General features: G+C 41.5%; 207 protein-coding genes, 7 tRNA genes and 1 riboswitch. Of the genes, 116 read left to right on the top strand and 98 right to left on the bottom strand.

The genetic code is table 11. From position 1 onward, the window contains the following. On the bottom strand, nt 1–212 hold a 212-nt coding region (locus E0H94_RS09525; RefSeq protein ID WP_131326205.1), incomplete at its 3' end, for an NAD(P)/FAD-dependent oxidoreductase. Between the two features lie 188 nt (nt 213–400). Between E0H94_RS09525 and E0H94_RS09520 the strand changes: the two genes are divergently transcribed. From E0H94_RS09520 to E0H94_RS09500, 5 genes are all read left to right on the top strand, one after another. Further along, nucleotides 401–1,012 carry a DUF1285 domain-containing protein gene (locus tag E0H94_RS09520; RefSeq protein WP_131326203.1) on the top strand — a complete coding sequence of 204 codons (612 nt, stop codon included), beginning with the start codon at nt 401–403 and terminating at the stop codon, nt 1,010–1,012. A gap of 46 nt (nt 1,013–1,058) precedes the next feature. Next, a complete protein-coding gene (gene murI, locus E0H94_RS09515; protein WP_131326201.1) occupies nt 1,059–1,934 on the top strand; it encodes a glutamate racemase in 876 nt (291 codons plus the stop codon). 109 nt (nt 1,935–2,043) lie between these two features. Next, the gene (locus tag E0H94_RS09510; protein WP_131326199.1) at nt 2,044–3,057 is read left to right on the top strand and encodes a DUF4062 domain-containing protein; all 1,014 of its coding nucleotides are present in this window, start codon (nt 2,044–2,046) and stop codon (nt 3,055–3,057) included. An 81-nt stretch (nt 3,058–3,138) separates the two neighbouring features. Further along, on the top strand, nt 3,139–4,152 hold the full coding sequence (gene hemH, locus E0H94_RS09505) for a ferrochelatase (RefSeq protein ID WP_131326197.1): 1,014 nt from the start codon (nt 3,139–3,141) through the stop codon (nt 4,150–4,152). A gap of 15 nt (nt 4,153–4,167) precedes the next feature. Next, nucleotides 4,168–4,812 carry an MBL fold metallo-hydrolase gene (locus E0H94_RS09500; RefSeq protein WP_131326218.1) on the top strand — a complete coding sequence of 215 codons (645 nt, stop codon included), beginning with the start codon at nt 4,168–4,170 and terminating at the stop codon, nt 4,810–4,812. On the opposite strand, the gene E0H94_RS09495 is transcribed toward E0H94_RS09500, so the two are convergent. Beyond that, complete coding sequence (locus tag E0H94_RS09495; RefSeq protein WP_131326195.1) at nt 4,809–5,000, bottom strand: DNA gyrase inhibitor YacG; 192 nt, start codon at nt 4,998–5,000, stop codon at nt 4,809–4,811. The two genes, E0H94_RS09500 and E0H94_RS09495, sit on opposite strands and share 4 nt — an antisense overlap. Before the next feature lie 83 nt (nt 5,001–5,083). Here E0H94_RS09495 and E0H94_RS09490 point away from each other — a divergent pair, with 83 nt between their 5' ends. The 3 genes from E0H94_RS09490 (at nt 5,084) to E0H94_RS09480 (ending at nt 7,416) form a co-directional block, all read left to right on the top strand. After that, nucleotides 5,084–5,752 carry an SAM-dependent methyltransferase gene (locus E0H94_RS09490; protein WP_171462063.1) on the top strand — a complete coding sequence of 223 codons (669 nt, stop codon included), beginning with the start codon at nt 5,084–5,086 and terminating at the stop codon, nt 5,750–5,752. 3 nt (nt 5,753–5,755) lie between these two features. Beyond that, nucleotides 5,756–6,943, top strand: coding sequence for a TIGR03862 family flavoprotein (locus tag E0H94_RS09485; RefSeq protein ID WP_131326192.1), 1,188 nt, complete (start codon nt 5,756–5,758; stop codon nt 6,941–6,943). 65 nt (nt 6,944–7,008) lie between these two features. Beyond that, nucleotides 7,009–7,416, top strand: a complete 408-nt coding sequence (locus E0H94_RS09480; protein ID WP_131326191.1) for a GFA family protein — start codon at nt 7,009–7,011, stop codon at nt 7,414–7,416. A 92-nt stretch (nt 7,417–7,508) separates the two neighbouring features. On the opposite strand, the gene E0H94_RS09475 is transcribed toward E0H94_RS09480, so the two are convergent. Both E0H94_RS09475 and E0H94_RS09470 read right to left on the bottom strand, forming a co-directional pair. Next, nucleotides 7,509–8,060, bottom strand: coding sequence for a hypothetical protein (locus E0H94_RS09475; RefSeq protein ID WP_131326189.1), 552 nt, complete (start codon nt 8,058–8,060; stop codon nt 7,509–7,511). A 21-nt stretch (nt 8,061–8,081) separates the two neighbouring features. After that, the gene (locus E0H94_RS09470; RefSeq protein WP_131326187.1) at nt 8,082–8,858 is read right to left on the bottom strand and encodes a class I SAM-dependent methyltransferase; all 777 of its coding nucleotides are present in this window, start codon (nt 8,856–8,858) and stop codon (nt 8,082–8,084) included. Nucleotides 8,859–9,135: 277 nt separating this feature from the next. Here E0H94_RS09470 and E0H94_RS09465 point away from each other — a divergent pair, with 277 nt between their 5' ends. From E0H94_RS09465 to E0H94_RS09455, 3 genes are all read left to right on the top strand, one after another. Continuing rightward, the gene (locus E0H94_RS09465) at nt 9,136–10,425 is read left to right on the top strand and encodes a hypothetical protein (RefSeq protein WP_131326185.1); all 1,290 of its coding nucleotides are present in this window, start codon (nt 9,136–9,138) and stop codon (nt 10,423–10,425) included. Nucleotides 10,426–10,542: 117 nt separating this feature from the next. Further along, nucleotides 10,543–10,740, top strand: coding sequence for a hypothetical protein (locus E0H94_RS09460; RefSeq protein ID WP_131326184.1), 198 nt, complete (start codon nt 10,543–10,545; stop codon nt 10,738–10,740). A 98-nt stretch (nt 10,741–10,838) separates the two neighbouring features. Then, the gene (locus tag E0H94_RS09455) at nt 10,839–11,792 is read left to right on the top strand and encodes a 2-hydroxyacid dehydrogenase (protein ID WP_131326182.1); all 954 of its coding nucleotides are present in this window, start codon (nt 10,839–10,841) and stop codon (nt 11,790–11,792) included. Between the two features lie 62 nt (nt 11,793–11,854). Here the strand turns inward: E0H94_RS09455 and E0H94_RS09450 are convergent, their stop codons facing one another. The 3 genes from E0H94_RS09450 to E0H94_RS09440 form a co-directional block, all read right to left on the bottom strand. Then, nucleotides 11,855–12,283, bottom strand: coding sequence for a hypothetical protein (locus E0H94_RS09450; protein ID WP_131326180.1), 429 nt, complete (start codon nt 12,281–12,283; stop codon nt 11,855–11,857). A 188-nt stretch (nt 12,284–12,471) separates the two neighbouring features. Next, nucleotides 12,472–13,080 carry a hypothetical protein gene (locus E0H94_RS09445; protein ID WP_131326178.1) on the bottom strand — a complete coding sequence of 203 codons (609 nt, stop codon included), beginning with the start codon at nt 13,078–13,080 and terminating at the stop codon, nt 12,472–12,474. A 309-nt stretch (nt 13,081–13,389) separates the two neighbouring features. Then, a complete protein-coding gene (locus E0H94_RS09440; RefSeq protein WP_131326176.1) occupies nt 13,390–13,779 on the bottom strand; it encodes a hypothetical protein in 390 nt (129 codons plus the stop codon). A 114-nt stretch (nt 13,780–13,893) separates the two neighbouring features. Between E0H94_RS09440 and E0H94_RS09435 the strand changes: the two genes are divergently transcribed. Then, the gene (locus E0H94_RS09435) at nt 13,894–14,829 is read left to right on the top strand and encodes a hypothetical protein (protein WP_131326175.1); all 936 of its coding nucleotides are present in this window, start codon (nt 13,894–13,896) and stop codon (nt 14,827–14,829) included. A gap of 46 nt (nt 14,830–14,875) precedes the next feature. Here E0H94_RS09435 and glyS read toward each other — a convergent pair whose 3' ends face one another. Both glyS and glyQ read right to left on the bottom strand, forming a co-directional pair. Then, nucleotides 14,876–16,945, bottom strand: coding sequence for a glycine--tRNA ligase subunit beta (glyS, locus tag E0H94_RS09430; protein ID WP_131326173.1), 2,070 nt, complete (start codon nt 16,943–16,945; stop codon nt 14,876–14,878). Next, nucleotides 16,945–17,934 carry a glycine--tRNA ligase subunit alpha gene (gene glyQ, locus E0H94_RS09425; RefSeq protein WP_131326171.1) on the bottom strand — a complete coding sequence of 330 codons (990 nt, stop codon included), beginning with the start codon at nt 17,932–17,934 and terminating at the stop codon, nt 16,945–16,947. Before glyQ ends, glyS begins: the two co-directional genes overlap by 1 nt. Nucleotides 17,935–18,197: 263 nt before the next feature. Here glyQ and E0H94_RS09420 point away from each other — a divergent pair, with 263 nt between their 5' ends. Next, nucleotides 18,198–18,608, top strand: coding sequence for a lysozyme inhibitor LprI family protein (locus E0H94_RS09420; RefSeq protein ID WP_131326169.1), 411 nt, complete (start codon nt 18,198–18,200; stop codon nt 18,606–18,608). Nucleotides 18,609–18,721: 113 nt separating this feature from the next. Then, nucleotides 18,722–19,831 carry an HPP family protein gene (locus E0H94_RS09415; protein ID WP_131326168.1) on the top strand — a complete coding sequence of 370 codons (1,110 nt, stop codon included), beginning with the start codon at nt 18,722–18,724 and terminating at the stop codon, nt 19,829–19,831. A gap of 86 nt (nt 19,832–19,917) precedes the next feature. Here the strand turns inward: E0H94_RS09415 and E0H94_RS09410 are convergent, their stop codons facing one another. Then, nucleotides 19,918–20,184 carry a PspC domain-containing protein gene (locus E0H94_RS09410; protein ID WP_131326166.1) on the bottom strand — a complete coding sequence of 89 codons (267 nt, stop codon included), beginning with the start codon at nt 20,182–20,184 and terminating at the stop codon, nt 19,918–19,920. A gap of 292 nt (nt 20,185–20,476) precedes the next feature. On the opposite strand from E0H94_RS09410, the gene E0H94_RS09405 reads away from it, so the two are divergent. After that, entirely contained in the window at nt 20,477–21,130 is a 654-nt protein-coding gene (locus E0H94_RS09405) for a hypothetical protein (RefSeq protein WP_131326165.1), read from the top strand. Between the two features lie 99 nt (nt 21,131–21,229). Here the strand turns inward: E0H94_RS09405 and E0H94_RS09400 are convergent. The 5 genes from E0H94_RS09400 to E0H94_RS09380 all read right to left on the bottom strand — a co-directional run bounded on the left by E0H94_RS09400 (nt 21,230) and on the right by E0H94_RS09380 (nt 27,013). Beyond that, nucleotides 21,230–21,305, bottom strand: a tRNA-Lys gene (locus E0H94_RS09400). A 48-nt stretch (nt 21,306–21,353) separates the two neighbouring features. Continuing rightward, a tRNA-Lys gene (locus tag E0H94_RS09395) sits at nt 21,354–21,429 on the bottom strand. Nucleotides 21,430–21,447: 18 nt separating this feature from the next. Beyond that, nucleotides 21,448–21,523: transfer RNA gene (locus E0H94_RS09390), tRNA-Lys, on the bottom strand. Between the two features lie 133 nt (nt 21,524–21,656). Then, nucleotides 21,657–23,498: a long-chain-acyl-CoA synthetase gene (locus E0H94_RS09385; RefSeq protein ID WP_131326163.1), complete on the bottom strand. Its 1,842-nt coding sequence runs from the start codon at nt 23,496–23,498 to the stop codon at nt 21,657–21,659. A 188-nt stretch (nt 23,499–23,686) separates the two neighbouring features. Beyond that, entirely contained in the window at nt 23,687–27,013 is a 3,327-nt protein-coding gene (locus tag E0H94_RS09380; RefSeq protein WP_131326162.1) for an Rne/Rng family ribonuclease, read from the bottom strand. Nucleotides 27,014–27,768: 755 nt separating this feature from the next. Between E0H94_RS09380 and E0H94_RS09370 the strand changes: the two genes are divergently transcribed. The 7 genes from E0H94_RS09370 to dmpG all read left to right on the top strand — a co-directional run bounded on the left by E0H94_RS09370 (nt 27,769) and on the right by dmpG (nt 34,420). Beyond that, nucleotides 27,769–28,707, top strand: a complete 939-nt coding sequence (locus E0H94_RS09370) for an RluA family pseudouridine synthase (RefSeq protein WP_016168327.1) — start codon at nt 27,769–27,771, stop codon at nt 28,705–28,707. A 295-nt stretch (nt 28,708–29,002) separates the two neighbouring features. Continuing rightward, a complete protein-coding gene (locus E0H94_RS09365; RefSeq protein WP_131326160.1) occupies nt 29,003–29,671 on the top strand; it encodes an HAD-IA family hydrolase in 669 nt (222 codons plus the stop codon). 74 nt (nt 29,672–29,745) lie between these two features. Next, entirely contained in the window at nt 29,746–30,435 is a 690-nt protein-coding gene (locus E0H94_RS09360; protein ID WP_131326158.1) for a helix-turn-helix transcriptional regulator, read from the top strand. Between the two features lie 72 nt (nt 30,436–30,507). Next, entirely contained in the window at nt 30,508–31,113 is a 606-nt protein-coding gene (locus E0H94_RS09355) for a glutathione S-transferase family protein (protein WP_131326156.1), read from the top strand. Between the two features lie 557 nt (nt 31,114–31,670). Then, nucleotides 31,671–32,468, top strand: a complete 798-nt coding sequence (locus E0H94_RS09350) for a 2-keto-4-pentenoate hydratase (RefSeq protein WP_131326154.1) — start codon at nt 31,671–31,673, stop codon at nt 32,466–32,468. Nucleotides 32,469–32,493: 25 nt separating this feature from the next. After that, on the top strand, nt 32,494–33,390 hold the full coding sequence (locus E0H94_RS09345; RefSeq protein ID WP_131326152.1) for an acetaldehyde dehydrogenase (acetylating): 897 nt from the start codon (nt 32,494–32,496) through the stop codon (nt 33,388–33,390). 10 nt (nt 33,391–33,400) lie between these two features. Beyond that, nucleotides 33,401–34,420: a 4-hydroxy-2-oxovalerate aldolase gene (gene dmpG / locus E0H94_RS09340; protein WP_131326150.1), complete on the top strand. Its 1,020-nt coding sequence runs from the start codon at nt 33,401–33,403 to the stop codon at nt 34,418–34,420. Nucleotides 34,421–34,501: 81 nt separating this feature from the next. On the opposite strand, the gene E0H94_RS18480 is transcribed toward dmpG, so the two are convergent. Next, on the bottom strand, nt 34,502–34,678 hold the full coding sequence (locus E0H94_RS18480) for a hypothetical protein (protein WP_165495600.1): 177 nt from the start codon (nt 34,676–34,678) through the stop codon (nt 34,502–34,504). A 558-nt stretch (nt 34,679–35,236) separates the two neighbouring features. Between E0H94_RS18480 and E0H94_RS09335 the strand changes: the two genes are divergently transcribed. Both E0H94_RS09335 and E0H94_RS09330 read left to right on the top strand, forming a co-directional pair. Beyond that, nucleotides 35,237–36,475: an OprD family outer membrane porin gene (locus E0H94_RS09335; RefSeq protein ID WP_131326148.1), complete on the top strand. Its 1,239-nt coding sequence runs from the start codon at nt 35,237–35,239 to the stop codon at nt 36,473–36,475. Nucleotides 36,476–36,755: 280 nt separating this feature from the next. Next, the gene (locus E0H94_RS09330; protein ID WP_131326147.1) at nt 36,756–37,616 is read left to right on the top strand and encodes an alpha/beta fold hydrolase; all 861 of its coding nucleotides are present in this window, start codon (nt 36,756–36,758) and stop codon (nt 37,614–37,616) included. A 73-nt stretch (nt 37,617–37,689) separates the two neighbouring features. On the opposite strand, the gene E0H94_RS09325 is transcribed toward E0H94_RS09330, so the two are convergent. After that, on the bottom strand, nt 37,690–38,367 hold the full coding sequence (locus E0H94_RS09325) for a DUF1345 domain-containing protein (RefSeq protein WP_131326146.1): 678 nt from the start codon (nt 38,365–38,367) through the stop codon (nt 37,690–37,692). A 305-nt stretch (nt 38,368–38,672) separates the two neighbouring features. After that, on the bottom strand, nt 38,673–39,572 hold the full coding sequence (hcaR, locus tag E0H94_RS09320) for a DNA-binding transcriptional regulator HcaR (protein ID WP_131326145.1): 900 nt from the start codon (nt 39,570–39,572) through the stop codon (nt 38,673–38,675). 279 nt (nt 39,573–39,851) lie between these two features. On the opposite strand from hcaR, the gene hcaE reads away from it, so the two are divergent. The 7 genes from hcaE to E0H94_RS09285 all read left to right on the top strand — a co-directional run bounded on the left by hcaE (nt 39,852) and on the right by E0H94_RS09285 (nt 46,769). After that, a complete protein-coding gene (gene hcaE, locus E0H94_RS09315; RefSeq protein WP_131326144.1) occupies nt 39,852–41,219 on the top strand; it encodes a 3-phenylpropionate/cinnamic acid dioxygenase subunit alpha in 1,368 nt (455 codons plus the stop codon). After that, nucleotides 41,216–41,734 carry a 3-phenylpropionate/cinnamic acid dioxygenase subunit beta gene (gene hcaF / locus E0H94_RS09310; protein WP_044740119.1) on the top strand — a complete coding sequence of 173 codons (519 nt, stop codon included), beginning with the start codon at nt 41,216–41,218 and terminating at the stop codon, nt 41,732–41,734. Before hcaE ends, hcaF begins: the two co-directional genes overlap by 4 nt. Beyond that, nucleotides 41,734–42,060 carry a 3-phenylpropionate/cinnamic acid dioxygenase ferredoxin subunit gene (gene hcaC / locus E0H94_RS09305; protein ID WP_131326143.1) on the top strand — a complete coding sequence of 109 codons (327 nt, stop codon included), beginning with the start codon at nt 41,734–41,736 and terminating at the stop codon, nt 42,058–42,060. Before hcaF ends, hcaC begins: the two co-directional genes overlap by 1 nt. Nucleotides 42,061–42,062: 2 nt before the next feature. Next, on the top strand, nt 42,063–42,878 hold the full coding sequence (hcaB, locus tag E0H94_RS09300) for a 3-phenylpropionate-dihydrodiol/cinnamic acid-dihydrodiol dehydrogenase (RefSeq protein WP_131326142.1): 816 nt from the start codon (nt 42,063–42,065) through the stop codon (nt 42,876–42,878). A gap of 406 nt (nt 42,879–43,284) precedes the next feature. Continuing rightward, complete coding sequence (locus E0H94_RS09295; protein WP_131326141.1) at nt 43,285–44,250, top strand: 3-carboxyethylcatechol 2,3-dioxygenase; 966 nt, start codon at nt 43,285–43,287, stop codon at nt 44,248–44,250. Nucleotides 44,251–44,255: 5 nt separating this feature from the next. Further along, nucleotides 44,256–45,482 (top strand): 3-phenylpropionate/cinnamic acid dioxygenase ferredoxin--NAD(+) reductase subunit, encoded by a 1,227-nt coding sequence (gene hcaD / locus E0H94_RS09290; protein ID WP_131326140.1) that lies wholly within the window; start codon nt 44,256–44,258, stop codon nt 45,480–45,482. Between the two features lie 237 nt (nt 45,483–45,719). Then, entirely contained in the window at nt 45,720–46,769 is a 1,050-nt protein-coding gene (locus E0H94_RS09285; RefSeq protein ID WP_131326139.1) for an MBL fold metallo-hydrolase, read from the top strand. A 22-nt stretch (nt 46,770–46,791) separates the two neighbouring features. Here the strand turns inward: E0H94_RS09285 and E0H94_RS09280 are convergent, their stop codons facing one another. Together E0H94_RS09280 and E0H94_RS09275 are read right to left on the bottom strand one after the other, a co-directional pair. Then, the gene (locus E0H94_RS09280; protein ID WP_227548571.1) at nt 46,792–47,193 is read right to left on the bottom strand and encodes a DoxX-like family protein; all 402 of its coding nucleotides are present in this window, start codon (nt 47,191–47,193) and stop codon (nt 46,792–46,794) included. After that, on the bottom strand, nt 47,171–47,626 hold the full coding sequence (locus E0H94_RS09275; RefSeq protein ID WP_131326138.1) for a thiol-disulfide oxidoreductase DCC family protein: 456 nt from the start codon (nt 47,624–47,626) through the stop codon (nt 47,171–47,173). The genes E0H94_RS09280 and E0H94_RS09275 overlap by 23 nt, the downstream gene beginning before the upstream one ends. Before the next feature lie 313 nt (nt 47,627–47,939). Here E0H94_RS09275 and katG point away from each other — a divergent pair, with 313 nt between their 5' ends. Continuing rightward, nucleotides 47,940–50,129: a catalase/peroxidase HPI gene (katG, locus tag E0H94_RS09270; RefSeq protein ID WP_131326137.1), complete on the top strand. Its 2,190-nt coding sequence runs from the start codon at nt 47,940–47,942 to the stop codon at nt 50,127–50,129. A 401-nt stretch (nt 50,130–50,530) separates the two neighbouring features. On the opposite strand, the gene E0H94_RS09265 is transcribed toward katG, so the two are convergent. Beyond that, nucleotides 50,531–50,797, bottom strand: a complete 267-nt coding sequence (locus E0H94_RS09265; RefSeq protein ID WP_131326136.1) for a hypothetical protein — start codon at nt 50,795–50,797, stop codon at nt 50,531–50,533. A 459-nt stretch (nt 50,798–51,256) separates the two neighbouring features. Here E0H94_RS09265 and E0H94_RS09260 point away from each other — a divergent pair, with 459 nt between their 5' ends. After that, on the top strand, nt 51,257–51,571 hold the full coding sequence (locus E0H94_RS09260) for a hypothetical protein (protein WP_131326135.1): 315 nt from the start codon (nt 51,257–51,259) through the stop codon (nt 51,569–51,571). Nucleotides 51,572–51,701: 130 nt separating this feature from the next. Here the strand turns inward: E0H94_RS09260 and E0H94_RS09255 are convergent, their stop codons facing one another. Further along, a complete protein-coding gene (locus tag E0H94_RS09255; RefSeq protein ID WP_131326134.1) occupies nt 51,702–52,322 on the bottom strand; it encodes a TetR/AcrR family transcriptional regulator in 621 nt (206 codons plus the stop codon). A gap of 82 nt (nt 52,323–52,404) precedes the next feature. Between E0H94_RS09255 and E0H94_RS09250 the strand changes: the two genes are divergently transcribed. Then, nucleotides 52,405–54,054, top strand: a complete 1,650-nt coding sequence (locus E0H94_RS09250) for an acyl-CoA dehydrogenase family protein (RefSeq protein WP_131326214.1) — start codon at nt 52,405–52,407, stop codon at nt 54,052–54,054. A 327-nt stretch (nt 54,055–54,381) separates the two neighbouring features. On the opposite strand, the gene E0H94_RS09245 is transcribed toward E0H94_RS09250, so the two are convergent. Together E0H94_RS09245 and E0H94_RS09240 are read right to left on the bottom strand one after the other, a co-directional pair. Next, the gene (locus E0H94_RS09245) at nt 54,382–55,377 is read right to left on the bottom strand and encodes an MDR family NADP-dependent oxidoreductase (protein WP_131326133.1); all 996 of its coding nucleotides are present in this window, start codon (nt 55,375–55,377) and stop codon (nt 54,382–54,384) included. A 361-nt stretch (nt 55,378–55,738) separates the two neighbouring features. Continuing rightward, entirely contained in the window at nt 55,739–56,179 is a 441-nt protein-coding gene (locus E0H94_RS09240; RefSeq protein ID WP_131326132.1) for a MarR family winged helix-turn-helix transcriptional regulator, read from the bottom strand. Between the two features lie 249 nt (nt 56,180–56,428). Here E0H94_RS09240 and E0H94_RS09235 point away from each other — a divergent pair, with 249 nt between their 5' ends. Then, nucleotides 56,429–56,617: a hypothetical protein gene (locus tag E0H94_RS09235; protein WP_131326131.1), complete on the top strand. Its 189-nt coding sequence runs from the start codon at nt 56,429–56,431 to the stop codon at nt 56,615–56,617. 8 nt (nt 56,618–56,625) lie between these two features. Here E0H94_RS09235 and ptsP read toward each other — a convergent pair whose 3' ends face one another. Both ptsP and E0H94_RS09225 read right to left on the bottom strand, forming a co-directional pair. Further along, complete coding sequence (gene ptsP, locus E0H94_RS09230; RefSeq protein ID WP_131326130.1) at nt 56,626–58,923, bottom strand: phosphoenolpyruvate--protein phosphotransferase; 2,298 nt, start codon at nt 58,921–58,923, stop codon at nt 56,626–56,628. Between the two features lie 70 nt (nt 58,924–58,993). Continuing rightward, nucleotides 58,994–59,488: an RNA pyrophosphohydrolase gene (locus E0H94_RS09225; protein WP_131326129.1), complete on the bottom strand. Its 495-nt coding sequence runs from the start codon at nt 59,486–59,488 to the stop codon at nt 58,994–58,996. 182 nt (nt 59,489–59,670) lie between these two features. Here E0H94_RS09225 and E0H94_RS09220 point away from each other — a divergent pair, with 182 nt between their 5' ends. From E0H94_RS09220 to E0H94_RS09210, 3 genes are all read left to right on the top strand, one after another. Continuing rightward, nucleotides 59,671–60,324 carry an HAD family hydrolase gene (locus tag E0H94_RS09220; RefSeq protein WP_131326128.1) on the top strand — a complete coding sequence of 218 codons (654 nt, stop codon included), beginning with the start codon at nt 59,671–59,673 and terminating at the stop codon, nt 60,322–60,324. Nucleotides 60,325–60,474: 150 nt separating this feature from the next. Further along, nucleotides 60,475–60,723 (top strand): DUF2789 family protein, encoded by a 249-nt coding sequence (locus E0H94_RS09215; RefSeq protein ID WP_131326127.1) that lies wholly within the window; start codon nt 60,475–60,477, stop codon nt 60,721–60,723. Nucleotides 60,724–60,793: 70 nt separating this feature from the next. Further along, the gene (locus tag E0H94_RS09210; RefSeq protein ID WP_131326126.1) at nt 60,794–61,300 is read left to right on the top strand and encodes a DUF2628 domain-containing protein; all 507 of its coding nucleotides are present in this window, start codon (nt 60,794–60,796) and stop codon (nt 61,298–61,300) included. A gap of 56 nt (nt 61,301–61,356) precedes the next feature. Here the strand turns inward: E0H94_RS09210 and E0H94_RS09205 are convergent, their stop codons facing one another. Continuing rightward, nucleotides 61,357–62,214, bottom strand: coding sequence for a LysR family transcriptional regulator (locus E0H94_RS09205; RefSeq protein WP_131326125.1), 858 nt, complete (start codon nt 62,212–62,214; stop codon nt 61,357–61,359). 122 nt (nt 62,215–62,336) lie between these two features. Beyond that, nucleotides 62,337–62,579 carry a DUF2061 domain-containing protein gene (locus E0H94_RS09200; RefSeq protein WP_131326124.1) on the bottom strand — a complete coding sequence of 81 codons (243 nt, stop codon included), beginning with the start codon at nt 62,577–62,579 and terminating at the stop codon, nt 62,337–62,339. 227 nt (nt 62,580–62,806) lie between these two features. On the opposite strand from E0H94_RS09200, the gene leuC reads away from it, so the two are divergent. The 5 genes from leuC to E0H94_RS09175 all read left to right on the top strand — a co-directional run bounded on the left by leuC (nt 62,807) and on the right by E0H94_RS09175 (nt 67,373). Continuing rightward, nucleotides 62,807–64,225: a 3-isopropylmalate dehydratase large subunit gene (gene leuC, locus E0H94_RS09195; RefSeq protein ID WP_131326123.1), complete on the top strand. Its 1,419-nt coding sequence runs from the start codon at nt 62,807–62,809 to the stop codon at nt 64,223–64,225. Between the two features lie 21 nt (nt 64,226–64,246). After that, nucleotides 64,247–64,897, top strand: a complete 651-nt coding sequence (gene leuD / locus E0H94_RS09190) for a 3-isopropylmalate dehydratase small subunit (protein WP_131326122.1) — start codon at nt 64,247–64,249, stop codon at nt 64,895–64,897. Between the two features lie 100 nt (nt 64,898–64,997). Beyond that, the gene (locus tag E0H94_RS09185) at nt 64,998–65,561 is read left to right on the top strand and encodes a hypothetical protein (protein WP_131326121.1); all 564 of its coding nucleotides are present in this window, start codon (nt 64,998–65,000) and stop codon (nt 65,559–65,561) included. 42 nt (nt 65,562–65,603) lie between these two features. Further along, a complete protein-coding gene (gene leuB / locus E0H94_RS09180) occupies nt 65,604–66,683 on the top strand; it encodes a 3-isopropylmalate dehydrogenase (protein WP_131264004.1) in 1,080 nt (359 codons plus the stop codon). A gap of 318 nt (nt 66,684–67,001) precedes the next feature. Further along, nucleotides 67,002–67,373: a lysozyme inhibitor LprI family protein gene (locus E0H94_RS09175; protein WP_131326120.1), complete on the top strand. Its 372-nt coding sequence runs from the start codon at nt 67,002–67,004 to the stop codon at nt 67,371–67,373. 64 nt (nt 67,374–67,437) lie between these two features. Here E0H94_RS09175 and infA read toward each other — a convergent pair whose 3' ends face one another. Next, complete coding sequence (gene infA, locus E0H94_RS09170; protein WP_001284370.1) at nt 67,438–67,659, bottom strand: translation initiation factor IF-1; 222 nt, start codon at nt 67,657–67,659, stop codon at nt 67,438–67,440. 229 nt (nt 67,660–67,888) lie between these two features. Between infA and E0H94_RS09165 the strand changes: the two genes are divergently transcribed. Continuing rightward, on the top strand, nt 67,889–68,896 hold the full coding sequence (locus tag E0H94_RS09165; RefSeq protein WP_131326119.1) for an AraC family transcriptional regulator: 1,008 nt from the start codon (nt 67,889–67,891) through the stop codon (nt 68,894–68,896). 52 nt (nt 68,897–68,948) lie between these two features. Here the strand turns inward: E0H94_RS09165 and truA are convergent, their stop codons facing one another. The 5 genes from truA to asd all read right to left on the bottom strand — a co-directional run bounded on the left by truA (nt 68,949) and on the right by asd (nt 74,884). Beyond that, nucleotides 68,949–69,746 (bottom strand): tRNA pseudouridine(38-40) synthase TruA, encoded by a 798-nt coding sequence (gene truA, locus E0H94_RS09160; RefSeq protein ID WP_131326118.1) that lies wholly within the window; start codon nt 69,744–69,746, stop codon nt 68,949–68,951. 18 nt (nt 69,747–69,764) lie between these two features. After that, the gene (locus E0H94_RS09155) at nt 69,765–70,736 is read right to left on the bottom strand and encodes an asparaginase domain-containing protein (protein ID WP_131326212.1); all 972 of its coding nucleotides are present in this window, start codon (nt 70,734–70,736) and stop codon (nt 69,765–69,767) included. Nucleotides 70,737–70,782: 46 nt separating this feature from the next. Continuing rightward, nucleotides 70,783–72,102 carry a hypothetical protein gene (locus E0H94_RS09150; RefSeq protein WP_131326117.1) on the bottom strand — a complete coding sequence of 440 codons (1,320 nt, stop codon included), beginning with the start codon at nt 72,100–72,102 and terminating at the stop codon, nt 70,783–70,785. 67 nt (nt 72,103–72,169) lie between these two features. Then, entirely contained in the window at nt 72,170–73,624 is a 1,455-nt protein-coding gene (locus tag E0H94_RS09145) for a hypothetical protein (protein WP_131326116.1), read from the bottom strand. Between the two features lie 141 nt (nt 73,625–73,765). Next, a complete protein-coding gene (gene asd, locus E0H94_RS09140) occupies nt 73,766–74,884 on the bottom strand; it encodes an aspartate-semialdehyde dehydrogenase (RefSeq protein WP_131326115.1) in 1,119 nt (372 codons plus the stop codon). 190 nt (nt 74,885–75,074) lie between these two features. Between asd and E0H94_RS09135 the strand changes: the two genes are divergently transcribed. Continuing rightward, entirely contained in the window at nt 75,075–76,196 is a 1,122-nt protein-coding gene (locus E0H94_RS09135) for an endonuclease/exonuclease/phosphatase family protein (protein WP_131326114.1), read from the top strand. A gap of 295 nt (nt 76,197–76,491) precedes the next feature. Here E0H94_RS09135 and E0H94_RS09130 read toward each other — a convergent pair whose 3' ends face one another. The 3 genes from E0H94_RS09130 to E0H94_RS09120 all read right to left on the bottom strand — a co-directional run bounded on the left by E0H94_RS09130 (nt 76,492) and on the right by E0H94_RS09120 (nt 79,389). Then, on the bottom strand, nt 76,492–77,598 hold the full coding sequence (locus tag E0H94_RS09130; protein ID WP_131326113.1) for a glycosyltransferase family 4 protein: 1,107 nt from the start codon (nt 77,596–77,598) through the stop codon (nt 76,492–76,494). Nucleotides 77,599–77,690: 92 nt separating this feature from the next. Further along, the gene (gene lpxL, locus E0H94_RS09125; protein WP_131326112.1) at nt 77,691–78,626 is read right to left on the bottom strand and encodes an LpxL/LpxP family Kdo(2)-lipid IV(A) lauroyl/palmitoleoyl acyltransferase; all 936 of its coding nucleotides are present in this window, start codon (nt 78,624–78,626) and stop codon (nt 77,691–77,693) included. A gap of 130 nt (nt 78,627–78,756) precedes the next feature. Beyond that, entirely contained in the window at nt 78,757–79,389 is a 633-nt protein-coding gene (locus E0H94_RS09120; RefSeq protein WP_131326111.1) for a LysE family translocator, read from the bottom strand. Between the two features lie 353 nt (nt 79,390–79,742). Here E0H94_RS09120 and E0H94_RS09115 point away from each other — a divergent pair, with 353 nt between their 5' ends. After that, a complete protein-coding gene (locus E0H94_RS09115) occupies nt 79,743–80,714 on the top strand; it encodes an acyltransferase family protein (protein ID WP_131326110.1) in 972 nt (323 codons plus the stop codon). Between the two features lie 104 nt (nt 80,715–80,818). Here E0H94_RS09115 and E0H94_RS09110 read toward each other — a convergent pair whose 3' ends face one another. Then, the gene (locus E0H94_RS09110) at nt 80,819–82,729 is read right to left on the bottom strand and encodes an ATP-binding cassette domain-containing protein (protein WP_131326109.1); all 1,911 of its coding nucleotides are present in this window, start codon (nt 82,727–82,729) and stop codon (nt 80,819–80,821) included. Between the two features lie 33 nt (nt 82,730–82,762). Here E0H94_RS09110 and E0H94_RS09105 point away from each other — a divergent pair, with 33 nt between their 5' ends. The 13 genes from E0H94_RS09105 (at nt 82,763) to E0H94_RS09045 (ending at nt 95,064) form a co-directional block, all read left to right on the top strand. Next, nucleotides 82,763–83,008 carry a SlyX family protein gene (locus E0H94_RS09105; RefSeq protein ID WP_131326108.1) on the top strand — a complete coding sequence of 82 codons (246 nt, stop codon included), beginning with the start codon at nt 82,763–82,765 and terminating at the stop codon, nt 83,006–83,008. Between the two features lie 134 nt (nt 83,009–83,142). Next, entirely contained in the window at nt 83,143–84,135 is a 993-nt protein-coding gene (locus tag E0H94_RS09100) for a hypothetical protein (RefSeq protein WP_131326107.1), read from the top strand. Nucleotides 84,136–84,205: 70 nt separating this feature from the next. Beyond that, entirely contained in the window at nt 84,206–84,655 is a 450-nt protein-coding gene (locus E0H94_RS09095) for an ammonium transporter (RefSeq protein ID WP_131326106.1), read from the top strand. A 36-nt stretch (nt 84,656–84,691) separates the two neighbouring features. After that, nucleotides 84,692–87,337 carry a type I DNA topoisomerase gene (topA, locus tag E0H94_RS09090; protein WP_131326105.1) on the top strand — a complete coding sequence of 882 codons (2,646 nt, stop codon included), beginning with the start codon at nt 84,692–84,694 and terminating at the stop codon, nt 87,335–87,337. 92 nt (nt 87,338–87,429) lie between these two features. Next, on the top strand, nt 87,430–88,233 hold the full coding sequence (locus E0H94_RS09085; RefSeq protein WP_131326104.1) for an NYN domain-containing protein: 804 nt from the start codon (nt 87,430–87,432) through the stop codon (nt 88,231–88,233). Nucleotides 88,234–88,238: 5 nt separating this feature from the next. Further along, the gene (locus tag E0H94_RS09080; RefSeq protein WP_131326103.1) at nt 88,239–88,997 is read left to right on the top strand and encodes a hypothetical protein; all 759 of its coding nucleotides are present in this window, start codon (nt 88,239–88,241) and stop codon (nt 88,995–88,997) included. A 134-nt stretch (nt 88,998–89,131) separates the two neighbouring features. Further along, on the top strand, nt 89,132–89,704 hold the full coding sequence (locus E0H94_RS09075; RefSeq protein WP_131326102.1) for an HdeD family acid-resistance protein: 573 nt from the start codon (nt 89,132–89,134) through the stop codon (nt 89,702–89,704). A gap of 93 nt (nt 89,705–89,797) precedes the next feature. After that, nucleotides 89,798–90,940: a glycerate kinase gene (locus E0H94_RS09070; RefSeq protein WP_131326101.1), complete on the top strand. Its 1,143-nt coding sequence runs from the start codon at nt 89,798–89,800 to the stop codon at nt 90,938–90,940. A 404-nt stretch (nt 90,941–91,344) separates the two neighbouring features. Further along, entirely contained in the window at nt 91,345–93,333 is a 1,989-nt protein-coding gene (locus tag E0H94_RS09065) for an ATP-dependent helicase (protein ID WP_131326100.1), read from the top strand. A 98-nt stretch (nt 93,334–93,431) separates the two neighbouring features. Continuing rightward, nucleotides 93,432–93,692: an RNA recognition motif domain-containing protein gene (locus E0H94_RS09060; protein WP_131326099.1), complete on the top strand. Its 261-nt coding sequence runs from the start codon at nt 93,432–93,434 to the stop codon at nt 93,690–93,692. Nucleotides 93,693–93,734: 42 nt separating this feature from the next. Then, nucleotides 93,735–94,097: an ASCH domain-containing protein gene (locus E0H94_RS09055; protein WP_131326098.1), complete on the top strand. Its 363-nt coding sequence runs from the start codon at nt 93,735–93,737 to the stop codon at nt 94,095–94,097. 75 nt (nt 94,098–94,172) lie between these two features. Next, the gene (locus tag E0H94_RS09050) at nt 94,173–94,676 is read left to right on the top strand and encodes a DUF6586 family protein (protein ID WP_131326097.1); all 504 of its coding nucleotides are present in this window, start codon (nt 94,173–94,175) and stop codon (nt 94,674–94,676) included. A 109-nt stretch (nt 94,677–94,785) separates the two neighbouring features. Next, entirely contained in the window at nt 94,786–95,064 is a 279-nt protein-coding gene (locus tag E0H94_RS09045; protein ID WP_116758647.1) for a hypothetical protein, read from the top strand. Nucleotides 95,065–95,128: 64 nt separating this feature from the next. Here the strand turns inward: E0H94_RS09045 and E0H94_RS09040 are convergent, their stop codons facing one another. The 4 genes from E0H94_RS09040 to E0H94_RS09025 all read right to left on the bottom strand — a co-directional run bounded on the left by E0H94_RS09040 (nt 95,129) and on the right by E0H94_RS09025 (nt 99,006). Continuing rightward, nucleotides 95,129–96,847, bottom strand: coding sequence for a cation:proton antiporter (locus E0H94_RS09040; RefSeq protein WP_131326096.1), 1,719 nt, complete (start codon nt 96,845–96,847; stop codon nt 95,129–95,131). Between the two features lie 144 nt (nt 96,848–96,991). Next, nucleotides 96,992–97,147, bottom strand: coding sequence for a 50S ribosomal protein L33 (gene rpmG, locus E0H94_RS09035; RefSeq protein WP_003654787.1), 156 nt, complete (start codon nt 97,145–97,147; stop codon nt 96,992–96,994). Between the two features lie 12 nt (nt 97,148–97,159). Continuing rightward, entirely contained in the window at nt 97,160–97,396 is a 237-nt protein-coding gene (rpmB, locus tag E0H94_RS09030; RefSeq protein WP_000048256.1) for a 50S ribosomal protein L28, read from the bottom strand. Nucleotides 97,397–97,557: 161 nt separating this feature from the next. Continuing rightward, nucleotides 97,558–99,006, bottom strand: coding sequence for a coniferyl aldehyde dehydrogenase (locus E0H94_RS09025; RefSeq protein ID WP_131326095.1), 1,449 nt, complete (start codon nt 99,004–99,006; stop codon nt 97,558–97,560). Nucleotides 99,007–99,121: 115 nt separating this feature from the next. Between E0H94_RS09025 and E0H94_RS09020 the strand changes: the two genes are divergently transcribed. The 5 genes from E0H94_RS09020 (at nt 99,122) to E0H94_RS09000 (ending at nt 102,804) form a co-directional block, all read left to right on the top strand. Further along, on the top strand, nt 99,122–99,814 hold the full coding sequence (locus E0H94_RS09020) for a TetR/AcrR family transcriptional regulator (protein ID WP_131326094.1): 693 nt from the start codon (nt 99,122–99,124) through the stop codon (nt 99,812–99,814). A gap of 81 nt (nt 99,815–99,895) precedes the next feature. Further along, nucleotides 99,896–100,762 carry a formyltetrahydrofolate deformylase gene (gene purU / locus E0H94_RS09015; protein ID WP_026440903.1) on the top strand — a complete coding sequence of 289 codons (867 nt, stop codon included), beginning with the start codon at nt 99,896–99,898 and terminating at the stop codon, nt 100,760–100,762. A gap of 215 nt (nt 100,763–100,977) precedes the next feature. Continuing rightward, nucleotides 100,978–101,757 (top strand): energy transducer TonB, encoded by a 780-nt coding sequence (locus E0H94_RS09010; protein WP_131326093.1) that lies wholly within the window; start codon nt 100,978–100,980, stop codon nt 101,755–101,757. Between the two features lie 19 nt (nt 101,758–101,776). Next, complete coding sequence (locus E0H94_RS09005) at nt 101,777–102,400, top strand: MotA/TolQ/ExbB proton channel family protein (protein ID WP_131326092.1); 624 nt, start codon at nt 101,777–101,779, stop codon at nt 102,398–102,400. Then, a complete protein-coding gene (locus tag E0H94_RS09000; RefSeq protein WP_131263975.1) occupies nt 102,400–102,804 on the top strand; it encodes an ExbD/TolR family protein in 405 nt (134 codons plus the stop codon). The genes E0H94_RS09005 and E0H94_RS09000 overlap by 1 nt, the downstream gene beginning before the upstream one ends. A gap of 52 nt (nt 102,805–102,856) precedes the next feature. On the opposite strand, the gene msrA is transcribed toward E0H94_RS09000, so the two are convergent. The 5 genes from msrA to thyA all read right to left on the bottom strand — a co-directional run bounded on the left by msrA (nt 102,857) and on the right by thyA (nt 106,548). Further along, nucleotides 102,857–103,381, bottom strand: a complete 525-nt coding sequence (gene msrA / locus E0H94_RS08995; protein WP_131326091.1) for a peptide-methionine (S)-S-oxide reductase MsrA — start codon at nt 103,379–103,381, stop codon at nt 102,857–102,859. A 116-nt stretch (nt 103,382–103,497) separates the two neighbouring features. Then, on the bottom strand, nt 103,498–103,953 hold the full coding sequence (locus tag E0H94_RS08990; protein WP_131326090.1) for an META domain-containing protein: 456 nt from the start codon (nt 103,951–103,953) through the stop codon (nt 103,498–103,500). Nucleotides 103,954–104,063: 110 nt separating this feature from the next. Next, nucleotides 104,064–105,101: a DUF4105 domain-containing protein gene (locus E0H94_RS08985; protein ID WP_131326089.1), complete on the bottom strand. Its 1,038-nt coding sequence runs from the start codon at nt 105,099–105,101 to the stop codon at nt 104,064–104,066. Nucleotides 105,102–105,124: 23 nt separating this feature from the next. Next, nucleotides 105,125–105,637: a dihydrofolate reductase gene (locus tag E0H94_RS08980; protein ID WP_131326088.1), complete on the bottom strand. Its 513-nt coding sequence runs from the start codon at nt 105,635–105,637 to the stop codon at nt 105,125–105,127. Between the two features lie 68 nt (nt 105,638–105,705). Then, entirely contained in the window at nt 105,706–106,548 is an 843-nt protein-coding gene (gene thyA / locus E0H94_RS08975) for a thymidylate synthase (protein ID WP_131326087.1), read from the bottom strand. 341 nt (nt 106,549–106,889) lie between these two features. Here thyA and E0H94_RS08970 point away from each other — a divergent pair, with 341 nt between their 5' ends. Beyond that, a complete protein-coding gene (locus tag E0H94_RS08970; RefSeq protein WP_131326086.1) occupies nt 106,890–107,399 on the top strand; it encodes a CHAP domain-containing protein in 510 nt (169 codons plus the stop codon). 97 nt (nt 107,400–107,496) lie between these two features. Here E0H94_RS08970 and E0H94_RS08965 read toward each other — a convergent pair whose 3' ends face one another. From E0H94_RS08965 to lgt, 3 genes are all read right to left on the bottom strand, one after another. Continuing rightward, complete coding sequence (locus E0H94_RS08965) at nt 107,497–107,868, bottom strand: hypothetical protein (protein ID WP_131326085.1); 372 nt, start codon at nt 107,866–107,868, stop codon at nt 107,497–107,499. A gap of 8 nt (nt 107,869–107,876) precedes the next feature. Continuing rightward, the gene (locus E0H94_RS08960; protein WP_131326084.1) at nt 107,877–108,251 is read right to left on the bottom strand and encodes a hypothetical protein; all 375 of its coding nucleotides are present in this window, start codon (nt 108,249–108,251) and stop codon (nt 107,877–107,879) included. 93 nt (nt 108,252–108,344) lie between these two features. Then, nucleotides 108,345–109,157, bottom strand: coding sequence for a prolipoprotein diacylglyceryl transferase (gene lgt / locus E0H94_RS08955; RefSeq protein WP_131263966.1), 813 nt, complete (start codon nt 109,155–109,157; stop codon nt 108,345–108,347). Between the two features lie 93 nt (nt 109,158–109,250). On the opposite strand from lgt, the gene E0H94_RS08950 reads away from it, so the two are divergent. Continuing rightward, nucleotides 109,251–110,045, top strand: a complete 795-nt coding sequence (locus E0H94_RS08950; RefSeq protein WP_131326083.1) for an NRDE family protein — start codon at nt 109,251–109,253, stop codon at nt 110,043–110,045. Between the two features lie 38 nt (nt 110,046–110,083). Here the strand turns inward: E0H94_RS08950 and E0H94_RS08945 are convergent, their stop codons facing one another. The 4 genes from E0H94_RS08945 to E0H94_RS08930 form a co-directional block, all read right to left on the bottom strand. Further along, entirely contained in the window at nt 110,084–112,258 is a 2,175-nt protein-coding gene (locus E0H94_RS08945) for a PhoX family protein (protein ID WP_131326082.1), read from the bottom strand. 156 nt (nt 112,259–112,414) lie between these two features. After that, the gene (gene tatC, locus E0H94_RS08940; protein ID WP_131326081.1) at nt 112,415–113,191 is read right to left on the bottom strand and encodes a twin-arginine translocase subunit TatC; all 777 of its coding nucleotides are present in this window, start codon (nt 113,189–113,191) and stop codon (nt 112,415–112,417) included. Continuing rightward, nucleotides 113,188–113,652, bottom strand: coding sequence for a Sec-independent protein translocase protein TatB (gene tatB, locus E0H94_RS08935; RefSeq protein ID WP_131326080.1), 465 nt, complete (start codon nt 113,650–113,652; stop codon nt 113,188–113,190). The genes tatC and tatB overlap by 4 nt, the downstream gene beginning before the upstream one ends. Before the next feature lie 18 nt (nt 113,653–113,670). Next, a complete protein-coding gene (locus E0H94_RS08930; protein ID WP_131326079.1) occupies nt 113,671–113,889 on the bottom strand; it encodes a Sec-independent protein translocase subunit TatA in 219 nt (72 codons plus the stop codon). Nucleotides 113,890–114,040: 151 nt separating this feature from the next. On the opposite strand from E0H94_RS08930, the gene E0H94_RS08925 reads away from it, so the two are divergent. Next, nucleotides 114,041–114,919: a permease gene (locus E0H94_RS08925; RefSeq protein WP_131326078.1), complete on the top strand. Its 879-nt coding sequence runs from the start codon at nt 114,041–114,043 to the stop codon at nt 114,917–114,919. A 44-nt stretch (nt 114,920–114,963) separates the two neighbouring features. On the opposite strand, the gene rdgB is transcribed toward E0H94_RS08925, so the two are convergent. Then, entirely contained in the window at nt 114,964–115,590 is a 627-nt protein-coding gene (gene rdgB, locus E0H94_RS08920; RefSeq protein ID WP_131326077.1) for an RdgB/HAM1 family non-canonical purine NTP pyrophosphatase, read from the bottom strand. Nucleotides 115,591–115,707: 117 nt separating this feature from the next. Between rdgB and E0H94_RS08915 the strand changes: the two genes are divergently transcribed. Beyond that, nucleotides 115,708–116,280, top strand: coding sequence for a hypothetical protein (locus tag E0H94_RS08915; RefSeq protein WP_131326076.1), 573 nt, complete (start codon nt 115,708–115,710; stop codon nt 116,278–116,280). Between the two features lie 46 nt (nt 116,281–116,326). On the opposite strand, the gene E0H94_RS08910 is transcribed toward E0H94_RS08915, so the two are convergent. From E0H94_RS08910 to E0H94_RS08870, 7 genes are all read right to left on the bottom strand, one after another. Then, entirely contained in the window at nt 116,327–116,914 is a 588-nt protein-coding gene (locus E0H94_RS08910) for a tetratricopeptide repeat protein (protein WP_131326075.1), read from the bottom strand. Then, nucleotides 116,911–117,504 (bottom strand): methionine biosynthesis protein MetW, encoded by a 594-nt coding sequence (gene metW / locus E0H94_RS08905; RefSeq protein WP_116758625.1) that lies wholly within the window; start codon nt 117,502–117,504, stop codon nt 116,911–116,913. The genes E0H94_RS08910 and metW overlap by 4 nt, the downstream gene beginning before the upstream one ends. After that, on the bottom strand, nt 117,504–118,664 hold the full coding sequence (metX, locus tag E0H94_RS08900) for a homoserine O-succinyltransferase MetX (protein ID WP_131326074.1): 1,161 nt from the start codon (nt 118,662–118,664) through the stop codon (nt 117,504–117,506). The genes metW and metX overlap by 1 nt, the downstream gene beginning before the upstream one ends. A 101-nt stretch (nt 118,665–118,765) precedes the next feature. Further along, the gene (leuA, locus tag E0H94_RS08895; RefSeq protein ID WP_131326073.1) at nt 118,766–120,463 is read right to left on the bottom strand and encodes a 2-isopropylmalate synthase; all 1,698 of its coding nucleotides are present in this window, start codon (nt 120,461–120,463) and stop codon (nt 118,766–118,768) included. A 540-nt stretch (nt 120,464–121,003) separates the two neighbouring features. Continuing rightward, nucleotides 121,004–121,687, bottom strand: a complete 684-nt coding sequence (locus E0H94_RS08890) for a Fe2+-dependent dioxygenase (protein WP_131326072.1) — start codon at nt 121,685–121,687, stop codon at nt 121,004–121,006. Between the two features lie 107 nt (nt 121,688–121,794). Continuing rightward, nucleotides 121,795–124,113, bottom strand: coding sequence for a TonB-dependent receptor (locus E0H94_RS08885; protein WP_131326071.1), 2,319 nt, complete (start codon nt 124,111–124,113; stop codon nt 121,795–121,797). 890 nt (nt 124,114–125,003) lie between these two features. Beyond that, the gene (locus E0H94_RS08870) at nt 125,004–125,141 is read right to left on the bottom strand and encodes a TonB-dependent receptor (protein WP_131326070.1); all 138 of its coding nucleotides are present in this window, start codon (nt 125,139–125,141) and stop codon (nt 125,004–125,006) included. Nucleotides 125,142–125,849: 708 nt separating this feature from the next. On the opposite strand from E0H94_RS08870, the gene tig reads away from it, so the two are divergent. The 4 genes from tig to E0H94_RS08850 all read left to right on the top strand — a co-directional run bounded on the left by tig (nt 125,850) and on the right by E0H94_RS08850 (nt 130,197). Then, nucleotides 125,850–127,181, top strand: coding sequence for a trigger factor (gene tig, locus E0H94_RS08865; protein WP_131326069.1), 1,332 nt, complete (start codon nt 125,850–125,852; stop codon nt 127,179–127,181). 190 nt (nt 127,182–127,371) lie between these two features. Further along, a complete protein-coding gene (gene clpP, locus E0H94_RS08860) occupies nt 127,372–127,977 on the top strand; it encodes an ATP-dependent Clp endopeptidase proteolytic subunit ClpP (protein ID WP_131326068.1) in 606 nt (201 codons plus the stop codon). Nucleotides 127,978–128,005: 28 nt separating this feature from the next. Continuing rightward, complete coding sequence (gene clpX / locus E0H94_RS08855; RefSeq protein WP_131326067.1) at nt 128,006–129,316, top strand: ATP-dependent protease ATP-binding subunit ClpX; 1,311 nt, start codon at nt 128,006–128,008, stop codon at nt 129,314–129,316. 167 nt (nt 129,317–129,483) lie between these two features. Then, nucleotides 129,484–130,197: a DUF2846 domain-containing protein gene (locus E0H94_RS08850; RefSeq protein ID WP_131326066.1), complete on the top strand. Its 714-nt coding sequence runs from the start codon at nt 129,484–129,486 to the stop codon at nt 130,195–130,197. 5 nt (nt 130,198–130,202) lie between these two features. Here the strand turns inward: E0H94_RS08850 and E0H94_RS18680 are convergent, their stop codons facing one another. From E0H94_RS18680 to E0H94_RS08835, 3 genes are all read right to left on the bottom strand, one after another. After that, on the bottom strand, nt 130,203–130,430 hold the full coding sequence (locus E0H94_RS18680) for a hypothetical protein (protein ID WP_227548570.1): 228 nt from the start codon (nt 130,428–130,430) through the stop codon (nt 130,203–130,205). A 428-nt stretch (nt 130,431–130,858) separates the two neighbouring features. Then, nucleotides 130,859–132,385, bottom strand: coding sequence for a fumarate hydratase (locus E0H94_RS08840; RefSeq protein ID WP_116758616.1), 1,527 nt, complete (start codon nt 132,383–132,385; stop codon nt 130,859–130,861). A gap of 729 nt (nt 132,386–133,114) precedes the next feature. Then, nucleotides 133,115–133,990, bottom strand: coding sequence for a helix-turn-helix transcriptional regulator (locus E0H94_RS08835; RefSeq protein ID WP_131326065.1), 876 nt, complete (start codon nt 133,988–133,990; stop codon nt 133,115–133,117). A 180-nt stretch (nt 133,991–134,170) separates the two neighbouring features. Here E0H94_RS08835 and E0H94_RS08830 point away from each other — a divergent pair, with 180 nt between their 5' ends. Next, on the top strand, nt 134,171–135,076 hold the full coding sequence (locus tag E0H94_RS08830) for a DMT family transporter (RefSeq protein ID WP_131326064.1): 906 nt from the start codon (nt 134,171–134,173) through the stop codon (nt 135,074–135,076). A gap of 57 nt (nt 135,077–135,133) precedes the next feature. Further along, nucleotides 135,134–135,742 carry a class I SAM-dependent DNA methyltransferase gene (locus E0H94_RS08825; protein WP_131326063.1) on the top strand — a complete coding sequence of 203 codons (609 nt, stop codon included), beginning with the start codon at nt 135,134–135,136 and terminating at the stop codon, nt 135,740–135,742. 99 nt (nt 135,743–135,841) lie between these two features. Here the strand turns inward: E0H94_RS08825 and pta are convergent, their stop codons facing one another. The 4 genes from pta to E0H94_RS08805 form a co-directional block, all read right to left on the bottom strand. Next, complete coding sequence (pta, locus tag E0H94_RS08820; protein ID WP_131326062.1) at nt 135,842–138,001, bottom strand: phosphate acetyltransferase; 2,160 nt, start codon at nt 137,999–138,001, stop codon at nt 135,842–135,844. Between the two features lie 48 nt (nt 138,002–138,049). Further along, complete coding sequence (locus E0H94_RS08815) at nt 138,050–139,273, bottom strand: acetate/propionate family kinase (RefSeq protein ID WP_131326061.1); 1,224 nt, start codon at nt 139,271–139,273, stop codon at nt 138,050–138,052. A 303-nt stretch (nt 139,274–139,576) separates the two neighbouring features. After that, on the bottom strand, nt 139,577–139,978 hold the full coding sequence (locus E0H94_RS08810) for a hypothetical protein (protein WP_131326060.1): 402 nt from the start codon (nt 139,976–139,978) through the stop codon (nt 139,577–139,579). 128 nt (nt 139,979–140,106) lie between these two features. Then, complete coding sequence (locus tag E0H94_RS08805) at nt 140,107–141,372, bottom strand: glutamate-5-semialdehyde dehydrogenase (protein WP_131326209.1); 1,266 nt, start codon at nt 141,370–141,372, stop codon at nt 140,107–140,109. A gap of 309 nt (nt 141,373–141,681) precedes the next feature. Between E0H94_RS08805 and E0H94_RS08800 the strand changes: the two genes are divergently transcribed. After that, nucleotides 141,682–143,007: an alpha/beta fold hydrolase gene (locus E0H94_RS08800; RefSeq protein ID WP_131326059.1), complete on the top strand. Its 1,326-nt coding sequence runs from the start codon at nt 141,682–141,684 to the stop codon at nt 143,005–143,007. A 74-nt stretch (nt 143,008–143,081) separates the two neighbouring features. Here the strand turns inward: E0H94_RS08800 and E0H94_RS08795 are convergent, their stop codons facing one another. Both E0H94_RS08795 and nagZ read right to left on the bottom strand, forming a co-directional pair. Continuing rightward, nucleotides 143,082–143,957 (bottom strand): class I SAM-dependent methyltransferase, encoded by an 876-nt coding sequence (locus E0H94_RS08795; RefSeq protein WP_131326058.1) that lies wholly within the window; start codon nt 143,955–143,957, stop codon nt 143,082–143,084. A 109-nt stretch (nt 143,958–144,066) separates the two neighbouring features. Continuing rightward, nucleotides 144,067–145,086: a beta-N-acetylhexosaminidase gene (nagZ, locus tag E0H94_RS08790; RefSeq protein ID WP_131326057.1), complete on the bottom strand. Its 1,020-nt coding sequence runs from the start codon at nt 145,084–145,086 to the stop codon at nt 144,067–144,069. Nucleotides 145,087–145,311: 225 nt separating this feature from the next. On the opposite strand from nagZ, the gene E0H94_RS08785 reads away from it, so the two are divergent. Both E0H94_RS08785 and E0H94_RS08780 read left to right on the top strand, forming a co-directional pair. Next, a complete protein-coding gene (locus E0H94_RS08785; protein WP_131326056.1) occupies nt 145,312–147,501 on the top strand; it encodes a carboxy terminal-processing peptidase in 2,190 nt (729 codons plus the stop codon). A 275-nt stretch (nt 147,502–147,776) separates the two neighbouring features. Next, nucleotides 147,777–149,825, top strand: coding sequence for an EAL domain-containing protein (locus tag E0H94_RS08780; protein ID WP_131326055.1), 2,049 nt, complete (start codon nt 147,777–147,779; stop codon nt 149,823–149,825). A gap of 78 nt (nt 149,826–149,903) precedes the next feature. Here the strand turns inward: E0H94_RS08780 and E0H94_RS08775 are convergent, their stop codons facing one another. Next, nucleotides 149,904–151,478 (bottom strand): sensor domain-containing diguanylate cyclase, encoded by a 1,575-nt coding sequence (locus E0H94_RS08775; RefSeq protein WP_131326054.1) that lies wholly within the window; start codon nt 151,476–151,478, stop codon nt 149,904–149,906. Between the two features lie 324 nt (nt 151,479–151,802). On the opposite strand from E0H94_RS08775, the gene E0H94_RS08770 reads away from it, so the two are divergent. From E0H94_RS08770 to E0H94_RS08730, 9 genes are all read left to right on the top strand, one after another. Beyond that, on the top strand, nt 151,803–153,065 hold the full coding sequence (locus E0H94_RS08770; protein ID WP_131326053.1) for a sensor histidine kinase: 1,263 nt from the start codon (nt 151,803–151,805) through the stop codon (nt 153,063–153,065). 316 nt (nt 153,066–153,381) lie between these two features. After that, nucleotides 153,382–156,135 (top strand): bifunctional [glutamate--ammonia ligase]-adenylyl-L-tyrosine phosphorylase/[glutamate--ammonia-ligase] adenylyltransferase, encoded by a 2,754-nt coding sequence (gene glnE / locus E0H94_RS08765; RefSeq protein WP_131326052.1) that lies wholly within the window; start codon nt 153,382–153,384, stop codon nt 156,133–156,135. An 18-nt stretch (nt 156,136–156,153) separates the two neighbouring features. Further along, nucleotides 156,154–157,080: a branched-chain amino acid transaminase gene (locus tag E0H94_RS08760; RefSeq protein ID WP_131326051.1), complete on the top strand. Its 927-nt coding sequence runs from the start codon at nt 156,154–156,156 to the stop codon at nt 157,078–157,080. Nucleotides 157,081–157,154: 74 nt separating this feature from the next. Beyond that, entirely contained in the window at nt 157,155–158,045 is an 891-nt protein-coding gene (locus tag E0H94_RS08755) for a mitochondrial fission ELM1 family protein (RefSeq protein WP_131326050.1), read from the top strand. A 43-nt stretch (nt 158,046–158,088) separates the two neighbouring features. After that, complete coding sequence (locus E0H94_RS08750; RefSeq protein ID WP_413773009.1) at nt 158,089–158,868, top strand: polysaccharide deacetylase family protein; 780 nt, start codon at nt 158,089–158,091, stop codon at nt 158,866–158,868. Nucleotides 158,869–158,870: 2 nt separating this feature from the next. Further along, nucleotides 158,871–159,854, top strand: coding sequence for a glycosyltransferase (locus E0H94_RS08745; RefSeq protein ID WP_131326049.1), 984 nt, complete (start codon nt 158,871–158,873; stop codon nt 159,852–159,854). 12 nt (nt 159,855–159,866) lie between these two features. Then, nucleotides 159,867–160,895 carry an ELM1/GtrOC1 family putative glycosyltransferase gene (locus E0H94_RS08740; protein WP_165495599.1) on the top strand — a complete coding sequence of 343 codons (1,029 nt, stop codon included), beginning with the start codon at nt 159,867–159,869 and terminating at the stop codon, nt 160,893–160,895. A gap of 8 nt (nt 160,896–160,903) precedes the next feature. Beyond that, on the top strand, nt 160,904–161,950 hold the full coding sequence (locus E0H94_RS08735; RefSeq protein ID WP_131326047.1) for a glycosyltransferase family 4 protein: 1,047 nt from the start codon (nt 160,904–160,906) through the stop codon (nt 161,948–161,950). A gap of 38 nt (nt 161,951–161,988) precedes the next feature. Then, nucleotides 161,989–163,080, top strand: coding sequence for a glycosyltransferase (locus E0H94_RS08730; protein WP_131326046.1), 1,092 nt, complete (start codon nt 161,989–161,991; stop codon nt 163,078–163,080). A gap of 19 nt (nt 163,081–163,099) precedes the next feature. Here E0H94_RS08730 and E0H94_RS08725 read toward each other — a convergent pair whose 3' ends face one another. Next, the gene (locus tag E0H94_RS08725; protein ID WP_131326045.1) at nt 163,100–163,945 is read right to left on the bottom strand and encodes a glycosyltransferase family A protein; all 846 of its coding nucleotides are present in this window, start codon (nt 163,943–163,945) and stop codon (nt 163,100–163,102) included. Nucleotides 163,946–164,231: 286 nt separating this feature from the next. Continuing rightward, nucleotides 164,232–165,284 carry a polysaccharide pyruvyl transferase family protein gene (locus E0H94_RS08720; protein ID WP_131326044.1) on the bottom strand — a complete coding sequence of 351 codons (1,053 nt, stop codon included), beginning with the start codon at nt 165,282–165,284 and terminating at the stop codon, nt 164,232–164,234. A gap of 107 nt (nt 165,285–165,391) precedes the next feature. Between E0H94_RS08720 and E0H94_RS08715 the strand changes: the two genes are divergently transcribed. Continuing rightward, nucleotides 165,392–166,354: a hypothetical protein gene (locus tag E0H94_RS08715; protein WP_131326043.1), complete on the top strand. Its 963-nt coding sequence runs from the start codon at nt 165,392–165,394 to the stop codon at nt 166,352–166,354. Between the two features lie 10 nt (nt 166,355–166,364). Here the strand turns inward: E0H94_RS08715 and E0H94_RS08710 are convergent, their stop codons facing one another. The 4 genes from E0H94_RS08710 to E0H94_RS08695 all read right to left on the bottom strand — a co-directional run bounded on the left by E0H94_RS08710 (nt 166,365) and on the right by E0H94_RS08695 (nt 170,637). After that, on the bottom strand, nt 166,365–166,589 hold the full coding sequence (locus E0H94_RS08710; protein WP_131326042.1) for a hypothetical protein: 225 nt from the start codon (nt 166,587–166,589) through the stop codon (nt 166,365–166,367). 164 nt (nt 166,590–166,753) lie between these two features. After that, nucleotides 166,754–167,626, bottom strand: coding sequence for a lysophospholipid acyltransferase family protein (locus tag E0H94_RS08705; RefSeq protein WP_131326041.1), 873 nt, complete (start codon nt 167,624–167,626; stop codon nt 166,754–166,756). Between the two features lie 307 nt (nt 167,627–167,933). After that, nucleotides 167,934–169,721, bottom strand: coding sequence for an aspartate--tRNA ligase (aspS, locus tag E0H94_RS08700; RefSeq protein WP_131326040.1), 1,788 nt, complete (start codon nt 169,719–169,721; stop codon nt 167,934–167,936). 151 nt (nt 169,722–169,872) lie between these two features. Then, entirely contained in the window at nt 169,873–170,637 is a 765-nt protein-coding gene (locus E0H94_RS08695; protein WP_131326039.1) for a DUF4184 family protein, read from the bottom strand. Between the two features lie 158 nt (nt 170,638–170,795). Here E0H94_RS08695 and znuD point away from each other — a divergent pair, with 158 nt between their 5' ends. Beyond that, nucleotides 170,796–172,850, top strand: a complete 2,055-nt coding sequence (gene znuD / locus E0H94_RS08690; protein WP_131326038.1) for a zinc piracy TonB-dependent receptor ZnuD — start codon at nt 170,796–170,798, stop codon at nt 172,848–172,850. Between the two features lie 105 nt (nt 172,851–172,955). Beyond that, nucleotides 172,956–174,419: a phospholipase D family protein gene (locus E0H94_RS08685; RefSeq protein ID WP_131326037.1), complete on the top strand. Its 1,464-nt coding sequence runs from the start codon at nt 172,956–172,958 to the stop codon at nt 174,417–174,419. Between the two features lie 128 nt (nt 174,420–174,547). Here E0H94_RS08685 and E0H94_RS08680 read toward each other — a convergent pair whose 3' ends face one another. Continuing rightward, on the bottom strand, nt 174,548–175,000 hold the full coding sequence (locus E0H94_RS08680) for a hypothetical protein (protein WP_131326036.1): 453 nt from the start codon (nt 174,998–175,000) through the stop codon (nt 174,548–174,550). Nucleotides 175,001–175,174: 174 nt separating this feature from the next. Between E0H94_RS08680 and E0H94_RS08675 the strand changes: the two genes are divergently transcribed. Further along, entirely contained in the window at nt 175,175–175,588 is a 414-nt protein-coding gene (locus E0H94_RS08675) for an RcnB family protein (RefSeq protein WP_131326035.1), read from the top strand. 82 nt (nt 175,589–175,670) lie between these two features. Here E0H94_RS08675 and E0H94_RS08670 read toward each other — a convergent pair whose 3' ends face one another. Beyond that, the gene (locus tag E0H94_RS08670) at nt 175,671–176,168 is read right to left on the bottom strand and encodes a phosphate-starvation-inducible protein PsiE (protein ID WP_131326034.1); all 498 of its coding nucleotides are present in this window, start codon (nt 176,166–176,168) and stop codon (nt 175,671–175,673) included. Between the two features lie 309 nt (nt 176,169–176,477). On the opposite strand from E0H94_RS08670, the gene E0H94_RS08665 reads away from it, so the two are divergent. The 5 genes from E0H94_RS08665 to E0H94_RS08645 are packed head-to-tail and all read left to right on the top strand — an operon-like array spanning nt 176,478 to nt 180,101. Then, nucleotides 176,478–176,873, top strand: a complete 396-nt coding sequence (locus E0H94_RS08665) for a type IV pilin protein (RefSeq protein WP_131326033.1) — start codon at nt 176,478–176,480, stop codon at nt 176,871–176,873. After that, nucleotides 176,870–177,343 carry a GspH/FimT family pseudopilin gene (locus tag E0H94_RS08660; RefSeq protein WP_131326032.1) on the top strand — a complete coding sequence of 158 codons (474 nt, stop codon included), beginning with the start codon at nt 176,870–176,872 and terminating at the stop codon, nt 177,341–177,343. The genes E0H94_RS08665 and E0H94_RS08660 overlap by 4 nt, the downstream gene beginning before the upstream one ends. A 3-nt stretch (nt 177,344–177,346) precedes the next feature. Beyond that, entirely contained in the window at nt 177,347–177,847 is a 501-nt protein-coding gene (locus E0H94_RS08655; protein ID WP_131326031.1) for a hypothetical protein, read from the top strand. A 14-nt stretch (nt 177,848–177,861) separates the two neighbouring features. Next, nucleotides 177,862–178,932 (top strand): PilW family protein, encoded by a 1,071-nt coding sequence (locus E0H94_RS08650; protein WP_131326030.1) that lies wholly within the window; start codon nt 177,862–177,864, stop codon nt 178,930–178,932. An 11-nt stretch (nt 178,933–178,943) separates the two neighbouring features. After that, the gene (locus tag E0H94_RS08645) at nt 178,944–180,101 is read left to right on the top strand and encodes a hypothetical protein (protein WP_131326029.1); all 1,158 of its coding nucleotides are present in this window, start codon (nt 178,944–178,946) and stop codon (nt 180,099–180,101) included. A gap of 57 nt (nt 180,102–180,158) precedes the next feature. Here the strand turns inward: E0H94_RS08645 and E0H94_RS08640 are convergent, their stop codons facing one another. The 3 genes from E0H94_RS08640 to E0H94_RS08630 all read right to left on the bottom strand — a co-directional run bounded on the left by E0H94_RS08640 (nt 180,159) and on the right by E0H94_RS08630 (nt 184,842). Beyond that, nucleotides 180,159–181,940 (bottom strand): acyl-CoA dehydrogenase C-terminal domain-containing protein, encoded by a 1,782-nt coding sequence (locus tag E0H94_RS08640; RefSeq protein ID WP_131326028.1) that lies wholly within the window; start codon nt 181,938–181,940, stop codon nt 180,159–180,161. A gap of 168 nt (nt 181,941–182,108) precedes the next feature. Further along, nucleotides 182,109–183,911 (bottom strand): acyl-CoA dehydrogenase C-terminal domain-containing protein, encoded by a 1,803-nt coding sequence (locus E0H94_RS08635; protein WP_131326027.1) that lies wholly within the window; start codon nt 183,909–183,911, stop codon nt 182,109–182,111. A gap of 310 nt (nt 183,912–184,221) precedes the next feature. Next, nucleotides 184,222–184,842 (bottom strand): hypothetical protein, encoded by a 621-nt coding sequence (locus E0H94_RS08630; protein ID WP_131326026.1) that lies wholly within the window; start codon nt 184,840–184,842, stop codon nt 184,222–184,224. 132 nt (nt 184,843–184,974) lie between these two features. On the opposite strand from E0H94_RS08630, the gene baeS reads away from it, so the two are divergent. From baeS to E0H94_RS08615, 3 genes are all read left to right on the top strand, one after another. Beyond that, on the top strand, nt 184,975–186,636 hold the full coding sequence (gene baeS, locus E0H94_RS08625; RefSeq protein ID WP_131326025.1) for a sensor histidine kinase efflux regulator BaeS: 1,662 nt from the start codon (nt 184,975–184,977) through the stop codon (nt 186,634–186,636). Between the two features lie 11 nt (nt 186,637–186,647). After that, on the top strand, nt 186,648–187,334 hold the full coding sequence (locus E0H94_RS08620; protein ID WP_116761579.1) for a response regulator: 687 nt from the start codon (nt 186,648–186,650) through the stop codon (nt 187,332–187,334). A gap of 211 nt (nt 187,335–187,545) precedes the next feature. Continuing rightward, nucleotides 187,546–188,901, top strand: a complete 1,356-nt coding sequence (locus E0H94_RS08615; RefSeq protein WP_131326024.1) for an amino acid permease — start codon at nt 187,546–187,548, stop codon at nt 188,899–188,901. A 1,236-nt stretch (nt 188,902–190,137) separates the two neighbouring features. On the opposite strand, the gene E0H94_RS08610 is transcribed toward E0H94_RS08615, so the two are convergent. The 7 genes from E0H94_RS08610 to E0H94_RS08580 all read right to left on the bottom strand — a co-directional run bounded on the left by E0H94_RS08610 (nt 190,138) and on the right by E0H94_RS08580 (nt 197,454). Continuing rightward, entirely contained in the window at nt 190,138–190,509 is a 372-nt protein-coding gene (locus tag E0H94_RS08610; RefSeq protein ID WP_131326023.1) for an MmcQ/YjbR family DNA-binding protein, read from the bottom strand. 70 nt (nt 190,510–190,579) lie between these two features. Then, the gene (locus E0H94_RS08605) at nt 190,580–192,025 is read right to left on the bottom strand and encodes a protein adenylyltransferase SelO (RefSeq protein ID WP_131326022.1); all 1,446 of its coding nucleotides are present in this window, start codon (nt 192,023–192,025) and stop codon (nt 190,580–190,582) included. A 78-nt stretch (nt 192,026–192,103) separates the two neighbouring features. Continuing rightward, nucleotides 192,104–192,433 carry a DHCW motif cupin fold protein gene (locus tag E0H94_RS08600; protein WP_131326021.1) on the bottom strand — a complete coding sequence of 110 codons (330 nt, stop codon included), beginning with the start codon at nt 192,431–192,433 and terminating at the stop codon, nt 192,104–192,106. An 85-nt stretch (nt 192,434–192,518) separates the two neighbouring features. Next, a complete protein-coding gene (locus tag E0H94_RS08595; protein ID WP_131326020.1) occupies nt 192,519–193,685 on the bottom strand; it encodes an acyl-CoA desaturase in 1,167 nt (388 codons plus the stop codon). A gap of 292 nt (nt 193,686–193,977) precedes the next feature. Beyond that, nucleotides 193,978–194,697 carry a glycerophosphodiester phosphodiesterase gene (locus tag E0H94_RS08590; RefSeq protein WP_131326019.1) on the bottom strand — a complete coding sequence of 240 codons (720 nt, stop codon included), beginning with the start codon at nt 194,695–194,697 and terminating at the stop codon, nt 193,978–193,980. Nucleotides 194,698–194,915: 218 nt separating this feature from the next. Then, on the bottom strand, nt 194,916–195,494 hold the full coding sequence (locus E0H94_RS08585) for a cob(I)yrinic acid a,c-diamide adenosyltransferase (RefSeq protein WP_131326018.1): 579 nt from the start codon (nt 195,492–195,494) through the stop codon (nt 194,916–194,918). A 97-nt stretch (nt 195,495–195,591) separates the two neighbouring features. Then, nucleotides 195,592–197,454: a TonB-dependent receptor plug domain-containing protein gene (locus tag E0H94_RS08580; RefSeq protein WP_131326017.1), complete on the bottom strand. Its 1,863-nt coding sequence runs from the start codon at nt 197,452–197,454 to the stop codon at nt 195,592–195,594. A 34-nt stretch (nt 197,455–197,488) separates the two neighbouring features. Then, nucleotides 197,489–197,694: riboswitch (cobalamin riboswitch) on the bottom strand. A gap of 143 nt (nt 197,695–197,837) precedes the next feature. On the opposite strand from E0H94_RS08580, the gene E0H94_RS08575 reads away from it, so the two are divergent. The 5 genes from E0H94_RS08575 (at nt 197,838) to E0H94_RS08555 (ending at nt 202,384) form a co-directional block, all read left to right on the top strand. Next, nucleotides 197,838–198,479: a phosphoribosylanthranilate isomerase gene (locus tag E0H94_RS08575; protein WP_131326016.1), complete on the top strand. Its 642-nt coding sequence runs from the start codon at nt 197,838–197,840 to the stop codon at nt 198,477–198,479. Next, nucleotides 198,463–199,692, top strand: a complete 1,230-nt coding sequence (trpB, locus tag E0H94_RS08570; RefSeq protein ID WP_131326015.1) for a tryptophan synthase subunit beta — start codon at nt 198,463–198,465, stop codon at nt 199,690–199,692. Before E0H94_RS08575 ends, trpB begins: the two co-directional genes overlap by 17 nt. 83 nt (nt 199,693–199,775) lie before the next feature. Beyond that, complete coding sequence (locus E0H94_RS08565) at nt 199,776–200,699, top strand: FRG domain-containing protein (RefSeq protein WP_131326014.1); 924 nt, start codon at nt 199,776–199,778, stop codon at nt 200,697–200,699. An 8-nt stretch (nt 200,700–200,707) separates the two neighbouring features. After that, on the top strand, nt 200,708–201,223 hold the full coding sequence (locus E0H94_RS08560; RefSeq protein WP_131326013.1) for a DUF1543 domain-containing protein: 516 nt from the start codon (nt 200,708–200,710) through the stop codon (nt 201,221–201,223). Nucleotides 201,224–201,391: 168 nt separating this feature from the next. Then, nucleotides 201,392–202,384, top strand: a complete 993-nt coding sequence (locus E0H94_RS08555; protein ID WP_131326012.1) for a DUF2804 domain-containing protein — start codon at nt 201,392–201,394, stop codon at nt 202,382–202,384. A 66-nt stretch (nt 202,385–202,450) separates the two neighbouring features. Here the strand turns inward: E0H94_RS08555 and E0H94_RS08550 are convergent, their stop codons facing one another. Further along, a complete protein-coding gene (locus tag E0H94_RS08550) occupies nt 202,451–203,335 on the bottom strand; it encodes a metal-dependent hydrolase (RefSeq protein ID WP_131326011.1) in 885 nt (294 codons plus the stop codon). 134 nt (nt 203,336–203,469) lie between these two features. Here E0H94_RS08550 and E0H94_RS08545 point away from each other — a divergent pair, with 134 nt between their 5' ends. Continuing rightward, nucleotides 203,470–204,504, top strand: a complete 1,035-nt coding sequence (locus tag E0H94_RS08545; protein WP_131326010.1) for an AraC family transcriptional regulator — start codon at nt 203,470–203,472, stop codon at nt 204,502–204,504. Nucleotides 204,505–204,551: 47 nt separating this feature from the next. Here E0H94_RS08545 and E0H94_RS08540 read toward each other — a convergent pair whose 3' ends face one another. Continuing rightward, nucleotides 204,552–205,889, bottom strand: coding sequence for a Na+/H+ antiporter NhaC family protein (locus tag E0H94_RS08540; protein ID WP_131326009.1), 1,338 nt, complete (start codon nt 205,887–205,889; stop codon nt 204,552–204,554). Nucleotides 205,890–206,252: 363 nt separating this feature from the next. Here E0H94_RS08540 and trpA point away from each other — a divergent pair, with 363 nt between their 5' ends. The 4 genes from trpA to E0H94_RS08520 are packed head-to-tail and all read left to right on the top strand — an operon-like array spanning nt 206,253 to nt 210,251. Further along, nucleotides 206,253–207,056, top strand: a complete 804-nt coding sequence (gene trpA / locus E0H94_RS08535) for a tryptophan synthase subunit alpha (protein ID WP_131263897.1) — start codon at nt 206,253–206,255, stop codon at nt 207,054–207,056. Beyond that, nucleotides 207,053–207,949 (top strand): acetyl-CoA carboxylase, carboxyltransferase subunit beta, encoded by an 897-nt coding sequence (accD, locus tag E0H94_RS08530; RefSeq protein ID WP_116761552.1) that lies wholly within the window; start codon nt 207,053–207,055, stop codon nt 207,947–207,949. Before trpA ends, accD begins: the two co-directional genes overlap by 4 nt. Further along, nucleotides 207,946–209,232, top strand: coding sequence for a bifunctional tetrahydrofolate synthase/dihydrofolate synthase (folC, locus tag E0H94_RS08525; RefSeq protein ID WP_131326008.1), 1,287 nt, complete (start codon nt 207,946–207,948; stop codon nt 209,230–209,232). Before accD ends, folC begins: the two co-directional genes overlap by 4 nt. Beyond that, the gene (locus E0H94_RS08520) at nt 209,223–210,251 is read left to right on the top strand and encodes an SPOR domain-containing protein (RefSeq protein WP_171462058.1); all 1,029 of its coding nucleotides are present in this window, start codon (nt 209,223–209,225) and stop codon (nt 210,249–210,251) included. The genes folC and E0H94_RS08520 overlap by 10 nt, the downstream gene beginning before the upstream one ends. A gap of 17 nt (nt 210,252–210,268) precedes the next feature. Here E0H94_RS08520 and E0H94_RS08515 read toward each other — a convergent pair whose 3' ends face one another. From E0H94_RS08515 to E0H94_RS08505, 3 genes are all read right to left on the bottom strand, one after another. Further along, on the bottom strand, nt 210,269–210,859 hold the full coding sequence (locus E0H94_RS08515; protein ID WP_131326006.1) for a dual specificity protein phosphatase family protein: 591 nt from the start codon (nt 210,857–210,859) through the stop codon (nt 210,269–210,271). Continuing rightward, on the bottom strand, nt 210,856–211,668 hold the full coding sequence (locus tag E0H94_RS08510) for an MBL fold metallo-hydrolase (RefSeq protein ID WP_131326005.1): 813 nt from the start codon (nt 211,666–211,668) through the stop codon (nt 210,856–210,858). Before E0H94_RS08510 ends, E0H94_RS08515 begins: the two co-directional genes overlap by 4 nt. A gap of 138 nt (nt 211,669–211,806) precedes the next feature. After that, entirely contained in the window at nt 211,807–212,448 is a 642-nt protein-coding gene (locus E0H94_RS08505) for a peroxiredoxin (protein ID WP_131326004.1), read from the bottom strand. Nucleotides 212,449–212,783: 335 nt separating this feature from the next. On the opposite strand from E0H94_RS08505, the gene secA reads away from it, so the two are divergent. From secA to E0H94_RS08465, 8 genes are all read left to right on the top strand, one after another. After that, nucleotides 212,784–215,516, top strand: coding sequence for a preprotein translocase subunit SecA (gene secA / locus E0H94_RS08500; RefSeq protein WP_131326003.1), 2,733 nt, complete (start codon nt 212,784–212,786; stop codon nt 215,514–215,516). Between the two features lie 176 nt (nt 215,517–215,692). Further along, a complete protein-coding gene (locus E0H94_RS08495) occupies nt 215,693–216,049 on the top strand; it encodes a hypothetical protein (RefSeq protein ID WP_131326002.1) in 357 nt (118 codons plus the stop codon). 220 nt (nt 216,050–216,269) lie between these two features. Beyond that, a complete protein-coding gene (gene argJ, locus E0H94_RS08490; protein ID WP_131326001.1) occupies nt 216,270–217,490 on the top strand; it encodes a bifunctional glutamate N-acetyltransferase/amino-acid acetyltransferase ArgJ in 1,221 nt (406 codons plus the stop codon). Between the two features lie 149 nt (nt 217,491–217,639). Continuing rightward, the gene (nadA, locus tag E0H94_RS08485; RefSeq protein ID WP_131326000.1) at nt 217,640–218,707 is read left to right on the top strand and encodes a quinolinate synthase NadA; all 1,068 of its coding nucleotides are present in this window, start codon (nt 217,640–217,642) and stop codon (nt 218,705–218,707) included. Between the two features lie 154 nt (nt 218,708–218,861). Further along, nucleotides 218,862–218,938, top strand: a tRNA-Pro gene (locus tag E0H94_RS08480). Nucleotides 218,939–218,983: 45 nt separating this feature from the next. Continuing rightward, nucleotides 218,984–219,060, top strand: a tRNA-Arg gene (locus E0H94_RS08475). A 33-nt stretch (nt 219,061–219,093) separates the two neighbouring features. Continuing rightward, nucleotides 219,094–219,169 (top strand) — tRNA-His (locus E0H94_RS08470). Nucleotides 219,170–219,173: 4 nt separating this feature from the next. Further along, a tRNA-Pro gene (locus tag E0H94_RS08465) sits at nt 219,174–219,250 on the top strand. Nucleotides 219,251–219,497: 247 nt separating this feature from the next. Here E0H94_RS08465 and E0H94_RS08460 read toward each other — a convergent pair. Genes E0H94_RS08460 through E0H94_RS08450 form a run of 3 tightly spaced genes read right to left on the bottom strand, consistent with a single transcriptional unit; the run spans nt 219,498 to nt 221,660 of the window. After that, complete coding sequence (locus E0H94_RS08460) at nt 219,498–219,983, bottom strand: OmpA family protein (RefSeq protein WP_131325999.1); 486 nt, start codon at nt 219,981–219,983, stop codon at nt 219,498–219,500. Nucleotides 219,984–219,993: 10 nt separating this feature from the next. Then, a complete protein-coding gene (locus E0H94_RS08455) occupies nt 219,994–221,205 on the bottom strand; it encodes a sensor domain-containing diguanylate cyclase (protein ID WP_131325998.1) in 1,212 nt (403 codons plus the stop codon). A 2-nt stretch (nt 221,206–221,207) separates the two neighbouring features. Further along, complete coding sequence (locus E0H94_RS08450) at nt 221,208–221,660, bottom strand: YfiR family protein (RefSeq protein ID WP_227548569.1); 453 nt, start codon at nt 221,658–221,660, stop codon at nt 221,208–221,210. Nucleotides 221,661–222,113 lie beyond the last annotated feature (453 nt).

The following is a 222,113-nucleotide window of genomic DNA, read 5'->3' as shown; positions in this document are numbered from 1 at the left end:
AAGAGTTCATTGATGGCACGTGGTTCGAGTACAGCACCCGAAAGAATATGTGCACCGACTTCGGAGCCCTTTTCTACCACACAAACGGATAAATCAGATAAATTGTTTTCAATCGCAAGTTGACGAATTTTGATCGCAGCAGAAAGACCTGCGGGGCCTGCGCCTACGATAACGACGTCAAACTCCATCGATTCACGTTCGATGTGTTCCATGTAGGACTCCTCATATTACTTAAAGGTGGCAACTGTATGACTCTTTACAGTGCTGCCATGAGTGTTCTTAAATAGTCGGCACAACTGGATTATCGTGCCTTTATAGATTGTGGGCTAGTATAGTTTTAAACCGTGGTCTAGCCAATTGGCTGAATCATAATATTTTTACGTCATGCAGGCATTAATTCATGGTAAATCAAACTAATTCCAACAATGCGACGAATAATACAGCGAAAAATGATGATAAAAACTTAATGGGTATTGCACAATACTTAAAAAGTGCACAGGGCGGTCACAAAAGGTCAATCCCTCCTTTAGGGCAATGGCAACCAAAGCATTGTGGCCAAATGGATTTGAAGGTTTTGGCCAACGGAGAATGGTGGCACGAAGGTCAATTGATTAAGCGCCAGTCCTTATTAGACCTGTTTTCAAGCGTGCTTTGGAAGGAACAAGGTCGGTTTTATTTAAAGACACCTGTAGAGCAAATTGAAATCGAGGTTGAAGATGAACCTTTGTTCGTCAATCAAGTTGACTCTACGGTCATTGCAGGCAAAACATATATTCAATTTACTACAACCAATGCCGATCTGATTATTGTGGATGCTGAACATCCCATTTTTATGCGTGAATTTGCGCGCGAGTTGCGTCCATATGTGCATGTGCGCTTTGGGATAAACGCCTTAATTCAGCGTTCCGCTTTTTTTCATCTGATTGAAATGGGGGAGCTGCTTGAAAATGAGCAAGGAGATACTATTTTAACTCTACAAAGTGGCGATTTTCACTTGCAATTGGGCACCTGAGGTTTAAGCTTTGTTTATTCTGGTCTTTCTTTGTAAATAGTGTGTTATGACAGCCATTCATCCGATTTACCCCTTAGTTGATCCCATGCCAAAAGCGCAATCGGATGCACCCATTGGAATTTTTGATTCAGGTATTGGCGGGTTATCGGTGGCGCAGGAAATTGCACGCTATTTGCCGAATGAGCGCATTGTCTATTTTGCAGATACCGCGAATGTGCCTTATGGTCCACGTGAGGATCAGGAAATTCGTGAATTGACGGCCCGCGCCATTGAGTGGTTATACCGACAAGGCTGTAAAGTCGCTGTGGTTGCCTGTAATACCGCTTCAGCTTTTAGTCTGGATTATTTACGTGAACATTACGGAGAAAATTTCCCGATTATTGGTTTGGTTCCTGCACTTAAACCTGCCGTGCTGCAAAGCCAAAGTAAAACCGTTGCAGTGTTGGCAACACCTGCCACATTCCGCGGCAAGTTGATTCATGACGTGGTACAGCGTTTTGCTATTCCCTCTCAGGTGAATGTTTTAGCAGTGACATGTTTGGAGCTGGTGCCTTTTGTTGAACGTGGTCAGCAAATGAGTCCTGCCTGCTTAGATACTTTAAAACGCATTTTACAACCCGTTGTCGATCAGGGTGCGGACTATTTGGTACTGGGATGTACCCATTATCCGTTCTTGAAACCTGCAATTGAGTCGATTTTTGGTCAAAAAATGACATTAATTGACTCTGGCTATGCCGTTGCTCGTCAAACTTCCCGTATTTTGTTAAAAAATGAGTTATTATTTGAACAGAGACGGAAGGATGGTTTACCGCGGATAGCATGTTATGTCAGTGGAAATAATGCCAAGCATTTAGAAACGATTGTGCAACATCTCATTCCATCTGATTTGAGTTGGAGTATTGCGAATATTGTCATGAAATAAATGCAGAACAATAATCCGTCTTAAAATTTGAGTATCAATATTAGAAATTGGGGTTGTCATACTGTAAGACTTTGATTGCGGTATGCAAAAGAAAAGGTGAGGATAACCAATGATCGATAAGCGTTATCAGATATTTATTTCGACCTCTGGAGCAGATATGCAGCCAGAGCGCATGATTTTGTCTCAAACCTTAGTGGGCATGGGCTTTTTTTCGTGGGGACTGGAACAAAGGACTCCATTAAGTACCGCTTTTGCACGCCGTCAAATTGATGATTGTGATTATGTGATTATGCTTTTGGGCAGCCAATATGGTGAACAGTCGGTTTCTGGTGTGGGTTATATGCATCTGGAATATATCTATGCCATGACCAAGCAAAAGCCAGTTATTGTGTTTATGCATGAAGATCCTGCTTCGCGTGATCCTGCCTTACATGACCAGAAACCAGAATTGAAAGAAAAATTTAACGAGTTTCGTCAACTGTTACAGCAAGAAGTTGATCAGGTGTTTACTTACCGAACTTTGCGCGACTTAGAAATGGCAGTGCGTTTGAATATGACACAAATGCTGGAGCGTTATCCAACTACGGGGTGGGTACGACCTCAAAATGCACAAAAGTTACATGATGAAATTGATCGCCTTAAAGCCAAAATTGGTCAGCTAGAACGAGATTTAGGTACACGTGAAGTCGACCCATTTTTAACTTTGCCGAAAGTGGCAATGAATGAAGCCTTTAGTTTTGAATATCGTGTGCATGCGTATCAGGATGGTAATTTTAAAGAACTGAAGATTCAGAAAACCTTAACATGGGCGCAACTTTTAGCGGTATTGGGCAGTACTTTTTTAAATCCAACACCTGAAGAATATTTTTCTAAACGCATGAACGAATATTTAAATGAAATTGGATTGGCCGATGCGCGCATCGAAATGCCTCGTGCCCATGCGGTTGCACGCTCACAAATTAATATTCGTGCATTACATAATATTAAAATGCAGATGCGTCAAAATGAATGGATTAGTCCTGCTGGGCGGGATGACCGTCAACGCATGTTATGGAAACTAACCCAGAAAGGGCATCATTTATTAGAAAGTCATTTGCTTTCGGATAATCGTGTTTCTCTATAGAAATAATTGTATTTATTCGTATTTCATTTCATGGAAAAGTTGTTAAAGTGGGTGGGTTGAATTGGAAATGAAGGTCAACTCATGCTTGCGGAAAAAGCAAAAATCACCGTTATTTTAGCCAATTTGGGTACTCCTGATGCACCCACTGCACCTGCGGTCAGAAAGTTTTTAAAACAGTTTCTTTCTGATCAACGTGTCATTGAAATTCCCAAGCCGTTATGGCAAATCATTTTACGGTTATTTATTTTACCATTTCGTCCGAAACGTGTTGCACATGCCTATGCCAGTATTTGGTCTGTAGACTCGCCTATGCGAGAGATTTTATTGGCACAGGTAGAACAAGTTCGGACGACCTTAACGAAAGCGTATCCAGAGTTTGAGTTAAACGTGGTTCCAGCCATGAGCTATGGTCAACCTGGAATGGCAACGGTGCTTGAGCAAATAACCCAAAATCCGCAAGACCATATTATTTTACTGCCACTTTTTCCCCAATATTCAGCGACTTCAACTGCGCCTTTATACGATTTATTGGCTCAGTGGATGCAAAAGCAACGTAATTTGCCCGGCCTTTCGATTGTCCGCGATTATTATCAGCACCCTTTGTATATTCAGTCTTTGGCTCAGAGTGTGAAAGAGTATTGGGCTGAACATGGTCGCGCGGAAAAGCTCTTGATGTCATTTCATGGCATTCCACAGCCTTATGCTGATAAGGGCGATCCTTATGCAGACCGTTGTCGTAAAACAGCTCAATTATTGGCTCAGGCTCTGGATTTAAACGAGCAACAATGGGCCATTAGCTTCCAGTCACGTTTTGGTAAGCAAGAATGGGTTAAGCCTTATACGGATCAGTTATTGCAAGATTGGGCAGCTCAAGGAGTCAAGTCGGTTCAAATCATGAGTCCTGCATTTTCTGCCGATTGTTTAGAAACTTTAGAAGAACTCGCCATTCAGAATGCTGAATTATTTTTATCATTGGGGGGGGAGCAATATGCCTATATTCCTGCCTTGAATGCACGTGAAGACCATCTGCAATTGCTCTTGCGCTTATTGCAAGCTAATCTTGATGGTTTAAAACAAACATTAGCATCTGCCTAAGAGAGACCTGTGACTATGCTTCAAGTGAAAATTGTACCTGTAACTGCATTTCAGCAGAACTGTTCTATTCTTTGGGATTCTGAAAGCAAAGAAGCAGTACTGATTGATGCTGGGGGTGAGCCTGAGAAATTACAGGCAGAAGTTGAAGCATTAGGGTTAACGGTAAAAGCACTGTGGTTGACGCATGGGCATTTAGACCATGCAGGTGCAGTGGGTACTTTAAGCCGCATTTGGAATATCCCTGTGATTGGTCCACACAAGGAAGATCAATTTTGGTTAGATATGCTGCAAGAGGTCTCACAGCGTTATGGTTTTCCCATTCCAGAGAAAGTTCAAGTGACACAGTGGCTTGAGGGTGGGGAAACGTTGCACTTGGGCGAACAAAGCTTTGAAGTGCGTTTTGCACCTGGTCATACGCCAGGGCATGTGATGTTCTATAACGCAGAATATGGTTTGTTGTGGACAGGGGATGTGTTGTTTAAAGGGTCAATTGGGCGTACTGATTTCCCACGTGGGAATCATCAACAGTTAATCGATTCGATTCAGCGTGAATGTTTTAGCCTACCCGATGAAACGCAATTTATTTCTGGGCATGGACCACTTAGCACAATTGGTTTCGAAAAACAGCACAATCCTTTTGTAGCGGGTAAGGCGGGTTAATCTTCGTAATCATCTTCGCGGTGCTGTAGACCAGCTTGCGGTGCATCTTCGGTGGGTAATTTATAGTCATCGTTTGCCCAAGCACCTAAATCAATCAGCTTACAACGCTCAGAGCAAAATGGTCGATAAGGATTGCCTTGCCAAGTTGAAGGTTTACCACAACGTGGGCAAGCAAAGGTCTTCGGCATAATAGACTCCAGTGAAATAGATGGGAAGATTTGGTCAAAACTTTGTGCAGTGTTAGACTGGCGCAGATTTTCTTTAGTTTGATCTGATTATGCCGATTCGTCAATTTCAAGCACAGCATATGCATGCTCCGCGTGATTTTATCATGATTGATTCAGCGCCGATTTGTGTGGAAATTGGTGCAGGTAAAGGTAAGCATGCTTTGTTGTTTACTCGTGAGCATCCAGATAGCAAGCTGATTGCCATAGAACGAACCCGCGAGAAGTTTGTGGCGATGCAAAAACAGCATCAAGTAGAAGGGCAAACAAATTTACACACGGTGCATGCTGATGCTTTGCCGTGGATTGTGCATGCTTTGGCACCCCAACAAGTTCAGCAATTTTTCATTTTATATCCGAATCCAGAGCCGCATAATCCTGCGCAGCGCTGGCTGAATATGCCATTCTTCGAGTTTTTATTGTCCAGATTGCAAGTCGGTGGTCAGATTACGTTAGCCAGTAATATTCCAGAATACATCGCCGAAGCAGAACAACAACTCCAAGAGGTTTGGAAGCTACCTTATGTAAAAGAGGTGATTGCTTCTGATTCAGCACGGACCCATTTTGAGATTAAATATTTGGAGCGTGGGGAATTATGTCAGCAATTACTGATTCAAAAACCTGAGCATTACAGCACGCGCTTTGATGCTTTTCAGGCTTTGTCGGGTGTAAATATGCCAAAACCCCCTTCTGTTGATACGCAAAGTGATGCCTAAGTGATGAAGCAGCGGATTGCGATTATTGGAGCGGGTCCTGCGGGTTTAATGGCAGCAGAAGTCTTAAGCCAATGGAACTATGATGTGCATGTGTATGAACAGAAACCGTCTGCGGCACGTAAGTTTTTGATGGCAGGAAAAACGGGACTGAACATTTCGCATGCTGAACCGCTTGAGCAATTTATACAGCGTTATGATCAGGCAGATTGGCTTGAAAATTGGATCCGCCGTTGGGATGCCACGTGGATTCAGAACTGGATGCAAGGTTTAGGCATCGAATCTTATATCGGTTCTTCAGGGCGCATTTTCCCTATGGAAATGAAAGCTGCACCGTTACTCAGAGCGTGGCTCAAACGTTTAACCGAGCAGGGTGTACAATTTCATTACCGACATGCGTGCTTAGGAATTCAGTCCAATACTTTACAAATTAAAGATTTAGTTCAGCAACGAGAATTTAGTGAAGACTTTGATGCCATTGTACTGGCCTGTGGTGCGGTCTCTTGGCCGCAATTGGGCAGTGATGGACAGTGGCAGCAATGGCTAGCGGCAGCGCAGTTAAATCCATTTCAAGCCAGTAATGCTGGCGTTGAGCGAGCATGGTCTGCCTTTATGCAAACGGTGTTTGGGCAGCCATTAAAACGAGTTATGGCTTGGGTGAATGCTGCGGAAAAGAGTCAGGGCGATATTGTCATCACTCATTATGGCTTGGAAAGTGGCTTGATTTATAAGCAGGGTAGAGCTTTAAGACAGCAATCAGAAATGCAGTTAATGCTCGATCTGTTGCCTGAGCTGAGCCATGCACAATTGGTACAAAAATTACAACCGAGCAAGAAACAGTCTTTAAGCAATGTCTGGCGTAAAGCTGGTTTAGATGCAGCAAAAGCCAGTTTGGTCCGTGAGTTGGTGCCAAAAGCAGATTGGCATGACCCTGAAAAATTGGCGCAGCAGATTAAGCAGTTGCCGGTTGCTTTAACAGGTTTTCGTCCAATTGAAGAAGCCATTAGCTGTACTGGTGGCGTAAAACGCGAAGCTTTAACGGCGCAGTTGCAGTTGCAGCAACAGCCACAGATTTTTTGTTGTGGTGAAATGCTAGATTGGGATGCACCTACAGGAGGCTATCTATTAACCGCCTGTTTTGCAACTGGACGTGCCGCAGGTGAAGGAGTGCATGAATATTTGGCTTCACATTAAAAAGCGATGTAAAGCCAGAGATAGACATGCTAGTTTAAAACTCTTTCATTCAGAGGGCTGAACTGATGTCACAACATTGTTATGCTGGAAGCTGTTTATGCGGTGCAATTCGTTATGAAGTGCGAGGTGAAATTGGCGATGTTGTGCAGTGTCACTGCCAGCGTTGTCGTAAAGCCAATGGCACAGCTTTTGCCACCAATGCCCCGATTAAGAAAACAGATTTTCAGATCGTGCAAGGTGAACAATTTCTGAAAGCTTACCAATCCACTGAAACCACGCAGCGTTGTTTTTGTAGTGAGTGCGGTTCCCCAATTATGAGCATTAAAACGGATACACCAGAATATTATCGGTTACGCCTTGGGACTTTAGATACGGCATTAACGCAAAAACCGACCATGCATATTTTTGTTGACTCCAAGGCAGAGTGGGACAGCATTCAGGATGAATTACCACAATACAGTGAACGTCCTTAAATTTATTGCACTGCAATAAAAAACCAGATGACAACATCGTTGCATCTGGTTTTTTAGTTTAAAGCCTTCACTTTCTAAGTGATGAATCTGTATTAAGACTTACTTTTCTCCACAGGTTCATATTGTGCTTCCCAATGATCCAGTTGTTCTTGTGCATGTAGGAATTCACCCAAACCTTTAATATTATCGGGTGTTGAGTTGGGAGTATCTTGCGAAGCTTTACTGTTTTGATTTAATAACTTGGCTTGGTTTTCCCAATATTGTGCCATCAGCCCTTGAATATAGCGCCCTTGTTCGGTTTTTAAATCCAGATCTTTGAGCATGGTCAAGGCAGATTGAATATTGTCTTGTTTGCGGCTACGGGCAAATTCATCGGTGAGACTGCCGTTGTCGCGCATTTTAATCAGCTCATCTTCCATGGCATCACTCATTTCACTAAAACGACGGTCGTTGTCGACCAGAAGTTTAATGTCATGTTGATCATCCGCAGTTTTAGGAAACCCCTTAATGGGTGAAGATTCCAGTTCCTGCATCATCCGATCATCTGAAGGATCAGGTGCATCATTTTCATTGTTTTTGCTGCACGCGGTGAATAGCAGAGTACTACAGAGCAGTGGGAGCAAATAAGCTTTAAAGTGCTTCATTTCAGTTATCCTAAAGAATATTTATGTTATTTTCTTAAAGTTATACGCGTAGGTCACATAAGGGAAAGCAATTTCATCCTGTGCTGCTTTGCCTGTGTAATCGGCAACAATCTGTTCAAACTGTATTTTTAACTGCTGTTGTTGCTTTGCTGGCATTGCGGCAACAAAACTGGTCGAGAGGAGTCGTCCAGACACAACGTCTTCAACAGGTCCAATGTGAAGTTGCTGAAAGGTTTTGACCTGATCCAGTTCGAATAAAAATTGCTGTTCAAAGGCTTGTTGCCATTGCCCACTATGAAATCGTGGGGTATCCCCTTCGAGGGGTTCGAGCACATCTGCCAATGCTTTGACCCAATCGACTTGAATATCGCGTTGATTCCAGACCAAACCCAGTTGCCCATTCGGTTTTAAGAGTTGATGGATTTCATTCAGGCTTTCAATATTGGCAAACCAGTGGAAAGATTGGGCACAAATCACCGCATCGATACTTTCCGATGCAATGGATAACTGATCACTGCTGGCTTGTAGGGTAGAAATCTGTGGATAGGCTTGCTGTAATTGTGCCAGCATTTCCGCAATCGGTTCAACGGCAATAATATGGGATGTCACCTGTTGCAGATAAGGGAGGAATTTTCCTGTACCTGAACCCAAGTCGACCACCTTCGACTGCGCTGTCAGGTGGAGTTGTTGTTTTAACCACGTCACAATTTCTTGTGGATAATTTGGACGGACTTGTTGATAAAGTTCAGCGGCAGAACTGAAACCTTGCTGTGCGGCAGGATGAAGTGATTGTGTCATATTTTGCGCTTTTTTATCTGCTGTGCATCTATAAAATAACATAGTCCTTTCCGAATGATCTTAGCAAGCGTTGGCGGGACTTGTTTTTCTAATACATACATCTGTTGCAGCATACGTTAAAATGTTGTCACGGATTTTTAACGCCGTAGATTTATTTTGTTGTTGATTGTGATTCAGATGAGATCGACACATTCTCCTACATAGACAGCGTAATAAGCAGCTGGTCTATGAATTTTATTGATACAAAAAATTAGGGCCGATTTGTTTCGGTGTGGACATGGATAAACACATTATTTTTGAAGACGAACAAATTCGCGCTATTTTTTTAAAAGGCTCGTCTGACGAGTTAGTTTTTTCTTTTGGTGACTTAATTACTCGTGCCAAAGGACTGACAATCAATGCGGAAAAATCATTAGCCAAATTTGAGTTTAATGTGATTGGCATTATGCCCAAAGAAAAATCATGGTTTCCTGCGGAGTCCATGCATAACTTGTTCAAAGCGATTGAAGACGTGATTGCACCCTTTCAAAAACGCATTGGTTATGGCGGTTCAATGGGGGGCTATGCCGCGATTAAATATTCCAAGCTGTTGGGTTTAAGTCGTGTGGTGTCTTTGGTTCCACAGTTTTCGATTGACCCAGAAGTGGTTGAAGATAGCCGCTATAACATGTTTTACCATGCAGAACTCAATGCGAATATGCAGGTGCAAACGCAGGATATTGCGGCGGACTGTGAATACATCGTGGTCTATGATCCTTACTGTGCCGAAGACCGCGCGCATTTTGTTAAATTGGAACAGGTCATTCCAGACATTAAAGTCCTGAACTTGCCCTTTACAGGACATGATGCGATTGCAGTCTTAGCCAGCTCGGAGCTGCTGAAAGACTTTTTAACCCGCGAATTTGACAGTGTCTATTTCTATCAAAAAATTCGTCAGGTGAAAAAAGGCAGTAAGTTTTATTATCGTAAAGTGATTGAAACGCTATTGCCACACCATCGTCGTTCGTTGGGGAAAATTCTCAGAAACAATGACATGCAGTTGGATAGTCAGTTTTTTGATGCCAAGCTGAAACAAAGCATTATTCGTCAATTACTCAGTAATCGTCAGGTCAGTGAACAGGACTTGTTGAAACTGGGCATTCAGGTGAATTTGCCACAGGAAAGTAACAGTCAGTTGCTTGACAGTTTTGGGCATGGTCTGGTGTTTAACGTGATTAGCCAGAAAATTGAAAGCTATGTGCAAAATGCGATTAACCTGAACCATAAGTTCCTGATTCCAATTTTTGCCAAAGGCACAGATTTGGTTCAGATTAGTTTGAATGATGAACGCTATGTGATTGCCATGAATGACCGCCATGTGATGAAACTGTTCAAAGAGCAGGATGAATTGTCTGCGGGAATGCATCCGTTGGTGTTAAAAAAATATAGCGATTATTATTTGTTGAGCTACAAGCAATTTAACCTCAGCAGTGATGAATATGGCGGCAATGATTTTGTGGAAGATACGCCTGAAACCGCCAAGTTCATGACGCAACCCGAAGAATCGGAAGACGTAGAACAAGCCTAAAAATTAGGTGAATCTTATTCGATTTGGATGGCTTGATTTTTAACTCAATTGGTTTAAGATCGAAGAGTGGATAAAAAATATCCACTCTTTTTTATTTTCCACTTAAGGTCAGGTTGTATGAATAGGATATTTATACCTGCTGTACTTTTGTCTATCACACTGATTTTCAGTTTGATTTATCTCATTAATCAAGGCTTTGATTTGGCAGCCATCATTTTTTCCAGTGGTGTACTGGTGGTGCTGATGCTCGCGAGTTATGTTTATCAGCAAATCCGACTGTCTGTACGTGAGTGTATAAAAGATTCCACAAAATAGTGGATTTTTCTTTTTACGGTGTATGTCTTGAACCGAAATCTGCTTTGGCTTTTAATGAACAGCACATGAGTCATGAAAAATAACAGCAGGAGCAAGGGATGAGGGCAGTATTTTTAGATGTGGAATCTTTAGATCAGCATGATTTGGATCTGAGACCTTTAACTGCCGCTTTTGATGAGCTGATTTTATATCCTGCAACATCAACCGATCAGGTGCTACAACGCGTGCAAGATGCACAGGTCATAATCACCAATAAAGTACAGATTTCTGCACAAGTGATGCAGCACTGCCCACAGTTAAAACTGATTTTAATCTCCGCCACGGGTACCAATAATGTCGACTTAGCTCAAGCCAAAGCACAAGGCGTTGTGGTGAGTAACTGTCAGGGTTATGGCACTTCGGCAGTGGCACAACATACCTTGGCTCTGATGTTGGCATTGGCGACTTCACTGCTGAAATACGACCATGCAGTGAAGCAGGGTGTATGGAATAACGCTAAACAGTTTTGTTTACTGGACTTTCCGATTGTGGAACTTGCGGGTAAAACCTTGGGCATTGTGGGTTATGGTGAGCTAGGGCAGGCAGTGGCCAAATTGGCACAAGCCTTTGATATGCGCGTCTTGATTGCGACGTTGCCAGATCGCCCACAACGTGAAGGTCGCTTACCTTTGTCTGAATTATTGCCACAGGTGGATTTTCTCACACTGCATTGCCCGCTGACCGACTCTACCCGTAACGTAATCAGTACGGATGAATTTGAATTGATGAAAGCCAGCGCCTTTCTGATTAATTGTGCACGCGGGGGAATTGTCGATGAAGCCGCTTTGGCACAAGCTTTGCGTGAAGAGCGTATTGCAGGTGCTGCGACTGATGTATTAACAGTAGAGCCACCGAAAGATGGCAATGTATTACTGGCGGCAGATATTCCAAATTTAATTATCACGCCGCACAGTGCGTGGGGCAGTGTTGATGCACGACAGCGTATTGTGCAACAGATGGTGGAAAATGTGGCTGCCTTTCAGCAAGGCCAGCCAATTCGCCAAGTTGCCTAACTAAAATTGAAAAAAGCGCAGTCTATAGGCTGTGCTTTTTATGGTTTTAAAAATGGTGTGATTTAGTTGAGCTGTCCATTCTGAGCAGGAGTCGTGCTAGATTGACTCAATGGGTGCGATTCGATGGGTGCAGGCGGGCTATTGGGATCACCTAAAACACTGGCTTTGGCTTCATGCCATTTTCTATTGACCTTGGCTGCGGCTTTCTGTGAATTTTCTTTGGCGATTTCAGTCTGTTCTTCGCTATAGGTTTTGGCTTCATTCCAAGTTTCAGCCACTTTTGGTTTGACTTTGGCAATACCTTTTTGTGTGCTGTGATCTACTGCATTGGCAGCATCTTGGGCGGTATCTAAGGTTTTTTGCCCCAACACTTCAAAAATATTAGGGTTGTCTCCATAGCCTTTTTTCTTGCCACTTTCTGCGGCATGCGCAGGGAGCGCCATGACCACGAACACTGTACTGGAAATTAAGGCGGCTTTCATCAACTGCATGCACATAGTCCTCTATTGCTGTTCACTATGTTGTAGAAAACATGCTGTAGGCTTAGATGTTTTCTATAGTGTCACTCTCGATGGGATACTTCATCTTCTGCTGTATCCCATCGGACGTCAAGAATTTTCATTGCGTGCCCAAGCACTGCTTGGTTTAAAAATGTGTCCGTACTAACGGATTGGTCGTATTATTTTGCTGTGTTTACTGCCGTTTGTGATGAAACCCCAACCTGAGTTTTGGCAACAGGGGTATGTACGCCCACCTGTGCGTTCACATCTGCCTGCGCAGGTGTGCTGAGTGCAGTTTTGGTTTTGTTCCAAGTATGTTGAGTGGTTGCTTTGCCTTGCTGCGTTTTTTGCCCCAAATAGGCTTGGGTTCTTTCAGCCTTTTCTGCACTGTAGTCTTTGGTCTTGGTTGCAGTTTGATTTACCTTTTGCGCTTGTTCTGCGCTGAACTGTTTAGTGTTGCTCCATACTGCTTTACTGGTAGATTTGCTGTGTTCAGCACCTTTTTCTATACCTTGACCGACACGTTGTGATGCAGTGCTAAGTCCCTGTCCAACTTGGGTAGAAGTATGTTGAATGCCATGCCCAACATTTTCTGTTGCTGTGCTTAAACCATTGCCAACTTTTTGGGCAGAAGTCGTTACACCTTCATGAATGCTGTGTAATACACTGTGAGTATTGCCTTGTGCTTCGGCAGAGGCATTGACCTGTCCATTGACTGCGACATTCGCAAAGACTGAAGCAGAAGCAAAAAATGCGGTACTCATTAGCGCTGTTTTTATCATGTTCATGTTGGATATTCCTCTGTGACTACACCCTATGTAATGGGGGATGAATGTGAGCCATCATAAACAGATTCAATATGCATTTTGGCATTTGAGATGAAACTTACACAGTTCCGCACAGTAGTTTAACAATATGCGCAAGATTGTAGAGAGACAAGCCGACTAGAGGGTGTTGATGTATCTGAATGCTGCTATTTGTTGGTATCGGCAAAGTTATGTAAGTGTGGGTAAGTTATAGGAAATGAATTTATAGTTTTGGATTTTAAGTATTCTTTAGAGGATTTACGTCATGTGGACGCAAAGCCTCTGTGTCACTTAGTTACATTGTGCAACGGCATCTTTGGCGAAGTTTTTACGTAATTTAATGAAATTTTGTTGTACTTGGGTACTGTTCAGGTCGAAATTGCTGGCCTGACTAGTGCCATCTTTCGCGAAGGTTGCTGTACTACCTGTAATGAGGGTATTGCCTCTAAATGACCATTGTTCAATGACTTTGCCTGCTTCTAAATTCCCTGTAAATTCGATGATGCATTTGTCTACAAATTTGGTCAGTTTGGCTTTATTGTCTGTTGTATCTGGATATACATCTAAGTTTTGAACTTCTTGCAGTACACCGGTTTCCAGTTGTGGAATTTTAGGAGATGAAGTACATGCTGTGAGTGCTGCGCAAGTGAAGCCCGTAAGTAAAAGTGTTTTTAATTTCATATTAACGTTCTTTCTTGTTGAGTGTTGTTAGTTTGAGTATAGGGAATTGATTGAAAAATGCATATGCTTATGGGTTAAAATTTAAAGTGATTTAAACAGAAAATAAAATAGTATATGGATACACTGCTAGATAAGATTACATTAATTGAGGAATTAGAAGATCAAATACGCAAACATATAAATGATGGTGTTCTTCATAATCAATTATTAAAAGATAAGGCAAAGTGGTGGATGTTATGCAGTGGATTGGATGTTCTAGGTGATACAACTTTCGGATTTAGAGACTATTTAAAAAATGACTTTCCTGAATCGACAGGGCTTCAATACATTGCTGCATATGGAGTAATGCAATGTTTTATACTCCAACAAGATAGTGTTAAACACTTATATGAAGTATTTGATGTTCCGTGGTATTGGCATACCTCATTTAAAGAAATTCGTAAAATTAGGAATGCTTCGATAGGTCACACAGCACTTAATAATGAGGGTGGCAGAAAAGAACAAGAAAAGAATGAGTTCAATAATTTTATATCTAGAATAACGATTCAAAAAGCTGGTTTTGACCTGCTCAGATATTCGAAGAAAAACAAGGATACAGTTTATTTATCAGTTAAAATTTATGAATTAGCTGATAGTCAGTTCATACAGATAATTAAATTTTTAAAACAATTGATTAGAGAAATTGTAAAAGCGGAAAATATTATGAAAGCACAGTTTCGAGATGAAAAATTAGTTGATTTATTACCTATTCATTATTGGTTCGAGAAAATTCATAGTATTTATGATGTACAGAATAGAGATTTCGCAATTACTGCATTAGATGCTATTCAAAAGGCTTATTACAATCTAATTTCTGCTTTAGAAAAGAGATTATTAGAAGATGAATATTGGTTTAATGAGTTAGCTGATTATATTTTAGCAGTGGATCTAATGAAGCAGTCCTTAATTTGTAATGATGATCGCAGATCACGGATTCTTAATTACTATTTGACTCAAAAAAATGATTACTTTAAATCTTTAATGTTAGAAATTGATCAAAAATATATTTAAAGGAAAACCCGCTCTAAAGCGGGTTTTTGTATTTCAATTATTCAGCTTAGTGCTGTAACACCGAAATATCCGCAACACTGGTAAACAAGCCACGTAACTGAGCCAGTAAACGTAAACGGTTAGCTTTCAATTCAGCATCATCCGCCATCACCATGACGCCATCAAAGAAGGCATCAATTGGTGCGCGAAGTGCTGCAAGCTTAGAAAGTGCTTCGGTGTAGTCTTTTGCAGCCAATAATGGCTCAACCACTGGAGTAATCGCTTGAAGCTCTGCAAATAATGCTTTTTCAGCATCTTCAAGCAACTTCGCTTCAACGACTGAACCTTCAGGTGTCGCTTCTTTCGCAAGAATGTTGGCAACACGCTTGTTGGCAGCAGCAAGTGCAGCCGCTTCAGGTAATGCACGGAAGTGGTTGACCGCATTAACACGCTTGTCAAAATCAAGAGGTGATTTTGGTGACAACGCTTGAACCGCTTGAATTACATCAACCGCAACGCCTTGGTCTTCGTATTTCGCACGGTAACGACCTTCGAGGAATGCAACTGCATCCGCCAAAGTCTTGTCGTGATCTTTCAATACATCGCCATAAGCCGCTAAAGCCAACTTGATGAGTTCTTCAATTGAAACATCAAGGTTGTTTTCAGTCACTAAACGTAAAATACCAATCGCAGAACGACGTAGTGCAAACGGGTCTTTCGAACCTGTAGGCGCTTGACCAATACCAAAAATGCCTGTGAGCGTATCTAAACGGTCTGCAAGGGCAATCGTTGTACCTGTTTTGGTTTGTGGTAAAACATCACCCGCGAATTTCGGAAGATATTGCTCACCTAACGCTTCAGCTACTTCATCATTTTCGCCTTCAAGACGTGCGTAGTAAGTCCCTGCAATCCCTTGAAGTTCAGGGAATTCACCCACAAGCTCAGAGGTTAAGTCACATTTTGCAAGAAGTGCTGCTTTTTCAGCATCGGTAACAGTTGCACCTGTAATTGGTGCAAGGGCTACCGCCAATTTGGCAATACGCTCAGATTTGTTCCAAAGTGTACCCAATTGCGCTTGGAATACCATATTCGCCAGTTTTTCTTTACGAGACGCAAGCGGTTGCTTTTGATCTTGCAAGAAGAAAAATTCAGCATCTGACAAACGTGGGCGAACCACTTTTTCATTACCTTCAATAATTTGTGTTGGGTCTTTAGACTCAATGTTTGAAACGGTAATGAAGTAAGGCTGTAGTTTGTTATCGCTATTCACCAAGCAGAAGTATTTTTGATTGTCCTGCATCGTGGTAATTAATGCTTCTTGAGGCACAGCAAGGAAACGTTCTTCAAAGCTGGCACGAAGTGCAACAGGCCATTCAACCAATGCGGTCACTTCATCACGAAGGTCGCTTGGTACAATCGCAATCGCATTCACTTCATCCGCAAGAGCTTTCACTTGCTGGTCGATGATCGCTTGACGTTCTTCAAAATTCGCCACGACTTTGGCTGCACGAAGTGCGTCTAAGTAGGCATCTGCATTGGCTAAAGTAATCGCTTCAGGTGCATGGAAACGATGACCATAGGTCACGTTGCTTGTTTTGTGATCCTGAATGGTTGCATCAACCACATCATTGTCTTTTAACAATACGACCCATTTTACAGGACGCACGAATTCAGTACGGCTTGCTGCAGAACGCATACGTTTTGCAATTGGAAGATTATCCAAAGCAGTTTGTAAAATTTGTGGCAGTAAAGCATCAAGGCTTTGACCTTGTACATCTTTCAAGAAGCAGACTTTTTCAACTTTACCCGCTTGGAAGGTTGATACTTGATCTGCAGTAATGCCTTGACCGCGCATAAAGCCTTCAAGCGCTTTGGTTGGCTTGCCTTCAGCATCATAAGCGGCTTGTACAGCAGGGCCATCAAAACGTTTTTGCGTGTCTGCTTGCGCAGCATCGACATTGACAATTTTCAATGCCAAACGACGTGGTGCTGCATAAGCTTCAATTGCATCGAATGCCAAGCCAGCATCTTTTAAGCCTTTAATCGTTTCAGCGTGTAAGGCATCACGTAAAGTTTTTAAGCTTTTTGGGGGAAGTTCTTCACAGCCAAGTTCAAATAAAACGGTATGTTTAGACATTATTTGTTCTCCGCTGATTTTTCTGCTTGAGCCGCTTCTGCTTCAACCTGAGCTTTGAGTTGAGCTAATACTTCATCACGTAAATGTGGTTCTGCCATCGGGAAACCGAGTTTCGCGCGAGCAGCCACATAGCTTTGTGCAATTGAACGTGCCAAAGTACGGACACGTAAAATATAGCGTTGACGCTCAGTTACAGAAATCGCGCCACGAGCATCGAGTAAGTTAAAGCTGTGAGATGCTTTAATCACTTGTTCGTAAGCAGGAAGTGGAAGTTCAGCCTCAATTAAGCGCGTAGCTTCCGCTTCATAGAAATCGAATAATTCAAACATTTTTTCAACGTTGGCATATTCAAAGTTATAGGTCGATTGTTCCACTTCATTTTGATGGAAGACATCGCCATAGGTCACTGTACCAAACTGCCCTTTGGTCCAAACAAGATCGTAAACCGAGTCTACGCCTTGTAAGTACATCGCCAAACGTTCAAGACCGTAAGTGATTTCACCTGTGACAGGGTAGCATTCAACTCCGCCGACTTGTTGGAAGTAAGTGAACTGAGTTACTTCCATACCGTTGAGCCAAACTTCCCAACCTAAGCCCCAAGCACCGAGTGTTGGAGATTCCCAGTTGTCTTCGACAAAACGAATATCGTGAACCAGTGGGTCAATTCCGATGGCTTTGAGTGAGTCAAGGTAAAGCTGTTGGATGTTGTCTGGGTTTGGTTTTAACACCACTTGGAACTGGTAGTAGTGTTGCAAACGGTTTGGGTTTTCACCATAACGACCGTCTTTGGGACGACGTGAAGGTTGTACATAAGCCGCGTTCCAAGTTTCTGGCCCTAAAGCGCGAAGGAAGGTTGCTGTGTGGAAAGTCCCGGCACCCATTTCCATATCGTAAGGTTGTAAGATCACACAACCTTGTTCAGCCCAGTAGTTTTGTAAGGCAAGAATTAAGCCTTGGAAAGTATCAATATGCGATATGGCGCGACTCATGGTGCATCCATTAAAAATTAGAGAAAAATTGGCTCTAAGTATAAGGATTTTGCAGGGGAGTGGCAAAGGGTTCAGCTTGAATCATCAATTTAAAATTTGTGTATTGATTTGCTGCTATTTGAACGTTGTAACATCAGCTGAATTGCTGAAACTCGTATCTTCAAATTCGAGTTTTAAAGCTTGAAGATCAATTGTGTAGATTGGGTAATCATCAAGCATTTTGGTATAGTGACGACAATTTATAACAACAAAAGTTGCAAGCTATGCTGAAATTTATTTTATCTATTAACCTCTTGGTACTTGGCTCTATTGGATTGGCGTGTGCCCAACAACCGACGACTGAATCGGATCTGTATAGTGAATGTGTCGAGCAGACCATTCAAGAGCAGCAACTGGCAGGGATTAACAATAGCGTGGTACAAATGTGTGCGGATCAAGCCAAACAGGGCTATGAAAAGCAAATTGTGGCATTACTTGATCAAATTCGGGTGCAAAGTGCGGAGTGGCATCAACCTGAACGCTATCAAGCCATTTTAAAATCGCAGCGTTTGTGGAAAGTTTATGTTGATCAAGAGTGTGATAATGCTGGACAGTATATCGGTTCGCCCATGTATGCGTATTGTCCAATGCAGCAGTATGCTGAGCGGGTTGCACAGTTACAGCAATATATTTAACAAGTTGTTCAACAGAATTACTCATAAAAATAAGATGTAAAATAAATGCATCTTATTGCTAAGACCACGTATAATTTTGCACCAGTTAAGTGCGAAAAAGTAGAAGGGCGGCTGTGTTTCATATGCAACTTGAATGGTTAAATACCTTAAAACCTAATTTTAAAGTGTTACCGCTAAAGGAAAGAATGCTCTGTGGTTTAGGTGCATTATTGGGCTTAGCACTTTCCTCGCTCATTAGTTGGTGGGTGTTGGGTGATATTAATGCATGGTACATTGCCCCAATGGGCGCCTCTTCGGTACTGTTGTTTGCTGTACCGGCCAGTCCTTTGGCGCAGCCATGGAATATGATTATTGGTAATACTTTGGCGGGCTTTATCGGCGTCACTTGCGCGCTATATATGCCGAATTTAACCGAAGCATTCAGTATTGCGGTGGCGTTGTCGATCTTTTTGATGATGACCACCGATTCTTTACATCCACCCAGTGGTGCTGTCGCCATTACTGCGGTGTTGGGTGGCAAAAGTGTGCATGAGCTAGGTTATGCTTTTATTGCCTATCCAGTGTTATTGAATTCATTCTTGCTCTTGGTCATCGCCATTATCTTTAACCGAATGTTGGGACGCAAATATCCGCAAACAGCACAGCTAAACTCACGTTCCACCGATCCGACACCCACCCAAAAAGTCACCATTCAGCCGCAAGATATTCACAATGTGTTGGAACATCAGCCACAGTTGCTCGACATCAGTGAATATGATTTACAAAAGATTATTCTCAAGGCACAGGAAATTGCCAACGCGCGTACAGTGAGTGAACTGACTTGCCAAGACTTAATGTCTAAAGATGTACTGATGTTGAATGAGCAGGATGATATTCATCTGGCTTTAGATAAATTCAAACGGATTAATTTAATGAGCTTGCCTGTGGTCAATAATGCACGGCAGTTGGTGGGAACTTTAGCACTGTATGAGGTCGTGGAATGGTTTAAACGTGCTGCCGATCCTAAAGCCAGTTGGGAACATCAGGTGAAACAGATTATGAATCGACAAGTGGTGACGGTACAGCCGAGCCAGCCAATTCAGGATTTAGTGCCGTATTTTGTAGAGCGTTCGTTTAACTACATTCCTGTGGTTGAGCAACAACAATTGGTGGGAATGATTAGTCGTGCAGATATGATTGCGGCATTGAATCAGCAACTGATTCAATTGAAAAATCAGAAATAACCGAGGCTGAAATAAAAAAAGCTACGACTCTTTGGGGAAAAAGTCGTAGCGACCAAAACGGTAGGTCAAATGATGTTGTTTAAAACCTATAATGGCGATTTGTTGTTATTCACTGTACGCATTGGACGCTGGTAATTCGAAGAATCTGAATAACTGGCGTCCTGACGTTTAGGAATCACTAACCATAAAACCAAATACACGAGAATGCCTGGAAAAGCGGCGCTCATGACGGAAGCTAAAAAGAAAATAATTCTTAATAAATTTGCGTTCCAACCAAAACGTTCAGCAATACCGCCCATAACACCTGCAATTATATTTTGGCGATTCGAACGATATAAACCAACATTGGCCATTCAGGTCTCCTTAAAAATTGAATGAGGGATATCTTGCAAACCCATAATTAATAAATGGTGATGCAATTCAATTTTTAAAGCAAAGCCAGCACGAAAATAGTTAAGTTATGTAAATAAACATAGGCGCTTAGCCGTGTGCTACATAAAATGTGATCAAATTTACAGATGCCTTTATTTTTGATAATTAAATACAGGCGTTTGCAATGTTGTTGCCGAATTTAAGGATAAATGACGCGATAATATTTTTTACCCTCTGGGTGCTCGGTCAAATCAATGTGGATTGTGTATTAACGTGATGAAATGGAAAAGTGTAAGACTTCATCCGAAGTTAGGTGGGGCGTTATTGGGGTGTTTGTGTGTCAGTCTAATTTTGGCTGCTTGTAGTCGCTCAACACCGCCTAATGCTGATCAAACAACGCTATCTGCAGTTGAAGGACAGCCTACGTCTGCTGCTCCACAGTCAGGCAAGAAATTAACGGAACTGGCGGGTCAGGCGAGTATGCCCAACGAAGCGGCGTCAACAGTGCAACAAGATTTAGCCGATGAACAAGCCCTTTATGTCGGGCGCTATCATGTCAAGATTTCCTGTAAAGACGACTTTGTACAATGTTCCGAAGGTTCGGCAGAATATATTTTAACTTTGGCTGCCGATGGTTCTGCCTATCGGAGTATTGTTTACACAGGCAAGCTGTTTAGTGAAAAATTGGCTGAAGACAGCAATATTCGAACCTATCGACGTGATACATGGTCAGTGAACCCAGAAGATTCTGAATTGGTGGTGCATTTAGAAGAGGGGGCAGAATTTTATTATCGGGTCGATAAACAGCAGAATCTTATTCTCGATTTGGATCAAACTTTAGATCTGGACAATCAAATTAATCAGCATTTATTTGCAGCGGGCCATCCGATGCCGACACAAGCATATCGTTTAATGAAAGATCAATAATTTGTAATGAAATTAGAAGCGATAAATATGCTATGAAAATGTAGTAGCTATGCGGAGAGCGGTGCTAAAAGAAATGTTTTTAAGATGTTTTGCAGTAAATGGTGGGTCGTCCGCGACTCGAACGCGGGACCAACGGATTAAAAGTCCGCTGCTCTACCAACTGAGCTAACGACCCATTTAAAATGCTTCCACATTATGACAGCTTTTTGATAAAGCTTAAAGATGGTGGGTCGTCCGCGACTCGAACGCGGGACCAACGGATTAAAAGTCCGCTGCTCTACCAACTGAGCTAACGACCCATCAGGAATCAAAATAAGTGGTGGGTCGTCCGCGACTCGAACGCGGGACCAACGGATTAAAAGTCCGCTGCTCTACCAACTGAGCTAACGACCCATCTCGTTTTGATGGAGCGTATTGTAGCAAGATCTCGAACGAGCGCAAGAGAAAAATCGCAAAGTTGTTGATGTTTGATTATAAATACAACAACTTTGCCTGATTTTATGCAAAAAATTGCCAAAATTTCAGTTTAGAAGCGATATTGGTACTGTTGAATATTGTTGTAAATTTCAGTATTCATATCACAATAGGCATGGCTATTGGGCAGTAAGACTAAAATTTGCTCATCGGTTTTTTCTGGATTGAAGGCTTGCTCTTTCAGCTTATTCTTCTGATATTTAAAGGTGCCTGTGGTTTCTACTTGTTTCTGGACACGTAAAAATACAGGAATCGCATAAGCAGGTAGGCTCTTTTTGAAGCAACTGAGCATGGCTTGCAGATCTTGTTCATTCAGTTGGGCTTGCTCTGCTAAGGTGATGGCTGCCATACCTGCACGACCGTTGGTGTGTGGAATTTCCACGCCATAGACTACCGCTTCGACAATTTTTGGATATTCACACAACATGTTCTCGACTTCGGTGGTTGAGACATTTTCACCTTTCCAGCGGAAGGTATCACCAAGGCGATCGACAAACTGTGCATGGCGGAAGCCAATATCGCGCACCAAATCACCCGTGTTAAAGTAGGCGTCACCGTGTTTAAACACGTTGGGCATAATCACAGACTTATTTTTTTCAGGGTCGGTATAGCCATCAAAAGGAGAGCGACGAGTAATTTTACCGATCAATAGACCGACTTCACCTTTACTCACTTTTTGACACCAGCCCTGTGCATCGCGAATAGGTTCATTCTTTTCTTTGTCGAATTGAACAATAGCATAAGGTGTGGGTGAAAATCCGACAGTGTTGTCGAAATTAAAGACATTACTAAAGCCAACGTTGCCTTCACTGGATGCATAGAGTTCGAGCACTTCTTCTATGCCAAAACGTTGTTTAAATTTGTCCCAGATATTCGGGCGCATGCCATTGCCAATCATTTTTTTGACACGATGGGCATGGTCTAATTCTGATGCAGATGCATCCATTAAGTAACGGCATAGCTCTCCCACATAGCCAATTGCCGACGCGTTAAATTTTTGCACATCTTTCCAAAACGCAGAGGTCGAATATTTACGTCGCAAGGCCAAAGTCGCACTACTTGCAATCACCCCACACCAGCACACCACAATGCCTGTCGCGTGGTAGAGTGGCAGGGTAACGTACATGACATCATCGCTGTTTAAATCCAGCACGTGTCCATACGTGCCATAGGCAAGTGTCCAGCGGCTATGGGTGAAAATCACCGCTTTCGGTAAGCCTGTGGTGCCAGAAGTATAGATGTAAAATAAGCCATCTTTGCCTTTCACACTATGTGTGGTTGGCGTGTTAAAGGTCGGGAAGGTGGTGATTTCTTCAGCTAAGTTCAGATAACATGCAGGTGCTGTACCTGCATCTTGACGTGTTTCTTGATCGGCAAACCAATAAAAACGCTGCTCAGGCAAATTAAGCTCTTGACGAATTTCATCTACGGCAGCACGGCATTCTTCTCCGACAATCAATGCAATCGGGTTGACCAAATTAATACTATGTGCCAAGACTTTGCCAACTTGTGAAGTATTCACTAAAGCTGCCGTGACTCCGATTTTTGCTAAGGCTAAGACACTGGCAATCAGTTCTGGGCGGTTTTCAACCATCACCGCAATGACGTCACCTTTTTGCGCACCCATTGACAAATAATAATGTCCGATTTGGTTTGCCCAATCATTGAGTTGCTGGTAGGTATATTTCTGTTCTTCAAATAATAATGCATAGCCATGTGGGTTGCGTTTTACGGCTTTTTCAAAGGCAATACCTAAGCCCGCGGGTGAGTTCGGGGTACGTAAATATGCTTGTTTCAACCCTGTAACCAGATGCGGAAGTTTTCCAATAAATTGTGGGATTTTGGCAGCGACGTCTGTAATTCCAATAAGATCGCTCTGTGTGGTTTGGCTCATAAGAATCCTATTTATTTTTCGTGTCCAATACGATGTCTTTGTCTACAGGTTGAACGAAATAATCTGTACAGTTGTCCTTTTAATCGTTTCTTTCTAGTGCAATCAACCTAATCTATTCAAAATAACAAAAAAAACCTAGCCATCGAAATGACTAGGTTTTAATTATTTCACAGCAATAGGGTAAATACTTACTCTGCTGTAGGTGTTACTTTTTTCGGTGGACGACCACGTGGACGACGCGGACGAGCTTTTTCTTTCTCTTCCTTTTCGCTCAACGTTTCAGTTGCTTCTTCTGCTACAACATCAACGGACAGCTCAGTTGGTACTGGCTCTGCTTTGGCTTTGGTTTTTGCAGGTGCTTTAGTTTCAGTCACTGCTTCTACAACAGGGGTTTCAGCCACTGCTTCGACTGCAACTTCGGCAGCAGCAGCCTCTACAGGCTCAACTACAGCTGCAATCTCTTCAACTACTGGAGCAACAACTGGCTCAGCAGCAATAGGAGCTTCTTCCACGTGTGCTTGTTTGACTTGCGCTAAGGCTTGCTCAGCAGCCTGTTTTGCTAAACGACGACGCTCACGCGGGTCATTGGCAACACGCTTTTCTGACTCAGGCTTTGGAGGTGTTAAGTCCAACACTGGTGCAGGTTCAGCTTCAGGAGTGGCTTTCGTAACTTCTACATCACGTGTGACAGGTTTTTTCTCTGCTTCGACAACCACAGTACTTGTGTTGAGGCTTGTTGCATATTCTGCAGTAAACTTCTGTAAAGCACGGTTGAAGGTTGGGATTAAGCCAAACTGCTCAATCAGCACAGCACAGTCTTCACCATAAACATGGCGAATTAAGCTACCTACTGTGTATTGCGCTAAAGTCGGTACTTGTGACGGGTTAAGCTTTGGTGCTTGCGCTCGTTTCGCTTGAGCATCACGTTGTTGGCGACGACGCATACGCGGGTCATTACTTGCACGTTTGCCGTCAGAACGAGGCTTTTGCGCTTCCACTTCAACTTGTAGTGCTGGTGCTTCAGCTTGAACTTCAACTTTTGCTTCAGTCACAACAGTTGCAGGAACAGCTTCAACCACTTCTGGAGTTTCAGTCACAGCAGGAGCAACCACAGCTTCCACAGCCTTTACGGTTGCAGGCTTGTTGATGGCGATGATTTCACTTTGCGCTTGATCTACATTAACCACAAGTGCTGTCGGCATGATGTCTTGACGCGGAGCATCAATGACTTCTACCTTGACCTGTTGCTCATCGACCACAACTGGAGCAGGCGCGGCTACTGCAACTTGCTGCTCATTGAGTACGCTTTGGTCGCGGTGGCGATTTGGGCGATTCGGACGCTGCTGGTTGTTACGGTCACGACGTGGAACAGCTTGTTCAGCATGCGTTTCGCTCTGTTGATCTTGCTGTGGTTGACGTTGTTGCTGACGTTGACGCTTTTGCTCACGCTGTTCTTGGCGCGACATTTGTACAACTTCTTCAACCACTTGATTTTGTTCTTGTGGTTGCTCACGTTGTTCGCGTTGCTTGTTGTTATTGTTGCGCTTTTTGTTGTGACGTTGCGATTTTTCTTCTTTCTCAGAATTTTTTTCTGCAAAGTCACGTTGCTCTGATTTTTGTGGAGCAGGTGTAGCCGACAAGTACACATTGTTGTTTGCAACAGGTGTTGCGACAACAGCAGCAGGTGTTGCTGCGACCTGACCAAACTGACCGCGGCTGACTGCGCCACCATTGACCATTTGCTCAATTGCAGATGCAGCATTATTTGCTGTACGGGCTTGATCAACCGTGTGTGCTTGCTTTTGAACAAATAGATTTTCTAACCATGCACATGGGCTGCTTGAAGCAGTTGTTACAGCAGCAGGGCTAGGGGCTTGCGTACTTTGTTGAGCAGCAGCTTGCTGTGGCTTTTTCTTGCCATGTTTATCAGCAATAGGTGCAGCACTTGGTTGTTGATCAGCATCTTCTAAATGCCAATCTGAAGCTTCATAACCCAATTCTTTTTCGCTAGAACGTGTTGCTTCGGTACGTTCATAGCTGGTCGGTGCGAAGCCTTCAGGGTTATAAGAAATTTCGTAATGTGGCGTTTCTAAGTGAGGGTGTGGTAATACCGTCACACGCACACCTGAGGTTTGCTCTAAGTAAACCAAGCTGTGACGCTTTTCATTCAATAAGAATGCAGCAATTTCTACAGGCACTTCAACTTGAACTTCACCATGACGTTCACGTAGGGCAATTTCTTCCACTTTACGCATAATTGAAAGTGAAAGTGAGCGTAAGTCACGCACCATACCTGTACCATGACAGCGTGGGCAAACATAACCAGTGGCTTCTTCTAAAGATGGACGTAAGCGTTGACGGCTCATTTCCATTAAACCAAAGCGCGACAATTGACCAAACTGAATACGCGCACGGTCGCTTTGCGTTGCTTCACGTAATTTTGCTTCGACCATGCGTTGGTTACGGTCTTTGGTCATGTCGATAAAATCGATGACCACCAAACCACCAATATCACGTAAGCGCAATTGACGTGCAATTTCTTCTGCGGCTTCTAGGTTGGTATTGAGTGCAGTTTCTTCTACATCATGACCACGAGTCGATTTTGCCGAGTTAATATCGATCGAAACCAAAGCTTCTGTTTGGTCAATCACGATTGAACCGCCAGAAGGTAATTTTACTTCACGCTCGTAAGCGGTTTGAATTTGGCTTTCGATACCAAAATGAGCAAATAATGGCTCGTTTAAGGTATAGGTTTTTAACTTGTCAATTTGACGAGGCATCACCGCTTTTACGAAGTTATAAGCTTCGTTATAGGCTTGCTCAGAGTCAATTAAAATTTCAGCCACATCATCACGTAAGTAATCACGGATGGCACGTGTCACTACACCTGCTTCTTGGTGTACCAACATTGGTGATGGACCAGAACTCGCTGTATTTTGGATTTGTGCCCAAAGGTCGAGCAGGTGTTGTAGATCGAGTTGTAACTCTTCTTGAGAGCGACCAATACCCGCAGTACGTACAATCACGCTCATGCCACGAGGGACATTGAGTGATGCCAACATTTCTTTTAATTCTTCACGAACTGAACCCGAAATTTGACGGCTGATGCCACCACCTTTGGGATTATTTGGCATGAGGACTAAGTAGCGGCCTGCCAAAGAAATAAAGGTAGAAAGTGCCGCACCTTTGTTGCCACGTTCTTCTTTTTCTACTTGGACTAAAAGCTCAGTGCCTTCAGTAATCAGTTCACGGATATTCGAAGTCTGGCGAGGGTCAGCTTTGTAGTATGAATTTGCGATTTCGCGCATAGACAGGAAGCCTTGGCGGCCTGCACCATACTCTACAAATACAGCTTCTAGAGAAGGCTCGACGCGAGTCACGTGACCTTTATAGATATTGGATTTTTTTTGTTCACGGGTACGATTTTCTAAATCAAAATCGTAAAGACGCTGACCAGTTACAAGTGCAACGCGGACTTCCTCAGCATGTGTTGCATTAATCAACATACGTTTCATGGGTGTAACACCTTATAGTGATACACAGCAAAAAATCGCTATTCACGTAGCGAGCATCAAACATCATGGATCAAACTCAGATCTCAAATAAACCAATTGTGGTCTGAGGGTTTTCACTGGCCTTTTTTAAGGTGGGCTCCAGCTTTGATTCACGTATTGATGATGGCAATACGGCTTCAATCTTTCAACGATTAAAGACACCTGTACACTTCACTGGCGAACGAGCGGTGCATTGGATGTGAGTAACTTTCACTGTCACATTGCTCGAAGAGCATCCCTACATAAGAGTGTCTTGATACGGAATTATCGTCGTATCTTTACAAATTGTGCAGATCCAATGCATCAGACGCTGTAGCCTGAATGTGGTTTCAGGGTGCGACTAATCTGATGTGTATCAGTTTACGTTTAAAAACCAACTTGAGGTTGGCGACATATTTTTTCAGGCAAACTGATTTATGTACCTGAGGTACAATTAAACGCAACAGTTTGCAGTTTTGCCGATATAATAAGCCTTCGGCGTCGGCATAATTCTTTTGGGACCTTTTCGAGTTTATAATCAAAATGTCAGTCACATTTCAACTTAAATACAATTGAAATGCGTTGATGATGATTCACTTACGATGGTTTCCGTGCGCTGACTATAGCAAACCTTGCATCATCTGCCTATGGGCTAAGCTAACGTTTCTAGTGAAAAGTATAGCCTAAATGATCAGTTTTTAATCAATTTTAGTATTTTTTTAGGTCACAGTATCTGTATGAATTCTACGCAAGAATGGCAAAGTGTCACTTGGTTTGAAGTGGATGAGCATCAAGCGGGTCAACGCATCGATAATTTTTTATTTAGCCGACTCAAAGGTGTGCCGAAAAGTCGCATTTATCGTTTAATTCGTGAAGGTCAGGTGCGCGTAAATAAAAAGCGCATTAAAGCGGAAACCAAATTGGCAATTGGTGATCAGATTCGTGTTGCGCCAATTCGTTATGAACAAAAAGATGAAACGGCTGCTCCAGTTTCAGACAAAGTCGCACAAAGTTTACTGAGCCGTGTAGTGTACGAAGATGAGGGCTTGATGGTGGTGAATAAACCATCGGGGATTGCGGTGCATGGCGGCAGTGGTGTGGCCTATGGCCTGATTGAAGGCTTACGGGCTGCGACGGGTAAAAAATATTTAGAACTGATTCACCGTATTGACCGTGATACATCTGGCTTGGTGATGATTTCTAAGAAACGCAGTGTGTTAAAGACTTTGCAAGATATGCTGCGTGAACACAAAATTAAGAAGACTTATGCTGCTGTGGTCAAAGGTGTCGTGAGCCTTGATAAACAGTTGATTGATGCGCCTTTACATCGTTATGAATTGTCGAATGGCGAACGTCGTGTGCGCGTATCTAAAGAAGGTAAAGATTCGAAAACTCAGTGGAATGTTGCGGAGCGTTTTATGCATGCGACTTTGGTGTATGCTTCGCCGCTTTCGGGGCGTACCCATCAAATTCGTGTGCATGGTTTAAGTATTGGTCATCCACTGGTTGGCGATGATAAATATGGTCATGAAACGGAATATAACGGACCCAAACCACGTCGTTTATGTTTACACGCCATGCGTTTGGATATCCCTGGTTATCCACCAATTGAAGCGCCTTTACCTGAAGATATGCAGAGTATTGTGGCGCAGTTAAGAGCACAGAAGAAGGATTAAGTCTAAATTCAAAAATGTATTCTGAGCGAACTGAGAAATTTGTTCATTAGGGTATCCATGTTTGGATTTAACCTTCGGTTTTACCTACTTTGCGAAATATATTTCTCATTGGGCAAACGTAGGTAAAACCATTGTCATCCGCAAAACTCGTTCAGTAGCAACTTTTGATTGGTGAATTGCAAAAACTTTATTGATTCAAAGTTGTTTTGTTTGGAACAATTGCGACTGACCTTTTCGCGTATCAAACTTTCATTTTTAATTAAATATTTAGACTAGATTAAACAAAGAGAAAAACATGCAAGAACCTGTAGAACTGATTATCTTTGATTGGGATGGTACATTATTTGATTCAGTGGGACAGATTGTAGACAGTCTTTTGTTTGCAGCGCAGCAATTTGAACAACCCTTAACTCCTGAAGCGGCCAAAAGTATTATCGGTTTGGGTTTGCCTGAAGTGGCTCAAGTTTTATTTCCGACAGTGCCTGAATTACATACTGATCTTTTGAAGTGTTATGGCGATCATTATGTTGCGCATTCAAAGGATGATGCTTGGTTTGCGGGGATTGCTGAAATGTTGTACGGACTCAAAAATCAGGGTGCACGACTTGCGGTGGCGACAGGTAAAAGCCGTAGAGGTTTGGATCGTGTGCTGGCTCAAACCAATAGTCATGACTTGTTTGAGATTACGCGTGCGGCAAGTGAAACCAAGTCTAAACCTGATCCGTTGATGTTGCGGGAAATCTTACAGTTCACAGGGTTACGCCCAGAACAGGCGATTATGGTCGGGGATACTTCTTATGATTTGGAAATGGCGCAAAATATTGCCATGCCAAGAGTCGGCGTCGCCTATGGTGTGCATACTAAAAATGTTTTGCAGCAGTTTAATCCGTTGGCCATTGCAGATGATGTCGCAAGTTTAGATCAGTTTTTAAATCTGCAAGTGAATGCTTCCGATGTGGCTTAAGCAAAGTTGATTATTTTTCAAGGCGTGTAAGGATATGCGCCTAAAATTACTTTTGAATAACAAGAAAATCCGCTATGAGTCGTTCTATTCGATTACTTCATTTATTACAGCATCTGCGTGAACAGCGTTATCCTGTTACTGCGCAACGTTTGGCTGAACATTTACAAATCAGTGTGCGAAGTGTTTATCGGGATATTGAAAGTTTACGTGATCAAGGGGTCAATATTGAGGGAAGTGTCGGTGTCGGATTTCAATTAAAAGAAAACTTTCTTCTTCCACCCATGAGTTTGGATGAATCAGAAATTGAAGCCATGTATCTGGCATTACAATGGGCCAAATCTATTCCTGATCAGGCATTACAACAGGCTTCACATTCGGTATTGAGCAAATTAAGAGCTGTATTACCTCAAAGAAAACAAGAATTTTTAAATGATACCTATCTAAAATCCATTCATTCGTGGATTGAAGTTGACCAAACTGTTGTGGAACAAGTTCGTATTGCCATTCGTTTACAAACTAAAATCCAGATTGATTATATTGATGAACAAAAACAGATTTCACACAGGCAATTATGGCCGTTTGCATTGGGATATTTTAACGACAAAATGTTGTTGGCTGCGTGGTGTGAATTACGGGAAGATTTTAGAAATTTCCGTTTAGATCGAATACAAACGCTCATATTGACTGAGCAAGTCTACCCCCAATTTAAACGTCATTTGTTTCAGCAATGGTGTCAAAAGGAATTTTTAAGTTCAGAAAAATGACCCAGCACTACTGACAAAAACTGACACAGCTTCGTTCTATTCTAAAAAACAATAAACACAGAGGATAGAACAATGGCTTTAACTTTATATACAAATAAGCAATCTCGAGGCGTTGTAGTGGATTGGCTTATTCTTGATTTGGGGATTGAAGTTGAGCGTATAGAAGTCGCGTATGGCACAGAAATGAAATCAGCCGAATTTTTAAAACTCAATCCTTTTGGTAAAGTGCCCGTGTTGGTCGATGGTGATGTGGTGATTTATGAGTTAGATGCCATTTGTGCGTATTTGGCAGATAAATTCTCTGAAAAAGGTTTAGCTCCTGCACTGGATGATCCGAAAAGAGGTTTATATTATCGCTGGTTGTTCTTTGGTGCTGGCCCGTTTGCAGCAGCTTCCGACAATGAACATTTAAAAGTTCAGGTTGCACCAGAGCAAAAAATGTTTATGGGCTATGGCGATTATCAGGATACTTATCAAGCCTTGGTTCAAGGTTTGGAACAGGCCAGCCCGTATTTATGCGGTTCACAGTTTACGGCAGCCGATATTAGTTTAGGGGCAATGATCATGTGGCAATTAAACATGAATTTATTAAAACCACATCCTGCGATTAAGCGTTATGTATTGGCCATACAGCAACGTGAAAGTTTAAAGAATAATCCTGCTTTATTTGCAGCATAAAATTATTTTACGCCAATCAGCCTCTTATGCCGATAATGCCAGTCAGTGAATAAATTGACTGGTTTTTTTTACTTTAAATTCATGATGTTGTTCGGTATGAGCGAAGGTGATCCGCAACTGTTCGAGGCATGAGCTGTAACGGACTGGTATGACTTGTGAAAAGCGGCTTATTTTTTGTGGTAGATCTGAGACAGATCGATTTCTCGCTTATTATTTTTTAGTCGTAGATGCAAAGTGTAATCAAAATATACACCCCTAAATTCTGAATGATTTGGTCATTTTTCTGTTTGATTTTTTTCTATGCTGTTTATTTTGATGGATAAAACAAAAAAGATTTATAGGTTCTAACTATTGTAAAAAATAAAATAAGTATTGGCGCAAAACCCACAATTTTCCGATGCTTAAGCGGTCTAAAATATACTCGTTTTTAGTGGCGCTTAGGGATAAGCCCTTGGTTGCACCTTCGGTCATTTGCAAGGTCTATTTTGACTATTTCTTGATTTCCCTTGCTCGCTAAAACGGTATTTGTCTCTATTTTGCAGTTTAAGGAACCCTAGATGTCGAATTCTGCTGTTGTTGAATCCGTTGCGCAGGCTTTACGTAACGCTGAGCTTACACAGACTGCGATTGCACCCATTCGCCCACAACTGGGCGCGGAACAAGCAGACGTCGATATTGCGTATGCGGTTCAGGAAGTGAATACCCAACGTGCCTTGAAAGAAGGACGTCGCTTAGTGGGACGCAAAATTGGCCTCACCTCTAAAGTGGTACAAGCGCAACTGGGGGTCAATCAACCTGACTTCGGTATGCTGTTTGCTGATATGGCTTATGGTGATGGTGAAGCCATCCCCGCAGGATTATTGATTCAGCCAAAAGTTGAAGCTGAAATTGCGCTGATTATTCACCAAGATTTAACCCAAGAAAAACATAGCTATGCGGACATTATTAGCGCTACAGCCTATGCCTTACCCGCGATTGAAGTGGTGGATAGCCGTATTGAAAACTGGAAAATTTCACTGATTGATACCGTGGCAGACAATGCATCTTCTGCGGCGTTTGTGTTGGGTTCACGCCCAGTGAAATTAGATCAACTTGATTTAGTCAATTGCAAAATGACCATGACCCGTGGCGATGAAGTGGTTTCACAAGGCATCGGTAATGCCTGTTTAGCTAATCCTTTAAATGCCGCAGTTTGGCTTGCCGATGAAATGGTACGCCGTGGTCGCCCATTGCTTGCGGGAGACATCATTTTAACGGGTGCTTTAGGCCCAATGGTGATTGCACAACCGGGTGATGAATTTAAAGTTGAAATTGAAGGCTTTGGTTCAGTGGTCGCTGCGTTTGCTGCGGAATAAATTGGATTTTTGAGAGAGTAGATGCATGAAAAAGATTAAATGTGCATTAATCGGTCCGGGAAATATCGGAACAGATTTATTGTATAAGTTGCAGCGTAGCGAATTCCTTGAGCCGGTATGGATGGTCGGGATTGACCCAAGTTCAGAAGGATTGACCCGCGCAGCGAGTATGGGCTTAAAAACCACAGCAGAAGGTGTGGATGGTCTACTACCACATGTGCTTGCGGATGAAATTCAAATTGCCTTTGATGCGACCTCAGCATATGTCCATGCAGAAAATAGCCGTAAGTTGAATGAGTTGGGGGTGCAGATGATTGATCTGACACCTGCTGCCATTGGTCCATTTTGTGTACCACCTGTCAATCTTCAAGAACTCTTGGATGCAGGGGAGTTGCCGAATGTGAACATGGTGACCTGTGGTGGACAAGCGACCATTCCTATGGTGGCTGCCATTTCTCGCGTACAAGCGGTGAGTTATGGGGAAATTATTGCTACGGTTTCGACCAAGTCGGTTGGCCCAGGTACACGTAAAAACATTGATGAATTTACCCGTACCACGGCTGGTGCAATTGAAAAAGTCGGCGGTGCAAAACAAGGTAAAGCCATCATCATTATTAACCCAGCCGAGCCACCACTCATGATGCGTGATACGGTGCATTGCTTGGTCGAAGGGGAACCTGATCAAGCGGCAATTACGGCATCTGTTCAAGCCATGATTGCTGAAGTTCAGAAATATGTACCCGGCTATAAACTGGTGAATGGTCCAGTATTTGATGGCAACCGCGTGTCGATATACCTTGAAGTAGAAGGCTTGGGTGATTTCTTGCCGAAGTACGCAGGGAATTTGGACATTATGACTGCGGCAGCTGCGCGCACTGCGGAAATGTTTGCGGAACGTTTATTGGCTACGGCTGAAGTATAAGGAGCAACCCATGTCTAAGATTATTGTGCATGATATGACTTTACGTGATGGTATGCATCCACAGCGCCATCAAACCACTGTTGAGCAAATGATTGCAATTTCCACTGCATTGGATGATGCAGGTGTACCGCTGATTGAAGTGACGCATGGTGACGGCCTTGGTGGTTCATCGGTGAACTACGGTTTTGCTGCGGCAACGGATGAAGAGTATTTGTCTGCTGTTGTGCCACGGATGAAGAATGCCAAAGTTTCGGCATTGCTGTTACCGGGAATTGGTACGGTCGATCATTTAAAAATGGCGCATGAAATTGGGGTATCAACCATTCGTGTGGCAACGCACTGTACCGAAGCGGATTGTTCAGAACAGCATATTACTGCGGCACGTCAGCTGGGGATGGATACCGTTGGTTTCTTGATGTTGGCGCACATGGCATCGCCTGCTCAATTACTTGAAGAAGCGAAAAAGATGGTGTCTTATGGCGCGAACTGTATTTATGTGACTGACTCTGCGGGTTATATGCTGCCGCAAGATGTCACAGACCGTGTCGGTTTACTGCGTCAAGAACTGGACAGCAGTATTGAACTGGGTTTCCACGGGCATCATAACTTGGGTATGGGCGTGGCAAATACAGTAGCCGCAGTTGATGCAGGTGCAATTCGTGTCGACTTGGCGTCTGCAGGCTTGGGCGCGGGTGCAGGCAATACACCACTGGAATTGTTCATTGCGGTGGCCAACCGTATGGGCTTAGAAACAGGCGTGGATCTGTTTAAAGTACAAGACGTGGCAGAAGATTTGGTGATTCCAATGATGCTGAATCCGATTCGTGCGGATCGTGATGCTGCAACTTTAGGTTATGCAGGTGTCTATTCATCATTCTTACTCTTTGCAAAGCGTGCAGAAGCCAAATATGGCGTCTCTGCACGTGAAATCTTGTTGGAATTAGGTCGTCGTGGGACGGTCGGTGGTCAGGAAGATATGATTGAAGATTTGGCCTTGACCATGTCGAAAGCAAAGGCTGTTTTGGTTTAATCTGATCTTGGATGAGTAAAAACATCTAAATAGGGAATGCCAGTCAATTAAGAAATTGACTGGCATTTTCTTTTTAAATTCTTAAGTTTCAGTGCTTGCACTGCCGTATTTTTGCTTTATAAAGTTTAAACGCCTTTGCGCAGGCAAGATCCGACTTTGGAAAGACCCAAAGTTGGCAAAAGTCTTTTGTTGCCCATACACAGCATCCGTGCCGTGATGGGCAACGTGCGGCATCCCTGCCGCACTTCGCGTATCCAAAGCTGATTTTGCCCAGCTATGAAACAACAGTAGCTTTAGCCATTGAAAGATTGCATGGCAAGTAGTTCTAAACGTAGGGCTATTTGCTTAAAATACTGCAATTGAATTATAAAGTTCTTCTATTTTATATCGCATTTAATAAATTAGACTTTTCTTGTTTTTGATTACGCATTCTTCTAGTTTTAAAGCGATTTAACCTCATTATGCACATATAGAAAATTTCTGTGATATGAGCGCTTTTTCTTATAAATCTACGCCACTATGAAAAAGTGGAATCGGAATACTTAAACAAAAAAACGCTTAATGATCAAAACCATTCAAAAAAGAAAGCGGTTGCAAATGAGTAAGGCTAGAGAAACTCAATCTTTCAGCACGATCTGCAAAATGGTGTTTAAGGTGAGTTATTGTAATTTTATCTAAATGAAAAAAAAGTGGTGCTTACCTTTGCATTTATAGTGGGTGAAGTCCCATTTTCTTAAGACTGTGGTCGGATTTTTTCTGCTCGACGAGTTCCGCATGATGGCGTTGTCGCTTTACATGATCATTGGAATATATCTTATGCGTCGTCAAACTTTATGGACAGCCATCTGTGTCGCAACTGCGGCATTAGGTACAACTGCAACGAATGCAGACTTTATCGACGATAGCCAAGTCCAGTTAAAATTCAGAAATTTCTATTTAGACCGTCAGTATGAAACTGTACCGCAAAATAATTGGGGCAGTTGGTCGCAGGCCATCACCTTAGATGCCAAATCGGGTTATGCCCAAATTGGCGCATTGCAGGTCGGTGCGGATGTGTTGGTGCAACATGCTTTTCGTTTAAATGGGCGTGATAAAAATGCCGATTGGGTCTTGCCACATAATGGTCAAGAACAAGCCAGCAATTTCGGCAAAGTCGGTGCAACCTTAAAAGCCAAAGTGTCACAAACGGAATTGAAAGTGGGGGAGTTACTGCCTGTTTCTCCAGTTTTAGTATTTGATCCATCGCGTCAGTTACTGACTACTTATCGTGGCGCATGGTTAGAATCGAAAGAGCTGAAAGATACCAAATTGAGCTTGGCCTATATTGATGGCATTAATGCACGGTATGACAATCAATTTCAGGATTTAAGTTTATTCCCGAACAATAATCCGAATACGGCCAAAGCCGCGGACGGCATGTATATCGCAGGGATTGATCATCAGTTTAATCCTGCGATTGGAGCCAGCTATTGGTATGCCGATGTTAAAGACATTTATCAACAGCATTATGCAGGTCTTAATTACAACACCACGCTGGGTACGAAGACTAAGCTGACCAGCCATGTGCGTTATTTTGATAATTCTGAGTCAGGCGATAAGTTGTATGGTGAAATTGACAACCAAGCCTTGTCGATGGGAGCCAAGTTCAGTCATGGGGCACACAGTGTCGGTCTGGGTTATCAACAAATGTTTGGGGAAAATAATTTTCCAACATTGGCAGGTTGGGTGCCACAGCCTTATTTGGTCAATTGGTCTGTTGCAACGTTTACCAATGCCAAAGAAAAATCTTGGAATGTCTCCTATGGGTATGACTTTGCCGAATTGGGGCTAAAAGGTTTGAATGCCAATGCCATTTATTTTGCAGGTTTTGATGCCAAAGCGGGTGGTAAAACTAATCAGGACGAACAAGAGTTGAACTTGATTGTGAATTACACCGTACCTGAAGGCAAATTCAAAGGTTTGGGCGTTCAGGCGATGTATATCGATACCGATTACGACTGGAAAAGCGACCTGAAAGAGTACCGTGTCGCGACCACCTATAGTTATAAATTTTAAGTTTAAAACTGCAATCGAGCGATTTGGTCACACATCGCTCTTTATTATTTCAGTGAAGAGTAAACTGTTTATTGTGAGCTGATGATTCATTTTTAAGTGAAATGTTGTTTATAAACATGAACTTAAATAATCGTTTTTTTGTAGTATGTGATCGAAAACAAGTATCAGTTGAGTCGCTTTGAACAGGTAAGATGGAGCAGTAAAACTGTCGAAATGAACGAATTCATCTGTCTTTGGAAGTATCACACCAGACAGATTTAAGGCTGTACGAGGAGTAAGTATGAGCACGGTCCAAATCCCCAATTACACCACCGACCCATTCTTTGGCTTGGAAGATAAATGGATTGAAACAGCGGAAGGTGAGTTAACCCATTACCATGAATTGGGTGAAGGCACCCCCATTTTATTTTTACACGGTTCAGGTACAGGTGTATCGGCAGCGGCAAACTGGTGGTTGAACTTACCGCAAATTGCTGAACAAGCCCGTTGTATCGCGATTGACTCGATTGGCTATGGCCAGACCGTTGTGGCAGATGGTACGGCTTATGGTATTCGTGCATGGGTCGATCATGCGGTGCGTACACTGGATGCTTTAGGCATTGAAAAAACTTGGTTGGTGGGTAACTCCTTGGGTGGCTGGTTAGCCTTCCAAATGGTGCTGGATTACCCTGAACGTGTGTTGGGCATCGTGTCGATGGGGACAGGTGGCGCGAAACAAACTGCGGCACTGAAAGCCCATGCTAACCCAGTGTTGACCGAAGAAGGCATTAAAAACACCTTGTCGATGTTTGTGGTGGATAAGAGCTTAATTACCGATGAATTGGTGAAAGTGCGTTTTGAAGCGGCAAAAAATGATTATGCTTCAGACCGTTTAATGGATGTGGTCGGTGCGCGTGATCGTGATCGCTTCGAATTCCCGCTCGATTTCGACAAGATGAAAGACATTCAAGTGCCTGTATTGTTGATTCATGGGGTACAAGATATCGTCATTCCAGTGTCGCGTTCATGGGATATTTTAAATACCGTCCCATTTGCCGATGCACATATCTTTAGTCAGTGTGGACATTGGTCACAAGTGGAAAAAGCCGAAGAGTTTAATACGGTGATTAAAGACTATTTGACTGCACGTGGTGTTAAATAATCTAGTGAGCAAGATTAGGGATGGTTAAGCCATCCCTTTTTTATGCCCGAAATTTCATGCTAGTAAAGCAAATTTACAGGGTGATAAAGCCTGCGGCAACATTAATGCTGATGGCTAAAATCGAGGTGTTAAAACCATAAGCCAGAATAATATGCACAATATTTAAAATCCGCATGGAGCGGGAAGTAATCGAAACATCTGCCGTTTGTGCCGAGGTGCCAATCACATAACTAAAGTATAAAAAGTCAGGATAAGTGGGCTGTGCAGTTTTCGGAAAGTCTAGACCCGCATCTTTTTGGTCTGCGAGGGCAAGATAATAGTCATGCGCATAATGAATAGCAAACACGGTATGCATAAAAAACCATGCACTAATAATGGTCAGTAAAGACAGAGCCAAGTGCCCATATTTAATGATGGGATCGTTGGGGAGATGGGTCAGTTCCAACACTATCGCAATCAAACACATCATCAATGTCATGATCACTAACAATAGAATGATCCATTTACTTGCATCTTGTTGCTGCGCATGTTGCAGAATGTGTCGATGGTCAACAGGCCACAGGGTGGTCATGGTTTTAAGTAAATAACTCGATACAGCAATATTCCAACTGATCAATAGATTGGTCGACCAAGACCAATCATTAAACGTATTCAGTAGAGTATAAAAAACCGCCGTCATTAAAAAACTAATAAAAAAGAAGGGACGAAATTGCATGGCCGTTTTTAAACGCTGTGAAGTGGGCATCTGCATAATCTTCTCCTGCTCTGTTATATTTTTTCGTGTGGCTAAAAAGTACCAAGATCTGTTGCAATATAAGCCTAAGTTTAGACTTAAGTTGTAGGTGAAACCTGACAAAAAACAGCTTTTGATCACCATACCCTAGGGTAAAAAAGAATACAAAATGAAAAGTGCCAGCGGATAAACGGTGGGTCAATGAGAAATGCTGCAAATAGGCGTACGCTGCAGCGCATTTCTCCATGAAAAAAGCACATCGCTATTTATTCAGAAAATAGTGGTGTGCCGAATTGGATGATTGATGTGGAGCAGATGTGGGTTTATTCGCGATTAATATCCAAATAAAACACCCGAGTTAGCAATTCTAGAAATTTATTCACGGCCAGTGAGGTGTTGTTTTTACGATAGCTCACATATAAGTCCAAATAGGGGAGTTCGACTTCCAGTGGACGAATCACCGTGTTGTTCATGGTCAAAGGCGCAACGTAACCGGGTAAAATGGTGCAACCGAGACCCATCCCAATCGAGTTGATATTGAACAGAATATTGTCGGCTTTTTGCACTATATTGAATTCAATGCTGTTGGCTTTGGCAAACTCCAAAATGGTCTGGTGCAAGGTCTGCGACTGTTCGACTGCGGGAATAATAAAATCAATACCATTTAAAGCTTTAATCGGAATTCGCTCGTATTTGGCCAAAGGATGGTCTTTCGGTAGCAGGAAAATCAGTGGTTCACGGAGTACAAACTGACTTTCAATTTCATCACTATGAAAATTATGCCGAGTAAAGGTAATGTCCAATTCGCCTTTTTTCAGTAAGCGCATTTGTTCAGTATTGTTCATACTGAGCAATTCAATTTTTAAGTCTGGGTTTTGTACCCGTAAATTGGGCAGCACATAAGGAAAGATTTTCATTTCCGCAACCGGGACAAAACCAATGCGTAGCATCTGCTGTTTGGCTTGTGCGACTTGACGTGCCATAGCGATCGCTTTATCTGCTTGCGCCAGTGTCAGGCGTGCCTGTTCCAGAAAAACAGCACCTTCTTCAGTGAGCTCCACTTTTCGCTTGGTTCGATATAGCAACTGCACACCGACATCTTCTTCAAGGTCTTTGATTTGCTGACTGAGTGAAGGTTGAGCAGTATAAAGTTTCAGTGCAGCCTTACTGAAGTTCAGTTCTTCAGCAACAGTAATGAAATAGCGAAGGTGTCTAAGTTCCATATCAATAACCCACTGAGTAATCCAAAAAATGTCTTACCACGACTACGGCAAAGTATAATCTATAAACAACTATGCCGTGAAGATGATTCAAGTATTTAGAAAATAAATGGTCTTGAGTCTAGTGCGGAGATTTTAATATAAGAAATAACTTTTCTAATAATTGCTAAAACGTATTAATTGAAACAAAAAAAATATTTCCCTAAAAGCATCTAAAAAATCATGATGCCTCAAAAGTTGAGTCTATTTACGTTGTGCCGATTGGTTGCAGGAGAGCTTTTCATGAGTGGAAAAATTGATGTGCGTGAAATCGACGCTTTGGTCGATGCACAAAATGGACGTATCTCGCCATCTATCTATACCGATCCAGATTTATACGAATTAGAACTGGAACGTGTGTTTGGGCGTACATGGTTATTCCTATGTCATGAAAGCCAAATTCCAAAGGCAGGTGATTTTTTTAATACCTACATGGGTGAAGACCCGATTATTGTCGTACGTCAAAAAGATGGCTCAATCAAAGCACTTTTAAACCAGTGCCGTCACCGTTCTATGCGTGTCAGCTTTGCCGATTGTGGCAACACCCGTGCCTTTACCTGCCCATATCATGGTTGGTCTTATGGGGTTGATGGTTCACTCAAGGATATTCCTTTAGAAGATCGTGCTTTTCCACAGGGAGCATGTAAAGAAAAATGGGGCTTGATTGAAGTTAATCGTGTCGAAAGCTACAAAGGTTTAATTTTCGGTTGTTGGGATGAATCTACACCTGACCTCGTTGAATACATGGGTGACATTGCTTGGTATCTAGATGGTGTGCTTGACCGTCGTCCTGGTGGAACGGAAATTATTGGTGGGGTACACAAATGGGAAATCGAGTGTAACTGGAAATTCGCTGCGGAACAGTTTGCATCGGACCAGTATCATGCATTGTTTTCACATGCTTCAGCCATTCAAGTTTTGGGTGCAAAACCCGACGATGACTCATCTAAAAAACTCGGTGCTGCACAAACTGCACGTCCAGTTTGGGAAACTGCTAAAGATGCCATTCAGTACGGTTCACGTGGTCATGGTTCAGGCTTCTTCTTTACAGAAAAGCCCGATGCAAACGTCTGGGTGGATGGTGAAGTAGCGAACTACTTCCGTGAAACCTTTGAGGAAGTTAAAGAGCGTTTGGGTGAAGTACGTGCACTACGTCTTGCGGGGCATAACACCATGTTCCCGACCATGTCATGGTTAAATGGGACAGCAACGCTTCGAGTATGGCATCCGCGTGGTCCAAACAAAACTGAAGTCTGGGCATTCTGTATCACTGACGCAGAAGCTTCTCAAGAAGTTAAAGAAGCCTTTGAGCGTTCTGCAACGCGTGCTTTTGGACCTGCGGGTTTCCTTGAGCAAGATGACTCTGAAAACTGGATTGAAATCCAAAAAGTACTTCGTGGCTATAAAGCGCGAAACAATCCGTTGATCATGGAAATGGGCTTGGGTAATGAAAAAGTCCGTGAAGATGGCATTCCAGGCATCACCAACTACATTTTCTCTGAAACAGCAGCACGTGGAATGTACCGTCGTTGGGCAGATTTGTTGATTCATGAAACATGGGAAGAAGTCGAAAAAGCCGCGGAAGACTATGAAAAGGAGTTGATGAAATGAGTCAGATCAGCTTAGAACTTCAACATCAGATCAGTCAGTTCCTTTACCGTGAAGCAAAATTGCTCGACGACTGGAAATTCCGTGAGTGGTTGGATGTCTTGGCAGATGATATTGCCTATACCCTACGCACCACACCGAATGCGCAAACTCGTGACCGTCGTCGTTCGGTTGAACCACCAACGACGTGGGTATTTAACGATACTAAAGACTTGTTAGAACGTCGTGTCGCGCGTTTGGAAACAGGGATGGCATGGGCGGAAGAACCTCCATCACGCACCACGCATATGGTGTCTAACATCATGGTTGAAGCGACTGAAGTCGAAGGTGAGTATGACGTTTACGTGACGTATTTACTCTACCGTACCCAGAAAGAAAAAGATGTCACGATCTACTGCGGTAAGCGTCATGACAAGATTCGCAAAGTGGATACCGAGCAGGGTTTCCAGATTTTTAACCGTAAAATCACTTTAGACCAAGTGACTTACAACTCCCATAACTTGAGTGTGTTCTTCTAATGAATAAGATTTTTGTTTGCCAAATCGATGAATTAGATGAAGGCGAAGTATTGAAAGTGGACTGCGGTGTGAACGGTATCGAAGCACTGGCTGTATTCAACAATGGTGGTGAGTTCTTTGCCATGAATGACCGTTGTTCACATGGCAATGCCTCCATGTCAGAAGGTTATCTGGAAGAGGACGGTACGGTGGAATGCCCATTACATTCTGCTCGTTTCTGTCTAAAAACAGGTCAGGCTTTATGCCTACCTGCGACCGATCCTATTCAGACCTTTCCTGTGATTGTGGAAGGTGGGCAATTGTTCGTTGAAATGACAGGGGTATAAGCATGGGCTGGCTACAAGGTGAAGTTGCCCTGATTACGGGAGGTGGTTCTGGTCTGGGTTGGGCTTTGGTTGAGCGCTTTTTAGCAGAAGGTGCACAAGTGGCTGTGCTACAGCGTTCACAAGCCAAAGTTGAGGCATTACGGGCACATTTCGGTGATCGCATCCTCGCCATTGCGGGTGATGTGGCTTGCTATGAAGACAATGTCCGTGCCGTGAATGCCACGCTTGAGCGTTTTGGCAAACTGGACTGTTTTGTCGGTAATGCTGGGATTTGGGATCATTATGCCGATATCGTCAATACTTCGGGTGAGCAGTTAGACAAAGCCTTTGATGAAATTATGGGCATTAACACCAAGTCCCTCATCTTGGGTGCAAAAGCTGCACTGGATGCATTGATAGCTTCTGAAGGGTCTATCATATTTACTTTGTCTAATTCAGCCTTGTACTCGGCAGGCGGAGGCCCCGTATATACAGCCTCTAAGCATGCAGGTGTGGGGGTGATGAAAGAATTGGCCTATGAACTTGCGCCTAAAGTACGAGTGAATGCAGTGGCGCCGTCAGGTATGAATGTCAATATCAAAGGGGCGGCATCTTTAGGTCAAGAAAATTTGGGGCTACTCGATGCACGTGACCCTGAAAAGATTGCTCGTGGTATGCCACTGAATTTCTTGCCTGAACCTGAAGAGATGACAGGTTCATACGTTCTATTGGCATCGCGTCAGAACAACCGTCCACTGACGGGTGTTTTGATCAATGCTGAATGTGGTTTAGGCATCCGTGGTTTACGCCAACCTCGTGCAGGGTTCTTTGATGAGTGATGGATTCACTGAACTACTCATCATTTCGGGTCTTCAGCGCTTTGAAACGTAAAGAAATCTCGAATCTAAACTCAATTAGGTTTGATGAGTATTTCAAAAATCTTGGGTACGCGGAAAAGTCATTCGCAATTGTTTGAGGCAGGACTAAAGCTAAAACGAAATGTTTCTGCGACCTGTCAATGTCGTGATGGTTGTTGCCGAGTTTTGCGAATGACAATAGTTTTGCCTACTTTTCCCAAACGAAAAGTAGGTCGAACCGAAGGTTAGTCCGAAAGTTTATGCTTTATTGGAAAGACTCCGCTTCATCATTTCAACGCTTAATTTTGACCCAGTCTTTATATTGAAATCTTTGCATATATTAAGGAAACACAGTCATTAAGCGACGGTTTCTATTTTGGAGTCACACATGGCCGTTAAACTCATTTGTGCATCGCACAGTCCCTTAATGGAATTTGCTTCACCGCAAGAACAGCGTAAAGAACAGATTGTCCGTGAGACTTTTGCCCAACTTTCGGCAGAAGTCAAAGCGTATGACCCAACCCTCATTATTACCTTTGGTCCAGACCATTTTAATGGTTTTTTCTATGATTTGATGCCAAGTTTCTGTGTGGGTATTCGTGCAACTGCGGCAGGCGATTGGGACTATGGTAAAGACAACGACAAAATTAATGTCCCTGAAGACACTGCGATTGCTTTGGTGCGTCGTGTACTTGATGAAGGGGTCGATGTTGTCTATTCCTACCGAATGCAAGCTGACCATGGCGTGACGCAACCACTACATTTCCTGTGTGATGGTCAGCTAGATCGTTATCCCACCATTCCTATTTTTATTAATGGTGCAGCGGCACCAATGCCCACCACCAAGCGAACCATTGCTTTAGGACGTGCCGTCGGACAGTTTATTCAGTCCTTAAATCTTGAAAATGAACGAGTCCTAATTTTAGGAACAGGCGGGCTTTCGCATGATCCTCCGACCCCACAAATGGGCGCTGTACCGCCAGAAGTGGAAGAGTTTTTGATTTGTGGACGTAACCCATCCGTAGAGTCGCGGAATAATCGTCAAGCCAAAATTATTGCGGTTGGGCAAAAACTGGCTGCGGGGGATCAATCTGTTGCCGTGCCGCTCAATCCAGAATGGGATCGTGCATTGCTTGAAACATTTGCCAAAGCAGACTTCGCCACAATTGAAGCGATGACTGAAGCAGACATTCGCCGTGATGGTGGACGTGGTGGTCAGGAAGTCCGTTCTTGGATGGCGGCATTTGCTGCCTTACATGAACTCGGTGAATACGAGATGACGACGCATTGTTATGAAGACATCAGCGAGTGGATTGCGGGCTTTGGTATTGTATCGGCTGAGTTAAAAGGGTGAATCAAATGAGCAATATTGAAACTATTGTCATCGTTGGTGCAGGACAGGCAGGTGCGAGTGCGATTTTAGAACTCCGCGGGAACAAGTATGAGGGCAACATTATCCTGATTGGGGATGAAGTTCATTTGCCTTATGAACGTCCACCTTTATCCAAAGATGTGATTTTAAAGCCCGAAGAAACCAAGGTTGAGATTTTATCGGAAGAGAAATTGACGACTTTAGGTGTCACGCATATCCGTGGTAATGGCGTGGTGAAAATCAACCCTGAGGCAAAAACCGTTGAATTGCAAAAGGGTGATGTGATTGCTTATGACAAACTGTTGCTTGCGACTGGCGGTGCAGCACGTCGCCTGCCGAATTTCGATGCTTTAGGTCAACACGTTTATACCTTACGTAATTTGGAAGATTCTCAAACGCTGGTGCCTGTGCTACAAGCTGGACAGCGAATTGTACTGATTGGCGGTGGTGTAATCGGTCTTGAGTTAGCATCCTCTGCGCGTTTTAAAGATTGCCAAGTGACCGTGATTGAAATGGGGCCGATGGTGATGGGGCGTTCATCCCCGCAGATTTTGAGTGAGTTTTTATTGGCACAGCAACGTCTTGCGGGTGTCGATGTGCGCTTGAATAGCGCCATTAATCACTGTCATTTAGATGGTGAAACCGTGGTAATCACTCTTGCAACAGGGGAACAGTTACGTGCAGATGCCGTGATTTATGGCATTGGCATTGTCCCGAATGCACAGCTCGCGCTAGATGCTGGTTTAGCGGTGGAGGGGGCGATTCAGGTCAATGAAAACTGCCAAACTTCACATCCCGACATTTATGCCGCGGGTGATGTTGCGACTCAGTTACGTGCAGATGGGCAGTATCGTCGTGTGGAAACATGGGAAAATGCCAATCTGCAAGCAGGAATTTTTGCACGTCACGTGATGGGTGTAGAGCATCCAAAACCAAATCCTGCATGGTTCTGGACGGATCAGCTCGATATTAACTATCAATTTGTCGGCGATATGGCCGCAGCAGAATGGATAGTTCGTGGTGAAATGGATGCCACTTTAGGTTCAGCTTGTTCTTGTGTGCTGTTCGGTGTAAGCGATGGCATTATTGTGGGGGCGATCACCGTGAACGCAGCCAAAGAGATGCGTCACTTGAAAAAATTAATTGCTAAACAAGCAGTATTTGAAGCGGAAAAGCATTTAGATCAGGGTTTAGACTTACGCAAAATTGCTTAAATTTCTGGGTTTACAACCTCGGCAGACTAGGCTGAATTCCAGTCTGCCGCTTTTTTTTATCAAATTTGAGTATGACCACTTGCGTTGCTATCTCACCTGACTCCAGCGGAGACTAAGGCGTATATTTTACAGTTTGGCTTGAATTACCAAACAGAGTATCTACAATAAGAAACACGCCAATCTCGACATTCATGTTATTGCAGTGAATGTGATATTTCTTATAGATAATGACACTACATGAAGCAGAACTTAGAACAACCACATTTTCAGATTAAAACCCAAGAGTGTTGGTCACATACTTGGCGTAAACCCGCTTTTCAGTATCTTGAATCTGCACACTTTAATGGCACGCGATTTTTGAATCCTCTGCATGCACCAGAGGGGCGTAGCCATTTTGATTTGTTCAAGTGGTTGTTAAAACGAAAGTCATCGACTTGGGACAAAGAAACCCCATTAGAGGCTGCTTCTACAACCCCACGTGTATTGCCACAAAGTCGTCCTAATGCAGCACTGAATGATTGGCAAATCTGGTTTGTGGGACATGCCACTGTGTTATTACAGATTGGTCCTTATAATTTTCTCACGGATCCTGTTTGGGCAGAATTTGTCAGTCCGAAACAGGGGCGTGGACCGAAGCGATTTTGTCCCGCAGGTATTGCGCTAGAAGAATTGCCGCCCATTCATGCGGTGTTGCTGAGTCATAATCATTATGATCATATGGATTTGGCAAGCCTGAACTGGTTGCATAACAAATTTGCCATGCCAATTTACACAGGTTTGGGTAATGGTTGGTATTTACCGAAAAGTATGCATGTGATTGAACTGGACTGGTGGCAATCTGCACAGTTTCATGAACTGGAATTGATTTATACCCCAGCACAACATGGCTCTGGTCGTGGAATACGTGATCAGAACATGGCGCTTTGGGGTGGTTTTGCGGTTAAACAGGGGCGTGAATATAGTTTCTTTGCGGGCGATACAGGCTATTCACCGCATTTTAAGGAAATTCATAGCCGTTTGGGGCCTCCACGCATTGCCTTGTTGCCGATTGGTGCTTATGAGCCACGTGAGTTGATGCGTTATATGCATATGAATCCTGAAGATGCTTTTCAGGCGCATAAAGATTTACATGCCAAATGTTCATTGGCCATTCATTATCGAACCTATCAGTTGACCGATGAAGCCCATGAGCAACCTGAGCATGATTTACATGTAGCGATGCGCGGTTCGTCAAAATTAATGAATCCGTTTTATTGCATTCGTGAAGGCAAGCGTTTAATTGTTTAATATTGACGTTGAATGTTGTTGATTATGCGTTTCTTTCTGGATCTTTGAGAAGGCGAATGGCGGTTAAGGACAAAGCCAGCATCGCGATATTCATAACAAATGGATTAAAGGCTTGAGTGAAATAGTGTGGATCGACAATCAAAATTAAAAAGCTTAATCCAAGCATGCCGACAATATTGAGATAATGAAGCGCTAAGGTTTTATAACCCGTTAAAAAGAATGCTCCAAATATGATTTCGATTGCGCCAGAACATTGCATCAGGCTAATTGCAGCATGTTCATTGAATCCCTGTAACATCCAAATACGGCGTTCATCCTCGGCTTGAAATAGAATTTTGGGAATTAGACCTTGATAAATCCACAAGATTGCTAGGCTCATACGAATGGTTTGCAGCGTTTTTTTATTGAGTCGTTGAGTGTCCACGGATGACCTGTTCTAGAAAATGATGTTTATTTTCTGGGGATGGAATGAGGCAATCATCAGTTTTACCAAAAAGGGTATAGCGATTGAGTGCAACCCGACGATACAGAAAATCCCGAAATGGTCGGGGAATAAGATCACCCATCTTCATTAGAGAGAAAGGTAGACCGAGCCGAGCCATAACTTTTAACAAGGCGGTAGATTCTGTAAATAATTGCCCATTGATAATTACAATCATGGTGGTGTAATGCGTGGTCGACAGACCATAATATTCAAGAATTTTTTCTCCCAAAGGCGATTGGGCTGAAGCGAGTTTGAATTGAGCCTGCGGATCATGTTGAATGATAAAACGTGCCCAACCATTACAGATGACACAAATCGCATCAAATAAGATGATGTCATATTGTTGAATGATGTGGTCGAGATCATTCTGCATTTTTTATATTCTAAAGTTCTAATCCGTTCAAAATAACAGAATTTATTGGTCATATGTAGCCTATATTTTATCCAAAATCGTGCTGTTTGAAATGCTAAATGGTATGAGTGTTACGAAACTTACAGACATCAAATGTGTGTCTATGGACATTTAAAAATCTTTTTTTCTTCAATGCTTATATAGAAGAATTCGATTGTTTTGATTAGTAAATACCGCTTTAGCTTGTCTAGAAAAAAGGCTATGTTGATAGTCGAACACTACTTTTAGACGGTTCAATAATAAACATTGAAAGACTTGAGTTTGGAGAGATAACATGGACAATAATTCGCAAGCCTCGTCAGGTAAGTGCCCATTTTCACATGGTGCCAATACCTCTGCTGCCAGCTCAAATACCGATTGGTGGCCAAATTCACTTAATTTAGACATCCTTTCACAACACGATACCAAAACCAATCCACTCGATCCCGACTTTAATTATGCAGAAGCCTTCAAATCGCTCGATCTAGAAGCCGTTAAACAAGATATCCGCGACCTGATCAACAGTAGCCAAGATTGGTGGCCATCAGATTATGGTAGCTACATCGGGATGTTTGTGCGTACGGCATGGCATTTGGCGGGTTCATACCGTAAGCAAGATGGTCGTGGTGGTGCCAACACGGGTAATCAGCGTTTTGCTCCACTGAATAGTTGGCCAGATAATGTCAACACCGATAAAGGTCGTCGGTTACTTTGGCCTATCAAGAAAAAATATGGCAACAAACTGTCTTGGGGCGATTTAATTGTCCTTGCAGGGACTGTGGCGTATGACGTTGCAGGTTTAAAGACTTTTGGTTTCGGCGGTGGTCGAGTTGATATTTGGCATCCAGAAAAAGACATTTACTGGGGCGAAGAGCATCAATGGCTGGCACCAACCGCCAACCGCTATGGCAGTGACCAAGACCGTCAATCACTGGAAAATCCTTTAGCTGCGGTGCAAATGGGCTTGATCTATGTAAACCCTGAAGGGGTTGATGGTGTGCAAGATCCATTGCGTACCGCACAAGACATGCGCGTGACTTTTGACCGTATGGGAATGGATGACGAAGAAACGGTGGCATTGACCGCGGGTGGTCATACTGTCGGTAAAGCACACGGCAATGGTAAAGCCGAATTACTCGGTAAAGATGTTGAAGGGGCGGATGTTGAATTCCAAGGTCTAGGTTGGCATAACCCAGAAGGGACAGGCAATGCTGGCAATACCATGGTCAGTGGCTTAGAAGGCGCTTGGACCACACATCCAACCAAATGGGACAATGAATTTTTCTACTTATTGTTCACTTATGATTGGCAAAAAACCACCAGTCCTGCGGGTGCTAAGCAATGGGAACCAATTAACATCAAAGAGGAAGACAAACCTGTCGATGCACATAACCCGAACGTGCGTCGTAATCCAATGATGACTGATGCCGATATGGCACTGAAAATAGACCCTGAATACCGCAAAATTTCAGAGCGTTTCTATCAAGACCCTGCTTATTTAGCGGAAGTTTTTGCACGTGCTTGGTACAAATTGACACACCGTGATATGGGACCAAAATCGCGTTATTTAGGCGCTGATGTACCTGCGGAAGATTTAATTTGGCAAGACCCAATTCCGAGCGTGGATTACAGCTTAACCGAAGCAGAAATTGATGAGCTGAAAGCAAAATTGCTGAATAGCGGTTTATCTAGTAGTGATCTCATTACCACTGCTTGGGACAGCGCAAGAACTTATCGCGGTTCGGACTTCCGTGGTGGTGCCAATGGTGCACGTATTCGTTTATCACCACAAAAAGATTGGGTGGGCAATGAGCCTGAGCGTTTAGCCAAAGTGCTTGCGAAACTGGAAGAAATTCAGGCAGGTCTGGCGAAAAAAGTCAGCATTGCCGACTTGATTGTATTGGGTGGCACAGCAGCAGTGGAAAAAGCAGCGCAAGCTGCGGGTGTGAATGTGAAAGTGCCATTTATTGCGGGTCGTGGTGATGCTTTGCAGGAACAAACTGACGAATATTCATTTGCTGATTTGGAGCCGACCCATGATGGCTACCGTAACTGGTTAAAACAAGATTATGCGGTGCAACCTGAAGAAATGCTGTTAGATCGGACCCAGTTAATGGGCTTAACTGCACCTGAAATGACCGTGTTGATTGGGGGTATGCGTGTGCTCGACACCAACTATGGCGGTGCGAAAGAAGGCGTATTGACTGACCGTGTTGGCGTGCTCAGCAATGATTTCTTTGTCAATTTGACCGACATGAACAATACATGGAAACCTGTGGGTAAAAACCGTTATGAAATTGCTGACCGTGCTACAGGTACAGTGAAATGGACAGCAACCCGCGTGGATTTGGTGTTCGGTTCAAACTCAATTTTACGTTCTTATGCTGAGGTGTATGCGCAGGATGACAACAAAGAGAAATTTGTACATGACTTTATTGCCGCTTGGAATAAAGTGATGAATGCCGACCGTTTTGATGTGAAGTAGTTTTCGCAAAATAAAAAACCGCTCGTAAGGGCGGTTTTTTGTGAAGTCATAATTGTGCATCTAAAAAGGCAAATATTTGTACAATTAATTTTTTACTAATTTCAAGGTACTGAAATATCTAAATGATTAAATCCATTTCGTAAAAGCTGTATTATGTTGATTTTAGCAAAATTAAAAACTAAGAGCTTCCTCTAACCAACATTTGAAGTTTTTAAACTTTATATGATGTGGCATATCACCTAGATCAAAAACAAAAACTGATAGATCACCATCAGTATCATCATTCCCAACATCAATGTCCTTGCTATTTTAGCTTATATTTATAAACAGCTGAGGGTAGCTAAAATTAGTTGGTAATTCTTGCTCAGAATACAGTGAAAAATTTGATGTGTTTTGAGTAATTATATCTCCTGTTTTTTTAGCGGATTTGCCCAACCTAAGATTAATGATGTTACTGAATCAGACTTATCAGGAGATATGTCACCTTGATATCTTTTAATTGAATTTCTTTTAAGAAATTCATTAATCCTTATTTTACGTTGATCATCATCTAACACATCTAATATAAAGTTTGCCACATCGTGTAGATGTTGATATTCATAATTGTTGTCTAAATCAAATTTTGGATTCCATACATGTTTCAATATATCTATGATTTTATCTTTCATTTTATATCTCGATAATATTCATATTCTTTTGATTCTATTAAATACTATCTTGTAAATAGTTTCTATTTAGCTAAATAATATTATGTGAGATATACTTTTATATTAATTAAAATATCGAATGCTTAAAATTCTAAAAGAAGCTAGCTTTGCAATAAGTTGGCTTTCTAGTGAGAAATATTGCTGGGTTCTGTAATTTCAAGATGCTTATTAACTTACTAAAAGGAACATGTTTATTTAGAGCTAAGCAATTCATGCCTCGGTGTCACCAACATTAGGTTTAAGAATACTGTGCCACATCAGTAGCATCATGTTATGGAAAAAACTTGGACTTTGAATGTACTCTGGATAATTAAAATTCTATTGTTTATAAAATTTCGGTTTAACTGGATGAATCCATTAAAAATTCATAATTGGTTTATAGGATGGTGAGAATAAGTGAAACAAATGAGATTCATCACAATGAAAAAAATCCTATCTAGCCTAATTTTAAGTGCAAGTTCATTGGTTATAGCTGACACTGCATTAGCAGCAAACTCATCTACAGATACTCAAAACTCGCAAGTTCATATGCAGCATGATTCAGCACATCACAATGCCATGAATGCTCAAGGCTGTCCACAACCACCAAAAGGCGCTCAAGGAAAAGATCGTCCACAACCACCGAAAGGTGCACAGGGCAAAGACCGCCCGCAACCACCGAAAGATGCCAATGGTTGCCCTATGCCACCTAAAAATATGAACGGTAAAGATCATCCACAACCGCCTAAGGCATAGTAATACATGGTGGTTTATAAATTACCGATGTATCTGATATGAGAAACCGCCACGATAGGTGGTTTCTCATATTAAGTCCTGCGTTCTATAAAAATTACAATGGGTGTATCTTGAGTTAGTGCACGTGAATTTACTGATTAATCCACACAGTTAAGGTGAGTTGAATGTCTTGTTCTAAAATATGCCAGTGCTTAAACTCTGGCTCGACCAACAAGGTTTGTGACACAAAGCCATAACACAGCCGTTGTACATTTAAACTCAGACGCTTGAGTTGTGTTTCATCTCCCACATAAGGCATAAGAATGCTGTGCCACATTTGCACCATCATGGCATAACTTTTACGGTAACTTTCAATGTTTGAAACCTGCCGTTCCAGTAAAAAAGTCTGTGCCCAAAGAAACTGCCGAGCCTGAATCCGCTCAAGTTGAAAATGAATAATCTGCTCTAAATAGTCCTCAAAACTTAATTTTGTGGATAACTCCATCAGGCTTTGTGCATAACTTTTGAGTAGCTCAGCATTACCTTTTACATGTTGATGAATGGTTAATGCAACCAAATCTTCTTTCTTGGAAAAGTACTCATAAAACGTACCTAAACCAACACCTGCCATATCCGTAATTTCACGAATGGTGATTTCATGCGCATGACGCTCATGTAAAAGCCGAACAAAACTTTCTTGCAAAGCTTCTTGCGTGCGCTTGGCTCTGGATTGACGCGGTCTACGACGGACTTGGATCTCAGGATTCTTCATGGCACAAAGCTGAACATATCAAGGTCATTTTTTCTCTATACTGAAATGAAAATCGAATCAGAACAAGAGCAAAATAAAGATGATGAATACATGGACAACTCATCAAATCAGTAATCAATTTGATGAAAAGCAGGACTATAACCTATTGAGCAGCGATCAGGTTCTACAAGAAATTTTGACTCGATATGGCAGTCAGGATCAGGTCGCTTTGGATGAGTTGGGACAAGTTGCAGGTTCGGCAGAATATTACCAATATGCAGATCAAGCTAATCGGCATACCCCGATCTTACATGCCTTCGATGCACGAGGACGTCGCAAAGATTTTATTGAGTTCCATCCTGCATGGCATCAATGGATGCAATTGAATCGAAATCATGCTGTACATGCGCATCCTTTTATTGCACCGCAATCCCAAACTGCGTGGATGGATTGGGCGGCACGCTTTTATTTGAGTGGACAAGTCGAATGTGGCAGCTTATGTCCCACCGCAATGACGCTAGGCAGTATTCCATTGCTGCAACGTGAACCTGAATTGTGGGAAAAAATTGGCAGTAAGCTGCTATCGACTGAATACGATGCGCGTGATGTGCCAATCAGTCAGAAAAAATCAATTTGGTTGGGTATGGGCATGACCGAAAAGCAGGGTGGTTCAGATGTGCGAGCCAATGAAACCATTGCGATTCCAGTTGCAGAGTCGGGGCGTGGTCAAGCCTATTTGCTAACAGGGCATAAATGGTTTTTCTCTGCTCCGATGTGTGATGCACATTTAGTGGTGGCACAAACTGAACAAGATGGTTTGGCCTGTTTCTTTGTACCACGCTGGTTAGAGGATGGCACCAAGAACCCGATCCATATCCAGCGCTTGAAAGACAAAGTGGGCAACCGCAGTAACTCCAGTTCCGAAGTTGAATTTAAAGAGGCTTGGGGCATCATGATTGGAGAAGTAGGACGCGGTATTCCCACTATTATTGAAATGGCGAATTACACCCGACTCACTTGTTCGGTAGGCAGTAGTGCTATGTTAAGACAAGCTTTGGTGCAGTGCCTTGCGTATACCCGACAGCGTCAGACTTTTGGAAAACATTTATCTGAACACCCGTTGATGCAAGCTGTTTTGGTGGATTTAGCTTTGGAAACCGAAGCCGCAGTACAACTCAGTTTCCATTTGGCACACTGTTATGAACAGGATGATGCCTTATCGGTGGCATGGAAAAGAATAATGACACCTGCTGCCAAGTTCTGGATATGCAAACGTGCGGTGGAGCTAACAGGTGAAATGATGGAGGTTTTTGGTGGCAACGGCTATGTCGATACGGGAATTATGGCGCGAATTTTTAAAGAAGCGCCTGTAAATACCATTTGGGAAGGTTCAGGCAATGTGATGTGCTTAGATGTATTGCGGGCGATTCAACGAGAACCAGAATCCATGCAGGTGTTGTTGCAGTCTTTTACAAACATAGCCAAGCAACAGCCATTATTACAAGCAGAACTGCAACAATTGCTACAGTTATTTCAGCAAGTGCCTGAGCAACTCCAGTTTATGGCACGAAGCTTAGTCAGTCGGTTGGTGATTTTGGCACAAGCCAGTTTATTACAACAATATGCCCCTGCATTCATTGCAGATGCATTTATTCAATCCCGTTATCAGACTTTCCATGGTCGTGTTGTGGGGATACTTGAAGTACAACAGCAAGATGTCGAGAAAATATTGGCTCGAGTCTTGGCGGTATAAAATATTGTTTTTTGAGTAAAATACCAGAATTTAGATGATTTTTTAATCAATTGTGTAAGCCAAGGCGTACAATGAATGATGGACTTTGCGTATAGGCAATCTTTTTGAAATCACCTATCATGCATTTCATTCAGGAACAGGATGTTCCAGAACATTCAAGGATTGAAATGTTCTAAAGCAAGGATCGTTTTGGTGCAACAGGAAGTTATACCGAGCAACGAATATGGAAAAGGCCCGACAGGATGTTGGGCTTTTTTTATGTGTGATGTCGCATAATTTTGAACAAGCAAGTTTCTACATTTGAAGCATAAAAACTGAGTCGTAGAGCTAAAACTTCACAATCAGGGTTCCCATGGCCTCTTCATTGAAGTAATGAATTAAAGCTTCAGGCAAATGCTCAAAACCCTCAATCAGATGTGCTTGATAAGTCATTTTCCCTTGGGCTAAATATTCAGCGATTACTTGATTCGATTCATGCATGAATTCGAGATAGGGGCTGAGCATTGTCCCCCGAAGACTTAAGTACCTGTGCTGAATGCTCTCTAAATTTGATGAATGGTAAGACGTGGGGTGCTGTGCGGACGGTTTGTCTAATTCGATGACACGTCCAGATGGATTCATTTGCGCATAAATGAGTCTTTGTGGTGGTTCATCTTTATTATCAAAAAAGATGTCTATACCGTCTGGTGCTGCAAGGCTTAATTGGGTGGCAGAATGTGAATGGCTCATATGAATGGTTGCATCAAAACCCAATTCATTCACTAAGTATTGGCATTTTTTACTGGAGTCCGAACAACCGATAACCCTTAGACCTTTGGCTTTTGCGAGTTGCCCCAGTAAAGAACCGAGTGTGCTCGCTGCATTGGCAATCAGGAGCGTTTCCCCAGCTTTCGGTTGGGCAAGTTTGATTAACCCGATATATGCGGTAAGACCTGTAAAATAGAATAAAGAAAGTACGGCTTCCGCAGGTAGGCTCGAATCAATAATATACATCTCAGAATGCCCTAAAATATATTCATTCCAACCAGTAATCCCCACCACTTGAACCCCTACGGGAAATTGAGGATTTAGAGACTCAATGACTTTGCCAACACCATAAGATTGTATAATTTCACTCTTCTGCGTAGGCGTAAATGTATTGTAATGTCTTTGTTGTAACCAATGAGGCATGACAGGGTCTAAGCAGATATGTGTCTGCCTAACCAAAAACTCACCCACAGTTAAATTTGGCAAAGGCAAGGGAACCCTATCAAATATATCCATACTCAATTTTCCTTGTGGATATCTGGACAACCTAAATGCTTGATTCCTCGTGATGGTCATCCTTTTACAGTTGCTTTTTTATCATTGATATTGCACTGATCAAGCTCAAGCATTGTGTGAAGAAATACGGTTCTATCGTTATTGTTTACACTTATGTAGATGATTTTACTGTTCTTAATCACATTCTTGTTATGTACGGGGTGATGTGTTTATTCTGTCTGGCTTCTCCTGAAGAGGTCGGCTCATTGAGGCGCTATCAAGTACAGATACTGAACTACATTGCTCACAGATGGATGCATAAATTTTTCAGTATTGGTCATGCCGAAAAGTCTGTCTGGCGTTGTCGCGAAATGAATGCGATACATTGATTTTAAAATGTACAGCGATGGTATTTCAATCTGATTTTGATCCATTTTCTGTATCATTGCTCTTTTAATTGAGCGCGTAAGCGATTGAGTTCTTCACGTAATTGACTGACTTGGTCGGGTGCACATTGAATGGCTGTCAGAATTTGTTCAGGAATTGGCATGACGGCTTGTTTTAAAGCACGTCCTTCAGCTGTTAGATAAATCAGGACACGTCGTTCATCTTCAACTGAGCGTTTGCGCTCAATAAAACCCAAACTTTCCAGCCGTTTTAATAAGGGGGTGAGTGTGGAAGATTCTAAAAAAATTCGTTGTCCAATCTCAGAGACCGTGAGCTGATCTTGTTCCCATAAAATTAGCATGACCAAATATTGTGGATAGGTAATTCCATGCGGCTGTAATAATTTTCGATAGTACTGATTCAGCGCAAGATGAGTTGAATATAAAGCAAAACAAAGTTGATTATCGAGCTTTAATAACTCCTCTTGGTTTGACATAAGGGTGTACCAATTTGTGAAATAACTTCTATTATAACTTTAAGCCAGCATGGCTGACATACCCATCTTCAAATTCAGGCATTTAGATGAAATTTGCCTGCAATATCTGTATTTTTGCTGTGAACTTGGAGCCAAGATGAAGATCAATATTGGCATAAATCTGCTTGTAAAATAGCCAGAAAGGCGTATGCTTATTTTCCTGCTGTAAAAGTAGAAGAATTGAAATCTGTAGTCAAAAGGTGGAACAGAATGGCCAAGAAGAAAGCTGAGCCAAAAGTCGTGATTCACAACTTTGTGGCAAAACACATGCATGAAGTCAACCAAAGCCACGTTTTTGTGGATCGAAAGAAAAATGCAAAACGAGGTTATAGCAAACATAAGCAAGGGCGATATTCCGAAGATTATCGCCCTTTTTTATTGCCGTGCTGTGCAGCATGATGGATGTGTTAAGCACCCACAATACGAGTACTTGATTTCACCATATCGGCTAAGCCATGCGTTTTGAAATAATATTCCATCCAACTTTTTATCATGAGTGGATTACTCATTTTTAAAACACGATCCAGTTGTTCTTGGGCATCAGACATCGGAACATGACAAATCGCTTTACGGACACGCAAGATGTTACTTGAACTCATGGAAAGGGTATTAAAGCCCATCGCCATAAGCAGGATGGCAGAGAGCGGATCGCCCGCCATTTCACCACAAATACTGATGGGCTTATCGAACTTATGACACTCTTGAACCAAACGCGTGAGCGCTCTTAAAATTGAAGGGTGAAAGTGCGAGTAAACATTGGCAACGCGTGGATTATTACGATCAACCGCCAATAAATATTGGGTTAAGTCATTCGAACCCACCGAGAAGAAATCTACCAACTCTGCAAACTCTTCAATTTGTAGCAGCACGCTTGGTACTTCAACCATTATACCGATTTTCGGCTTATTGATTTTAACCTGCTCTTCTTCTTGTACCGCGTGCCAGTCACGATCGAGTAAATACAAGGCTTCTTCGACTTCACTGACACTGGTCACCATCGGCAATAAAATATGCAGATTATTTAGCCCAATGCTGGCTTTGAGCATTGCTCGAATTTGTGAAGAAAAAATTTCAGGATGATCGAGGGTAAAACGAATACCTCGCCAGCCCAAGGCAGAATTTTCTTCTTCAATCGAGAAATAAGGTAAATCTTTATCCGCACCAATATCGAGGGTACGCATCACCACAGGCTTGTTGGCAAAATGGCTGAGCTGCTGACGATAAATGGCACGTTGTTCTTCTTCCCCAGGGAAGCGGTCACGTAGCATAAATGGAATTTCAGAACGATATAGACCAACACCTTTGGCACCACGTTGTACACCACGCACCACATCGATCATGAGACCTGTATTTACATACAGATGCACAGAGACACCATCAGGGGTAATAGAATCTTTGGTCTCATATTGTTTTAGATCTTTGGCAATTTGCTCTTCTTCTTTTTGAATTTCTTTATAGCGTGTTCGCATACGACGAGGAGGATTGATAAAAATCCGCCCTTGATGCGCATCGACAATCATTTCGACATCATCAAGCGTATTGATCGGGAGTTCAGTGACCCCAACTACGGTTGGGATACCAAGAGCACGCGCCACAATCACCATATGCGAGTTCATGGCACCTTCAGTAGTGACAATCGCAGCAATTTTATCGACAGGCAGTTCGACCAAAGCAGCAGTCGAAATTTCTTCACCAATTAAGATGCTTTCATCCGTCAGTTCACGGTGGCTAGAGTCAGCTTTCTGTAAAAATGCCAAAATACGTCGACCTAAATCTTTTAGGTCAGCCACGCGTTCACGTAAGTAGTCATCTTCCATTTGAGCAAACAGCGCAATATGGTTCTCAATCACAATACGAACAGCACCTTGTGCCCAGTTGCCATCACGAATTTCTGATTTAATTTCAGCGGGTAAGGCATTTTCGTCCAACATGCGTAAGAACACGCTAAACAGTGCACGTTCCTCTGCCATCAAGGCATCTTGCATTTTATCATCAAGTGCTTGAATTTCTTCTCGTACGGCATTTAATGCACGATCAAGTAATGCCAATTCTTCACTAATATCATCGGCTTCACGGTCAGGTACCGCAGACAGATCGGCTGGCGGATATAAAATGACTGCACGGCCTAAGGCAATCCCACCTGAGCCAGACACCCCTTGGAAGGTTTTATAAGCAGGCAGGTTGCTTGGTTTACGGAAGACATCAATATTGCCCACGGCATGGGCATGTGCAATCACTCCAGAAAGTTGCGCACAGAGTGTCACGAGGAAGGATTCGGCTGCTTCACTAAAATCTTGTTTGTCTTTATTTTGAACCACCAACACACCCATGACTTTGCGGCGGTACATGACAGGTACACCGAGGAAAGAGTTGTAAATCTCTTCCCCAGTTTCTGGTAGGTACATAAAGCGTTCATGCTTAGGTGCATCATCTAGGTTAACAATTTCTTCACGTTGTCCAACTAGACCGACCAAACCTTCGCCTGTGTGTAAGGATACATGTCCGACAGATTCAGGGTTTAGCCCTTTAGAAGCCATGAGCAGATAACGTTGGTTACGTTCATCTAAAAGGTAGATCGAGCAGACCTCGACATGCATCGCTTCAGCCACTTGGTTGACCATAATGTCGAGTGATTCATGCAAACTGGTGGACGCATTGATTTCTTGCACAATACGTCTTAAGGTGTCCAGCTGCATATTCGACATAGAGTCTGCTCCCAAAAAAAATGTAAATTAGTTTTATTTATAGCAATAGTGTCTTAAAAAATCTGCATATTTATACATTTTTTTTAAGGTTTTTTATGGGTAATTGATTGCACAATTCCACCATAGCTTTACGGTAGACATCTCGCTTGAAATTCACCACCTGCCCTAGCGGATACCAATAGCTCACCCATTGCCATTGGTCAAACTCGGGCGGATCAGACAAATTCAATTGAATATGCTGTACCGAAGCGGTTAACTTGAGTAAAAACCACTTTTGTTTTTGACCTATACACACGGGGTCTGAATCCGTACGTATATACCGATGTGGCAAACGGTAACGCAACCATCCTTTAGTTTGCGCTACAATTTCGACGTGTTCGGGCAGTAAGCCAACTTCTTCTCTCAGCTCACGATAAAGTGCCTGTTCGGGGGTTTCTCCATATTGGATACCTCCTTGTGGAAATTGCCAAGCATTGTGTCCAATGCGTTTTGCCCATAAAACCTGTCCAAACTCGTTTGCCAAAATGATCCCGACATTGGGTCGGAAACCTTCAGAGTCGATCATTTGGCTACCTAAATTTTGTGTAATATTGTGGCTTCGCGTTCGGGGAGTGTTATTTCTTTATCCAACTCGAACCAAAACAAAGCTAAAATGTTAAAATTGCTATGATCTTAACGAATTTCTATCGACTAGCGGAGATAGATTTACAAATTTTTTCTTAAATTTCAGTTTTTACGAGTATTTTCATGAAATTGGCGCTATTTGATCTCGATCACACCTTACTGAATACCGATTCAGATCATTCTTGGGGAGAATTTTTAGTCAATGAAGGACTGGTCGATCCTATCCGCCATCGTCAAATGAATGACAAATTTTATGAGGACTACAAAGCAGGGCAACTTGATCCGATTGCTTATAATGAATTTGTTTTTGAATTTTTGACTCAGCATGACAATCAGTATTTAACCGAATTACATGAATTGTTTATGCAGAAAGTGATTCGTCCACAAATGCGCCCAGACGGATTTGCGGCAATAGAAAAACACCGTGAAGCGGGACATGCTTTGGTGGGAATTACCGCGACGTCAGATTTTATTACTGCGCCGATTTTTCATGAATTTGGTATTACTGAAATTATTGCCACCAATGCCGAAGTGGTAGACGGAAAATACACGGGTAAAGTGATTAATATTCCATGCTACCAAAAAGGCAAATTGGCGCGTTTAGATTTATGGTTGGCGGGCCGCGAAGTTAAAGAGTCTTGGGCTTATTCAGACTCCATCAATGATCGTTTTCTGTTGGAATATGCAGACCATGCGATTGCGGTGAATCCAGATGATCGTCTAGAAGTCTTGGCCAAAGAACAAGGTTGGGCTATTCAAGACTGGTCGATTGCCTAAATCATTATCATCAGACATTGATGCTAAACAGCAGGGGTGGATTGAAATCTGTCCCTGCTGTTTTGTATCAATGTTAAAGATATTTAACAGTTTTGAGCTGTTCGAGTTGCTATGCTGATCTAGACAATAAGAAAACTGAAGGACATGAGCATGAATCAAGTTCGACCAAGAATGACACATTTATTTGAACAGCTCGGTTTAGACGCGAGTGAAGACGCAATTGCATTATTTATTGTGACTCATCAATTGAATGCACAGACGCATATTGTACAGGCAGATTATTGGAGCGAAGCGCAACGTCAATTTTTAGAAGAAAAAATTCAGTCTGATGGCGAATGGGCGATTGTCGTGGATCAGTTGAATGAATCGTTGCATGAAGAATCGGTGATTAAAAAATAAGATATAATTGAGCTGTGGCGATGAAAGTTCTTTGCGTCACGCAATAAATGAATAAATTAAGAAGAAATATATGTCTTTAGATCAACAATCTGTTTTTCCCTCTGCATCCTTAGAGAATTCGAACTTAATCCATCAACTGGAGCAAGATCGAGCCATATTCATTGGTGCAAAATATCAATCTTATTATCAAAAACAATTTGAAAAAATAACCCTAAAGAAACAGTATGCAGGTTTTAATATTGCGGCTTTTTTCTTAGGGGTGATTTGGTTATTTTATCGGAAAATGTATCGCTATGGCTTTATGGCAATCGCTTTGATTCTTGTGATCGGGGTGGTTGAAACACTTTTGGGGATTGAAGGTTCTGGTTCAACGATTGGCTTAAGTGTGGCATTCGGTATGTTTGGGAATACGTTGTATAAGCATTATGTGGATAAGCAAATTGCCAAGATACGGCAGTTGGGTAATGGTGACTTCAGCACTGAACTAGAAAACCGTGGTGGAACCAATTTCGTTGCTGGTTTAATCCTTCTTTTGATTGTGCTTGGGTTGATTGTGCTTGCGATCATCGCATCCTAAGACACGGTGAAGATAAAAAGTCATCTTTGAAGATGGCTTTTTATCATTTTGGAATCTCATTTCATCATTTCAATCAGCTCTAACACGGCTTTTGACTGGGTCCGTCCAGGGTGCCAAACCATGCCCAATTGACGATTCATTTCAAAACGAATGTCGAGTTGCTGTAAATCTTGATTGAGCAGGGTTTGTGGTAAGACTGACCAGCCCAGACCAATTGAAACCAACATCCGGATAGATTCTAGTGGATTATTGCTCATGGTAATTTTTGGCTTTAATCCCTGTTTTTCAAATTCAGCCAAGGTAATTTGACTGGTATAAGTTTGGGCAGAGGGCAACAAACTCGGATAGGCAACTAAATCTTCCAGTTTTAGGTTTTTCTTTTGTGCCAAAGGATGAAAGGGGGCTGCAACGAACACCAGAGGATCATTCCAAATGGTGACATAATTGAGTCGATGATCGCCTTGCGGAGGTAAAGTAAGAAAAGCCAGTTCTAAATCACCTGCAAGGACTTGTTCGTGTGCTTGTTCAGAGTCGACAAAATGTACATCTAAGGTGACTTGTGGAAATTGTTGTACATACTGGCGTAAATGATGCGGCAGATGATGTAGACCAATGTGATGACTGGTGCCAATCTTGAGTTTGCCTTGTACCTGTCCTTGTTCATGGCTCAGGGTATGGTGAATATCTCCGAGTTCATTTAACCAGTTTTTAACTTTCGGTAATAATGAATGTGCAGCATGAGTTGCTTGAACACCACGTCCTGCCGATTCAAATAATTTCACCCCAAAATAATCTTCTAAGCTATGAATACGTTTGGTTACCGCAGGTTGGGTAATAAACAGTTGGTCCGCCGCTAAAGAAATTGAACCGGTTTCCATGACTTTTACAAATGCTTCAAAGGCAGCCAAATTCATTGTGGAGATCCATAAAGTTTTTTTATATATATTCTATTATTTAGAAACTTTAAGGATTAATCAAATAAAAAAGCACCCGAGGGAGGGTGCAAAGAGGAACTCAAGCTCAAGGACATACCGGATTACACGCAGGATTCTTGAGGCTGCGTTGTGGCTATTGCTTGCTTATCCCAGACTTTTTCGTGGAAGAAGAAGGCAAATGCTTGAACCGTTGGTTCGAGTAAACTTAAAGTGATTGCCATAATCAGGCTACCTGTTACAAAGTATCCGACCAACATCGCGACACTTATATGCATAATGTAATAACTGAAGGTTTTCTTTAAAGTGCGTTGGTTGTGTTGAACAAAGTGATAAAGGTGTGCCATGTGTCATGCCTTAAGCTGTAGGGGATAAGTCAATAATAATGATTTGCTTTTAATCTGTAAAAACGAATATATTTTTTAAATTGATCGGATAATTAGGTGGAAAGTGGAAATTTAAAATATTCCAAAAAGTTTTTGAATTTATAAAAATGATAAATTAGATTTATATTATTTCAGCGTTATAATCACCTAAAGTAAAGAAATTACCCAGTTCTATGGAGCGCGTCGACATGGCAGGCAAAACCTTATATGACAAATTGTGGGATGACCACTTAGTAAAAGAACGTGATGATGGTTCGTGCTTACTTTATATCGACCGCCATTTATTGCATGAAGTGACTTCACCGCAAGCCTTTGAAGGTTTGCAGCTTGCAGGACGTCAACCTTGGCGCTTAAGTGCCAATGTCGCGACTCCAGATCATAACGTACCGACTTCAAAGAAAGAGCGTGAGCAAGGAATTGCAGGGATTGAAGATGATACGTCACGTATTCAAGTGCAAACCTTGGATGATAACTGTGAAGCCTTTAATATTGTTGAATTTAAAATTAATGATATCCGTCAAGGGATTGCACATGTCGTTGGGCCAGAACAAGGTTTAACGTTGCCGGGTATGACTGTAGTGTGTGGTGATTCGCATACGGCAACTCATGGTGCTTTTGGCTGTTTGGCGCACGGGATTGGCACTTCAGAAGTTGAACATGTATTGGCAACGCAATGCTTGGTTCAAAAGAAAATGAAGAACATGTTGGTGCGCGTCGACGGTACTTTAGGGCAGGGCGTAACCTCAAAAGATGTGGTGTTAGCGATCATTGGTAAAATTGGCACAGCGGGTGGTACAGGTCACGCGATTGAATTTGGCGGTCAGGTGTTCCGCGATATGTCGATTGAAGGCCGTATGACTGTGTGTAACATGGCGATTGAAGCGGGTGCGCGCGTCGGCATGGTTGCAGTCGATGACAAAACCATTGCCTATGTAAAAGACCGTCCTTATGCACCAAAAGCAGAACAATGGGATGCAGCGGTTGAGTATTGGAACACTTTACATTCCGATGCAGATGCTGAGTTTGATACCGTCGTGGTATTACAAGGCGAAGAGATTGAACCACAGGTGTCTTGGGGCACTTCTCCAGAAATGGTGATTCCAGTTTCACAAGCTGTACCGACTTTGGCACAAGCGAAAGATGACGTACAGCGCAATGACTGGACCCGTGCCTATAGCTACATGGGCTTAGAAGCAGGTCAAGCATTGTCGGATATTCAATTGGATCGTGTATTTATTGGTTCATGTACCAATTCACGGATTGAAGACATTCGTGCCGCAGCTGAAGTGGTGAAAGGTCGTAAAGTAGCTGCAAGCATTAAGCAAGCGATGGTGGTTCCGGGTTCTGGTTTGGTGAAAAAACAGGCTGAAGAAGAAGGTTTAGATCAAGTTTTCCTTGATGCTGGTTTTGAATGGCGTGAACCAGGTTGCTCAATGTGCTTGGCAATGAATGCCGATAAATTACAGCCGGGTGAACATTGTGCTTCGACTTCAAACCGTAACTTTGAAGGTCGTCAGGGCAATGGCGGTCGCACGCATTTGGTGAGTCCAGCAATGGCAGCCGCAGCGGCAATTGCAGGTCATTTTGTTGATGTTCGTACATTCTAATTGGACTAAGGGGAGCAAAACATGAAAGCTTATACCGTTGAACAAGGTATTGTTGCACCATTAGACCGTGCCAATGTTGATACCGACTTAATTATTCCAAAGCAGTTTTTAAAATCAATTAAGCGCACAGGTTTTGGCGATAACTTATTTGATGAATTACGTTATTTAGATGAAGGCTATCCAGGACAGGACAATTCTAAACGTCCCAAAAATCCAGATTTCATCTTAAATCAACCACGTTATCAAGGTGCATCGGTTCTTATTTCACGTGCCAATTTCGGTTGTGGTTCAAGCCGTGAACATGCGCCGTGGGCATTGGAAGAATACGGTTTCCGTACGGTGATTGCGCCAAGTTATGCCGACATTTTCTTTAATAACAGCTTTAAAAACGGCATGTTGCCAGTTATTTTGGCTGAAGAAATTGTCGATCAACTTTTTAAAGAATGTGCTGCGACAGAAGGCTATCAACTCACGATTGATCTTGCTGCACAAGAAGTTCGTACACCAAGCGGTGAAGCATTCAAATTTGAAGTTGATCCATTTCGTAAGCACTGCTTATTGAATGGTTTAGATGACATTGGTTTAACTTTACAAGTGCAAGATGATATCCGTGCTTATGAAGCGAAAACCAAACAATCACGACCTTGGGTTTTCCAAGAAATTCAAGGCTAAAGGTTGCATATTTAGTCATGACAACAGCGCCCAACTCTTGCTAACATCGGGGCATCATCAACAAGATAAATGCTTTATTACGCAAGGTTGGGCTAGCAAAATGACGAAAGTTTTCGGTCAATGTGTTATTGCGGGATTGTTGTTCAGCACACTGAGCGCATGCCAGTGGGTAGATAGTGCTCGCATTAAGCAAGTGGAATATGCCGAAAGCCCATCATCAAATGCTTTAATTTATTGTTCTGGAACACATAATTGTGAGTTTGAGCGTTTAGGCGACATTTTTATTGTTGATGCGCGAACTCATCGAGTAAATTCTGAAGCCATTGATAAAGGTTTGGTTCGTTTACAAGCAAAAACCTTGAATCAGCCAAATGCATTGTATTTATCTGCACCAGCGAAACAACAAGAATTGGTGATTCGGTTTTATCCAATTTCACCAGATCGAGCAGAAACTTTGCACGTAATTCATGCGTTTAAAGCCAAACAAAGCTATACCTTTAAAATGTATCGGGATCGAACTCGACAACATGTCAGTTTATTGAATGCATCTGCTCCAGACCCACTGTGCGTAGATTTGCAGCAAGAACGAAAAACAATTCGTCGCTTTTGCAGACCGTATGACCCGAAAACTGGGTTAGGTGAGTTTGTAGAGCAAAAAATTTAATCTCTAAACAGTCCTAGTACTGATGAAATAATGGAAGTTCTCATGTCTAAACAAATTTTGATTTTGGCGGGTGATGGTATCGGTCCTGAAATTGTCAAGGCCGCAGAGCATGTACTCGATCGGGTCAATGAAAAATTTAATTTAGGTCTCACATGGGAACATGGCCTATTGGGTGGCGCAGCCATTGATGCACATGGCGAACCGTATCCAGCAGTCACAGCTGAACAGGCAAAAAAAGCTGCTGCAATTTTGTTAGGTGCGGTGGGTGGTCCTAAATGGGATACAATTGAGCGCTCAATTCGTCCAGAACGTGGTTTGTTGAAAATTCGTAGTGAATTGAATTTATTTGCAAATTTACGTCCAGCCATCCTTTATCCGCAATTGGCAGATGCATCGAGCTTAAAACCTGAAATTGTGGCAGGTTTGGATATTCTGATTGTACGTGAGTTAACAGGCGGTATCTATTTTGGTCAGCCACGTGGTATTCGTGAACTCGAAAATGGTGAGAAGCAAGGCTTTAACACCGATGTCTATTCAGAATCTGAAATTAAGCGTATTGCGAAAGTGGCTTTTGAAATGGCCGGTTTACGTGGTGGTAAAGTCTGTTCAGTGGATAAAGCCAACGTACTTGAAGTGACGGAGCTTTGGAAGCAAACCGTTACCGCATTAAAAGAAGAGCAATATCCTGAAATTAATTTGTCACACATGTATGTTGACAATGCAGCAATGCAATTGGTACGAGCACCTAAGCAGTTTGATGTGATTGTAACGGGCAACTTGTTCGGCGATATTTTGTCAGATGAAGCAGCCATGTTGACGGGTTCAATTGGGATGTTGCCATCGGCATCTTTAGATGAAAATGGTAAGGGCATGTATGAGCCGTGTCACGGTTCGGCGCCAGATATCGCAGGTCAGAACGTGGCGAACCCATTGGCGACCATTTTGTCGGTTGCCATGATGTTACGCTATACCTTCCGTGAAGAAGCAGCTGCACAGGCCATTGAAGATGCGGTAGGACAAGTTTTGGATCAGGGGCTACGTACTGCCGATATCATGTCAGAAGGGATGAATAAAGTAGGTACGGTGGAAATGGGGCAGGCTGTAGTTGCTGCACTCGCATAATCTCGCCATCGTGTAAAAAACGCAGCCATCGCTGCGTTTTTTTATGAGCGAAGAAGATTGATCAATAGGAGAGGCAGTAAATCAGCTAATGTTCGTAGATCAGAGGTATTACAGCCTTATTCGCTGAGAAGGAGGTTTAAAGGGGAAGGTATGATAGATTGTGGTGATTGTTTTTGATACAAGGTCAAAAGCAAATTGCGGTCTAGAGCAGTACAGCGCAGGGATAAAAAGATACAACCTTGCCTGTCTATGGGCAATGTTCAAGTTCAGTAAAATATGCTTAGATAGGTCACATAATAAAGCGATTTGGACAATTTCATGCGCAAGATCATATTGGCTCTCCTTTGCGGGGCGATGGCAACCTTCAGCTATGCAGATAACTGTGACAATGCTCGTAATACCTATGATGATATTTACTGCACCAATAAAATTTATGCCAGTGCAGATGCCGATTTGAATAAGAATTATCAACAATTACGTAAACAACTGAATGCAGCACAACAAAAAACGTTGAAAAAGTCACAATTGGCATGGATTCGTCAGCGCGATGCAGAGTGTACTGATGATGCACAAAGTACTGTCAATGTGCAGTGTCGTTTAACCACCACACAAGATCGTAATCACTGGTTACAGGAGCGGTTACGTGAATGTCAAACGGTGGGCTGTAAAACCTCACGTTTAAGTGAATAAGTGCAGAAGATCTCAATAAAAAAAGCCACATGATGTGGCTTTTTTTGCTTTCACTAATCAGAGCTTAGCGTGCACGATAAGTGATACGACCTTTCGTGAGGTCATAAGGGGTCATTTCTACCTTCACACTGTCGCCAGTTAAAATGCGGATATAGTGTTTACGCATTTTACCAGAAATGTGGGCAATCACTTCGTGACCGTTTTCTAAACGTACACGGAACATCGTATTAGGAAGCGTTTCGGTGACAACGCCTTCGAACTCAATGAGTTCCTCTTTATTGGCCATAGCCTACCTGATGATCAAATTGGAAAGGGGCAAATTATAGTCAATTTTTTAGAAAAAATCAAGAATCAAACCCCTGAGAGTGAGTTAGCTGGCAGTAAATTAAGCGAACTGGCGGTTTCAAAAAATTCCTGAAAAATTTGACTATACATGTTGTCAGTTTGGTCAATCGCAGTTAATCTAAATTTATTGTTTTAGGTATAAATGAATCACATACAAGGAAGGTCATTGCGTGGGTCAGCTAACGGATGCATCGGTTGTACTACGATTGGGCTATCAGGCGATTCGTCGTTCAGGATTACCAACCGAAGAAATTTTAACAAAAGCAGGGGTCGCCTTAAATCAAGTTCAGGCCAATGATCGTACCCCATTAAATGCACAGTTTGCTTTTTGGACAGCAGCCGAAGATGTCAGTAAGGACCCTGATATCGGTTTGCATTTGGGTGAGCATTTACCTTTATATCGTGGGCAGGTGATTGAACACTTATTTATTAGTAGTGAAAATTTTGGTGAAGGACTTAAGCGTGCTTTGGCCTATCAGCGTTTAATTAGCGATGCCTTTCATGCCCGTTTGATCGTTGAAGATGATCGGTGTTATTTGACCAATGGTGAGCAACCTTGGGCAGAAAATTTAATTAATCGTCATTTTTCTGAATGTGCCATGTCGGGAATTTTGCGCTTCTTTAAGTTTATTACGGAAGGGCGTTTTCAGCCGTTGTATATTGACTTTAACTTTTCTCAAGGTGCGCCAGATGACGAATATTTCCGTGTCTTTGAGTGCCCTGTGAGCTTGGGTCAAAAAGAAACACGGCTGTATTTTGATCCAGCGATTTTGGCTTATCCATTGTGGCAAGCTGAACCTGAGTTATTGCAATTGCATGAACAATTGGCAATTGAAAAACTGCAAGAACTGGCGCGCTATGACTTGGTGGGTGAGGTGCGCCGTGCGATTGGTTCAACCTTAGAAAGTGGTGAAACCACTTTGGAAACGGTTGCTGCACAGTTAAATATTACGCCGCGTCGTTTACGCACTCAACTGAGTGAAGCCAATACCAGTTTTCAGCAGATTCTTTCGGACTATCGTTGTCGCTTAGCGAAAAGGCTGCTTGCGAATACCAATGAAAGTGTAGAGCGGATTGTTTATTTGACTGGGTTTTCAGAGCCGAGTACGTTTTATCGTGCATTTAAGCGTTGGACCAACGAAACCCCTGTTGAATATCGAAAACGTAAACAGCGTTAGTTTAAAATTTAAAAAACCTCCCGTAAGGAGGTTTTTTTATTATATGTAGGCATTAATCTGGCATATTTAACCAATGAGGGCCTAAAGGTACTTTTGGTAAATCGAACTGTGCTGGATAGTCGGCATGAATAAAATATAAGCCATCGGGTGGTGCGGTTACGCCTGCCGCTTGACGGTCTTGTGCCGCGAAAATATGGTCAATATGGTCAATGTCATACATACCTTGTCCAATTTCTAGCAAACAACCCATAATATTACGCACCATATGGTGTAAGAAGCCATCGGCTTGAATATCCAGTACTAAATAGGCACCATGTCGAATTAAGCGACAATTGCTCACGTGGCGTACAGGTTGATTGGACTGACAAGCCGCGGCACGAAAGCTCTCAAAATTATGGGTACCTTCAAACTTTTTTGCAGCAGCAATCATCTTGTCTACATCTAATGTGTAGTGTGCATGGGTTACTTGTTTATGCAGTAAAGCTGGGCGTTGTGGATGGTTATAGACCACATAGCGATAACGACGTGCTTGCGCCTTGAAACGGGCATGAAATTCATGATCCATCTCTTTAATCCACTGAATTGCAATATCTTTAGGCAGTTGGCTATTGGCACCCATTAACCAGCCACGTAGAGGTCTGATTGCATGTGTATCGAAATGAGCCACCATATTGGTTGCATGTACACCAGCATCAGTACGACCTGCTCCATGTAGTGCAATGGGTTCGGCTGCAACTTTACTCAGGATGCTTTCAAGTGTTTCTTGCACACTGATTACCCCTGCTTGTTGGGTTTGCCAGCCACGATACCCTGCGCCTGAAAATTCGATGCCAATCGCAAAACGTTGCATAGATCTATTTACCTTTCATTAAACTGAGTCATGCCAATGGGTGAAACATTGATCAATGGAATCATGCTTGAGATACATCAAAAGTGCTTTGGCATATAAGTCTGCATGGCTGATGCAATCGCTCAGCATAATTCCTGCATCCTGAATCCAGTTGCTAATCGCGTAGCGTTGATCAATTTTACCAAAGCTGACTTGAGTGGTGAGTAGCACCATACAGCCTTGTTGACGTAGCTGTTTAAAGCATTCGATACAGTCTGCATTGACCGAGATATTGCCTGTACCAAAACCTTGTAAAATGAGAAAACTAGGCGGATGTTGCGCAATAGTCTTAATGTTTTGTAATTGCTGATCTAATGCAATCGGTTGCATCATAAGATTCAGACAATTGAAGTAATTGGCTTTAACTAAATCTTCATCTTTAACCAGATAGGCCAACTCGGGTTGAGGCAGTTCTTGCTGGCTACTTAGCCCTGAGAAAGCATCAAGTTCAGTCGTATGCTGTTTTAAAACACTGCGTCCATGAAATAATTGCTGATGAAAGGCAAGATATACGCCAACGGGTTGAGTTTGAACGGCATGTAATGCAAAGCTTAGATTGTCGATGGCATCGGTAAATTCACGCGTGTTGGTACCTTGAATATTGAGTAGAGGATATTGGCTCCCCGTAAGCACAACATGCGCGGATTGTCCTAGAAATCGAGAGAGGATGGCACAGGCATAGCTCATTGTATCTGTGCCATGGATAAGCACAAAATGCTGGAACTGTTGTAATTGGAGTTGTTGTACAAATTGTATTAACTGTAACCAATCGGCAGGTGTGCAGGCGCTACTGTCTTTAATTACAGGTGCGATCATGCATTCAACGGTTAAATCCAGAGCTAAGACTTTCTTAAGTTGAGGTAGAAACTCATCAGCAGGCATAGGGCTCAGTGGTTCACCTACGCAGCCAAAGGTCCCACCCATATAAATCAAAGCAATTTTTTTCATCATAAAAAAAGCAGTCATGTATGACTGCTTTATAGTAGAGGGAAATGCCTTAAGATGCTATTTGATTCAGTAGCTGTTCCGCGCGATGTTGTTGCTCCGTCGAAAATTTATCCGAATTTGCAGCCAAGAGTTGGCGGGCAGCCTCATAAGAACCAAATTGGATATATCGCTCGGCTAAATCGAGATCTAGCGTGGTTTCACTGATTTGGCTGAGTTCAGGGAAAGACTGAACCAGTGGGTCTTGTAGATGAACATCTGTTTGTAAAGCAGGAGTCGTAAATTCAGTTGTTTCGGTAATATCTTGAGGAATCGCGTGCGCTGTCGAAAGATCTGTCTTTGTTGACTCTAAGTCAAAAGACATAGTCGGTGCATCAGATTTTACCTCGACTTGCGTCGTTGCTTTTTCAGCACTCGGTTGTTCAAGATCAAACGAAAACTTGAATTCGGGTTGATCTTCAGATTTTTCTGCTATTGGTGCAGTAACAGTTTCAATGACTGCTTCAGTTGTTGGTGCAGGATCTAAATTAAACGAAAATTCTAGGTCTTTTAATTCAGTTTCAAGTGACTTATTGTCAGGTTTAGGTGTTTCAGCATGATTATCGGTAGATTCTAGTGTGATGTCTTGAAGATGAAATTGCAGCGGTTGAGCTGGATTTTCAGTTGCTGAAGGTTCTTGCTTGTTTGATTCAGGAGACAAATTAAACGATTTAAACTCAATAGGCTGATCTGCAGCCACATTAGAGGCTTGTTGTTCGTTATCATTTTTTGATGTTGGCGTAGATATATTATCTTGAATAAGAGCATCAAAATCGAAATTCTGTGTATTTTGAATTTGTGCTGTTAATGGAGTTGAAGCTGTAGGTTTTTCAGATTGAAGTACTGTTGTGTCTACGGTAGCAGTATGTTCTGTTTCATATTCAGTTTTTTTCTGTTCTGCTTGCGCCAAGGTTTCTTCAAGTTCAAGTGAACGTAAGTGATTAAACAATTGGCTAATCGCAAATTCATCTTTTTGTCGCAGATGAATGTCGAGGAGTAACAAATACAACTCATGTTGAGAGCTATCTTTATTTAATGCCTGATTAATTTGTGCTTCTGCTGCAAAGTAGTTGCGATCGCGAATGAGTTCTTGAATTTGTTTTTTTAATTCCGTACTAAGCGGCGTTACTTGCTTTTTATCAGGGATAGGGGCTTCTGTAACATGCGGCTCATTTTTAAGAGTAGCCTTATGTTTACTTGTGGTTGCTTTGCTCTTAGGACGAGCCGCAGTCGATTTTTTTGGTGCCGTATCGGCTTCTTTACTAGCTTCTCGTTTTTTTAAAACAATTGCTACCACTAACAAAAGTATAAACGGAATCACATAAATCAGCATGTTTTACCCCTTACGAATCAAATGTATGTTTAATTCATTGATTCTAATATCAAAATTATATAACAATTTAGCTGTTTGGCTTTTTCTGTGCTTGTTGTGCTTTCAACTGTTGTTGCAATTGTGCAAGACGAGCATTTAATAATTGAATTCTCTGGTCCTTTTGACGTAGTGCCAATTCCAGCTGAGTTACGTTTCTCTGTAATTTAACGGTTTTTCCCCGAGATGTCATAACTTTTAATGACAATTCATTTGATATTTGCTCATTCTCAGCATTCTGCTTTGCCGTTCCATTGGTGGTTTCTGGGTTCTTTTCTGCCACTAAGCTCATTTCGGCTTGATTCAGGCGGTATTTTGCTTTTCCAGATTGTTTTGCCATGGTGTTGGGGGGGGGAGCCACAATTTTTTGTTGAGATTTGTTGGTGGTATTGGTTTGTAAGTTTAAAGTTACCCCACGACGTAATCGATTGATATCACCCCGAATAAATGCATGCGAGTTTTGAGTTTTAATTTGCTGCATCACTTCACCAATTGGACGATTTTGCTCAGTGGCAACCCGTTGTGCAATTGCCCAAAGCGATTCATTGTTTTGTACGGTATGCTGATTCGGCTGAACTTTTTTCACATCAGCTGCCGTCGCCGCCGCAGGCTGGATGGTTGCTGGCTTTGGTTCAGCTGGTAATTTGGGCGGTGAAGCTGTTGCTTGAGCCGATGCGGCAGCAACTTTCTCTGTTTCCGCACGTTTCTGATACTGCTGTGCTTGCTGGGCAGATGACGGTTTAGTGGTTGGATTTTCTGTCTTTGAGGTATTTTTGGCAACGCTTGTCGTTGGCTTTGCCGAGTCAGTTTTAGTTTCGGCAAGTACTTTGGTTTGTGCTGTTGCTGGTGCACTCGCAGTATTTAAACTAGAAACGACGATAGGCGCTTCATTTGAGTCAGTCACTGTTGCCAACTTTGGCGGTTGTATGGTTTTTAGTTTTAGTGAATCAGCCGAATTGGATATTGGATTCAGTTGCGCTGATTGAGGGTGCTGAAATTGAGCACTGGTCGGCAAGTTAAGCGCAATATCCTTTTCACTCACAATCATGATTGGGCTGAGAACTTTTTCATTCGCCTTGGCACTAAACATGGGTTTAGGTGCAATGCTACGTTGGATCGGTGTGCGAATATGGCGTAAATGTATCGCATTGCCTTCCTGAATACGCACCACGATATTCAGCTCAGATTCGGTCAATGGACGCGATGATGTGATGGTAATGACCCCCTCACCTGAACTGCTTTGTCGAGAAAAGAAATTCAGATGACCTGGAGGTTGATGAACAACACCTAAGCTATTGATATCTTCTGGCGTCGCCAAGCTGACTTGGACAGGCGCATCGGTTTTTGCATGATGAAATGGAATTTCTGCGTAGAGTAATTCTCCAGGCGCAGACTGGATCTGTAATTGATCAATACTAATCGCGTGAAGATTTTGCGATGCAATAATGGCGAGAATAGCAATTTTTAATTTGTTATATACAGTCATCTTAGTTTTGACTCTGGTCATTTATCGCAACGAGAGAATTATACATTACCGAGATGTTGATGAGTTGTAAATGGATAACAGTCTAGTTACATAAAAAGCCGATCATAATTGATCGGCTTTTGTTTGAAAATTTAAAAATGCTTAAGCATTTTTAAAATCAATCAGAATACGGAGCATACGGCGTAGTGGTTCAGCAGCACCCCACAACAGTTGATCACCCACAGTGAATGCACCAAGGTACTCTTTACCCATATTCAATTTACGTAAACGACCCACAGGAACGCTAAGTGTGCCTGTCACTGCAACAGGGGTAAGATCAGTCATTGATGCTTCACGCGTATTTGGAACGACTTTCGCCCATTGGTTTGCGTTACGCAACATGTCTTCAATCTCATCCAGTGGCACGTCTTTTTTCAACTTCAACGTGAGTGCCTGTGAGTGACAACGCATGGCACCAATACGGACACAGTGGCCATCAATCGGAACAATTTGCTGATTGCCTAAGATCTTGTTGGTTTCAACTTGACCTTTCCATTCTTCTTTCGATTGACCGCTTTCAAGCTGTTTATCGATGTACGGAATGAGTGAACCTGCTAAAGGCACGCCAAAGTTTGCAGAAGGGAAGCCTTCGCCACGTTGTAATTCCGCAATTTTAGAGTCGATGTCTAAAATTGGAGAGCGTGGGTCATCTAATAAATCTTTGGTATTGTTGTACAAATAGCCCATACCAGAGATCAGTTCACGCATATTTTGCGCGCCTGCACCCGATGCCGCTTGATAGGTCATTGAGGTTGCCCATTCCACTAAATTGTTTTGGAATAAACCACCTAAGCCCATCAGCATCAGCGAAACGGTACAGTTACCGCCCACAAATGTTTTCGTACCATTCACTAAACCATCTTTAATGACGTTCATGTTGACAGGGTCAAGCACGATGATGGCTTCATCTTCCATACGCAAGGTAGAAGCTGCATCAATCCAATAGCCTTTCCAGCCTTCAGCCTTTAATTTTGGGAAGACTTCAGAGGTATAGTCGCCACCTTGACAGGTAATAATGACATCCATTTGCTTCAGACTATTAATGTCTGTCGCATCCATAAGTGCTGGGGCAGTCTTACCACCAAATGCAGGGGCTTCACCACCTGCATTACTGGTAGAAAAATAGAATGGCTCAAAGTGAGCAAAGTCATTCTCTTCAACCATACGTTGCATAAGGACAGAACCAACCATCCCGCGCCAACCGACCAGACCTACTTTCATGTCATTTTGCCTCGGTGCGTTAAAAATTTAAAAGGGGGTTTGAGTGTATCAAAAGCGACCACAACTGCAAGCACTACATAAGTAAAACATCACTATAATTGAACGAAATAACTTGTTTATGATACATACAAAATTGATAAAGTTAGTCCAGATTTAGTTTTACCAAACGGAATAGATTGAGAAAAACAATATGATTTGGGTGGAAATCCTGGCGGCTGTTGTGGTGATGCTGACGTTTTGGTCATTGATTCCGCGTGATGAATGGTGGATTCGCGGAGCAGATTTTCCACGACTACAAATTTTGGCACTGGGGCTTTTAGCCTTTATCTTACTGATCTTTTGGCCAGATCCTTGGGATTTACAACGTGAATTGATTTTCGTTGCGTTAATCGTAGCCTTGGCATATCAGTTAAAAATGGTGTTGCCTTATACCTTCGTGTGGAAAAAACAAGTTCAGACGGTTTCTCCTGAGCAATTGCAGCCTGAGCGGCAGATTTCATTACTGGTTTCGAATGTACTCACACCCAACACTCAACATCATTTATTAATTGCACAAATTACTCAATTAAAACCCGATCTGGTTTTGACCTTAGAAACAGATCAGCATTGGCAACAGGCATTACAGGTGCTTGAGGTGGATTATCCTTATTGTGTCCCGATTCCCTTAGATAACCTGTATGGCATGCATTTATATAGCCGATTGAAACTCATCGATACAGAAGTGAAATTTATTTTAAGTGATGAAATTCCTTCCATTCATACTACGGTGCTGTTGCCTTCAGGGCAGCCTGTGCAGTTGTACTGTCTACATCCGAAACCGCCTAGTCCGACAGAAGCCAAGGATTCGACCTTAAGAGATGCTGAGTTGTTGCTTGTGGGTGATCAAATTAAAGAACTGGATCAAAGCTGTATTGTGATGGGGGATTTGAATGATGTGGCATGGTCACGAACCACACGTCTATTTCAGCGCATCAGTGGCTTACTCGATCCTCGAGTTGGACGGCATTATGTGAATACTTTTCATGCCGATTATCCTTTTTTACGCTGGTCGCTCGATCATGTATTTCATAGTACAGACTTTGCCCTCATTCAAATGCAGCGTTTACCACATATCGGTTCAGATCATTTTCCTATCTATGTCAAATTACAAACAGGGCGTGTTTTTGAGCAACAGCAAGAAGAATTGGAGCAAACTGATGCAGATGAGCAAGAAGCTCAGACTGCTATACAAGAAGGGATTGAAAAAGCGGAGCGAGAAGAAAAAATAGTAACGGATGAAATTGCACAGGATTATAAAAACGAGAAGCAGTAAACGAATTACATGAGAAATTGTGTACGAAATTGCTTACAAAGGTTTCGGTCTATGACGAATGGTAGAACCTCAAGAATTCTTTTATTCTTACTTCATCAGCACACGGAACAGGGAACGGAATATCCCACTAAGGAAGACGACGCTGAAGGAAAATCATCACGGAAATGATGGCTGGTTAGGACGACCAAACTCGAAAACAAAAATTATGATTGAAAGCACAACCTCATATGCCCGAGTTTTGCAGGAAGCAGAACTCGGGTTATGTGCTTTAAGATACCCGAAATTTATTTAAAATTTATGACAACTTTAAGATGCGTCGATAAAGGCTTAAAGTCTGTTCACACATGTCTTGTAAGCTAAATTGCGTCACAGGAGCCACGTGTTGTGGTTGTTCAATATGTTGTTGGACGACACGAATAAGTTCAGCTTGATCATCAACAGGGATAAGACCTTGTGGATAAACCGAAGATAAAATTTCAGCAACTCCACCTCTTTTCCAACCTATCACAGGTGTCCCCACGGATAAAGCTTCTAAGGCAGTACGTCCAAAGGTTTCTGCCTGATTTGATAAAGACAAGACCACATCGCTGTAGGCAAGCCATTCACGAATATCAGAGCGATGACCCACAAAGCTAATTTGATGTTCTAAGCCTCGACTTTGTATATTGCGTTGCAGTTCATCCAAATAAGCAGCTTTTTTCGGATCGGCCCCTCCGACCACAATGGCATGCAGGTAGGGGAATTGCGTATGCAATTGTTGTATCAATTCAATTAAGGTTTCATGGCCTTTCAGACGTGTAATGCGACCAGGTAAGCACAAGAGAAACTTATGCTCGAGTTGTGGATAGTCTTTTAAGGTTTGTTGAATCCACTGTACTGACGGCTGATATCCATGAGGGAATGCTTTGGAGTCGATACCACGGTAAATACGAACAATATCTTGTGGTGGACAATTTTTATAATGTTCAGTGATATATTGCACCACACTGTCCGAAACCGCAATGACTTTCTCTGCTTGCGTCATAATTGCACTATAACGATTAATCGAATAGAAACCGTGTACAGTGCTAATTAAATGCGGGCGATCAGCTGCGGGAATTCCTTTTAAAGCAAAATGCGTCAACCATGCAGGAACTCTTGAGCGTACATGCACAATGTCTGGACGGTGCTGTTGAATAAGTTGGCGTAATGGACGAATCTGCCACAGACTCGATAGCGATTTTTTGTGAATCGGTAGGGTTAAATGGGTGGAGCCTTCCGCTTCAAGTTGTGCCACCATACGACCACCATTGGAAACCACCAATGACTCATGCCCCTGAGTAATCAGTGCCTTGGCAATTTCGAGTGTGCCACGTTCAACACCACCGCTATTCAGTTCAGGAAGAAGCTGCATCACCTTCATTGAGTTTATCCTTTTTGTTCTGTTGTGCCGTTCGAGTCACGTATAAAATAAAATTTAGAGCAGGAAATAATATTTCTAGCCAAGATCAGCCATCAATAAATTTTTTCATAGCCTTCTGGGCGGGTTTTAAAACGACGGTGAAACCACATGTATTGGGTCGGTGCAATTCGAAGCTGACGTTCAATAATTTGATTGACGCGTGTCGCATCATCCACTTCATCTTCACTGGGTAGGTTGTCCACCATAGGTTCAATTAACAGATGATACTTTGGATTTGCCACATCACCATGACGGTAGAAATATAGGGGTATAGCAACGGCTTTAGAGATTTTTAATAAACGTCGATGTGCTGTAACCGTTGCGGCAGGCACCCCAAAAAAGGGAGCCATCACCCCTTGTTTTAAACCAAAATCTTGGTCTGGACTATACCAAATGGCATGTCCATTTTTTAAGTTGCGAATCAGACCACGCATATCATCATGATCAATTTGATTGGCGTAAATCGTGGCACGACAACGATAAATCAGCATGTCTAACAGCGGGTTGTTTTGTGGACGATACACCACGTCGGGTTCAAAATATTGTGCACATAAATAACCACCTGCATCTAATAAGGTGGAATGAGTGCCGAGCAGTAAGACACCTTTACCCGCTGCTTGCGCGGTTTGGATATGCTCTAAACCCTCAATGGTGACTCGATTTTTAAACCATTGTGGGCAGTACCAAGCATTTAGAGTTTCAAAAACCCCGAGCATTTGATCAACGAAGACCTGACGGGCGTGGGCTTGGACTTGTTCTGGACGCCATTCTGGAAAACAGACCTCTAAATTGCGCAGCGTAGTTTTACGGCGGGATTTCAGCTTATTAAACGCTAAATTTCCCAGAAAAGTGGCTAAGCGATATTGAATTGCCCACGGCAAAATTGCCAGTATCATTAAGAAAACGATGCCAAGCCAAATTCCCCAATATTTAGGATGGAGGAGTGACCATTGAAATTCACCAGGTGTATAGGTCTGTGCTTGGCTCATAACGATATAATTAGTTTGAAAAAGTTAAGACTGTGCAAAGTGTAACATGAACTGATTTGGTCAAGGTTATCCACGCTAAAAATGAGGATCAACCTTGCCCGTCACCGTCTGCTGGTTTTGATGTGGCAGTCTAACGACGACTTTCCAGAAGAATACGTACAGCAAGCCCAGCGAGAACTGTGCCCATGAGCCAACGCTGTACATTTGCCCAAAGTGGTTTTCGCTGTAGAAAAAGTGCAATGCTACCGGCAGAAAAGACAATAACGGCATTTACTGAAACGCTGACAAAAATTTGGATCGTACCGAGTTGAATAGACTGCGCTAAAATACTGCCTTGTTGTGGCTGAATAAACTGTGGCAACAAAGACAAATACATAATCGCAATTTTAGGATTCAGTAAACTGGTCAAAAAGCCCATTAAAAATAATTTTAACGGTGAATCGATCGATAAATCTTTGAGACTAAAAATAGGCGCTGCATTGGGGCGTAAAGCTTTCCATGCCAACCAGAGTAAATAGATCGCCCCTACAATACGAATCGTGTCATAAGCATATGGAACTGCGACAACGAGCGCGGTGATTCCAAAAGAAGCACAGAGCATATACAAGACAAAGCCCAGTGCTACACCGCCTAAAGAAATGAAACCTGCTGTTTTTCCTTGAGAAATTGAACGTGAAATGAGGTAAATCATATTCGGGCCAGGGGTGAGGACCATGGCTAGGCTCACCAAAGCAAATGCGAAAATTTGTGACATATCCAACATGATCAAAGGCTCGGCTATGCTTATGTTGATAGGTATAGCATATTGCTGTTGATAAATCTGATTGGAGCTGCGGAAGCTTTGCTTTAACAGGTTCAGATTTCATGAAGATCGTAAAGATTATCAAGTTAATATTTTCTAGTTTCGGATTTTAGATTTTTACGGAATGAAGTAGAAGAAGGGATGAATGGCGCGGGTACTTTTTGCTGAAGTAAAATTCGGCTTTGTCATCACGGAGTATGCGATGGAGAAAAAGGAATTCACTTTATCCCCAATGATTAAAGCTTAGGGATGTGAAGCAACTTAAAATGGTGGTGTTAGACTAGGGATATATTTCTGATTGATGGCATGTATAGATGAGAAGCCATGCGATTGATACTGCCAAAGCAGGTCTAATTTTTCTGGTGGTGTTGGGACACTTTCTGGAGCGGATGATTGGTTGGTCACAAGCAACCAGCCAGTTATTGCTTGAAACCATTTATGCCATACATATGCCTGCTTTTATTTTTATTTCAGGCATGTTGTATAAAGATAAAAATTGGTCGAAAAACATCCTCTTTTTTATTGCACTCTATGTCCCTTTCCAACTGTTGTATTTGGCATCGGATGCTTTGATGTCTGGACAATGGCACTTGAGTCTGTTTGAACGACCCTATTGGCTGATGTGGTATCTGGTTGGGATGATGGTTTGGACGCTATTTATGCATGTATTCCATGCAAACCGTTTTGCCCTTGTACTTGCGGTGTTGATTGCTTTAGGTATTGGTTTTTCGCCATGGAATAACTATGCCTATTCCATTGGCCGAATTTGTATCTTTTTGCCTTTTTTCGTTGTGGGCTACCGATATGGTCAGTCCATCATGCAAAAGCTACAACAGCAAAGTCATGTAGTGTTATGGGCAAGTCTGAGCCTCGGTTTGATGATAGGTATCTTGTATTGGACCAATTTAAGTCAATTCTGGTGGTACGGCAGTTTAAGTTATACCCAACTAAAAGTTGAGCTATGGCAGGGAAGTTTGATTCGTCTGATGTGCTTTATGTTATCCAGTTGGGGGATGCTCACGCTGTTGGCATTATTTCAAGGTTTGGGAACCCGCTTTATGCGCTTGGGACAAAACACTTTGCCTGTGTATTTGTTACATGGTTTTGTGGTGATTTGGCTGGCTCGGATGATTCAGCTTAATTTGCCTGTGGCAGTGGAAGTATTGGTCTGTGTAGTGCTGACAATTTTGACTTGTGTGTTGCTACAGCAACGGATATTTGATCAAACTATTCGTCAATTATCACAATGGTTGCTACGACCTACGCGTAAATTGTGGCAGAAATAACCGACTCATTGGTTTATTTGTAATATGATTTTAGCTATTTGAATTAAATAATAAAAAACCCGATTGGCTAAGTCATTCAGCCAATCGGGTTATTGAGCATTAAATTAGTTACCTTTGCTGAGGTTTTCTAATCTATCCCAACGTTCCAATTTTTCCAGTAGCTGTTCTTCAATTTCAGCCAGACGCTGTGACGCTTGAGTCGCGGCATCGGCATTTGACACAAACCAAGAACCATCTGCCAACTTGTCTGAAAGTTGAGTTTGTTCAGCTTCCAGAGCTTCAATTTCCGCAGGTAGGCTATCGAGTTCTCGTTGATCTTTATAGCTCAGCTTTACCTTTTTCGGTGCAGGCGTTGCTGCTGCGGCAGCCGCTTCAGCTTTGGCTTGTGCCTTTTTCACATCACTTTTTTGATCAACCACTTTCTGATCTGGACGTTGTTCGAGGTAATCCTGATAACCACCAATGTACTCATCAATATTGCCTTTGCCATCAAACACCCAAGTTGAAGTGACTACGTTGTCCATAAAGGCACGGTCATGCGAAATGAGCAGTAAGGTGCCTTTATAATCAGACAGCATTTCTTCTAATAGTTCTAAAGTCACCATATCCAAGTCATTGGTTGGCTCATCCATCACGATTAAATTGGATGGTTTGAGTAACAACTTGGCTAACAGAATGCGGTTCCTTTCACCACCAGAGAGTGCTTTGACTGGCGTACGCGCGCGTTCTGGCGAAAATAGGAAGTCTTGTAAGTAGCTGTAGATATGACGACGGTTACCATTTACATCGACAAAGTCAGAGCCTTCTGACACATTGGCCATCACAGTTTTTTCAAGATCAAGTGCATTACGCAATTGGTCAAAATAGGCAATCTCAAGCTGTGTGCCTGTTTTGACTGAACCGCCATGTTCAATTTGACCTAAAATGGCTTTAATTAAGGTGGTTTTTCCAACACCGTTATCCCCAACTAAACCAATGCGGTCGCCACGCATCACCAACGCAGAGAAATCCTTGATCAGTAGGTTATCACCGTAAGAAACACTGAGGTGTTCAATGTCAAACACTAATTTCCCAGAACGATTGGCATCTTGGGTTGCCATGCTGACTTTGCCTTGCTGGAAACGACGTGCTTTGGATTCTTCACGCAGCGCTTTTAAGGCGCGGACACGACCTTCATTACGGGTACGACGGGCTTTAATCCCTTGGCGAATCCATACTTCTTCTTCAGCTAATCGTTTATCGAACAACGCATTTTGTTTTTCTTCAGCTTCCATTTGTTGTGCTTTGAGGTCTAAGTAGCGCGAATAGTTACCTTCGTAGCTACGTAAAGTCCCACGATCAAGCTCGACAATACGGGTGGCAATACTGTCCACAAATGAACGGTCATGCGAGATAAATAAGAGGGTTAGGTTATTTTGATCGAGTAAGAATTTTTCTAACCATTCAATGCTTTCTACATCCAAATGGTTGGTCGGTTCGTCCAGTAACAGGACGTCTGGTTGAGTCAGTAAGGCACGTGCCAACAGCACACGACGCTTACGTCCACCCGATAAATCTGCTAAATCGGCATTTGGGTCTAGTCCCATCTTACTTAAAATGGAATTGACTTTATTTTCTAAAGCCCAGCCATCGAGCTGATCCAATTTATGCTGTAAATTGCCCATGCGATCGCATGCTTCCATATCACCTAAGATGCAGGCATCACATGCTTCGTGGTATGCTTTAAGTACAGTGGCAGCTTCACCTGCGCCGTCTGCCACAATGTCTGCGACTTTGCCAGAATCCATAGGGACGTCTTGTGCCAACATAGACACCGTTAAGCCATTTTGAATAGCAACTTCGCCAGAATCTGGCAATAAAGTACCTTCAATTAGTTTAAGTAGCGTAGACTTACCTTCACCATTACGGCCAATCAAACATACCCGTTCGCCGCGTTCTAGGTTGAAATTCGCGCCATCGAGTAGGGCAGGTCCACCGAATGCAAGCTGGACATCCCTTAAAGTAATATAGGCCATAATGTTTCCTGAAATCTCAAATGAGGACTTTGAATGACTAAGCAACAAAATCTAGATAATCAGGCGTCATTGTCCGCACCCATTGAAGATTTGCAAGTCCGAATTGCATTTTTAGATGATTTAGTTGAACAACTCAATGAACAAGTGATTCGCCAACATGCCGAAATTGCTGATTTAAAAAAACAAATGCAGTTTCTTTATCAACGTGTGGAATCTGCCGATTTATCCGAAGGGATCGAAGCTTTTGACCCTTTTAGCAATGTCCCGCCACACTATTGATCTAGTTTGATGGTTTGAGCGGCATGGTTTAATGCTATGCATTTCAAACACGGGAACGATGGGCAAGGCTTGACCTTTTGCCAGCTTCCCGTTCTAATGCACGCTCTTTGCTTATCTCTCATGATTTTGTATTTATGTCTGCTAAAGCGGTTTTGTTCGATCTAGAAAATAATATGCCAACGGCAAAGATGCTACGCGACCTGGTGCAGCATTATCCGACCTTGTATTTGTTTAATTGCAACGGGCAGTTTGCATATACGCTGGAAGATCTGACTGAATTTGCCATGTGGGTCAATACAGGGCAAGTGGTGATTTTAGAAACCGCCCAAGCCAAAGAGAAAGAATTTGAATATGCCGTTGTAGTGGGGCAATTAATTGCTTTACTTGAACCCGATACGCATGTCGAAGTCATTTCAGCAGCAAAAACCAGTGCTGTTTTAATTGAGTTGATGCGTGGTTCGGCACTGACTTGTAGCTTGATTCAAATTCAAGATGCGGCTGAAATAAGCAAACCCAAATACAAAATTCCAAGCTTGGATGTCATTCAAAGTAAACCGTACTTAAAAATGGTCAAGCAATACTGCGATGCTTTGGCGAAAATGCCGGGCAAACCCAATACCATCGATTCACTAAAAAATTCGGTTATGAATATCTTGCAAGTGGTGCCTGAAAAAGCACAGCACTTGGTGGGCATGTTGATTAATCTGAAAATTGTGAAACGTTATGATGAGCAGATTAATTTTCGTAAAAAAGTATTAAAGCAATGGGCACTGTTACATCTTGAACAAGATCAAGCAGAGTTGGTGAGCTCAAGTAATTTAGCGCAAGCGGTAGAACAGTTACAGAGTTCGGCCGAATTGGCATCTTCAGTACCAGACGTGCAACAGGCACAAGATGCTTTGTTTAAAGATTTTGGAAAAATAGATCCTGTACAGCTTGAAGTGGCGAAAAAGCTACGCGAATTGAAAAATGATAAGCCGAAAGACATCTATGCCTTACGTGATTTATTAGAGCAAATGTTTCCCAAAGCAGATGTGCGTTTGTTACTCAAAGAGTTGATTGAAAAAGGTTATATTTACTGGAATGGACATGAAGTTTTATATAGTCATGAAATGTTCCTAAATTAATTTCATCGTTCCAACTTGCGTTTTATATTGTGCTTATGCAACTCTAATAAAAGACAAAAAAGGTTTTGCTATGGAAAATACAGGAATTTGGGTTGCTGTTGTCATTATTGTGTTTGTGCTGGGGTCAATTTTGGGACTCCGCGTTAGCCCACGAGAAAAAGCATTGGGCTTAATGCGTGAAAAAGCACGAAAAATGGGCCTACACCCACGTTTAGTGGCAGCACCAGATTGGACTAAAATTCCGTTGGCATCTTCAAATCGTGCCAGTATGGTTGCTTATTATAGTGTCCTGATTCCAGATGCACGTTTGCCGCTGATGCGTGCCCGTGTTGAAGATCAACAGCTCAAAGTCGTGCAGGGTGATGAAAAATTTAATAATTCTCTCATTGCATTAAAGGGCATTTATGCTATTGATATGCAGGCAAACTGTGTAGGACTCTATTGGGATGAAGAAGCTGATTTAAAAGCAACCCAATTAGAAGATATCAAAGCATACTTACATGCTTTGGCTGAACTTTAATTTTAAGATTTACTGAAATAGGAAAAACGGTTAACTATGGCGAATGCTCCTCGATCCACATCCAAAAGCACAACAGCAAAATCTTCTGATGCTGGGAATAAACGTGCCTTAGTGATTGTGGAGTCGCCTGCAAAAGCGAAAACAATCAACAAATATTTGGGCCCAAATTACATTGTAAAATCCTCTGTAGGTCATGTGCGTGACTTGCCGACAGGTGGTTCAGGTAAAACTGCGGATAAGAAAACTACAGCAACTCGAACCAAACTGACCGAAGCGCAAAAAGCTGAAAAAGCACAACAAGCCTTGGTCAACCGTATGGGAGTTGATCCTGAACATGACTGGAAGGCACATTATGAAGTGCTTCCGGGCAAAGAAAATGTAGTGGCTGAATTAAAAAAACTGGCATCGCAAGTCGATGAAGTTTATCTCGCAACGGACTTGGACCGTGAAGGGGAAGCGATTGCTTGGCATTTAAAAGAAGTCATTGGCGGTGATGATTCACGTTATCAACGTGTAGTGTTTAACGAAATTACCAAAAATGCCATTCAAGAAGCCTTTAAGCATCCAGCACGTTTAGACACCAATAAAGTCAATGCTCAACAGGCACGCCGTTTTCTAGACCGTGTGGTTGGCTTTATGATTTCTCCATTATTGTGGGAGAAAATTGCGCGTGGTTTATCCGCGGGACGCGTGCAGTCTGTAGCAGTCAAACTGGTCGTAGAACGTGAGCGTGAAATTCGTGCCTTTATTCCTGAAGAATATTGGCAAGTATTTGCAGACACCAAATCTTCGAGCGATGAGATTCGTCTAGAGGCGGTGAAGCAAGCAGGTAAGGCGCTCAAATTACGCAATAAAGCAGAAACTGATGCTTTATTGAAAATTTTGAAAGATGCAGATTACAAAGTTTCAGCACGTGAAGATAAACCGACCAAGGTGAATCCGAGTGCGCCGTATATCACCTCGACGTTACAACAAGCTGCCAGCACACGTTTAGGTTTTTCAGTGAAGAAAACCATGATGTTGGCGCAACGTTTGTACGAAGCAGGTTTCATTACCTATATGCGTACCGACTCGACCTTTTTAAGTGACGATGCGGTCAATATGGTGCGTCACCATATTGAGACTGAGTTTGGTAAAAAATATATACCTGCGAAGCCAAACCGTTATGGCAATAAAGCGGGTGCACAAGAAGCGCATGAAGCCATTCGTCCATCCAATGTCGGCTTAAAAGGCGACAGCTTGGTGGGGGTAGAACGTGATGCACAACGTTTATATGATTTAATCTGGCGCCAATTCGTGGCATGTCAGATGACACCAGCCGAATACCTATCTTCCACAATTTTGGTCGATGCCAATGGTGTTGAGCTGAAAGCCAAAGGTCGTACCTTGGTGTTTGATGGCTTTACCAAAGTTCGTGGTCAAAACAAATCCGATGATGATGTGCTATTGCCTGCAGTGAAAGTGGGTGAGCTATTGAATCTGGAAAAACTGGATCCATCACAACACTTTACCAAGCCACCTGCGCGTTTTACTGAAGCGTCGTTGGTGAAAGAGCTTGAGAAAAAGGGCATTGGTCGACCATCAACTTATGCTGCGATTATTTCCACCATTCAAGACCGTGGTTATGTGAAACTGGAAAACCGTCGTCTATATGCAGAAAAAATGGGTGAGATTGTTACTGATCGTTTGGATGAAAGTTTCAATAACCTCATGAACTATGACTTTACCGCGGACTTAGAAGGTCAGTTGGATAAAGTGGCCGATGGTGAACGTAACTGGAAAGAGTTGCTTGATAGCTTCTATGGTGATTTCAAAACGCGTCTGACCAATGCACAAGGTGAAAGTGGCATGCGCCGCAATCAACCTGTGGAAGTTGATGCCGTACATTGTCCAGAATGTTCTCGACCAATGCAGATTCGTACAGGGACTACCGGTGTCTTCTTAGGGTGTTCAGGCTATAACTTACCACCGAAAGAGCGTTGTAAGGGTACTTTGAACTTAACCCCAGTTGAATCGCTTGCAGCGTTGTCTGATGATGATGCCGCAGAAACAGCAGACTTGATGTCGAAAAAACGCTGTCCGATCTGTGCAACAGCAATGGACAGTTATGTGATTGATGGTGGTCGCAAACTGCATGTTTGTGGTAACAACCCTGATTGCGCGGGTTTTGAACTGGAAGAAGGTGAGTTCAAAATCAAAGGTTATGATGGCCCAACCATTCCATGTGATAAGTGTGATGGTGAAATGCAACTCAAGACAGGTCGTTTTGGACCGTACTTTGCTTGCATGAGCTGTGACAATACCCGCAAGGTGTTGAAAAGTGGTCAGCCTGCACCTCCACGTGTCGATCCAATTAAGATGGAACACTTACGCTCGACCAAGCATGATGACTTTTTTGTTCTGCGTGATGGAGCGGCAGGTCTATTCTTGGCGGCAAGTAAGTTCCCGAAAGTACGAGAAACACGTGCACCTAAAGTTTCGGAACTTCGTAGTGTTGCCGATCAGCTTGATCCGAAGTATCAGTTTATTTTACAGGCACCCGATGTAGACCCAGAAGGCAATCCAACCTTGGTGAAATTTAGCCGTAAAAACCAAGCACAATATATTGGTTCGGAAACGCCAGAAGGGAAACAAACCAAATGGTCTTTGGTTTTCCAAGATGGAAAATGGGTTGAGGCTTAATCGCTTAACCTATTGAATAGAAATGCTCACTTCGGTGGGCATTTTTTATGTCACAATAATTCATATAAGAAAGTAAAAAAATTGGGGGAATTGTGGATATTCAAACAAAGAAGTTTGCAGTACTAATTGATGCAGATAATTCATCGATTAGTGCTATTTCATTAGTATTAGAAGAAGTGGCTAAATATGGAATTGCAAGCGTAAAGCGTGTTTATGGGGATTGGAGTAGTGAAACATTAAAGAAATGGCGTGATGTTTTATTGCCTCATGCAATTACTCCCGTTCAGCAATTTGCCTACACAAAAGGTAAAGATGCAACGGATATGATTTTAATCATTGATGCAATGGACTTACTCTATGCTGGGGCATTAGATGGGTTTTGTATCGTGTCGAGTGACAGTGACTTTACACCTTTAGCCTCGCGTATTCGTGAAAATGGTTTAAGTGTCTATGGCTTTGGTAAGAAATCTACGCCGGAAGCATTTAAAAAGGCTTGTGATAAATTTGTCTTTGTTGAAAATTTGATTTCCGAGAGTGAGCTAAAAAATACTGAAGATTATGAAATTGTAAATCTTCAAGTAAAGAAGATATTAGATACCAATAAAATATCCGATGTAAAAGCTGTTTCTTCAGTTAAAGACACTACCACCACAGATATAATGGATCGTGCAACTTTAAATTTAATCTATAAAGCTGTGAAAGATAATGCAGATGAAAATGGATGGGCAAATTTGAGTATGGTTGGGCAATATATCAGTGCTGTAAAACCTGAATTTGATTCTCGTAATTATGGTAGAGCCAAATTATCAGGCTTAATTAAAACGCTTAATCTTTTTGAAACCAAAGTAGACATGAGCCAGATGTATTTAAGAAAAATGAAAAAGCAGAGTGCTTAAAATAAATGTGGAAAAAAATTAGAATCTTATGTTTATTGCTGATTTTGTTGATTGTGGCAGTAAACGCTTGGCGCGATCAAAATCAGAATTGGGATAAACCGATTATTGTATTGCTGCATCCTATTAATGCCGATGATCAAGCCAGTACGCAACAGTATATTCAACAATTATCTTTAGGTGATCTTGCGGCTGTGCAGCCTTATCTCCAGCAAATGTCAGCACATTATCGTGGTCAACCCATACACGTTTATTTAAATTTAGGGCGTGAATTAACCCAAAAACCACCTAAAGTGCCTGAGCAAGCGAATATTTTAGATATTATGCTCTGGAGTCTTAAATTCCGCTTTTATGATTGGCAACAGCATGAGCGCAGTGATGGGGCTTCTGCAGTTACGCTGTATTTAAATTATTACGATCCCGAACATACACATGAATTAAAACATTCAACGGCACTGGAAAAAGGGCGTATTGGTGCAGTGAATTTGTATGCCAGTAAAAAACAAAATGAGCAAAATCAAATTGTTCTGGTACATGAGCTATTACATGCCTTTGGTGCAACCGATAAATATGACGTTGCGACAGGACAACCGCTCTATCCTCAAGGTTATGCTGATCCGAAACAGCAGCCTTTATTCCCACAAGCCAAAGCAGAGTTAATGGCTGGGCACATTCCTGTTTCTGCACAGCAAAGTAAAATGCCAGATCATTTAGACGATACGATACTGAATGAAATTACGGCACTTGAAATTGGTTGGATTAAATAAGGCTGTGTATAAATTCGCTTTTATCCACAATGGGAGAACTTGTTGTGGATAAAAATGATGCAGATTGATAACAGATATTTGATGAAAAAAAGACCACAATAATTTTATTCCATTGTAAATACTTGAGAAAAAATATGAAAACAGTTGGAAATGATCTTATTCGTCATCAATTACATGAAAATCGGAAATGGTACTTGGCCTTAGGTGTACTCCTGACTTTATTTGGTCTGGTGTTGCTGGCTTCTTTACCGTTTGCCACGCTGTCCGCAGTTTATTTGTTTGGCCTATTCATGATGATGGGTGGGGTACTCCACTTCATTGCGGCTTTTAAAATCTTTGAAGGCGGCTATCGCTGGCTTTGGGCTGCATTTGCCATTTTCTATCTGATTGCGGGTTATTATGCCTTTACCACACCGATAAAAACCGCCATTGTACTGACCAGTTTCTTGGCCATCTTTTTGGTAATCGCAGGGATTGTACGGAGTATTCATGCCTTTATACTTAAGCCTTTGGCGGGTTGGGGCTGGACACTGTTCTCAGGAGTTCTTACCTTTATTACAGGGGGAGTTATCTTGATGTCACCGACAGCGCCATTTTGGGTGTTGGGTATGTTTTTAGCGATTGATATTCTATTCCAAGGCATCAACTACCTTACTTTGGCATCTTATATTAAGCATGAAGTACCCAAGAGTTCGGCTGATGTGTAGTACTAGGGCTGATTATGTTGATCAAGAGTGCTGTATGCACTCTTTTTTATTGCGTATGATCGGGTGTAATTAATCCTAAAAAACAGAACTGTTATGCCTAAAACATTTGTGCTTGCTCCAGATGCATTTAAAGAAAGTATAACTGCGCAACAGGCTTGCCAAGCCATGCAACGGGGCTTACAGCGTGTTTTTCCAGATGCTCAATATCTGCATGTCCCGATGGCAGATGGCGGTGAGGGAACGGTGGATGCTTTGGTTGCTGCTGCGCAAGGTGAGATGGTGAGCTGTACCGTGTCGGGTCCTTTCATAGAACAGAAAGTCGATACATATTTTGGCTTGATTGATGAAGGGCGAACCGCTGTGATTGAAATGGCCAAAGCCAATGGTATTCACTTGCTTGCACCTGTACAGCGTAATCCATTACGGACGACAACTTTCGGAACGGGGGAAATGATTCAGCTAGCTCTTGATCATGGGGTTAAAAAAATCATTATTGGACTCGGTGGCAGTGTCACCAATGATGCAGGCATGGGCATGGCCCGAGCGCTTGGTGTTCGATTTTTAGATGTAGAGGGGAACGAAGTTGCTCCGGGTGGTGGTCAATTACATCAGATTAGCCAGATTGATCTATCGGGCTTAGATGTACGATTGGCACAAGTTGAGATGCTGATTGCCAGTGATGTGAATAATCCGCTTTGTGGTGAACATGGCGCATCTTATGTATTTGCGCCACAGAAAGGGGCCAACCCAGCAATGGTTGAGCAACTGGAGCGAAATTTAGCGCATTTTGCTGACTTGGTTAAAGCACAGCTCCAGCTTGATTATGCCGACTTTGCAGGAGCCGGCGCCGCAGGTGGTTTGGGTTTTGGCTTAATGGCATTTGCGGGCGCAAACATCCGTTCAGGAGTGGAAATTGTGATAGAAGAAACAGGATTGGCTGAAAAAATTGAACGAGCAGATTACGTCTTTACAGGTGAAGGCGGCATAGATTTTCAAACCAAATTTGGCAAAACACCGTTTGGTGTGGCACAAGTGGCAAAACGACTGAATAAACCAGTGATTGCCTGTGCAGGCTATGTGGGTGAGGGCATAGAGCAACTCTATGCAGAAGGTTTTACTGCGATTTTGGGTATTATGGATGGTGCTTGTGATTTGCAAACAGCATTAGAAAATGCTGAGAAGAATTTGGAAAGAACTTGTCAGAATGTTGCTAGGATCTTAGCCCTAACGCCCTAACAACCACATTATTTTCAATAAATTTAAAGATTGTTGTGTAGGCAATGCCTTACTTTTTAAGGATGAAAAGTAACAAAAAATCCTTTGTTGGATTGAGGATATGTCTCTATCCCCCAATCCAGCGAATGGCAACCATGCTGGTTTGTCTCGTATCAAATTTTTTTGAAATTAAAAATTGGCATATCCGTCTGGATGGATTGTATAAATTAAATTCAGACATTTTGGTTGATTTAAATTGCTTTGGTTTAAAAAAAGCCCATTCTATTGTCGTTATTGATCTGTAAGGATTTATTTTGATTGGCTTATTTGTTGCAGATCAAACTATGCCATGATCATCAGGCTAAAATTCATAATTTATCTATAGCTCTGTTAAACTATTCATCTACCTAGCACGATGAGACACCATGAGTTTAGCCAGCCTAATTGATGAATTAAACCCGCAACAAAAACAAGCTGCCACGACTGAGTCGCAACACAGTCTGGTGCTCGCAGGGGCTGGCTGTGGCAAAACGAAAACCATTGTGGCACGTGCTGCCTATCTCATTGAGCAAGGGGTTCCTGCCAATCAAATTCAAATTTTAACATTTACTCGTCGTTCAGCCAGTGAAATTGTGGCACGGGTCGAGTTAGCTTTGGGTGAGCAAGCCAAAGGACTTCGCGCATCGACTTTTCATACTTTTTGTATGTACCTGCTGCGCCGTGTGCCGAAAGCCTTTGGTTTAGAGCAATTTTCGATTATTGATCGAGATGATCAACTGATGATGTTCCGTTTAATTCGCGGAAAAGATGACAAGAAAAATCCCAATCAGTTGCCTAAGCCCCAAGAGTTATGTGATCTCTATTCTTTTGCGCGCAATACCCGTCAGAAGTTGAGCGATGCTTTAGAAAAGCAACATCCTGAATATTTGGCATTTAAAGATCAAATTGCCAAGATCATGCAAGAGTATGAGTCACGTAAGCGTGCGCGTAGCTTTCTAGACTATGACGATATTCTGGCGATTGTCGCCTCAGCACTCGATCAGTCCGAGGGCTTGGTTGATTATGTGGCATCCATCTGTAAGCACATGCTGGTGGATGAGATGCAGGACACCAATCCCTTGCAATGGGCCTTGCTTGAACCGCTGAAAGAGCAAGTGAGTCTGTTCTGTGTGGGAGATGACGCGCAGTCCATTTATGGTTTTCGCGGGGCGGATTTTGAAAATATTCACCATTTTAAAGAGCGCGTGCCGAATGCCCAAGTGTTTAAATTGGAGCAAAACTATCGTTCCACCCAAGAAATTTTAGACCTCTCCAATTGGCTGCTCGATCAATCTGAGATTCAATATGACAAGCGTCTAGATGCTTATCGGGGGGAAGGTGTGAAACCCCGCATGCATATTTTCCCGAATGAATTTGATGAAGCCAAATGGATCGCGATTGATATTAAAGAGCGCCATTATTTGCAGGGGCAAAAATGGTCGGATCATATGGTGTTAGTGCGCTCAAGCTTTGCGGCGCGGCATATTGAAGCGGCGTGTATAGCGGCCAATGTTCCTTACCGTTTTATTGGCGGCATGAAATTGCTTGAAACTGCGCATGTGAAAGATTTGCTTAGTTTGCTACGGGTAATTGCCAATCCTTTAGATGATATTGCGTGGATGCGTTTTCTCACCTTGTGGAATGGGGTGGGTGATGTGGGGGCGAGTCGTTTGGCGCAACAACTGTTACTTGAACCCGAATTGGAACTGATTTTTAATCAATTAGAACAGTTTGGGCGCATTCCTGCTGAAACCTTATTGTTGATGAAACAGATGACGGTGCTGAAGCAAGACGTGCAAGCGTGTGTCAGTTTAGGGATTCAAGCCCTTGAAGCTCAATTGGCTGAGAACTACAAAAAAGACTGGAACCGTCGCCAAGGTGACTTTGAACTGGTCAAACAATTGGCGTCCAAACATGGGCAATTGAGTGAGTTTCTTGAGGAGTATGTACTTGATCCTGTCTCAATTTCTGAAATTGAACGCCAGTCCGATACAGATGTGGTGACCCTCATAACCATTCATTCTGCTAAAGGGACAGAACAGAAAGTGTGTTATGTCGCGAATGTGACGGCTGGGCAGTACCCACATGCACGTGCTCAGGGAGATTTTGATGCAGTTGAGGAAGAACGTCGGGTGCTCTATGTGGCACTGACTCGTGCGCAGAATGAACTTATTCTCACCAAGCAAAATCTGAATTTGTGGGCACGAGATGTGGTGGATGAACAAGGGCGTAAAGTCGACAGCTATTTCTTAAATGATCTCACCCGAAATTTATGTACCTTGGAAACGCATCATAAACCCCGCCAACAAACGGTTAAAAGTGCCTTAATTGAGCGGCAGTCGATTAATTTAGATTTTGGGATTAATCTCGATTAAACTAAGTGGATTCCAATGTTGTATTTGATGTGCAATGTTCAGAAAGTAGCGTAGGCGATTGCTTTTTGATGATTTTGCCTATTTTTGAAGGTTGTTAAATGAAAATTTTAGTTCGTAATTTAGAACGTACCGTGACAGAAGCTGAGTTACTGAAACTGTTTCAACAATATGGCACAGTAGAGACCTGTCAATTGGTGCTGGATGCCGAAACAGGTAAATCTAAAGGCTTTGCTTTTGTAGATATGCCGCATGGTCGTGAAGCTGTGAAAGCGATTAAAGCTTTAAATACCTTACGTTTACATGGGACAGGTATTCGTGTAAAGCAGGCGGAAAATAAGCCTGAGAAGCCAGAAGCATAAGTAAAGAGGAGCAATAGATGCTCCTTTTTTTATGGGAAAATAATGAGAAGAATTTATCCTGCTTTATCGATTGTTGCGCCATCGGGAACCTATATTGCTGAAGGGATAAAAACCTTGGAAATACGTTCATGGCGCCCCAAAGAGCTTCCTCTTAAAGATTTAATCATTGTTGAAAATACGCATTATCTGAATCAGTATGGAGATGAAGAATTAGGTCGAGCGGTTGCATGGGTGGATATTTCATCTGTTCATGCTTGGCAGAAAAGTGAGATTGAACAGGCTAAAGCGAGCTATTGGAAAGATGGCTATTGGGCTTGGATCATTGAAAATGTTAGGCCCATTTATCCTCCTGTGAATATGCCAGCTCGAAGAAAAATTTATTGGGTAGAATTGGATGCGGTGTAATTTTTTATTGTGTATTGAATTCAATTAAGTTTAATCTTAGAGCTGTAACACATGCCAAGAAATTAGGAAAATTGTATGTCCCGTGTAGCTCGCTTTCATGCCGACCGAACCAACCAGAAATTATATTTTGCACGTTTGTCGTGCCAGCAAGCAGAGCAAATCGATCATATTCAACAAGCTCAAGCTTGCCGTGAAGCTGCGGTTTTTCATTTACATGGTGCAGTGCTTGCATTCTTGCAGGAGTTGGTACGTTATTACCGTCTCAATGACTTTCAGCCAACATTGAAGTCCATTGAAGAACACATGGCTGCTAAGGGGCAGGTTTCTCCCGAAGTGGTGGTTATGCAGCAGCTCTCGAAAGATGGCTTTATTGCAGAACTGAAACGTGCTTATCGGATGTGTCAGTATGCGCCAGAACCAAGTGCGCCAGAACCAGAAGATGAAACGTCTTCCAACTTAATTATTAAGGTGACGCAATCGCCTCAGGCATGGTTGCCAGATACGAAAATTTTACGTGAGTGGCATCGTGATTTGAGTCAGTTGATTGATGGTTTTCGTAACGAAATGGTCGAATTTTAAGGAAAAGATGGCGAGTGCTTGAAGTTTAGATTTTTGACCCGATATTAATTAGTCTAAGCGATGCAAAGTGCAACAGGCCTTTGCCACCATGTTGAACATGGAGGAACATATGTCTATAGAGCAATTGAAAGAATTATTTGGGAATCAGGACGCGGTTCTAGAGTTGGTTCAACTTGAAGGTGGTGAGTTGGCGTTGCGAAATGCAGGCTCAGAAAAAGAACCTTTGGTCAAAATTCAGTTTAACGATGAAGTTAAAGCGTTATTGGGTGACCAAACCGCCGTGATTGCACAGCACATGATTCAGGCCGCTTTATTTAGCTTGCTTGAAAAACAAGTGAATGAATGGCAAGCCGAGGTTGTGGACGAAAAACCACAGTTTATGAGCTAATCTACATTGGCTAAAAAGCGCACATGAGGTGCGCTTTTTTTATGTTCAAGATTGAGAAAGATGCTTAATGGCTGGGGGCTTGATGATGTGCAATTTCAATTTGATTGAGAATATGATTGCTCATATTTTTCGCCATTTCTTCTTTGGCAAAATACACATCGCCAATGTTTTCTCTACGGATAACGTCAGCTTCTTGTTTGCTTTCTGCACAAATCAGCACCTGAATTTGCGGATTTAGAGTTTTGGCAATATCAACAATTTTATGGATATCAATAATATCCATAGGCGAAAGCACCAATAAGCGCGCATGTTGAATATGGGCTTGAATCAGTACTCCAGGTTCGGTTGCAACACCACAAACAGCAGCGATACCTTTTTCACGCAGATTTTCCACAATTTCACGGTTTTCTTCCGCAATCACCACTTTAATGTCTTCCGCCATAAGTGTTTTGGTAATGCGACGTCCGACTTCACCATGCCCGACAATGACCACCTGATCCCGTAAATAATCTTGTGAAACTTCATCGGGTAGCATCGCTAATGGGTCGCCACTGCGTTCTAGCAAGCGTGCCAGAGATGAGCGCTCACGAATCCAGTTTTGAATGGGTTCTATCGCAGAGAAAACAAAGGAGTTTAAGGTAATGGAAATGAGCGCACCTGCCAAAATCAAGTTTTGCCCTTCCAGAGAAAGTAGTTTTAACGATAGTCCTAGAGTGGCAAGAATAAAGGAGAACTCTCCAATTTGCGCCAAACTCGCGCCAACGGTAAGGGCGGTATTGATTGGATAGCGGAAAAACAGTACCAGTGCCATCGCAGCAATGGTTTTACCAACCATAATAATCGCAACGACTGCCAAAACATGTTCTGGTTGTTCCCATAAAATACGTGGATCAAACAGCATACCAACCGAAACGAAAAATAGAATCGAGAAGATTTCACGTAAAGGCAGGGTTTCTTCTTCGGCACGATGGCTAAAATCAGATTCTTTTACCACCATACCAGCAAAGAATGCGCCAAGAGCCATAGAAACGCCAAAGACTTTATAGGCACCAAATGCAATCGAAACGGCTGCGGCAACCACGGTCAGAGTGAAAAGCTCACGAGAACCCAAACGCGCAACCACTTGCATAATCATGGGCACTAAACGTTTACCCACAATCAGCATAAAGGCAATGAAACCTGCGACTTTTAATAATGTTAGCCCTAATGTGAGCCAAATATTATTATTGCCGCCATGAGCAGTCATGGACTCACCACCCAGCAATACCGCTGTTGCTGGTAATAGGACCAAAACCAAGACCATCACCAAGTCTTCAACCAAGAGCCAGCCTACCGCAATTTTGCCATTGACCGAATTGAGTAGACCGCGATCACCTAGAGCTTTGAGTAATACGACGGTACTGGCACAAGATAAACTCAGACCGAACACCAGAGCTGAACCAAAGCTCCAGCCCCAAAGCATGGAAACCCCAATACCTAATAGCGTTGCCACGGCAATTTGTAAAATGGCACCTGGTAGTGCAATCCGTCGAACTTGTAAAAGATCATTCAGCGAAAAGTGCATGCCGACCCCGAACATCAGAAACATGACGCCCAGTTCGGCAAGTTGGTTGGCCAGTTGAATGTCCGCAACAATTCCTGGGGTGTTCGGGCTAATAATAATGCCAGCAACTAAATACCCAATTAGAGGAGGGAGGCGTAAACGGGCAGCAAGATAACCAAAAATAAGTGCGAGCCCAAACCCAAAAGCCAGTAATATGATGAGATCTACATTATGCGGCACTAAAAACTCCTTAAACACGGGTTAAGGGTGAAAAGAAAATAAGCACAAAGAATGCCAAAAATTGTTTTAAGTTTATCAAGATGCATAAAAAAAATGCAAAAAAAAACGACCTAAGATTAGGTCGTTTTTTTAAAGAAACTAAAATTACTTGATTTTAGCTTCTTTGAAGATTACGTGTTGACGGATTTTTGGATCAAATTTTTTGATTTCCATTTTTTCCGGCATAGTACGTTTGTTCTTAGTCGTGGTATAGAAATAACCTGTACCCGCAGTAGAAACTAAGCGAATTTTATCACGCATGGTTCAGACTCCTTAGATCTTTTGACCTTGAGCACGTAGGTCAGCAACAACCTTCTCAATGCCCAATTTGTCGATAATACGCATACCTTTAGTGGTTAAACGAAGACGTACGAAACGTTTTTCGCTTTCTAACCAAAAACGGTGGTGATGCAGGTTCGGCTCGAACCGGCGTTTGGTTTTGTTATTGGCGTGCGAGACGTTGTTGCCAACGACTGGACGCTTGCCGGTAACTTGGCAAACCTTAGACATGGTGAACTCCATTGCTAGACAGCACCGATTGTGCGCTAGTCATTAAAAGTAAACGGATGAAATCATTCAAGGGGCGTTTTATAACAAAAATGCGCTTAAAAGACAAGCGATTTTTGATAAAACGGGACATGATCTGATGCGATAGATCATGCCTTGATCACTTAGCGAAGAAGAGTTTTCAAAATCAATTTGTGAATCGGCTTATTAAACGGTGGGAGGATGTATTTAAAGCTGTACAGCTTTGGATTCGACATCATAGACCGTTCATGCGACAAACTGAAGAAACCTTCTGGACCATGATACTTGCCCATTCCTGATGCACCAACGCCACCGAAGGGTAAATCGTCTTGTGCAACATGGGTTAATACCGTGTTTTGTCCAAAATGCCCTGAATGGGTACGCTGTGCGACATAATCTGCACGCGCCTGATCAAAGTCGAAGTAGTATAAAGCAAGTGGACGAGGACGGCTATTAATAAAGTCGATTACATCATCTATTTGATCATATTCCATGATCGGTAAAAGCGGACCAAAGATCTCATTTTGCATAATCTGCATGTTTGGCGTCACGCCTGCGACAATGGTTGGCGCAATTTTACGCACTTCGTGCAGGTCTTCATGCAGTGGGTTGATCGCTATAATTTGTGCACCATGCGCTTGAGCATCTTCCAGATAGCCTTGAATACGTCGGTATTGCTTGTCATTAATAATAGAGGTGTAATCCTGATTGTCTTTAAAATGCGGATACATTTCTAAAACGCAAGCTTGAAACTTTTCAATAAATTCCTGAGTTTTGCCTTTTGGCAGGAACATAAAATCTGGAGCCACACAGGTTTGACCTGCATTCCACAGTTTTCCTACAGCAATTCGCTGTGCGACATCCTCTAAATCAATTGATGGATGAACCAAGACTGGGGATTTACCCCCCAGTTCCAGAATTACAGGGACTAAGTTTTCCGATGCTGCTGCCATCACAGTCTTGCCAACATTGGTGGAGCCTGTAAATACAATTTTATCAAAAGCCAGATGGCTAAAGGCATCTGAAATGCTGCCACCACCATTAATCACTGCCACCAACTCTTGTGGGAAAATTTCAGATAAAGCCAGTTCAAGTACACGACCAAAATTACTGGATGAACTTGAAATTTTAATCATGGCATGGTTGCCAGCAGCCAAAGCACAAATGAGAGGGCCAACTGAGAGCAATAAAGGATAGTTCCAAGGCGCAATAATCCCGATGATGCCTAAAGGCTGATATTGCACCCAAGCTTTAGCAGGTTGATGGATGATTCCGACGTGTCGCTTAGAGGGCTTCATCCATTTTGCTAAATGCTTGCTATAATATTTAATCTGCTCTAAGCAAGTGAGTAATTCACCGATTTTGGTTTCGGCGATAGAACGGTTACCATAATCGAGGTTGATTGCTTCAGCGAATTGATCTTGGTACTTAACCAAGATACGCTTAAGCCGTGCTAAACGATCAATACGTTCCTTTGCTGTTGGTAAAGGATAACGTTGGTAAGCATGCTTTTGTTGTTCAAGTACGTCGTGTAAGTATTGAAGATCAAAAGCATGCGGTGTCATTGCTGTTGTTTTTGTTTGACTGTTCATGACGCGTTACCAGTTACATTAAAGCGGATAATTAATTTTTAGAGCAAATACTCTAAATAGTCAAGTCACTTACTGTGTTAGTTTTCTAACCCATTGAATATATGGTTACTTTAGGATGTCTCACTCCAAAACGGTGAAAACCAAAGAACGCATTTTGCAATTGAGTTTGCAGTTGTTTAATGAACGTGGTGAACGCTCGGTCACGACCAATCATATTGCTGCTGAATTGGGCATGAGCCCCGGCAATTTGTATTACCACTTTCGCAATAAAAACGAAATTATTAAAGAGTTGATGGAGCAGTACCAGAAAGAAACACTGGAAATGCTCGCACTACCGGATGATCGTGCTTTGGACGTAAATGACAAAATTAGTTATTTCCAAGTCTTAAGTAACCAGTTGTGGGCTTATCGCTTTTTGCATCGTGATGTTTATCACTTGGTTGAAAATAATGAAGATTTTCGCAAAATGTACCCACGTTTTGCGGGGCAGGTCATGCAACAAGGTCAGAAAATTTATCAGGCCTTTGTAGATGCGGGGCTAATGCAAATGACTCCTTCAGAAATTGAGGCTTTGGTCATTAATTTATGGATTGTGTTAACCAACTGGACCAACTTCTTATATATGTCGGGACACATCAGTGACTCTAACCATTTGGAAGAAAAATGGGTGTGGCAAGCCTTACGTCAAATGGTGTTCCTTGAAGGCGCTTATTTACGTGGCGAAAGCCGTGAAACCTATGAGCGATTACTGGAAAGTTTTGGTCCTTCTGAACTATTTGCCAGTCTCTCACTTGCGAAAAACAATTGAAGCTGAAACCAGCTATTTAGTCAGCGTGTAAAACGCGCTAGAATACTCGGCTTATTGAAATTAGGTGTAACAAGAACCAACATGAACATGACAACTGCCAACACAGCACGCTTACTGATTACTTGTGAAGATAAGCCAGGGATCGTGCAGGCTGTATCGAGCTTTTTGTATCATCAGGGAGCAAATATTACCGCACTTGATCAATACGCAACGGAAGCTTCGGGCGGGCGTTATTTCATGCGAGTTGAGTTCGAATTAGACCATTTGCAAACACGCAAAGAAAGCTTGATCCAAACTTTTGCGGTAAACGTTGCAGAGCGCTACGCCATGCAATGGCGTTTGACCTTGGTTAGCGATGTGAAAAAAGTGGGTATTTTAGTTTCTAAAGTTGACCATGCTTTGCTTGAGCTGTTATGGCGTCATGCACGTGGCGGCTTACCATGTGAAATCACGAAGGTTGTTTCGAATCATCCTGATTTACGTGAAGCGGTAGAAAACTTCGGTATTCCGTTTGAAGTGGTTCCAGTAACTAAAGAAAACAAACGTGAAGCCTACGCAAAAATTGATGAATTGATGCAAGGCAATGATTTGCTTGTTTTAGCGCGTTATATGCAAATTCTGGATGAAGAGTTTGTGAAGCACTGGGAAATGAAAATCATCAATATTCACCATTCTTTCTTACCTGCTTTTGTTGGCGCAAATCCATATAAACAAGCACATGAGAAAGGCGTGAAGCTGATTGGCGCTACGGCTCACTATGTGACGGCTGATTTAGACCAAGGGCCCATTATTGAGCAGGATGTTGAGCGTGTGAATCACGACTTTACTGTTGAGCAATTGCGTGAATTGGGGCAGGACGTTGAACGTAATGTTTTGGCACGTGCAGTAAAATGGCATTTAGAAGACCGTATTATTGTCGATGGCAATAAAACAGTTGTTTTCCAATAACTATTTTTAGCCTATACGAAAAAGGACCAGTTTTTTAACGGTCCTTTTTTATTTTGATTCAAAAAACTCATTAAAACAGTGAAATTAATAGTTGCAAATGAAAACACTTCTCATTTATTATTGCGATACTTTAATTGTACTAACCGATGAGCTTGATTGTTAAATCCACGATTAAAATGTCGTGAGCAGTCGCTTCTTTTAGGTCATAGATTCTAATGAGTCAAATTTCTACCCCCTCTATGCATATGCAAGCTCCTAATCCGATGAAAAAGAAAATCATCTCAGCCTTAATTGCAGTTGCCATTGGGCATGTTGGGGTATTGTGGGCGGTCAGCCAAATGAAAGCGCCTGAACTTCCTAAAGTGGAAAAAGAGCCATTAAAAGTACGATTTGTCAAAATTCAAGAACAACCAAAGCCTTTACCGCCAAAGCCGAAAGCTGAACCGAAAAAAGAACAGCCTAAGCCAAAGGAGGTAAAAGAGGTTAAAGTGGTGGAAAAACCTCAGCTACAACCGCCGAAGAAGGTGGAAAAAGTTCAACAAGTTAAAAAAGCAGAAACTGTCAAACCTGTCACACAGCCTACCGTACAACCGCAGAAACCAGCCGTGGTGAGTACCCCAGCGGTCGAAACCAAAGTGGTCAGTAAACCTGCACCAGTGGCTGAACCTGTTGCAGAAAAAGTAGCCCCTACGCCAACAACCAAAAGTGTTTCAATTGGTGGATCGGGTGTGCAATGGAGTCGTTCACCAAAGCCAAGTTATAGCAATAGTGACTTGAAGGGTGAAACGCGCAGCATCATCATTCTCATTGAAGCCGATGAGAAGGGCAAAATTACCAATGCGCGTGTGACCAAGTCGACAGGTGTTCCAGCTTTAGATGAAAAGATTTTACGCTCTGTGCGTAGTGCAAAATTCAAACCGTACAAGGAAAATGGTGTTGCTTACCCTATTCGAGCACAACAACCATTTGAATTGACATTGAATCCTAACGGCTAACTATTTTAGGAGTTCGAGTATGAACTTTTCAGTTTATTGGCAACATGCGGATGCAGTGAGTAAAACCCTGTATTTCGTATTATTGGCAATGTCTATCGCAACATGGACGATTTTTATTTTACGTCTGATGGGCACACGTCAACTTAAACAACAAGCACATGCTCAACTTGCAGCAGCATTAACCAAGCTGAAAGCAAAATTGGCACCTTTAAGTTTTGAACAGCGTAAAGCAGTTGCAGAACAAGCGCTATTGCGTCAAATTTCTATAGAAAAGGCCAATGCAGAAAAAGGTATATCGGTTTTAGGTACAATTGCTTCAATTGGCCCTTTCGTGGGTTTATTTGGTACGGTTTGGGGGATTTTCCACGCGCTCGTTGCTGTGGGTAAAAGTGGTCAAGCGGGCTTAGCTCAAGTGGCAACCCCTGTGGGTGAAGCACTGATCATGACGGGTTTAGGTTTGGCCGTTGCGATTCCTGCGGTATTGGCGTACAACATTTGTGTACGTGCCAACCGTACTTTGTCAAATGAATTGCAAGATCAAGCGCATAACTTATTGATTGACACCATGTTACAGCAAGAAACAACAACGCAAAAAGTTGAAGTGAAAGCGACACAACAAGGTTTAGTTGGAGGTCAAGCTTAATGGCTTTTCAATTGGGTGAAGACAACGATTCGGGCATGAATGAGATGAATCTCATTCCGCTCATCGATATTATGTTGGTATTGATGATCATCTTCTTGGTGACTGCAACCGTTGCCAACCCATCAATTCCATTAACCTTGCCAAAAACCACTGCGGATATTGTTAATCCACCACCTGAAGCAATTACAGTCAGTATTAATGCCAATGGTGAAGTGGCGTGGAATGACCAAATCATTAGTTTAGATGAGTTACAGACTCGTTTTAATGAGGCAGGTCAAGCCGCACAGAAGCCAACCGTACAGTTACGTGCAGATAAAGAATCACGCTATGATACTGTTGCACAAGTGATGTCACGTGCGAGTGAAGCCGGACTCAGTGATATTGCTTTTGTCAGTGAAAATTAAGCATCCCTGATGCGAAAAAAGCGACCATAGCGGTCGCTTTTTTATTCGCTATTTATTCGCTTTTGAGTAGGGACTGAAACTTACTGTGTAATTTCAGCAGTTTTGGCGGTATAGCGAAATTACAGTAACCTTGAGTCGGATTGCGAGCAAAGTAATTTTGGTGATACTCCTCGGCAGGGTAAAACTGTGGTGCAAGGGTCACTTCAGTGACAATATTGATGCCTTGGGCTTTTAATTCCTGAATGATTCGTTCTGCTACTTGTTGCTGCTCTGGGTTGAAGTAATAAATCACTGAGCGATATTGCGTACCAATATCATTGCCTTGACGGTTTAACGTGGTTGGGTCATGTGTAGCAAAAAATACTTCAAGCAATTGCGAGTATTGAATTTGGCTTTCATCGAAGTCGATTAGAATCACTTCGGCATGTCCTGTATCTCCTCGACAGATGTCTTCATAGCTTGGATTTTCAGTGATGCCACCTGCATAACCACTGACCACTCGAGTCACGCCTTTTAATGGAAGAAATACTGCTTCGACACACCAAAAGCAACCACCACCCAATAATGCTTGTTGCATGAATTTTTCCTCTTCTGAATATAAATGACCACGATAAGCGAATTTTGTGGCACACAGATGTAATGTTGGTTGTAAAAATGAAAAAGGTCTGTAATACAGACCCTGATCAACAAAAACTAACGCGGTTGTTTTGCTCTGGTAAATTCAATTAATAGATTGCCATGACGATCCAGTAACTTGAGCGTGTTGTTATACACTTGATAATTGGTCACGTTCGCTAGTGCGGTGTTGAATTGATTCGGCAGGGTATTATCAATACACGCCATTTTGGTCGAAGCCATTTGTGAAAATACCAGAGTGTCGCCTGTCGCCTGATAGCTTCCCATCAGACGGTTACAACCATCTGCACCAGAAACACGTTGAGTGGCTTCATCAAATTGAAGGCTTGGGATATTGCGTGCTGTCGGCGCAGTCTGAATCATTTGTGAGCCAATTTGCGTCACAATCCAAGTACGATTTTGCAGTTGCTGTAGCTGATTTATTTCACTGGTTGAAGGAGTAGACATAGTTTGACAGCCTGCAAAAAGCAATGCAGACCCGAGTAGGGCAACACTTAAAGTTTTTTTTAACATGTTGTATTTCCAGTTTTTTTAACTTTATTTTTAATTTATAAACAAACTGTGTTCAAATTTCTAGTTGAATATCGTATTTATTCTGACGTATTTGAGAGCGTGGTGAAAAATTAATGGCTCGGTAATCCTTGCCGAATGGCATTGGAATAGTTTTGGATTGAAGTTAAGGATTGCACTTTGGGGTTCACATGCGCCTGACGATACCATTCGTGCATACTGTAACTGTGTGAAATCGCATGTAAATCGTAGAGATAATTGGGTAAATAACCTGAAGCCAATAGACGATAATCCATAGGTAAGGGTTTTTGCGTAACTTCTTGAATCATGTCAAACACCAGCGTGGTGCAGTTACTGCTGAGCGTATTATACCATTTGGGTTGTTGCGCCAATTCACTGGCTTTGTTCAGGTATTCAAGAAACAGGGCTTGGCTTTGTGCTTTTGACATCTTGGTAGGGAAAAAATAGACCTGCTCATGGCGAATATTGCTACGGGTGTAAATAATGTCAGTTTCATTGGACGCCACTAAATTCAGTTCATATTTTCGAAAAAATCCCCCGATTGCGGAAAATTCTTCGCCTTTTTCTTTGCGAATTTCGATGGAAAATGTAAGCGGGGCGGTATCGGAAAAATCAAAACTGACCAAAGTATGGGCAATCTGCGGACCTGTCCAATAGGAGGTAATAATGTTTACCCCTGTAATTTGATTTAAATCTAAAACTCGCGTTTGCCATGCAGCGCTATAACTACCATCGGCATGCCAGTGAAAGTCTCGAACATTGTGCAAAGTAACTTGATGCCCGCTAATTTGATAACTCAGCAAACGAGAAACTTCGGGATTCCAATCACGGTCTTGTCGAGCTTCTAAGCCAAAGTACCATCCTAATGCCAATATAAAGCCAAACATATACAGCAGAATATCTTTATTGCGACTGATGAGGTGCTGGCTAAAATAAATGCCTAAGATGCTGAGTGAAAAGCAGGCCCACGCTAAAATTAGGGCATAGGTCACAACAGCATGAATAGGTTGTTGAATCCAGAGTGCAAGGCATAGCCAAATTGAAGATAACAGTACAAACAGGCTGAAAATACAGTGGATCAACCATTGCAGCGTTTTCAACAACAATGTACCTGATCCTTTTTGCTGCATACTCAGCCACTCATTTTGAACAGTTATTTGGTATAGGTTGCAAACTCAAACACGATCCCAGTATTTTCATCTTGTTGTTTTTCTGAGCTTACTTTTTTAAATTCGGCTGGAATTTCAGGATAATATGCATCACCTTGTACATCAAGTTCAACGTGGGTCAATTCCAGACGGTCTGTAATAGTCATGGTTTGTTTAAAGATTTCACCCCCACCGATAATAAAGATGCTCTCAGGTTTTTCTGAGGCTTGTACATCTACAACGGCTTGGCTCAGTGCATCTTCAATACTGTAAGCCACCTTTGTGCCTTCAAAAGACCAGTTTGGATCACGGGTAATGACCCAATTGACACGCTTGGGTAAGGTCCGTCCCATCGACTCTAAGGTTTTACGACCCATCACCACCACACCACCTTGAGTGATGGCTTTAAAATGCTTGAGATCGGCTGGAATATGCCAAGGTAAATCATTGGCTTTGCCGATACAGCGTTGCTGATCCATTGCCACGACATGCACAACTTCTAAATTCTGGAATGTCATTAATCACTAACCTGTCGAAATATTTGGAAAAAAGATGCCTTCTATGCAGAAAGCATCCTGCCTGAAGCTTAAACGGCAACAGGGGCTTTAATGCCTGGGTGTGACTCATAGCCGACAATTTCAATGTCTTCAAATTTGAAATCAAAGATATCTTGAATCTCAGGGTTCAGTTTTAATTGACACAGGCTTAAAGGTTCACGGCTCAGTTGTAGTTTGGCTTGTTCAAAATGGTTGGCATAGAGGTGCGTATCACCCCCAGTCCAAACAAAATCGCCAACACCTAAACCACACACTTGCGCCACCATATGCGTCAGTAAGGCATAGCTGGCAATGTTAAATGGCACGCCTAAGAACACATCGGCACTACGTTGATATAACTGGCAAGATAATTTGCCATCTTGGACAAAGAACTGGAACAGGGTATGGCATGGTGGTAATGCCACTTGTCCTGCTTCTTGTGGATTCCAACCCGACACAATTAAGCGGCGTGAATTGGGATTGGTTTTAATTTCATTGATCAACCATGAAATTTGGTCAAAACCATCTTGCGCATACAGTCCATTTTCAAGTTTGGTTGCACCAAAGTTACGCCATTGATGGCCATAAACAGGACCCAATTCAGCTTCAGGGCGACCAAAGCGAGCAGTTTGTTCTGCGGTTGCCCATTCATCCCAAATGCTGACTTTATTGTCTTGTAGATACTTTACGTTGGTATCCCCTTTAAGGAACCACAACAATTCAATCACAATTGAACGAAAATGAACTTTTTTGGTGGTCAGTAAAGGGAAGCCTTGATTCAGGTCAAAACGCATTTGATGACCGAATACCGAGCGCGTACCTGTACCAGTACGGTCGCCTTTATCACCACCGTGATCGAGGATGTGTTGTAGTAGGTCTAAATACGTCTTCATAAAACTCTCAAATAAGCCTTTGGGCAAGCAAATCTGTCACGGATTAGCTTAATCTTCCCAATATAAATTCTAAAATATGGTGATGATTATACCCAAAATAAGGTAGAAACGATAAAAATGTAGAGCAAACGACAAATCATACAGTTTTGAGATTTGATTAAAATTTAACCAAAAAGATAATGAGAATCTATTGCATAAACGTCGTAAAAATAAGCAATTAGCAACGCTTTGTTTACATATTTATATTTTTTTACATTTTACGCCTGAAAAATTAAATTTCACGGGCTACTATCAGCGTTCGAAGATTTGTGTGTCTGATGTAAGAAGTTAGAGGTTTAAAGATGATTTATGATGTTAATACGGGTATGAGTGATGTTCATGCTCCTGCCGAAACACAAATCATTATTCGTTCCAATGCGCAACAAAAACCTGATAATAAACGCATGAACACAGAGCGCAGTCGTAATTATACTTCGAACAATGCACAGCGTATTGATATTGACAAATTTACCCAGAAACTCAGTAATATTACGCGTCGTACCAGTACCCAGAAATGTGCCAAAAGCATTCGTCTTGCGTTGCAGTCTGCTGGAGCCAATGTTCAAAACCATCCAGTTGCTGCCGCAGATTGGGGCAATACGCTAGAGCGACTAGGTTACCGTCGTATTAGTCCATCCTTTGACCAGCCTAAAAAAGGTGATATCTATATTATTGACCGTACTAAAGGTCATACTTATGGGCATATTGCAGGTTATTCTGGTTCAGGTTGGGTTTCTGATTTTAAACAAACAGGTTATGCCGTTTATAAAAATGCCAATGTGCAATATAGTTATTACCGTTTAGATCATTAAACTAAACTGTAATAAGCAGATAAAAAGACCGTTTATTTAAGATAGATAAACGGTCTTTTTATGTAAAGGATATGCGATCCAATATTCGTGAGTAACGCTAAGCATGGCGTTTGGCACGGTTGCTATAAATTGAAACCAAAAACAGTCCAAGAGCATGAAAGCCAATACATTGTAACCACAGCACCCATTTATGCTGTTCTGGTAATACGTAGGTTAAGCTTAACAGTGCAAACAGTTGGAAAATATAAATTCCATTGCGAAGCGTGATTCGATAAGGGGGGGAAGCTGCCAACTTGAGAAATTGAGTAAACAGGACATGAATCAAAACGCCCAATACTAGACTTAACCCCACCCAGAGTGGTGCAAGTTCAGCAATGCGAGAACAGAAATAAATACTGATACATACGCCAATACTACAGATGAGTCTGATTTCACGGGAGCAGCGTTCGGAATACCAAAATTCGAGCATCAGTGGGTTTAATCCTGCTTATGTTGATTGAGCAGTGATAGCGGCGAAAATAGGCAGATGGACAATGCCATAAAGCCAATACCTTGCGCGCCAGGAATTAGAATATCCCCTGATTTAAGATGCATAAAGATCAGTGCTAAAAGCAGTGCCAATGGAATCCAGGTGAATAAACGATACAGAAGCCCAGTAGGATTAGCGCTAGCGAAGTGGATTTTACAATAACGACAGATCAGAAACACAATCCCTGTTCCCATGAACGTTAAAATTGCATCGAGTGTTAAGGGTTGTATCCAATACAACCCCGCGGTCACTAAGCCAATCAGAACAAATAGTGCCAGTTTTTTGAATACAGCGATTTGGGGATCAAACCAGAATTCGAGCATAAATTTTAAGAGGGAGGTAGCAAGAGAATTTAAACTTTAGCACATGCTAGAGCACGACGCACGGATCGTACTCTAGTGTAAAGAAGTACAGAATTAATTATTTTTAAGTGGTCCCCAATCATAGACTTTCTTCTGGTAGGCATACCAGAGCATCCAGATACCAATCAGAATCATCGGAATAGTTAAGAATTGACCTTTACTCATCCACGCAATAAATAATTGACCATTGTCAGGTTCGCGGAAGAACTCGACCACAAAGCGTGCAATTCCATAACCAATTAGGAACAGTGCAGATACCGCCATACGAGGACGCGGTTTAGAGCTGAACCACCACAGGACAATAAACAGAATCAGCCCTTCACATAGCGCTTGGTAAAGCTGAGAGGGGTGGCGAACCAGTTGTAGCGGGTCGGTCGGGAAAATCATCCCCAGTGCAAAGTTAGGGTCAGAGACAGGTCGTCCATACAGTTCACCGCCAATAAAGTTACCAATACGGCCAAACATCAAGCCCGTTGGAACACAGGGGGCAATAAAGTCTAAGGTCTGGAACCACGTCATTTGATACTTTTTGCACCAGAGTAACATGGCAATCATGACCCCAAGAAAACCACCGTGGAAACTCATTCCGCCAGTCCAGACTTGGAATAACCACAAGGGATTGGCAAGAAATTGTTCAAAGCCATAAAAGAACACATAACCGACACGCCCACCAATCACGACCCCAAGCGCGCCATAAAAAATCAGATCAGAGACCATATCTGAGGTCCAGCCTGTTCTGAGTTTGGCACGATACGTGGCAAGTCCCCATGCAAAAAGGAAAGCCAATAAGTACATCAGTCCATACCAATGGACTTGTAAGGGACCCAATGAAATCGCAATTGGGTCAATATTTGGATAGGTGAGCATTCCTGTTCCTAGTCATTATGTTTTGTAGAGATTTTAGCGGAATACAATGAAAAATGTTGTACATTCAATGTGTAAAGATATAGAGCAAAATTTATGTGTATTGTGGCACTCGCATGGCATATTTTAGAGCAAACGCCGTTATGCCTAATTTCAAACCGAGATGAGTTCTATCATCGTCCTACGCAAGCCTTATCTACATGGTCAGACAGCCCCGTCATAGCAGGCAAAGATCTGCAATCGGGTGGGACGTGGATGGGGATAACGCCAACAGGTCGTTGGGCGATTGTGACCAATTTTCGTGATGGACGAGATCAGCAGAGCTATCCAACTTCACGTGGGCATTTAGTACAAGATTTTTTAGAATCGGATTTGGCACCGATTCGCTTTGCAAAACAGCTAGAACAGCAACAACGGGAATATGCCGGCTTTAATTTGTTTTTGGGAGATCGGGAGCAAGCGATTTATATGAGTAATCGCGGTGAAGCACCGCAAGTGCTCGCCAAAGGCGTGTATGTGGTCTCGAATGGCTTGATGACAGAGCATTGGGAAAAAACTCGGCATTTGCGCAAACGCTTTACCCAAGAATTATTGCCGATGCTGCAACGTGGACAAAGTTCTGAGGCGGAGCTGCAATATGCCGTATGGGATATTCTGGAAGATGAGCGCAAAATTATTCCTGAGCTTTTACCAGATACAGGGATTAGCCCTGAAATGGAAGCACTATTGTCCTCCACCTTTATTCAGAGCCCTGCCTATGGAACCCGTTGCTCTAATTTTCTGAGAATGAGTAACAGTGGTTGGGACTGGATGGAAAAGTCACAACAAGGCGAACTACAAGGACAGATCGTGCAAATACACTCGCCTTTCATGGGCTGTGAAGACGCATAAAAAATGCCGACATTATGTCGGCATTTTTTAGTTTTGGATTATGCACCCGCGATGACACCGCCATCTTTACGGGTAATGACAACTGTTGCAGAGCGTGGACGTGCCGTGCTGTTGCTCGGGGTGGTTTGTGTTGCTGGCCAATGGCTGGTTGCTGCATCATAGCTAGCCGAATCTTCACCCGGGTGCTGTACATTAATGAAGATGGCTTTGTAATCAGGTGTCATGGCAATCCCTGTAATTTCGCACTCTTTGGGTCCGACCAAGAAACGACGTAAGGTCTTATCCGTGACTTGAGCGCCCGCAATGGTGGCTTGACCATTGATGGCTGTGGTTGCTGCACCATCTCCAATTTGTCCAGGCAACGCGGCCAACATCATGCAGTTGGTGACGTCTGTATAGGCACCATCATCGGTTTGAATCCACAGTACACCACGTGGGTCAAACCACATGCCATCTGGTGAAGACAAATCATTATTATCGGTCAAGCCTGACAAGTTGATGTTGGCAGCCATAGCAGCTTCCGAACCAAATAGGTAGATGTCCCACGTGAAGGTTGTCGCTGTGGTTTTATTGTCGGTTTCTTTAAAGCGAATAATGTGACCATTGACGTTCCCGTTACCACCTTCTGGGTCGCTATAGTTACGTGGATTGGCTGCATCTGTTGGGTAGTCAAGTCCACGCTTCGAGTTGTTGGTTAAGGTAACGTAAACTTCACCATTCACCGGGTTCACGGTTGCCCACTCAGGGCGGTCCATTTTGGTTGCACCCACCGCATCGGCTGCAAGGCGAGCAAAAGTCACAACATCGGCTTGTGAGTTAAATGGATAGACGATATTGGATGCATCTAGGCCATTTTTACCATGTGTGAGTTCAATCCATTCACCTGAACCATCACTGTTGAATTTGGCGACATATAAGGTGCCGTTATTCATGTATTTGTCACCAGCAATATAACCACCATTGACATCTGTGTTGTCCCAGTTGGCAGTGGAAACAAATTTATAGATGTATTCGCCGCGTGAATCGTCACCCATATAGAAGGCTAAAGGTTCACCTTGTACTGCACGGCAAGCACTGTCTTCATGGGCAAAACGACCTAGAGACGTACGTTTTACAGGGTTTTGACCACGGTCAAAAGGATCAATTTCGACCATCCAACCAAAAGTGTTCGGTCCATTACGATAGTCTGCTGTCGCCTGATCTGCCACAACACTGGCATTCCAACGGTCATACAGATCTTGCGATTCAAGTTGTCCGAGTGCAGTTTCCCAGCCATAACGTGAGCTTGAACCTGCTTTTAGACCATAACGTTTCAGTGCCACAATTTCGGCTGCAGTACGGTTGGCATCATCCATTGCATTACGGGCAAAATAACCAATGAAGTTTTCTTCTGTGGTGAGGTAGGTGCCCCAAGGGGTATAGCCATTACCACAGTTGTTGTGTGTACCGCGAGTTTGCTTGCCCGCAGGAGAGAACTTAGTTTTGACCCAATCTGAACTTGCTGCGGCACCCGCAAAATCCATCACTGTTGATGCCGTAATACGACGGTTAAAGAGTGAGTTTTTCACAATCTCAACTTTTTGTGTAGCGCTGTCTTTTTTAATATGCACAACCGATACACCATGTGCATTGGTTTCACGAATGACTTCGTCTTCTGGGCGGCGACCGTCGACTTTAGTGGCACCTGTAGGATGCAGGAACGTTTGGTTGATATATTCGTGGTTCATCACCAACAAACCTTCAGTCGACACTGTGTCATCAAATCTGCTGCTACTGCTTAAACCAAAATAGTGCATACCGTCATGGCAGTCTCCAGAACGGAACTGGAAGCTTGGACCTGAAGGAATATTATTGTCATCCCAATCGGCATAGCTTGGATTGATCGAGTCGCCAAGTGCATACAGGACAGTCGCTTGATAGCCTTCTGGTACAGTCACAATATCATCTAAGTTTTTATTCACCACAGAGAAGGTGAGTTCTGTTGGTTTTTTATTCGGATCTACAGGTGTGGTTGGCGATGTTGCATTATCGTTATCATCGTCACTACACGCAGTCAATGACGATGCCAATGCGAGTGCGACAGCACCACTTGCAGTTTTACCAATGAGGCTGCGGCGAGTCATACGCTGTTCTAAAATGTCACGGAAGTGAGCATTATCAGAGGTATTATTATCTAGTTCTTGATCTTCATGATATGGCATCAAATCGGTCATGATTTTTCCTAATTCATCAATAAGTTATAAAGTTGTCATTAACTTAGGGAATTAATGTGACAAGACTTTTACCAAATAGTGAAAATCTGGTGAAAAAATGAAGTCATTTTGATGAAAAAAAGCAGACCGAAGTCTGCTGAGTTAAACCGATTGCCTTTATGCCATACTTCTTTTCTTTTCAATCAGTTTGCCAAAAAATAAGCCCAGCTCGAACAGGATCCACATGGGAACTGCCAGCATAATCATTGATAAGGCATCGGGGGGTGTGACGAACATGGAAACGAAGAAACATCCAACCACAATAAAACGCCGTTTTTCCACCAACTGCTGTGTGGATACCAAGCCAATCAAAATCAGCAATAAGGTAATCACTGGAATTTCAAAAGTCAGACCAAAGACCAGAAATAGTTTTAAGCAAAAGGTGAGATAGCTATTGATATCCGTCATGGGTGCAACCGTTTCAGGAGTTACACTCATAAAGAAATGCAAGATTGAGGGCAAAGCCACATAGTAGGCAAAGGCCGTTCCTGCATAGAATAAACCAATGCTACCGACCAATAAGGGCAGTGCGAGCGTTTTTTCTTTTTCATACAGCGCAGGTTTAATAAATGCCCAGATTTGATAAAAAATAAACGGCATGGCCAGCATCAGCGCCACAAAAAAGTTCAGCTTAAAAGGTGCCATAAAGGTTGCAGTGACATCTGTCGCAATCATGGACGATGAAATAGGTAACTGCGCACGCAATGGCTCGGACATGAGCTGATAGGTATGATTGGCAAAAGGCAGTAGGCAAAAAAATAGCACAATCAATAAACCGACAACTTTGAACAAATGCTGTCTTAATGCAACCAGATGTTTGGTGATTGGCATTTCTTCTAGTGGCGCTTGGGCTTGCTGTAATGTACTGGGCAAGCGACTGGATTCTATATTCATACCGCCACCTTTAATTCGGGTAGTTGCTCGAGACAATCCACTACAGAAGCCCCCATTTTATTCGTACAAGGCATGGCCGAAGGTAATGGAGGTCGATACAGCATTGAATATTTTTGCTGGGTAAGTGGAATATAAGTCAAAAATAGATTCTTATTTTCGGTAACGCTGTTTTGCTGTTGTTGTTCAATCGCGCTATGGTTTTGTTGTTGTAATTCCTGCATCTGAGCCTGCATTTTAAGCTCAAGCTCTTGAATACGTTTCATCTCATTTTGCATTTGTTCACGTAGTTCAGACATGCGTAATTCACGGTCTATATCATTTTGTACATTGCTAATCATGCGTTTGAATTTAGCGTACCATTTAGCTGCAAAACGTGCCGCTTCAGGCAGTTTATCTGGCCCCAGCACCAATAATGCAATGATGCCGAAGGTCAACAGTTCAGTCATTCCAATATTGAGCATAGGGTAAATACCTGTGGCTTATGATCGTGTGGATGATTTAACTTCAGCCGTACTGGGATGTTCTAAAGTACGTGGTTCATTGAGTGAGGAGGTTGTCTCATCTTCTTTAACCGACTTTTTAAAATCTTTGATGGCACCGCCGACATCTTTGCCTAAATTTTTCAGTTTAGACGTACCAAACAGTAAGATCACAACAATTGCAAAAATCAACACATGCCAAATCGATAAACCCGCCATCTTCATTTCCTCTTTTTTATTTATGCCATATCTCAACAGCTCAACATGACAGCGGTGTGACGATAGGATTGCAATTTCAAGACAGTAGATTTTCTGGAAAAAAGTCTCATGGGTGTTATGATATTTTGGTGAAATTTCAAGGAACATCGATGTGGCTTTGCTATTGCCGTTATTGGCATTCTTAACAGGTTTAATGCTTGCAACCACACCTCTTGCTTCGAAGTTAAAAACAGTATTATCTAGTTTATTGGCACGTTGTTTTATTCCCGTTGTGATTATTTACAACATGGTGTTTTATCAGCCAGGCAGCTTTAGCTTGATGTTGTTTAGCTTTGTCGTTGCCATTCTGTTGTTTTATTTTTTTCTCTATTTTTCACAGAATAAGTTGAGTGCCTTGTGCTTTAGTTATGTCAATATGGCATGGCTAGGCTTTCCTTTTGCCATTGCGTTATTTGGGACAGAAATCAGCCCTGCGATGGTGGCGTTGTATATTGGTGGTTCGATTTTTGGCAATCTCTGGGCAGTCACTGCTGTGAGTGATACGCCTCAGCCGCTCAGTACTATTCTGAAAAAAGTCGTGTATTCCCCCCCAATTGTTGCTTTAAGTTTGGCTGCATTGTTTGGGTTATTGGGTATACAGCACTGGCTACAACAGCATGGTATTGACTGGATATATGCTGCTGCAAAGTTGGGCATGAGCTTTTCAGGCATGTGTGTGTTGGGCATGTGGCTCAGGCACACCAAAGTCGATGCAACCGATCTATGGCAAAGCACTCAAACCGCAGGCTTGAAATTACTTTGTGGTTTAGTGTTATGTGGATTAGCGTATCGCTTTTTGCCTATACCCCATATTGAACAATCGATAGGGGTCATGTTCTTATTGTTTTGTTTGCCACCTGCGGCAAATATTGTGGCTTTGGAAACGCATTATCAGGGGACAGGAACTTCGGCAAAATATATCGCTTCGGGGACGATGGTCAGTTGTGTTGTGGTCAGTCTGTATGGCGTGGTATTGCATTTGTTCATGTAAAAAGGCTCTTGCTCCCTCCCTAAAGAGAGAGCAGAAAGTTTTAGTTACTTTTCTAAACTGTGTTTAAAGCGCTGCATGGCTTGACCACGATGGCTGATTTTATTTTTTGCTTCTTTGCTCATTTCTGCACTTGAAAGCCCTAACTCGGGTAACCAAAACAGTGGGTCATAGCCAAAACCATTTTCACCTCGTGCAGCTTCGAGCACTTCACCTTTCCAAATGCCTTGGAAAATCTGTGGAAGTGGATCATCAGCATGTTGTACCAGTGCTAAAACGCATACAAACATACCTTCAATGGTTTCACCCTCTTTACGCAGAGGCTTCAATTGCTCTAATAGCTTTTGGTTGTTGGCAGCATCATCGCCATGTTCACCTGCAAAACGGGCAGAGTAAATGCCAGGTGCGCCATCTAAAACTGGGACACAAATACCCGAGTCATCAGCAATCGCAGGTTTACCTGAAATACGGCTGGCATGACGGGCTTTAAGGATGGCATTTTCAACAAAGCTTAATCCGTCTTCCACGGCATCTTCAATATTCAGTTGACCTTGCGGCACAACGTTGACTGGAAGTTGGAGTTCGGCAAAAAGTTTCTCAAACTCAGCAATTTTACCTTTGTTGTTACTGGCAAGCACTAATGTGCCCTGAGATAACCAATCTTGTGCAAACATGAATTTTACTCAAAAAAATATTGGGTTAATTTTAGCTGATTTCTTTATGGGAAAATCAGTAGAACCTATGTTTCAATCCCTAATAGTGAAAATAATAAAGTTTTGAGCCCAGTGCTAATGAATGTCAAAATAGAAAAAGATATTAAATATCAGTATTTTGTTGTTTCGATATTTAATCAAAAAATTGAAGATGCTTATGAAGAGTTGGCTAAATTTTTAGTTCAGTATTTATCATTGCATTTTGATTTTGGTTTATTTCTAACTGAAGATGTTTGGCAAAATGAATCACGGTTGCTTCATTATTTTAAAATATCTAAACAGAAGTTATATAAGTCAATATTTTCTCTTGAGCAATTAGAACAATGTGAAACTCTGATTAGACACCCTCTAGACGGTCATTTAATACGATATTGCAGCTATTTTCAATTAGATTTCTCTCAGCTTAAGGAAGCACTAGCATTGAATGCAAGTGGGAGTTTTGGCCGAAGCTTTGTTTATTTGAAAAGAAAAGGATGTAATGACAGCCAATTTCTAGATAGTAAGCTTTTGTTTGAATATGGTGGCGTTAAAGATTCAATAGATTGGAATCAACTAGAAGATGTACTTAAAATTCAGCAAATTTATCCAATTCAAAAATGGGAAGCTTGTTATGAAATTTCAATTAGGTTGAGCAATGACATTAAACTTTAAGTAATAAAAAAAGCACCCGAAGGTGCTGTCTAGAGTCAGTGCAATATTACTGCGCTTGAATCCATTTGTCGGCACGGTCACGTGCTAAACGAATCTGGTCTTGGGTCAGGTTCGCTGCCAAAGCAGTCTTTTTACCTTCAGACATGGTAATGACTTTATTGTCGAGCATGCCATCACGGGTTGAAAGTTCATACCATTGGTAAGCACCAATGTAGTTTTTCTTTTGCTCTTCCATCATGGCAAGGTTAAAGCTGGCACGGTTGTCGCCATGGCTGGCTGCCTTTTCAAAGTATTGGCGAGCCAAAGTTTCACTTTTAGCAACCCCAACGCCATCGGCATACATACGACCTACATTTAACTGGGCAGGGGATAAGCCCTGATCAGCCGCAGCTTTAAACCAAGCAAAAGCTTGACGGTCATCTTGTTGGATATCTTTACCCGTTTGATATTTGGCACCTAAGTAAAACTGTGCGGCAGGTTGTCCCGCTTTTGCAGCTTTAATTAAGTTGCCAATATCCATGGTTGAATATTGGGCAGCTTGACTAGAAATTGAAGCAGATGGCGAAACATATTCAGCATGAGACTGAATGCTAAAAAGTCCAAAAACTAGTGTGCTTAATAATAATTTTTTCATAGCGCGCTCACTCGATAAATTGCGACTTCACCAAACAGATTCGGGATATGTTTACTGAGTAAACTACCTTGCTGATCCCCATTAACGGCGAGTCGATTAATTATTCGGATGTTGTTTTCTGCACAAAGTGCTTCAAAATCTCGAAAAGTACATAAGTGGATATTTGGAGTATTATACCACATATACGGTAATGCTTCTGAAACAGGCATCATCCCTTTTAAAGCCAAGAAAGAACGGGTCTTCCAATGTGCAAAGTTTGGAAAGGTAATAATGGCTTGTTTCCCCACACGCACCATATCACGTAATAATACGTCAGGCGCATCTACAGCTTGCAAAGCTTGTGCCATGACCACATAGTCAAAAGATTGGTCGGCAAAGCGACTTAAACCTAAATTTAAGTCCTGCTGAATAATATTTAACCCTCGGCTGATCGCAATTGCAATCTTTTCCTGATCAATTTCTAAGCCATATGCACGAATATTGTGCTGTTTGCTCATGTGAGCTAACAATTCACCATCACCACAGCCCAAATCGAGGACTTTAGAGTTGGGGTTAATCCATGCTTCAGCGAGTTGATGATCGATACGCATTATACAGCCTCCTTAGCGGTAGATTTAAGCTGTTCTTCACCACCTAAAAATGCACGTAATGATTTTACATAAAGCGGAATCGGGAATAAGAATGAATCATGACCTTGTTCAGCATCAATATCTAGATAGCTCACAGGCTTGTGATTGCTAATTAGTGCATCCACAATTTCTTGTGAGCGTTCAGGAGTAAAGCGCCAGTCCGTGGTAAATGACACCACCAAGAATTTACATTGGGTCTGAGACATCGCTTGGGTCAATGAATGTTCATATTCACGCGACGGATCAAAGTAATCCAGTGCCTTGGTCATAATGAGATAGGTATTGGCATCAAAGTTTCGGCTGAATTGTTCACCTTGATAACGCAAATAACTTTCGACTTGGAATTCGACATCAAAGCCATACATAAATTTGCCCGATTTTAAGTCGCGACCAAATTTTTGTTTCATCGCTTCTTCAGACAGATAGGTAATATGACCGACCATGCGGGCTAAAATTAAACCGCGTTTTGGATAGCTGTCATGTTCTAAATAACGACCTTGATGGAAATCAGGATCAGACAAAATCGACTGACGTGCTACTTCGTTAAAGGCAATATTCTGTGCGGATAGTTTGGGTGCACTGGCAATAATCACGCATTTTTGTAAACGCTCAGGATAATCAACCGACCATTGTAAAGCCTGCATGCCCCCTAACGAACCACCAATAACGGCATACCAAGTTTGAATGCCTAAGCGGTCAGACAGCATGGTTTGGGTCTTGACCCAGTCACGGACGGTGACTAACGGAAAGTCAGGGCCATAAGGACGATTGTCATTTTCAGGGTTTGGCGAAGTTGGCCCTGTTGAACCGCTGCAGCCCCCAATATTGTTCAGTGCAACCACGAAAAATTTTGAAGTATCAATCGCTTTACCTGGGCCAATACAAGCATCCCACCAACCCGGTTTTTTATCGTCAGCATGATGGTAACCCGCAGCATGATGATGCCCCGATAAGGCGTGACAAATCAGAATGGCATTCGAGTGATCTGCGTTGAGTGTGCCGTAGGTTTCAACCATCATTTCGAAACGTGGTAAAACACGACCACATTCTAGTTCTAACGGCTCTTCGAATTGGAACTTTTGTGGGGTTACGAGACCCACTGAGTCAGCTGGAAAAGACACAGAAATACTTCGCCTTTAATTTTTTAGAACAATAAACAAAAGGATACCACTTGAGGGTATCCTTCTAAAGTCATTTTAGTGCTAATCAATATTGTTAATACTTATACCGCAGCAGCAATCACTTGTTCAGTGCTGAGTACACCTTGTTCAATTAAACGGTTGGTACATGCAAGGATTGCTTCAATAGAGGCGGTCACAATGTTGTCATGAACCCCAGCACCAAAGGCAGATTTACCTGTACCTTTCACTTGAATTTCAATTAATGCTAAGGCTTTGGCATGTGCGCCTGAGCTAATGCTGCGCTCTTCATAGTTCAAGACATCAATCGGTAATTGAAGCGCATTTAACATCGCAGAAATTGGACCATTGCCTTCACCACGTAAATGCTGGATTTCAGCATCAATTTCGATGTCTAACTCAATCACTTGGTTGCCATTATCATCAGACAAGCGGTAATTCTTCGCTGAATAATGGGCATCTTTGGTGCTGACATACTTATCTTTAAACAAGCCCCAGATTTGTTGTGCTGAAACTTCAACACCTTCATCATCGGCAACTTGTTGTACTACTTGCGAGAATTCAATTTGTAAACGACGCGGCAATACCACGTTGTAGTTTGCTTCTAACAAGTATGCAATACCACCTTTACCGGATTGTGAATTAACACGAATCACAGCATCGTAGTCACGGCCTAAATCTTTCGGATCGATTGGTAAGTAAGGCATGTCCCAGATTTCTTCATTTTTCTGGTATTCAAAGCCTTTTTTAATTGCATCTTGGTGTGAGCCAGAGAATGCAGTGAAGACCAAGTCGCCTGCATAAGGATGACGAGGGTGTACAGGTAAACCTGTACATTCTTCTACAGTGGCAATCACTTCATTAATGTTAGAGAAGTCTAAGTTCGGTGCTACACCTTGGGTATACATGTTCAAGGCAATTGCGGCAACGTCCACGTTACCTGTACGTTCACCATTACCAAACACACAGCCTTCTACACGGTCAGCACCCGCCATAATGGCTAATTCAGAAGCAGCGATACCACAGCCACGGTCATTGTGACAGTGAACTGAGATAATCACGCCATCACGACGTTGAATATTACGATGCATCCATTCGATTTGGTCTGCATAGACATTTGGCGTCGATACTTCCACCGTTGCAGGCAAGTTCAAAATGACTTTTTGTTCTGGGCGTGCATCCCAGATTTCAGTCACAGCATCACAGACATCTTTCGCAACTTCTAATTCCGTTGCAGAGAAACATTCTGGGCTGTATTGGAAGACCCATTCAGTTTCAGGTTGCTGCGCCGCATATTCTTTCACTTTTTCTGCTGCATTGATGGCCAATTGTTTGGCACCTGCAACATCCACATTCAATACTTTTTGACGGAATGTTGGAGAGTTTGAATTGTAGATGTGCACAATCGCGCGTTTTGCACCTTGTAATGATTCGAAGGTGCGTTGGATCAAGTGATCACGCGCTTGAACTAAAACTTCAATGTAGACGTCATCAGGAATATGACCTTCTTCAATCAATTTACGTGTGAAGTCAAAGTCGATTTGAGATGCAGAAGGGAAGCCGATTTCAATATGTTTAAAACCAATTTTCACCAACATTTGGAACATTTTAAACTTTTGTTCCATGTCCATTGGTTCAAAAATTGCTTGGTTCCCGTCACGAAGGTCGGTACTCATCCAAATTGGGGCTTGAGTAATTTCTTTGTTTGGCCATTGACGGTCAGGCAAGTCTACACGCTGGTACATGCGACGATATTTTTTACTTGGATCAGCCAACATCATGAGGAACTCCTTGTGCAGCATGGGTTGCTTGGTCTTGTGAAATCTGCAACTTGCTACAATATATATGGTGTTTATTTAAAAATATTTAAAGGGAAAAAGTCGGAATAATTGCCCAACAGGCAAAATTTTTATACGCGCGCGTGGCGCAGCATCAGGAGATTCATTTGAGGTTGAGCGTGAGTCGGAAAAGCAAAAATATCATTCGTTTTCATCATGTAACCATCAAAATCAATAGGGAATTTCACTTGCGCAAGCATTCGCATCGCGTTAAATGCGGTCTATGCGAAGATTGCACTGGGTGCAAGGCTTATATTTCTATCATACTGTGCTTAGCTTGAGAATGTTTTCCGAATATTAGTTTGAATAAAATATTTATGGAATTTTTTTTCTTTTTCTGTGTGTTTTTGGATATTTTTTATTGTATATCGAGGGTTAGTTAAATAATTATAAAAGTAAATTACATAATTCCCTTATTTTTTCTCGCTACTGCTTGAATGCAAAATACAACAGTAGCGAAAATTTTAAACCTGTTTTACAGCATTATAGTTCAGCCCATTTACGCATCAGATTATGGTAAAGGTTGGTTAGTTTAATGACTTCGGAATGTTGGTCACCCAATTGCATGCGTAAGTTCTGCACGGTTTGATCAAGGTTGAACAGCATATAACGTTCAGCATCATCACGTACCATACTCTGTACCCAAAAGAATGACGCAATTCGACAGCCTGATGTTATCGCAGTCACTTCATGCAAACTGGTCGATGGGTAAAGGATCATATCACCCGCAGGAAGTTTGACTTCATGATACCCATAGGTGTCTTCAACGACTAAATCACCACCTTCGTATTCTTCGGGTTCACTTAAAAAGACGGTACAAGATAAATCTGTACGCAGACGTTCATTGGTACCTCGAATACGACGAATCGAGTTATCGACATGAAAACCAAAGGATTCATTGTGTTCGTAGCGGTTGAATAGGGGGGGAATAATATCTAATGGAATTGCAGCAGAAAGAAATAAAGGATGTTGCCCCAGTGATTCTAAGATAATGGTACTAAGATGGTGGGTCAGCGGATGATCTTCAGGAAGTTGTTGGTTTTGCTTAACTGTAGCTGACAAAGTACCCGCGGTGACTTTTCCATTCACCCAGTCTATTTTATCCATTTCATCGCGGAAGTATTGAACTTGTTCTTTCGTCAGTACATTGGGAATATGATGAATCACGCGAATGTCCTTCATTTTAATAGAGTGTGTATGCAAATAGCCTCTGCATGCAGAGGCTATTTTTATATCATAATCCCATAAACTATTTATGGATTTTATGCTTTTAATTAATATTTAAAATTCAGAGAAAGCACTGCACTACGGCCTTCAGCTTCTGTTGCATAGTGCGAAGAATAAGCCTTGGTGAAATAGCGTTTATCTGTCAGGTTGTTTACATTTAATTGTAAATCAACATTTTTGTTTACGTTGTAACGCGCCATTGCATCGTAACGCACATAACCTGGAACAAATTTGGTGTTTGCTGCATTGCCATAGACTTTATCCATAGCGACAGCACCAGCACCTAAAGCAAACTGAGGTAAAATTTGGTAGGTGGTCCATAAGGTTGCCGAGTTTTTCGCAACGTTTTGAACTTGGTTACCATTGTTGCGGTTTACAATATAAATTGGCGCTGCTGTTGTTCCAATATTTTCGTAACCACCGTCAATAAGTTCGCTGTCTAAATAAGTATAACCTGCAGACATTGCCCACTTGTCAGTGATGTTGCCGTTAATACCTAATTCGAAACCATCGACACGGGTTTCACCAATATTTTGAGTCGTACCTTCATCGGTTGTTGCACGCGTGTTGGTTTTTTCAGTACGGAAAATGGCAGCGGTTAAATTGAGTTTATCGTTCAAGACATCCCATTTCGTTCCAAGTTCCATAGTGCGAACTTCTTCAGGTTTTAAGTTCTGAATAGCGGCGGTAATACCTTCAGAACCATCACCACCATCCACACCGACTGGGTTTGAAGAGGTTGCATAGCTTACATAGATAGACCCATTTTCTACAGGTTTGTAGACTAAGCCAGCTTGGTAGTTAACGAAATCAGAATCATTTTTAACAGTGACTTTATCGCCTGCCTGCACGCTACCGTTAAGAACATTACTATTACGAGCACCGTAAGTCATGGTTTGTTCTGCTGAGTAATCATCCCAACGAACGCCCAAATCTAAAATCCATTGTGGGTGTAATTCGATGCTATCTAAGAAAAATACAGAAGTATTCTCATTTTTGATGTTATAGACATCTGCACCTTGGGTACTGATGGTACCTGTCCAGTCACCACGATTTGGGTTTTGTACAGAAGTACACCAACCTGATGCAATTGCAGCAGCACTACAAGTACTATTAGCAGTTCCAGTGCTTGTTAAGCCATCAATAATATATTGAGTACGGTCAGTTTCTTGGTCTGAATACTCAGCACCAAAATTGAAGCTATGCTTAAACGCACCCGTATTGAACTTACCCGTTAAAGCAAGTTGATCGGTAAAGGTATCTGTGTCTGCTACGCGTGAGTTGACACGTGCCCAAACACTACCCGTTAGCTCGCCTGTAGTTTTATTATAAAAGTTACCTTTAGAGTCATCTGGATTGGTCCAGAGGTAATCATTCTTAGATTGGGTATAGACGGCTGTATTTGATAAGGTCAGATTGTCAGTTAAATCGTGTTCAAGTTTGATTGTACCGATTTGGTTTTCTTGTTTTTGAAAATCACGATCTTTCCAGCCATAGTATGTACCTTGCGCTACATCAATTGGCTTACCATTACCATTTAAACCCGCATAGGCGTTGGTTGCAGCAAATGGGTTGTTATACGGAATGCCTGAATCAGGAGTGTCGTCAGTTTTGAGGTAGTAGTAGCTCAAAGTAGCACGTGTATCGCTGTCTAAACCAAAAGTAATACTTGGGGCGATACCTGCGCGAGCATATTCAGTCCCATCATCTTGTCCCGCTTTGTCATTATGATGTCCCATGACTGCAACACGAGCAGCGATACCATTACCAAAGTCTTTATTCGCATCTAAAGTAATACGTTGGTAATCATCCGTTCCTGCACCTACAGAACCTTCTAAAAAATCACCTTTTTTAGCAGTTTTAGAAATCATGTTGATGCTACCACCCGTGGTACCTGCACCACCCATTGCAGATGCAGAACCTTTGGTGACTTCAACTTGTTCAATGGCAAACATTTCTCGGTTTTGTGAGGTGGCATTGCGAATACCATCGACATACATTGAGCTTTCAGAGTTATAACCACGAATGAAAGGACGGTCACCATTTGGGTTGCCACCTTCACCAGCGCCAAGAGTAATACCAGGCACTGTACGAAGCGCATCACTTAAAGTGGTAACCTTTGTATCTTCAATCAGTTGTTTAGAAATTACAGAAACAGATTTTGGTGTATCTAAAAGGGGAGCAACAAATTTGTTATTTGCAGAATTATCTACTTTTAAACTTTTTTGTGTGTCAGCATTTGCCTGAGCTTGAATGGTTGGCAGTTGAGCAGTTTCTTCTTGCGCAATAGCTGTGGTTGCAGCAACGGATAAAGATGATGCAATTGCTGCCGACACTAATTTTTTACGCGTTTTAATAAATGACATTTCTGAACTCACAAAGAGTAGTAAAAATTCTTATGCGAATAATAATAATTCTTATTTATTTTACCAATTGTAAATGATTGGAATTGTCGATAAAGGCCTGTAAGAAAAATGTAAAAATTAATGAGATTGTGTAACATCTTGTATATAAGTACATGATTTTACATGAATATAGAAAAATACTGCCAAAACGTGGTTTTTTATTGGGATTTTAAATGTTGAAAATCGTCAGAGAATAGACCGCAGTAGTTGTGCCCAGAAAGAGACGTTCCAGACATAGCAGAACCGATAGAAAGGTACTTATATGCTTTTGTAGATCAGCATTTAGGTCGTAATAGTCCATGTATTCAGTAAAATTTTTGTCTAATAAATTGTTTACAGCGGCATTAATCCGCACCCGATCATTGAACTGATAACTGCTCCCTAAGTTAAATAAGTGATAGCCAGAGAACTGATTATTCGTTTGCTTTTGAATATTCGGCGCATCACCTGTTTGGCTTTCTAAGTAGCGGGGACGACCAGACTGATATTCATGTTGTAACCATAGATCAAATGCATCATTGATAGGTCAGGTCGAAGTGAGATTGAATAAATGTTTAGCTGTAGACCCAAGTGCATCACCTTTATTTTTCACTTTTGGTCATTTCAGATTCGGTAAAGGTATAGGCTGCTTTAATACCCCCACTTAGGAATGATTTGATATTTTAATGAGCTTTCGAGACCATAAATTTCTGCCTCGTCGGCATGAAAACTCTTGGAATAAGATGTCACACCGCTGCCTAATCCAGAGCAGTCACTGATATGGTAATTAAATTCGTTAGTTATAGGTTGATCTTTAACAATATTAAAGAATGCCGTGGTATTAAAATTGAGTCGATCCGAAGCTTGATAATTTAGCCCAGTTCATCATTGATAGAGGTTTCAGGTTTTAAATCAGGATTGCCAAGTACAGGGGGTGTTGCTTGACCACTAAAGTTAATAATGCCGTTGTGCAAGGCTTTAGCCGAAGGAGCTTTGTAACCTGTACTCACGCTACCTTTTAGGGTTAAAGCATTAGCAGTATTCCAGACTAAATATAGGCGCTGGGGCTAAAATGGCCACCAAAACCTGAATGATCTTCATAACGATCAGCAAAGCTAAAGTGTAGATGATCCATCAGGTGCTACTCATCTTCGGTATAGAATGAGTCAGCGTCTTTCTCAAACTACGCTTCTAAACCTTCTATATCATCAATATTTTCAGCTTTTTTGTATTCGGCACCTAAAGTGAGCCTATAATTTTGAAGTGTAGTAATAAGATGACTGTCGGCAACTAAATAGAAGCTGGCGCATTTTTTATATACTACTCAAAAACCTGTAGCGGACATCACAATAGCGGAGAGTTGAGGCGTCGAAGAGTTTTTCGAACTGCTTTCCGCAAAAGCGGCACCACTAGACAAACCTAAAATTGTAAGGCTAAGTGAACGAAGGTTGCACATACACATAAATAACATTCCAAAGTTTAATGGGACAAATATCTGAAAAATAATGGTAATTAGATAATAATGATAAAGTTTGTCATTTATAATAAAAGCCGTTTGAAAATAAGAAAATGATCGAAAATTTAGAGAATTAACCAAAAGACCAAAAGAAATTAGATAAAATCTTGTAGTTTAAACATCCAGTTTTGTATATCTTTGAATGTTGTCATATAATGTGGCACTTTTTTATAAACTGTAATTACTAAATTTCGAGGAAGCCATGCAAGTAACTTCTGAAGCGGTTTCGGGCGTTGCCCGTCGTTTAAATGTATCTGTACCGACGAGCCGTGTGAACGAGCAATTTGAAGCACGTTTAAAACGCACTGCTAAAACTGTAAAGATTAACGGCTTCCGTCAAGGTAAAGTGCCATTAAACGTAGTTCGCCGTGAATATGGCGCGGGTATTTACCAAGAAGTGGTAAATGACGTTATCCGTGACACAGTATTCGAAGCAATTCAACAAGAAAAGATCAATGCTGTTGGCATGCCAAACATTGATAAAGTGGAAAACAAAGACGACGCGCTTGTATACGAAGCGACTGTTGAAGTTTATCCAGAAGTTGACGTTAAATTTGAAGGTTTAGAAGTTGAGCGTAAAGCGTCTACAGTTGAAGACAAAGACGTTGATCAAATGATCGAAAACCTTCAAAAGCAACGTGCTTCTTGGGCTGAAACTAAAGGCATGGCTAAAAAAGACATGCAAGTGACTTTCGACTTTGAAGGTACTGTTGATGGTGAGAAGTTTGAAGGCGGTGCTGCTGAAGACTTTAAACTGGTATTAGGTTCTGGTCGTATGATCCCTGGCTTCGAAGACGGTATCGTTGGTATGAAGAAAGGCGAAGAGAAAGTTATTGATGTAACTTTCCCTGAAGACTACCAAGCTGAAAACCTTGCTGGTAAAGCAGCGCAATTCAAAATCACAGTGAAGCTTGTTGAAAAACAAAAACTTCCAGAAGTTGATGCTGAATTCCTTAAAATCTTTGGTCTAACTGAAGAAGAAGGCGTTGAAAAATTAAAAGCTGACGTGCGTAAAAACATGGAACGCGAAGTGACAAACGGTTTGCGTAACCAAGTAAAAGGCGCGACTTTTGATGCGCTTGTTGCTGCAAACGAAGTTGAACTTCCTGCTGCAATGGTTGCTCAAGAAGTTGACCGTCAACGTCAACAAATGATCCAACAATTCACGCAACAGTTTGGTGCTCAAGGTGCAAAAGCATTTGACAGCAGCATGCTTCCAGATGAATTGTTCAAAGAACAAGCTGAGAAATCTGTAAAACTTGGCGTATTGGTAAGCAAAGTATTGGCTGATGCTAAACTTGAAGTTGACCAAGCTCGCGTTGAAGCTTACATCGAAGACATGGCTTCTTCTTACGAAGATCCAACTGAAGTTATCGAATACTTCAAAAATGACAAGCAACAACGTTCACAAATTGAAGCTGTTGTATTAGAAGATCAAGTTGTTGATCACATTTTAGCAGCTGCGAAAGTAACTGATAAAGCGGTGAGCTACGAAGAATTGTTGAAAGAGCAACAAGCTCGTCAACAAGGCTAATTTAGCTTGAATTAAAAAAGGCGCTTTGAGCGCCTTTTTTTATCTCAACAGATATCGGCTTGTCCCATATTCACAAAGCTTATGCAAAAAATTTCTGTTATTTAATGGGGAATATTTTGCAATTTCGGTCATTATCCCTCATATTGTGGATATGGGTTAAGTCACAAAAAATCTAGGAATAAATAAACGTATGTATGTTCCAACTATTGAAAACGCGTTAGTCCCAGTTGTAGTTGAGCAATCGTCTCGTGGTGAACGTTCATTTGATATTTTTTCGCGCCTTTTGCGTGAACGCGTTATTTTTTTAACGGGTGAAGTGGAAGACAACATGGCTAATTTAATTGTGGCCCAGATGTTGTTTTTGGAAGCAGAGAACCCAGATAAAGATATTCACTTATACATTAATTCACCAGGTGGTTCGGTCACTGCGGGTATGGCAATTTACGATACTATGCAGTTTATTAAACCTGATGTGGTGACTTATTGTATGGGTCAAGCCGCATCAATGGGTGCATTCTTGTTGAATGCAGGTGCGAAAGGGAAACGTTACTGTTTAGAAAATGCACGTGTTATGATTCACCAACCACTTGGTGGTTTCCGTGGACAGGCATCGGATATTGAAATCCATGCCCGTGAGATTATTTTCATTAAAGAGCGTTTAAACCGTTTGATGGCAGAGCATAGTAGTCAAGACTATGAAACTGTGGCAAGAGATACAGACCGTGACAACTTTATGACTGCACAGGCAGCAAAAGAATACGGTCTTGTGGATGAAGTGCTTAGCAAACGTCCATAAGTTTTAAGATTTTAGTATTGGAGTAAATATGTCCGAACATCCTCAAGGACAAAAGCATTGTTCATTTTGCGGTAAAACGCAGTCTGAAGTCGGGAAACTGATTGCAGGTGAGGACGCATACATCTGTAATGAGTGTGTGGACGTATGCTTAGACTTAGTGCAAACCAGTCAACAGGTTGAATCTGGTGACTGGGCTGCGAAGCCTTTGCCGAAACCTCAAGAAATTCGTGCTGCGCTAGATCAATATGTGATTGGTCAAGATGTTGCGAAGAAAACCCTGTCAGTTGCAGTTTACAACCACTATAAACGTCTTAAAGCGACACATAGTGGGCATAAGCACGATGATGCAGTTGAGATTGCAAAAAGTAATATCTTGTTGGTCGGACCAACAGGTTCAGGTAAAACCTTGCTTGCTCAAACCTTAGCGCGTTTGCTTGATGTCCCATTTGCCATGGCAGATGCAACGACTTTGACCGAAGCGGGTTATGTCGGTGAAGATGTTGAAAACATCGTGCAAAAGTTATTGCAAAAAGCCGATTACGATGTAGAAAAAGCTCAAAAGGGCATTATCTATATTGATGAGATTGATAAAATCACACGTAAATCTGAGAATCCGTCGATCACGCGTGATGTATCAGGTGAAGGTGTTCAACAAGCTTTGCTGAAAATGATTGAAGGTACGGTTGCTTCGATTCCACCGCAAGGCGGGCGTAAACATCCGCAGCAAGAATTCATTCAAATTGATACCTCTAACATCTTGTTTATCTGTGGCGGTGCATTCTCTGGTCTAGAGAAGATTGTGCAGCAGCGTCAAGAGAAAGGCGGTATTGGTTTTACCGCAGATGTGAAGAAAAAAGATGAAAGCAAGCAGCTTTCAGATTTGTTCCGTCAAGTTGAAGCAACAGATTTAGTGAAGTTCGGTTTAATCCCAGAATTTATTGGTCGTTTACCTGTTATTGCAACATTGGATGAACTGGATGAAGAAGCATTAATGCAAATTCTGACAGAACCAAAGAATGCATTAACACGTCAGTATCAGCATTTGTTCGACATGGAACATGTTGACCTTGTGTTTGAAGATTCGGCATTGCGTGCAGTCGCGAAAAAAGCGCTTGAACGTAATACGGGTGCACGTGGTCTGCGTTCAATTTTGGAAAATGCCTTACTTGAAGTGATGTATGACTTACCAAGCCGTACAGATGTGGGGACTGTAGTGGTGAATGAAGCCGTGATTAATGGTACGGCTAAACCTGAATTACAGCCTGAACGTCAACCTAAAGTGACGACTGAAGATGCAAATAAAGTTGATTTAAAAGTGATTAACTCAAAATCTGCTTAATTTGTTATTCGTCTGAAACGTGCGGAAATTTATGATTTCCGCACGTTTTTTTATTTGCAAGTCAAAAGCTGAATGTTAATCTGGGGCAAAGGCGAGGATGCCTAAAAAATGGAATATATCCAAGATCCACCCTAATAAATAAAAGAAATACGCGGTGAGGGAAAATCATGCGTTCGCTTTATCTTATCTTATGTAGCAGTTTATTTTTATTTGGATGCCATAAGCAGGCAGTTTTGGAACAACCTGAATTAAGCTCGACACTGCACTCTGTAGATACCAGTCAAGCCCCTGGGATTGTTGAACAGTACCGATTGGGGGTGACTTCGGTGGGTGGTTGGGTCAATAAAAAATTAGGTCAACGTTACCATCCTGTTCAGACGCAGCATAATCAAGCTGCGGTGGTCTATCTTTATCGTCCCGACAGTCGTTGGAATCGTCAAGAAATTGTGGCTTCCAGTCTTTTTATCAATAAACAGCGAATTCCGAGTTTGCTGAATAATCATTATTACTGGTTGGAGCTTCCTGCGGGAACTTATCGTTTATCGAGCAGTCGACCTTTAGGCATTCAGCATTTTCAAAAACCTAAATATTTAGATTTCACGGTTGAAGCGGGTAAGAGTTATTACGTGAAATATGATGAAGAAAATCTGAGTACACGTAAGGAAATTTCGGGACCGTTAATTTTGGTGCCTAACTCGATTGGGCAAAATGAAATTGCATTTACCCAACTGAAATCTTCAAGTTATAACTTTGTGGTGCAAAACCAACAAACAGGTGAGTTACGTCATAAAGCACAAAAAATTAAAGCAGCAAAATATGACGCTCAATCTGATGTGCAGCTTACACAACCCTTCAAAATTTGGGATATTCGTACGTGGTAATCAGCTTATTGGCTCTTTTTCGTCTGTTTGAATAATGGCTCAAGTGTTTTTGCCACTTGCTGATTGATTTCGTCTTGCGTTGCAGGGTCTTGCATCATTTGAGCCGACATCTGGATACTGTTGCGCATGATTTCACTCATCATTTTGCTACTTTTCTTGTTGATGGACTGTCCTACAGGTGTTTCAAGGGACTGAATATTGGCAAGTACTTCTTCTTCAATGAATGTCTGCATCTAGATATCTTTTAGCATTTGCATGAACTTTGGATCAGAAATTAATTTACTGCTGAAAGATGCAGTGATATCTGCAATTTGATGGGCTGCTTTTTATTGTTTTGTATTCAGTGTGGTTGTTTTGAACATGTTTTTGAGCATTTCTTCTGCTTGTTGTTCATAAACAGGACGCATTTCTTGTTGGGATTAAGCCAAAGTATCTTTAATGTCACCAAGTAGTAGAGCTTTTTCGACAGAAGTTTCGATTGCTGGCTTTGCGAAAGTGCTGAAACTCAGTGTACAAAGTGTGAGTGTCGTCAGGATTTGGCTTAATTTTTTCATGATATTTAGAATGAACGATAATTATAGAAAGAGAAATTTTGGGCAAAAAAATACCCTTAACAAGACCTTGGCATGTTAAGGGTATTGAAAAAAGCAAAACCTAGGGTTTAGCCCGCTGCAGCATCTACTACAGGAATTTTGCCAATTTTCGCTTGCCAGATTTTAGGTGCTGTGGCGTGAATAGACGTACCATTTACATCTACAGCAACTGATACAGGCATGTCTTTAACCACAAACTTGTAAATTGCTTCCATACCTAAGTCAGCAAAGGCAACTACTTCAGCTTCACGAATTGCTTTAGACACAAGGTAAGCCGCGCCACCTACAGCCATAAGGTAAGTTGCTTTGTTGTCTTTAATGGCTTCAACTGCCGCTGGACCACGGTCTGCTTTACCAATCATACCGAACATGCCAGTTGCTTCTAACACTTGGCGTGTAAATTTATCCATACGTGTTGCAGTTGTAGGACCAGCAGGACCAACCACTTCATCACCCACAGGATCTACAGGACCTACGTAGTAAATGAATTTACCTTTAAGGTCTACAGGAAGCTCTTCACCATTGTTTAACATGTCAACCATGCGTTTGTGCGCAGCGTCACGACCAGTGTAAATGGTACCATTAAGCAATAAGGTGTCGCCTGGTTGCCAAGCATTCATTTCTTCTTGGGTAATGGTATCGAGGTCTACACGTTTAGAACTTGAAGAATCCCAAGTTACAGACGGGTAGTCTTCAAGTTTCGGTGCTTGAATGTGCGCAACACCAGAACCATCTAACTGGAAGTGCGCGTGACGAGTTGCCGCACAGTTTGGAATCATGCCGACTGGTTTGCCCGCAGCGTGACATGGGTAATCTTTAATTTTAATGTCTAGAACTGTGGTTAAGCCGCCTAGACCTTGTGCACCAATACCGAGTGCATTTACTTTTTCGAAGATTTCCATACGAAGTTCTTCGATTTTATTTTCAGGGCCGCGACGAAGTAATTCGTCCATGTTGATTTCTTCCATGAGCGATTCTTTTGCAAGCATCATGGCTTTTTCAGCAGTACCACCAATACCGATACCCAACATACCTGGAGGACACCAGCCTGCACCCATGGTTGGAACAGTTTTAAGTACCCAATCTACAATTGAGTCAGATGGGTTGAGCATTGCTAGTTTAGATTTGTTTTCTGAACCACCACCTTTGGCTGCAACCGTAATATCTACTTTGTTGCCAGGAACAAGTTTGTGATAGATCACAGCAGGGGTGTTGTCTTTGGTATTTTTACGACCAAATGCAGGATCAGCTAAAACTGATGCACGAAGTACATTCGAATTTTCTAAGTAACCTTGGCGTACACCTTCGTTAATTGCATCATCGAGGCTCATGGTTAAATCGAATTTAACATCCATGCCCACTTCAACAAATACGTTAACAATACCAGTATCTTGGCAGATTGGACGATGACCTTCTGCACACATACGAGAGTTAATCAAGATTTGTGCAATCGCGTCTTTCGCAGCTTTGTTTTCTTCACGGTCATACGCACGGCTCATCGCTTGGATGAAGTCTTGCGGGTGATAGTATGAAATGAATTGAAGCGCGTCCTTGACCGAAGTGATCAAGTCATCTTGCTTGATAATAGTTGTCATATCCAATATCTCTTGAGCGGGCTGTTAGCTAGCGGGCTAAATTATAAGGTATAACGGCACGGTTGTGGGTGTTTTGCTGCATTTTTGGGCTAAAGTTTAATGGATAAAATCGGTTATCAAGAGCGCTATATTTCAGTAGGGGGATTTGAGTAAACTGCCACATTTATTGAAAAAGTCCAAAGATGGTTGAATGATTTAAAGTTAATGTGTTGAATGAATGGTCTTTAGTATGTTGATGATTTGAGTGAATTCACAAATGACAGAGTTGTCATAAAACTTTCGCATAATAAGCGCATTCCCAATAGAGCATTTTGTTATGACATCTGTGATTTTGATGGTTGTTGGTTTTAGTTGTTTTATTACGGCAACGTGGTTTTACGGTCAAAAAGAAGATCAGGCTTAAGCTTTATCTTCTTTTTTTGTTTTAATCTTTCTTCAAATCTTCAAATCTTCAAATCTTCAAATCTTCAAATCTTCAAATCTTCAAATCTTCAAATCTTCAAATCTTCAAATCTTCAAATCTTCAAATCTTCAAATCTTCAAATCTTCAAATCTTCAAATCTTCAAATCTTCAAATCTTCAAATCTTCAAATCTTCAAATCTTCAAATCTTCAAATCTTCAAATCTTCAAATCTTCAAATCTTCAAATCTTCAAATCTTCAAATCTTCAAATCTTCAAATCTTCAAATCTTCAAATCTTCAAATCTTCAAATCTTCAAATGTCTCTTTTTAAGGTCGGGTTTTTCCCATTTTCAGCAATTGCGAAGGTGGATAGCCGAAATGTTTTTTAAAGCGATGACTAAAATGGCTGCTGGAACTAAACCCATATTGAGCTGAAATTTCTGTGATATTCGCAGTGGTGGTTTGTAATGCTTGATGTGCCAATTCCAGTCGTCGTTGCATCACATATTGATGCGGTGGCATATGCATGGACTGTTTAAACATGTGCGCAAAGTGATACTCACTGAGCTGGGTTTGTTGTGCTAAATCGGATAGGGTTAAACTCAAATGTAAATGTTGATCAATCCATTGTAAAAGCTGTTTCAGCACATAAGGCGATAGCCCTCCTTTGACTTCAGGAGCTTGCCACTCGGTATGACTATAATTTTTAATCAAATGGTTGAGGAGCAGGGTGGTGGCAGTACTCATCTGTAAGTGATTTTCACGATTCTGCCAAGCATCATTTAGTAAAAAGTGTCGATAAATCATCGCAATTTGTGGATCGGCAACAAAGCTTTGCGGATTGAGCTGAATTTGGCTCGGTTCACGGTCCCAGACTTGTTCTGCCACACGTTTTAAGTGTTGTTCAGTGTAGTACAAATGTACGAAGGTCAGCGGATCACGTAAATCCCATGTTGAGTCAAAATCTTGTGGCATCAGGCACATATGGTCGGGTCCACCACCATTCTGCCAACCCTGAGCTGTCTTTTGATAACTGTGATAGCCACCTTGAATGTACATACTTAAAGTGTGGTGATTGCTACAGACCTGTACGCAGTCTTGGTTATTTTGCCACATGGCGAGCTGCATGCCTGAACCCAATTCGACCGAGTCGAGCAGTTGAGCTTTATGCTGTTGTAATTGATCTAGAATCTGATATTTCATCTTCTACACGCAGTACCAAATTGAGTAACTAGTGTAGGACTTCTATTCGGTCTTGTCATCCGTAGGCACAATTCAGTAAAAAATCACAAGTCGATGATAGTGACCGCAAGAAGCTGCAAGTATCGAGTGTCTTTGTTTCGAGATAATGTGCTCAAGGTGATGAGTTTGGGTTGAAATTGAATGAATGGGTTGTTATATGCTTTGGTTGTGGTGATTTGGGGAACAACATGGATTGCCATTAGCCTACAACAACAAAGCGGTATATCTGCGAATGTGGCGGTGTTCTGGCGTTTTTTTATTTCGGCAATTGTCTTGTTTGCTTTTATTGTGCTATGCCGAAAATTGCAAAAGCTGGCTGTAAAAGATCATCTGTTTTGTATGTTACAAGCCTGCTGTATTTTTGGTTTTAACTTTGTCTGTTTCTACTATGCGGTTCAATATATCAGCAGTGGTTTGGAGGCTGTTATTTTCTCCATGGCGGTCATTTTTAATACTCTCAACGCCAAACTGTTCTTTGCACAGCAAATTCCATCTCGATTCTATCCTGCGGCTTTGCTTGGGGTGCTCGGGATTATGGCCTTGTTCTGGCAGGATGTGATTGGTACCACATTAAACAGTCAAACCTTACTTGGGATATCACTGTGTATGGTCGGAACCTATGGCTTCTCGCTGGGCAATATGATTAGTACCCGTCATCAGAAAAATGGATTGGATATTTTTACCACCAATGCTTATGGCATGTTGTACGGTGCTCTTTTGATGGCATTTATTTCATGTCTACAACAGGACGACCTTTTTCCAACGATGCCTTTAAGTGCAATTTCTGCTTTAATTTATTTAGCAATTTTTGGATCAGTGATAGGTTTTACTGCCTATTTCTATTTGGTGGGGCGTATTGGTTCGGGCAAGGCAGCCTATAGCACTTTGTTATTTCCGTTGGTGGCTTTAGTGATTTCAACAGTGTGGGAGGGTTATCAATGGCATCCGAATGCAGTGATTGGAGTGGTTCTCATTTTATGTGGTAACGCAGTTTTCTTTGTTAAAATGTCGCGATCAAAGGGTATACAATTTTCAAAACAAAGCTGAGTTTTGTACAGATTACAAAGCATATCATTCATGTCTTTAACATAAATAAGAAACGTGATGCCAAACAATCATCTATCAGAGAATATTATTGAGCTTTATCAGACGTATGCACGTGAATGGGTGGCATTGCGTGGAGAGTGGCTATTTGAAAAAGTGTGGTTGGATCGCATGTTGGCTATGCTGCCAGATCAAGCCAATGTGTTGGATTTAGGCTGTGGGTCGGGGAAACCGATTGCTAGTTATTTCATTGAACAGGGTTGCACAATAACAGGTGTAGATAGTGCAGAGGCAATGTTGATGATGGCGCGAGAAAACTTTCCTGAACAAACTTGGCTTCAGGCCGACATGCGCCAACTCAATCTAGAACAAAAATTTGATGCAATCTTGGCATGGGACAGCTTTTTTCATTTGACGCAAGACGATCAACGGCACATGTTTGCGCAATTTGCTGTGCATGCTAAACAAGGCGCAGTGTTAATGTTTACCAGCGGTCCTGCACATGGTGAAGCAATTGGGGAGCTGTTTGGTCAAGCGTTGTATCATGCCAGTCTAGCTCCAGAAGAATACCGTCATTTATTGGCTCAATACGGCTTTCAAGTGCTGAAGATGGTTGCAGAAGATCCTGAATGCACGGGGCATAGCGTGTGGTTGACAAGAAAAGTTTGAAGCACTGTCGATATTCTGGGGTAATGACGCAATTGGGTTTCTTGATTAAAGCAAAAAAAAACCACTCCCGAAAGAGTGGTCTGGAAAACTGAAAATGATTTAAGAGGCTTTGCTGGTTTTAGCTTCAACTTGTTGTTCTGCTTGAATCGCAGTCAGCGCAATTGTGAACACAATATCATCCACCAACGCACCACGAGACAAGTCATTTACAGGTTTGTTTAAACCTTGCAGCATTGGCCCAACGCTCACCACATTGGCAGAACGTTGTACCGCTTTATAAGTGGTGTTGCCGGTATTTAAATCTGGGAAAATAAAGACATTGGCACGACCCGCAACTGGAGAATCTGGCGCTTTAGAACGACCAACACTTTCGACAGAGGCTGCATCATATTGTAATGGACCATCAATCAAGAGGTCAGGGCGACGCTGTTTTGCAATAGCTGTCGCTTGGGCCACTTTTTCGACTTCTACACCTGCACCTGATGTACCTGTAGAGTAGGAAATCATGGCAATACGTGGGTCAATGCCAAATGCTTTGGCTGAGTCTGCTGATTGAATGGCAATTTCCGCCAGTTGTTCCGCATCTGGATCTGGATTAATCGCACAGTCACCGTAAACATAGACTTCATCAGGCAACAGCATAAAAAATACTGAAGAAACTAATGAGTATTCAGGGGCAGTTTTAATTAACTGGAATGCAGGGCGAACCGTATTGGCTGTGGTATGGACTGCACCAGAAACCAAACCATCAACTTGATCGAGTGCCAGCATCATCGTGCCTAAAACGACGGTGTCTTGCAGTTGTTCACGTGCTTGTAATTCGTTGATTTTGCCTTTACGTAACTCGACCATTTGCCCGACATAGTTTTCACGAATCTGGTCTGGGTCAATAATTTCAAGGTCAAATGGCAACTCGATATTGCGGGCTTTTGCCACCTCAACCACAGCTTCGGGCTTAGCCAAGAGAATACATTGGGCAATACCACGAGATTGACAGATTGCAGCAGCTTGAATGGTGCGAGGCTCGTCACCTTCTGGTAATACAATGCGCTTTTTGGCATGGATGGATTTTTGCACCAGTTCATGACGGAACGCAGAAGGGGACAGACGTGGATGGTAAGCACCCTTCAAGAGTAGAGCTAACCATTCTTCATTAATATGGCTAGAGACAAAGCGAGTGACTTGCTCGGCGCGCTCAGTATCATCTACTGGAATTTCATTGCTCAAGTTCATTAAGCTTTGAGCGGTTTCAAACGTACTCAGCGGAGTATGTAAGATAGGTAAGCCTTGCTTAATCGCCGTCTGGCAGAAATCTAGAATTTGGCTATTGGGTGCATGATGTTCAGTCAATAGTAGACCCGCGAGCGGCGTTCCATTACTGCTGGCTAAGCTACTGGCCAATAAAACATCGATACGGTCTGAAGCACTAATGATTAACTCACCTGCAACAAACTTATCCAGTTCGTGTTCAATATTGGCTGCAATCAGGCTGCTGTGCAGCACACGACGTTGTAAAGCTTCACCTTGGCTAATCCATTCAGCTTGTAAATTGGCTGCCAAATCAGACATGCGCGGTACACTCAGTGTATTACTGAATGGTACCAGACCAATCACGGGCAACTGCGCTGTACCAATATGGGCATGAGTTTTTTGAATATCAGCCACAAATTTGTTGGTATCGCTGACTAAGCGTAGGCTTGGATCGAAGGTCAGTGGAATTTGTGCAGAACCTTCAGGTAAACCCTTAGTGCGCATGAATAGCACGCCAGCAGTACGATCACTTGATGCACCACCAAAATGACGCAGTTGAGCTTCGACTTTTTCAGCTGATGCAGAAGCTTTATGAATATCTGCATTGCTCACGATAATGACTTTGGCATCTAAGGCTTTTGCTAAAGCCGCATTCAGTTCAGAGGCAAAAGCATCACGTGCGTTTGGTAATAACCCTTCAACAATAATGATGTCATGTTTTTTTGCAATTTGACGATGTAAGCGAACAGCTTCCTCTAGCAGTTCATCACTTTCACCACAGTTTAATTGCTGAGTGACGGTTGCATAAGGGATGGGTTCAACAGTTTCACTTTTGGTGAGATGCTGAAAAAGAGCACTGGTACGATCAGCTTCAATTTTACTTTCTTGAGAAAAAGGTTTAAGAAAGCCCGCTTTAACACCTTGGCATTCTAAAGCATAGCTTAAACCTAAACATGCTGATGTAAGACCAACGCCTTCACCAGTTGGGACTAAAAGAATTGTTTTCATAGTCGTTATATTCATTAAAAATAGGAAATGCAGTCAAGGCGCGATTGCTTAAGCAATCGCGGCAGTTGATTCAGACTTTTTTGCAGTTGTCTGATTAACCTCATGGTCGACAACGCTTGCTGTCTCTTTGGCAATGCGACCTTCTTCATCGGTTGGAATGACCCAAATTTGTGGACCAGTCCCTGCATCAATACGCCCTTCGGTACCACGTTTGAGGCTGTTATTTTGCTCTTTGTTCAGGTTAAAGCCGAAGTGTGGTAAATACGACATGGTTTTTTCACGGATGTAGGCAGAGTTTTCACCAATACCACCGGTGAAGAACAAACCATCTAAGCGTGGTAAGCCACAGCTAAGTCCAGCTAAAGATTTTGCAAGGCGATAGCAGAATACTTCAATGGCGAGTGTTGCATCTTCATTGCCTTGTTCAGAGGCTTCAATCAAAGTGCGCATGTCATTCGAAAGGTTGTCTGATAAACCGAGTAAGCCACTTTCTTTGTTGAGCATTTTGTCAATTTTGTAGACATCCCAACCTAAGTTAGAGGCTAAGAAGCTGTGTAAACTTGGGTCTACATCGCCACTGCGAGTCCCCATTACAATGCCTTCGAGTGGCGTTAAACCCATAGAAGTGTCAACACTTTGACCATTCCAGATAGCACAAGTCGAGCTACCGTTACCTAAGTGAGCTGTTAACCAGCCGCCTTGTTTTAAGCTGCCTGCCAATTCTGAACCACGTTCAGACACATACGCGTGGCTGGTGCCGTGGAAGCCGTAGCGACGGACATTGTGTTCAGTGTAAAGGAATTTAGGCACTGCATAGCGGTAAGCATGTGCAGGCATAGTTTGGTGGAATGCAGTATCAAATACTGCAACTTGTGGCAATTCAGGGAATAAACGCATGGTTGCATCTATGCCAACAAGATGTGCAGGGTTGTGAAGCGGTGCAAGCGGCGTCGCTTCACGAATACGTTCAATAATTTCTGGTGTCAGTAATTCAGCTTTGGTCAATGTACCACCATGTACAACGCGATGACCAATGGCTTGAGGGTTATAGTGAGAAAGACGCTCTAAAATTGTTTCTAATGCTTTTTCGTGATCCGCATGAGGAATAGACAGTTCTAGTGGTGCGCCACCAACAGTGACACCTTTAATGCGGGCTTCAGCAGAGCCTAAGTTTTCTGCCAAACCAAAAATACGATCTTCACGGCGTTCTGAAACAAGTGCATATTTAATTGAAGATGAACCGCAGTTAATTACTAATACTGATGTAGACACGTTTATATACCCGAATTTTAATTGAAATAAGTCGTCCCTAAAGTGATCTTTATGCAGTACTTATTAATGCAATCCAGATCAGTAATAATGTTTTATCATGTGTTGATTTTCTGTCCTAGATAGACTTTAGGAGATTAGACTTAAGCACTATCGACCAGTGAGACAATAATAAATAGAATTTATAGGTTGATAGTTTTCATTTATTCATGAAATAGTGCTTAAACCTAAATTTTTCTTCCCGTACATCTTTAACCCTAGCATGAGAAATGAATTTTGAGCAGGAGTTAAGTGTTGTTTTTATGCTTAGTTTTGATACTTGATTTCTGACCAGCGTACAATGACATAGGCAATTAATGCCACCATAAAAAAGACCAACATCATCCAAGCCAGACCTTGTAAGGTTTCGATGATGGTCCGGTAAATTTCCAGTACCCAGCGCTCTTGAGTCAGTTCTATCACAATTTTCTTGTCATGCTCGGTATAAGTCAGCGGCGTGATGTATTTTTCCATATCGTAAATACGAATGCCTGAAGATGTTCCGACCACCATACCAGCAAATTTGGTGTATTTTGCCCAAGCTTCATGAATCGGGTCATGAATAATGCGTGCCAGAATTGCATTAATCGAATTAGAAAAAATTTTCATTACTGTAAAAGAAACCAGTAATGCCAGTAAAAAGGTACAAATGATCAAATAATAAAACATGCGCTTTCCCTTTTATCTTTTTCAATTTTTTTATCATGTTACAAAATTTAAGGCAGGGATAGTGTAGTCGCTGTGTTCAGCTTCATGGTTGAAACTGAACACTTAAAGATATTTTAGTTAGAGAAGAATTATTGGCGAATTTGTCCGTCGCCTAACACAATCCATTTTTGCGAAGTTAAACCTTCTAAGCCGACTGGGCCACGCGCATGAATCTTGTCGGTAGAGATGCCGATTTCAGCGCCTAGACCATATTCAAAACCATCGGCAAAACGGGTAGAGGCATTCACCATGACTGAGCTTGAGTCGACTCGTGCAAGGAATTGACGCGCCAAACTGAAGTTTTCAGTAATAATCGAATCGGTATGATGCGAACCATATTTATTAATATGTTCTATCGCTTCATCCATTCCCGATACGACTTTAACTGCCAAAATTGGACCTAAATATTCAGTGTACCAATCTTCTTCACTTGCAGGTTTAACGGTACTGCCTAAAATCCGTTGTGTTTCAAGGCAACCACGCAGTTCAACATTTTTCTCTGCATACAATTCTGCAATGCGCGGTAAAAACGCTTCGGCAACTTTTTCATCCACCAAGAGGGTTTCCATGGCATTACAAACGCCATAACGATGGGTTTTGGCATTCAGTGCAATCGGTAGTGCCTTGTGTAAATCTGCCTGTGCTTCCACAAATACATGGCAGTTCCCATCTAAATGTTTAATCACAGGAATACGGGCTTCATTGCTCACACGTTCAATTAAACTTTTGCCTCCACGTGGAACAATCACATCCACATATTCCGACATGGTAATAAGCTGCCCCACGGCTGCACGATCCACGGTATTAATCACTTGAACTGAAGTTTCAGGTAAACCTGATGCTTTGAGCCCATGCTGAATAGCTGCTGCAATGGCTTTATTCGATTCCAATGCTTCAGAACCGCCACGTAAAATAATGGCATTTCCAGACTTTAACGCCAGAGAAGCGGCTTCTAAGGTTACATTTGGGCGTGATTCATAAATCATACCGACCACACCCAGTGGCACGCGCATTTTTCCAATTTGGATGCCAGAAGGACGGTAGGCTAAATCCGTGATTTCACCAATCGGATCGACCAGACTAATCACATCTTTAAGACCTTGCAGCATACCTTTAAAGCGTGTGGGGTTGAGTTCTAAGCGATCAAGCAAGGCACTGTCTAATTGATTGTTACGGCCTTTATCCATGTCTATTTGGTTGGCCGCTAAAATCGTAGACTCATTGTTTTGTAATGCTGTGTAAATTGCAGACAAAGCATTGTTTTTCATTTGGGTAGAAGCGCTGGCTAACACGCGCGAAGCTTGGCGTGCTTGTTGTCCTACCGTTTGCATATATTGTTCAATCGACTCTTGCATGGCGGTTTGATCACTTAGAAATTTCAGTTCCGATAGTAACAGCCTGTGTACTGACAATGAAGTCTCTCAGTGAAAATAGGCAAAACTTTAGCGTGCATTCTGTCTCACATCGCTTTTACCTTAAAAAAAAGATAAGCGGTCATGGAATGAGTTGCGTCCAAAAACAACCTTTGTATATTATGGCTAGCGATAATGACATTGACGTCTTACACAAAAAAATAGAATGAGTTTGTGCTTAAAAATAGGCACATACGTTGCATAAGTAGTGTCTTGCAAAATAAAAATAAGACAAGGATGGAGGTAAGGAATATGAATTCCATTATCCAATTGGACGCGGAATTACAGTCATCAATAAACCGTCATGGTTTTTTTGATTTATATAATAAGCACAGCTTTAAACAGCCAGCTCGAACCACTTGGATAGATGGGTGGAAAATCGAGTACATGGCGATTGCTGAACCTGAAACGCTTCACCGCACCCCGATTGTGATTATTGGTGGCGCATTCCAAAATTTTAACTCTTATAAATATTGTGTAGAGCAACTGTTTGCCGCAGGGCCTGTCATTTTAATTGATTTACCTTCAATGGGGGCAAATCAGCAAATTACCAATGTCGATACAGGGCTTTCTGCAGGTACATTAGAGTTAAGCGATCTTGCCGTCATGTTGGGACAGTGGTTGGATATTGTCGGGCTGAAGCGAGTTTCGGTCATGGGGATGTCTTTAGGTTCAGTGTTGGCATCGGGTTTGGCAGATTTACGTCCAGAATTGATTGATCGCATGATTTTGATGGGGGTGATGCAAAAAACACGCAAAAGCTGGCGCATGTTACTCGAAGAATCCTTATTTCTCATGCAAGAACAGCGTATGGAGGAATTTGGGCAGGCAGTCATTTTGTATTTGGTGAATCATGCCAAATTAGATGTAACCCGAATGTCGCCGACAGCAAAACGGTTGTTCTTTCGACAGATGGCCGAATTTACTGCAACCGAGCAAGAACGCTATGAGATTAACTGTAATCGCTTGCTCCGTTTAACTGATGTGCCAATTCCAAGCTGTAAGGTTTTAGTGGCTTGCGGTCAATATGACAGTTTCACCTTGCCTTATGAAAATGCCAATTTTGCCTTGCAATGTCCTGAGATGGAATTTGCCATGATTGCCAATGCGGATCATGTGCCACAGTTACAGCGCCGTAAAGAAACCATGCATTTGTTCGCAACTTATTTGCGTGGCGAGTCGATTCAGCAACTCGATGGCATTCTGAATATGACGCGGGCACAGTTATTAACCTTGGAACGGCGCGGTGAATCACGAACTCAGGTGAGTCAACCATTTACTCATTTCACCCATCGCCATTCAGATTTACAGCTAGCAACTGAAATTGAAGATATGAATTTCTTTGGTTTAAAACTTAATTTTCCCCAAGGTGGCAGTCAAATCGCTGCGCAATATCCGCGTGATTTAGCTTTACATTTACATGATGAGGAAGGTTCGTTTGCGATTGAATGTTTGATCTTTGAAACAGGTGAAACGCATGTTCGTGCCTTATTTAAACACGGTGGCTTTGACGTGGCGGAACGTCTACTGCGCTATATTCAACGCCAGCAAGCCTTGATGATGTCCGCAAGTGCCTAACAACGAGTGACAAGAAATTTGCAATGAAGTGTCAATCAAAGGGAGCGATCGATCGCTCCCTTTTGAGTTTTATTTTAGTACTTTAACGTGGGCTGTGAAGTACGAGATTTACTAGAAGCATGCAGCATCCAGACCAAATCGCCGAGATGTTCTTCCGACGTGGTTTCATCTGTTTGTGCTTGGAAATAGAGTTTGGGTTGAATGACGGATGATGTTTGGAAACCTGCGTCTTGCAAAAAAAACTGCACCTCTTCGGGTTGAGTAAAGTGAAAACTAAAGGCACTGCGAGACATCATTTTTAACAGTTTGCTGCTACTCCAAATGATATGTGCCAATTTATTTTTGACGGGTTCAGGATAAATATCACTGAGATAATGAATTTCAGGGAAGTGCTGTCCATTGTTATTAATTGCTTGGAATAATTGTGCCAATGAGGTTTTATCAAAGTAGTTAATCAGCCCTTCACTAATCACCACCAGTGGAAAACGCGTGTCAAATTTTTGAAAAACTTGCGTAAATTCATCGCTAAAAATATCCGCACTCAGCACTTGGGGGGTATTTGATTCAAGTTGTTGTAGTGCTTGAGTTTTGACGTGTGCCATTTCAGGTAAGTCTAATTCTCGATAGACCAAATTGGGAAACTTGCGGCGGAAACTCCAACCGCGCGGTGAAAGCCCACACGCAATTTCTAAGACTTGTAGCTGTGGGTGCTGGGCAATCAACTGATAAAGATGTTCATCAATCATGCGATGACGTTGTTTTAAGGTGCTACGCATACTGCCCCCGACATAGCGCTCTGCCCAAGATTCTAAAGGATGCACCAGTTTTGCTAAAAATTTACCTTTGGCTGTGGCAAAAACGGCATTTGAAATTCCCATTTGATACCAAATATAGCCTGTGTAATGGGCTGTAAAAGAGATATGGCGATGTTGTGAAAGTCCTTTTGGCATGTCTTCCTGACCTACTTTTTTGTTTTGATTTTAGTACAGCAATAGTTGCTGAAAGTGCTTACATCATAAAGAAAAAGGAGCACTTTGTGGTGCTCCTTCCGTCGAATAATTAGTTGGCATTTCTAAAGGCGGTAATGTTGTCTCTTACACGTTGCCACTCAGCACCCAGCGCTAAAGTTTCACCAATTTGAATATTCGGGATTTTACCGCGCATACGTTCTAAACGTTGCTGATTTGGCAGCGGTAATTCCGTCATACCTGCTAAAGCGATACATTGCGCAGCACGGTCATTACACACCAGCCCCATATCACAGCCTGCTTTCAGTGCAGCTTGAATACGGGCATCGGCACCTCCCGCAACACACGCAGCTTGCATGCTTAAATCATCGGAGAACAGTACGCCATCAAATTTCAATACTTGACGAAGAATGTTTTGAATCCAGAACTCGGAGAAGCCTGCTGGGTTCGGATCAACCTGATCATAAATCACGTGGGCGGGCATGAGGGCATCGAGTTGCGGCATCAGTTGAATAAAACTTTGCATATCTTTGGCAAAGATTTCCGCATAGGAACGAGAGTCAATGGCTGCTGCCACATGTGAGTCTGCCTTCACTGAGCCATGACCTGGGAAGTGTTTGCCTGTTGAAGCCATACCTGCACGTTGCATACCTTTCAGGAAAGCACTGGCAAGCGGCACAATATCTTGCATATTTTTGGCAAAACTACGGTCACCAATCACATCACTAATGTCATTTAAGTCGAGCACAGGCGCAAAGCTAAAATCAATCCCAACAGCCAAAACTTCTGTTGCCATGAGCCAACCACATTGTTCAGCAAGGTCTAATGCCTGCTCAGCATCTTTTGGATATAACTCACCAAAGCGACCCATGGTAGGAAGTAGGGTAAAGCCTTGTTTTAAACGTTGTACACGTCCGCCTTCCTGATCGACCGCAATTAAAATTTCAGGACGAATTTGACGCATATGATCGGTCAGTGCACGGACTTGTTGTGGGGACTGAATATTTCGTGCAAATAAAATCACACCACCGACTTGCGGAGCTTGCAATAGTTCAATATCTTCTTGAGTAAGTTCTGTGCCAGCGATGTCTAGCATCAATGCGCCAATCATATCGGTGTCCGTGTTTGAATGATTTAAATAAAGAGGCTGAAGGGATCAGCTTCCGCGAAACAATACCCGAATTCTGCAATGATTTGCTACATTTTGTCAGCACAGATTATGATAAAACTACACGACATAAACATATTTAGTTGTTTAAGATGTTGAATCTGCACCATTCATTTTGAATAACGACGCAGTAATTTTGGTCAAAAACCAAGGAAGTACAAATTATTTATGAAACTTCAAACAATAGCTTGTGCAGTTGCCGTTGCGACTGGTGGTTTGTTTTTCACACACGCAATCAATCAAGCAATTGCAGCTAATGAAACCGCTGTAGTCTCTCAATCTGTCGTGCCAACAAAAGAACAAGCACTGGTTTCACGACAATTGGCCACTTTAGTTGATCGCCAACATTATTTAAACATGCGTTTGGATGCAGACACTTCGAACCGCATTCTTGATTTTTATCTGGACAGTTTAGATCCAGACCATACAATTTTTCTGAGCTCAGAAGTTGAGCAATACAAAAAACAATATGGCTCAACTTTTGGCGCAGCATTAAAAGCAGGGGATTTAACGGGTCCTTATGCCATTCATGCCCAATATCGTGAACGTTTGGCACAGTTTTATGAGTTTATGCTGGCAGAGCTGAAAAAACCGCAAAATTTGAATCAGCCGAATGTTTATATTGATGTCGATCGCGAAAAAGCAGCTTATTTTAAAAATACTCAAGAGCAGCGTGCGTATTGGCAAAAGATGTTGGTGTCACAACTCATCAATTTGAACATTAGCAAACAAGAAGAGCAAGCCAAGCAAAAAGTTCTGAAAGATAACCCTGAACTCGCCAATGGACAGGATCTAACCAGTCCAGAAGACCTCACTCCAGTACAAACCCTGACTAAACGTTACACGCGTCAATTAGAACGTATTAGCCGTACCAAAAGTGATGATGTTCTGGATAAAACCTTAAATGCGATGATGCTGACCTATGATCCGCACAGTAACTATTTCCCACCTGTTGATGCGATGGAATTGAACCGTCAAACGACCTTGCAGTTAGAAGGGATTGGGGTATCTATTCGCCCAGAACGTGGTAATGAAGACTATACCAAGATTGAAACCATTGTAGATGGTGGTCCTGCAAGTAAAACTGGGCAAGTGAAGTCTGGTGACCGCATTATTGGTGTGGCACAAGACGGCGAGAAAATGATTGATGTGGTGGGGTGGCCAAGTAATGAAATTGTTGGGTTGATTCGTGGTAAACGTGGCACCAAAGTGACGATACGTCTATTGGCGGCAGGGGCTTCAATGAGCCAAGCACGTAATGTCATCATCGTACGTGATGTGATTCAGGAAGAAGATGCTCGAGTACGTTCACGTGTGGTTGAGGTGAAACGTGATGGAAAAGTGCACCGAATGGGTGTTATTGAAATTCCATCTTTTTACTTGAACTATCGCGCTCGACGTGCGGGCAATGAATATCGTTCGGTGTCAGAAGATACCAACAATGCCTTGAAAGATCTGCAAACGAAAAATGTAGAAGGCATCATTATTGATTTACGGAATAACCCGGGTGGTTCTTTAGAAGAAGTGGCGCGTATGCTAGGGCAGGTGATTAAGTCTGGTCCAGTGGTACAAATTCGAGATGGCAATGGCAATGTCAGCGTGTTTGAAGATGATGATGGTGGCGCGCAAACCTATGCGGGTCCATTGGCAATCTTAATTAATTTGGCTTCAGCTTCGGCCAGCGAAATTTATTCTGCTGCGATTCAAGATTATGAGCGTGGCATTGTCATTGGAAGCACCACTACAGGTAAGGGAACAGCGCAAGTTCAATTAGACAGTTTGGCTTATGGACAGGCGACCTTAACTCAGCGTAAGTTCTATCGAGTCACAGGAGGAAGTACGCAAAATAAAGGTGTTATTCCAGATGTAACGTTGGTGGATATCTATAACGAGGAGTTTGGTGAGCGTAAAGCGAAGAATGCTTTAAAATGGGATACCATTCCAACAGCACCATTTAAGCGAGAAGGCTCAGTGAAGCCTTATGTACAGCAACTGGATCAAGCTTCTGAACAGCGTGTAGGTGTTGAGCCACAGTTCAAATATTTGGAACAGCGCAAAGCGATTGCCAAAAAATCGGATGAACAAAAACGTATTGTGCTCGACATGGATCAACGTAAAGCGGAGTTGATAGCACTAGAGCAAGAAACTTTACAGGCAGAAAACCAACGTCGTCAGGCGACAGGACAAAAGCCATATGCAAATTGGGAGAGCTACCAAGCATCTCTAGATGCATTGGCGGAGTCTCGTGCTAAAATGAAAGCAACACAACGCCCTGCATTACCTGAAGAGGAAGTATTTGTGACCGAAGCGGCGAATGTATTGCTGGATTATGCGAAAATACAGAAAGTGAAGTCCTAATTCTTTAGCAGGATAGACCCGATTTAAAGCCAGTCTCATTGGACTGGCTTTATTGTATTTTGAGTTTTAAAAAAGGCATAAAAAATAAATGGATAACCGTCAAATATGGCACTATTTTTTCAAAATAATCAAGAATAAACACTTGACCAAAACGATAGAGTATTAGATTCTAAACAAGATTATAAAATTTGAAAAAAACTTACCGTTTTTTATCGCTTGAGAGCTCGACTTTGAATGTATTGATAAAAAAAAGATGACCTAAACGGAAGCTTTATATGGTTCATATACATTATGATTTAAGCCTAGTTATAGGTTCTATTTTATTTGCTTTGTTGGCATGTTTAATGGTCGTGTCACTCGAACAATTATTATTTCGTGGGCCACAGCAGAAGCTTCACAACCTAATTTTGGTGACCAGTGGATTGGTGCTTGGGGTTGCCATTTGGTGTATGCATTTTATTGCTATTTCCGCCTACCATTTTCCAGAATCATTTACGCTAGATTTTGGGCTAACTTTAACCTCTTATTTCATTGCATTTATAGCTTCGACATTCGCCATATGGTTGATTACCCGTCCAACCTTATCATTTGCACGTCTCATTATGGGGGCAGTATTGATGGGATTGGGGATCTCTGGCATGCACTATACCGGGATGCTTGCATTAGAATTGCCGTCTTATCATATTCAATACGATGCCATGTTGGTGGTGTTCTCGATTATTTTTGGAATCTGTGGTTCAGGCTTAACCTTCTGGTTAACATTTAAATATAAAGCGGCAATCAAATATAAACTCTGGTTAAAACTGGCCATTGCGTTAATGATGTCGACCACCATTGTCGGTATGCATTTTAGTGGCATGGCCGCAACCACGTTTGTCAAATATGCCACCGATTTGATTATCTTGAACCAATCGGGTTATAGCTTAATTTTGTTCACCGTATTATTGGTGACCTCTCTGATTTTTATTGCCGCTTTTTTTGTCGCGGTGTTAGAGCAACGTTTAGAAGAGCGCAACTTACAGTTATATACGGCAAACCAAGAGCTGGCGAAACAAGCCGTTAGAGATAATCTGACTAAATTACCTAACCGGTTGTATTTAGCTGAATATGCGCACTTTCTATTTACCAATCACCGTTACAATGACCAAAAAATTGCTTTTCTTTTTATTGATTTAGATCGATTTAAAGGGGTGAATGATGTCTTTGGTCATCATGTTGGCGACCAATTGTTGGTTCAGCTATCAAGCCGTATTCATGCACAATTAAGTGAGCATCAAAAATTGCTCCGTATTGGTGGAGATGAATTCTTGATGGTGATTGAAGATGCAAGCTTAGAACAAGCCGAGCATATGGCAAATGTTGCACTTGAACAAATTCAAAATAGCTTTTTGATTGCAGGGAAGGAAATTAATATCTCGGCAAGCGTTGGCATCGCGATGTTTCCTGAACATGGCAATAATTTGCAAGACTTATTAATCAATGCAGATGCGGCGATGCTTTCCTCGAAATATCAGGGTCGCAATACCTATTCGGTGTTTAACTATACGGTAGATCAGCAGGAAACCAAAAGTTTAACCAAATTAATCAATGATTTATATAAAGCTGTGGAAGAGCAGCAATTTATCTTGTTTTACCAACCTAAATTTACTACTCGCGATCATCAAATTTGTGGTGTGGAAGCATTAATTCGTTGGCAGCATCCAACTTTGGGGCTATTAACCCCAAATATGTTTATTCGGGGTGCTGAAAAGACCGGGCTTATTATTGAAATGGGCTATTGGGTACTGGAACAAGCGTGCCGTCAGATTCAAATTTGGGAAAAAAATAACGCACCGTTTTTCCCTGTTGCTGTAAACCTTTCTGCAGTGCAATTTGAGCACAAGCATTTATTCACCAAGCTAGAACAGTTATTTGAAAAATATCAAATTGATCCAAATCATTTGATGATTGAAATTACAGAAACGACGGCGATGCATCATATTGAATCCAGTATTTTGAGTTTTGAGCGTTTGCGCCAAATGGGCATTAAGTTGGCAATTGATGATTTTGGTACAGGACATTCGAGCTTTCTGTATTTAAAAAATCTTCCTGTGGATGAGCTGAAAATAGATCGTGAGTTTATTTATGATTTAGAAGTTGATTCTAAAGAAGAAATGATTCTAGAAAGTATTATTCAACTGGCGATTAAACTCGGTTTGGTGGTGACCGCTGAAGGGGTGGAATGTGCCTCACAAGCAGAAATTTTATCGCGTTTAGGCTGTCAACAATTACAAGGCTATTTACTCGCTATGCCCATGGAAGTCGAGCAACTCGAACGCTTTTAACCATCAAATTGTGAAATGTGGGTTAATAGCAATCTAATTTTGATTGCGCGCGATTAAATTCTCAAGTATCAGTTTACGTTACATACAAATGCGATTGCGTCCATTCGCTTTGGCTTGATACAGGTTTTCATCAGCCAGTTTCATGACGGCTTTAATATGAATTGAAGTGTTCGGCCAATGTGCAAGACCAATGGAAATGGTGATTGGACCAATCCCTTCAATTAAAGTCGATTCTAATTTTAGTCTTAGACGTTCTGCGAGTTTATAACCAATATTCAAATCGGTACTTGGTGTTAAAACAATAAATTCTTCACCGCCGAAACGGCAACAGACATCATTATCGCGGAAGTTGGCCTGAATCAATTCAGCTACTTTTTGTAAAACCAAATCACCTTTGTCATGTCCATAGGTATCATTAACTTGTTTAAAGTGATCAATATCAATGGCGATCACACAAAACTGGGTTTTGGCATTGATTAATTCTTGAGTAAACACATCCATGCCACGACGGTTATAAAAGCCTGTCAGTGGGTCAGTATTGACATGATAATTTAGCTCATTGATACGCTTTTTAAAGTTTTGAGCACTCAGCAGTAAAGATAGGCGAAATTTTAAAACTTCAAAATACCAAGGTTCAATGCTTTTAATTTTTTGATCGATATCTGGGGTATTCAATACACTGGCCATTTTTGCAAGTTGTTCTAGTGGATTGGAAATGAGATAGGCAATACGCCACACGATAAAGAAAATAATTAAATAAAAGATCGACATACCGAACAAAATTTTATAAACAATATTGGTGGCTTGTTTTAATAGTATCGCAGTGGGTTGTTGGGAAACGATGATCCATTTGGTTGACGGTACATAAGCAAAACCAGCGAGATTTTCATGCCCTTGGCTATTTACCAATTCCATTTTTCCATACTTGGTCGCCTGAATGTGGGCAAGCCCCGAGTTGTTCGTTACCGTTTCACCAATTCGTTTAGGATCAGGGTGAAAAATAATACGATTATATTGATCAAGCACATACATATAACTGTTTTGGTAATTATATTTGATACTGAGCAATTCGCGGATTAGATTATTCTTCTTTAAATATAATGCTCCGCCAATAAAACCGAGATATTGGTGGTTTTGGTCAAAAATCGGTTGGGAGATAAAGACAATTAAATTATGTCGAATTGAATAATAAGGTGGTGTGATAACAGGGGCTTTTTTTTCTAATGACAGTTGAATGCCATAGGTTTTATTGACTTGCTGTTTATTAAATGCCAATTGCTCTGGTGCATAAGTGACAAAACGTCCCTCTTTATTAATCACCACGACACTATCAAAAAAATCGGATTGATAACGTAGACGATTGACTTCATTTTGTAGCGCGGTAGGGTCATCAAAAGAATGCCCCAGAATATCTGCACTATATGCCAGTTGCTTGACTAAACTTTTAAATTGTAAGTCCGTTCCTTGCGCAATTTTTGAAGCATAATCAAAATTAACAGACAATGAATTTTCAATCAGTTGTTGACGCTGAATGTAATAGCTGACTGTCAGTGAAATCACGAATAGGCTAAATACACTAAACATCGCAAGAAAAAGAATTAACTTTCTCAAATCTAGATTGAGTTTTGAAAGTAGCCTTTGCAGAGAGGTCATCACAATATAAGTCGGGTGCTGTTGAAAATGTCGTATATGCTAAATGCTGTCGAGTGACGATATTGGATTGAAAGTCAGTCTGAATAAAACTTGTTTTACATCGGACAATGTATAGAGAAACGAGATAAAAATCTAGTTTTGATGAAATTTATCTATGCGTTTAACACGCGCATGACTGGTCAACTCAGAGATTAAGTATTATATTGTTTTTGTAAATATATTTTAATTTTTTGTATCATAATTCCAAAATCTATTCTTAATTAAAGATTTAACTGAATCTGCATAATCGACAGTCGCAATGTTTGATTTTCCCCCGAGGCAATTATGAACATACAACTCTTAGAGATTGGCTCAGAAACCGAGCAGTTAAGTGCTTGTAGACTGTCATTGCTGTTAGGGATTACCTCATCACAGAATCAAATTGCGAGTTTTCTCAAATTGGCGCGACAACTGCTTGCCGTGGATTATGCTGTTTTACAATTTTATAATGAGCCTTATGCATGGGTGTCCATGCAGTCGGGTTTAAAAGCTTATGCCAGTTCCCCATTGTTTCCCAGTTTGGTCAGACAAGCCTATATCGATGAGCGTCATCCTGACTATTCAATTTTCTTAACAGCAATTTCGACTTTAGGCTTGGTAGCACAGCCCCGTTTAGTGGTTTTGAATTTACAAAATAGCGAAGGTCATTCAGTTGGTCATGTGGCTTTGTTTGACCATCAAACACAAGCATTTACCCAAGATCAAATTCAAATGCTGCAAGAGTTATTTGCCAGTTTAATGAAGCATATTGAACTTAAAATTGATCATGCCGAACTGAAAGAAATGTATGAGCAGCAGTCTGCATTAAATTTTAGTAAAACCAAATTCTTCCAGATTATTGCACATGATTTACGTGCCCCATTTCATGGCTTGCTCGGATTTTCAGAAGTGTTAGCCCAAGAGCGTAGTAGTTTGGATGAAGATAGCATTCAGAATATTGCAGACTATTTGCATGACACGACGCAATCGACATATAGCTTATTGGAAAGTTTACTCAATTGGGCAATGGCAGAAGGTGGGCGTTTTGTCTTCCATCCCATTAATTTCCAGTTGAAACAGGCTTCAAAAATTGTTTTTGATGTGTTGAATGGCTTAGCCATTAAAAAGAAGATCCAATTGATTGACGCTGTACCCGAAGAGATCAAAGTCTTTGCCGATATTAATATGGTCACTTCAGTGATTCAGAATTTGGTCTCGAATGCGTTGAAGTTTACCCATATGGATGGTTCTGGCGTGGTGAAGATTTCTGCTGAAGTGAATGAAAAAGGGGTCGAAATTGCCATTCAAGACACGGGCTTGGGCATGACCGCACAACAAATCGAACAGCTATTTCAACCGCGATTAACGGTCAGTTTTAAAGGTACGGATGGCGAAAAGGGCATGGGGCTTGGCTTAGTACTGTGTAAACGTTTTGTAGAAATTAATCAGGGCGACATCCAAGTACAATCTAAAGAAGGGGAAGGGACCTTATTTAAAGTGACTTTACCGCAAGCAGAATCATATTTAGCTCTGGGTCAAAGCCAAAAGAAAAAAGAAGTTTCGCCTTAACAGCCTGCCTTTTCCTAATGATTCAGATTGTTCGAAAAAATCCTTCAAAACTGAAAGCATTCGGTAGTATCCCCGCATCTGATTGAGTACACTCGAACTCAAGTCGAATTCAGACTTATGCCCAATATCGGCTCTGATTATTTCGAAATATGCTGGGTATTCGGTCAGAACCTAACGGATTCAAAGTGTCATTGATGCTTGAATCTGGGTAAAAACTAGAATGATTATCTAATAGATGAAAATTAAGATGTCATGAAGCTCGATGGCTTAAAAAAAGTTGAATCAGGCATGTGCCAAAGAAGGAGAGTAGCTCTTGATGAACGCTGAACAATTGCAAAAAACGTTGTGTGCGAGCCAGTATGCAGAACAGGTTTTGGCAATCCATACAACCTTATTAGAACAAGATTATGGCGTTGATCAGTTTCGGACTTCATTAACCACCTCGCAAATTTTTTTACACGTTCACCAAGAATTAGACAACGTAGAAGATGAAACCACATGGCTGCGTTTAAGTCGCATTTTGCGGGCACGTTTGATGTTTCGCTGGATTTGGCAAGATGCGAACCAATTGACCGATGTTGTGACCTTAACGCGCGAGTTATCTGATTTTGCGGATGCGATGGTCTGCGCAGCAAAAGCATTTGCACGGAAACCCTTAGTTGCTAAGCACGGTGAACCGATTGGCTATAACGGTAAAGTGCAAGATTTGATTGTGATTGCTATGGGAAAACATGGTGCACAAGAGTTAAATCTATCGAGTGACATTGATCTGATTTTTGCTTTTGATGAGCAAGGTGAAACCAATGGACGTAAATGTATTGATGTCCAGCAGTTTTGTATTCTTTGGGGACAAAAGCTGATTTATTTACTGGATCACATGACTGCTGATGGTTTTGTGTTTCGTGTGGATATGCGTCTGCGTCCGTGGGGAGATGGATCTGCGCTCGCAATTAGTCACGTGGCTTTAGAAAAATATTTGAGTCAGCATGGACGTGAATGGGAGCGTTATGCTTGGATCAAAGCACGTATTGTGACGGGCGGCAAGCAAGGCGATGAATTGCTCGCCATGACACGTCCATTTGTATTCCGACGCTACGTCGATTACACCGCATTTGAAGCCATGCGCGAAATGAAAGCCATGATTGAACGAGAAGTGGCGCGTCGTAATATTGAAGACGACATTAAACTGGGGGCAGGCGGGATTCGCGAAGTTGAATTTATCGTACAAGTTTTCCAATTAATTTATGGTGGTTCAAAACTCGAGTTACAAGATCGTCAATGTTTGGTGAGTTTGCATCATTTGGGTGAGGTGGGATTACTTGACCCACAAGTTGTGAATGAACTGGAAGATGCCTATTTATTTCTGCGTCGAGTAGAACATGCCATTCAGGCCTTAAATGATCAACAGACGCAATCTTTACCAAATGAGCCTGAACTGCGCCAACGTATGGTAGATACTTTAGGTTATGCCGACTGGCAAGAATTTTTGGATGTGCTGAATCAGAAGCGCGCTAAAGTCATTTATCAATTCGAGCATTTGATTAAAGAAAAAGAACCTGATCCATTAATCGAGAGTTTTGGTCAGTTAGAACAACGTTTACAAGCCGTACTGGATGATGATGCCAAAAATTTAGTGCATGAGTTTTGGTATGGTAATGCCTTGAAAAAACTGCCAGCAAAAGCAGTACAACGTTTGAAAATGTTCTGGCCGCATTTGATTGAGGCAATTTTAGAATCGGATAAACCGCAGACGGCTTTATTGCGTTTAATGCCTTTGGTCGAATCGGTAATGCGCCGTACGGTGTATCTGGTGATGTTGATTGAGAGCAAGGGCGCGCTACAGCGTTTAGTCAAAATGGCGACTGTTAGCCCGTGGATTTGTGAAGAATTGACGCATTATCCTGTGTTGCTGGATGAATTTTTGTCGATGGATTTTGAATTGCCTCGCCGTCAAGATTTACAAGATTCATTACGTCAGCAATTACTGCGCATTGAACTGGATGAAGTAGAAGACCTGATGCGGGTACTCCGTCTATTTAAAAAATCCAATGTTTTGGCTGTGGCTGCCAGTGATGTTTTGGCAGAAAGCCCACTGATGAAAGTCTCCGATGCATTGACCGATATTGCAGAAGTTTCTGTCAATGCAACCTTAAATTTAGCCTACCAGATGGTCGCAAAAAGGCACGGTTTCCCTGTGGATATTGAAGGGCAACGCTGTGCCATTGATCACATGGCGTTTGCCGTTGCGGGCTATGGTAAGGTAGGTGGCATTGAGTTGGGCTATGGTTCAGACCTTGATCTGGTGTTCATTCACTATATGGATGAACAGTCAGATACCGATGGACCAAAATCGATTAGTGGTTTTGAATTTGCCATGCGTGTGGCGCAAAAGTTTATCTCATTGATGACTACCCAAACTTTAGATGGTCGGGTCTATGAAATTGACACACGTTTGCGTCCTTCGGGGGAAGCAGGTGTGCTTGTCACTAGCTTAAAAGCATTTGAACAATACCAACTTAAAAATGCGTGGTTGTGGGAACATCAGGCATTGGTACGCGCACGCTCGATTGCGGGTGAAGAAACATTGCGAGATAAGTTCGAGCAACTACGCTGTCGTATCTTAACGCGACCAAGAGATGAGGCAAATGTCCGCGAAGAAGTACTCAAAATGCGCCAAAAAATGAAAGACCATTTAGGCTCTTCTAAAGAACAGCAAAAAGATGGAATTTTTCATTTAAAACAGGATGCAGGTGGTATCGTTGATATTGAATTTATGGCACAGTATGCTGTGTTAGCCTGGAGTGGGTCGAATCCCGATCTCGCCCACTACTCCGACAATGTACGAATCCTTGAAGACGCTGCAAAAGCAGGTTGCTTATCCAGTAACGATGCAACAGCATTGATTCAAGCTTATCTCAGTGAACGAGCCGAGAGCCACCGTTTAGCGCTTGCGAATCAATCCATGCAAGTCAATGCTGCGGACTGGCACGATACCCGCGTGATCGTTTGCAAGTTATGGCAAAGATTAATAGATCCAACGGCTATGTTGGATAAAAATGACTGTATATAAAAATTTGGAGTGTGTGCCATGAATTTGGCTGATCGTGATGGTTTTATTTGGCAAGATGGACAATTGGTTGACTGGCGTGAAGCGAAAGTTCACGTTTTAACGCATACTTTGCACTACAGTATGGGTGTCTTTGAAGGTGTGCGTGCTTACGAGACACCAAAAGGTACAGCGATTTTCCGTTTAAAAGACCACACTAAGCGTTTGCTTAATTCTGCAAAAATTTATCAAATGAAAGTTCCATTTGATCAAGCGACGCTAGAACAAGCTCAAATTGATGTGGTTCGTGAAAATAAATTAGCATCTTGCTATTTACGCCCTTTAATCTGGATTGGGTCTGAAAAACTGGGTATTGCAGCGACCAACAACACCATTCATGCCGCAGTTGCAGCGTGGGGTTGGGGTGCATATTTGGGTGAAGAAGCTATGGCGAAAGGGATTCGCGTAAAAACTTCTTCGTTTACGCATCACCATCCAAACGTGACCATGTGTAAAGCAAAAGCTTCGGGCAACTATACTTTGTCTATTTTGGCCCACCAAGAAGTTGCACATTCAGGTTACGATGAAGCAATGTTAATGGATCCTCAAGGCTATGTATGCCAAGGTTCTGGCGAAAACGTATTCCTCGTGAAAGATGGTGTATTGCATACCCCAGATATTTCAGGTGGTGCGCTTGACGGTATTACGCGTCAAACGGTGATTACCATTGCCAAAGACTTAGGTTATGAGGTAGTAGAACGCCGTATTACGCGTGATGAGTTCTACATTGCCGATGAAGCATTCTTTACGGGTACAGCTGCGGAAGTGACACCAATTCGTGAATACGATGACCGTCAAATTGGTTGTGGTGTACGTGGCCCAATTACGACTGAAATTCAAAAGACTTACTTTGATGCAGTTCAAGGTCGTAACGACAAATATGCACATTGGTTGACTTACGTAAACTAAGTTGATCGGTTAAGATTAAAAGGCGAGACTTCGGTTTCGCCTTTTTTATTGAAATTTTATCATGGTTTAAGTTTATGCATATTGTCTATGTCAGTGATGGAAAAGCAGGACATCGTTCACAAGCACTTGGCTTGTTTAACGCTATACAAAGACAATCTGTAGAAACCGTGAGTTTTGAAGAGATTTCGATCAATGACTTGGCCATATTCCCTTTGTTGACAGGATTCTTTCGCAGATCTATTCCCCAGCTCCAAACTACACCCGATTTTATTTTTGGTGTGGGCAGTCATACCCAATTACGTGTGTTGTTGCTTGGAAAAATTTATACTCAAGCCAAAACTGTGATTTTGATGAAACCGAATTATCCATTCGCTTGGTTTGATTATAGTGTGATTCCGGCACATGATGATGTTCAAGCATCTGATCATGTGATTGTGACCCAAGGTGCATTGAATCCAATCGTGAATGAGCAAAGTCATCAATCTGGACGGATTTTAATTGCTTTGGGTGGTTCATCCAAACGACATCAATGGCATGATGAAAAAGTATTTACCTCCATTCAAACGATTGTCGAACAACATTCGGATAGCGAAATTGTGCTGACCACCTCACGCCGAACACCAACATCTTTTGTAGCGCGTTTGAATGCATATCCCTTTTTACCTCATGTACGCTTTTTTCCTGTAGAACAGACGCCGCAAGGCTGGATTTTTGAAGAAATGCAAAAGGCAGAGGCGGTTTGGGTTACGGAAGATAGCGTCTCGATGATTTATGAGGCACTGACTGCTGGTTGTAGAGTTGGCGTGATTGCTATGGATCGGATGAAACAAGATCGAATTACGACATCGGTAGATGGATTATTGGCGAAAGGAATTGTCTCGGAATCGCTCTTGTTCGCTCAGTTGCCCGAACCAAATGCTTTTAAAGAAGCAGAGCGTGTGGCAACATATCTTCTCGCTCAATAAGCAGAAGTTGCCTGTGATTTACTTATTTCTTGTTCTGTTCGTGATGGTGGTACTGTTTAGTTATAAGTATGCTTGGTGGAAGCCAGCTATAGACTGGAAACGACCACGTGTACTGATGTATCACATGGTACGAGAGCATATGGATGGGGCAAAATTTAATAAGCTGCGAGTTACACCTGAACAATTTGAGCAGCAAGTTGCATGGATGAGCGCGCAAGGTTTTCATTTTGTTACGATGCAAGAATTACAACAGAATTGGGGACAACACCCTGAAAAAACCGTCGCAATTACTTTTGATGATGGTTATTTGGATAACTTAGAAAATGCGTATCCGATTTTAGAAAAATATCAAGCCAAAGCCACCATTTATGTGGTGGTTGATCGGCATGATCGTGACTGGTCGACTTATAAAAAAGCCCATCATAATAGCGGTGAACTGGCACGTGAACCGAAACTCAATGATGAGCAAGTGAAGTTTTTGGCCCGGAGTGGTTGGGTTGAAATTGGCTCACACACCATGACCCACGCCAATCTAGCTAAACTTGATGATACTGAATGCCTTCAAGAGTTAGCTGATTCTAAACAACAACTTGAACAATTAATTCAACAGCCCGTGACCAGTTTTGCCTATCCTTTTGGGATTTATTCTGCACGTGATGTGGCGTTGGCAAAACAGGCTGGCTATCACAATGCGGTAACAACCATTGAAGGTATTGATGCTGAGCAACCTGATTTTATGCAGTTGCAACGCATTAAAATTAGTGGGAAAGATTCACTCTTTGCAGTGAAGTTAAGACTTAAATTGGGCAAGCGTGAGGGCTAAATATGAACATTACGCTTGTAATGGCCAGTGATGAAGACGGTGGTTTAGAAAAGCATGTGTTAGAACTTGCGGAAGGGCTCGCGCAGTTTCATCAAGTTTCTTTAATTGCACATCAAAAATATCAAAGCCAACTGTCTGAGAAGGTCAATTTTGTTACCTTTGATATGAGCGGCAGCCGCTATAACCCATGGACGAAATATCAACTAAAAAAAGTCATTCTGGCAACTCAGCCTGATATTTTACATGCGCATGCTTCTAAAACTGCGAAGCTGTTACAAGGTATGCTCAAACAATTTAGTTTTCCAAGTGTGGTGACTGTTCACGGCAAAAAGAAAAGTAATCAGGCGTATTTTGCATTTGATCACGTAATTGCCGTGAGTCGTTCGGTTGCGGAGATTTTAAATCAACCGAATAAAACTACAGTTGTTTATAACGGCACTAAAATTACTGTATCGCCAACACCTTTTCAGAAAAACCGAAAGTTTATTGCGATTGGGCGTTTAAATTCGGTGAAAGGTTTTGATCTGTTACTAGAGGCTTGGAAATATATTCCACATTCACTTTCAATTGTTGGAGAAGGTGAGGAGCGGAGCAAGCTTGAACAACTGATTCAGCAGTATCAATTGTCTAATCGGGTTTCTTTGTTAGGCTATCGTTCAGATATTCATACGTTGATCAATGAACATGAAGCATTAATTGTTTCATCATTGCGTGAGGGTGGTCCTTATACTTTGGCAGAAAGCCTATTATTGAATCGACCTGTATTGGGTACTGATGTTGGAATGATGGCAGAATTTGTTCCAGCGGAATTCTTATGTGAGGCAGGGAGCAGTAATGCTTTAAATACCTTGCTTCAGCATTATTTACAAGTCGCAGACCCCTCTATGGATTTTGCATCTGCGTATGCAATGGCGCAAGAACAGCTTACTTTTCAGAAAATGATTGAACATACCTTACAAATTTATCAATCTTTGCTTGTGTCATAAATGGGATTTAATATGAGCCAACAGCCACTTATTCTTGCACTTACCGATGGCAAAGCAGGTCATGAAACCCAGACACAGGGAATTATACAGCTTTTAAATCAACAGCAAACTTATGAGGTGGAATGGCTCACACTCAAATTACCCAGCAAATGGCACTATCGAATACTGAAATGGTTGATGAAATTCAGTCCGAACACAGCATGGTTGACTGCATTTTTGTCCCGTGAGCAACTGGTCAGCCTCAAGCAGAAAAAAGTTGCTTATATTGTATCCGCTGGCGGAAATACACTTTTGCCCAATGCATTACTTAAGCTTGAACTCTCCAAAACACAAGCTGTAAAAAATATTGTGGCAAGTTCTTTGCGTGGCATCAAGTCTCATTATTTTGATGTTGTGTTTACCATAGATATTAATAAGCAAGGTATTCAACCCTTTGTATATTATCCAATTGCTCCAAATAAGATGTTAAGTTTTAATTTGGAAGATGAAAAAAAAAGTGCACTTAAAGTACTAAATCTTCCAGTGAATAAGGTTGTTATTAGTATTTTAATTGGTGCAGATACTAAAGAGGTACAAATAGGCACAATTAATGAGTGGGTTGGTTGGTTACACCATTTAGTGCAACAATCCCCAGAGAGTTATTTTATTATTTCTACCTCAAGAAGAACATTACAAGAATTTGAATTAGCTCTCAAACAATCTTTTGCATTAACTAAGAATGTTCGATTAATTTTGGTAGGGCAAGGTAATAACCAGCGGATTCAAGATGTTATTTATGCTTCAAATATGGTAATTTGCTCCCCAGATTCGACGTCGATGATTAGTGAAGGTTTAATTGCTGGAAAAAAACTATTTGTACCATTATTTAAACATTCTAAATTGAGTGATAACTTTCAAAAGTATTATGTTCAGCTGGAGCAAGATATGCCTATATCTTGTAGTCCAATTAATACCATTGTTGATTTTAATACGAAAGAATTAAGGGTAATAAACCATGCTCAGAATTTAGAGCAAGCATTTAAGAATATTCTAAATAAATAGGTGTGGCTGTGAAAATTGTAAATACTGTCTATGGAGATGCATCAGGCGGGCGCTGGCAAGCTATGTTAAATACTCATGATGCTTTAGCTAGTCAAGGACATCAAATGTGGATTGTTGCTGGGGATGAAAATAGGCACCTTAGTACAGGGAATCGTCAATTTTTTGCTTTGAACAGTTCTGGCTTTTATGATGTATGGGCTGCTTGGCGCTTAAATTTTTGGCTAAGAAAAGAGCGTCCTGATTTTATTATTGCTCATAGTGGTAGAGCTGTCTATTTATTTAAAAATGCTATGTTACTTGGTGGTATCAAGATACCTGTTTTAGCGATGAATCACAGTCATAATGTAAAGCGAACACTGAGAGCGGATGGTTTTATTCATATTACACCGCATGTGGGGGAATGTGTTGCGCAAGCAGCAAAATGCAAAGGTATCGACTTAACTAAAAAGCCACAGACGGTTATTTCAAATTTAATTCATTTACCTGATGACTCCCCGTCTTTTTCAGAAACTGTGGGGCAGCCAGTTGTTTTGGGTATCATGACGCGATTGGTTGAATATAAAGGTACTCATTTAGCAATTTCTGCTGTAGAGCAATTAAAGAAACAAAAGTATAAAGTGAAGTTGCTTATTGCTGGGGATGGTGAGCAGAAAGAAGCTTTAATTCAGCAAGTTAAAGATTTAAATTTAGAAAATGAAGTGAATTTTCTAGGCTGGATTAATGGTGAAGATAAAAGAAAATTTTATAAAGATATCGATATTGCACTTGTTCCAACTATGAATGATACACAACCTCTGGCTATTCTCGATGCATTTGCATGGGGTAAACCAGTTGTGGCAAGTGATCATATTAGTGTACAGCAGATTATTCGTCATGGTGAAAATGGATACATGGTAAAACAAAATGATATTAAAAGTTTGGCTGAAAAAATAAGCTATTTAATAGATCATCCTGAAAATTTAAAATTAATAGCAATAGAAGGCTATAAAGATGTTATTCAAAAATATCAGTTTAGTAAAATAGCTGAAAAATTAAATGCCTTTGTATCGCGATAATTTATTATCTTTAATTTAATAATTATGGGGTCTTGCTGATGATAAATTTATTATTTGTTGTTGATAATTTAGGTTGTGGTGGTGCACAAAGTATTACATGTACTTTAGTGAATTATTTGAGTCAATCTCAAGCTATTAATGTTACAGTTTGCACATTAGATAATAAAAATCAACAACAAGCGTTGGATTCAAAGGTTGAACTAATTGATTTAAAGTTAAGTCATGAATTTTCATATGGAAAATTATGGAAGCATAAAGTATTAACAGAAAGTGAAACTAAGTTAATTAATCAGAGTATAAATAGTCGAAATTTTGATTTAATTGTACTAGGTTTTCATAATGGTTATTATTTGTATGATTATCTAAGACAAACTGAAAAAATCTGGTTCTGGATGCATGGAGCAGTATTGGAAAAGCGAATATCAGCTAATCTAGCTGGTCAGATTAATAATTATTTTCGTTACTTAAGACATAAAAAATATTTTAAAAAATTATTAGATCAAAAGAAAATTATAGCTGTAAGTGAAAATTTGCAGGAAATGTATAAAAAAATTCTTATTCATTCTGAGTTCAGAGTTATTCCAAATGGAATTAACTTGCCAAAACAAAATATGCATTCCTCAAAAGAATGGGATGTGTTATTTATTGGACGTTTGGTTAAACTTAAGCAGGTTGATCATGCAATTAAAGCATTTTATTCAGCAAGATTAACTGGGAAAATGGCAATTTTAGGTGATGGTCCAGAAATTTTTTCACTAAAAAAATTAGTTAGAGAATTAAATCTAGAGCAAAAAATTGAGTTTCTTGGTTGGTCTAATGATCCTGAACAATTTATTAAAAAAAGTAAGTGTGTAGTCTTATGCTCATCAAGTGAAGGAAGTCCTGTATCATTATTAGAGGCTTTAAGTTTAAATACTCCTATTGTAAGCTACGATTCTAGTAGTAGTATTAAGTTATTATTTAATAATGTAATAATGCAACCTTATTTAGTGCCTAAGCAAGATATCAATGAGCTTTCATTAGCTTTGAGTTCTTGTGTAAATAAAAATTATAGTATTCCAAAAGAAGTAATAGAGCTTATTGATATAAAAACTATGGGTAACTCCTTCTTGAAATTAATTGAATTATAGCTTTAGGTCCTTAAAAGGCCTAAAGATTTTTTTTAGTTTTTAAGCCCAATATTGCTTTAGTTTTATAGTATATCTTTTCTGAAATAAGTACCTTTAATAGATTCTTAGGTTTTATTAATTTTTTTAAATACCATTTGTAGAATAAAATTTCAAATGGTGATGATAAAATGTGTTTAAATAAAATTAAAAAACTAGTCGAATTTTCATAAAGATTGGACAGTGAAAGACCATCACTGTAATATTCGATTACTTTTACTGATTTTGGAATGATTCTTATTTTTGAGGGAATCTTATAATAGAAGATGTGTTCGTAACCATTTTTAAAATGCTTGTCTGGATAGCGGATATTCTTTACTCCATCTAATTTAAAGACAAAATGTTTATCACCTTTATATTTTTTTACAAAACTAGAGTATTTTATTTGATCGTATTCAGCAAAATCACTATTTCTAAAGATATGTTGAGAATTTGATGTACAATTAAAACAATACCATATGCTATGTTCTATTCTAATTTCTTCGGAAATTGTATCTAAACAATTTTCAACTAAGTAGTCATCGTCACTCAATGTAAAAAAATAAGAGTTATCAATATTTTTACTTTCAAATATTGAATCTAATACTAAGTTTCTTGACTTATTTACACCAATATTGTGACTTTTGATGTATTCAATATTTGGGTTTTCTTGAATTAAAGCTTCTAGTGTACTGTAATCTTCAGTTGATCCATCATTAAATATTATTAGTTTATAGTTTTTATAATTTTGAGATAAGACTGACTTAACTGCTCTTTGAACTAGTTTTGGACGATTGAAAGTAGGTAAAATAATATAAAAAAAAGGTAAGGGATTTTTAATTTCTTTCATAATAAGATTTGATTTTAGGGTTCGGGAATGATCTGATAAAATTGTATTATATATTTTTTAATATGTAAATTATTCTTGAGTTTATGTGTAAAAATAGATTTGAGGTTTAATAATTAATAACATATAGAGATACAAAGTCATGATTGATAATTTTTATACAAGAAATATTATATATAATTCATCCTATTGATTTGAATTTTTCGATTAAGTTAGGAAATTTTTAAAAAATCATATAATGAAAACTTAGAAAATAATAAATAATGATATTGGATCGTTTAAATGAGATTCAAGTCACATTCTTAATTTTTGAAGATAAAATAATTACATTAAAAATATTTGAGTGCAAAGTTTTTGCATGGTGATTAAAATGTAGGAGCTTTTCTATTTCATTATCAGAATATTTGGCACGTTGATAAAGTTCATCATTCGTAAACTCCTTTAATTCCTCAAGTGTAATATGGCGGTCATCCAACCCAATATCCTCAAGAAGGTTTTTCATTTTATTTGTGTTAGACGCTATGATAAGTACAGGAATTTGCATTTGTAAACAAAAACATAAGCAATGATAACGACCAGTGATAACGAACTTGCTTTGCAGAAGTTTATTTTTAAATTCTACTGTATTATCAATAGCATACGATAAATCTTGATAAAATCTACGAGGTTTGAAAAGTCCAAAACTGATATTTGATAAGATGTTGTATAATTTTTGTTTATTAAGCTTTTTATTGTTGTAGCCAACAATCCCTTCTTTTGTTGGAAGTTTTCGGGTTATTGGGTAATAACTGAATTTTCGAGTTCTAGAGATTTCAAATAACTGATCGGCTATACCAGCGTAAACTGAATCATTAACGATAATATTATTTGTAGAAAGAATTCTTTTTTCTAGTATGTTGTGATTGGAGATAAACGTTAAGTCTGGTGCATAGTAAAGCTGTGGCAGATTATAATTTTTGAGAGTATGAAAACTTTTTTGATCACGAAGTGTAATTAAATCAAAGTTTTGGATCAAGCCGATCCAACTATCAGGGTTATTTTCCCAAGTACTATTAATTAAAGCAACAAATTTATTTCTTAACTTTGCTTGATGTCCAAGTTTAAGTAGAAAGAATCCATACGCTGATGCACTGTGAAGTGTTCCTTCACCATTTATAAGTACTACATCTATAGAGTTTAAAATTATTTCCCATTTTTCTTCAGAAATCTTTTGCCCAGTACATAAGGTTAAGATTTCTGCATTAGCGTCTTGTATACAGAGTGATTCAATGAGATTCTGCATGACAACTTCACAACCATGGTGCAAGCCTGAACGAGTATCATTGAGAAGAAAGTAGCGCATGGGAATTGGAATCCAAAGAATTTATTAAATTATAAATTATACTGAACATATTCTATTATTTATTGAAAAAATGTATAGTCAAAAAATCCTCTTTTTTGCTAATTACTATGAAGCGACTTTTTATTGTTCGAACGCCGTTACAGTTGTTTAATGCTTTTGAGGCAAAAAATCTCTTTTTCGATGTTGCTGTAAAAAATGAGTTATTGGTAGTTTATGGTTCGGACACAGATCTAAATATTATTAAAAAAATGCTAGCTGAATTTCATGATTGGGATCGCATAATTTTTCAAAAATTTTACGGTTTAAGTAAAAAACTTTATGCATTTGAATTAAAAAAACACTTCTCGAATGAATGTTATTTAGATATTTTTACTGGAATGATTTACCACATTCCTCTACACCTAATGAATACTGTATCGGCAAAAAATTACTGGTTGTTAGATGATGGTAATGAGACTCGTCTGATTGTAAAGAACTTAAATGAGGGAAAGTACTACAGGAAGAATAAGTCAAAATTTTTTTTAGGAATTAATCAGAATCCTAATGTACTAAAAAAATTAAGATTATTTACATTATATAGTGATTTAAAAACGAATCATCCTATTTTATTGAATGATTATAGGATGTTTAAGCAAAGGGTTGATTTTCTGGAAATCCGTAAAAATAGTTGTTTAATTATAGGTTCAAATTTAATCGGAACTTATTTGAATTGCGAAAACAGTTATTTAGATATCTTAAAAAAATTGAAAGAAAAGTATAATAATTTAGAGCTTTGGTATGCACCTCATCGATATATCTCTGAGGAAACGCTTAAAAAAATTGAGCAGATCGGATATTTAATTTTTAAATATGATTGTATCTTAGAAGTAGCGCAAATGTTTCAAGGATGGCGTTTTGAGAAATACCTTTCAATTCGTTCTACAGCTATTGATACTCTTAAAATTTTATATGGTATTAATGGGTATTATATTAGGCTACCAAAACAATACTTTGTTTCTGAGAGTAAATGGCAGGAATGTGAAGAGATTTGGTCTTCATCAGATTATGTTTATGATTTAAATGAATTCTAAGAAAACAACTTCAGTTGTTTTCTTTATCCGGATTGCCTTTAAGCACCATGTAAATCAAACCGACAAAAATAGCAAAGGCACCACCTAAACTACTCACGCAGAAATATAAAATACGGTCAGAGGTGTCTAGGTTAAATAAACCATTGGCAAGAATATAGCGCATGAATAACCACTGGACGACTGCAAAAACAATTACCACAAGACCACGACGGCGGACTTCAGGACGCATAGCCATAAGCTTGCTCATCTATCAATATAAAACTGCGGGCTATTATGCCACTGCTCAGAATTGATCTCAAATGAATAAAACCAATTAGCTCAATGCTATACAAATTCATATAAATTTGAGCTTTTATTTTTATAATCCAAACACATTCTTAAAGAAAGTCAGATCGTGGATTATTTGCAGTAAATATTGACATTGCCATAACAATTTCTGAAGCGTTTGTATGACCAGATATATTGCTCGGGTGCAAGCTGAATCATCTCTTGCATTGCCAGATTTAAGCTGTCCACGGACTGTTGTAAATCTTTTGAAAGAATCGTTTGAGGCAATTCGGTGCAATATACATCAAAACTGGATAATTCAGGATTACGGATACAGCTTAAGCCAATGACATTGCATTGCGTCTTGGCCGCCATTTTCGAAACCAATGTGGCCGATAGTGTATTTTGCTGGAAGAAATGTGAATAAATTCCGCCAGAAGCTTTAGGTAAATGATCAGGTAAAACGACAGTCAGGCCGCCTTGCTTTAGATGTTTAAAAATTTGACGTATTCCTGTTTCATCTGTTGGTACTAATGTGGCATTAAATTTCTGTCGGGCATTTAAAATATACCGATTCACACCTTTTATTTTGTCAGGTTTGTACATGATCATGGGTTGCGTATAAAGATTTAACCAAGCATTTAACAGTTCCCAACAACCAAAGTGAGGAATGACCACAATCACACCTTTTTGATTGGCCAGAGCCTTTTCTAAGAGCTCTGCACCATGAATATTCTTGAGTAAGTTGAAGTTGTATTGAGGTGACATTCCCCAGCATTTTACAAATTCGATATAGGTCATGCATTGGCTTTGAATGCTGAGGCGAAGACGCTTTTGTAAGTCTTGTTCATTTAATTCAGGATATGCCAATCGGAGATTAATCGCTGTAATTCGTTTGATGGAGGAGTTTGTATGAAAGAGTAGATAAGCAGTCCAAAGTGCAATTCTTTGTAAAAATGACAAAGGTAAAATTGCGATAAATTTAAGTAAGAAATAAATAGCCATATTTTGACTCAAGAATCTTTTTACCAGAAAGGAGGAGAGAAAATTTTGCAAAGAGACTTAAAAATCTAAGATAGATAGAATCAAAAAAATGAGCATCTTAAGAACAAAATGGATTTTTGAATAGAACAATTAAGGCAGGAACTGCTGCAACAGAATATAGGCTATCGTTGCTTACTCTAAGCGGGATGAGGTAAAAGTTCAAAAGAAAATTTAAAAAATGGTTGGTAAAGATGTAATTTTCAAAAAAGTCATTCATTTAAAAATAAAAAACCCTGCACAAAGGCAGGGTTTTGATTGAAGCGGAAGCTTATGCTTCTTTTGCTTCAACTTTTTGTTTTTCACGTAAACGAATACCAAGGTCACGCAATTGGTTGGCTTCAACTGGCGCTGGTGCTTGAGTCAATGGACATTCAGCAGTCTTGGTTTTCGGGAATGCGATTACATCACGAATTGAAGATGCACCAGTCATCAACATGATCAAACGGTCAAGACCAAATGCCAAACCACCATGCGGAGGCACACCGTAACGTAATGCATTGAGTAAGAAGCTGAATTTTTCTTCTGCTTCTTCTTCGCCAATACCTAATGCTTCAAAAATTGCTTTTTGCATTTCTAAAGTATAGATACGGAGTGAACCACCACCAACTTCAGTGCCGTTCAATACCATGTCGTAAGCAACAGAAAGCGCAGCACCTGGGTTGTTCTTCACTTCTTCAACACTTGATTTTGGCAGTGTGAATGGGTGATGCACAGAAGTCCATTTGCCATCATCTGTTTCTTCAAACATTGGGAAGTCAACTACCCAAAGCGGCGCCCACTCGCAAGTTGCAAGTTTCATGTCATGGCCAATTTTCACACGAAGTGCGCCCATTGCATCATTTACAACTTTGGCTTTGTCTGCACCGAAGAACACGATGTCGCCATTTTCAGCACCAACACGTTTTAACAAATCAAGCACGATTGGCTCAATGAATTTAACGATTGGAGATTGAAGACCTTCGATGCCTTTTTCAAGTTCGTTGACTTTGATGTAAGCCAAACCTTTCGCACCGTAGATGCCAACGAATTTAGTGTATTCGTCAATCGCACTACGTGGCAGCGAACCTGCGCCAGGCACACGTAAAGCCACGATACGACCTTTAGGATCTTTAGCAGGACCAGCGAAGACTTTGAACTCAACGTCTTGCATTAAGTCTGCAACATCAACCAGTTTCAATGGAATACGCATATCTGGTTTGTCAGAGGCATAGTCACGCATTGCATCGGCGTAAGTCATACGTTCAAATTTATCGAATTTTACATTCAATAATTCGTTGAACATTTTAACCGTTAAGCCTTCCATTAAATCCATGATGTCATCGTCACTCATGAACGATGTTTCAACGTCGATTTGGGTAAATTCAGGTTGACGATCTGCACGCAAATCTTCGTCACGGAAACATTTCGCGATTTGGTAGTAACGATCAATACCACCCACCATTAACAATTGTTTGAACAATTGTGGTGATTGTGGAAGCGCGTAGAAGCTACCATTTGAAACACGGCTTGGTACTAAATAGTCACGTGCGCCTTCTGGTGTTGCACGGGTCAAGATTGGTGTTTCAACGTCTAAGAAGCCATGATCTTCGAAGTAATTACGAATTAAGTTAGTCACTTTAGAACGGAAACGTAAACGCTCTAACATTTCTGGACGACGGATGTCCAAGAAACGATATTTCAAACGAATTTCTTCTGAAATATTGGTATTTTCGTCATTCAATGGGAATGGCGGAGTTTCAGACTGAGCAAGAACTTCAATGTCTTTACCCAAAACTTCGATTTGACCGCTCACCATATTGGCATTTTCTGTGCCTTCATAACGGCGACGTACACGGCCTGTAATTTTTAATACGAATTCTGAACGTGCTTTGTCCGCAGTTGCGAATGCTTCAGGAGTATCTGGATCAATAACGACTTGAACTAAACCATCACGGTCACGCATGTCGAGGAAAATAACACCACCGTGGTCACGGCGACGATGTACCCAACCGCAAAGGGTTACTGTTTCATCAATTTGGGCTTCGGTTAAAGAACCGCAGTAATGAGTTCGCATCATAGCGTATAAAATCCAACTATATGGCTAAAGGTAGCGAATACGTAAACAGCGTACCGCCAGAAATAAAGGTAGGATTATGCCTCTTTGGGCATTGACTCTCAAGGTATAGCTTAAAAAAGGCATGAAATAGCATTTAAGCGTTGGTCTAAATTCAGCCTAAACGATGATCACGATCTAAAAATAAAAACAGAATGCAGCCAAAGATCAATATCAGTAAAGCCATTTGGCTAAACTCATTAATACTTCGCCCCGTAAAATAATACAGGTCTGAATGCCAAACTTGCGTGGGGATATAACGCGCATAGTCCCAAAGACTCACCAGACCACCCAAAAGGCTGAATATGAACAGTCCAATTGCAAAGCATTTGATTTGTAAACTGACAGGAAAATGTTGCTGATAGGTTTGGTAATAACGCCAACTCATCCATGCCAACAAGGGGAGAGCCAGTGCCGATGTGCCAATTTGTAAAATGCGGTGTAGCGGATAATAGTGCCCTAACAAAGAAATCTTCTGGCTTAAAAACTCATGTCCGAACAAGGTACGGAAGTCGACATGGGTGAGTCCATCCCAGAATAAATGCGTGGCTGTACCGAGAAGTACTGCCAGAATGATGCCTATTAAAAATTTAAAAATACGTATCGCACTACTGAGCCTGAGTTCATGCTGAATGCCCAAAAAGCGATAAAAACAGGGCCGTAATAGTACGTACCATAGAAGACAAAAGCTGAGTCCAATCCAAAGATCGGGATGAATCAGTGAAGACCAGTAATGGGTGGTATTTGAATTGTCTTGGGTAAACAGACGATTTAAATCTGGCGTCATGCAACCAATAGCAATAGCTGCAATCGGTAATCGGCCACCACTGAGTTTGGCTAAAGGCGGTGCAAGGACAGCATGTGAAATGGTAAATGGCATGAAATCTGGTCAATCCCATAATTCGAGATAAGGCGATAAAATGATAATGCGCTAAAACAGGATAAAGAACTTAGCGGGGAGATTCTGTTTCTTATTGCAAAATAATGGTAATGTTATATTATAACAATTAATGACTTTCACCAGACCAAACCTGACTCATGTTATTTCATAAGAATTTACTTTCCGTTGCGATTCTTGCGGTAATCGCACCTTCTGCATTTGCACAAGATGATGAATCTACGCAAAAATTAGACACCATTCAAGTGACAGCACATCCTTTAGTACAGACCGCCGTGGATTATTCGGCTGCCGATAATGTCATTAAAAGCGATCAGTTGGCACAAGGTGGCACCACCATCGGTGAAGCACTAAGTGATCAGGTCGGGGTATATTCCAATCAGTTTGGTCCAGGTGCCAGTCGCCCCGTGATTCGAGGGCAAGATGCAGCACGTGTCAAAGTCTTGGCAAATGCTTCTGAAACCATGGATGTATCTACGTTATCGCCCGATCATGCGGTTACCGTAGATCCCACTTTAGCCAAGCAAATTGAAATTGTCCGTGGTCCATCAACCTTATTGTACGGGGCTGGAAATGTAGGCGGTTTAGTCAATGTCACGGACAATAAGATTCCGACCCAGATGCCAGAGAACGGCTATGAAGGAAAACTTGGTGTACGTTACAACACAGGCAACGATGAAAAGTTGGCTACAGCAGGGGTAACGGTTGGTTTGGGTGATCAAGTCGCGTTAAGGGTCGAAGGACTGAAACGTGATGCAAATAATTATATTGCTCCAGATTATGTCCATGAAGGTGAAAAAGAACGTCGCGTAGATAACACTTTTGCAGAGTCTCAAAATGTGACTTTAGGACTGTCGTGGATTTATGATCGTGGTTTTACGGGAATTTCTTATACCAATCGTCAAGATCAATATGGATTGCCTGGCCATAATCATGAATATGAAAGCTGTGAAGCGCATTTAACAGGACAACCACATTTAGATTGTGGTGAGCACGATCATGACCATGAAGAAGATGAACATGACCATAGTCATGCGGGACCTTGGGTCGATCTAAAATCCGAGCGTTATGATTTCAGAAGTGAGTTGGCAGACCCATTTGCAGGCTTCCAAAAACTACGTGTACAAGCGAGTTATACCGATTATCAACATGATGAAATTGAAGATGGTCAAGCTGCCACAACCTTTAAAAGCCAAGGTTATGACACGCGTTTAGAATTGCTGCATAACCCGATTGGGGCTTGGGAAGGGGTAATCGGCACTCAATTTGGTCGTCAAAAACTCGATATTACGGGAGAAGAGGCGTTATTTGCGGGGCCAAGTACTACGGATAAATGGAGCGTGTTTGCTTTAGAGCATCGTCAATGGAACGATGTACATTTCGAACTCGCAGCACGTTTGGATCAGCAAAGTATTGATATTGATTCGCCACAAAAAGATTATGACGATCACGCATTTTCCTATTCAGGTGCAGCAAACTGGGCATTTGCACCGAACTATAAATTGTCTTTAGTTGCGTCGCATCAAGAACGTTTACCGATGGCGCAAGAGTTGTATTCGCAAGGTAAGCATCTGGCAACCAATACCTATGAGTTGGGCAATGAAAATTTAGCTGTTGAGAAATCGAATAACCTTGAAGTGGGTTTCCATTACGATACCGATCGACTGAACTATCATGTTCATGTGTTCCATAACTGGTTTGATGATTATATTTATGCGCAGACCTTAGATCGTTATGAAGATTTTCGTTTAATTCAATATACGCAAGATAAAGCACGTTTTTATGGGGCTGAAGGGGAAATTTCATATCAACTGTCGCCAATCTATACCGCCACGTTATTTGGTGACTATGTGCGTGGGAAAATTGATGCTGAAGGGGATGCGCCACGTGTTCCAGGTGGTCGTGTAGGTACACGTTTTGATGCTGATTTTGGTGATGGTTTCTCAGGGACTGCGGAATATTACCGTGCCTTTAAGCAAGATAAAATTGCAGTCTATGAAACAGAAACCGATGGCTACAATATGGTAAATCTGGGTTTAGCTTATGCCGCCCGTCTTTCGGATAAAACAGATTATCGTGTTTATGCCAAAGCCAATAACCTGTTAGATGAAACCGTATATAACCATGCATCATTCTTATCGACACTTCCACAAATGGGGCGGAACTTCACAGTTGGGTTGGAATTTGGTTTCTAAGGAACTATTAGTTTTTTGAATTGATTCAAGGTGATGTCACACAAAGCCACTTGAAAATTGTGTCAAGAAAACCTAGCCTGAACCTATTGGGTTAGGTTTTTTCTTATGCGTATTTTCCGAAAAATTCATCATAAATTAAATTGGACGCCGCGGCGTTATGTTACGGTCATCGTCAGTTTCTTGGCGCTGGGCTATTTGGCTTCTGGGATTTATCACACACTGAAGCCGTTACCTGAAGGTTTAAATTACACAGGAAAATTACGGCATGCCCAAGTGAGGTTTTTAGCAGATCAAACTTATTTAACCCGTGATGGCAAACAGCAGCAACAGCAGGTCATTTTTAATGAAATGTTAAAAATGATTGATGAAGCACAAACCACCATTGTATTGGATATGTTTTTATTCAATAAAGAAGTTGGTGAATCGAAACTGCAACAGCAAGCGCTAACCCAACAATTAACCGATGCCTTAATTTCGAAACGCCGTCAGTTTCCTCAGGTTGAAATTAAATTTATTACCGACCCCATTAATTCGGTCTATGGCAGCGTAGCGCCTGAACATTATCGTCAACTACGTCAAGCGGGGATTGATGTGATTGAAACCGATTTGCGTCCACTGCGGGCATCAAATCCAACTTGGTCAGGTTTCTGGTATTTGTGCTGTCAAAATGCAGGCAATAATCCTGAAAAAGGTTGGTTGCCAAATCCATTTGGTAAAGAACCCATTACCTTACGCAGTTATTTTAATTTATTTAATTTTAAAGCCAATCATCGTAAAACTTTGGTCGTAGATACTGCACAGGGGTGGAAGGCTTTAGTCACTTCTATGAACCCACATGATGGCAGTTCACGACACTCTAATATTGCTTTAGTGGTGACGGGCAATGCCGCGATCGATATTTTAAAGACCGAGCAAGCGGTAGGTCGAATGTCTGGTGGCGATATGCCTGTGATTATTCTGGGTGAGTTAGAAGCCGCCAAAACAGAACCCCAAGTGCAGGTCTTGACGGAACAAGCCATTTTAGAAGCGACGTTAAACTTAATTACGACTGCAAAAAAACACGATCAGATTGATTTGGCCATGTTCTATTTATCCGAACGACAAATTATTCAAGCCCTCATTGCGGCACAAGAGCGCGGTGTGCAATTGCGGGTTTTACTTGATCCGAATAAAGATGCTTTTGGACGTCAAAAAAATGGCATTCCAAACCGTCAGGTGGCATCGGAGTTACATGAAGCAGGCATAGCTGTGCGCTGGTGTAATACTCAAGGTGAACAATGCCACAGCAAGATGATTGTGAAGCATAGTGGCAACAGTAGTGAAATGATTTTAGGCTCAGCCAATTTTACTGCGCGGAATATTAAAAATTATAATTTAGAGACAGACTTACGGGTATTGGGTTCGACTCAAGCCCAAGTGTTTCAAGATGCGAATCAGTACTTTAATACGGCATGGTCAAACCTCGGAGGGAAACAAATGAGTGTGGACTATACCAAGTATGCGGATGACTCAAAGTTGAAATATGCGTTGTATCGTTTTATGGAGTGGAGTGGTTTATCGACGTTTTAAACTTTCATTCAAGCCTTCTTCCAGAGGCAGAAGGCTTGATCCTTTCTCCTTGAAGGAGCTAAGTAGCATAGTGACGCAAGAGCAAGCTCAAACAAAAAAAGCGCATGATGCGCTTTTTTTGTTTGGGATTATTGCTCAGGATTCGGCGGTATTATTTCATCCAACTCTTTATCGGTCATGTTATCTAATTCATGTAAATCGGTTTTAATCTTCCACTGTGCTTCATCTTCGACAGGTTGTGGTAAACGAGCTTCAAGCCAGTCACACACAATATCGGGGCTAAAGTCTGGATGGTTACATTGAATGACCCATGCCAGAAATTCTTTGGCTTCACCATTCATATAGGGGGGCGGCGAAACAGGCATGAATAAGGTTGGTAAACGTTCATTGGTCGAAATGTAATTCAGTACATGTCCTAGTTCTTGAACGGTTTGCCATGCGAGAGGATGATCGACATTAATTTGGAATTTAAACCACCACGCATGTTGACCGTCTGTTCCATAAGAGTCGATTAATCTTTTTTGTACGCTCGGTACTTTTGAGAAAAATTGATGCAGTCGTTCAAAGTTTAATTCCGCCACAATGTTCCACCTAATCCATGAAAAAAATTATTTTAACATAAAGCATAGCAATCAAAATTCACATTCAGAGCGGGAATAACATCCTGTACAAATCTTTGCCCAGCCTGCTATTTTTATGCATGCTTGGGTAGAAACTTAGGTTAAAATATCAACAAAGAACATTGGAAACAGCAGATGAAAGTGAAGTTCTATTTTGCATGTGGCATAGCCATCTTAATGCTGAGTTCTAACTCTGCCTTCGCAGATGCCAATGGTTGGTCGAATTATCAGGGAACCAGTACCAAACGCCCCAATTATCGACCTTATCCGCCGTACCCCCCATATCCGCATCGACCTTATCCTCCGCATGATCATCGGCCGCCGAATTGGGATCGACCACAAGCCAACGTCAGCATTAACTTACAGGCACCCACCTATACCCAATACAATCATCAAAGTACCAGTTATGTTTTTGGTGATGGCAATTCACGAATAGAAAGTTCTAATTATCGGATTATCAACGACTGGCAGCGCCTAGGACTGCCTGACCCTCCGCAAAACATGTATTGGATCTTTGAAAATGGTCGTTATGTTTTAGTCCCAAGATAGAGAAAAGCCTCCCAACTCCCGATTTGAACGCAGCTACAGAGGTCATGCTCGAAAGTAGGCAAGCTATATTTACAGGATCAAATTAAGCCAATTCATCATCTTCAGGGCGCGGGGTTTTACCTTGAGCTAAGGGTTGATCTTGATGTTTATCACGCATGACGGAAGGAAAAGTCCATGACGCATAACGCACAATTAAAATGGCTAATGCAAGAATCAGGATTGAACCTGTAATAATCACCAAATCCATATCGGCTTTATGGTCGTGCTGAATATCGGAAATTAAAAGACGAGTGAGTGCAGTAATAGCCACATAAATCAAAAAGCGTACAGGCATATGATTGGTTTTAAAATAAATGCCAACCATGGCACCCAATTCTAAATAGATAAATAACAATAAAATATCATCGATCGTGGCGTATTGTTTGACGGTTAAAATTTCGATTACGGTATGCACCGCAGACCATGCCACCATACAGCCAATAATGAATAGGGCAATGTAGTGAAAGCTTTCAACCGCGAAATTACCTAATCGGTCGAGGAGGGTTTCAAGTTTAACCACTTTGGGATCTCGTCCAGACATCTTTAGCTCCTTGAATTGAATGAAATAATAATTTCTTTAATGGTATAAATATGATGGTATGTAATTTTTAAAATATTTACCACAGCGATAATTTGTATATAAATTTGTTAATTCATTTCTATTTTATTCAATATCTATTTATTATTTATTTTCCAAGTTTAATTTAATCAATTTTTAACATTAATTATAGTTAAATGACGATTTTTGTCACACTATCTTTTTTTTTTGATAATTAGTTTAATAAATTATATGATAACTACGAAAAATTTTGTCTAAGAAATATTTATAAATACTTAAGCTAGGTGGCAAATGAAATCATCATTGGGGTTTACTTTAATTGAATTAATGATTGTTGTGGCAATCATTGCAATTTTTGCAGCTATCGCTATACCGAGTTATACAAAATATATCGTGGCAAGTCATAGAACAGAAACACAAGCGGCCATGCTCACTTTAGCTCAATTTTTAGAGAGTAAATATAATGCGTCATTCAGTTATCCTGCAGTGGCCGACATCCCTACAGCATTGAAATCACCTGCAAATATAACCAGGTACTATACCTTATCAATTAATGTAGCCAATTCATCTCAGACCTATACGATTACCGCAACACCCACCAGTGTGCAGTCTGATTCTTTATGCGGGACATTAACATTAAAAGAAGATGGGGCTAAAACACCAACGACATCTGGGTGCTGGAAATGAAAACTAGAAAAGGATTTACCCTTGTTGAACTTATGGTCACGATTGCGGTACTTGCGATAATCGCGACCTTAGCCGCTCCGAATTTAAGCCGAACATTAAAAAATACTAAAGTCAAAACAAGTAGTGGTGATATTTTAAATTTCCTTCAGCAAGCGCGAACCGAAGCGGTGAGACTTGGGAAAACGGTCACAATTTGTGGAAGTTCAGATGGTAGCAATTGTTTAAATGCTAATAGAACCAATTGGTCGACGGGGCTGATCGCAAAATCTTCGGCTTCCTCTACACCGATTCAAAAATTAACTTTCGAAAACTCACAACTAACAATTACCGCGCCTGAAACAATTACTTTTAATCCAGTTGGATCAACGACTGCTGAACATGAAATCACCGTCACCATCCCTGATGCGGATACTTATTCAGTCTGTGTCGAAGTTATTGGCAGAGCATTTAAAAGTAAAACAGGGTGCTAAATCATGAATAAAATAAATTCTCAACAAGGTTTTATTCTTTTCGAAGCACTGATCGCAATGTTTATTACCGCGGGTGTGTTGTTAGGGCTTGGTATCCTGCATTTGAAGTCTATGCAGCAAAGTGCTCTTACAACTCAAAGAACGATTGCGACAATTCAAGCGAATGATTTGACCGATCGTATGTGGGCGAGTGTTTGTTCCTTAGATGATAATTCTGGGCAAGTTTCATCAACCAATATTAATGCTTTGAAAACAGAATGGCAAAATCGATGGAAGGTTACGGGAAACACCAGTAGTTTTGTTCAGGGGCTTACAACGAATCAAAAAGCGTTACATAGCCGTATGAATGGTTGGTCAGGCAATTTAGAGATAGAGAATGCGACTAAGCGACGTTATAAAATAACGATCGAATGGGAAAACAAAAAAGCAAAATGGTATGCATCAGATCCATCCGAGAAAGAAACATTTATCTATTATTTTTCAGTACCGAAATGTGAGATTTAATAGAGGACAATTTTATGAAAAGAAAAATATCTATTAATCGAGCTTCTCAAGCTGGTGTTTCTCTCATTGAGTTGATGGTGGGTTTAACCATTGGCCTGATTATTACCGCTGGGGCTTTAACCATTCTTTTTTCAAACCAGAAGCTTATTCTAGAAAAAGATGTCATGGATCGTTCCCAAGAGAATTTCCGGTTTGCATCAATGACAATTACTCGGCTGGTTAGACAGGCCAATGAATTAGGTATTCCTGCCAATAATAATGAATTAATTGTGACTTTTGATCGAACTCAAAGAGACTGTTTGGGACAATCAAATAACTCATGGATCAATACATTTAAGGTGAATGCTAACAATGAATTACTCTGTATTTTGAATAATGACGAGAATTTGAGTTATGTACTTGCTAAAGATATTTCAGAAATTAAATTCTCATATGGTATTCAGAATGGTACTAGTGCTAATTCTCTAGTCTATCAACAGAGATTTAGTGGCAATAGCAATACTGAAAATACTGCGGTTGTAAATGCGTGGAACACTGTAACCAGTGTTTTAACTCAGATGACTGTTTCTGAAGGAAATGGCAAGCAGCCAACGATTGATTTTATTGCGACTTCACATTTATTAGCATTAACAAAGTTGGCATCAAGTGGTGGTACAAGTCATGCTAATTCTGCAAATGATACTTCTGGCAATTCTTCCTCGGGTAGTGGCGGGCAGACTAGCGGTGGCTCTTCTTCTAGTGGTGGAGAGAGCGGTGGAAATAATACAGGTGAAGGGAATAATCAAAATGAAACACCATCAACGATGGACTGCTCTTCGACTGATTTGAACTATATCAAAGTTAATAATGTAGTTTGGCCAGATCAAACATCTTACACAATATCTGGTATAGGTAAGGGAGGCACAGTTACAGTAGTTGTAAGTGGAACTATTTCTTCAAGTTGGAGGATTTCTAGAGATGATAGTACTCCTCAATCATTAAGTAGTAGTCAAAGCTATCAATTACCAAATGGTAATAATAAAAGTATGACCTTAACTTTATCGTGTGGCACTGTTCCAACACGTAGCATTACGGCTAAAACATAAGGAGGATAACTATGAAACAACAACAAGGCTCTGTCCTCATTATTACCGTAGTCGTTTTATTTGCAGCAACTATGATCGGCCTCTATGCGATGCGTGGCACGATCATGCAAGACAAAATGACTGCAAATATAAATAATAAAGTATCCACAAGTAATGCAGCAGAAGATGGTGCCACACAGTTTCTAAATTGGGCGGATAATCGCTTTAAAACATCAGGTTGGCCAACGAGTAGCTCTGATAAGAATTCATGGAAGGGTGGTCTAACAGCTGATTTGATCCCTTATACAAACCCTGTAAATGGTGTGAGTGCATCGAATATCCAGAATGGGCGTTATTATTGGATTAAAACAGATGCCAATATTGCAGGTTGTTCAGTTGCTAATACCAATCCATGTTGGGACGATACCAATCAGCAGGTGACTGTGCAAATCACAGGGAATCTGATTAAGGGTACAGGTAGTGATACTAAGATTTTAGGTGAAAGTGTTTATCAAGTTAAATTTGCGGCACCGCAAGCAGTGCGATTACCCGAATTACCTGGAGCGTTAACATTGGCTGGTAATGTCAATTCATTTTCTGGTGCAAATAGTAATGTCTTTAGAATTGATGGAGGGCATAAACTCGCAATTGCTACGGGTGATGTGAACTCAAATAATACTGTTAAAAATGGTATTCCAAGCAATCGTAACGATGCAGCTCATTATCCAGGTGGCAGTGGTTGTCCATCTTCAGGTGCTTGTGTAAAGAATACCGACCTTGGTTTATGGGGTGATGCCAATCAAGTGATGGCATTGGTCAATTCCATCAAAAATGCGCCTGGAGTGACTTATGTCGAGGGTGATGCTACGAATCTACCTGCATGTTCAGGTATTGTAATTATTACAGGTAGTCTAAGAACAAACGGGAACCAATGTTCATTTAACGGTATTCTTCTCGTTCTAGGTGGAAATTATGATGTGCGAGGCAATGGCGGTGATTATGTTGGTGCTTTATATGTCGCGAATATTAGTTCAAATGGAAGTGGCGGCTACCAATTTTCTAGCAGCCCGACTCAATTTGCTGGCGGAGGGAATATGACCATTACCTACGACTCTAGTTTGATGGATGATTCTGTAAATCCAAGTTACTCATCCAGAACTTCTGTTTTATCTTGGGTTGATGTATTGTAATTTTGAGATATCTAACAAAAAACGCCTGACAGAGCAGGCGTTTTTCATATTGAATGATTAGGCTTGGCTAGTGAAGTAGTCTTCACTGAAGTTCATAATCAAGTCAGAACCTGCTTTCACTTTAGCAATACGCATGTCTAATTCTGGAAGAATACGTTGTGCGAAGTATTGAGCAAGTGCCAATTTGTTTTGGAAGAACTCACCATCTTTGTCTTTTGCAGCATTGGCAATCCGAGCAAACATATAAGCGAAGCTGAGTAAGCCCACAGCATGCAAGTAGTCTACTGCTGCTGCATTTGGAAATTCTACGCTTTCAGCTGCTTGAGCCAGCACGAATTGAGTCAGGTCGGCAATTTCTGTCGCTGCATCCAAAGTTGCATCTTTAATGAAGTTCAAGTCCGCATCTAAACTATTAGCGAAATCACGAATTTCTTCGATGTATTCTGCAACGTAGGCACCGTTACACTTAATGGTTTTACGACCGATCAAGTCTTGGGATTGAACACCATTGGTTCCTTCGTAGATTTGGGCGATACGTAAGTCACGGACACATTGTTCCATACCCCATTCACGGATATAACCATGGCCACCGAAGCACATTTGCGCATCAAGCGTGGCTTGGAATGCAGTGTCAGTTAAGTATGCTTTCGCAATTGGCGTAAGTAGTGCAACGCGGTCATTGGCTTTTTTCACCGCTGCTGCGTCAGTTGAGAACTTGGTGATGTCTAATTGTTGACCCACATACACAGCAAATGCACGAGAAGCTTCGTTGTTGGCACGTACGTTTAACAACATACGACGTACATCACCGTGTACTAAAATGCTGTCCGCTGGTTTGTTTGGCGATTTTACACCAGATGCACTGCGACCTTGTAAACGATCTGTCGCATATTGTGCCGCATTTTGGTAGGCGAATTCAGAAGCACCTAGACCTTGAATACCCATTGATAAACGTTCGTAGTTCATCATGACGAACATTGCTGCAAGCCCTTCGTTTTCTTTACCCACGAGGTAACCTTTTGCACCGTCAAAGTTCATGACACAAGTTGCTGAGGCTTTGATTCCCATTTTGTGTTCGATCGAACCCGGACCAGCAGCATTGCGCTCGCCTACTGAACCATCTTCATTTACCATGAATTTCGGCACGATGAATAATGAAATACCACGTGAACCCGCAGGTGCATCTGGAGTTTTCGCCAATACCAAGTGAATAATGTTTTCAGCTAAGTCGTGGTCACCGCCAGTAATGAAGATTTTAGTACCCGTAATGTTGTAAGTACCATCTTCATTACGTTCAGCTTTAGTTTTGATAATACCTAAATCTGTACCTGAGTGTGGTTCTGTTAAGCACATGGTACCAGACCATTCACCCGAGTAAATTTTAGGTAAATAGGTTTCTTTCTGCTCTTGAGAGGCATAGCTGTTCAGTGCCATACCAGCACCCACAGAAAGTAATGGGTAAAGCATGAAAGATGGGTTAGTTGCGAACAACATTTCGTCAGAAAGTACAGTCAGCATTTTTGGCATGCCTTGACCGCCCCATTCTTCTTCTGCGCCTAAACCAATCCAGCCACCTTGGGCGTATTGTTTAAATGCTTCTTTGAAACCAGCAGGTGTCGTCACTGCGCCATTATTATAAGTTGCACCTTCTTCATCACCCGTACGGTTCAGTGGAAGCGTTACATTTTGCGCAAATTTCGCCATCTCTTCTAAAATAGCTTCTGCAGTCGCGGCATCTAGATGCGCTAGATTTTCGTTCGACTGCCAGAATTGTTCTGCGTTAAAAACATCATTTAAGATGAATTTCATATCTGCAAGCGGTGCATTATAAATTGGCATAGTGAGTTCACCTTTGTTGTATACATTATGTGCTGAATGTGGAATAACACGCATTCACACGTATTATTAATAGAATTAAATTTAGCATTGATTACATAAAAAAAGGACCGTCAAAACCGACCAGTCCTTTTTTCTTAAATTAACATTGCAAGCAACATTAAAGTATGGTTAGAACGCGAAGTGTTCTGCATCTAGTGACATTAATGGCTCTACACCACCAGCAATCACGTCAACGTGTGAACGAACACGTGGCAAGATTTTCTTGAAGTAGAAGTGTGCAGTGGTCACTTTAGCGTTGTAGAAGTCAACATCAGAGGTACCCGCAGCAAGCGTTTGCTGTGCAACCAACGCCATTTGAGCCCAGAGGTAACCAAGCGTAACGTAGCCAGAGAAATACAAGTAATCTACAGCAGCAGCACCGACTTCATCTGGGTTTTGCATAGCGCGCATACCAATTTGCATGGTGAGGTCGCCCCATTCTTTGTTGAGTGCAGCAAGTGGCTCAACAAATTCCTTCATTGCAGCGTTGTCTTTGTTGGCTTCGCAGAATTTGTGAATAATCTTGGTAAAGTCTTTCAACATTGCACCTTGAGTACCCAAAACTTTACGACCTAACAAGTCCAAAGCTTGAATTTCAGTTGTACCTTCGTATAGGCATGAAATACGGGTATCACGAACAATTTGTTCCATACCATGTTCAGAAATAAAGCCGTGACCACCAAACACTTGTACGCCGTGTTTTGCAGATTCAGAACCTGTTTCAGTTAAGAATGCTTTAGCAATTGGCGTAAGGAGTGAAAGGATGTTATCAGAGTCTTTACGTTCTTCTTCAGTTGCACCTTTTTCTACGATGTCGGCATGGAAAGACAACAAGTAAACCAATGCACGACCTGCTTCAGCAAACGATTTTTGCGTTAACAGCATGTTACGTACAGCTGGGTGAACAATAATTGGATCTGCTTCTTTTTCTGGTGCTTTAGGACCAGAAAGTGAACGCATTGCTAAACGGTCTTTTGCATATGCAAGCGCACCTTGGAATGAACCTTCAGAGGCAGCAAGACCTTGAACGGCTGTACCAATACGTGCGGTATTCATGAAGGTGAACATGCAGTTTAGACCACGGTTTTCAGGTCCAATCAGGTAACCTTTTGCGTTGTCAAAGTTGATGACGCAAGTTGCGTTACCATGAATACCCATTTTGTGTTCGATAGAACCACAACGGACTGCATTACGCTCACCCACAGTACCATCAGCATTTAAGTTGAATTTTGGCACGATGAAGAGTGAAATCCCTTTGGTGCCTTTTGGTGCGCCAGGAAGACGAGCAAGTACAATGTGGACAATGTTCTCTGCCATGTCATGCTCACCAGCAGAGATAAAGATTTTCTCGCCAGTAATTGCATAGCTACCATCAGCATTCGGTTCAGCTTTCGTGCGGATAATACCTAAGTCAGAACCTGCATGAGATTCAGTTAAGCACATGGTTCCTGTCCAAACACCTGATACAAGGTTGGGTAAGTAAGTATCTTTCTGTTCTGTAGAACCATGATGTTCTAAAGTACGGACTGCACCATGAGAAAGCCCAGGATACATACCCCAAGCCCAGTTTGCAGTACCCACCATTTCTGAAATCACGTTACCTAAAGAAACGGGTAAACCTTGACCGCCGTATTGTTCTTCTGCCGAAAGTGAAGGGAAGCCTAGTTCGATATATTTTTGGTACGCTTCTTTAAAACCAGTTGGTGTAGTCACCACGCCATCATTCCAAGTACAACCTTCACGATCACCGCTTTGGTTGATTGGAGACAATTCATTTTCACAGAAATCTGCCGCAGCTTCTAAATATTGGTCAACCAATTCACGGCTTACGGTTTCTTGGAAAGCAGGAAGTTTTGCATAATGTTGTTCAGCATTTAGTAATTCATGCAAAACGAACTGCATATCACGTAAGGGCGCTTTGTATTGTGGCATGTCGGTTTTCCTCAATACTGGTTTTAACCAGCGTTATAATCCTAATAAACATGGTGACGTGCCTTCAATGACACGTTTTTAAGTACAAGTTAATCGTGCAACATCTTGTTATAAGGTACAAGCACTTGCCCCTCATTTCTTAGTGACTGTAAAGTCAAGAAAAGGTGGCTTGAATTTTCTAAGTACATTGAGTGTAAACGTTTTTATGTTTTTAAGGGCGATACAAATAGTCAAAAAACGTAAAAAGTTATGTTGCCCATTTAGGCATAAAAAAAGACGCTTGAGGCGTCTTTTTTTATTGTAAATCTGCTTATGCGGTTGGAGGTGGTGCAATATTTGCGGTTGGAGCAGTATGGGGTTGAGGCTGGTTCGGGAAGAAACGTACCGAGCATTTGCCCGAAAGGGTTTGGTCACCTGCTTTAATTTGCACTGCTTTACCATCAGTTTGACCTTTACATGCGGTTTCTAGTGCTTGCTGGAAGGCTTGTTTTTCTTTCAAACGTTGGTCGAATTGTTGCACCATGTGTTGGCGTTGTGCATCGGTTAGTTTTTCACCGCGTTGAGGGCGCATCATGCCTTCATCACCTTGCATTGGGGCTTGACCCATACGCATTTCATGTCCACGTTTGTGGTCAGGTTGGAATACCATATGACATTGACCGTCCATGGTTTGCGTGCCCGCTTTTACCTGAACAGTTTGCCCCACAGTTTTGCCATCACAGGCTTGTCGCATTTGCTTAAACATTGCTTTGTGTTCAGCACGCATTTGATTGCGTTCAGCACGTTGTTCAGGACTCAAACGATCGGCATGTCGACCATCCATAGCGTGGTGCGGGTGCTCTTGCGGCGCTGGCGTCGATTGGCAAGCCGTTAATGCCGTTACACTTAAAACACCACAGGTCGCGAATACCATTTTTTTCATCAAGTTCATTATCAATACCCCAGCACACTATTTTTCATTTGTGCTTAAAGATTAAATAATAAAGATGAAGAAACAATGGAGGGTTTTTTGAAAATAGGTTGGTTACAATAGTGCTAACAAAATAACAACCGAGCACCGCTGTTGAATATTCGACGTGTCCCGATTGCGCTACGCCTATTCCTAACTGTATTGCTAACTACCTTGGTGATTATCACGCTAAGTCTAGGGGTGTTGCATTGGACCATGCAAAAAAACTTCACCAAGTATGTGGCAGATGTCGAAATGCAAAAGCTCGATCATCTGATTGCCAACTTGGCAGGGGTGTACACGGTTTATCATGATTGGGGCAATGCCATTCAGGCCCAGATTTTACAAATTGAGGGTCAGGCCGACCCTGATGATTATGATCGACTGTCGCACTGGTGGTTGCGCCGACAATACGATATTGCCTTACAGCAGCGTTATTTCGAAGAACATACTTTTGTGAATTTACCACCAACGCTGGCACGGGCAGATCAGGAAAAACCGTTGCTTGACCAAGAGGAATTACGTTGGTTAGAGTTAAACTTACCTTCTGAATACCAACCCTTTGAGGGTTTAAAATTTCCTTTAAAATCGAATGAAAATGCTTTCCGACCACCTGATCGCAAAGAAGCACAAGCGCAGAACAATTTAAAAAATAGCAATCAGAAGAAGCAATTTATTTCGATGCCAGACCGTTTAGGGCTGAGTTCACGTTTATCTTTATATGATGCCAAACGACAATTTGTGGTGGGGGAACCTTCTTCAGATCAAATTTCTTATCGCCCAATTATTGTGAATGACAAAGTGGTCGGTTATCTAGGGTTAAAGCCAGTCTTGGATCAGGATGATGCCTTAAGTATCAACTTTTTCAGTAATCAAAAACGTTACTTATTTTTGGTCTATGCTTTAACGATTTTAGCCAGTCTAATTGCCGCATTGTTGTTGGCGACTTATTTTAAAAAACCAATTCAACGTTTACTCAATGCGACGCGTGAGTTGACACAAGGCAATTACCAACATCAGGTCAAAATTAACCGTAATGATGAATTAGGTGATTTATCTAATGAATTGAATCAATTGGCAGAAATTCTAAATCAACATGAAACGTCACGTCGTCAATGGGTGGCGGATACTTCGCACGAATTAAAAACGCCATTGGCTGTGTTACAGGCGCAAATCGAAGCCATGCAAGATGGTATCCGTAAGGCGACCCCTGAGCATCTGGATGCCATGATGCGTCAAGTGAGCAGTTTGAAAAAATTGACCCAAGATTTGGCCGATTTAGCTCAAGCCGATGCGCAGCAATTGACGTGTTACTTTTCGACGGTAAATCCGTGGGATGTGGTGGTGCAAGAAGTGGAAAACTTTAAGCCAAAGTTTGAACAGGCGAATCTCAGTGTGAGTGCGCAGGGTGATGCTCCAGTCTTACAATTAGATACAGACCGATTCAAGCAAATTGTGGTCAACTTACTCAGCAACAGCATTCGTTATACCGAGTCGGGCGGACAAATTCAGATTCACACCGAGCAAAGTGCAACAGAGTGGAGTCTGTATGTCGATGATAGCCCGTATGGCTTGACCGATGAACAATTGCAGCACTTGGGTGAGCGATTCTATCGTGTGGATGATTCACGAACCCGAAGTACAGGTGGCACAGGACTTGGTTTGGCACTTTCATGTAAGATTGCTCAGGCACTCGGTGGAAGTTTACGTTTTGAACATTCACCATTGGGTGGTTTGCGTTGCAAACTCACTTTTCCCAAACAAATGAAACCATAAAGGAAATATTCATGAAGCATATTATGCTGGTTGAAGATGAAGTTGAACTGGCTCAATTGGTCCGTGATTATCTAGAAGCCGCAGGTCTTGAAGTGAGCCTGTTCCATGATGGGCAGGAAGCCTATGACAGTTTTATGCAACGCAAACCGAGTCTGATGATTTTAGACTTGATGGTCCCGCGTATGGATGGTTTAACGATTTGCCGTAAAGTCCGCGAACAGTCGGATTTACCGATCATTATGGTGACGGCACGCACCGAAGAAATTGACCGTGTGCTTGGTTTAAACATGGGAGCAGACGATTATGTCTGTAAGCCTTTTAGTCCGAAAGAATTGGTGGCGCGTGTACAGGCGGTTTTACGCCGTTTAGAGCGTAAAGCTGAGCCTGAAGAAAACAGCTTATTTCGGGTAGATAAAGCACAACAACGCATTTGGTATCAACAAAAGACCCTCAACTTAACCCCAACCGAATTTCGTCTTTTGGAATTGTTCCTTGAGCATGTTGGACAAGTTTATTCGCGCGTACAATTGTTAGACCATATTAATCCAGATAGTTTTGATGTGGCTGACCGTGTGATTGATAGTCACATTAAGAACTTACGTCGTAAGATTTCGGATGCAGCCGAAACGGGTAATCGTCATGAATGGATTCAAGCGGTGTATGGTGTCGGCTATCGTTTTGAGTATCCAGAAGATTAATTCAGTTTTCTGAACGATAGAAGAAGCGGATAAGCCTTGGGCTATCCGCTTTTTTTATGGGATTAAAGCAAAGGAGGCAATCAAAATCAGCCGTCCGTTTAAATTTCCAGTGGGTGCAATGAAACCGAGCAATTGGCGATTTTAAAGTACAAGACTGGTTGATCGCTTGTGCAAGCAGTACAATTCATTTTTTATCAGATGAGCATGTGTTTTGAGCAGCGAGACGCCTAAACTTCAGCGCCGTTTAAAGAACCGCCATATTCAATTGATTGCCATGGGTGGTGCAATTGGTACAGGGCTGTTCTTAGGTTCAGCACATATTATTGAATCTGCTGGCCCATCCATTATTTTGGGTTATATGATTGGCGGTTTGATTGCATTTTTAATTATGCGTCAGCTCGGTGAAATGATTGTGCATGAGCCAGTGACGGGTTCATTCAGCTACTTTGCCTTTAAATATTGGGGGCGGTTTTCAGGCTTTTTAACGGGCTGGAACTACTGGGTACTGTATATCTTGGTGGTGATGACTGAGCTGACCGCGATTGGCAAGTATGTGAATTACTGGTGGCCGCATATTCCTGCGTGGGTCTCGGTGCTGGTGTTTTTTGTGGTGATCACACTGGCCAATCTCGCCAATGTCAAACTGTATGCTGAGTCTGAGTTCTGGCTGTCGATGATTAAAGTTGTGGCGATTATTGCCATGATCATCTTCGGGGTTTATCTGTTGTTGACGGCAGATGTGGGTTCAACCGCATCCGTCACGAACTTATGGGCACATGGTGGGTTTTTCCCACATGGCTTTGAAGGCTTGTTTTATATGCTGGCCTTTATGATGTTTGCCTTTGGTGGCATTGAGCTGATCAGTATGGCGGCTGCGGAAACCGAAGATCCTGAAAAGAACATTCCAAAAGCCGTCAATCAAACCGTGATTCGGGTTTTCCTATTCTATATTTGCTCGCTGGCGATTCTTTTGTCTTTGGTACCTTGGAATCAATTGGATTTGGGTGGGCTAGATAAAAGTCCATTTGTGCTTATTTTTAAGCAAATGGGCATTGATTGGGCAGCGCATTTACTGAATTTTATTATTCTGACTGCATCGGTTTCTGTTTGTAATAGTGGTATGTATGCCAATAGTCGCATGCTATTAGGTCTGGCAGAACAGGGCAATGCTCCACAAGTTTTTAAGCAGGTTAATCGACAAGGGACACCGATTGCGGCGGTTTTATTTTCAGCATTACTGATTTTCGGTTGTGTGCTGTTGAATTACTTCTTGCCTGAAAAAGCGCTGAGTTATCTGATTTATATTGTGGTCAGTGCGGCGGTGCTAAATTGGATGATGATCAGTTTGATCCATCTTAAATTTAGACAGAGTATGAAAAAACAGGGCATTCAAACCAAGTTTCCAGCGTTGTTTGCACCGTTTAGCAATTATTTTGTTTTAGCTTTTATGCTGATGATTTTATATATCATGTGGAATCAAGGTTTTATGCTTTCTGTGTTGATGCTTCCTGTCTGGATCCTCGTGCTCTTTGTTTTATTTAAAACATTCAAGCCGAAGAAAAGCTAAAGCGCAGGTGATGATGTTGAAAAGGACTCAATATGAGTCCTTTTTTATTGGGCTTTTGATCATTTAGGGTTCTGATTGATTGCTAAATTACAAGCATTTTGAATAATGTTTTAATTTGTCTTTTTACTTTTACGTTTGTTTTAGACAAGGTCGATGAGTCTGTATTCAAATCAGCGAAGAATTCTACTAGCCATGTGCATGTCACTTAGGGTTGGATTGTGAGATAGCGTCTTAACTTTTCGACAATACATTCAAATAAGCAACTGAGCAAGAAAATACCCCAGATTTTACTGAGTCTCAGAGGGTCTTTGTATGAGTTCACCATGGCTTTCTGATTAACTTGGGTGGAGAGTGAGCGACTTGCATACTCAATCTTTTCAGATTGATATGTATCGATAATTAAATAGGCAAAATCGAGAAAAGAGTGGTTGTATTTCCTACAGATTGAAGCCGTGAGCTATCAAGTTGGTTTTAAAGTACTCAAAAATTAATTTTAAGGAGTAAGGCTCAGCTTCAGTCATCCTGAAAACTATCCACAATTTCTGCGGATAATTTTGGGGGTAAGTCTAATTACGCTTGTTTTTTCATGTACGTTTTGGCTTACAACTATTCAAGCGGATTGCGTCTAGGTCAGCCCCAAGATTTTTTATATGATGCAGTCATGGAGAACAGGAAGTTCCAAAACATAAAACAAAAATGATAAGTTCAGCACTAGGATGTGAGGTACGACAGGAGTTATACCTAGCGAATCAATACGAAAAAGCCCGACAGGATGTCGGGCTTTTTTTATGAGCTGTCAATTGCTCACTTCGCTTTTAGTGGAATTTTGGGTTCCAAAGAGGGAAATACGTAGAGAACATCGAAAAGCTGCTCAGCAGAGATAAGATGTATTCAAATCTATGATCTGCTTGATGCAGTGATAGGGTTGAGCTTTTAGATAAGTAACCTGAGTTCGATAAGAAAGATGATATGCGGAAAGGTCATCTGCAATCTGCACAGTGTAAACAAGATAATGTTGTTTGATATATTTTAACAAATCAAAGACGTGAACAGATTTTGCAGATGACGATGGTTTTGCCTAAACAAAAGTAGGGTGAGCGGCAGGCTAGCGATGAAATTGGATGAGAACTCAATAAGACTCCGCCAAGATCATTGTTTTTCAATAAGGTGGATAAATATTGAAGCCGAATTCAGGTTCATTTAAAGAGAAGAATTAAAAAAGTATTTACCTAATATTTAGCTGATGGCTTTAAGCGCAGCGATTCGCTGTCTTTGTCGTTTATTCAGCTTGGATACCACGAGCTCATAAGAACTTTGTACCAGATCAATGACTAAATCTGGATCTAAGTTTTGATCCTCATAAATTGAAATCCAATGTTTTTTATTCATATGCCAACCAGCATGAATATACGGGTAAATATCACGTAGCATCACGCCGTGGTCAGGAATAACTTTTAAGTTACTTAAAGTTGCACCACTTAAAGATGAATTGAGCAAAAACATTTTATCCATGACTTTATAGACATCACAGCCTTCACCAAAGGGCTGACTACACGTCACTTCTGGCAGGGCAAGTGCAGCTTTTGCAGCAATAAGATGTAAGGACATGGTGATCATCACTTTAGTGGGTGGAGCCCTGTGGATATTGTTTAATTTATCCACAGTTTAAGCCAAACTTTTAAGATGAACAACTCACCATCACTTCAGGCACATCATTTGCTAATGGAGCTAAATCTTCAGTTTTTTCTAAATTAGGTTGTATGGTAAAAGGTTGGCTTAACAATTTAAACAGTCGGTCAACTTCGGAAAAATCATTCCGCTCAGCCAGTTCAATCGCTTTTTGTGCCATGTGATTGCGTAGGATATAAACAGGGTTGGCTTGCTGCATGGCAGCATCGAGTGCTGCTGTGTCTTGATTGGCACGAATCTTTTCATATTGCGCAAGGAAACTTTCAAACTGACGACGGTCAAGGCAGTCATCTTTAATCATTTCATATTGTTGATTCTGCAAACGAGTAAAGCTTTGTGTGTAGTCGAGCTGTTCGGTTTGTAGAATCCGTAAGAAGGTCATGGCACAGTCGAAACTGTCAGCATGGAAATGAGGCAAGCCCATTTTCTGACTTAAACCCAGTTTATAGTGCTCCAAGAACGTGGGTTCATAGTGCTCTAGGCAAATGGCAAGGTCTTGCTTCCATTGTTCTTTATCATAGTCTTGAGGGCAAAGCGGAATGAGGTTATTCAACCATGTCCATAAGTTCCAGTGTCCAATGCTCGGCTGCTGCTGATAGGTATAGCGCCCTTGGTAGTCGGAGTGATTGTTAATCCAATTTGGACGGAAGCGTTCCATAAAGCCATAAGGGCCAAAATCGAGGGTTGAACCTGTAATGTTTAAATTATCAGTATTCATCACCCCATGTGCGAAGCCGGCCAGTTGCCATTTGGCAATCATGACCGCAGTCCGTTGAATCACTTGGGTGGCGAAAGCTAAAACGGGTTGTTCTGCCTCTAAACATTCGGGGTAATGCCATGCGATGCATTTTTGGGTAAATTCGCCGAGTAAATCAGGTTGATACTGATTGATCCACTCAAAGTGCCCCAAGCGAATATGACAGTCCGATGTACGTAACATCATCGCACCCAGCTCTAATTTTTCACGTTGTACACCTTGTGTAGACGAAGTAAAACCGACTGCATTACTAGAGGGAATACCTAGTGCATTGAGTGCATGACCTGCCAAATACTCACGAATGACGGAGCGTAAAACCGCACGCCCATCGCCCATACGCGAGTAGGGGGTCGAGCCTGCACCCTTTAAATGTAAGTCGATGGTTTGTTGTTTTTGATCGAGAATTTGCGCAATCAGTAAACCGCGCCCATCCCCGAGTTGACCTGCCCACTGGCCAAATTGATGCCCAGCATAGACCATTGCAAGCGGCGCGAACTCAGCAAAGGTTTTTTGTCCACTACAAATCTCTACCCAAGACTGTTTTTCGGCTTCAGACCATTGTAATTGCTCTGCTAAAGCGGCATTGAAATGACCTGCTTTTGCCCCTTTCAGTGGCAAGGGCTGTTGATGGTGATAAAGCTTTGAAGGAAGGAGGGAGTAGCGTGAATTGAACTGCATAGTGAAGGATCACAAGGGATAAGCCATGACCCCATCAATATAGCAAAGTTTTAGTATTAAGAGATATATCCAACTGTTTTAGTCAACTATAAACAGCTTGGCACCTTTTGAAGTAGATGAGCGATGTGCTTCTGCTTGATCCGCAACTTGGTAACTCATGCCTGCTGTGAGGGTAAAGCTACGACCATCATCTAGTTCGGTGTGTAGTTCGCCTTCTAAGCACAACAGAATATGCCCTTTAGAACACCAATGGTCGGCAAGATAGTTCTCCGAATACTCCACCATGCGCACGCGAATCGTGTCAAATTGCTGAGTGCGCCACAGGGCATAACCTTGATCACCTGTATGACGGGTGGTTGGTATCTCTGCCCAGTTGGTGATGCCGAAAGGGATGTTTATTATATCCATATGGTTTTCCTTTATGTTTTATGTATTGCTAAAAAAAGCCCCTTACGGAGCTTTCTTTCGAAACGATCAATTCATTAGACAGCAATTACTGTGAAACAGGTGCTTTTTTAATGCTACGCATCAGCTTGGTTAAAGTCTCACGATGATGTCCTAAACGCTTTTCGACCAACTGAAATTCAATTTTGAGTTTCTCATCCATTAGATGGATTTTTTCAGCCACAGCCGTTTTCTTGGCTTGAATTTCTTGTTCTTTCAACTTTGCCCAGTCATTCAAGGTTTGAGTAAATGCATCGTACTCTTGAGCAATACGGGCTTTAGCCGAATTGATATCGTCACTCACGTTTAGACCATGAACTTCTAAGTCTTGTTCAGCGTATTTGAACTTCATCGCAAGTTCGGCTTTCTTGATATTAAAGCTTGGAATACGACGCAAGTTTTTCGCTAAACCGAGTTTTGAACATGACCAGATGAGCCATTTGGTTGGATCATACTGCCACCATTTCACACCATTACGATAGTCATATTGGAAAATGTGGTGATAGTTGTGATAACCCTCGCCCCAAGTGGCAATCGCAAGCAAGAAGTTGTCACGCGCGGTATTTTCGTCCGTATATGGGCGTTTACCCCACATATGGCAAAGTGAGTTAATGAAGAAGGTCACATGATGGCTCAGGATTAAACGTACCAATCCACCCAAAAGTAACACGCCCCACATATCGCCAACCGCCCAACCGATAGGTAATAAAATACCGGTATGTACCAAAATAACCAAAGGCACATAATATTTATGTTGGAACATGACCAACTTGTCATTTAGCAGGTCAGGTGCATTTTTAAAATTAGGCTCTGCTGCTGGATAGTCATGTAACATCCACCCCATATGGGCAAACCAAAAGCCTTTATTGATTGAGTACGGATCTTTTTCCACATCATCGACATGACGGTGATGGGTACGGTGACCAGAAGACCAGAATAAAATACTGTTCTGAACGGCAAAAGTACCCATAATCATGAGAATGATTTTTAAAGGTAGTGTCGCCTCATAAGCACGATGTGCCCATAAGCGATGATAGCCCGCAGTAATACCCAAACTACTCATACCCAATAACACAATCATGCTGACCCACGCGCTTGCGCTAAAATCATGATTAATGGCATAGAGTGGAACAGCGATAACTGCAACAATAGGTAAAAAAACCAGTGCAAAAATTGCAATCCAGTTAATTGGGGCTTGAGGTAGGGGAGGATTCATCTCCAACAGCACTCCTAGAAACCTGATACAGGTTAAAATTGAGAACTTAAATCATTACAAGTTGTAAGGATTAAGATTCTGGCATATTAGCATGAGCAACATTGGTACTCTAGCATTATTGTACAGTTGTATTGTACTAAACAGTAACAGAATAAGACTATGCTAAGATTGAATTTATCGTAATCAATTCGCTATTTTTATTGGTTGCTGAATATATTTCTATTGTACTTTAGGTCAACTGCTGTACTCATCTTAATTTCGGGTCAATTCTGCTTGTTATACGAACCAACTCTTAGTCCAAATTCAGCTGTTGCAGCATCATTTTGGGAAAATCGGTAATCAAGCCATCAATACCACAAGTTTGCAGATGCTTGGCGCGATCAACATTATTGACGGTCCAGACACTGACCTTTAATCCCGCAGCGTGGGTAGCTTGAATTAAGGCATCGCTTGCCAATTGATTCATCCAGCCAATACGGCTACAGCCTAATGCCAGTGCCTGTTCAATGGCACGTTCTTGGATGTCCTCTTCAATCAGAAGTCCTCGTTTAAATCGCGACTTAGCCTGTTGTAAAGCGTGGTGAATTTTCAAGTCAAAACTGGTGATGACTGCATTATGCTCAAACCCTGCCAAAGTGTGTTCTAAACTTTGAATCAGTTTTTCTGCGGCTGCAAAATCATTCACTGCTTTCACTTCCACTTCTAGATGAGAAAATTCACGTAGAACGTTAAGGCTTTGTTCTAAAGTAGGCGTCACTTGAGGTTGCCAATCCATCCAGATCGAGGCTTGATTGAAGCGGTGTAAGTCATGAGCTGTACAGGTGTAAAGATTTTGTTCAATTGAGGTCGTGCGTAAAAAATTATCATCATGCATGACTACCAATGTGTCATCTTTGAGTTGGCGCACATCAAACTCGACAGCACGAATGCCCAAGTCATGTAAATATTGGAATCCACCTAAGGTGTTTTCAGGTGCTTCACCCCGCGCGCCACGATGTCCGATAATTTGCATATTACATCTGCTTAGTGATTACTCTACTTTGATTATTACGGAGTTATGTGAAATTTCACAGTCCATTGGCTTATATTTGACTTCTTTTTTTAGAAATTTAAAGGCTAAAGAATGGTTTGAATAGTGATAAAAATAAAGTTTGATTAAGTGAACTTGAACAGAGCAAAAGTTATGATTGAGACTGAAGATTTATGACCTAGTCTCAATCAGGTTACTTTTTAAATCGTGTCGTTAATATTTTTTTGCCAAAGCACTTCACTTCCTCCTTCAGCACGTTGCAACGTACGTGAAGCGACAAACAACCAGTCAGAAAGTCGGTTTAACAATTGTAATGAACTAGATTGAATATTTTGGTCACGATGCTGTACTGCCATGAGGCTGCGTTCAGCACGACGGCAAACGGCGCGGGCTTGATGGGCAAAGCTACAAGCCAATGTACCCGAAGGTAGAATAAAATCTTTGAGCATGGGTAAAGATTCATTCATGCGATCAATGTCTTGTTCGAGGTATTCTATCGAGATTGGCTGTACCAGATGATAATTTGGAATACAGACTTCGCCCCCCAAGTCAAATAACCAATGTTGAATCAAACTTAGACTTTTATCCCATGTAGTTTGTTCTGCAATATTACTTTGGCTGATTTGTGTACGTAGAATGCCAATACACGCATTCAGCTCATCGACATCACCGAGTGCAATAATGCGTAAATCATCTTTGGCTACACGAGAACCATCGCCAAGTCCTGTGGTTCCTGTATCACCTGTACGGGTATAAATTTTACTTAAACGGTGGCCCATAATGTTTCCTAGGTTTAAATGAAAAAAGGATAATGCCGGTCAAAACATTATCCATAAACTGCGCTGTTTTTAAATTTTTTTGAGTCTTTAAGTTAAATTAATAACGGAAAGTGACTCCTGCGGAAGCGAAACGACCGCCGTTGATGTACCAATCTTCTGGCATGTTATCCCAAGAGCTTGCGGCCTTATAGACTTCTCGATATTGCACATCACCCATGTTTTGAATGTTAGTAAAGACTTTAACCGTTGGGTTAATGTTCCAATAAGCATTGAAATCGACAGTTGCATAACCTGGGACTTTTACACTATTTGCGCTATTGCTTGCATTTGAATGCGAACGTGCGATTAAAGATGTGCTGAGTCCATAGACAGAATTTTCTAATCCTGCGGTGATGGTAAGCGTCTGTTTTGGACGATAGGCAATTTCTAAACCTGTCGCTTTATTCTCAGTTTCAACATAAGCATATTCTGTTGCGAAGAATAAATCGTCTTGCTTCCATTTCAGACCAGCTTCACCGCCTGTAAAATTGGCTTCACCAACATTTTGATTCATGCCGTCACTATAGACGATTAAGTTATCCACATTGGTGCGATAAACAGAAAAACTAGTCGCTAGATTATCCGTAATAGCATAATCAAAACCTAGTTCATAAGAGATGCTTTCTTCAGGTTCTAAATCCTCATTACCGCCCCACTGAGAATAGAGTTCATTCAGGGTCGGAGCACGGAATGCGCTGCCAATATTGGCATAAACACTTGCATTAGGCAGGAAATGATAACGAACAGCGCCTTGACCTACTGTGTGGCTTCCAAAAAGCTCGTTGTCTTCTACACGCAGACCAACTTGGGTATCAAACAGTTCATTTTTAAATTGGTGTTGTAGATAATAACCTGTGCTATTAACGCTCTGATCTTGGTTTTTGATTGAACTTGTTTTGTAGTTGGCGTCATTATAAGTTGCACCAACTAAAATATTTTGATTTGGCGTGAATTTCCATTTCAGGTTTAAATCACTTTGGTTGTTTTCAGTGTTGTACTGCGTGAAATATGATGGAACATCTTGCTTGTCTTGAACATTTGCAAAATGTGCACCTAAAATTAGATTTTGCAGAATGTTGTAATCAACCTTTGCATTAATGACACGATTTACAAAATTACGAGGAGCTGTATTGCTGATGTAGTCATTACTGAAAATACTGGTTCCTTTATTTTCACTAATCGAAGCAGAAGCATTAATCTGATTTTCTTGGAAATAGCCGACTTTCGCATTGTAGCCTTTTTGATCGTAGCTGGCTTTTTCACCTTTATCTTGGCTTTCGAAAATTCGAGTGCCATCACTTTCTAAGCGCTGTCCGCCCACTTGAGCATAGAAACCTTGATCGGTGACTAGATCTGCTTTTGCGATGGTTTTATAAGTGTTATTTTCACCATAGATACCAGTTAATTCTGCACCAGACTTCACAGGTTTTTTTGAAATAAGTTGAACCACACCACCGATTGCATCACTACCATATTGGACTGAAGCAGGACCTTTCAAGATTTCAATTTGTTGAACATCTGAAGTATCTAAAAAAGCAGGATAAAGTGGACCAAGCTCATTTTGACTATTTAAACGAGCGCCATCTTTTAATACTAAGGTATGTACTGCTTTTGTTCCACGGAGTCCAATTTCTGAAATTTGTCCCATACCGCCACTTTGTTTGACAAAAACAGAAGGATCACGCTGAATCAAATCTGATAAATTGAGAGTAGGATTTTTCTCAATAGTTTTTTCATCAATTACAGCAATACGTGCAGGAACGTCTTTAATCTTTTCTTCAGAACGTGAAGCTGTAACCACCAAAGTGTCTAGAGAAGCATTCACAACATTTGTGTTATCTTGCGCAGATACAGACGTAGAGAAACCCATCGCAATAGCGATTGCGCCCACTAAAGCAGTAGGCTGAAATAAATTTGGCATGCTGGCTCCATACATTCACCCCCCGTGAATGATTGAGTTAAACGGCGCAATAAGCAGGTCTCCGGACTTAAATATAAATATTGCGAACAATATTGGTATACCCATCTTCCCACACGAGTGCAGTGATGTAAGCGTAAACTTATAAAGGCATACGTTTCGTTTTACCGTTGCGGGGGCAGTGTTGGATTTGCACCAACTTCCCTAAAGCATATTGCTATGACTTATTGCATTTGAGCGCAGTATAAGGTTTGTATGCGAATTAAACAATCGATGTAAAGATTTTTCAGGATGAACTTTACGCAAGGCGAAAAAATTGCATTACAATGATTCGCCCTGTTATTTATAGATCAGCTATAAATAGGGTTGAGCCAGAGTTATAACCTATGCGAACCCGTGCCAAAATTTGTGGAATTACCCGTAGCCAAGATATTCACGCTGTGGTCAATGCAGGGGCAGATGCAATTGGTTTTGTATTTTTCCTGCCTAGTCCACGCCATGTCAATGCAGCTCAAGCCAAAGAACTGATTCAACATGTGCCTGCTTATGTGCAAACAGTTGGCCTGTTTGTGAATGCGTCTGCGGATGAGATTGCAGATGTGCTAAAACAAGTGGCACTGGATATCATTCAGTTTCATGGTGATGAAACACCAGAAGACTGTCAGGCGATTGCGACACAAGTTGGGCGTCGTTGGTATAAAGCCATTCAAGTGAAACCTGAACTGGATGTGGTGGCAGAAGTGAAACGCTACCAACAGGTAGGGGCAAGCGCAGTGCTTTTAGATGCTTGGCATCCAGAATTAAAAGGGGGAACAGGACACAGTTTTGACTGGTCACAATTCCCCAAGCTTGATATTCCTTTAATTTTAGCGGGTGGTTTAACCCCTGCTAATGTTGAAGACGCTATAAAGACGACTGGGGCTTATGCTGTAGATGTCAGCGGAGGCGTAGAATCCGCAAAAGGTATAAAAGACCAACAACTTATAGATAACTTCATGCAAGGAGTCCATCGTGGATCAGCAAAGTAATGTGATTGACTATACCCAATACCCAGATGAACATGGGCATTTCGGTATCCATGGCGGACGTTTTGTGTCAGAAACTCTAATGGCAGCATTAGAAGACTTAGAAAAGCTCTATTTCCGTATGAAAGATGATGAGCAGTTTCTGGCAGAATTCGACCGTGACCTCGCCTACTATGTAGGTCGTCCTAGTCCTTTATATTATGCTGAGCGATGGTCGAAAGAGTTGGGTGGTGCGCAAATTTATTTAAAGCGTGAAGACCTGAATCATACAGGTTCACATAAAGTGAACAACACCATTGGTCAGGCTTTACTGGCAAAACTGTCGGGTAAAAAACGCATTATTGCTGAAACTGGTGCAGGTCAGCACGGTGTCGCAACGGCAACCATCGCAGCGCGTTTAGGTCTTGAGTGTGTGGTGTTCATGGGTGCAGATGACGTGAAACGTCAAGCCATGAACGTGTACCGTATGCGTTTACTCGGTGCGACCGTTGTGCCTGTGGAAAGTGGCTCTAAAACATTAAAAGATGCCATGAACGAAGCCATGCGTGACTGGGTGACCAACGTCGACTCAACTTATTATGTGATTGGTACTGTCGCAGGCCCGCATCCATATCCACAATTAGTTCGTGATTTCCAATCGATTATTGGTCGTGAAGCTCGCAAACAAATTCAAGAGCAAGCAGGGCGTTTACCTGATGCTTTAGTGGCATGTGTAGGCGGTGGTTCAAATGCGATGGGCTTGTTCTACCCATTCTTAAATGATGCTGAAGTTAAAATGTATGGTGTTGAAGCGGCAGGTTACGGTATTGAAACAGGTAAACACTCTGCACCTTTAAATGCTGGTCATGTTGGTGTTTTACACGGGAACCGTACTTATTTGATGTCGGATGAACAAGGTCAGATCATTGAAACCCATTCAATTTCTGCGGGTCTAGACTATCCAGGCGTGGGTCCTGAACATAGCTTCTTAAAAGATATGCACCGCGTGGATTATGTGGCGATTAATGACAATGAAGCTTTACAAGGTTTCCGTGATTTAACCCATATCGAAGGGATTATTCCAGCACTTGAAAGTTCACATGCGATGGCCTATGTGACTAAACTTGCACCGACCATGTCTAAAGACCAAATTATTATTGCGACGGTTTCTGGCCGTGGTGATAAGGACTTGATGACTGTAGCCCGTATCGATGGCGTGGAAATGGTTGAGATGTAATCTAAATTATTTAATAAAGCTCCTGATTTAGGAGCTTTATTTTTATATATAGTTGGAGAAAAGTGGAGAATGGTAGAATACTGATGGAGATACAAGAAGGTTTGGGATTTAAAGAATTAATAGTTGATACAGTAGAAGAGTTTATTGAATTAATCCGACCAGATAAAAAGAATGTTAAAGAATATTTGGAAAGTGCAAATGATCAATATATTTATAGAGGGCAAGCAGATTCAAGTTGGGAGTTGACGCCAAGTTTATATCGAAATATATCAAGAAAGGAAATCCTCTCAGATACGTACGATGGTATTTGTTTTATGCATTGGGTTCACTTGAAAAATTTTGTGCGTGGATGTGATCTAAATTCATCAATTGTACCTTTTGATTCATTCGAGTTTCGATCTGAATGGTTAGAGGATTTTGATGATAGGGTTGTTAGAGATAGCACTAAATGGCCTGATTCAAAATTATATGAACTAATTGCTTATGCACAGCATTATGGTGTTCATACAGAGTTTTTAGATTGGACTAAAAATCCTTTAATTGCCTGTTATTTTGCAGCATCTCAAGTTATAAAAATGAAAAAGTTAGATGGGTTCATGTCAATATGGATTTTTGATACGGAGAAGAAGAACTTACTCAATGAATATAATGAAAAAATATTTGAAATCATTGAAGTGCCGAAAAGTATAAATCAGAATATTTCTTCCCAGCAAGGTTGCTTTACTTTAGTCCGTCAAAAAATTATGAGAGGAGCTAGATTAACTTTTGATGAGGGGGTAAGTAAATATGAACAAATTCAAAACTTAAATGAATTAGTAGCAGAGAAAAAGATTAATTCCCTGATTAAAGTTTCGGTTCCATGTAAATGGGCTATTGATATCTTAAAATATTGTGATGCTTATACTGTTAATGCAGCTACTGTTTTTAGAGGAATTAGTGGAGGGGCAATCTATGTACAGGAGGGGTTAGAAATTATGGAATATAAAAAATTAATAAGTGCGAAGTAGGTAAATTAATGTCAAATTTATATATCGTCATGCTCGGTGGCCGTCATGCCCGCGCCAATACAGAAGTCCATGATGTTGTATTTGCAGTCGCTGACAGTTTAGAAGATAGTTATTCACAACTTAAAAATGCATGGTTTGGTGAACAAAAAGGCTTACATATTGATGCTTGGATGCAAGTGAATGGTGTCGAAAGTCTAGGAAAAAAATACCAAATACAGTTTAGCGATGCGCAGCCTCAAGTCACAGATGAAAAATTGTGGCTCATAAATTTAGGTGGTTATGACACACGTGAATTTGGCGAGTTACATCGTTATGTGTTGGTCGTTACTCCTCATGCCACAGAAGCCAAACACCTTGGCAAACAACACTTTGATCAAAAGTGGCAAAAGCAACATACAGATCGTGTTTTAGACGTCGATGACTGTATTGCCATTGATTCTATACATGGACGCTATGTAGCCTTGGTTGAAGCCGAGTTTGAGGCAAACACGTGGGAAAATACGTATCTTATGTTAAATGTTTAATTTTCAACATTTTAAGTATGCTGTGCTGAGATGCTATTTTTTTATGCTAACATGGTGTGAGTAAGAAATGATCGACACTTGCAGCATAAAAAGAACGAAAAAAATTCTTAATGTGACATGCTTATAGATCAAAGCAGATCTAGCGATATGTGAAATGGAATTGGATAAATGGATTTAATTCAGTCGAATGGGCAGCCACATTATGGCCGCTTTAATGCATTACCTCAAAATATTGACGTTCAAAAATACCAATATAAAACTCCTTATGGAGAGGTGTTAGAGGGTTGGCGTAAACGTTTAAAATATAAAAAATTTAAATTTTGTTCCATTCAACACGAGTATTACACCATTGGGGTAGCCATTGCCGATATTGCATGGGCAGGGCATGGTTTTTTTTACGTTTATAACCATCTTACTCAGGACGTCATGGAATGGAATGCCATTAATTTCTTGGCCCGTAACACACTTTTAGATGAGCAGCCTTTATATAACCAAAGTTTTTTTCATAAATCGCCGTTTCAAATTGAAATGCAGCATGCTAATGGGGTGCGTTATATCCGTGTAACTAAATATGGCGAAATTAAACTGAATGCCCGTATTTTCTGTGCAGGAACACAACCCTTAAGCATGTGTAGTCCAACCGGAATTAATGGTTGGACTTATACCCAAAAACTGACCACCTTGGGATGTGAAGGCTATTTTGTTAATAAGCAGAATGAAGTCGTACAATTTCACGATAAGACTTTTGCTTCTTTAGATGATACATGCGGATTTCTCCGACCAGAAACGGCTTGGTTTTGGTTGTCTTGTAATTTCTGGGATACCAATCATCAACGAATTGGGCTGAATTTAGCCTCTGGTGTCAATGAAAGTTTTGGTAATGAGAATTGCCTGTGGGTAAATGGTCAGTTGTTTCAATTGACGGATATTTTATTTGAGCATCTGGAGGAGGGGCATTGGAATATTCGTTCTTTAGATCAACGTCTGAATCTAATCGTCACGACCAGTTGGCGTCGTTATGAAAATTTGAACTTAAGATTGGTCGGTAGCCAGTTTAGTCAATGGCAGGCACGTGTCAGTGGAACGATTCAGCAAGATGATCAAGAAATTGTACTGGTCGATGAATATGGTCTTTTGGAACAACATTATGCGAAATGGTAGAGATATCTACTTTCAATTGCATCTAAATTTGAGCCTTTAATTTAGATGCAGCATGATCTGCTTATGTTATTTTTTACTTTGTGCCGCCTGCCAAAAAGCTTCACCTGCTTGAATAGGGTCGTCGGTTGCGGCAAGGGTATCGACCCATACATTGTATTGACGAATAATCGGTTGTTGGCTGGGATGAAATCCTTTTTTAAACCAATCGAAATATTGCTTACGAATACTGGTTAGGGTGCCTTTACGACCAAAGAACCACGGCAACCCCTTCATAATCATACTGAAGCGTTGCCAGCGACTAAAGCCATCATGTATTAACATGACATTGGCACGGTAGAGCGTAAAGCCAATCATCATAAGCGTGGTGAGAATGAGTGCCCATCGACGCATTGACTCTGATACTTCTCCCACTTGTTGCATCACATCAAATGCGACATCCCGATGTTCCATTTCTTCAATCGCATGCCACGCCAAGAGCGCACGTACATAAGGATGAGCGTTGGCTAAAGTTTCTTTTTTGCCATAAAAGGTTTCTGCCATTAAGGCGGTTAAATGCTCTGCCGCTGCTGTCATGGCAATATTGTATTGAGGAGAACGCTCTTCAAGTTCGAACTTGAATACTCGGTTAATTCGTTGAATAAATTGATCGACAGGCATGCCTTGTCCACGCATGACTTGGTTCATTTTTTCATGCGCGATGCCATGTTGGGCTTCTTGGCGAATGAAGGCGGCAACACGTTGTTCTAATTCAGGATCCGTAATTTTATCGCGAAACAAGCGTACCGATTGAATAAAGTAACGCTCACCATCAGGAAAAGTGAGGCTCAACGCGTCAAATACACGGGTTAAAAACGGGTCATTGTTCATCCAGAAGCGAGGGACCTGATCCAATTTAAAATCGAATTCGGTACGTACAACGGGATGAACTTGATTTCGGACTATTGTATTCATCGTTTTTTACTAATAGAACCTTCGATAAGAGCAGTATGTCGGTGTTTATCGGAGAAGTTTTGACAGTACTTGCCATTTTTTATACATTTTATGCCATATCGAAAATAAAAAATGTCAATCAGACAGGTAGAGCCATGTATACATTACAAATCCCCAATGGCTTTTTTCATTTATGGCATAGCTATCTTAAATTACGTGATATTGATGGTTTTGCCTTTCCTTTCTCGGCAGTGCAAAAACAACAGTTAAATTATATTTTATCACAACCGATTGATGCACAATCATCGTATGCTTTATTTATTGATTTAATACAACAAACAGAGCAGCAACTTAACTGCCCTCATCTTATTTTCGATATTGTGCAGCATATACAACCTGAGCATTTTGGCGTGTTGGGCTATATCGCGTCGAAAAGTACCAGTGTGGCAGAAGCATTACAGTTTATTTTGCGTTTTAATCGCCTTGTGATTGATGGGCGAGAAACGGTGCCCATGCATATGTCACAAGTGGATCAGAGTATCCATATTCATTGGGGTTTTTCACAGCATGAACATGTGCTGATTAATGAAATGACCGTTGCGGCAATGGTGCAATTGGCTCGACAGATTTTTTCTTTTGATCAGTTTTCATTGAAAAAATTATATTTTGCGCATGCACCACGTTGTGCAGTTTATCATTATCAGCGTTTTTATGGCTGTGATGTATTTTTTCATCAAGTACGTTATGCCTTAGAGTTAAATCGTGAAAGTTTATTGCTGAAGTCTCAGCAACCGGATCCATCGCTTAATCATTTGCTTCTCAAACATGCTGAAGAGGTGATTGCAGCAAAGTCAGCACATATCACGCTTATGACCCATTTACATGCGCTCGTTGCTGAATATCTGATTTTTCATCAAGATGTACCAAAGCTGGAGTGGGTGGCGCAAGAACTACACTTATCGGTACGTACCTTACAGCGGCAGCTCAGTGAGTTTGACAGTTCATTTAAAAAAATTATTGAAGCAGAACGGATGAAACGTTGTGACATTTTGCTACAGCAAAAAATCAGTTTAAGTGAAGTGGCTTTAGCACTGGGGTATTCAGATCAATCGGCTTTGGCGCGTGCCTATAAGGCGGCGACAGGACAGACGCTTTTAGGGCGTCGGCAGCAGTTCAGACTGCGTGAGTGAGATAAAAAGGCGGTTCAGTGAACCGCCAAAATGAAGCAAGCTTCTTATTAGATCATCTTTTGATTCAATCGTGGATAGCGGAGTACGATGGCCAAAATGGCAAAAATTGCCAAGACCCAACAATAGTAAATATAACCAATCAATTCGATAGGAGAGAGTTTGGCGATAGAACATGCCAAAAGTAGTTGCGCACCATAGGGGATTAGGCCTTGGATTATGCAGGAAAAAATATCCATGAGGGCAGCAACACGTTTCGGATCTAATCCGTATTCTTGTGCCACTTCACGCGCCATATCACCTGATAAAATAATTGCGACAGTATTGTTGGCAACAAATAAGTTCGAAAAGATCACCAGAAAGCTGACACCCAGCTCGCCAGCACGTTGCTGTCCAATTTTTAAAAGACGCGTCAGGCTATAAATTCGCTGAATCAGCCATTCTAAACCGCCTTCACGTTGCATGATGCTTGATAGCCCGCCCAATAGCATTGAGAGCAATGCCACTTCAAACATGCCGACAAAGCCATCATAAATTGAAGTATTCAGTTTAAGTAAGGTAAAGCCGCTCTGTTGTACTAAACCAATCACACCAGAAATTATAATGCCAATACTTAATACCGCTAAAACATGCAAGCGACTAAATGCCAAGAAAAATACGGCAACATAAGGAAGAATCAGCCATAAATCATAGTCTTGATATTGAATGGCTTGAGAGTCCTTGCTCATCAAAATAAACACCAGAATGGTTATGAGAGACGCTGGTCCTGCAATCCAAATATTGACGCGGAATTTATCGCGGAGTTGCACTTTTTGACTGCTGGTTGCTGCAATGGTGGTGTCTGAAATCATAGAGAGATTGTCACCAAACATCGCGCCACTCACCACAGCACCAATCGCCATCACAGTTTCAATATTGGTCACTTGGGCAAAGCCAAACGCAATCGGTGCACAGGCAGCAATGGTGCCCATAGAAGTCCCCATGGCTGTTGCAATAAAAGCAGAGATGACAAACAGCATGGGTAAAACAAAGGCAGGGGGAATGAGGGATAGTCCAAGTTGGACAGTCGCATCTACACTGCCAATCGCACTGCTGGTGCTCGCAAAGGCACCTGCCAACATAAACACCATAAACATGAGAATCAGATTAGGGTGGCTAGCACCTTTTAGGAAAGTCTCAATGGCTTGGTTAAGGTGACCTTTATAAATGAGTACCGCCAGTATTACAGCGGGGAGCGCAGCCACTGGGGCTTTAATTTGATAAAAGGCAAATTCAGTGCCAATCAGGGAGTGATAAATTCCGCTACCCAAAAAGATAGCCAAAAAAACAATAAGGGGGAGCAGTGCAAGCGCTCGGGCTTGCACTTTACCCTGTGGGTCGGAGGTCATAAATGTTAGAAAACAGCGAATAAGTGCGCGTAGTATAGTGGAGCTTTGATCATTTCTAAAAAATTAAAATGTAAAACCTGAGCAGCTGAATTTCGTTGACTTTAGCTAACGGAATTGCCATTTTCTGGAGTTGGTGCGGTCTACATAAAAGCGAAAATTAGGCATCTTTGATCATTGAGAAAACTCGTCAAATATTAGTAAATGTAGCTTTCGGGTTGTTCTGAATCAGGTGATGTCGTATGAAATTCAAAGGAAGTGCATGAACTCTATTCAAGGTGTAAAAAATAGCGTTACAATGCGTTGTCTTGTATTTCTACAAAACCAACTCCTCAGTTTTAAATAATTCAAGGAAAGTACAACCCTATGTCACGTTTAGCCACTCGTTTTGGACAACTTAAATCTCAACAGCGTAAAGCGCTAGTTTCCTATGTGATGGCTGGAGATCCTCATCCACAAGTAACAGTACCTTTGTTACATCAAATGGTTGAGGCGGGCGTAGATGTTATTGAACTCGGACTCCCATTTTCAGACCCTATGGCGGATGGTCCTGTCATTGCTTTAGCCGCTGAGCGTGCTTTGGCTGGTGGAACCAATACCCTAGATGCGTTGAATATGGTGAAAGAGTTCCGTCAAAAAGACCAAGAAACACCTGTTGTGTTAATGGGATATTTAAATCCTGTTGAAGTGATTGGCTATGAAAAATTTGTAGCCTATGCCAACGAATGTGGTGTGGATGGCATCTTGCTGGTCGATTTACCGCCAGAAGAAGCACAGGCTCTGAATGATGTCCTGAAAAAGTATCAAATGGATCAAATTTTCTTACTTGCGCCAACTTCTACGGATGAACGTATTCGTCATGTGGTGAAGCAGGCCAGTGGATTTATCTATTATGTATCTTTGAAAGGGGTAACAGGTGCAGCAACTTTAGATACGTCTGAAGCTGCAACACGTATCCAAAAAATTAAAGCAGAGACGGATATTCCTGTGGGTGTCGGTTTTGGTATTAGCGATGCTGCTTCTGCGAAAGCAATGGGTGGTGTGGCTGATGCTGTAATTGTCGGCAGTGCATTTGTAAAACAATTTGCAAGCTTGGCACCAGAACAAGCCGTTGTTGAAACGGTTAATAAAGTCAAGGAGCTTCGAGCAGCGCTCGATGAGTTAGTATGAATCAAGAAGTGAAATCAGGGAAAATTCTTAGCCCATCGACACCGTGGACTGAACGTGGCGTTCCAGGCATTGAAGTTCCCGATGAGCAACAAGCACTCAAAGCAACGTTTACCGAACCAACGGTTGAATGTCCTGAATGTCATGCATTGGTGACACGCACTGCAATGACATTTAATGCTTATGTTTGCCCACAGTGTGACGAACATTTACGCATGAAAGCGCGTGATCGTTTAACATGGTTCTTTGACCAAGTTAAAACGGAACTAGGTCAAGAATTTGTTGCCAAAGATCCACTTAAATTTGTTGACAGTAAGCCTTACCCAGAACGTATGGTTGAAGCGCAAAAGAAAACAGGTGAATCTGAAGCTTTAATCGTGATGCAAGGTACATTGAAAGATGTCGCAATGACAGCATGTGCTTTTGAATTCGACTTTATGGGCGGTTCAATGGGTACCGTTGTTGGCGATCGTTTTGTACAAGCAGCTGAGCGCGCAATTGCACTTAAACAACCATTCATCTGTTTTGCCGCATCGGGTGGCGCGCGTATGCAAGAAGGCATGTTGTCTTTAATGCAAATGGCACGTACATCAGCTGCAATTCAACGTGTAAAAGAAGCAGGCTTACCGTACATCGTGGTGTTAACCCATCCAGTATATGGTGGTGTAACCGCTTCATTGGCGATGTTGGGTGATGTGCATATTGCAGAGCCGAAAGCAATGATTGGTTTTGCGGGTAAACGTGTGATTGAGCAAACAGTACGTGAGAAATTGGAAGAACCGTTCCAACGTGCTGAATACCTGCTTGATCATGGTGTAGTCGATCAAATCGTTCATCGTCATGCATTACGTGATACTGTATATCGTATTGTGACTAAATTGATGAATTTACCTTGAACCATACTGCACCACTTGTACAAGATAATTTAGACACATGGCTCTCGTATTGGGGCCATGTTCACGTTACGGGAATTGATTTAGGTTTAGAACGCGTCGTTCCCGTCGCTGAAATGCTTGGTGTAACGCAACCAGAAGCGAAAGTGATTACGGTTGCTGGCACCAACGGTAAAGGTTCAACCACAACCACCTTGGCTGCTATTTTAAATGCCCAAGGCTACAAGGTTGGACTCTATCAGTCACCGCATATTTATCGTTTTAATGAGCGGGTTAAACTGGCAGGTCAGGAAGTAGATGACCAAAGTTTGATTGAGGCTTTTGTACAGGTCGATCAAGCACGTCGTGCATGCAATTTGAGTTTATCTTTCTTTGAAGCAACCACGTTGGCCGCTTTTTTGATTTTTAAACAGCAAGCTTGTGATGTCTGGGTGCTTGAGGTAGGTTTAGGTGGGCGTTTGGATGTGGTCAATGTGATTGATCCAGATGTCGCAGTCATTACCAATATTGGTCTAGATCATACCGATTGGTTAGGCGATACCATCGAAAAAATTGCCTATGAAAAGGCTGGCATTATTCGCCCTAATATTCCTGTTATTTTTGGTGGATTACAAAGTTTACCAGCAGCGATTGCCAAAAAAGCTCAAGACTGTCATGCACCACTATTTGCTGCTGAACGCGATTATTTTTATCAGCCAAGTGCAGATGGGCAACATTGGTTATTTGCATCTTCTGGCACCACGTTAAAATTACCACTCGGGCGTTTGGCATTAGAAAATATTTCTACCGCTGTTGCTGCTGTTTTGTTGAGTGGCTTAGAGATTCGACAAGAAGCAATTGCACAGGGAATTCAGCAGGCGCAGTTGTCTGGACGTTTTGAAATTCGTCAAATTGCCGATAAAACCGTCATTTTTGATGCGGGACATAATCCACATGGCGTTGATTTTTTGTTAAAGCAATTGCGAAATTTCCTAAAATACAATAAACAATACACAGAAGTGGTTGCTGTTTTTTCAATGTTGGCCGATAAAGATATTAAATCTGTGGTTGAGTCATTGAAAAATAGTATTTTAATGTGGAAAGTTGCACCATTAGCGGTGCCGCGAGCTGCGGAAATTGCCCAACTCGATGACGCATTACAACAACAGACAGTACAGCATTTCACTAATGTTCAATTAGCTTTCCAATCAGCCCTCGATGAATCTAAAAATAATCAGCTGATTTTGGTATGTGGATCATTTCATACTTTGGAAGCAGTCTGGGAGTATTTGGAAGAATGTCAATGAATAACAAACAACGCTGGATGGGTGGTGTTGTTTTATTAGGTGGTGGTGTTTTATTGGCAGCCTTGCTTCTGAAAGGTAAAGAAGAAATACATCAAAATAATATCAAACACCCTGAATTGGTCGAGCAAGTTCAGCAAAAAAATGCAAAACCAGACAGTGGTATGGTGCAATTGCAAGGTCTTACTGTTGATGTTGAAACGGAAAAGCGTTTGCTTGAAGAGCAACGCCGTGCCCGTGAGAAGGCGGTTGCAGAGCAAGAAGCCCGTGCAGCAGAGTTTTTAGCACAGCAACAGCAGGCAGAAGCCGATGCTGCACGTAAAGCAGCTGAAGAATATGCAGCATTAAATGCGGCACGGACGGGTGCACAGCAAAGTTCAGATAACATTCCGCCTGAATTGGTTGAAGATGAAAAAGCCAAGCAAAAGCGCCTAGCGGAGGAAAAGCTTGCTGCACAAAAGAAGCTAGATCAGCAGAAGGCACCACAACCGTCTGAAGCTGATAAAAAACGTAATGAAGAGCGCCTAAAGGCAGAAGCTCAACGTAAGGCAGATGAAGAACGCAAAGTGCTTGCGAAAGCTGCTGAGGATAAAAAATTGCGTGAGGCAGAAGCTCAACGTAAATTAGAGGCACAGCGTAAAGCAGATCTAGAGCGTCAAGTCGCAGCCAAAGCTGCTGAAGAAAAGAAATTGCGTGAAGCTGAAGCAAAACGCAAAGAAGATGCCAAGAAGAAAGCTGAAGCCGACAAGGCAAGAGACTTACTCGAAAATGGTGATAAGCAGTGGATGGTTCAAGTGGCACTGGCGGCTAATGCTGCCAATGCTGATAGCGTAATCTCCAAGTTAAAGGCGAAAGGCTATAAGGTGGTACAAAGCCCAACATCGAAAGGTATTCGAATTATGGTTGGACCTGCCAAAAGTCGTGATGTTGCAGATGTGACCCGTAAAAAGATTACCACCGATGCGAGCTTGAATATGACGTCCGCATGGGTTATTGATTGGGTGCCTTTAGATCGTCGTTAGTTCATTTCAGTCATGCTTTAAGATGGATTCGAGAGTTGCTCTTGAATCCATTTTACGTTTTCAGGGGTAAATAAATTTTCGATGTTTTGCCAAATGGGGTGGAAACCATAGCCTCCATATTTCATTTCTTGTAAAGCGTCATTAATACTCCATTGTTCAAAGATAATTCGATACATGGCAATGCTGGCACCTGTACGATCTGAACCGTGATAACAATGAATAAGTACTTTTTGTTGTTGTGCTTTTGCCAATTGAATTTGGCGCATCACAGCCAATAAATCTTCTCGATCAATAGCCCAAGTATGAATGGGAATATGCATCAATTTAAAATTTTGCGCATTCAAATTTTGCGGGTCTTGATGGCGCGATCTTAAATTAATCACAACATCAATATCATGAGCTTTGAGTGCTGTGGCCATTTCTGTATTGGGTTGTTCACTACGAAAGACATCAGCACTGATTTGATAAAAATTATCAGCTTGATTGATTAAGGTTCCCCATTCTGTTGGTCGAGCTTCGAGCGGTAGTGCAGGCGTGGTCATACAACCAGTAAAGCTTAACGTGCTGAGACATAGGCAGCTATAAAGTATACGGGTTTGAATTTTCATTGGTATCGGGCCAATTCTACAGGGTCATGTGCACAGATGAGTTGAACTTCAGGATGGGTTTGGGACAGGGTTTGCAATCGTGTTAAATTTTCCACACGTGCTTGATTATCTTCGGCAAAGAATTGTTCCACTTGATTTAAGGTTCTGAGCTTGTGCTGACCATCAAGTTGTAAATGTGAATAGTAGGCATCTCCACAGAACAGTAACCATTGATCTTGGTCGCGAACAGCAATACCACTGTGTCCTGCGGTATGTCCCAAGAGCGGAATCATCAACAGGTCATTTTCAAATAAATCAAAATTGCGAATCTGCTTGAGATTGAACCAGTCATCGTTAGCAATGGGTTCAATAAAGTTCCAGTAACGATGTTGTTGAAACTGCTTTACTTTATAACGCGCTTTGCGTTTGTAATGGTTCAAATTTTGTGTAGCATTGTATTCGGAAGACAGCACATGTACCGTCGCTTGAGGGAAATCAGAGATACCACCAGCATGGTCAAAATCTAAATGTGAGACAAAAATATGTTGCACATCTTTGGGGTTAAAGCCTAATTTTTGTATTTGTGCGATGGCCGTCAGTTCTAAATTGTTTTCAATTTTACCAAACCGCGCAATCATGTTGCCAAGACGGGCTTTGGTATGAAGGAGATCCTGCATACCTAAACCTGTATCAATCAAAACCAATCCACGGTCTGTTTCTAACAGTAAGCAATGACAGATCACATGAGCATGGAATCCTTTTTGCCCAAATAAGGGGCCGCAAACAGGGCACATGGTGCCGCAGTGTAAATGGTGAATGTTATGAATCACAGTCGTTATTCTTAAAATGGTTTGCTGTATTTATAACTGACTGTGACCAAAATACCAAATAGAACTTGGTCGACCTTTGGTGAAGCATAAGAAACCTGTCCGCAGACAGGTTCTCATGAACGTTGGAAAGACTACGTTTTATTTTAGATTCGGCTGTGGAGTAAGACGTAAATAAGGCTTTACTGCGGTATAACCTTTCGGGAAGCGTTGTTTGAGTTCATCCTCATCTTGTAAAGAAGGCACAATCACAACATCATCGCCATGCGTCCAGTTGGCAGGGGTCGCAACTTTATGATGATCAGTCAGTTGTAATGAATCAATAACACGTAAAATCTCGTGGAAGTTACGTCCTGTTGACGCAGGATAAGTAATGATTAAGCGGACTTTCTTATTTGGGTCGATAATCACCAAAGAACGTACCGTCAAGGTTTCACTGGCATTGGGATGAATAAAGTCATATAGGGTGGAGACCTTACGATCTTTATCAGCAATAATCGGGAAGTTGACCGTAGTATTCTGGGTTTCATTAATGTCCTGAATCCAGCCATGATGTGATTCGACATCATCGACTGACAATGCAATCGCTTTGACTCCACGCTGAGCAAATTCATCTTTTAGCTTCGCGGTGTAGCCCAGTTCGGTCGTACATACAGGCGTGTAGTCTGCGGGATGGGAAAACAGAATGCCCCAACTATCACCTAAATAATCATAAAAATTAATTTTTCCCTCACTTGAATCTTGCTCAAAGTTGGGTGCAATATCGCCTAAACGTAATGACATTTTTATTTACCTCAATTGTTTTGTGTATTTGATTTAAGTAAGACTATCGCGCAATTCTTTTACGCTGAAAAATAGCTTTTTTGCATTTACTTATGCCAATAAAGAATAAAAGAGTTGTATCAAGGTTGGAAAATATCCTGCCATTCAAGATGAACGCTCTATATCGCTTGGCTGAAATTTGTTACATTAATTCGCCTTAGATCTGTGGCTAGAACCTGTGATCAGAATTTTTTTATTGGTTTTGTGCAAAACCCTTGTACTTCAAATTTCTAGCACCATAATAACGTCTGAGAAAAAATTTATTCATTGACAAGCAAGATTTAGAGAGTCTATTCATGTTGGCAAGTCTGATCGGAGGAATCTTCGGTACCAAAAATGAGCGCGAACTCAAACGCATGCGTAAAATCGTAGACAAGATTAATGCGCTCGAGCCGACGATATCTGCCTTAAGTGATGCAGACTTATCTGCAAAAACCGAAGAATTCAAACAACGTTATAACAAAGGTGAAAGCCTCGATAAATTATTGCCTGAAGCATTTGCTGTCTGTCGTGAAGCGGCAAAACGTGTCATGGGTATGCGTCATTATGATGTGCAGTTGATTGGTGGTATTACCCTGCATGAAGGTAAAATTGCTGAAATGCGTACGGGTGAGGGTAAAACGCTCATGGGCACACTGGCGTGCTATTTGAATGCGATCAGTGGTCAGGGCGTGCATGTCATCACAGTGAATGACTACTTGGCTCAGCGTGATGCCGAGTTAAACCGTCCACTGTTTGAATTCTTGGGTTTAAGCATTGGGATTATTTATTCCATGCAGAACCCAACGGAAAAAGCAGATGCCTACCGTGCAGATATCACTTACGGTACTAACAATGAATTTGGTTTTGACTACTTGCGCGACAATATGGTGTTTGCGCTTGCAGAGAAAAAACAACGTGGTTTGATTTATGCCATTATTGACGAAGTGGACTCAATTCTTATTGATGAAGCACGTACGCCGTTAATTATCTCGGGTCAAAGTGACGACTCTTCTCAGCTTTACGCAGCGATCAATACCATTCCACCCAAACTGCATGCGCAAAAAGAAGAAAAAGTTGCAGATGGCGGTCATTTCTGGATTGATGAAAAACAACGTTCGGTAGAAATGACCGAAATTGGTTTTGAAACTGTTGAAAATGAATTGATTGAGATGGGTTTGTTGGCTGAAGGTGAGAGCTTATATTCAGCATCTAACCTCAACTTGGTGCATCACGTGACGGCTGCGATTCGTGCGCATTTCTTGTATCAACGTAACGTCCATTACATCATCCATGAAGGTGAAGTCATCATTGTGGATGAGAACACTGGTCGTACTATGCCAGGTCGTCGTTGGTCTGAAGGTTTACATCAAGCGGTAGAAGCCAAAGAAGGCTTGGAAATTCAGCCAGAAAACCAAACTTTGGCAACCACGACTTTCCAGAACTATTTCCGTTTATACAAAAAATTGTCAGGCATGACCGGTACCGCAGATACAGAAGCGGCGGAAATGAAAGAAATCTATGGTTTGGATGTGGTGATTATTCCAACGCACCGACCAATGATTCGTCAGGATCAAAACGATTTAATCTATTTGAATCGTAATGGCAAATACAATGCGATTATTCAAGAAATTCAACGTGTGCATGAAGCAGGTGTTGCGCCAATTTTGATTGGTACGGCAACCATTGAAGCCTCTGAAATTTTGTCAGAAAAGCTGAAAGAAGCAGGTATTCAGCATGAAGTACTGAATGCCAAGCAGCATGAACGTGAAGCCGATATTATTGCCCAAGCAGGTTCACCACGTGCGGTAACCATTGCGACTAACATGGCAGGTCGTGGTACCGACATTATTTTAGGTGGTAACTGGAAAGCTAAACTCGCGAAAATTGAAAATCATACACCTGAAGATGAAGCTCGCTTAAAAGAAGAGTGGGAACAAAACCACGAAATGGTTTTGGCGTCGGGTGGTTTACATATTATTGGTTCTGAACGCCATGAATCACGCCGTATTGATAACCAGTTGCGTGGTCGTGCGGGACGTCAAGGTGATCCAGGTGTATCACGCTTCTATTTGTCACTTGAAGATGACTTGATGCGTATCTTTGCGGGTGACCGTGTGGTTGCCATGATGCGTGCCATGGGCTTGCAAGAAGACGAAGCGATTGAACACAAAATGGTGTCGCGTTCTATTGAAAATGCGCAGCGTAAAGTGGAAGCCCGTAACTTTGATATTCGTAAGAACCTATTGAAGTACGATGATGTCAATAACGAACAACGTAAGATTATTTATTCACAACGTGATGATGTTCTGGCAGAAAATACCCTGCAAGAGTATGTCGAAGAAATGCATCATGAAGTGATGAAAGCGGTGATTGCCAACTATATTCCACCAGAGTCGATTCATGACCAGTGGGATATTGATGGACTTGAGCGCGCTTTGCGTGAAGAGTTTGCCGTTGATTTACCAGTCAATCACTGGTTGGAAAACGAGCGTCGTCTCGATGAAGAAGCACTGGTTGATCGTATTACTGATGAGATTGTCTCGCGCTACCGTTCACGTCGTGAACAAATGGGGCCAGAGTCGGCAGCCATGCTTGAGCGTCATTTTGTTTTGAGTGCCTTAGATCGTCATTGGAAAGATCATTTGGCGGCAATGGATTATTTGCGTCAAGGGATTCACTTACGTGGTTATGCACAAAAGAACCCTGAGCAAGAATACAAGAAAGAAGCATTCAACTTATTTGTCAATATGTTGGCTGTGATTAAAACGGATGTGGTGACTGATTTATCTCGTGTACATGTGCCAACGCCAGAAGAGTTAGCTGCGATGGAAGCACAGAAGCAAGCACAAGCCGAAGCAATGCAATTGAATCTTTCGCATGATGAAGTGGATGGATTAACAGGTGAAGTGACTTCGTTAGTTACTTCGGAGCAACATTCAGGTTTCAGCCCAGCGGAAGATCACAATGTAGTTGCACCAGTAAGCCGTAACTCACCTTGTCCATGTGGTTCAGGTTTAAAATATAAACAATGTCACGGTAAAATTTAATTTTATCAACTGACTAAAGTAAACCCTTGTATCACTTCTATCTTTTTGAAGTAATGCAAGGGTTTTTTGTTTTTGTGAGAACTGTAGTTAAATATTTTCAAGATGTGAATAAGGTTTGCAGTGTCTATTATTAAGTGGTATTAAGTTGCACATTGGAACCTGAAAAGCGAAAGATAATGAAAAAATTATTACGACCTTTAGTCATTGCTGTTTTGGCAATCCCGACTTTGGCTATGGCAAATACGCCTGCAACAACAACGGTTGCAAAAGTGCAGGCTGCTCAAGGTGCAACAACTGCATCAGCCACCGTACACGATACTAATGTGACGGTAATGAGCCCGCGCACAGGAATAAAATATGCTTTTCCAAATCCACAACAGCGTCCAATCATCTTAAAAACAGCAGCAGTGAGTGCTGCAACCACAGCAACGGCAACTCGTATTGTCGCTACAAACCCAGCACTTTCGGTGGAAAGCCAAGAACAAGCGAAACAAACCCTTGTCGGTAGTTCAACGCAGTTGGCTGCAAACTAAGTCAATACACCAAAAGGCAGCTTACGAGCTGCTTTTTTTTATGCATAAGTTTTCGCTCAAGCCTAATTGAAGTGAACGACATGCTATTTTTGATTGAGCTAAAAATAATTTTGCGTTGAGTAATCGGAATACGCAGGAAATTGCCTGAAACACCTCGATTTTTAGCTACATTTCTACTAAGCTGTGATACTTACTTGAACAACGAAATGGACATTTAAAAATGGCAGTGGGTGACGTTACTATGCCACAGATGCATGTGGTTAAAGGTGTAAAAATCGGTTCGGCCGAAGCATATATTCGCTATCAGAACCGACGTGATCTGGTCATTTTTGAATTTGCCGAAGGGTCAAATGTTGCAGGTGTTTTTACGCAAAATGCATTTTGTGCCGCACCGGTACATGTGTCTAAGGCACATTTAGCCATAGGAAACCCACGCTACTTAATTATTAATACCGGCAATGCCAATGCTGGTACTGGCACTTTGGGAATGCAAAATGCCCAAGAAACTTGTGTGCAATTGGCGAAATTGGCAGGTGTTAATCCAGAACAAATTTTACCTTTTTCCACGGGTGTGATTGGTGAGCAATTACCATTGCCACGTTTAGTTACAGGTTTACAGCCCGCGTTAGACAGTGTGCAGGAAGATGCTTGGACAGATGCTGCATTTGGCATTATGACCACAGATACCACACCTAAGGGAGCATCTGAGCAGTTTGAGCTAGATGGTGTTGTGTATACCATGACGGGTATCTCTAAAGGTGCTGGCATGATTCGTCCTAATATGGCGACCATGTTGGGCTATGTTGCGACGGATGCACCAATCTCACGTGCATTGGTTCAACAATTGTTACAGATTGCTGTGAATCAATCTTTTAACCGCATTACCATTGATGGGGATACTTCGACCAACGACTCATGTATTTTTGTCGCCACGGGTCAAGCAGGTGGTGTTGAAATTACATCAACAGAAGATGCGCGTTATGCAGCAGTGCTTGAAGTCCTTGTTCGTGTCATGAAACGCTTAGCACAACTGATTGTGCGTGATGGGGAAGGTGCAACCAAGTTCATGACGGTAGCTGTTGAAGGTGGTGCAAACACGCAAGAATGTTGTGATATTGCTTATAGTATTGCGCACTCTCCGTTAGTAAAAACGGCATTCTTTGCTTCAGATCCAAACTGGGGACGTATTTTGGCGGCCATTGGTTATGCTGGAGTAAAAAATTTAGAGGTTGAAAAAATTCAGGTTTGGTTAGATGATGTACAAATCTGTAAGGATGGTGGCGCTGCAGCGGATTATACGGAAGCCGAAGGCGCACGCGTAATGGCACAACCAGAGATTACCATTCGGGTGGACTTAGGTCGCGGTCAAGCGAAGGACACGGTCTATACCTGTGATTTATCTTATGACTATGTCAAAATTAATGCGGATTACCGTTCTTAATGGCATTTGAGTGAAGAAAAGCCTCCGTTGTGAGGCTTTTTTACCAAGTAAAGTTTTGAATGACTGGTCAAATTCAGCATCATGCTAAATTGACCGTGTTATGGATGCACCGCTTGTGAACAAGCAGCTGGGATAGAGAAGACGTTTTTATGAATGATGCGACCAATTTAATTGCCAATGACGCAAAATTGATTGTGCAGGCGCATTTAGACCGTTTAGGCGAGCCAAAAGACAATCATTGGACTGAGCAAGCCAAACAGGAAAAATTTGAACAAATCAAAGCGGAATTGAAAAAACGTGATGCTGTTCTTGTCGCGCATTATTACTGCGACCCTGAAGTTCAGGAATTGGCAGAGTTGACGGGCGGCTGTGTATCGGATTCCTTGGAAATGGCGCGCTTTGGTCGTGATCATGCAGCCTCGACCTTGGTAGTAGCAGGTGTGAAATTTATGGGGGAAACTGCAAAAATTCTCTCCCCAGAAAAAACGGTACTGATGCCGACGCTAGAAGCAACCTGCTCACTCGATTTAGGCTGCCCTGTCGATGAGTTCACTGCATTCTGTGATCAGCACCCTGATTATACTGTCGTGGTTTATGCCAATACCTCTGCTGCTGTAAAAGCACGTGCAGATTGGGTCGTGACTTCTAGTTGTGCCGTCGAAATTATTGAACACTTGGATAGCTTGGGTGAGAAAATCATTTGGGCACCCGATCAGCATTTGGGTCGTTATATTCAAAAGAAAACGGGTGCAGACATGCTGCTTTGGGATGGTGCATGTATCGTACATGAAGAATTCCGTGCCCGTGGTATTGCTAATATGAAAGCACTCTATCCAGATGCTGCGGTTTTGGTTCATCCTGAATCGCCAGAGTCTGTGGTTGATATTGCAGATGCTGTTGGAAGTACTTCGCAACTGATTAAAGCTGCACAGACCTTACCGCATGAACGTTTAATCGTGGCGACAGATCGCGGCATTTTCTACAAAATGCAACAAGCGGTACCCAATAAAATTTTAGTTGAAGCACCGACGGCAGGTGAGGGAGCGACATGTCGTTCTTGTGCACATTGTCCTTGGATGGCGATGAATGAATTGGATGGTATTTTGCAAGTATTACAGCAAGGCGATCAGGAAATTCATGTTGATCCAGCCTTGGCTGAACGTGCCAAATTACCTTTAGATCGTATGCTTAACTTCAGTGCGAGCTTAAAACGTTAAAATTTGTATAAAAAATATCAGAAATGCTTGATATTTATACGGTTGATGTGTTTTTTTAACTTTTTTTAAATATAGGTGTTGACGTTCTCGGGCGTCACGCCTAGAATGCACACCGTACCGCACGATGTGCGATACGGTAAAAGCTGAGATGAATCGGAGCATAGCACAGCCTGGTAGTGCACCTGGTTTGGGACCAGGGGGTCGTAGGTTCGAATCCTACTGCTCCGACCAATTCTTCAAGGCAAAGTATCATATGATATTAGTATCATCGGTCATGCGCCTGTAGCTCAGTTGGATAGAGCATCCGCCTTCTAAGCGGATGGTCACAGGTTCGAATCCTGTCAGGCGCGCCATTTGGTAGCTTGATATTGTAGAACTATATAGTGGTGGATGTAGCTCAGTTGGTAGAGCCCTGGATTGTGATTCCAGTTGTCGCGGGTTCGAATCCCGTCATTCACCCCAATTTCGGAGCATAGCACAGCCTGGTAGTGCACCTGGTTTGGGACCAGGGGGTCGTAGGTTCGAATCCTACTGCTCCGACCATTTATTAAAATGGTCGAGATAAAGATGCCGCGTTAAGCGGTTTTTTTATGTCTGAAATTTAATAAGCCAACATCAGATCACCTTAAATCTGCATCATAATGGTTAGAGTAATTGCCACCTTATGTTTCAAGTATTGAAAATCAAAAAAAGGTTATCTAGGCAAATTGCTAGACAACCTGAAATATGATGAGTGTTGATAGGTTTGTAAGTTATTTTATAACTTGAATATAGTTTAGTGATTCAAATATTAAGGGATAATAATAATATTCACACGACGGTTGGTCGCACGATTTTCATCAGAGCTATTTTCTACAAGGGATTGTGAAGAACCTCGTCCAATGGTGTGAAGATTGTTGGGTTGAAAGCCTGTTTGAAGAAAAATTGTAGATACACTGGTCGCGCGTTTTTCTGACAAAAGTTGATTGTAAGTACTGTCACCAATATCATCGGTATGACCAACAATCTTAATTTTATTGAGCTTATATTTTTGTAACTGTGTTGAAAGGCGCGTAAGTTCGTCAGTTTGCTCAGCTTTAATCTCATAGCTGTCAAAACCAAATAATAAGCGCTCGGGTAAGCGTAAACTCCAGCCTTCATCAGTTAATACGAAGCCCTCTTTTTTCAGCATGCGAGCTTGCTTGTAGTTTAAATGTCCCCAACTGGCACACGCACTCAAAACGCTACTGAGCAATAGGATGAGCGCGAGTTTAATAGGGCGGGAAAGGGTTATCATTGTAAAGTTCCTAACGTAGAGAGAAGTACCAGCCTTGTTGCAATGTTTTTGCTTTATACATTGCGCTATCGGCGGCCGTGATGAGATCTTCAGGACTATGCGCTTGCTCGGTTGAAGCAATCCCGATGGAGAAGCTGAAATAAATCTGGTGTTGATCAAAATGAAGCGGCTGTTCACAGCATTTCAATAAATTTTCACTCATTTTGCTGAGGTGCTCGGTCTTGGACACGTTGCGAATGAGGACAGCAAACTCATCTCCACCCAGACGTGCAATAAAATCATCTTGTCTTAAGCTGTTTTGCAATCGTTTAGCCATTTCCTGTAATACAGCATCACCCGCCAAATGACCATATTGGTCGTTGATTTCTTTAAAGTTGTTATTATCAATAAAAAATAATGCAGAGGTGGTCTTGGGAGATTGTTCAAAGCTGGCCAAGAGTGTTTGATAAAAATAATGACGGTTAGGTAGTTGTGTGAGTTGGTCATGTAATGCTTGATGAGCCAATACATCATTTTCCGCACGTAGTTTTTGGGTTGATGCTTGAATCTTATCTAGCAATTCATTAAATACCTCATTCAGTTGTTGTAGTTCTTTGATATTTGAATGTGGCAGGCGCAGTTGATAGGCTTTAAATTCACTAATTTCGCGTGCAGTAGAAACCAGTGGGTGAATAGAACGCATTAAATATTGGTATGTCGAGCGGACAGACCAAAGAAGTGCAAATAAAATTAAAATAATAGCCAGACATAAGCCGATTAAAATTTTAAAGAAAAAATCTAACAGGCTTTGCGAACTACCATAGACCACGATCGAACCGTAATACTGCTGATTATGCCGAATAGCCATCTCAATGGGTTGTTGAAAAAATAAACGATCTAAAATACTTTGAGTGTTTTGGAATGATTGAACCGTTTGTTTGCTGTTTGCAATTTCATGTTTTGAGGGATCAAGAACTTGAATGGAGCGAATAGAATATTGTGTAGTGTAGTTATTTAAAATTTGCTGGATGGTGATGCGGTCATTAAATACCATTGCGGGTTGTATACGCTCACTCAATGACTCTGCAAGAATATTTAAGCTTTGCTTTGCATAAGTGTTCATGGTGTAGGTGGAAACGACAATAAAAATAAGCGTGCAAATCGAAAAAGTTAAAGCAAACATCGCCAGTTGTGAGCGTTTAAACAGAGATTGCAGGGAGGTCATGTGGGAAAATTTAGTCATTCTTATTGCTCCGCCGCTTTCGCAAGCAATAACACACGTGGATCAACTCGTACTTTGGATTGACTTAAACTGTCTAAATTCACTTTAAATGAGGTGTTGTTATTACGTGTGTAAAGGCAGAAGGCACTTCCAATTTCACAGGCTTGGTTGGTCGAACTAAAAGAGAGGGGAGGATCCTGTCTTTGACTGTGAATAATTTTCTGTTCTTCTTGTGGTGAAAATGTCGATAAAAAAATGGCATTACACGAAGACTTATCTAATTCATTTAAACGAATCGATGAAATTTTGTAATGATAACCTTGCAAGCGAATAGCTTGATTAAATTGCACAGCGTAGTTTGGATTGTCAATCACACACAAAGCTGGAGTAGGGGTATTCCATTTCGCATAACTTAAGATAGATAAGGTGATAATAAACATATTATGTGTAGAAACGGCATATACAGGCTTTGACATCAACACAGTGATGAAAATAAATACATAAACCTTTATTTTAGTGTTAACCATTTCAAGTAATTTATTGAATAAGTGAAATAAGTTAATGATTGTAGCTAAAACTAGTCAATAAAAATAGTTCTCATATTTAGAGATAGCAACGCTAGAAATAGTATTTTGTGGTTAAAAAAAGAACGCTTGATAATTTAATTTTAAAAAGGGTATTGCAACGGTTTGGGAATACTGTAGAATGCACATCCATCGGCGGTGATGTTGATTAAAACTTGTTGAGAAACAAGGATTTAGCCCAAGCGGTAGAATCTGGAAGTCTTGAAGGGGTTTAAAAATAATTAACAAAACCTGTTGACTTTGATTGAAATTAGAGTAACATAGCCGACCTAGCTTGATGATGACGAGTCATCAAGAAGATCATTAAGAGATTATGAAGAACAACTTGTGTGGATTTTTACTGAT

It is taken from the genome of Acinetobacter sp. ANC 4173, from assembly GCF_004331255.1.
Classification (GTDB): Bacteria; Pseudomonadota; Gammaproteobacteria; order Pseudomonadales; family Moraxellaceae; genus Acinetobacter.
Note: the sequence above shows the minus strand (reverse complement) of the source record. Positions and strands in the feature narration are given on the sequence as shown.

Coding starts and splice junctions, on each gene's coding strand:
- lpxL (WP_131326112.1), bottom strand. CDS start 78,626: ATGAGCCAAGCACAGACCTATACACCTGGTGAATTTCAATGGTCACTC.
- E0H94_RS09110 (WP_131326109.1), bottom strand. CDS start 82,729: ATGGCCTATATTACTTTAAGGGATGTCCAGCTTGCATTCGGTGGACCT.
- dmpG (WP_131326150.1), top strand. CDS start 33,401: ATGTCTAAGATTATTGTGCATGATATGACTTTACGTGATGGTATGCAT.
- E0H94_RS08830 (WP_131326064.1), top strand. CDS start 134,171: ATGAATGGGTTGTTATATGCTTTGGTTGTGGTGATTTGGGGAACAACA.
- E0H94_RS09520 (WP_131326203.1), top strand. CDS start 401: ATGGTAAATCAAACTAATTCCAACAATGCGACGAATAATACAGCGAAA.
- E0H94_RS09005 (WP_131326092.1), top strand. CDS start 101,777: ATGAACTTTTCAGTTTATTGGCAACATGCGGATGCAGTGAGTAAAACC.
- E0H94_RS09050 (WP_131326097.1), top strand. CDS start 94,173: ATGTCCCGTGTAGCTCGCTTTCATGCCGACCGAACCAACCAGAAATTA.
- leuC (WP_131326123.1), top strand. CDS start 62,807: ATGGCAGGCAAAACCTTATATGACAAATTGTGGGATGACCACTTAGTA.
- E0H94_RS08495 (WP_131326002.1), top strand. CDS start 215,693: ATGAAAAAATTATTACGACCTTTAGTCATTGCTGTTTTGGCAATCCCG.
- E0H94_RS09335 (WP_131326148.1), top strand. CDS start 35,237: ATGCGTCGTCAAACTTTATGGACAGCCATCTGTGTCGCAACTGCGGCA.
- E0H94_RS08455 (WP_131325998.1), bottom strand. CDS start 221,205: ATGACTAAATTTTCCCACATGACCTCCCTGCAATCTCTGTTTAAACGC.
- lgt (WP_131263966.1), bottom strand. CDS start 109,157: ATGCTCACCTATCCAAATATTGACCCAATTGCGATTTCATTGGGTCCC.
- hcaD (WP_131326140.1), top strand. CDS start 44,256: ATGAGCAATATTGAAACTATTGTCATCGTTGGTGCAGGACAGGCAGGT.
- E0H94_RS08800 (WP_131326059.1), top strand. CDS start 141,682: ATGAATTCCATTATCCAATTGGACGCGGAATTACAGTCATCAATAAAC.
- hcaB (WP_131326142.1), top strand. CDS start 42,063: ATGGGCTGGCTACAAGGTGAAGTTGCCCTGATTACGGGAGGTGGTTCT.
- tatB (WP_131326080.1), bottom strand. CDS start 113,652: ATGCTCAATATTGGAATGACTGAACTGTTGACCTTCGGCATCATTGCA.
- E0H94_RS09325 (WP_131326146.1), bottom strand. CDS start 38,367: ATGCAGATGCCCACTTCACAGCGTTTAAAAACGGCCATGCAATTTCGT.
- truA (WP_131326118.1), bottom strand. CDS start 69,746: ATGCAACGTTTTGCGATTGGCATCGAATTTTCAGGCGCAGGGTATCGT.
- E0H94_RS08960 (WP_131326084.1), bottom strand. CDS start 108,251: ATGCTCGAATTCTGGTTTGATCCCCAAATCGCTGTATTCAAAAAACTG.
- E0H94_RS08620 (WP_116761579.1), top strand. CDS start 186,648: ATGAAGCATATTATGCTGGTTGAAGATGAAGTTGAACTGGCTCAATTG.
- E0H94_RS09380 (WP_131326162.1), bottom strand. CDS start 27,013: ATGAAACGTATGTTGATTAATGCAACACATGCTGAGGAAGTCCGCGTT.
- E0H94_RS09450 (WP_131326180.1), bottom strand. CDS start 12,283: ATGCAGTTGATGAAAGCCGCCTTAATTTCCAGTACAGTGTTCGTGGTC.
- E0H94_RS09420 (WP_131326169.1), top strand. CDS start 18,198: ATGCTGAAATTTATTTTATCTATTAACCTCTTGGTACTTGGCTCTATT.
- E0H94_RS09355 (WP_131326156.1), top strand. CDS start 30,508: ATGGCTTTAACTTTATATACAAATAAGCAATCTCGAGGCGTTGTAGTG.
- E0H94_RS08585 (WP_131326018.1), bottom strand. CDS start 195,494: ATGGGCCACCGTTTAAGTAAAATTTATACCCGTACAGGTGATACAGGA.
- E0H94_RS09455 (WP_131326182.1), top strand. CDS start 10,839: ATGAGGGCAGTATTTTTAGATGTGGAATCTTTAGATCAGCATGATTTG.
- E0H94_RS09130 (WP_131326113.1), bottom strand. CDS start 77,598: ATGAAGGTGATGCAGCTTCTTCCTGAACTGAATAGCGGTGGTGTTGAA.
- E0H94_RS09185 (WP_131326121.1), top strand. CDS start 64,998: ATGACGAAAGTTTTCGGTCAATGTGTTATTGCGGGATTGTTGTTCAGC.
- E0H94_RS09220 (WP_131326128.1), top strand. CDS start 59,671: ATGAAATTGGCGCTATTTGATCTCGATCACACCTTACTGAATACCGAT.
- E0H94_RS09175 (WP_131326120.1), top strand. CDS start 67,002: ATGCGCAAGATCATATTGGCTCTCCTTTGCGGGGCGATGGCAACCTTC.
- hcaR (WP_131326145.1), bottom strand. CDS start 39,572: ATGGAACTTAGACACCTTCGCTATTTCATTACTGTTGCTGAAGAACTG.
- E0H94_RS08660 (WP_131326032.1), top strand. CDS start 176,870: ATGAAAACTAGAAAAGGATTTACCCTTGTTGAACTTATGGTCACGATT.
- E0H94_RS09215 (WP_131326127.1), top strand. CDS start 60,475: ATGAATCAAGTTCGACCAAGAATGACACATTTATTTGAACAGCTCGGT.
- E0H94_RS09440 (WP_131326176.1), bottom strand. CDS start 13,779: ATGAAATTAAAAACACTTTTACTTACGGGCTTCACTTGCGCAGCACTC.
- E0H94_RS08450 (WP_227548569.1), bottom strand. CDS start 221,660: ATGTCAAAGCCTGTATATGCCGTTTCTACACATAATATGTTTATTATC.
- E0H94_RS08885 (WP_131326071.1), bottom strand. CDS start 124,113: ATGTCATTTATTAAAACGCGTAAAAAATTAGTGTCGGCAGCAATTGCA.
- E0H94_RS09475 (WP_131326189.1), bottom strand. CDS start 8,060: ATGAAGCACTTTAAAGCTTATTTGCTCCCACTGCTCTGTAGTACTCTG.
- E0H94_RS09495 (WP_131326195.1), bottom strand. CDS start 5,000: ATGCCGAAGACCTTTGCTTGCCCACGTTGTGGTAAACCTTCAACTTGG.
- E0H94_RS08985 (WP_131326089.1), bottom strand. CDS start 105,101: ATGCAGCAAAAAGGATCAGGTACATTGTTGTTGAAAACGCTGCAATGG.
- E0H94_RS09020 (WP_131326094.1), top strand. CDS start 99,122: ATGTCTCACTCCAAAACGGTGAAAACCAAAGAACGCATTTTGCAATTG.
- E0H94_RS09330 (WP_131326147.1), top strand. CDS start 36,756: ATGAGCACGGTCCAAATCCCCAATTACACCACCGACCCATTCTTTGGC.
- rpmG (WP_003654787.1), bottom strand. CDS start 97,147: ATGCGTGATAAAATTCGCTTAGTTTCTACTGCGGGTACAGGTTATTTC.
- E0H94_RS09065 (WP_131326100.1), top strand. CDS start 91,345: ATGAGTTTAGCCAGCCTAATTGATGAATTAAACCCGCAACAAAAACAA.
- E0H94_RS08705 (WP_131326041.1), bottom strand. CDS start 167,626: ATGGCTATTTATTTCTTACTTAAATTTATCGCAATTTTACCTTTGTCA.
- E0H94_RS09010 (WP_131326093.1), top strand. CDS start 100,978: ATGAGTCAAATTTCTACCCCCTCTATGCATATGCAAGCTCCTAATCCG.
- E0H94_RS09360 (WP_131326158.1), top strand. CDS start 29,746: ATGAGTCGTTCTATTCGATTACTTCATTTATTACAGCATCTGCGTGAA.
- E0H94_RS08740 (WP_165495599.1), top strand. CDS start 159,867: ATGAGCCAACAGCCACTTATTCTTGCACTTACCGATGGCAAAGCAGGT.
- E0H94_RS09470 (WP_131326187.1), bottom strand. CDS start 8,858: ATGACACAATCACTTCATCCTGCCGCACAGCAAGGTTTCAGTTCTGCC.
- E0H94_RS08600 (WP_131326021.1), bottom strand. CDS start 192,433: ATGGATATAATAAACATCCCTTTCGGCATCACCAACTGGGCAGAGATA.
- E0H94_RS08645 (WP_131326029.1), top strand. CDS start 178,944: ATGAAACAACAACAAGGCTCTGTCCTCATTATTACCGTAGTCGTTTTA.
- E0H94_RS08670 (WP_131326034.1), bottom strand. CDS start 176,168: ATGTCTGGACGAGATCCCAAAGTGGTTAAACTTGAAACCCTCCTCGAC.
- argJ (WP_131326001.1), top strand. CDS start 216,270: ATGGCAGTGGGTGACGTTACTATGCCACAGATGCATGTGGTTAAAGGT.
- E0H94_RS09510 (WP_131326199.1), top strand. CDS start 2,044: ATGATCGATAAGCGTTATCAGATATTTATTTCGACCTCTGGAGCAGAT.
- hcaE (WP_131326144.1), top strand. CDS start 39,852: ATGAGTGGAAAAATTGATGTGCGTGAAATCGACGCTTTGGTCGATGCA.
- E0H94_RS08715 (WP_131326043.1), top strand. CDS start 165,392: ATGAAGCGACTTTTTATTGTTCGAACGCCGTTACAGTTGTTTAATGCT.
- E0H94_RS09210 (WP_131326126.1), top strand. CDS start 60,794: ATGTCTTTAGATCAACAATCTGTTTTTCCCTCTGCATCCTTAGAGAAT.
- E0H94_RS09350 (WP_131326154.1), top strand. CDS start 31,671: ATGTCGAATTCTGCTGTTGTTGAATCCGTTGCGCAGGCTTTACGTAAC.
- E0H94_RS09445 (WP_131326178.1), bottom strand. CDS start 13,080: ATGAACATGATAAAAACAGCGCTAATGAGTACCGCATTTTTTGCTTCT.
- E0H94_RS09275 (WP_131326138.1), bottom strand. CDS start 47,626: ATGCAGAATGATCTCGACCACATCATTCAACAATATGACATCATCTTA.
- thyA (WP_131326087.1), bottom strand. CDS start 106,548: ATGAAGACGTATTTAGACCTACTACAACACATCCTCGATCACGGTGGT.
- E0H94_RS08655 (WP_131326031.1), top strand. CDS start 177,347: ATGAATAAAATAAATTCTCAACAAGGTTTTATTCTTTTCGAAGCACTG.
- E0H94_RS09105 (WP_131326108.1), top strand. CDS start 82,763: ATGACTAAGCAACAAAATCTAGATAATCAGGCGTCATTGTCCGCACCC.
- E0H94_RS09120 (WP_131326111.1), bottom strand. CDS start 79,389: ATGTTGGATATGTCACAAATTTTCGCATTTGCTTTGGTGAGCCTAGCC.
- E0H94_RS08515 (WP_131326006.1), bottom strand. CDS start 210,859: ATGAAAATTCAAACCCGTATACTTTATAGCTGCCTATGTCTCAGCACG.
- rdgB (WP_131326077.1), bottom strand. CDS start 115,590: ATGTTTGCACAAGATTGGTTATCTCAGGGCACATTAGTGCTTGCCAGT.
- E0H94_RS08720 (WP_131326044.1), bottom strand. CDS start 165,284: ATGCGCTACTTTCTTCTCAATGATACTCGTTCAGGCTTGCACCATGGT.
- E0H94_RS08665 (WP_131326033.1), top strand. CDS start 176,478: ATGAAATCATCATTGGGGTTTACTTTAATTGAATTAATGATTGTTGTG.
- E0H94_RS08695 (WP_131326039.1), bottom strand. CDS start 170,637: ATGCCATTTACCATTTCACATGCTGTCCTTGCACCGCCTTTAGCCAAA.
- secA (WP_131326003.1), top strand. CDS start 212,784: ATGTTGGCAAGTCTGATCGGAGGAATCTTCGGTACCAAAAATGAGCGC.
- E0H94_RS09075 (WP_131326102.1), top strand. CDS start 89,132: ATGAAAACAGTTGGAAATGATCTTATTCGTCATCAATTACATGAAAAT.
- E0H94_RS08460 (WP_131325999.1), bottom strand. CDS start 219,983: ATGATAACCCTTTCCCGCCCTATTAAACTCGCGCTCATCCTATTGCTC.
- rpmB (WP_000048256.1), bottom strand. CDS start 97,396: ATGTCTAAGGTTTGCCAAGTTACCGGCAAGCGTCCAGTCGTTGGCAAC.
- E0H94_RS08805 (WP_131326209.1), bottom strand. CDS start 141,372: ATGCAAGAGTCGATTGAACAATATATGCAAACGGTAGGACAACAAGCA.
- leuB (WP_131264004.1), top strand. CDS start 65,604: ATGTCTAAACAAATTTTGATTTTGGCGGGTGATGGTATCGGTCCTGAA.
- E0H94_RS09345 (WP_131326152.1), top strand. CDS start 32,494: ATGAAAAAGATTAAATGTGCATTAATCGGTCCGGGAAATATCGGAACA.
- E0H94_RS08725 (WP_131326045.1), bottom strand. CDS start 163,945: ATGAAAGAAATTAAAAATCCCTTACCTTTTTTTTATATTATTTTACCT.
- E0H94_RS08575 (WP_131326016.1), top strand. CDS start 197,838: ATGCGAACCCGTGCCAAAATTTGTGGAATTACCCGTAGCCAAGATATT.
- clpX (WP_131326067.1), top strand. CDS start 128,006: ATGTCCGAACATCCTCAAGGACAAAAGCATTGTTCATTTTGCGGTAAA.
- hemH (WP_131326197.1), top strand. CDS start 3,139: ATGCTTGCGGAAAAAGCAAAAATCACCGTTATTTTAGCCAATTTGGGT.
- E0H94_RS08540 (WP_131326009.1), bottom strand. CDS start 205,889: ATGACCTCCGACCCACAGGGTAAAGTGCAAGCCCGAGCGCTTGCACTG.
- E0H94_RS09115 (WP_131326110.1), top strand. CDS start 79,743: ATGAGAAGCCATGCGATTGATACTGCCAAAGCAGGTCTAATTTTTCTG.
- msrA (WP_131326091.1), bottom strand. CDS start 103,381: ATGCAACAAGCATTATTGGGTGGTGGTTGCTTTTGGTGTGTCGAAGCA.
- E0H94_RS09240 (WP_131326132.1), bottom strand. CDS start 56,179: ATGTCAAACCAAGAGGAGTTATTAAAGCTCGATAATCAACTTTGTTTT.
- E0H94_RS08775 (WP_131326054.1), bottom strand. CDS start 151,478: ATGACCTCTCTGCAAAGGCTACTTTCAAAACTCAATCTAGATTTGAGA.
- E0H94_RS08650 (WP_131326030.1), top strand. CDS start 177,862: ATGAAAAGAAAAATATCTATTAATCGAGCTTCTCAAGCTGGTGTTTCT.
- E0H94_RS08520 (WP_171462058.1), top strand. CDS start 209,223: ATGTCAATGAATAACAAACAACGCTGGATGGGTGGTGTTGTTTTATTA.
- E0H94_RS09245 (WP_131326133.1), bottom strand. CDS start 55,377: ATGACCATCACGAGGAATCAAGCATTTAGGTTGTCCAGATATCCACAA.
- E0H94_RS09465 (WP_131326185.1), top strand. CDS start 9,136: ATGGATAAACACATTATTTTTGAAGACGAACAAATTCGCGCTATTTTT.
- E0H94_RS08730 (WP_131326046.1), top strand. CDS start 161,989: ATGATAAATTTATTATTTGTTGTTGATAATTTAGGTTGTGGTGGTGCA.
- E0H94_RS09070 (WP_131326101.1), top strand. CDS start 89,798: ATGCCTAAAACATTTGTGCTTGCTCCAGATGCATTTAAAGAAAGTATA.
- E0H94_RS09145 (WP_131326116.1), bottom strand. CDS start 73,624: ATGACTGTATATAACAAATTAAAAATTGCTATTCTCGCCATTATTGCA.
- E0H94_RS09485 (WP_131326192.1), top strand. CDS start 5,756: ATGAAGCAGCGGATTGCGATTATTGGAGCGGGTCCTGCGGGTTTAATG.
- E0H94_RS08825 (WP_131326063.1), top strand. CDS start 135,134: ATGCCAAACAATCATCTATCAGAGAATATTATTGAGCTTTATCAGACG.
- E0H94_RS09370 (WP_016168327.1), top strand. CDS start 27,769: ATGAATTCTACGCAAGAATGGCAAAGTGTCACTTGGTTTGAAGTGGAT.
- E0H94_RS09435 (WP_131326175.1), top strand. CDS start 13,894: ATGGATACACTGCTAGATAAGATTACATTAATTGAGGAATTAGAAGAT.
- E0H94_RS08930 (WP_131326079.1), bottom strand. CDS start 113,889: ATGGCGGGTTTATCGATTTGGCATGTGTTGATTTTTGCAATTGTTGTG.
- znuD (WP_131326038.1), top strand. CDS start 170,796: ATGTTATTTCATAAGAATTTACTTTCCGTTGCGATTCTTGCGGTAATC.
- E0H94_RS09200 (WP_131326124.1), bottom strand. CDS start 62,579: ATGGCACACCTTTATCACTTTGTTCAACACAACCAACGCACTTTAAAG.
- E0H94_RS09100 (WP_131326107.1), top strand. CDS start 83,143: ATGTCTGCTAAAGCGGTTTTGTTCGATCTAGAAAATAATATGCCAACG.
- E0H94_RS08565 (WP_131326014.1), top strand. CDS start 199,776: ATGGAGATACAAGAAGGTTTGGGATTTAAAGAATTAATAGTTGATACA.
- E0H94_RS09235 (WP_131326131.1), top strand. CDS start 56,429: ATGGCCAAGAAGAAAGCTGAGCCAAAAGTCGTGATTCACAACTTTGTG.
- E0H94_RS09260 (WP_131326135.1), top strand. CDS start 51,257: ATGAAAAAAATCCTATCTAGCCTAATTTTAAGTGCAAGTTCATTGGTT.
- nadA (WP_131326000.1), top strand. CDS start 217,640: ATGAATGATGCGACCAATTTAATTGCCAATGACGCAAAATTGATTGTG.
- E0H94_RS09155 (WP_131326212.1), bottom strand. CDS start 70,736: ATGATGAAAAAAATTGCTTTGATTTATATGGGTGGGACCTTTGGCTGC.
- E0H94_RS08610 (WP_131326023.1), bottom strand. CDS start 190,509: ATGTCCTTACATCTTATTGCTGCAAAAGCTGCACTTGCCCTGCCAGAA.
- E0H94_RS08990 (WP_131326090.1), bottom strand. CDS start 103,953: ATGTTAAAAAAAACTTTAAGTGTTGCCCTACTCGGGTCTGCATTGCTT.
- E0H94_RS08915 (WP_131326076.1), top strand. CDS start 115,708: ATGAATGTCAAAATAGAAAAAGATATTAAATATCAGTATTTTGTTGTT.
- E0H94_RS08840 (WP_116758616.1), bottom strand. CDS start 132,385: ATGACAACTATTATCAAGCAAGATGACTTGATCACTTCGGTCAAGGAC.
- purU (WP_026440903.1), top strand. CDS start 99,896: ATGAACATGACAACTGCCAACACAGCACGCTTACTGATTACTTGTGAA.
- leuD (WP_131326122.1), top strand. CDS start 64,247: ATGAAAGCTTATACCGTTGAACAAGGTATTGTTGCACCATTAGACCGT.
- E0H94_RS08640 (WP_131326028.1), bottom strand. CDS start 181,940: ATGCCAATTTATAATGCACCGCTTGCAGATATGAAATTCATCTTAAAT.
- E0H94_RS08745 (WP_131326049.1), top strand. CDS start 158,871: ATGAACATTACGCTTGTAATGGCCAGTGATGAAGACGGTGGTTTAGAA.
- E0H94_RS09295 (WP_131326141.1), top strand. CDS start 43,285: ATGGCCGTTAAACTCATTTGTGCATCGCACAGTCCCTTAATGGAATTT.
- trpA (WP_131263897.1), top strand. CDS start 206,253: ATGTCACGTTTAGCCACTCGTTTTGGACAACTTAAATCTCAACAGCGT.
- glyQ (WP_131326171.1), bottom strand. CDS start 17,934: ATGAGTCGCGCCATATCGCATATTGATACTTTCCAAGGCTTAATTCTT.
- E0H94_RS08835 (WP_131326065.1), bottom strand. CDS start 133,990: ATGAAATATCAGATTCTAGATCAATTACAACAGCATAAAGCTCAACTG.
- E0H94_RS08760 (WP_131326051.1), top strand. CDS start 156,154: ATGAATTTGGCTGATCGTGATGGTTTTATTTGGCAAGATGGACAATTG.
- E0H94_RS09000 (WP_131263975.1), top strand. CDS start 102,400: ATGGCTTTTCAATTGGGTGAAGACAACGATTCGGGCATGAATGAGATG.
- E0H94_RS09410 (WP_131326166.1), bottom strand. CDS start 20,184: ATGGCCAATGTTGGTTTATATCGTTCGAATCGCCAAAATATAATTGCA.
- E0H94_RS09255 (WP_131326134.1), bottom strand. CDS start 52,322: ATGAAGAATCCTGAGATCCAAGTCCGTCGTAGACCGCGTCAATCCAGA.
- E0H94_RS08710 (WP_131326042.1), bottom strand. CDS start 166,589: ATGGCTATGCGTCCTGAAGTCCGCCGTCGTGGTCTTGTGGTAATTGTT.
- nagZ (WP_131326057.1), bottom strand. CDS start 145,086: ATGATTGGCGCATTGATGCTAGACATCGCTGGCACAGAACTTACTCAA.
- E0H94_RS08580 (WP_131326017.1), bottom strand. CDS start 197,454: ATGCCAAATTTATTTCAGCCTACTGCTTTAGTGGGCGCAATCGCTATT.
- tig (WP_131326069.1), top strand. CDS start 125,850: ATGCAAGTAACTTCTGAAGCGGTTTCGGGCGTTGCCCGTCGTTTAAAT.
- E0H94_RS08755 (WP_131326050.1), top strand. CDS start 157,155: ATGCATATTGTCTATGTCAGTGATGGAAAAGCAGGACATCGTTCACAA.
- glnE (WP_131326052.1), top strand. CDS start 153,382: ATGAACGCTGAACAATTGCAAAAAACGTTGTGTGCGAGCCAGTATGCA.
- E0H94_RS08545 (WP_131326010.1), top strand. CDS start 203,470: ATGTATACATTACAAATCCCCAATGGCTTTTTTCATTTATGGCATAGC.
- E0H94_RS08550 (WP_131326011.1), bottom strand. CDS start 203,335: ATGAATACAATAGTCCGAAATCAAGTTCATCCCGTTGTACGTACCGAA.
- metW (WP_116758625.1), bottom strand. CDS start 117,504: ATGCGTATCGATCATCAACTCGCTGAAGCATGGATTAACCCCAACTCT.
- E0H94_RS08785 (WP_131326056.1), top strand. CDS start 145,312: ATGAAACTTCAAACAATAGCTTGTGCAGTTGCCGTTGCGACTGGTGGT.
- E0H94_RS08910 (WP_131326075.1), bottom strand. CDS start 116,914: ATGAAAAAATTATTATTAAGCACACTAGTTTTTGGACTTTTTAGCATT.
- asd (WP_131326115.1), bottom strand. CDS start 74,884: ATGAAAGTAGGTCTGGTCGGTTGGCGCGGGATGGTTGGTTCTGTCCTT.
- murI (WP_131326201.1), top strand. CDS start 1,059: ATGACAGCCATTCATCCGATTTACCCCTTAGTTGATCCCATGCCAAAA.
- E0H94_RS08505 (WP_131326004.1), bottom strand. CDS start 212,448: ATGTCATTACGTTTAGGCGATATTGCACCCAACTTTGAGCAAGATTCA.
- E0H94_RS08685 (WP_131326037.1), top strand. CDS start 172,956: ATGCGTATTTTCCGAAAAATTCATCATAAATTAAATTGGACGCCGCGG.
- E0H94_RS08555 (WP_131326012.1), top strand. CDS start 201,392: ATGGATTTAATTCAGTCGAATGGGCAGCCACATTATGGCCGCTTTAAT.
- E0H94_RS08635 (WP_131326027.1), bottom strand. CDS start 183,911: ATGCCACAATACAAAGCGCCCTTACGTGATATGCAGTTCGTTTTGCAT.
- E0H94_RS08780 (WP_131326055.1), top strand. CDS start 147,777: ATGGTTCATATACATTATGATTTAAGCCTAGTTATAGGTTCTATTTTA.
- E0H94_RS09250 (WP_131326214.1), top strand. CDS start 52,405: ATGAATACATGGACAACTCATCAAATCAGTAATCAATTTGATGAAAAG.
- E0H94_RS09150 (WP_131326117.1), bottom strand. CDS start 72,102: ATGCTGATTTATGTGATTCCGTTTATACTTTTGTTAGTGGTAGCAATT.
- infA (WP_001284370.1), bottom strand. CDS start 67,659: ATGGCCAATAAAGAGGAACTCATTGAGTTCGAAGGCGTTGTCACCGAA.
- E0H94_RS09500 (WP_131326218.1), top strand. CDS start 4,168: ATGCTTCAAGTGAAAATTGTACCTGTAACTGCATTTCAGCAGAACTGT.
- E0H94_RS08970 (WP_131326086.1), top strand. CDS start 106,890: ATGATTTATGATGTTAATACGGGTATGAGTGATGTTCATGCTCCTGCC.
- E0H94_RS08810 (WP_131326060.1), bottom strand. CDS start 139,978: ATGTTTTATTATTTGATCATTTGTACCTTTTTACTGGCATTACTGGTT.
- E0H94_RS09025 (WP_131326095.1), bottom strand. CDS start 99,006: ATGAACAGTCAAACAAAAACAACAGCAATGACACCGCATGCTTTTGAT.
- E0H94_RS08980 (WP_131326088.1), bottom strand. CDS start 105,637: ATGACATTCCAGAATTTAGAAGTTGTGCATGTCGTGGCAATGGATCAG.
- tatC (WP_131326081.1), bottom strand. CDS start 113,191: ATGAATATAGAATCCAGTCGCTTGCCCAGTACATTACAGCAAGCCCAA.
- E0H94_RS08560 (WP_131326013.1), top strand. CDS start 200,708: ATGTCAAATTTATATATCGTCATGCTCGGTGGCCGTCATGCCCGCGCC.
- hcaC (WP_131326143.1), top strand. CDS start 41,734: ATGAATAAGATTTTTGTTTGCCAAATCGATGAATTAGATGAAGGCGAA.
- aspS (WP_131326040.1), bottom strand. CDS start 169,721: ATGATGCGAACTCATTACTGCGGTTCTTTAACCGAAGCCCAAATTGAT.
- E0H94_RS09045 (WP_116758647.1), top strand. CDS start 94,786: ATGTCTATAGAGCAATTGAAAGAATTATTTGGGAATCAGGACGCGGTT.
- E0H94_RS09205 (WP_131326125.1), bottom strand. CDS start 62,214: ATGAATTTGGCTGCCTTTGAAGCATTTGTAAAAGTCATGGAAACCGGT.
- E0H94_RS08595 (WP_131326020.1), bottom strand. CDS start 193,685: ATGAATCCTCCCCTACCTCAAGCCCCAATTAACTGGATTGCAATTTTT.
- E0H94_RS09055 (WP_131326098.1), top strand. CDS start 93,735: ATGAGAAGAATTTATCCTGCTTTATCGATTGTTGCGCCATCGGGAACC.
- E0H94_RS09265 (WP_131326136.1), bottom strand. CDS start 50,797: ATGAAAGATAAAATCATAGATATATTGAAACATGTATGGAATCCAAAA.
- E0H94_RS08605 (WP_131326022.1), bottom strand. CDS start 192,025: ATGCAGTTCAATTCACGCTACTCCCTCCTTCCTTCAAAGCTTTATCAC.
- E0H94_RS09385 (WP_131326163.1), bottom strand. CDS start 23,498: ATGAGCCAAACCACACAGAGCGATCTTATTGGAATTACAGACGTCGCT.
- E0H94_RS08770 (WP_131326053.1), top strand. CDS start 151,803: ATGAACATACAACTCTTAGAGATTGGCTCAGAAACCGAGCAGTTAAGT.
- E0H94_RS09225 (WP_131326129.1), bottom strand. CDS start 59,488: ATGATCGACTCTGAAGGTTTCCGACCCAATGTCGGGATCATTTTGGCA.
- E0H94_RS08675 (WP_131326035.1), top strand. CDS start 175,175: ATGAAAGTGAAGTTCTATTTTGCATGTGGCATAGCCATCTTAATGCTG.
- E0H94_RS09080 (WP_131326103.1), top strand. CDS start 88,239: ATGTGGAAAAAAATTAGAATCTTATGTTTATTGCTGATTTTGTTGATT.
- clpP (WP_131326068.1), top strand. CDS start 127,372: ATGTATGTTCCAACTATTGAAAACGCGTTAGTCCCAGTTGTAGTTGAG.
- E0H94_RS08750 (WP_413773009.1), top strand. CDS start 158,089: ATGGTGGTACTGTTTAGTTATAAGTATGCTTGGTGGAAGCCAGCTATA.
- E0H94_RS08630 (WP_131326026.1), bottom strand. CDS start 184,842: ATGAACTTGATGAAAAAAATGGTATTCGCGACCTGTGGTGTTTTAAGT.
- E0H94_RS08950 (WP_131326083.1), top strand. CDS start 109,251: ATGTGTATTGTGGCACTCGCATGGCATATTTTAGAGCAAACGCCGTTA.
- accD (WP_116761552.1), top strand. CDS start 207,053: ATGAATCAAGAAGTGAAATCAGGGAAAATTCTTAGCCCATCGACACCG.
- E0H94_RS09095 (WP_131326106.1), top strand. CDS start 84,206: ATGGAAAATACAGGAATTTGGGTTGCTGTTGTCATTATTGTGTTTGTG.
- glyS (WP_131326173.1), bottom strand. CDS start 16,945: ATGTCTAAACATACCGTTTTATTTGAACTTGGCTGTGAAGAACTTCCC.
- E0H94_RS09060 (WP_131326099.1), top strand. CDS start 93,432: ATGAAAATTTTAGTTCGTAATTTAGAACGTACCGTGACAGAAGCTGAG.
- E0H94_RS09135 (WP_131326114.1), top strand. CDS start 75,075: ATGATTTGGGTGGAAATCCTGGCGGCTGTTGTGGTGATGCTGACGTTT.
- E0H94_RS08850 (WP_131326066.1), top strand. CDS start 129,484: ATGCGTTCGCTTTATCTTATCTTATGTAGCAGTTTATTTTTATTTGGA.
- E0H94_RS09460 (WP_131326184.1), top strand. CDS start 10,543: ATGAATAGGATATTTATACCTGCTGTACTTTTGTCTATCACACTGATT.
- pta (WP_131326062.1), bottom strand. CDS start 138,001: ATGAAAACAATTCTTTTAGTCCCAACTGGTGAAGGCGTTGGTCTTACA.
- E0H94_RS08590 (WP_131326019.1), bottom strand. CDS start 194,697: ATGCAAATTATCGGACATCGTGGCGCGCGGGGTGAAGCACCTGAAAAC.
- E0H94_RS09365 (WP_131326160.1), top strand. CDS start 29,003: ATGCAAGAACCTGTAGAACTGATTATCTTTGATTGGGATGGTACATTA.
- E0H94_RS08795 (WP_131326058.1), bottom strand. CDS start 143,957: ATGCCAAAAGGACTTTCACAACATCGCCATATCTCTTTTACAGCCCAT.
- E0H94_RS09285 (WP_131326139.1), top strand. CDS start 45,720: ATGAAGCAGAACTTAGAACAACCACATTTTCAGATTAAAACCCAAGAG.
- katG (WP_131326137.1), top strand. CDS start 47,940: ATGGACAATAATTCGCAAGCCTCGTCAGGTAAGTGCCCATTTTCACAT.
- E0H94_RS18680 (WP_227548570.1), bottom strand. CDS start 130,430: ATGCAGACATTCATTGAAGAAGAAGTACTTGCCAATATTCAGTCCCTT.
- topA (WP_131326105.1), top strand. CDS start 84,692: ATGGCGAATGCTCCTCGATCCACATCCAAAAGCACAACAGCAAAATCT.
- E0H94_RS08965 (WP_131326085.1), bottom strand. CDS start 107,868: ATGCTCGAATTTTGGTATTCCGAACGCTGCTCCCGTGAAATCAGACTC.
- E0H94_RS08945 (WP_131326082.1), bottom strand. CDS start 112,258: ATGACCGATTTGATGCCATATCATGAAGATCAAGAACTAGATAATAAT.
- ptsP (WP_131326130.1), bottom strand. CDS start 58,923: ATGTCGAATATGCAGCTGGACACCTTAAGACGTATTGTGCAAGAAATC.
- leuA (WP_131326073.1), bottom strand. CDS start 120,463: ATGATGTTGGCTGATCCAAGTAAAAAATATCGTCGCATGTACCAGCGT.
- E0H94_RS09480 (WP_131326191.1), top strand. CDS start 7,009: ATGTCACAACATTGTTATGCTGGAAGCTGTTTATGCGGTGCAATTCGT.
- hcaF (WP_044740119.1), top strand. CDS start 41,216: ATGAGTCAGATCAGCTTAGAACTTCAACATCAGATCAGTCAGTTCCTT.